The sequence below is a fragment of the Streptomyces yatensis genome, from assembly GCF_018069625.1.
GTDB lineage: Bacteria > Actinomycetota > Actinomycetes > Streptomycetales > Streptomycetaceae > Streptomyces > Streptomyces yatensis.
In genome coordinates this window covers 9736590-9964446 of the sequence record NZ_CP072941.1, presented here as the reverse complement: position 1 = coordinate 9964446, position 227857 = coordinate 9736590, and the positions used below count along the sequence as shown (strand labels likewise).

The 227857-nt window shown below is 71.8% G+C and carries 202 protein-coding genes and 3 pseudogenes (2 of these 205 only partly in view); 104 read left to right on the top strand and 101 right to left on the bottom strand.

The window, feature by feature from the left end:
* Both J8403_RS41510 and J8403_RS41505 read right to left on the bottom strand, forming a co-directional pair.
* On the bottom strand, nucleotides 1-351 hold the beginning of the coding sequence (locus tag J8403_RS41510; protein ID WP_211127709.1) for an acyltransferase domain-containing protein. 1194 nt of this gene lie to the left of the window's left edge; 351 of the gene's 1545 nt are visible here — the first part of the coding sequence; the start codon lies at nucleotides 349-351; the stop codon falls past the left edge of the window.
* Between the two features lie 1096 nt (nucleotides 352-1447).
* On the bottom strand, nucleotides 1448-2872 hold the full coding sequence (locus J8403_RS41505) for an MFS transporter (protein ID WP_211127708.1): 1425 nt from the start codon (nucleotides 2870-2872) through the stop codon (nucleotides 1448-1450).
* A 112-nt stretch (nucleotides 2873-2984) separates the two neighbouring features.
* Between J8403_RS41505 and J8403_RS41500 the strand changes: the two genes are divergently transcribed.
* A complete protein-coding gene (locus J8403_RS41500; RefSeq protein ID WP_246586245.1) occupies nucleotides 2985-3785 on the top strand; it encodes an aminoglycoside adenylyltransferase domain-containing protein in 801 nt (266 codons plus the stop codon).
* Between the two features lie 48 nt (nucleotides 3786-3833).
* Here J8403_RS41500 and J8403_RS41495 read toward each other — a convergent pair whose 3' ends face one another.
* The 4 genes from J8403_RS41495 to J8403_RS41480 form a co-directional block, all read right to left on the bottom strand.
* Nucleotides 3834-4517, bottom strand: coding sequence for an alpha/beta fold hydrolase (locus J8403_RS41495; protein WP_211127706.1), 684 nt, complete (start codon nucleotides 4515-4517; stop codon nucleotides 3834-3836).
* A gap of 62 nt (nucleotides 4518-4579) precedes the next feature.
* Nucleotides 4580-5689, bottom strand: a complete 1110-nt coding sequence (locus J8403_RS41490; RefSeq protein ID WP_211127705.1) for a zinc-binding dehydrogenase — start codon at nucleotides 5687-5689, stop codon at nucleotides 4580-4582.
* Between the two features lie 130 nt (nucleotides 5690-5819).
* Nucleotides 5820-6467, bottom strand: a complete 648-nt coding sequence (locus J8403_RS41485; RefSeq protein WP_246586244.1) for a TetR/AcrR family transcriptional regulator — start codon at nucleotides 6465-6467, stop codon at nucleotides 5820-5822.
* Nucleotides 6468-6526: 59 nt separating this feature from the next.
* Entirely contained in the window at nucleotides 6527-7762 is a 1236-nt protein-coding gene (locus J8403_RS41480; RefSeq protein WP_211127703.1) for a cytochrome P450, read from the bottom strand.
* Nucleotides 7763-7995: 233 nt separating this feature from the next.
* On the opposite strand from J8403_RS41480, the gene J8403_RS41475 reads away from it, so the two are divergent.
* Nucleotides 7996-8625, top strand: coding sequence for a hypothetical protein (locus J8403_RS41475; protein ID WP_246586243.1), 630 nt, complete (start codon nucleotides 7996-7998; stop codon nucleotides 8623-8625).
* Nucleotides 8626-8643: 18 nt separating this feature from the next.
* On the opposite strand, the gene J8403_RS41470 is transcribed toward J8403_RS41475, so the two are convergent.
* Nucleotides 8644-9576: a phytoene/squalene synthase family protein gene (locus tag J8403_RS41470; protein WP_343245350.1), complete on the bottom strand. Its 933-nt coding sequence runs from the start codon at nucleotides 9574-9576 to the stop codon at nucleotides 8644-8646.
* A 296-nt stretch (nucleotides 9577-9872) separates the two neighbouring features.
* Complete coding sequence (locus tag J8403_RS41465; RefSeq protein WP_211127702.1) at nucleotides 9873-10508, bottom strand: TetR/AcrR family transcriptional regulator; 636 nt, start codon at nucleotides 10506-10508, stop codon at nucleotides 9873-9875.
* 194 nt (nucleotides 10509-10702) lie between these two features.
* Between J8403_RS41465 and J8403_RS41460 the strand changes: the two genes are divergently transcribed.
* Together J8403_RS41460 and J8403_RS41455 are read left to right on the top strand one after the other, a co-directional pair.
* A complete protein-coding gene (locus J8403_RS41460) occupies nucleotides 10703-11665 on the top strand; it encodes a zinc-dependent alcohol dehydrogenase family protein (protein WP_211127701.1) in 963 nt (320 codons plus the stop codon).
* A gap of 72 nt (nucleotides 11666-11737) precedes the next feature.
* Complete coding sequence (locus J8403_RS41455) at nucleotides 11738-12580, top strand: maleylpyruvate isomerase family mycothiol-dependent enzyme (RefSeq protein WP_211127700.1); 843 nt, start codon at nucleotides 11738-11740, stop codon at nucleotides 12578-12580.
* 74 nt (nucleotides 12581-12654) lie between these two features.
* Here J8403_RS41455 and J8403_RS41450 read toward each other — a convergent pair whose 3' ends face one another.
* Nucleotides 12655-13347 (bottom strand): ribonuclease H family protein, encoded by a 693-nt coding sequence (locus J8403_RS41450; protein ID WP_211127699.1) that lies wholly within the window; start codon nucleotides 13345-13347, stop codon nucleotides 12655-12657.
* Nucleotides 13348-13662: 315 nt separating this feature from the next.
* Here J8403_RS41450 and J8403_RS41445 point away from each other — a divergent pair, with 315 nt between their 5' ends.
* A complete protein-coding gene (locus J8403_RS41445; RefSeq protein ID WP_211127698.1) occupies nucleotides 13663-14493 on the top strand; it encodes an endonuclease I family protein in 831 nt (276 codons plus the stop codon).
* Nucleotides 14494-14609: 116 nt separating this feature from the next.
* Complete coding sequence (locus J8403_RS41440; RefSeq protein ID WP_211127697.1) at nucleotides 14610-15350, top strand: type 1 glutamine amidotransferase domain-containing protein; 741 nt, start codon at nucleotides 14610-14612, stop codon at nucleotides 15348-15350.
* A 537-nt stretch (nucleotides 15351-15887) separates the two neighbouring features.
* Here J8403_RS41440 and J8403_RS41430 read toward each other — a convergent pair.
* Nucleotides 15888-18752: an NACHT domain-containing protein gene (locus tag J8403_RS41430; protein ID WP_211127695.1), complete on the bottom strand. Its 2865-nt coding sequence runs from the start codon at nucleotides 18750-18752 to the stop codon at nucleotides 15888-15890.
* A gap of 113 nt (nucleotides 18753-18865) precedes the next feature.
* Nucleotides 18866-19294 carry a VOC family protein gene (locus J8403_RS41425; RefSeq protein WP_211127694.1) on the bottom strand — a complete coding sequence of 143 codons (429 nt, stop codon included), beginning with the start codon at nucleotides 19292-19294 and terminating at the stop codon, nucleotides 18866-18868.
* Between the two features lie 251 nt (nucleotides 19295-19545).
* On the opposite strand from J8403_RS41425, the gene J8403_RS44500 reads away from it, so the two are divergent.
* Both J8403_RS44500 and J8403_RS41415 read left to right on the top strand, forming a co-directional pair.
* Complete coding sequence (locus J8403_RS44500) at nucleotides 19546-19680, top strand: NUDIX hydrolase (protein ID WP_281427978.1); 135 nt, start codon at nucleotides 19546-19548, stop codon at nucleotides 19678-19680.
* A 168-nt stretch (nucleotides 19681-19848) separates the two neighbouring features.
* Nucleotides 19849-21342 (top strand): AlkA N-terminal domain-containing protein, encoded by a 1494-nt coding sequence (locus J8403_RS41415; protein WP_211127693.1) that lies wholly within the window; start codon nucleotides 19849-19851, stop codon nucleotides 21340-21342.
* Nucleotides 21343-21498: 156 nt separating this feature from the next.
* Here the strand turns inward: J8403_RS41415 and J8403_RS41410 are convergent, their stop codons facing one another.
* On the bottom strand, nucleotides 21499-23445 hold the full coding sequence (locus J8403_RS41410; protein WP_211127692.1) for an FUSC family protein: 1947 nt from the start codon (nucleotides 23443-23445) through the stop codon (nucleotides 21499-21501).
* 350 nt (nucleotides 23446-23795) lie between these two features.
* Between J8403_RS41410 and J8403_RS41405 the strand changes: the two genes are divergently transcribed.
* From J8403_RS41405 to J8403_RS41385, 5 genes are read left to right on the top strand one after another with little or no spacing between them, the layout of a single operon-like run.
* A complete protein-coding gene (locus J8403_RS41405) occupies nucleotides 23796-23993 on the top strand; it encodes a ferredoxin (protein ID WP_211127691.1) in 198 nt (65 codons plus the stop codon).
* Nucleotides 23990-25231: an NAD(P)/FAD-dependent oxidoreductase gene (locus J8403_RS41400; protein ID WP_211127690.1), complete on the top strand. Its 1242-nt coding sequence runs from the start codon at nucleotides 23990-23992 to the stop codon at nucleotides 25229-25231. The genes J8403_RS41405 and J8403_RS41400 overlap by 4 nt, the downstream gene beginning before the upstream one ends.
* A gap of 21 nt (nucleotides 25232-25252) precedes the next feature.
* Entirely contained in the window at nucleotides 25253-26740 is a 1488-nt protein-coding gene (gene mptB, locus J8403_RS41395; protein ID WP_425519872.1) for a polyprenol phosphomannose-dependent alpha 1,6 mannosyltransferase MptB, read from the top strand.
* Nucleotides 26737-27954 carry a glycosyltransferase 87 family protein gene (locus J8403_RS41390; RefSeq protein ID WP_211127689.1) on the top strand — a complete coding sequence of 406 codons (1218 nt, stop codon included), beginning with the start codon at nucleotides 26737-26739 and terminating at the stop codon, nucleotides 27952-27954. The genes mptB and J8403_RS41390 overlap by 4 nt, the downstream gene beginning before the upstream one ends.
* Before the next feature lie 20 nt (nucleotides 27955-27974).
* Complete coding sequence (locus J8403_RS41385) at nucleotides 27975-28994, top strand: lysylphosphatidylglycerol synthase transmembrane domain-containing protein (RefSeq protein WP_246586241.1); 1020 nt, start codon at nucleotides 27975-27977, stop codon at nucleotides 28992-28994.
* Between the two features lie 10 nt (nucleotides 28995-29004).
* On the opposite strand, the gene J8403_RS41380 is transcribed toward J8403_RS41385, so the two are convergent.
* Complete coding sequence (locus J8403_RS41380) at nucleotides 29005-30117, bottom strand: CapA family protein (RefSeq protein WP_211127688.1); 1113 nt, start codon at nucleotides 30115-30117, stop codon at nucleotides 29005-29007.
* A gap of 23 nt (nucleotides 30118-30140) precedes the next feature.
* Here J8403_RS41380 and J8403_RS41375 point away from each other — a divergent pair, with 23 nt between their 5' ends.
* Nucleotides 30141-30587, top strand: coding sequence for a TraR/DksA family transcriptional regulator (locus J8403_RS41375; protein ID WP_246586240.1), 447 nt, complete (start codon nucleotides 30141-30143; stop codon nucleotides 30585-30587).
* Between the two features lie 129 nt (nucleotides 30588-30716).
* Here J8403_RS41375 and J8403_RS41370 read toward each other — a convergent pair whose 3' ends face one another.
* Nucleotides 30717-31523, bottom strand: a complete 807-nt coding sequence (locus J8403_RS41370) for a SigB/SigF/SigG family RNA polymerase sigma factor (RefSeq protein WP_211127687.1) — start codon at nucleotides 31521-31523, stop codon at nucleotides 30717-30719.
* Nucleotides 31524-31932: 409 nt separating this feature from the next.
* Here J8403_RS41370 and J8403_RS41365 point away from each other — a divergent pair, with 409 nt between their 5' ends.
* Nucleotides 31933-33993 carry a phosphocholine-specific phospholipase C gene (locus J8403_RS41365; protein ID WP_211127686.1) on the top strand — a complete coding sequence of 687 codons (2061 nt, stop codon included), beginning with the start codon at nucleotides 31933-31935 and terminating at the stop codon, nucleotides 33991-33993.
* A gap of 132 nt (nucleotides 33994-34125) precedes the next feature.
* Here the strand turns inward: J8403_RS41365 and J8403_RS41360 are convergent, their stop codons facing one another.
* Nucleotides 34126-35016, bottom strand: a complete 891-nt coding sequence (locus J8403_RS41360) for a helix-turn-helix transcriptional regulator (protein ID WP_211127685.1) — start codon at nucleotides 35014-35016, stop codon at nucleotides 34126-34128.
* Between the two features lie 136 nt (nucleotides 35017-35152).
* Between J8403_RS41360 and J8403_RS41355 the strand changes: the two genes are divergently transcribed.
* From J8403_RS41355 to J8403_RS41345, 3 genes are all read left to right on the top strand, one after another.
* A complete protein-coding gene (locus J8403_RS41355; RefSeq protein ID WP_211127684.1) occupies nucleotides 35153-35746 on the top strand; it encodes a non-oxidative hydroxyarylic acid decarboxylases subunit B in 594 nt (197 codons plus the stop codon).
* A 62-nt stretch (nucleotides 35747-35808) separates the two neighbouring features.
* Entirely contained in the window at nucleotides 35809-37233 is a 1425-nt protein-coding gene (locus J8403_RS41350; protein ID WP_211127683.1) for a non-oxidative hydroxyarylic acid decarboxylases subunit C, read from the top strand.
* A gap of 32 nt (nucleotides 37234-37265) precedes the next feature.
* Nucleotides 37266-37529, top strand: a complete 264-nt coding sequence (locus J8403_RS41345; protein ID WP_211127682.1) for a non-oxidative hydroxyarylic acid decarboxylases subunit D — start codon at nucleotides 37266-37268, stop codon at nucleotides 37527-37529.
* Here J8403_RS41345 and J8403_RS41340 read toward each other — a convergent pair.
* The gene (locus tag J8403_RS41340) at nucleotides 37519-38754 is read right to left on the bottom strand and encodes a cytochrome P450 (RefSeq protein ID WP_211127681.1); all 1236 of its coding nucleotides are present in this window, start codon (nucleotides 38752-38754) and stop codon (nucleotides 37519-37521) included. The two genes, J8403_RS41345 and J8403_RS41340, sit on opposite strands and share 11 nt — an antisense overlap.
* Nucleotides 38751-39374, bottom strand: a complete 624-nt coding sequence (locus tag J8403_RS41335) for a TetR/AcrR family transcriptional regulator (protein WP_246586446.1) — start codon at nucleotides 39372-39374, stop codon at nucleotides 38751-38753. The genes J8403_RS41340 and J8403_RS41335 overlap by 4 nt, the downstream gene beginning before the upstream one ends.
* Before the next feature lie 292 nt (nucleotides 39375-39666).
* Here J8403_RS41335 and J8403_RS41330 point away from each other — a divergent pair, with 292 nt between their 5' ends.
* Complete coding sequence (locus tag J8403_RS41330; protein ID WP_211127679.1) at nucleotides 39667-42354, top strand: carbohydrate-binding protein; 2688 nt, start codon at nucleotides 39667-39669, stop codon at nucleotides 42352-42354.
* Between the two features lie 14 nt (nucleotides 42355-42368).
* On the opposite strand, the gene J8403_RS41325 is transcribed toward J8403_RS41330, so the two are convergent.
* The 6 genes from J8403_RS41325 to J8403_RS41300 are packed head-to-tail and all read right to left on the bottom strand — an operon-like array spanning nucleotide 42369 to nucleotide 48198.
* Nucleotides 42369-43145 carry an ABC transporter ATP-binding protein gene (locus tag J8403_RS41325; protein ID WP_211127678.1) on the bottom strand — a complete coding sequence of 259 codons (777 nt, stop codon included), beginning with the start codon at nucleotides 43143-43145 and terminating at the stop codon, nucleotides 42369-42371.
* Between the two features lie 7 nt (nucleotides 43146-43152).
* Complete coding sequence (gene mdlC / locus J8403_RS41320; protein ID WP_211127677.1) at nucleotides 43153-44784, bottom strand: benzoylformate decarboxylase; 1632 nt, start codon at nucleotides 44782-44784, stop codon at nucleotides 43153-43155.
* Between the two features lie 45 nt (nucleotides 44785-44829).
* Entirely contained in the window at nucleotides 44830-45651 is an 822-nt protein-coding gene (locus tag J8403_RS41315; RefSeq protein WP_211127676.1) for an ABC transporter permease, read from the bottom strand.
* A complete protein-coding gene (locus J8403_RS41310; RefSeq protein WP_211127675.1) occupies nucleotides 45648-46457 on the bottom strand; it encodes an ABC transporter permease in 810 nt (269 codons plus the stop codon). The genes J8403_RS41315 and J8403_RS41310 overlap by 4 nt, the downstream gene beginning before the upstream one ends.
* Nucleotides 46454-47437 carry an ABC transporter substrate-binding protein gene (locus J8403_RS41305; RefSeq protein ID WP_211127674.1) on the bottom strand — a complete coding sequence of 328 codons (984 nt, stop codon included), beginning with the start codon at nucleotides 47435-47437 and terminating at the stop codon, nucleotides 46454-46456. Before J8403_RS41305 ends, J8403_RS41310 begins: the two co-directional genes overlap by 4 nt.
* Nucleotides 47438-47466: 29 nt before the next feature.
* Nucleotides 47467-48198 carry a dienelactone hydrolase family protein gene (locus J8403_RS41300; protein ID WP_211127673.1) on the bottom strand — a complete coding sequence of 244 codons (732 nt, stop codon included), beginning with the start codon at nucleotides 48196-48198 and terminating at the stop codon, nucleotides 47467-47469.
* A gap of 345 nt (nucleotides 48199-48543) precedes the next feature.
* On the opposite strand from J8403_RS41300, the gene J8403_RS41295 reads away from it, so the two are divergent.
* Nucleotides 48544-49050, top strand: a complete 507-nt coding sequence (locus J8403_RS41295; RefSeq protein WP_211127672.1) for a mycothiol transferase — start codon at nucleotides 48544-48546, stop codon at nucleotides 49048-49050.
* A gap of 86 nt (nucleotides 49051-49136) precedes the next feature.
* Nucleotides 49137-49907 carry an ArsR/SmtB family transcription factor gene (locus J8403_RS41290; protein ID WP_211128684.1) on the top strand — a complete coding sequence of 257 codons (771 nt, stop codon included), beginning with the start codon at nucleotides 49137-49139 and terminating at the stop codon, nucleotides 49905-49907.
* A gap of 28 nt (nucleotides 49908-49935) precedes the next feature.
* On the opposite strand, the gene J8403_RS41285 is transcribed toward J8403_RS41290, so the two are convergent.
* Entirely contained in the window at nucleotides 49936-50604 is a 669-nt protein-coding gene (locus J8403_RS41285; protein WP_211127671.1) for a pentapeptide repeat-containing protein, read from the bottom strand.
* 209 nt (nucleotides 50605-50813) lie between these two features.
* On the opposite strand from J8403_RS41285, the gene J8403_RS41280 reads away from it, so the two are divergent.
* Complete coding sequence (locus J8403_RS41280; RefSeq protein ID WP_211127670.1) at nucleotides 50814-51074, top strand: hypothetical protein; 261 nt, start codon at nucleotides 50814-50816, stop codon at nucleotides 51072-51074.
* Between the two features lie 207 nt (nucleotides 51075-51281).
* Nucleotides 51282-51548 (top strand): hypothetical protein, encoded by a 267-nt coding sequence (locus J8403_RS41275; protein WP_211127669.1) that lies wholly within the window; start codon nucleotides 51282-51284, stop codon nucleotides 51546-51548.
* 78 nt (nucleotides 51549-51626) lie between these two features.
* Here J8403_RS41275 and J8403_RS41270 read toward each other — a convergent pair whose 3' ends face one another.
* The 6 genes from J8403_RS41270 to J8403_RS41245 all read right to left on the bottom strand — a co-directional run bounded on the left by J8403_RS41270 (nucleotide 51627) and on the right by J8403_RS41245 (nucleotide 56992).
* Nucleotides 51627-52802: a damage-control phosphatase ARMT1 family protein gene (locus J8403_RS41270; RefSeq protein ID WP_211127668.1), complete on the bottom strand. Its 1176-nt coding sequence runs from the start codon at nucleotides 52800-52802 to the stop codon at nucleotides 51627-51629.
* A gap of 40 nt (nucleotides 52803-52842) precedes the next feature.
* Complete coding sequence (locus J8403_RS41265; protein ID WP_211127667.1) at nucleotides 52843-53685, bottom strand: pentapeptide repeat-containing protein; 843 nt, start codon at nucleotides 53683-53685, stop codon at nucleotides 52843-52845.
* Nucleotides 53686-53762: 77 nt separating this feature from the next.
* Nucleotides 53763-54002 carry a hypothetical protein gene (locus J8403_RS41260; RefSeq protein ID WP_211127666.1) on the bottom strand — a complete coding sequence of 80 codons (240 nt, stop codon included), beginning with the start codon at nucleotides 54000-54002 and terminating at the stop codon, nucleotides 53763-53765.
* Between the two features lie 33 nt (nucleotides 54003-54035).
* Nucleotides 54036-55178 carry an inorganic phosphate transporter gene (locus tag J8403_RS41255; protein ID WP_211127665.1) on the bottom strand — a complete coding sequence of 381 codons (1143 nt, stop codon included), beginning with the start codon at nucleotides 55176-55178 and terminating at the stop codon, nucleotides 54036-54038.
* Between the two features lie 234 nt (nucleotides 55179-55412).
* Nucleotides 55413-56615 carry an FAD-dependent monooxygenase gene (locus tag J8403_RS41250; RefSeq protein ID WP_211127664.1) on the bottom strand — a complete coding sequence of 401 codons (1203 nt, stop codon included), beginning with the start codon at nucleotides 56613-56615 and terminating at the stop codon, nucleotides 55413-55415.
* Nucleotides 56615-56992, bottom strand: a complete 378-nt coding sequence (locus J8403_RS41245) for a YybH family protein (protein WP_211127663.1) — start codon at nucleotides 56990-56992, stop codon at nucleotides 56615-56617. Before J8403_RS41245 ends, J8403_RS41250 begins: the two co-directional genes overlap by 1 nt.
* 132 nt (nucleotides 56993-57124) lie before the next feature.
* Here J8403_RS41245 and J8403_RS41240 point away from each other — a divergent pair, with 132 nt between their 5' ends.
* The 3 genes from J8403_RS41240 to J8403_RS41230 all read left to right on the top strand — a co-directional run bounded on the left by J8403_RS41240 (nucleotide 57125) and on the right by J8403_RS41230 (nucleotide 62347).
* Nucleotides 57125-58006 (top strand): LysR family transcriptional regulator, encoded by an 882-nt coding sequence (locus tag J8403_RS41240; RefSeq protein ID WP_014058080.1) that lies wholly within the window; start codon nucleotides 57125-57127, stop codon nucleotides 58004-58006.
* A 435-nt stretch (nucleotides 58007-58441) separates the two neighbouring features.
* Nucleotides 58442-59377 carry a TauD/TfdA dioxygenase family protein gene (locus tag J8403_RS41235; RefSeq protein WP_211127662.1) on the top strand — a complete coding sequence of 312 codons (936 nt, stop codon included), beginning with the start codon at nucleotides 58442-58444 and terminating at the stop codon, nucleotides 59375-59377.
* Nucleotides 59378-59572: 195 nt separating this feature from the next.
* Nucleotides 59573-62347: an AfsR/SARP family transcriptional regulator gene (locus tag J8403_RS41230; protein ID WP_211127661.1), complete on the top strand. Its 2775-nt coding sequence runs from the start codon at nucleotides 59573-59575 to the stop codon at nucleotides 62345-62347.
* Between the two features lie 90 nt (nucleotides 62348-62437).
* Here the strand turns inward: J8403_RS41230 and J8403_RS41225 are convergent, their stop codons facing one another.
* The 3 genes from J8403_RS41225 to J8403_RS41215 all read right to left on the bottom strand — a co-directional run bounded on the left by J8403_RS41225 (nucleotide 62438) and on the right by J8403_RS41215 (nucleotide 64753).
* Entirely contained in the window at nucleotides 62438-63274 is an 837-nt protein-coding gene (locus J8403_RS41225; protein WP_211127660.1) for an SAM-dependent methyltransferase, read from the bottom strand.
* 51 nt (nucleotides 63275-63325) lie between these two features.
* A complete protein-coding gene (locus J8403_RS41220; RefSeq protein ID WP_078638415.1) occupies nucleotides 63326-63649 on the bottom strand; it encodes a hypothetical protein in 324 nt (107 codons plus the stop codon).
* A gap of 222 nt (nucleotides 63650-63871) precedes the next feature.
* Nucleotides 63872-64753, bottom strand: coding sequence for an alpha/beta fold hydrolase (locus J8403_RS41215; RefSeq protein WP_211127659.1), 882 nt, complete (start codon nucleotides 64751-64753; stop codon nucleotides 63872-63874).
* 154 nt (nucleotides 64754-64907) lie between these two features.
* Here J8403_RS41215 and J8403_RS41210 point away from each other — a divergent pair, with 154 nt between their 5' ends.
* A complete protein-coding gene (locus J8403_RS41210) occupies nucleotides 64908-65858 on the top strand; it encodes a sensor histidine kinase (RefSeq protein WP_211127658.1) in 951 nt (316 codons plus the stop codon).
* A gap of 235 nt (nucleotides 65859-66093) precedes the next feature.
* The gene (locus tag J8403_RS41205; RefSeq protein WP_211127657.1) at nucleotides 66094-67563 is read left to right on the top strand and encodes a class II fumarate hydratase; all 1470 of its coding nucleotides are present in this window, start codon (nucleotides 66094-66096) and stop codon (nucleotides 67561-67563) included.
* 46 nt (nucleotides 67564-67609) lie between these two features.
* Here the strand turns inward: J8403_RS41205 and J8403_RS41200 are convergent, their stop codons facing one another.
* The 3 genes from J8403_RS41200 to J8403_RS41190 are packed head-to-tail and all read right to left on the bottom strand — an operon-like array spanning nucleotide 67610 to nucleotide 70119.
* Nucleotides 67610-68341 carry a polysaccharide deacetylase family protein gene (locus J8403_RS41200; protein ID WP_211127656.1) on the bottom strand — a complete coding sequence of 244 codons (732 nt, stop codon included), beginning with the start codon at nucleotides 68339-68341 and terminating at the stop codon, nucleotides 67610-67612.
* Entirely contained in the window at nucleotides 68338-69294 is a 957-nt protein-coding gene (locus J8403_RS41195; protein ID WP_211127655.1) for a DMT family transporter, read from the bottom strand. Before J8403_RS41195 ends, J8403_RS41200 begins: the two co-directional genes overlap by 4 nt.
* 6 nt (nucleotides 69295-69300) lie before the next feature.
* Nucleotides 69301-70119, bottom strand: coding sequence for an SDR family NAD(P)-dependent oxidoreductase (locus J8403_RS41190; RefSeq protein WP_211127654.1), 819 nt, complete (start codon nucleotides 70117-70119; stop codon nucleotides 69301-69303).
* Between the two features lie 135 nt (nucleotides 70120-70254).
* Between J8403_RS41190 and J8403_RS41185 the strand changes: the two genes are divergently transcribed.
* Nucleotides 70255-71367: an MGDG synthase family glycosyltransferase gene (locus tag J8403_RS41185; protein ID WP_211127653.1), complete on the top strand. Its 1113-nt coding sequence runs from the start codon at nucleotides 70255-70257 to the stop codon at nucleotides 71365-71367.
* Nucleotides 71368-71436: 69 nt separating this feature from the next.
* On the opposite strand, the gene J8403_RS41180 is transcribed toward J8403_RS41185, so the two are convergent.
* From J8403_RS41180 to J8403_RS41170, 3 genes are all read right to left on the bottom strand, one after another.
* The gene (locus J8403_RS41180) at nucleotides 71437-72468 is read right to left on the bottom strand and encodes an ABC transporter substrate-binding protein (RefSeq protein ID WP_211127652.1); all 1032 of its coding nucleotides are present in this window, start codon (nucleotides 72466-72468) and stop codon (nucleotides 71437-71439) included.
* Nucleotides 72469-72529: 61 nt separating this feature from the next.
* Nucleotides 72530-73405, bottom strand: coding sequence for an ABC transporter permease (locus tag J8403_RS41175; RefSeq protein WP_211127651.1), 876 nt, complete (start codon nucleotides 73403-73405; stop codon nucleotides 72530-72532).
* A complete protein-coding gene (locus tag J8403_RS41170; protein WP_211127650.1) occupies nucleotides 73395-74210 on the bottom strand; it encodes an ABC transporter ATP-binding protein in 816 nt (271 codons plus the stop codon). The genes J8403_RS41175 and J8403_RS41170 overlap by 11 nt, the downstream gene beginning before the upstream one ends.
* A gap of 241 nt (nucleotides 74211-74451) precedes the next feature.
* Between J8403_RS41170 and J8403_RS41165 the strand changes: the two genes are divergently transcribed.
* Complete coding sequence (locus J8403_RS41165; protein ID WP_211127649.1) at nucleotides 74452-76140, top strand: ATP-binding protein; 1689 nt, start codon at nucleotides 74452-74454, stop codon at nucleotides 76138-76140.
* Entirely contained in the window at nucleotides 76137-76829 is a 693-nt protein-coding gene (locus J8403_RS41160; protein ID WP_014058093.1) for a response regulator, read from the top strand. Before J8403_RS41165 ends, J8403_RS41160 begins: the two co-directional genes overlap by 4 nt.
* Before the next feature lie 8 nt (nucleotides 76830-76837).
* Here J8403_RS41160 and J8403_RS41155 read toward each other — a convergent pair whose 3' ends face one another.
* The gene (locus J8403_RS41155) at nucleotides 76838-77659 is read right to left on the bottom strand and encodes a prephenate dehydrogenase (protein ID WP_211127648.1); all 822 of its coding nucleotides are present in this window, start codon (nucleotides 77657-77659) and stop codon (nucleotides 76838-76840) included.
* A gap of 297 nt (nucleotides 77660-77956) precedes the next feature.
* Between J8403_RS41155 and J8403_RS41150 the strand changes: the two genes are divergently transcribed.
* Nucleotides 77957-78925: a D-2-hydroxyacid dehydrogenase family protein gene (locus J8403_RS41150; protein WP_211127647.1), complete on the top strand. Its 969-nt coding sequence runs from the start codon at nucleotides 77957-77959 to the stop codon at nucleotides 78923-78925.
* Between the two features lie 278 nt (nucleotides 78926-79203).
* Nucleotides 79204-80256 (top strand): hypothetical protein, encoded by a 1053-nt coding sequence (locus J8403_RS41145; protein ID WP_246586238.1) that lies wholly within the window; start codon nucleotides 79204-79206, stop codon nucleotides 80254-80256.
* A gap of 73 nt (nucleotides 80257-80329) precedes the next feature.
* On the opposite strand, the gene J8403_RS41140 is transcribed toward J8403_RS41145, so the two are convergent.
* From J8403_RS41140 to J8403_RS41125, 4 genes and pseudogenes are all read right to left on the bottom strand, one after another.
* Complete coding sequence (locus J8403_RS41140; RefSeq protein ID WP_211127645.1) at nucleotides 80330-82375, bottom strand: spermine/spermidine synthase domain-containing protein; 2046 nt, start codon at nucleotides 82373-82375, stop codon at nucleotides 80330-80332.
* Between the two features lie 533 nt (nucleotides 82376-82908).
* Nucleotides 82909-84081: a sialidase family protein gene (locus tag J8403_RS41135; RefSeq protein WP_211127644.1), complete on the bottom strand. Its 1173-nt coding sequence runs from the start codon at nucleotides 84079-84081 to the stop codon at nucleotides 82909-82911.
* Nucleotides 84082-84302: 221 nt separating this feature from the next.
* Nucleotides 84303-85100: an SDR family oxidoreductase gene (locus J8403_RS41130; protein WP_211128683.1), complete on the bottom strand. Its 798-nt coding sequence runs from the start codon at nucleotides 85098-85100 to the stop codon at nucleotides 84303-84305.
* Between the two features lie 149 nt (nucleotides 85101-85249).
* Nucleotides 85250-85896 (bottom strand): annotated as a pseudogene (locus tag J8403_RS41125) (pyridoxal-phosphate dependent enzyme).
* Nucleotides 85897-86221: 325 nt separating this feature from the next.
* Here J8403_RS41125 and J8403_RS41120 point away from each other — a divergent pair.
* The 3 genes from J8403_RS41120 to J8403_RS41110 all read left to right on the top strand — a co-directional run bounded on the left by J8403_RS41120 (nucleotide 86222) and on the right by J8403_RS41110 (nucleotide 89278).
* Nucleotides 86222-87220 (top strand): dihydroxyacetone kinase subunit DhaK, encoded by a 999-nt coding sequence (locus J8403_RS41120; RefSeq protein ID WP_211127643.1) that lies wholly within the window; start codon nucleotides 86222-86224, stop codon nucleotides 87218-87220.
* Nucleotides 87221-87323: 103 nt separating this feature from the next.
* Nucleotides 87324-88025, top strand: coding sequence for a DAK2 domain-containing protein (locus J8403_RS41115; protein WP_211127642.1), 702 nt, complete (start codon nucleotides 87324-87326; stop codon nucleotides 88023-88025).
* Between the two features lie 194 nt (nucleotides 88026-88219).
* Complete coding sequence (locus J8403_RS41110; protein ID WP_246586237.1) at nucleotides 88220-89278, top strand: acyltransferase family protein; 1059 nt, start codon at nucleotides 88220-88222, stop codon at nucleotides 89276-89278.
* Between the two features lie 72 nt (nucleotides 89279-89350).
* On the opposite strand, the gene J8403_RS41105 is transcribed toward J8403_RS41110, so the two are convergent.
* Nucleotides 89351-89998 (bottom strand): class I SAM-dependent methyltransferase, encoded by a 648-nt coding sequence (locus tag J8403_RS41105; RefSeq protein WP_211127640.1) that lies wholly within the window; start codon nucleotides 89996-89998, stop codon nucleotides 89351-89353.
* A gap of 90 nt (nucleotides 89999-90088) precedes the next feature.
* On the opposite strand from J8403_RS41105, the gene J8403_RS41100 reads away from it, so the two are divergent.
* Complete coding sequence (locus J8403_RS41100; RefSeq protein ID WP_211127639.1) at nucleotides 90089-90685, top strand: helix-turn-helix domain-containing protein; 597 nt, start codon at nucleotides 90089-90091, stop codon at nucleotides 90683-90685.
* Nucleotides 90686-90711: 26 nt separating this feature from the next.
* On the opposite strand, the gene J8403_RS41095 is transcribed toward J8403_RS41100, so the two are convergent.
* Together J8403_RS41095 and J8403_RS41090 are read right to left on the bottom strand one after the other, a co-directional pair.
* On the bottom strand, nucleotides 90712-90966 hold the full coding sequence (locus J8403_RS41095; RefSeq protein ID WP_246586236.1) for a hypothetical protein: 255 nt from the start codon (nucleotides 90964-90966) through the stop codon (nucleotides 90712-90714).
* Between the two features lie 131 nt (nucleotides 90967-91097).
* A complete protein-coding gene (locus J8403_RS41090; RefSeq protein ID WP_211127638.1) occupies nucleotides 91098-91613 on the bottom strand; it encodes a cupin domain-containing protein in 516 nt (171 codons plus the stop codon).
* Between the two features lie 96 nt (nucleotides 91614-91709).
* On the opposite strand from J8403_RS41090, the gene J8403_RS41085 reads away from it, so the two are divergent.
* The 9 genes from J8403_RS41085 (at nucleotide 91710) to J8403_RS41045 (ending at nucleotide 101563) form a co-directional block, all read left to right on the top strand.
* Entirely contained in the window at nucleotides 91710-92120 is a 411-nt protein-coding gene (locus J8403_RS41085) for an RrF2 family transcriptional regulator (RefSeq protein ID WP_211127637.1), read from the top strand.
* Nucleotides 92117-93052, top strand: coding sequence for a DsbA family oxidoreductase (locus tag J8403_RS41080; protein ID WP_211127636.1), 936 nt, complete (start codon nucleotides 92117-92119; stop codon nucleotides 93050-93052). Before J8403_RS41085 ends, J8403_RS41080 begins: the two co-directional genes overlap by 4 nt.
* Nucleotides 93053-93444: 392 nt before the next feature.
* A complete protein-coding gene (locus J8403_RS41075) occupies nucleotides 93445-95022 on the top strand; it encodes an ABC transporter substrate-binding protein (protein WP_211127635.1) in 1578 nt (525 codons plus the stop codon).
* Nucleotides 95019-96038 (top strand): ABC transporter permease, encoded by a 1020-nt coding sequence (locus tag J8403_RS41070; protein ID WP_211127634.1) that lies wholly within the window; start codon nucleotides 95019-95021, stop codon nucleotides 96036-96038. Before J8403_RS41075 ends, J8403_RS41070 begins: the two co-directional genes overlap by 4 nt.
* Entirely contained in the window at nucleotides 96035-96958 is a 924-nt protein-coding gene (locus tag J8403_RS41065) for an ABC transporter permease (RefSeq protein ID WP_211127633.1), read from the top strand. The genes J8403_RS41070 and J8403_RS41065 overlap by 4 nt, the downstream gene beginning before the upstream one ends.
* Nucleotides 96936-98012 (top strand): ABC transporter ATP-binding protein, encoded by a 1077-nt coding sequence (locus J8403_RS41060; RefSeq protein WP_211127632.1) that lies wholly within the window; start codon nucleotides 96936-96938, stop codon nucleotides 98010-98012. Before J8403_RS41065 ends, J8403_RS41060 begins: the two co-directional genes overlap by 23 nt.
* Nucleotides 98009-99061 carry an ABC transporter ATP-binding protein gene (locus J8403_RS41055; RefSeq protein WP_211127631.1) on the top strand — a complete coding sequence of 351 codons (1053 nt, stop codon included), beginning with the start codon at nucleotides 98009-98011 and terminating at the stop codon, nucleotides 99059-99061. Before J8403_RS41060 ends, J8403_RS41055 begins: the two co-directional genes overlap by 4 nt.
* Nucleotides 99062-99104: 43 nt before the next feature.
* Nucleotides 99105-100235: an LLM class flavin-dependent oxidoreductase gene (locus tag J8403_RS41050; protein WP_211127630.1), complete on the top strand. Its 1131-nt coding sequence runs from the start codon at nucleotides 99105-99107 to the stop codon at nucleotides 100233-100235.
* Nucleotides 100236-100345: 110 nt separating this feature from the next.
* Nucleotides 100346-101563 carry a S1 family peptidase gene (locus J8403_RS41045; protein WP_211127629.1) on the top strand — a complete coding sequence of 406 codons (1218 nt, stop codon included), beginning with the start codon at nucleotides 100346-100348 and terminating at the stop codon, nucleotides 101561-101563.
* Between the two features lie 228 nt (nucleotides 101564-101791).
* Here the strand turns inward: J8403_RS41045 and J8403_RS41040 are convergent, their stop codons facing one another.
* Genes J8403_RS41040 through J8403_RS41025 form a run of 4 tightly spaced genes read right to left on the bottom strand, consistent with a single transcriptional unit; the run spans nucleotide 101792 to nucleotide 106612 of the window.
* Nucleotides 101792-103894, bottom strand: a complete 2103-nt coding sequence (locus J8403_RS41040) for a xanthine dehydrogenase family protein molybdopterin-binding subunit (protein ID WP_211127628.1) — start codon at nucleotides 103892-103894, stop codon at nucleotides 101792-101794.
* The gene (locus tag J8403_RS41035; RefSeq protein ID WP_211127627.1) at nucleotides 103891-104889 is read right to left on the bottom strand and encodes an FAD binding domain-containing protein; all 999 of its coding nucleotides are present in this window, start codon (nucleotides 104887-104889) and stop codon (nucleotides 103891-103893) included. Before J8403_RS41035 ends, J8403_RS41040 begins: the two co-directional genes overlap by 4 nt.
* Nucleotides 104886-105512, bottom strand: coding sequence for a 2Fe-2S iron-sulfur cluster-binding protein (locus tag J8403_RS41030; RefSeq protein WP_246586445.1), 627 nt, complete (start codon nucleotides 105510-105512; stop codon nucleotides 104886-104888). The genes J8403_RS41035 and J8403_RS41030 overlap by 4 nt, the downstream gene beginning before the upstream one ends.
* A gap of 8 nt (nucleotides 105513-105520) precedes the next feature.
* On the bottom strand, nucleotides 105521-106612 hold the full coding sequence (locus J8403_RS41025; RefSeq protein WP_211127626.1) for an NAD(+)/NADH kinase: 1092 nt from the start codon (nucleotides 106610-106612) through the stop codon (nucleotides 105521-105523).
* 190 nt (nucleotides 106613-106802) lie between these two features.
* Between J8403_RS41025 and J8403_RS41020 the strand changes: the two genes are divergently transcribed.
* Complete coding sequence (locus J8403_RS41020) at nucleotides 106803-108140, top strand: radical SAM protein (RefSeq protein WP_211127625.1); 1338 nt, start codon at nucleotides 106803-106805, stop codon at nucleotides 108138-108140.
* Nucleotides 108141-108172: 32 nt separating this feature from the next.
* Here J8403_RS41020 and J8403_RS41015 read toward each other — a convergent pair whose 3' ends face one another.
* On the bottom strand, nucleotides 108173-110182 hold the full coding sequence (locus J8403_RS41015) for an APC family permease (RefSeq protein ID WP_246586235.1): 2010 nt from the start codon (nucleotides 110180-110182) through the stop codon (nucleotides 108173-108175).
* A 120-nt stretch (nucleotides 110183-110302) separates the two neighbouring features.
* Here J8403_RS41015 and J8403_RS41010 point away from each other — a divergent pair, with 120 nt between their 5' ends.
* The 7 genes from J8403_RS41010 (at nucleotide 110303) to J8403_RS40980 (ending at nucleotide 118420) form a co-directional block, all read left to right on the top strand.
* Nucleotides 110303-110875 carry a hypothetical protein gene (locus J8403_RS41010; protein ID WP_211127623.1) on the top strand — a complete coding sequence of 191 codons (573 nt, stop codon included), beginning with the start codon at nucleotides 110303-110305 and terminating at the stop codon, nucleotides 110873-110875.
* A gap of 207 nt (nucleotides 110876-111082) precedes the next feature.
* A complete protein-coding gene (locus tag J8403_RS41005) occupies nucleotides 111083-112288 on the top strand; it encodes a cation diffusion facilitator family transporter (protein ID WP_211127622.1) in 1206 nt (401 codons plus the stop codon).
* 75 nt (nucleotides 112289-112363) lie between these two features.
* The gene (locus J8403_RS41000) at nucleotides 112364-112609 is read left to right on the top strand and encodes a hypothetical protein (RefSeq protein WP_211127621.1); all 246 of its coding nucleotides are present in this window, start codon (nucleotides 112364-112366) and stop codon (nucleotides 112607-112609) included.
* Between the two features lie 86 nt (nucleotides 112610-112695).
* Nucleotides 112696-113391 carry an HAD family hydrolase gene (locus J8403_RS40995; protein ID WP_211127620.1) on the top strand — a complete coding sequence of 232 codons (696 nt, stop codon included), beginning with the start codon at nucleotides 112696-112698 and terminating at the stop codon, nucleotides 113389-113391.
* A gap of 119 nt (nucleotides 113392-113510) precedes the next feature.
* Nucleotides 113511-116621, top strand: coding sequence for a glycoside hydrolase family 2 TIM barrel-domain containing protein (locus J8403_RS40990; protein ID WP_211127619.1), 3111 nt, complete (start codon nucleotides 113511-113513; stop codon nucleotides 116619-116621).
* Nucleotides 116622-116752: 131 nt separating this feature from the next.
* Nucleotides 116753-117397 carry a diguanylate cyclase gene (locus J8403_RS40985; RefSeq protein WP_211127618.1) on the top strand — a complete coding sequence of 215 codons (645 nt, stop codon included), beginning with the start codon at nucleotides 116753-116755 and terminating at the stop codon, nucleotides 117395-117397.
* Between the two features lie 3 nt (nucleotides 117398-117400).
* On the top strand, nucleotides 117401-118420 hold the full coding sequence (locus J8403_RS40980) for an SMP-30/gluconolactonase/LRE family protein (protein ID WP_211127617.1): 1020 nt from the start codon (nucleotides 117401-117403) through the stop codon (nucleotides 118418-118420).
* Here the strand turns inward: J8403_RS40980 and J8403_RS40975 are convergent.
* The 5 genes from J8403_RS40975 to J8403_RS40955 all read right to left on the bottom strand — a co-directional run bounded on the left by J8403_RS40975 (nucleotide 118399) and on the right by J8403_RS40955 (nucleotide 123981).
* A complete protein-coding gene (locus J8403_RS40975) occupies nucleotides 118399-119730 on the bottom strand; it encodes a S1 family peptidase (RefSeq protein ID WP_425519921.1) in 1332 nt (443 codons plus the stop codon). The two genes, J8403_RS40980 and J8403_RS40975, sit on opposite strands and share 22 nt — an antisense overlap.
* A gap of 138 nt (nucleotides 119731-119868) precedes the next feature.
* Nucleotides 119869-120231 carry a hypothetical protein gene (locus J8403_RS40970; RefSeq protein ID WP_014058130.1) on the bottom strand — a complete coding sequence of 121 codons (363 nt, stop codon included), beginning with the start codon at nucleotides 120229-120231 and terminating at the stop codon, nucleotides 119869-119871.
* Nucleotides 120228-121646 carry a serine/threonine-protein kinase gene (locus tag J8403_RS40965; RefSeq protein WP_211127615.1) on the bottom strand — a complete coding sequence of 473 codons (1419 nt, stop codon included), beginning with the start codon at nucleotides 121644-121646 and terminating at the stop codon, nucleotides 120228-120230. The genes J8403_RS40970 and J8403_RS40965 overlap by 4 nt, the downstream gene beginning before the upstream one ends.
* A gap of 105 nt (nucleotides 121647-121751) precedes the next feature.
* On the bottom strand, nucleotides 121752-123239 hold the full coding sequence (locus tag J8403_RS40960; protein WP_246586234.1) for an FG-GAP repeat domain-containing protein: 1488 nt from the start codon (nucleotides 123237-123239) through the stop codon (nucleotides 121752-121754).
* A gap of 151 nt (nucleotides 123240-123390) precedes the next feature.
* The gene (locus J8403_RS40955) at nucleotides 123391-123981 is read right to left on the bottom strand and encodes a histidine phosphatase family protein (protein ID WP_246586233.1); all 591 of its coding nucleotides are present in this window, start codon (nucleotides 123979-123981) and stop codon (nucleotides 123391-123393) included.
* A gap of 274 nt (nucleotides 123982-124255) precedes the next feature.
* On the opposite strand from J8403_RS40955, the gene J8403_RS40950 reads away from it, so the two are divergent.
* From J8403_RS40950 to htpG, 10 genes are all read left to right on the top strand, one after another.
* Nucleotides 124256-124480 (top strand): CbtB domain-containing protein, encoded by a 225-nt coding sequence (locus tag J8403_RS40950; protein ID WP_059148283.1) that lies wholly within the window; start codon nucleotides 124256-124258, stop codon nucleotides 124478-124480.
* A 54-nt stretch (nucleotides 124481-124534) separates the two neighbouring features.
* Entirely contained in the window at nucleotides 124535-125311 is a 777-nt protein-coding gene (locus tag J8403_RS40945; protein ID WP_211127612.1) for a CbtA family protein, read from the top strand.
* Nucleotides 125312-125436: 125 nt separating this feature from the next.
* Nucleotides 125437-126993: a Rieske 2Fe-2S domain-containing protein gene (locus tag J8403_RS40940; RefSeq protein ID WP_211127611.1), complete on the top strand. Its 1557-nt coding sequence runs from the start codon at nucleotides 125437-125439 to the stop codon at nucleotides 126991-126993.
* Nucleotides 126994-127162: 169 nt separating this feature from the next.
* Nucleotides 127163-127522 (top strand): hypothetical protein, encoded by a 360-nt coding sequence (locus J8403_RS40935; RefSeq protein WP_211127610.1) that lies wholly within the window; start codon nucleotides 127163-127165, stop codon nucleotides 127520-127522.
* A gap of 177 nt (nucleotides 127523-127699) precedes the next feature.
* Nucleotides 127700-128407 (top strand): dienelactone hydrolase family protein, encoded by a 708-nt coding sequence (locus tag J8403_RS40930; protein ID WP_211127609.1) that lies wholly within the window; start codon nucleotides 127700-127702, stop codon nucleotides 128405-128407.
* 188 nt (nucleotides 128408-128595) lie between these two features.
* Nucleotides 128596-129252, top strand: a complete 657-nt coding sequence (locus J8403_RS40925; protein WP_211127608.1) for an RlpA-like double-psi beta-barrel domain-containing protein — start codon at nucleotides 128596-128598, stop codon at nucleotides 129250-129252.
* Between the two features lie 194 nt (nucleotides 129253-129446).
* Nucleotides 129447-129620, top strand: coding sequence for a hypothetical protein (locus J8403_RS40920; RefSeq protein ID WP_211127607.1), 174 nt, complete (start codon nucleotides 129447-129449; stop codon nucleotides 129618-129620).
* Nucleotides 129621-129788: 168 nt separating this feature from the next.
* Nucleotides 129789-130235, top strand: a complete 447-nt coding sequence (locus J8403_RS40915; protein ID WP_211127606.1) for a nitroreductase family deazaflavin-dependent oxidoreductase — start codon at nucleotides 129789-129791, stop codon at nucleotides 130233-130235.
* 145 nt (nucleotides 130236-130380) lie between these two features.
* On the top strand, nucleotides 130381-130536 hold the full coding sequence (locus J8403_RS40910) for a hypothetical protein (RefSeq protein ID WP_167746535.1): 156 nt from the start codon (nucleotides 130381-130383) through the stop codon (nucleotides 130534-130536).
* 158 nt (nucleotides 130537-130694) lie between these two features.
* Nucleotides 130695-132641 carry a molecular chaperone HtpG gene (gene htpG, locus J8403_RS40905; RefSeq protein WP_211127605.1) on the top strand — a complete coding sequence of 649 codons (1947 nt, stop codon included), beginning with the start codon at nucleotides 130695-130697 and terminating at the stop codon, nucleotides 132639-132641.
* Between the two features lie 57 nt (nucleotides 132642-132698).
* On the opposite strand, the gene J8403_RS40900 is transcribed toward htpG, so the two are convergent.
* Nucleotides 132699-133349 carry a TetR/AcrR family transcriptional regulator gene (locus J8403_RS40900; RefSeq protein ID WP_211127604.1) on the bottom strand — a complete coding sequence of 217 codons (651 nt, stop codon included), beginning with the start codon at nucleotides 133347-133349 and terminating at the stop codon, nucleotides 132699-132701.
* A 35-nt stretch (nucleotides 133350-133384) separates the two neighbouring features.
* Between J8403_RS40900 and J8403_RS40895 the strand changes: the two genes are divergently transcribed.
* Nucleotides 133385-134335 (top strand): threonine/serine dehydratase, encoded by a 951-nt coding sequence (locus tag J8403_RS40895; RefSeq protein ID WP_211127603.1) that lies wholly within the window; start codon nucleotides 133385-133387, stop codon nucleotides 134333-134335.
* A gap of 236 nt (nucleotides 134336-134571) precedes the next feature.
* On the opposite strand, the gene J8403_RS40890 is transcribed toward J8403_RS40895, so the two are convergent.
* Together J8403_RS40890 and J8403_RS40885 are read right to left on the bottom strand one after the other, a co-directional pair.
* Nucleotides 134572-135054: a VOC family protein gene (locus tag J8403_RS40890; RefSeq protein ID WP_211127602.1), complete on the bottom strand. Its 483-nt coding sequence runs from the start codon at nucleotides 135052-135054 to the stop codon at nucleotides 134572-134574.
* A gap of 58 nt (nucleotides 135055-135112) precedes the next feature.
* Nucleotides 135113-135847, bottom strand: coding sequence for a MerR family transcriptional regulator (locus tag J8403_RS40885; protein ID WP_211127601.1), 735 nt, complete (start codon nucleotides 135845-135847; stop codon nucleotides 135113-135115).
* A gap of 133 nt (nucleotides 135848-135980) precedes the next feature.
* Between J8403_RS40885 and J8403_RS40880 the strand changes: the two genes are divergently transcribed.
* Nucleotides 135981-138230, top strand: a complete 2250-nt coding sequence (locus J8403_RS40880) for an ATP-binding cassette domain-containing protein (protein ID WP_211127600.1) — start codon at nucleotides 135981-135983, stop codon at nucleotides 138228-138230.
* An 81-nt stretch (nucleotides 138231-138311) separates the two neighbouring features.
* Here the strand turns inward: J8403_RS40880 and ulaA are convergent, their stop codons facing one another.
* Genes ulaA through J8403_RS40865 form a run of 3 tightly spaced genes read right to left on the bottom strand, consistent with a single transcriptional unit; the run spans nucleotide 138312 to nucleotide 141971 of the window.
* Nucleotides 138312-139865 carry a PTS ascorbate transporter subunit IIC gene (gene ulaA, locus J8403_RS40875; protein ID WP_211127599.1) on the bottom strand — a complete coding sequence of 518 codons (1554 nt, stop codon included), beginning with the start codon at nucleotides 139863-139865 and terminating at the stop codon, nucleotides 138312-138314.
* A 23-nt stretch (nucleotides 139866-139888) separates the two neighbouring features.
* Complete coding sequence (locus tag J8403_RS40870; protein WP_211127598.1) at nucleotides 139889-140734, bottom strand: PTS sugar transporter subunit IIAB; 846 nt, start codon at nucleotides 140732-140734, stop codon at nucleotides 139889-139891.
* A gap of 28 nt (nucleotides 140735-140762) precedes the next feature.
* Entirely contained in the window at nucleotides 140763-141971 is a 1209-nt protein-coding gene (locus J8403_RS40865; protein WP_246586232.1) for an MFS transporter, read from the bottom strand.
* Between the two features lie 56 nt (nucleotides 141972-142027).
* Here J8403_RS40865 and J8403_RS40860 point away from each other — a divergent pair, with 56 nt between their 5' ends.
* Nucleotides 142028-142603, top strand: coding sequence for a CGNR zinc finger domain-containing protein (locus tag J8403_RS40860; protein ID WP_246586231.1), 576 nt, complete (start codon nucleotides 142028-142030; stop codon nucleotides 142601-142603).
* A 26-nt stretch (nucleotides 142604-142629) separates the two neighbouring features.
* Here J8403_RS40860 and J8403_RS40855 read toward each other — a convergent pair whose 3' ends face one another.
* The 5 genes from J8403_RS40855 to J8403_RS40835 form a co-directional block, all read right to left on the bottom strand.
* Nucleotides 142630-144219: a sodium/solute symporter gene (locus J8403_RS40855; protein WP_211127597.1), complete on the bottom strand. Its 1590-nt coding sequence runs from the start codon at nucleotides 144217-144219 to the stop codon at nucleotides 142630-142632.
* The gene (locus tag J8403_RS40850) at nucleotides 144216-144566 is read right to left on the bottom strand and encodes a hypothetical protein (RefSeq protein WP_211127596.1); all 351 of its coding nucleotides are present in this window, start codon (nucleotides 144564-144566) and stop codon (nucleotides 144216-144218) included. The genes J8403_RS40855 and J8403_RS40850 overlap by 4 nt, the downstream gene beginning before the upstream one ends.
* 168 nt (nucleotides 144567-144734) lie before the next feature.
* A complete protein-coding gene (locus J8403_RS40845; RefSeq protein ID WP_211127595.1) occupies nucleotides 144735-146036 on the bottom strand; it encodes a PucR family transcriptional regulator in 1302 nt (433 codons plus the stop codon).
* A gap of 87 nt (nucleotides 146037-146123) precedes the next feature.
* A complete protein-coding gene (locus J8403_RS40840) occupies nucleotides 146124-146894 on the bottom strand; it encodes an oxygenase MpaB family protein (RefSeq protein WP_211127594.1) in 771 nt (256 codons plus the stop codon).
* A gap of 166 nt (nucleotides 146895-147060) precedes the next feature.
* Entirely contained in the window at nucleotides 147061-147489 is a 429-nt protein-coding gene (locus tag J8403_RS40835; protein WP_079059821.1) for a spore-associated protein A, read from the bottom strand.
* Between the two features lie 214 nt (nucleotides 147490-147703).
* Between J8403_RS40835 and J8403_RS40830 the strand changes: the two genes are divergently transcribed.
* The gene (locus J8403_RS40830) at nucleotides 147704-148603 is read left to right on the top strand and encodes a lytic polysaccharide monooxygenase (RefSeq protein ID WP_211127593.1); all 900 of its coding nucleotides are present in this window, start codon (nucleotides 147704-147706) and stop codon (nucleotides 148601-148603) included.
* A 10-nt stretch (nucleotides 148604-148613) separates the two neighbouring features.
* Here J8403_RS40830 and J8403_RS40825 read toward each other — a convergent pair whose 3' ends face one another.
* From J8403_RS40825 to J8403_RS40800, 6 genes are read right to left on the bottom strand one after another with little or no spacing between them, the layout of a single operon-like run.
* Complete coding sequence (locus J8403_RS40825; RefSeq protein WP_211127592.1) at nucleotides 148614-149477, bottom strand: TauD/TfdA dioxygenase family protein; 864 nt, start codon at nucleotides 149475-149477, stop codon at nucleotides 148614-148616.
* A 14-nt stretch (nucleotides 149478-149491) separates the two neighbouring features.
* Nucleotides 149492-150796 carry an FAD-dependent oxidoreductase gene (locus J8403_RS40820; RefSeq protein WP_211127591.1) on the bottom strand — a complete coding sequence of 435 codons (1305 nt, stop codon included), beginning with the start codon at nucleotides 150794-150796 and terminating at the stop codon, nucleotides 149492-149494.
* On the bottom strand, nucleotides 150793-152499 hold the full coding sequence (locus J8403_RS40815) for a prenyltransferase/squalene oxidase repeat-containing protein (protein ID WP_211127590.1): 1707 nt from the start codon (nucleotides 152497-152499) through the stop codon (nucleotides 150793-150795). The genes J8403_RS40820 and J8403_RS40815 overlap by 4 nt, the downstream gene beginning before the upstream one ends.
* A 35-nt stretch (nucleotides 152500-152534) precedes the next feature.
* On the bottom strand, nucleotides 152535-153533 hold the full coding sequence (locus J8403_RS40810; RefSeq protein WP_211127589.1) for a UbiA family prenyltransferase: 999 nt from the start codon (nucleotides 153531-153533) through the stop codon (nucleotides 152535-152537).
* 4 nt (nucleotides 153534-153537) lie between these two features.
* Nucleotides 153538-154566 (bottom strand): polyprenyl synthetase family protein, encoded by a 1029-nt coding sequence (locus tag J8403_RS40805; protein WP_211127588.1) that lies wholly within the window; start codon nucleotides 154564-154566, stop codon nucleotides 153538-153540.
* On the bottom strand, nucleotides 154563-155582 hold the full coding sequence (locus J8403_RS40800) for an aminotransferase class I/II-fold pyridoxal phosphate-dependent enzyme (protein WP_246586230.1): 1020 nt from the start codon (nucleotides 155580-155582) through the stop codon (nucleotides 154563-154565). The genes J8403_RS40805 and J8403_RS40800 overlap by 4 nt, the downstream gene beginning before the upstream one ends.
* 297 nt (nucleotides 155583-155879) lie before the next feature.
* On the opposite strand from J8403_RS40800, the gene J8403_RS40795 reads away from it, so the two are divergent.
* A complete protein-coding gene (locus J8403_RS40795) occupies nucleotides 155880-156806 on the top strand; it encodes a LysR family transcriptional regulator (RefSeq protein ID WP_211127586.1) in 927 nt (308 codons plus the stop codon).
* A 212-nt stretch (nucleotides 156807-157018) separates the two neighbouring features.
* Here J8403_RS40795 and J8403_RS40790 read toward each other — a convergent pair whose 3' ends face one another.
* Nucleotides 157019-158026, bottom strand: coding sequence for a sulfotransferase family protein (locus J8403_RS40790; protein ID WP_211127585.1), 1008 nt, complete (start codon nucleotides 158024-158026; stop codon nucleotides 157019-157021).
* 240 nt (nucleotides 158027-158266) lie between these two features.
* Between J8403_RS40790 and J8403_RS40785 the strand changes: the two genes are divergently transcribed.
* The 4 genes from J8403_RS40785 (at nucleotide 158267) to J8403_RS40770 (ending at nucleotide 162704) form a co-directional block, all read left to right on the top strand.
* Nucleotides 158267-159178 carry an endonuclease/exonuclease/phosphatase family protein gene (locus J8403_RS40785; RefSeq protein ID WP_211127584.1) on the top strand — a complete coding sequence of 304 codons (912 nt, stop codon included), beginning with the start codon at nucleotides 158267-158269 and terminating at the stop codon, nucleotides 159176-159178.
* Nucleotides 159179-159341: 163 nt separating this feature from the next.
* A complete protein-coding gene (locus tag J8403_RS40780; protein ID WP_246586229.1) occupies nucleotides 159342-160484 on the top strand; it encodes a hypothetical protein in 1143 nt (380 codons plus the stop codon).
* Nucleotides 160485-160564: 80 nt separating this feature from the next.
* Complete coding sequence (locus J8403_RS40775) at nucleotides 160565-161755, top strand: NAD(P)/FAD-dependent oxidoreductase (RefSeq protein ID WP_211127583.1); 1191 nt, start codon at nucleotides 160565-160567, stop codon at nucleotides 161753-161755.
* Between the two features lie 10 nt (nucleotides 161756-161765).
* Complete coding sequence (locus tag J8403_RS40770; RefSeq protein ID WP_211127582.1) at nucleotides 161766-162704, top strand: sigma-70 family RNA polymerase sigma factor; 939 nt, start codon at nucleotides 161766-161768, stop codon at nucleotides 162702-162704.
* 74 nt (nucleotides 162705-162778) lie between these two features.
* On the opposite strand, the pseudogene J8403_RS44895 reads toward J8403_RS40770, so the two are convergent.
* Nucleotides 162779-162975 (bottom strand): annotated as a pseudogene (locus J8403_RS44895) (hypothetical protein); the annotation flags it as partial.
* A 14-nt stretch (nucleotides 162976-162989) separates the two neighbouring features.
* Nucleotides 162990-164186 carry an MFS transporter gene (locus tag J8403_RS40765; RefSeq protein ID WP_211127581.1) on the bottom strand — a complete coding sequence of 399 codons (1197 nt, stop codon included), beginning with the start codon at nucleotides 164184-164186 and terminating at the stop codon, nucleotides 162990-162992.
* 292 nt (nucleotides 164187-164478) lie between these two features.
* On the opposite strand from J8403_RS40765, the gene J8403_RS40760 reads away from it, so the two are divergent.
* Entirely contained in the window at nucleotides 164479-165540 is a 1062-nt protein-coding gene (locus J8403_RS40760; RefSeq protein ID WP_161562756.1) for a mechanosensitive ion channel family protein, read from the top strand.
* Between the two features lie 11 nt (nucleotides 165541-165551).
* Here the strand turns inward: J8403_RS40760 and J8403_RS40755 are convergent, their stop codons facing one another.
* Nucleotides 165552-166253, bottom strand: a complete 702-nt coding sequence (locus J8403_RS40755) for a response regulator (RefSeq protein ID WP_246586228.1) — start codon at nucleotides 166251-166253, stop codon at nucleotides 165552-165554.
* Complete coding sequence (locus J8403_RS40750) at nucleotides 166250-167476, bottom strand: sensor histidine kinase (RefSeq protein ID WP_211127580.1); 1227 nt, start codon at nucleotides 167474-167476, stop codon at nucleotides 166250-166252. The genes J8403_RS40755 and J8403_RS40750 overlap by 4 nt, the downstream gene beginning before the upstream one ends.
* A gap of 389 nt (nucleotides 167477-167865) precedes the next feature.
* Between J8403_RS40750 and J8403_RS40745 the strand changes: the two genes are divergently transcribed.
* The 4 genes from J8403_RS40745 to J8403_RS40730 all read left to right on the top strand — a co-directional run bounded on the left by J8403_RS40745 (nucleotide 167866) and on the right by J8403_RS40730 (nucleotide 172108).
* A complete protein-coding gene (locus J8403_RS40745; RefSeq protein WP_211127579.1) occupies nucleotides 167866-168657 on the top strand; it encodes a class I SAM-dependent methyltransferase in 792 nt (263 codons plus the stop codon).
* Between the two features lie 229 nt (nucleotides 168658-168886).
* On the top strand, nucleotides 168887-169078 hold the full coding sequence (tgmA, locus tag J8403_RS40740; protein ID WP_211127578.1) for a putative ATP-grasp-modified RiPP: 192 nt from the start codon (nucleotides 168887-168889) through the stop codon (nucleotides 169076-169078).
* A 15-nt stretch (nucleotides 169079-169093) separates the two neighbouring features.
* A complete protein-coding gene (gene tgmB, locus J8403_RS40735; protein ID WP_211127577.1) occupies nucleotides 169094-170032 on the top strand; it encodes an ATP-grasp ribosomal peptide maturase in 939 nt (312 codons plus the stop codon).
* Between the two features lie 243 nt (nucleotides 170033-170275).
* Nucleotides 170276-172108: a glycoside hydrolase family 15 protein gene (locus J8403_RS40730; protein WP_211127576.1), complete on the top strand. Its 1833-nt coding sequence runs from the start codon at nucleotides 170276-170278 to the stop codon at nucleotides 172106-172108.
* A 62-nt stretch (nucleotides 172109-172170) separates the two neighbouring features.
* Here J8403_RS40730 and J8403_RS40725 read toward each other — a convergent pair whose 3' ends face one another.
* Nucleotides 172171-173790, bottom strand: a complete 1620-nt coding sequence (locus J8403_RS40725; protein ID WP_211127575.1) for a GMC oxidoreductase — start codon at nucleotides 173788-173790, stop codon at nucleotides 172171-172173.
* A 361-nt stretch (nucleotides 173791-174151) separates the two neighbouring features.
* On the opposite strand from J8403_RS40725, the gene J8403_RS40720 reads away from it, so the two are divergent.
* A complete protein-coding gene (locus J8403_RS40720; protein WP_211127574.1) occupies nucleotides 174152-177529 on the top strand; it encodes a pyruvate carboxylase in 3378 nt (1125 codons plus the stop codon).
* Nucleotides 177530-177720: 191 nt separating this feature from the next.
* Here the strand turns inward: J8403_RS40720 and J8403_RS40715 are convergent, their stop codons facing one another.
* Nucleotides 177721-179199, bottom strand: coding sequence for an MFS transporter (locus J8403_RS40715; protein ID WP_211127573.1), 1479 nt, complete (start codon nucleotides 179197-179199; stop codon nucleotides 177721-177723).
* Complete coding sequence (locus J8403_RS40710) at nucleotides 179196-179786, bottom strand: TetR/AcrR family transcriptional regulator (RefSeq protein WP_211127572.1); 591 nt, start codon at nucleotides 179784-179786, stop codon at nucleotides 179196-179198. The genes J8403_RS40715 and J8403_RS40710 overlap by 4 nt, the downstream gene beginning before the upstream one ends.
* Nucleotides 179787-180033: 247 nt before the next feature.
* Here J8403_RS40710 and J8403_RS40705 point away from each other — a divergent pair, with 247 nt between their 5' ends.
* Nucleotides 180034-180882, top strand: a complete 849-nt coding sequence (locus J8403_RS40705) for a hypothetical protein (RefSeq protein ID WP_211127571.1) — start codon at nucleotides 180034-180036, stop codon at nucleotides 180880-180882.
* A gap of 54 nt (nucleotides 180883-180936) precedes the next feature.
* On the opposite strand, the gene J8403_RS40700 is transcribed toward J8403_RS40705, so the two are convergent.
* Nucleotides 180937-181467, bottom strand: coding sequence for a MarR family winged helix-turn-helix transcriptional regulator (locus tag J8403_RS40700; protein WP_211127570.1), 531 nt, complete (start codon nucleotides 181465-181467; stop codon nucleotides 180937-180939).
* A gap of 169 nt (nucleotides 181468-181636) precedes the next feature.
* Between J8403_RS40700 and J8403_RS40695 the strand changes: the two genes are divergently transcribed.
* The gene (locus tag J8403_RS40695; protein WP_211127569.1) at nucleotides 181637-183259 is read left to right on the top strand and encodes a purple acid phosphatase family protein; all 1623 of its coding nucleotides are present in this window, start codon (nucleotides 181637-181639) and stop codon (nucleotides 183257-183259) included.
* Between the two features lie 37 nt (nucleotides 183260-183296).
* Nucleotides 183297-183698: a DUF3662 domain-containing protein gene (locus J8403_RS40690; RefSeq protein WP_211127568.1), complete on the top strand. Its 402-nt coding sequence runs from the start codon at nucleotides 183297-183299 to the stop codon at nucleotides 183696-183698.
* A 48-nt stretch (nucleotides 183699-183746) separates the two neighbouring features.
* Here J8403_RS40690 and J8403_RS40685 read toward each other — a convergent pair whose 3' ends face one another.
* Nucleotides 183747-186203, bottom strand: coding sequence for a GH92 family glycosyl hydrolase (locus tag J8403_RS40685; protein WP_211127567.1), 2457 nt, complete (start codon nucleotides 186201-186203; stop codon nucleotides 183747-183749).
* A gap of 129 nt (nucleotides 186204-186332) precedes the next feature.
* Between J8403_RS40685 and J8403_RS40680 the strand changes: the two genes are divergently transcribed.
* On the top strand, nucleotides 186333-187280 hold the full coding sequence (locus J8403_RS40680; protein WP_211127566.1) for a right-handed parallel beta-helix repeat-containing protein: 948 nt from the start codon (nucleotides 186333-186335) through the stop codon (nucleotides 187278-187280).
* Nucleotides 187281-187355: 75 nt separating this feature from the next.
* Here J8403_RS40680 and J8403_RS40675 read toward each other — a convergent pair whose 3' ends face one another.
* The 6 genes from J8403_RS40675 to J8403_RS40650 all read right to left on the bottom strand — a co-directional run bounded on the left by J8403_RS40675 (nucleotide 187356) and on the right by J8403_RS40650 (nucleotide 193510).
* A complete protein-coding gene (locus tag J8403_RS40675; RefSeq protein ID WP_211127565.1) occupies nucleotides 187356-188156 on the bottom strand; it encodes a sugar phosphate isomerase/epimerase family protein in 801 nt (266 codons plus the stop codon).
* A 4-nt stretch (nucleotides 188157-188160) separates the two neighbouring features.
* On the bottom strand, nucleotides 188161-189021 hold the full coding sequence (locus tag J8403_RS40670) for a carbohydrate ABC transporter permease (protein ID WP_211127564.1): 861 nt from the start codon (nucleotides 189019-189021) through the stop codon (nucleotides 188161-188163).
* Nucleotides 189011-189964: a carbohydrate ABC transporter permease gene (locus J8403_RS40665; RefSeq protein ID WP_211127563.1), complete on the bottom strand. Its 954-nt coding sequence runs from the start codon at nucleotides 189962-189964 to the stop codon at nucleotides 189011-189013. The genes J8403_RS40670 and J8403_RS40665 overlap by 11 nt, the downstream gene beginning before the upstream one ends.
* Nucleotides 189965-189976: 12 nt before the next feature.
* A complete protein-coding gene (locus J8403_RS40660) occupies nucleotides 189977-191290 on the bottom strand; it encodes an ABC transporter substrate-binding protein (protein WP_211127562.1) in 1314 nt (437 codons plus the stop codon).
* Nucleotides 191291-191328: 38 nt separating this feature from the next.
* A complete protein-coding gene (locus J8403_RS40655; protein WP_211127561.1) occupies nucleotides 191329-192459 on the bottom strand; it encodes a mandelate racemase/muconate lactonizing enzyme family protein in 1131 nt (376 codons plus the stop codon).
* Between the two features lie 64 nt (nucleotides 192460-192523).
* Entirely contained in the window at nucleotides 192524-193510 is a 987-nt protein-coding gene (locus tag J8403_RS40650; RefSeq protein WP_211127560.1) for a hydroxyacid dehydrogenase, read from the bottom strand.
* Between the two features lie 114 nt (nucleotides 193511-193624).
* Here J8403_RS40650 and J8403_RS40645 point away from each other — a divergent pair, with 114 nt between their 5' ends.
* The 6 genes from J8403_RS40645 (at nucleotide 193625) to J8403_RS40620 (ending at nucleotide 198244) form a co-directional block, all read left to right on the top strand.
* Nucleotides 193625-194575 carry a LysR substrate-binding domain-containing protein gene (locus J8403_RS40645; protein ID WP_246586227.1) on the top strand — a complete coding sequence of 317 codons (951 nt, stop codon included), beginning with the start codon at nucleotides 193625-193627 and terminating at the stop codon, nucleotides 194573-194575.
* Between the two features lie 126 nt (nucleotides 194576-194701).
* A complete protein-coding gene (locus J8403_RS40640) occupies nucleotides 194702-195520 on the top strand; it encodes a DUF4142 domain-containing protein (protein ID WP_211127558.1) in 819 nt (272 codons plus the stop codon).
* Nucleotides 195521-196022: 502 nt separating this feature from the next.
* On the top strand, nucleotides 196023-196439 hold the full coding sequence (locus J8403_RS40635) for a hypothetical protein (RefSeq protein WP_211127557.1): 417 nt from the start codon (nucleotides 196023-196025) through the stop codon (nucleotides 196437-196439).
* The gene (locus tag J8403_RS40630; protein WP_211127556.1) at nucleotides 196436-197308 is read left to right on the top strand and encodes a transcriptional regulator; all 873 of its coding nucleotides are present in this window, start codon (nucleotides 196436-196438) and stop codon (nucleotides 197306-197308) included. Before J8403_RS40635 ends, J8403_RS40630 begins: the two co-directional genes overlap by 4 nt.
* Before the next feature lie 37 nt (nucleotides 197309-197345).
* Nucleotides 197346-197783, top strand: coding sequence for a roadblock/LC7 domain-containing protein (locus J8403_RS40625; RefSeq protein WP_211127555.1), 438 nt, complete (start codon nucleotides 197346-197348; stop codon nucleotides 197781-197783).
* An 86-nt stretch (nucleotides 197784-197869) separates the two neighbouring features.
* Nucleotides 197870-198244, top strand: coding sequence for a hypothetical protein (locus J8403_RS40620; RefSeq protein ID WP_211127554.1), 375 nt, complete (start codon nucleotides 197870-197872; stop codon nucleotides 198242-198244).
* 75 nt (nucleotides 198245-198319) lie between these two features.
* On the opposite strand, the gene J8403_RS40615 is transcribed toward J8403_RS40620, so the two are convergent.
* From J8403_RS40615 to J8403_RS40605, 3 genes are all read right to left on the bottom strand, one after another.
* Nucleotides 198320-199648 carry an enolase C-terminal domain-like protein gene (locus tag J8403_RS40615; protein ID WP_211127553.1) on the bottom strand — a complete coding sequence of 443 codons (1329 nt, stop codon included), beginning with the start codon at nucleotides 199646-199648 and terminating at the stop codon, nucleotides 198320-198322.
* Nucleotides 199649-199738: 90 nt separating this feature from the next.
* Nucleotides 199739-201061 (bottom strand): gluconate:H+ symporter, encoded by a 1323-nt coding sequence (locus J8403_RS40610; RefSeq protein WP_211127552.1) that lies wholly within the window; start codon nucleotides 201059-201061, stop codon nucleotides 199739-199741.
* Nucleotides 201062-201242: 181 nt separating this feature from the next.
* Nucleotides 201243-202421 carry an L-talarate/galactarate dehydratase gene (locus J8403_RS40605; RefSeq protein WP_211127551.1) on the bottom strand — a complete coding sequence of 393 codons (1179 nt, stop codon included), beginning with the start codon at nucleotides 202419-202421 and terminating at the stop codon, nucleotides 201243-201245.
* A gap of 149 nt (nucleotides 202422-202570) precedes the next feature.
* On the opposite strand from J8403_RS40605, the gene J8403_RS40600 reads away from it, so the two are divergent.
* The 4 genes from J8403_RS40600 to J8403_RS40585 all read left to right on the top strand — a co-directional run bounded on the left by J8403_RS40600 (nucleotide 202571) and on the right by J8403_RS40585 (nucleotide 206645).
* On the top strand, nucleotides 202571-203473 hold the full coding sequence (locus J8403_RS40600) for a LysR substrate-binding domain-containing protein (protein ID WP_211127550.1): 903 nt from the start codon (nucleotides 202571-202573) through the stop codon (nucleotides 203471-203473).
* Nucleotides 203474-203478: 5 nt separating this feature from the next.
* On the top strand, nucleotides 203479-204765 hold the full coding sequence (locus J8403_RS40595; protein ID WP_211127549.1) for an MFS transporter: 1287 nt from the start codon (nucleotides 203479-203481) through the stop codon (nucleotides 204763-204765).
* A gap of 15 nt (nucleotides 204766-204780) precedes the next feature.
* Nucleotides 204781-205305 carry a DUF2867 domain-containing protein gene (locus J8403_RS40590; RefSeq protein WP_211127548.1) on the top strand — a complete coding sequence of 175 codons (525 nt, stop codon included), beginning with the start codon at nucleotides 204781-204783 and terminating at the stop codon, nucleotides 205303-205305.
* A gap of 83 nt (nucleotides 205306-205388) precedes the next feature.
* The gene (locus J8403_RS40585; RefSeq protein WP_211127547.1) at nucleotides 205389-206645 is read left to right on the top strand and encodes a cytochrome P450; all 1257 of its coding nucleotides are present in this window, start codon (nucleotides 205389-205391) and stop codon (nucleotides 206643-206645) included.
* Here J8403_RS40585 and J8403_RS40580 read toward each other — a convergent pair.
* The gene (locus tag J8403_RS40580; RefSeq protein ID WP_246586226.1) at nucleotides 206642-207202 is read right to left on the bottom strand and encodes an ATP-binding protein; all 561 of its coding nucleotides are present in this window, start codon (nucleotides 207200-207202) and stop codon (nucleotides 206642-206644) included. The two genes, J8403_RS40585 and J8403_RS40580, sit on opposite strands and share 4 nt — an antisense overlap.
* A 198-nt stretch (nucleotides 207203-207400) precedes the next feature.
* Here J8403_RS40580 and J8403_RS40575 point away from each other — a divergent pair, with 198 nt between their 5' ends.
* The 4 genes from J8403_RS40575 (at nucleotide 207401) to J8403_RS40560 (ending at nucleotide 211337) form a co-directional block, all read left to right on the top strand.
* Nucleotides 207401-208168, top strand: a complete 768-nt coding sequence (locus J8403_RS40575; RefSeq protein ID WP_211127546.1) for an IclR family transcriptional regulator — start codon at nucleotides 207401-207403, stop codon at nucleotides 208166-208168.
* A 43-nt stretch (nucleotides 208169-208211) separates the two neighbouring features.
* Nucleotides 208212-209717 carry a glycerol kinase GlpK gene (gene glpK, locus J8403_RS40570; protein ID WP_211127545.1) on the top strand — a complete coding sequence of 502 codons (1506 nt, stop codon included), beginning with the start codon at nucleotides 208212-208214 and terminating at the stop codon, nucleotides 209715-209717.
* A 183-nt stretch (nucleotides 209718-209900) separates the two neighbouring features.
* On the top strand, nucleotides 209901-210302 hold the full coding sequence (locus J8403_RS40565) for an SseB family protein (RefSeq protein ID WP_014058204.1): 402 nt from the start codon (nucleotides 209901-209903) through the stop codon (nucleotides 210300-210302).
* 198 nt (nucleotides 210303-210500) lie between these two features.
* Nucleotides 210501-211337, top strand: a complete 837-nt coding sequence (locus J8403_RS40560) for an undecaprenyl-diphosphate phosphatase (RefSeq protein WP_211127544.1) — start codon at nucleotides 210501-210503, stop codon at nucleotides 211335-211337.
* Between the two features lie 355 nt (nucleotides 211338-211692).
* On the opposite strand, the gene J8403_RS40555 is transcribed toward J8403_RS40560, so the two are convergent.
* Nucleotides 211693-212550 carry an oxidoreductase gene (locus J8403_RS40555; protein ID WP_211127543.1) on the bottom strand — a complete coding sequence of 286 codons (858 nt, stop codon included), beginning with the start codon at nucleotides 212548-212550 and terminating at the stop codon, nucleotides 211693-211695.
* Nucleotides 212547-213422: a helix-turn-helix transcriptional regulator gene (locus J8403_RS40550; RefSeq protein ID WP_211127542.1), complete on the bottom strand. Its 876-nt coding sequence runs from the start codon at nucleotides 213420-213422 to the stop codon at nucleotides 212547-212549. The genes J8403_RS40555 and J8403_RS40550 overlap by 4 nt, the downstream gene beginning before the upstream one ends.
* Nucleotides 213423-213683: 261 nt before the next feature.
* Here J8403_RS40550 and J8403_RS40545 point away from each other — a divergent pair, with 261 nt between their 5' ends.
* Together J8403_RS40545 and J8403_RS40540 are read left to right on the top strand one after the other, a co-directional pair.
* Entirely contained in the window at nucleotides 213684-214829 is a 1146-nt protein-coding gene (locus J8403_RS40545) for a cytochrome P450 (protein ID WP_211127541.1), read from the top strand.
* A gap of 69 nt (nucleotides 214830-214898) precedes the next feature.
* The gene (locus J8403_RS40540; RefSeq protein ID WP_211127540.1) at nucleotides 214899-216068 is read left to right on the top strand and encodes a serine hydrolase domain-containing protein; all 1170 of its coding nucleotides are present in this window, start codon (nucleotides 214899-214901) and stop codon (nucleotides 216066-216068) included.
* Between the two features lie 135 nt (nucleotides 216069-216203).
* On the opposite strand, the gene J8403_RS40535 is transcribed toward J8403_RS40540, so the two are convergent.
* The 3 genes and pseudogenes from J8403_RS40535 to J8403_RS40525 form a co-directional block, all read right to left on the bottom strand.
* Nucleotides 216204-216602, bottom strand: a complete 399-nt coding sequence (locus J8403_RS40535; protein WP_211127539.1) for an MFS transporter — start codon at nucleotides 216600-216602, stop codon at nucleotides 216204-216206.
* A 57-nt stretch (nucleotides 216603-216659) separates the two neighbouring features.
* Nucleotides 216660-217436, bottom strand: a pseudogene (locus tag J8403_RS40530) (RNA-guided endonuclease InsQ/TnpB family protein); the annotation flags it as partial.
* Nucleotides 217437-217469: 33 nt separating this feature from the next.
* Nucleotides 217470-218048 (bottom strand): TetR/AcrR family transcriptional regulator, encoded by a 579-nt coding sequence (locus J8403_RS40525; RefSeq protein WP_211127538.1) that lies wholly within the window; start codon nucleotides 218046-218048, stop codon nucleotides 217470-217472.
* A 148-nt stretch (nucleotides 218049-218196) separates the two neighbouring features.
* On the opposite strand from J8403_RS40525, the gene J8403_RS40520 reads away from it, so the two are divergent.
* Nucleotides 218197-218934 carry an SDR family oxidoreductase gene (locus J8403_RS40520; RefSeq protein WP_211127537.1) on the top strand — a complete coding sequence of 246 codons (738 nt, stop codon included), beginning with the start codon at nucleotides 218197-218199 and terminating at the stop codon, nucleotides 218932-218934.
* 16 nt (nucleotides 218935-218950) lie between these two features.
* On the opposite strand, the gene J8403_RS40515 is transcribed toward J8403_RS40520, so the two are convergent.
* Together J8403_RS40515 and J8403_RS40510 are read right to left on the bottom strand one after the other, a co-directional pair.
* Complete coding sequence (locus tag J8403_RS40515; RefSeq protein ID WP_211127536.1) at nucleotides 218951-219265, bottom strand: hypothetical protein; 315 nt, start codon at nucleotides 219263-219265, stop codon at nucleotides 218951-218953.
* The gene (locus J8403_RS40510) at nucleotides 219262-219675 is read right to left on the bottom strand and encodes a helix-hairpin-helix domain-containing protein (protein WP_211127535.1); all 414 of its coding nucleotides are present in this window, start codon (nucleotides 219673-219675) and stop codon (nucleotides 219262-219264) included. Before J8403_RS40510 ends, J8403_RS40515 begins: the two co-directional genes overlap by 4 nt.
* A 379-nt stretch (nucleotides 219676-220054) precedes the next feature.
* On the opposite strand from J8403_RS40510, the gene J8403_RS40505 reads away from it, so the two are divergent.
* The 4 genes from J8403_RS40505 to J8403_RS40490 form a co-directional block, all read left to right on the top strand.
* Nucleotides 220055-220807, top strand: a complete 753-nt coding sequence (locus J8403_RS40505) for a hypothetical protein (RefSeq protein ID WP_211127534.1) — start codon at nucleotides 220055-220057, stop codon at nucleotides 220805-220807.
* 14 nt (nucleotides 220808-220821) lie between these two features.
* A complete protein-coding gene (locus tag J8403_RS40500; RefSeq protein WP_211127533.1) occupies nucleotides 220822-222021 on the top strand; it encodes a copper amine oxidase in 1200 nt (399 codons plus the stop codon).
* Nucleotides 222022-222070: 49 nt separating this feature from the next.
* A complete protein-coding gene (locus tag J8403_RS40495; RefSeq protein WP_211127532.1) occupies nucleotides 222071-223429 on the top strand; it encodes a serine hydrolase domain-containing protein in 1359 nt (452 codons plus the stop codon).
* A gap of 134 nt (nucleotides 223430-223563) precedes the next feature.
* Nucleotides 223564-227857, top strand: the start of a protein-coding gene (locus J8403_RS40490; protein ID WP_211127531.1) for a non-ribosomal peptide synthetase. 14345 nt of this gene lie beyond the right edge of the window; the window shows 4294 of its 18639 coding nt (coding positions 1-4294); the start codon lies at nucleotides 223564-223566; the stop codon falls past the right edge of the window.

The following is a 227857-nucleotide window of genomic DNA, read 5'->3' as shown; positions in this document are numbered from 1 at the left end:
CTGGGACCGGGCGACGGCCAGGCGCGCGGCGTCCTCCACCGGCAGGTGGCCCGCGGCGGCGAGGGCCCACAGCTCCCCGATGCTCTGTCCGACGATCGCGATGGGCTCCACGCCTTCGGCCACCAGCATGTGGTGCGTCGCGAGGCTGACGGCGAAGATCTCCAGATACTGGACCTCGGGGCCGCGCCGGTCGCTCGTGCCGTTGTCCTCGATCAGCCTGGCGCTGATGTCGGGCAGTCCCAGGCCCGCGGCTGCCTTGTCGATGCGGGACAGCGCGTCACGGACGGTCTCGTAACGGTCGTGGAGATCGCGAAGGACGCCCCCGCGCGGAGCGGCCACAGTTCCGGGCATGACGAAGACAGCATCCACCTGTGCATCACCCTCATTTCGGTCCCGGCCTCCGGCGAGGCCTCATCCGCCGACCGGGCTCCGAAACGCCATGACGGCGCGACAAAGCCCTCGGCAATACGTTCAGTTACTGCGCTATACCGGAGTGGTGGGTCCAGCGAAATGGACCCCGGGCAGAAATTGGTTTCCCTGCGCATTTCGCGTCGTTCGGGGCCCGCATTTACGGTATCCGGGCCTCTTCCGGAGCGGCAATGATGTTCAGGCAGCTAGTTTCAGCCTAAATCGATCATGCATTTCAATTTAGCCAATCGCCCAGCGGCGCCCTTGCCGCCGCGCGAGGACGCATGCTAATCCCGGCCGCCCCGCCGCAAGTACTGTCGGCTTATGGCCGTTTGATCCCAATTTACTTTCGGACATTAGTGCATGATTCAACCGTGCAGTCGGCATGCCGTGACAATCCGACGTGACCGGGGCCGGTCGCACGGTCGGCGTCGGTCGCGCACCGCGGCCCGCCCGGTCCGGCCCGTCCGACACATCCACCATTTCGACATTCGGCCAATCAGCCGACCCATGAGGCGAGATCATGTTTACCGGCGACACCGCCGAACGACCACCTGAACGGCGGCTTTTCGGCGGCCGCCCACGGCCCATGACCGTGCCGCCGCGATGACCTGATTCCGGTGGCAGAGACAAGCCGATGCCCGGCAGGCCGGGGGAGCCGTCATCGAGGCCGGCGATCCGCCATGGCGTTCCCGCAGGTGAGCACGCCGATCACGGAACGGAGCGACCACACCCGCCTCGGTCACCGCACCCCTCGGCAGCGGACGGGTGCCCGGGGCGGCGGCCGGCCATCGACGCGTACGCGGACGCGCGCATCCTGTCTACGACAGAGACAGAAGCCGCCGAGGCAGCGAAACAACGGTTTCGCTCGGCTGAATGCCAGGTCGAGATAATGGGCCCCGAGACGGTCCGAAACGGCGACCACGAATGGTCACTCACCTTTATCAGAGTGCAACGGATCCGCGACGACGGGCAGCCATACGCGCGACGTTCCGTAATAGGGTCGGCCACCGCTCAGCGGGAGGTGCGAGCCTCCGTATCAGCCGTTTCGCCCTCGGGTTTTGGGCGGTACGCAGAACCATGCGAGACCCGCGGCGGCCAGGTAGGCGAGCGCACCGATGGCCATGCTGGTGCGCAGCCCCTCGCCGTAGTCGGCAGCGGTGGCCAGCAGGGTGCCACCGAGCGCCACGCCGATGGCGCTTCCGAGTTGGCGGGTGGTGTTGAACAGCGCGGAGGCGGTCCCTGAGTACGCCGCGGGGGCGGCGCCCATGACGGTGGAGGCGGAGCCGGTGAGCGCGAAGGAGGTGCCGAACCCCGCCGCCATCATCGGGGCCACCAGCAGCGGGTAAGGAGGATCGACTCCCGCCGCGACCCAGCCCACCAGCCCAAGGCCCGCCAGCAGCATGCCGCTGAACACCAGCGGACGGTCGCCGGTCGTGCGGGCCAGCCGCCCGGACAGCACGGAGGCGAACATGGTCATCGCCACCGCGGGGAACAGCGCCAGGCCGGTGACGAGGGCGCTGTAGCCGCGCTGGTGCTGGAAGTCCAGGCTGGCGGTGAACACCATGCCGTAGAAGCCGAAATTGAACAGCAGGCCGATGACGGCTCCGCCACCCAGCGCACGCGAGCGCAGCAGGCTCGGCGGCACGGCGGGCGAGCGGGCCAGCCGCTCGCGCACCAGGAACGCCATCGTGGCCAGTACGGACAGGCCCATCCCGGCGAGGACGGCCGGATCGGTCCACCCACGCCGGCCGGCCTCGTTGAGCGCTGCGGTCAGCGAGGCCACTGCCGCCACCACCGCGCACTGCGCCGGCCAGTCCAGGGCCCGGCCGGTGAGCCGGTCGGAGGGTGCCACCTGGCGCAGCGTCAGCACCAGGCAGGCGACGCCGACGGGCAGGTTGATGAGGAACACCCACCGCCAGCCCACGGTGGACACCAGCAGCCCGCCCAGCAGCGGCCCCGCCGAGGCCGCGATGCCCGCGGTGGATCCCCAGACCCCGAAGGCCCGCGAGCGGGCGGCCGGAGCCGGATACGCCTGCTGGAGAAGGGCCAGCGAGCCGGGCACGATCAGCGCCGCGCCGAGGCCCTCCACCACCCGGGCGGCGATCAGGACGGGGGTGCTCGGCGCGAAGGCGCACGCGGCCGAGGACACGGTGAACACCGCCACGCCGGTGCAGAAGATCCGGCGGTTTCCCAGCCTGTCCCCCAGCGCACCGCCGCTCAACAGGAACCCGGCGAAGACCAGGGTGTACCCGTCGGTGATCCACTGGATGCCGGTGAGCGAAGCCGACAGCTCACGGCCGATCACCGGCACGGCCACATTGATGACCGTCACGTCCAGGATCACCATGAAGTACCCGGCGCACACGGCCAGCAGCGGAACCCAGTACCGCACGCCGGACACGGGGCCGGGTTCAGGAGAGGACGCGGGCTCGCCACCACTCGCCGACTCCGCGAACGCCACGTCCCCGACTCCGTCCCGCCCACGAAGGCTCTACGACAAAAGGCACAATAAGGGACGGATGAGGTGCACAGGGGGGACCGGCGGCCCGGATCACGCTGTGGATACTGGACATGTGGCCCACCCTCGCGAAGATCCGCCGTCCCTCCCCACCGAACTGCGGCCCTACCTGGTGGAACTCGTCCGGCGCATCCGCACGGTGTGCGGGCCTCATCTGGTGAGTGTCTTCGCGGTCGGTTCCCTGGCACTGCGGGACTATCGGCACGGGCGCAGCGACGTCGATGTGACGGTCGCCGTGGAGCCGTCGCTGCCCGGACCGGCCCTGCACGACCTGGCCGGCGCCCTCGCCCACCCCCATCTCCCCTGCCCGGCGGCGGGCCTGGAACTGGTGGTCTACGGAACGGATTTCCTCAGCCGCCCCTCCGCCGCGGCCGGGTACCTGCTGGACCTCAACACCGGCCCGCTGCTGCCGAACCGCGCCGACTTCGACGCGGCGCGGTCCCCGGCGTTCTGGTACGTCATCGACCGCTCCGTCGCCCATCGGACCGGGCTCTCGCTGTTCGGCCGCCCCGCCCGGGAGGTGATCGCCGCGCCGGAGCGCCCGGACGTGCTGGCCGCGATCCGCGCCTCCGTCCGTGAGCACGGCGATGGCGAAGGTCACCTCGCGGACAACCGTGTGCTCAACGGCTGCCGCGCGGTGGTGTTCTGCCGTACGGGGCGCTGGATGGCCAAGCGCGGGGCGGCGCGGGAAGTCGCCCTGGCCGAGGAGGACTTCCGGCCGCTCGTCGAGGCCGCGGTGCGCAGCTTCGAGCGACCCCGCTCATCCGCGGTCCCCCTGCCCGCCGCCGAGGTGCGAACGTTCCTGACCTGGGTACGCGAACGGGTCGATCGGACCGCCGGGGAGAGCGGGGCCTGAGCGGGACCTGAGCGGGACCTCCAGCGTTGGGGCAGGGCGGATACCCCTCTACAGCTCCAGAAACCTCGAAACCGCCTCCGTGAACGCCTGTGGGTCCGCGCTGTGGATCAGGTGCCCGACCGGGATGGTGACCATGCGTCCGCCGGGGATGCGGTGGGCCAGCTCGGCGACGCCGTCCTGAGGCACATGGCTACCGGGGCCGCCGCCCACCACCAGAGTATCGGCGGTGATCCCGGCAAGCCGCTCCCACCACACCGGGTCCGGCGTGTCGATCTGCTTCCTGATGGCGAGCACCATCTCCCAGTCGAAGGTGAGCTCGCCCTCCGGCTTGGCCGGAGTGGTCGGCCGCCGGGGACGCGGAGCCCCGACATCCTCCAGGACGAGCCGGGCCACCCGCCGCGGCTGGTCCGACGCGATCAGGTAGGCCACGATCCCACCCATCGAGTGGCCGACCAGCTCCACTTGGCCGAGTGCCAGCTCGTCCAGCACGGCGAGCACATCGGCCCGCATGAGTTCGAGGGAGTAGTCCCCCGGCCAGTCACTTCGGCCGTGGCCACGAAGGTCGAGGGCGTAGACCCGCCGGCTCCGGGCGAGGACGGACGCCACCACGTCCCAGTCGGTGGCGTCCTCCCCCAGGGCGTGCAACAGCACCAGCGGCGGAGCGTCCGGCGGGCCCGACACCTGATAGGCCAGCCGGATCCCTGCCGGCTCCACCGAACAATGATCAGCCATACCCGGAGGCTAGGCGACAGGCCGCCACCGGCAGGGCGGCCTTCGCCGACAGCAGACCCGCCTCAGGGCCGCAGCAGGATGCGGATCGGGTTGCCCTCCCGGTCGCGCAGCCGGCGGATGGCCTCGTTCACGTCCTCCAGTGGCAGCACCGCGCTGACCGACCCGGAGATGTCCAGACGGCCCCGGGCGGTCAGCTCGACCAGGTCCTCCAGATGCTCCATGCGATACCCGGTGTGCCCGATCACGGTGTGGCGGTTGCGCACGAAGTGGAGTTCGGGGCCCACGGACAGCGGGTCGGGAGAGATGCCGACGAGCACCAGGCGGCCCCGATGGCCGAGGGCACGCTCTGCCTGGGTGAAGGAGGGCGTGCGCCCGACGCAGTCGAAGGCGACGTCCAGGCCCTTGCCCGCCGTGATCTCCTTCAGCCTGGCCCGGGTGCCATCGTCCGTCGGGTCGAGCGCGAAGTCGGCGCCCAGGGCGAGGGCGCGCTCGCGTGCGGCGGGCAGGGGATCGAGGGCGACGATCGGGGAGGCGCCGCAGATGCGGGTCAGCTGCACAAGGTGGGTGCCCAGGCCTCCCAGCCCCCAGATGCCCACGGATTCGGCGGACCGCAGCTGGGCGGTGTCGATGGCGCCGTACGGGGTGGACACGGCGTCGGCGAGCACGGCGGCGTGTTCCAGCGGTACGGAGTCGGGCACGGCGATGAGCGTGGTGGCGTCGGTCAGTACGTACTCGGCCCAGGCCCCGTCGTAGTGGAAGGCCATGACCTGGAGGTCCTCACAGGTGTTCGTACCACCGCCGAACCGGCAGGCGGGACACGTGCCGCACGCCTTTCCCGCGCCCAGGACCACCCGGTCGCCCGCGCTCCAGTGCCCGGCGCCATCGCCGACCGCCGCCACCACGCCCGACGCCTCATGCCCCGGGGTGACCACCGGCAGCCGGGGCGCGATATGGCCGTCGAGCTGGCTCAGGTCCGACTGGCAGATGCCGCACGCGGCCACCTTGACCACGACCTCGCCCGCTCCCGGCCGGGGCACGGGCACATCCTCGACCGTGAGCGTGCCCGCCGCCGCGTCGAACCGCGCCGCGCGCATCGTGGCCGGGAGGCCGTCCGCCACCGCGTCTGCCGTCGCGTGCGCGCCGGAGCGTATCGGTCCTGCGTCCAAGGTCATCGGTGGTCCTTTCAGATGCTTCGCCGGGTGGAGCGGCCGGTCACCGCGCCGGTACGGGGCGGCGAGTGATCATGATGCCGCACGCAGTCTGCCGCATGCGGCGCATCCGACGGCAGGCCCTGAGACGCCGTCACCGATGTGCGTCGCGCAGCAGAGTGTCGACGGTGCGGTCGACGAAGGTGGTGAGTTCCTGTGCGTCGTGGCGCCCGAACGTGGAGGTCCACAGGGCGAAGCGGCCGAAGAGGGCGGACCACAGGAGGATCGCGGTCTGCTCGGCGCCGTCGGGCCAGCGCAGCCCTTCCTCCTCACAGGCGTGGATGGCGTCCAGCCACTGCCGCCACAGCAGGCGGGCCGGGTGGGTCCGGCCGGGCTCGCCGAAGCTGGACGAGTTATGACCGAACATCAGGCGGATGACACCGCGCTCGGCGCGGGCGAAGGCGCAGAAGGCGTTCGCCTGGGCGCGGAGGCGTTCGCCTGCGTCGGCACCGTGGGCGGCCGCCTGGCCATCGGCGTCGCGCATGGCCGCGACGACACGTTGGTAGCCGTCCTCGGCGACGGCGCGGGCGAGCTGGTCCTTGTCGGCGAAGTGCAGATACATGCTCTGGGCGGCGATGCCGACTTCGCGTGCGACCTCCCGGAGGGACACCGGCAGTGGGTTCTGCGTGAGCTTCTCGTCAAGGAGCCGTGCCACGGCGGCCAGAATCTCCGCGCGGAGCCGGTCCCCCTGGCCGCGGGGATTGCGCCGGCGTGTGGTGTCGGTGGCGGTGTCCTCGTTCATGCACCTCATTCTGCGACACCTCGAGGGGCAGTCCTTCTGTCGTCAGGGTTCCGCCCGGCTCACCAGGTGACCGGAAGGGAGTTGAGGCCGTAGACGATGGAGTTCTTCTTGAACGGCAGCTCGTCCTGGGCGATGGCGAGCCGCAGCCCGGGGATGCGTTCGAAGAGCCGCGGCCAGGCCACTTGCATCTCCACCCGGGCCAGGTTCTGGCCCAGGCACTGGTGGGAGCCGAACCCGAACGCCACGTGGCGACGGGCGTTGCGCGCGATGTCGAGCGTGTCCGCGGGACACTCGCCCTCGTCGGCGCCGAAGGCGCGGGGGTCCCGGTTTCCCGCGATCAGCGAGACGATGACTCCCTCGCCCCTGCGGACAAGCTGCCCGCCCACCTCGACGTCTTCGAGGGCCACCCGCCGCGGATCGGTGGAGACGATGCTCCAGTAGCGCAGCATCTCCTCCGCGGCGCTCGGGGCCAACTCGGGGTGGGCCCGCAGCCGGTCGCGCTGATCCGGGTTGACCAGGAGCGCCACCGTGCCCAGGCTCAGCATATTGGCGGTGGTCTCGTGTCCGGCGCCGACCAGGATTCCGACCAGGACGGGCATCATCTCGGGCGCGAACCCGTCCGGGCCGGTGTGGTGGGCCAGCAGCCGGCTGATCATGTCGTCGGAGGGCTCTCGGCGTTTGCGCTCGACGAGGGCCTCGTAGTATGCGAACGCCTCCCGCTGTGCACGGGCCCGCTCCTCGTGGCTGACGTCCAGGTCCGTCCCGGCGTTGGCGTGCCACTCGAAGAGGTCGTGGTCCTCGTAGGGGACGCCGAGGATGAGGCAGATGGCCCGGGAGGGCAGGGGCAGTGCGAAGTCCCGGATGAAGTCGGCCGGGCCGCCCTTGGCGAGCATCGCGTCGATCAACTCGTCCGTGATCCGCAGCAGGTTCTCGCGCATCGCCTGCGTGCGCCTGACGCTGAACTCCTTGGTGAGCATCTGCCGGAGCCTGGCGTGCTCGGGGTCGTCCAGCCGCAGGAACAGACCGCCCTCGTGTTCGGGCTGGTTGGAGTGGACCAGCGGGAAGTCGGGGTTGCGCACATCGGCGCTGAAGGACGGGCTGGAGAGGACGGCACGGATGTCCGCGTGCCGGGTGGCCAGCCAATGCGTGGAGCCGTCCCAGATGGTGACCTTGTGCAGACCGCCGGCTTCCCGGAACGCGGTGTGCTGCGGAGGTGCGCTGAACGGGCAGGTGCGCGGGGCGGGGAAGAACGGCGCTTCGCCGGTGAACGCGGCCTCGGATGCGGTGGTCGTCATCTCGCCTTCCTTGCTGCGGAGTTGATGGCAACCTGACACACGTCACCTTACGAGTGTCCGGCTAAGCGGGGCAAGGACTGTCCGGCCGTCGGAACGTGGCCACCGAGCTGCCGACCGTGTGTGCACCCCCTGGTGCGGTGGCCGCGGCCACCGCACCAGCTCAACGGCGGGATCGGCCTCCACGTGGCAATCACACGGATGTACCATCCAGCACCAACGTGGTGTGCGCCCAGATGAGGGAGCTTGTAGTGGACACTCCTGCCGATAACACCAGCCTGAAATCCCAGTACGCGGCCCAGGTCGCCGCCGATCTGGAACGCAACTCCGCCGAGCACGAGCGCCTCAGCTCCGAAATCGCCTCACTGCAGGAGCAGTTGGCGGTGCTGGAAGACAACCGGGCGCTCCTGCTCAGCATGCGAGAGACCCTTGGTGACGACGCCGTCGGTGGCACACCGCAGAACGGTGGCGTCAGCGTCTCCGGGAATGGTCCCTCCGCCACGCGGGAGTCCGCGGCGCCGCCTGCCACCCGCAAGCCCCGGAAGAAGGCCGGCGCGACCAGCGGACATCGGAAGAGCACGGAGTCAGCCGGCAGCCGCCCGAGCCGCAAGCCAGGGCGCGAAGCGGGCGCGCCCACGCTCCGGGAGCTCGTGCGCGGTGACCTCACCCAGCATGGCGAGCCCCGCTCCGCGGCCGAGATCACCGCCACTCTCACCCAGGCTCTTCCGGGACGCGACATCAAGCCCACGGTGGTGCGCAGCACCCTCGAATCACTCGTCGCCAAGGGCCAAGCACACCGCACCAAGCAGCAGAAGTCCGTCTTCTATTCGACGGCCACCCCGGACGCGGACACCGTTCCGCGCTGACGCGCGGATGTGCCACGTTCAGCGCGGCCGACGGGCGTGGCGGCGCTCCCGGAGCAGCACCCGGGCGGTGGCCGGCAGCGGAGGCCGGGCGGGGGCGCGGAGGACGCCGGGACCCTTGGCGGCGGCCGCCGTGGCCGTGAGCTGCTCGATCTCGATCATGGCGCGGAACAGCGGGCGGCCCTCGGGTGGCGCGAGGCCGACCAGGCTCCGGCTGCCGGACAGGGACTGGTGGGCCTGGCCGAGCACGTGCGCCACCAGGCTCCGGGTCCCGGAGGTGTCCCTGGCCTTCTCCAGGTCGACGCGGCTGACACCGTGTGCGTCGAGAGTCTCCCGCACCAGGTTCAGCCGCCCGTCGGCGAGGTCTTCGGACAGGTCGTTGACGAAGTCCAGGCGCTGACTGCCGTCGATGTACACGCGGCATGCCTCGCGGTAGCCCACCGGGGTGTCCTCCCCTGCGAAGAGGCCCGCGATCAGCATGAACGCCGGTAGCGCATACGTGTCGACGTAACGCTGGTAGTCCGCTTCGGCGGCGAACCCGGTGAACTCCAGCTCCAGTGGGGCCGCGTCGAGGAAGTCCTCGACCCGCTCGCGCAGCCCTGGATGCGCGGAGACGGTGTGCAGCAGCGGCCGTACGGCAGCATGCTCGCTTCCGCCACCGGCCAGGCCGTCACGCACCTGTTTCGCCCACTCCGCGAAGGCCCCGGCGCGCTCCTCGGCGGGGCCGCTGTCGAGGAGGGTGTCGGTGCGGTGCATGAAGGCGGTCGCCGCGATCAGATGCGGCAGCAACGGCGGAGGCAGCAGCAGGCGCGCGGCGAGGTAGGAGCTGCGCCGGTAGCCCGCCACCAGTTTCCGCTGGTGCGTGTAGTCCTCCCGCAGCCGGGGATCGCTGATCCCCGCGGCATCCAGCGCCGTGCCCCACCGGCTCATGCCCGACCCTCCCGATGTCTTCATCTCTCCTGGCGGCCGTGCGCGGACTCCGGCCGGCCCCGGTCACCAGAACACTTCCCCCCGTACGACCACGTACGACCGACCGGTGGCACTCCGCACCGGCGTGTGAAAACGCCGTACCCGCGTGCCGCCGTCCGCGGTAGAGGCTACCGTCGCCACCCCGCACAGCCGGGCAGACACGGGACACGCCTCGGCCTCCCCTGCCACGCCATCGCCATGTACGCCCTAGCGGCGGCTGCGTACGAGCAGTTGGAGGAAGTCACGACGGGCGTCGCCCGGACAGGCCCTCGGCGATGTCTTCACATGATCTTGCCTGATGCCGCGGTTGCCAGTCGTGCCACCGGCGGGAGCGGTGAGTGCTGCGGGGAGGCGCGGAACGCCTGGATGACGAGCGCGGCGAAGCGCCGGGAGGCCGCGACCCGGGTGGCCTGCGATGCGGTGTGGATACCCCTGTTGGCCATGAGCATGAGGATCAGGTCGTCCAGGACGAAGTCCGGACGCAGATGGCCGGCGTCCTTGGCGCGGTGGGCCAGTTCGGCCATCGACTTCACTGCGTACGCACGCTCCGCGGCGAAGTCCATCGCACCGGGGAAGGTCGACATGAAGGCTTCGGTGAAGCCTCGGCTGCGTGCGTGCAGCTCACAGGTCTTCTCGATCACGAGGCAGAAGCCGCGCCACGGGTCCGGATCGGCGAGCCCCTCGTCGACGAGGACGTGGCAGGCGCGCATCTCGTCCGCGAAGGCTTCGGTGGCCAGCATCTGCTTGGTCGGGAAACGGCGGTACAAGGTGGCGGGGCCGACCCCGGCGTGCCGGGCGACCTCCCGCATCGGCACGTTCAGACCTTCGGTGGCGAACAGCGCGCGGGCCGCGTCGAGGATGCGTTCGCGGTTGTCCAGGGCGTCGGAGCGCAGGGGGTGAGGCAAACGGTCGGTCACCTCTCTCACTTTAGCCAAGTGGACGGGGGCGTCCGTTAGCGTCCGACGGCATGGGAGCCCGGCACTTCTCCGGGTGCGGCCCGTCGGCGCCCGGGGCCGGGTCGGGCGGCCCCGGCCGACCCATCGATCCCGGCCGACCCGTCAATCCCGGCCGACCCGTCAATCCCGGCCGACCCCAGAACAAGGAGACGACATTGAAGGCAGTCGCGATCCAGGCGTTCGGACGCCCCGAAGGTCTGGCGGTCATCGACCTTCCCACCCCCACTCCCGCCGAGGGACAGGTACTCATCGCCAATGAGGCGATCGGTGTCGGCGGCGCCGACGTCCTGATCCGAAGCGGTGTCCTCGCCTCCTACGGCTTCAAGGAAGGCCATATCCCCGGCAGCGAGGTGGCGGGCATCGTGACCGCGGTCGGCGAGGGCGTCGACACGTCATGGGTCGGTCGGCGCGTATGGGCGTTCACCGGCGTGAGTGGCGGCTACGTCGAGCAGACCATCGCCTCGGTCGAGGAGACCCTGCCACTCCCCGAGGACCTGTCGCCGGTCGACGCGGTGACGGTCGGGAGCTCCGGAGTGGTGGCCCACTTCGGCCTTGCCCATGCCCACTTCGCGACCGGCGAGTCCGTGCTGGTGCGCGGCGCGGCCGGCAGCATCGGGATCATGGCGGTCCAGCTCGCGGCTCATGGCGGTGCCGGCGCGGTGGCGGTCACGACGTCGTCGGCCGAGCGCGGTGATCGCCTGCGCAAGCTCGGCGCGACCCATGTGCTGGACCGCTCCGGCGAGGGTGGCGAGGACGCTCCCACGGGCTACGACGTCATCATTGACATCATCGGCGGTGCGGACATGCCCTCCTTCTTCGCCAAGCTCAACCCGAACGGCCGCATGGTGGCCGTCGGCATGGTCGGGGGCCTGCCACCGGCGGACTTCGGCATGACGATGATGGCGGCGTTCCGGAAGTCGATGTCCTTCGCCACCTTCAGCTCCGACACCGTGGCCGAAGCCGATCGACGTGCGGTGCGGACCGAGCAGTTCGCGGCCGCAGGCCGTGGCGAGCTGCGGACGGTGGTGCATGAGGTGCTGCCGTTGGAGGACGCCGTGCCGGCACACCGGAAGATGGACGCCGGTGAGGTGTTCGGCAGGATCGTGCTGACACCGTGATCGTGGCGGCCGGGGGGCCGTGACAGGGTACGTACCCCGGGGAAGTTCCCCGGCTCGGTGCGGGGAGGGCACGTGGAATCCGTGAGCGGGCAGGGCGACGGCGGCAGCACGTGGCCCTCGGGGCTGAATGAGGCGATCCGCGCCACCGCGGCCGACATCGCCACAACGCTGCGCGGCGCACCCGACACCGGGGCTCGGGTGCCCGGGTCGCAGTGGACGGTCGGGGAGGCGGCGGCGCATCTGGCGCAGGCCAACGAGCTGATGGCGCACCTCGCGGACGGCAAGACCCGCGGTTACGGGGACGGGACGCCGCACGGGCTGGCCGAGGCCAACCAGCTCGCGCTCGCCGCGTTCGCCGAGCGTCGGGCCGAGCCGCTGGCCGCCATGATCGTGGAGCAGGCCGATGCCTTCCTCCGGTCGGCGGCCCGGCCCGCGTCATCCGGCCGGCCCGCGTCATCCGGAGAGCTGGTCACACCGATGGGCCCGATGAGCCTGGACGTATTGGGGTCGTATCTGCTGACCCATATGCTCGGCCACGGCTATGACCTCGCCCGTGCGCTGGGCCGCCCGCATATGATCAACCGGGCGCGGGTCGAACTGACCCTGCCCTTCCTGATCACGGCCATGCCACGGGTGGTCGACACCACGGCCACCGCCGGGCTCACCGCCCGCTTCACCGTCCGCCTCAGGGGTGGCGCCCGCTTCGGCACCACCTTCTCCGACGGGGCGGTGACGGTCACCCCCCATCCGCCGAGCCGCCCGGACTGCACCATCCTCACCGAGCCCGTCGCCTTCCTTCTGATGGCACTGGGCCGCCGCGGCCCGTGGGGCGCCGCCGCCAGGGGCCACGTTCTCGCCTGGGGCCGGAAGCCCTGGCTCGCCCCACGGTTCCCCACGCTCTTCACCGCGCCCTGATCCGGCCTGGGGCCGGACCGGCCCGGTCCGGCCCCAGGCCAGGCCCGGATGGCGCGCCACGGACGCCCCGCGGCTCAGGCGGCGCAGGCCGGATGGCCCCAACCGTCGGAGTTCTTGCTGATGGTCTCGCCCTTGGCGTAGGGCGTGCCGCAGCGGCACCGGCCGGGGAACTTCGCCTTGATGGAGGCCTTGGAGCGGGGGCCCGTCCCCCGCTGTGCGGCCGTGGTGCGCGGGCGCGCCGTGCCACCGCGGCCCGCTGAGCGTGTCGTCGTCTGGGTCTCGGGCGGGGGCAGGGCGGAGCCGAGCGAGGTGCCCGCGGGCTGCTGGGTGCGGGCGGTGTGGCTGGCCGCCCCGTCGGCGGCCGCGTTGAACGGATCGCCGTCGACCTGGTGCGCCGGAACGTAGACGAATTCCACCTTGCGGCCGTCCAGGAGCTCGTCGATACGCATCACGAGCTCGCGGTTGGCCACCGGGGATCCCGAGGCGGTCTTCCACCCCTTCTTCCGCCACCCGGGCAGCCATGTGGTGACCGCCTTCATCGCGTACTGCGAGTCCATGCGCACCTGCAGCGGCACGGTCGCGTCGGTGGACTCCAGCAGCCTTTGCAATGCGGTGAGCTCGGCCACGTTGTTGGTCGCGGTGCCAAGCGGCCCGGCCTCCCAGCGCTCCACCGCACCGTCGGTGCCCCCGATGACCCATGCCCAGGCCGCGGGCCCGGGGTTTCCCTTCGATGCCCCGTCACACGCGGCGATGATCTGTTCAGCCATACGTCGATACTGCCAGCACTCCTCATCCGACACGGCGGAGACCTGGTCATCGGCGGTCCGGGGGTTGCGCCGACGGTGGGCCGAGCCGCCCACTCCCGCTCCTCACGCGAGCCCTCACCCGAGCCGCGGTGGAGGCCGAACGGCCCTTCCCTTCACCACTGGGCGTTCATCGGATCCGCGCCGAACGGGCACACCATGTACACGCGTTCGGGCTTCGCGCATGGGAATCTCCCAGAGCTTGTGCCTTGAACATCCGTACTCGCGGCGCCGGTTGGCGGTCCGGGTACTCATCTAGGAGAGGACACCCCCCACATCATGTCCACTCATCGCCCGAGCCGATCACGGCGCCTTCCGCTGCTGGCCGTCGTGGCCGTGGCCGGTATCGCCGCTCCTTCGGTCGCCGCCGCCAACACACCGGCCCCGGCCGACACCAACCGGCCCACGGCCGTGCAGGCGCTGGACGACACCTACTACCAGGACGCGATGGGCAAGAGCGGCCCGGAGCTGAAGGCCGCGCTGCACACGATCATCAGCGACCAGACCAAGGTGTCCTACGACGAGGTATGGGACGCGCTGAAGTCCACGGACGAGGACCCGGACAACTCGTCGAACGTCATCCTCCTCTACTCCGGCCGCTCCCAGTCCAAGGACGCGAGCGGCGGCAACCCGGACGACTGGAACCGCGAGCACGTCTGGGCGAAGTCGCACGGTGACTTCGGCACGGCCACCGGGCCCGGCACCGACCTGCACCACCTGCGCCCCACCAACGTCACGGTGAACAGCATCCGCGGCAACAAGGACTTCGACAACGGCGGCCAGGACGTGCCCGACGCCCCCGGCAACCGCAGTGACGACGACTCCTTCGAACCCCGTGACCAGGTCAAGGGCGATGTCGCCCGGATGATCCTCTACATGGCCGTCCGCTACGACGGGGACGACGGCTTCGCCGACCTCGAGCCCAACGACAACGTCGACAACGGCTCCGCGCCGAATATCGGCCGCCTGTCGGTGCTGAAGGCGTGGAGCGCCGAGGACCCGCCCGACGCCTTCGAGAAGAACCGCAACCAGGTCATCTACGACAGCTTCCAGCACAACCGGAACCCGTTCATCGACCACCCCGAATGGGTCGACTCCATCTGGAAGTAACCCGCGGCTCCGCCGAGCCCCGGCCCCTACGCATGCGTACGGGCCGGGGCTCGGCTGCGGTGGCCGACGTGCCACCTGGCTCCGGACGCCCGTAACCCCTGTGGTAGGCAGTCCCCGTGCGTATTCTCATGCCGCTGCCCGACCGGGACTTCGACGTCACCGAGGTGGCCGTGCCCTGGAAGCTCCTGACCGACCTCGGCCATGAGGTGGTGATCGCCACCGAACACGGCGACGGCCCGCCGGCCGCCGATCCGCTGCTGATCACCGGAGTGCTCTTCGGGCAACTCGGCGCGGAGCCCGAGCCCAAGGAGTTCTACCGGCAGCTCACCGACGCGACCGCCTTCCGCCGCCCCCTGGCATGGGCGGACCTCGAGCCCGAGGCGTACGACGGGCTGATCCTGCCCGGCGGCCACGCCCCGGGGATGCGCCAGTACCTCGGCTCCGACGTCCTGCGCGAGAAGATCGCGGAGCTCTGGGGGCTGGACCGCCCGGTCGGCGCCATATGCCACGGCGTCCTCACCCTGGCCCGCACCAACGACCCGGCCACCGGCCGCAGCCTCCTCGCCGACCGGCGCACCACCTGCCTGCCCGCGTACATGGAGCGGACCGCCTACTACCTCACGGCCTGGCGCCGCGGCCGCTACTACCGCACCTATCCGGCCTACGTCCAGGACGAGGTCGTCGCCGCCCTGAACGACCCCGCCCAGTTCGAACGCGGACCCATCGAGCTACGGCGCCGCGGCACGGCCACCGACGACACCCCCGCCTTCGTCGTGCAGGACGGCCGATACCTGTCCGCCCGCTGGCCCGGCGACGCCTACCTCTTCGCCCGGCGCTTCGCCGAGATGCTCACCTGAACGACCACCCCGCCCCTCCCGGGCAGGGCAGGACAACGCCGACCATGGCAGTCGGCCCCGACACATGGGCGGAGTGTCAGGGCCGACGGTGAATACGCTGAGGCTCAACAGCCCTTAGTCGTCAACGCACTTGGGGTACTTCGAGCCCCGGTTGCAGTCGTGGTAGTCGTACTTGCTGACCCGGAACTTCTTCTCGTCGCCACCCTTGGCCGGATCCACGACCAAGTAGAACTTCTTCCCGTCCTTGACCTTGTCGCTGACTGTCCCATCAGGGCCCCGGTCAAAGTCCTGCGCGCACCCGGCGAGTGCGAGGGCTGAACATGCCAGGAGGGCAAGGGTAAGGCGACGCATGTCGTGCTCCGATCAACGTGAGAATTGCGAGACAGTCTAGGGGCCTCCGGAACATGCGCAGGCCAGGGGTGGCGTTCACCCGCACTCATGAAAACGCCAGGTGTGCCGCGGCGGGGGAACGGAAGAAAAACACCCACCAAAGGTCGTCCGGGACGCGAACCCGGCCGACGCGCGCTCCTGAAGGGCTCAACTGCTGCGCCGGGCTTTCGTCAGGGCCCGGTGCAGCACCTCCTCGGCGAAGGCGGGCAGCCGTGTGTCAGCGGCGGGTCCGTGCATGTCCATGTTGAGGACGATGTTGTCCTGGCGCACGAGCACCTGGCCGCCGCCGTCCCACCGCCACCAGACCGCCTCCTGCCCGAGGCTCAGCATCGACCTGCGACCCCGAGCGTGTTCTCGGCTGATGGTGTCCACGCTGCGGAAGACCATCACGGCTTCCTGGACGGCGCTCTGACCCGCCTCCGCCCGCCCGATCGTGACCACCAGGTCGACCCTGGGCGTCATCTCGCCGTCGGTGGACCAGTAGCAGCGAGACTCCCCGTTGCTGAAGGGTTCTCGGGTCGTCGCTTCCGGTCGGGGTATGGCCCGGGCGGCCAGGTGCTGGTCCAGCAGCACACAGGCTTCGGGTACGGATCGGTAGCGTTCGTCGTCCGGGGTGTTGAGGGTGATGACCAGCCCCGGCAGCATCAGGCAGAGCACGAACGGGGACAGTGCCGGGGCGAGCACCTGCCATGGCGAGGGTGCATCGGGTGTCGGGGCGGGGGTCGGCGGGCTCGGCCGGGGTGGCGCCAGCCGGTCCTGGAGAGTGCGGTGCCGGAAGGACAGAACACCGCCGGACTGGCGGAGAGCGCCACGTTCGCAGGCGTCCTCCAGGAATTCCATCAGGTGCCAGGGGAGACGGCCGGTCGCGGCCAGCCAGAGTCTGGCGACGGCGAACTTCCCCCATGCCGAGAAGGCGAATCCGTACAGGAGCAGTGCCGCCACGCTGCTCAGGGACACCAGCAGCCAGTCCCCGCCGGTGACCAGTTCCTCGCTGTGCGCGGGAGGCGTCACGCCCGGAGGGTAGTTCGTCGTGATCTGTTGGCTCAGGAACAGCGCCAGCGGCGGCAGGAGAGACAGCGCCGCGGCGCAGGCACGGCGGGAATCCGCGAAGGCGCGTGTGCCGGGCAGTGCCAGTACGGTCCGGCGGTCCGAGCGCAGCAGCGCTCTCGGACTGCGGGCCAGGGCGTGGTCGGCGGTGTCCTGCCAGACCCCGCCACCCACGAGCAGCACCAGCGGGACCACCGGGTACAGCGACGACCGCAGGTCCCCCATCGTGGCGACCATGACCACGAAGACCGCGATCGGAACGACGGCTGCCGTCCTCCGCAGAAGGAGGGGTATCCGGCCACGGGTGGTGAGTGCGCGGGGCTGCGGGATGTCCATCGCGTCGTCGATGACGGCGGTCACACCGAAGAGGACCGCTACGGCGAGCAGGGGCGGCGAACCGATGCCGAGCGGCCCCTCCACGGGCCGGCTGTAGCCGATGGGTGCCAGTGCCACGAGTCCCAGCACCATGGCCGCGATCACCGCCGCGTGACGTACCGGCCACGGCAGCGCGCGTGGCAGGCTCCACCAGGTCACCTCCGGGGTGCCCAGGGTCCGGGCGTGGCGGGCGAGGAAGGTGAGCCAGCGGTGTGCGTCTTCGGCGTCCCAGTGGCGTCCCGGGACCGCGGCGGCGAGGGAGGCGTCGTAGGTGGCGGGCACGAACTGGTCGAGGAGATGTGCCTCGATGGCCGCGCTGTCGGGAAAGCGGCCGGGGTCCAGCAGTTCGGCCGGGTCCCGGCCGGTGTCGCTGTACGCCTTGCGGGCCAGCGACGCCATCAGCGGGGTGGCCAGCGCCTCGCCCAGGACCCGCGCCCGCGCCGCGCGCGCCGGGTCGGACGTGCGGGGATCGAGCACCTGCCGCCAGGAGCTGCCGGCTCTGGGGGACGGGGTGGCGGTGCGGGAAAGATAGGCCGTGAGGTCGGCGAGGGTGAGTGGCCGCACGCTGACGGCGGCGGCGCCGGTGAGCACGCGCGCCTCCCCCGCCGCGTCGCGGTATTCGCCCTCGCGGCTGGTGAGGACGATCTGTGCGGCCCGGTCGAGAGTTCCGTTCAGGGTGCGCAGGGCCTGTGGCCGCACCGCCGCGGGCAGTTCGTCGAATCCGTCGAGGATGGGCAACAGGCGGCCGGTGCGCAGCAGTTCGCGTGCGAGGTCGCGGGCGGAGGCGGTGCCGGTGGCCACCGAGGCGTAACGGGTGCCGAGCAGTTCGGCCGCCCACTCCCATAAGTCGGGCTGGGCCTGGGGCCGCCAGGTGGCGAGGGGCAGGATCACCGGGATCCTCTCGCCGGGGGCGCGGCGGTCGAGGCGGTCGAGGCGGTCGAGGCGGTCGAGGCGGTCGAGTGCGAGACGGACCATGAGCACGGACTTCCCGGTACCGGCCGGCCCGAGTACGACGAGCCGGCCCGACGGCACCCGGTCGAGCACATCGGTGATCTCCTCGAACCGCCCGCCGAGATCGACCGGGCCACCGCCGGTGACGTTCTCCCAGTGGTCGATCAGGTCCTGGGCGGCGGTGTCCCACCGGACCGGGATCGGCGCCGGATCCTGCAGGCGGCGCAGCCGCTCCTCACGGCCCAACTGCTCCCGTACGGCGCTGGCGAGCCGGTCGGCCGCCGCGTTCAGCTCCGGACCGGAGAGGTCGCCCCACAGGACCCTGGAGCGGCGGTGGCGCAGGATGGCGCGGACTGCCAGCCACAGGCCCACCGTGGCCAGCGCCACCGCCACCGCCACCGGCCCGAGCATCGAACCGGGCAGCGCGGAACCGTCTCCGTCGTCCCGTGCCCTGAGGGCGAACAGACTCCCGCCCACCGCCACCGAGCAGCCCGCGAGCAGCAGTTGACCTGCGAGCCAACGGCCGGTGACCGGGCGGCGGCCGTCGTTGAAGTGGATACCGCCGTAGATGGTGTGCGCCTGGATCACCGTGTGCGCGGTACCGGAGAACTCGTTGCGCGCCACCGGCTCGCCCTGCATGCGCTCCCCCTTACGCATCCCCTCGCACATGGTGACGCAGGCGCCGCGCGGGTGTACACCCCGGCGGGGGGCGCCCTTCCGGGCGCGCCACCGGTGGCCGACTCCCCCTGCGGCTAGGGACGGATATAGGGCCGGGTGATGATCTCCATGTTGTGACCGCCGGGATCGTCGAAGTACGCGCCACGGCCACCGAAGAGACGGTTGATCCGTCCGGGGTCGGTGTGGCCGGGGTCGGCGTAGTAGGTGACACCGATCGCCTCCAGGCGGGCGATCATGGCGTCGAACTGCTCATCGGGCACGAGGAACGCGTAGTGCTGCGGCTGTATCGGCTCGTCGCGCTTCTCGTAGTAGTCGAGCGTCACGCCGTTGCCGAGATCGATGGGCAGAAACGGGCCGAACGGGGCGCCGACCTCCACCCCCAGAATCGCGGCGATGAATTCGGCGGACAGCTGCCGGTCGTGGGCATAGACGGCGGTGTGATTCAGCTGGACGACGGTGGCCTGGGGCTCGGAGTCGTGTCGGGGCTGCGTTGGGTGGGGCATCTGTGGTGTGTCTCCGCATCGTGGAATCCGCTGGAACCGGCGCCACGTAAGGGCGCCAGAAGGAATGACACGGAGGAATGGGCGGGCCTCTGGCCCGCCTCGGACTCACGCCGAGGCCGGGCGCCTCACTCGTGCGTGGCCCATGGCCGACCCGGCAGTCACGCTGCCGACTCTAGCAGCGCCCGCCCATCCGGCCCCAGGGGCAGTTGGGAAATGGCGGTGGCGCAGGGCCGTGGGGCGAGCCGGAGCTTTTGGAGCCGGACAAGTGCGTCGGCTGGGGCTGGTGGCCGCTGGACGGCCTGCCGGAGCCGACCGTCGACTACACCCGGGCCGCGATCGACGGGATCAGGGCGGGACGCCTCTACACCGAGATGGGTTGGAGCTGACCCCGGCCGAAGCGCTGGCGCCGGGCCGTGATCTGCACTGGCCCCGGCCGGTGATCCGGGCAGGGAGGCACTGGCGCATGGGTTCTCCCCCACGCCCACGGGGCCGGGAGCGTCATGTCCGATTTCCGCCAGCACGCTTCCCCCGCCAGGGCGCACAGTGGAGGTGTGATGAGTGACGACAGCAGGTACGAGGCGGTGTGCAGCCGCGACGCGCGGTTCGACGGCGAGTTCTTCTTCGGTGTCGCCACGACCGGGATCTACTGCCGGCCGAGCTGCCCGGCGACCACGCCCCGGCGCAAGAACGTCCGGTTCTTTCCGACCTCGGCCGCCGCGCAGGGCGCGGGGTTCCGGGCCTGCCGCCGCTGCCGGCCGGACGCCGTGCCCGGCTCCGCCGACTGGAACGCGCGGGCGGACGCCGTCGGCCGCGCCATGCGGATGATCGGGGACGGGGTGGTGGACCGGGAGGGAGTGGCCGGACTCGCGGCGCGGCTCGGTTACAGCGCCCGGCAGGTGCAGCGGCAGCTGACCGCCGAGCTCGGCGCCGGGCCGGTCGCGCTCGCCCGCGCGCAGCGCGCCCACACCGCGCGGATCCTGCTGCAGACCACCCCCCTGCGAGCCTCGGAGATCGCCTTCGCGGCCGGGTTCTCCAGCGTCCGGCAGTTCAACGACACGCTGCGCGAGATCTACGCCGCCACCCCCACCGAACTGCGTGCCGCCAGGCCCGCGAAGTCCTCCCTGTCCGGGCCCGCGGTGGCCACCGGCGGGGTGCTGGGGACGAACGGCGGGACGGCCGGGGTGCCGCTGCGGCTCGCCTACCGCGGTTCGTACGACACCACGCAGGTCTTCGACTATCTCGCCCGGCGTGCCCTCACCGGCCTGGAGGAGATGGTGGGCGCCCCGGGCGCCCGGACCTACCGCCGCACCCTGCGGCTGCCGCACGCCTGCGCCATCGTCGAGATCGACGAACGGCCCGGTGACGGCTGGCTGGAGTGCCGGCTGCGTCTGACCGAGCTGCGCGATCTGACCACCGCCATCCAGCGGATTCGGCGCCTGTTCGACCTGGACGCCGATCCGTACGCGGTCGCCGAGCGCCTCGCCGCCAACGCCGCGCTCGCGCCCCTGGTGGGCGCGCGGCCGGGGCTGCGTTCCCCGGGCACCGCCGACCCCCATGAGCTGGCCGTGCGCGCCGTGCTCGGCCAGCAGGTCTCGGTGGCGGCCGGGCGGGTGCTGGGCGATGCGCTGGTCGCCGCGTACGGGAAGCCCCTGGCGCGGCCCGACGGCGGGCTCACGCATCTCTTCCCGCGCGCGGAGGACCTGGCCGAGGCGCCGCTCACCGAGCTCGGCATGCCGGAGAGCCGGCGCGCCACGCTGCGCACGCTCGCCACCGCGCTCGCGGACGGCACGGTGCGGCTGGACGCCGGGGCCGACCGCGACCGGGCCGAGAAGGAACTCCTGGGGCTGCGTGGCATCGGCCCCTGGACGGCCGGTTACGTCCGGATGCGGGCGCTGAGCGACCCCGATGTGCTGCTGGAGTCGGATGTCGCCGTACTGGCCGGGGCCCGCGCCGCCGGGGCGCATCTGGAGGACTCCGAGGGCTGGCGCCCCTGGCGCTCGTACGCCATGCACCACCTCTGGAACGTCCCGCGGGCCCGGCCCGAGTGAGCGCGCCCCGAGCGGAACCGCGCCCAGGAAGTGGTCGGTGCGTCGGTGTGGGTGTGGGTGATGGTGGCGGCGGTGACGTGTGTTCTCGAGGTGCGCGGGGCAGGACGGCGTACCGCATGCACGCCGCGCCATCCGCCGCTGCCCCCGTGAGCGGCCTCAGCCCGCCGCCAGGTCGCGGGCCCTGCGCAGCCCGGCGGTGACATCGGCGAGGGTGGCGCAGTCTCCCACCGCAACCCCCGCGGGCAGGACGAGGTCCGTCGGGGGGCGGCGGGCGGCGACGGCGTCGGCCAGGTCGGACAGCGCGGCCCGCAGCCGGGCCGCGAGGGCGGGCTCGGGCTGCGGGGCGCCCTGATCGAGCCGTACGCCGCAGGCTGTGGCCGCGTCCACGATCTCCTCCAGGGCGAAGACCACCGGCGCCCAGGCCGCCAGGTCCCGGCCGAAGGGCGGGTGTTCGGCGCCGGCCACCTCCACCGCTCTGCGCGCGTCGGCGAGGGCGCGGTATGCCTCGCGGCGCAGCCGCAGCCGGGTGGCATACGGCGCTTCGGCGGTCAGCACCCGGTCCAGGTGGTCGCGGGTGGCGCGGACGGCGAGCGACAGCCGCACGGACACCTGGGCGCGGGGGCCGCCGAGCCCGGGCAGCGCTCCGGCGGCCAGCACCACACCGCAGGCCAGCAGCGTGTCGGTGAGCCGGGTGAACCCGGGGTCGGTGTCGCCGCCGAGGTAGACGAGGGAGAGCAGCAGCGGGGTGAGCACGGCGGTCTGCAGGGCGAAGTGGCGTACGGAGACGGGGATCAGCGCGGAGCAGACCGCCGCGACGACGACCGGCCAGATGGCGGGGGCGCCCGCATCGGGGGTGACGCCCGCGCCGGGACCGAACACCGTGGCGAGCCCGCCGAAGACGGCCACGCCCACGGCGGTGCCGAGCGCGCGGGAGACGGCCCGGGAGACCAGCGGGCCCATGTCGGGCTTGACCAGGAAGGCGGCGGTGGCGGGGAGCCAGTACCAGTGCTCGCCCGGCAGTTGCTGGGCGAGCACGGTGCTGACGCCCACGCACAGGGCCACCCGGGCGGCGTACTCCCGGCCCGCCGGGCCGAGCGCGCGGCGCAGCCGCTGCCGGTGGCCGGGGACGACCGCGCCGACGGGGGGCGCCGGTTCGCCGTCGAAGACCCGGGCGGCGAGCAGCACGGCCCGGTGCATGGCCACGTTGCCCGCGGTGTCGGGTACGGGGGCGGGCAGCCGGCCCGGTGGCAGTCCGGTCCGTACCGAGCGGGCCAGCTGGGCGGGGGTGCGCGCGACGCGGTCGGGCACCGGCTCGTTCTCCCACAGGAGGGTCAGGACGCCCTCGCTGAGTGCTCCGGCCACCGCCAGCCGGTCGCGCAGCCGCCGCTCCTCCTCGTCGAGGTGATGGAGGGGGAGCCGGTGGGCGTAGAGGGCCTCGTACGCGGCGTCGTAGGCGGCGGTCAGCCGGCGCCGGGCGGCCTGTCCGCCGTCGGTGCCGACCGCCGTCATCAGGTCGGCGAAGGCGTCATATACGGCGGCCACCGTCTCCCGTTGATCGGAGGGTGCGGTCTGGCGTGAGGGGATGACACGTGGCAGCAGCGTGGCCATCGCGATCACCCACGCGGCGCCGATGAGCAGCAGGCCCGCCTTGACCGGAGGGGACACCGGGACGGGCATGCCCGCGCCGACCACGGCGAGCACCATCAACTGCACCCCGGCGGCGGAGCTGACCGGCCCGATGGCGCTGATCGCACCGGAGACCAGCCCGACGGCGGCGAGGGCGAGCGCGATCCACATCCCGAGGCCCAGCGTGCCCAGCCAGGCCCCGGTCAGCAGGCCGACGGCCCCGGCGAGGGCGGGCAGGCCGATGCGCACGATCCGGGTGGTGCGGGTGGCGGGGCGGTCGTTGACATGGGCGAACATGGCCCCCAGCCCGGCGAGCATCCCGAAGGGCAGATGTCCCGACCCCACGCCGACGGCCACCACCGGTCCCACGCCGAGAGCTCCGCGGGCCACCGCCGCCCAGGGGATGGGGTCCCGCAGCGCCCGCTTCCCGCGCAGGGGGTGCGTCAGCCAGTCGGGCGGTGTGGGCAGCGTGCGCAAGGATCCTCCGTGAGGTGGAAATCGTGGGCCTCTTCGAACCGTACGTGAGCTATGCGGAACTTTCGTAACCTGCGTATTTCCGCCATGTGAGGCGCTGATGCCCCACCTCGCGCAAGGGCCGTCCGTGACCCGGATACCCGGGTGTGACCTGGTGGTTTGGACAGCCTCCGAGGGTCGGCCGGACGGCCTGCCCGGGGTGCACATGCCAGGCTCATATGTCTCGCTGCGTGGCCAGCTTCTTGCGGAGCGTGTTGTGCTGGGTACGCGGGAGAACTAGCCTCCCTTCCGCCCGTTACCGAACATTCGTCTGGTAACCGCCTTCCGTTGATCCCCCAGTGCCGGAGAACGCCATGCAGGTGACCTTGCATCAGGACAAATGCGTCGCCTCGGGGCAGTGCGTGCTCGCCGCCCAGGACGTGTTCGACCAGCGGGACCTGGACGGTGTCGCCGTCCTCCTCGACGAGCGCCCGCCGGCGGAACTGCACGACGACGTGCGTCAAGCGGCCGCCGTCTGCCCCGCCCTGGCCATCGCCCTGGCCGACGCGTGAACACACCGGGGAACGTCGTGGTCGTGGGCGCCTCGGTCGCGGGGCTCACCGCGGCCGTCACGCTGCGCACCCTGGGATACGACGGACGGCTCACCCTCATCGGCGACGAGCCCCACACCCCCTACAACCGGCCACCGTTGTCCAAGCAGATCCTGGCGGGCACCTGGGAGCCGGACCGGATCAAGCTGCGCACCGACGAGGAGCTGTCCGACCTCGACGCACGGCTGCTGTTCGGCAGGTCCGCCATCGGCCTGGACACCGCCGCCCGCCGGGTGGTGCTGGAGGGCGGCGACAGCGTCTCCTACGACGCCCTGGTCATCGCCACCGGCGTCACCCCCAACAGCCTGCCCGGCGCCCACCATCTGGCCGGGGTGCATCTGCTGCGCACCCTCGACGACGCCCTCGCGCTGCGCGCCGATCTGCGCCACAAGCCCGATGTGAAGGTGGCGGTGGTCGGCGCGGGTTTCCTCGGCTCGGAGGCCGCGGTGGCGGCCCGCAGGATGGGGCTGGACGTCACCATGATCGACCCGCGGCCGGTGCCGATGCGGCGGCAGTTCGGCGACCGGATCGCCGGGCTCGTCGGGCGGCTGCACACGAAGAACGGCGTGTCCATGCGCTGTGGCACCGGGGTGCGGCGGTTCTTCGAGTCCGGCGGCCGGGTGACCGGCCTGGAGCTGACCGACGGCACGCTGCTCGACGCCGATGTCGTGGTGGTCGCCATCGGCGCCGCCCCGGCGATCGGCTGGCTGGCCGGATCCGGACTGGAGCTGGGCAACGGTGTCGAATGCGATCCCACCTGCCGTGCCGCGCCCGGCGTCTACGCGGCAGGTGATGTCGCCTCGTGGCACAACGACCACTTCGGCTGCCGGATGCGGCTGGAACACCGGCTGAACGCGACGGAACAGGCCCAGGCCGTGGCCCGCAATGTGCTCGGCGAGGGCCAACCGTTCGCCCCCGTGCCGTACTTCTGGACCGACCAGTACGACGCCCATATCCAGGCGTACGGCATATTCCCCAGCGATGCCGAACTCGCCGTGCTCCACGGCGAGCTCGAAGGCGGCCACTTCGTCGTGGCCTACGGACACCGGGGCGTCGTGGTCGGGGTGCTCGGCTGGAACAGCCCGTGCGAGCTGCGCAAACTGCGTCAACTCGTGGTCGACCGGGCACCATGGACATCGATCCTGCCCACCCCGCGGGCGGTGTGGCCCGGCCGACACCTCTCGGCCAGTCTCCGGTGACCGCGACGTCAATTTCCGGCCATGCGCTCTCGCGACCCTGGCGGGGTGCTGCGTCGTGTACTCGTCCAAGGTGTCGCCGTCGCTCCGGGTCACTGCCGGCTTCTCGGCCTCGCTGGGTCAGTGGCCCTGGCGGCGGGCGGGGCGGCGGCCGGAGCGCTGCCGGTGGGGGACGCCCTCACCCCTGACTCCCTGAGAGAGGCGATCGGGCTGATCAGCACCTATTTCGGTCTGGTGCTGTTGATCGCGGCGTGGTGGCTGCTGGGGCGCGAGGTGCGCGGACCCCGGCCGCCCGGGCCCCGCTCCCTGCTGCTCACACTCGCCGTCTGGGCGGCTCCCCTGCTGCCCGGGCCGCCGCTGTTCAGCCGGGATGTGTACAGCTATCTCGCCCAGGGCGCCATGGTGCACGCCCGGATCGATGTCTACACCCACGGCCCCATACGCCTCGGCGGACCGCTGGCGGAACAGGTGGCGCCGGTGTGGCAGCACACCCCGACGCCGTACGGCCCGGTCTCGCTGGCCTTCGAATCCGCCGTCGCCCACGCCTCGCGCGCCGAGCCGTCCCTCGGAGTGATCGGGCTGCGGCTGATCGCGCTGCTCGGGGTGGTGGTGATGGTGCTGGCGCTGCCCGTTCTGGCCCGCCGCTGCGGCACCGACCCGAGCGCCGCCCTGTGGCTGGGGGCGCTCAACCCTCTCCTGCTGCTGCATCTGGTGGGCGGGGCGCACAATGATGCCGTGATGCTCGGGCTGCTCGGGGCCGGGCTGGTGGCCGCGACGGGTCGATGGCCGGCCTGTGGCGCGGTGCTGGTCACGCTCGCCGCCCTGGTCAAGGCTCCGGCCGCGCTGGGGCTGCTGGCGGTGGCCACGCTGTGGGCACGCCGGGTGGAGGGTCGCAGGCGCCGCGTCGGCGCCGTGGCGGCCACCGGGGCGCTGGCCCTGGCCACCACCGGAGTGGCGACGGCCGTCACCGGCACCGGCTACGGCTGGATCTCCGCGCTCACCACCCCGGCCTCACCGGACAACTGGGCGCTCACCAGCACCCTGGGCCGCGCCACCGGCGCCCTGCTGGAGGCCGTCGGCAGCGGTCTGGCTCCGCTGGCCGCGCCCGCGTGGCACGGTCTGGGGCTGCTGGCCACCGCCGTGGCCATAGGGATCGCCTGGCTGCGTCCGCCCCGCCCCCGGCCCGTGTACGCGCTGGGGCTGAGCCTGATAGCGGTGGCCGTGCTGGGCCCGGCGGTCCGGCCCTGGTACGTGCTGTGGGGGCTGTTCGTGATCGCGGCGGCCGGGCCGGGCGGAACGGTGCGCAAGGCGGTGGTGGCCGGGAGCGGGGTGCTCACACTGGCCGTGCTGCCCAACGGGTTCGCCCCGGATTCGCGGCAGCTGACGTTCGCCGTGTGCGGGGGTGTGCTGGCGGTGTGCGCGCTGTGGTGCGTACGGCACGCACCGGGGTTCGCCGCCGGCACCCCGCTCTCCGCCGTCCACGGCGGCCACCGATCGGAGCGTTCGGCATGACGGGGCCCACCACATCTCGCGGACGGCTGGTCCTGGCCCTCGCCCTCACCGTGGCGGTGGGGCTCTTCCTGGCCTTCGTCCCGCTGCACCGGGACTGGTTCGACCTGAACGTCTACTACGGCGCCGTGGGCCACTGGCTGCGGGACGGCCGGATCTACGACTTCACCATCCCCGGCGCGGACGGGGCGGACTACGGCTTCACCTATCCGCCCTTCGCCGCGCTGTGCATGCTGCCGATGGCCCTGTTCGACTGGCCGGCCGCGATCACCCTGAGCATGGTGCTCAACGTGGCGGCCTCGGCCACCCTGCTGACCTGGCTGATCGGGCCGATCGTCCGCCGGCACGGCTGGAACAAGTGGTTCGCCTTCGTGGTGGCGGCCTGTCTGTTCGCCCTGCTGGAGCCGGTGCGGGACACCTTCAGTTTCGGGCAGGTCAATCTGCTGCTGCTGGTGCTGGTGTTCTTCGACGCCTGGCTGCTGTCCACGGGGCGTGGCCGGTTCGCCGGCTGCGGTATCGGGCTGGCAGCCGCGATCAAGCTCACCCCGGCGATCTTCATCGGCTATCTGCTGATCACCCGGCGGTGGCGCGCCGCCGCCACGGCCACGGCCACCGCCGCGGCCGCCACCCTGCTCGCCCTGGCGGTGGCGCCGGGGGCCTCACGGGTCTACTGGACCGAGGCGCTGTGGGACACCGACCGGATCGGTGTGCTCAGTTACGTCTCCAACCAGTCATGGGAAGGGGTGCTGGCCCGGCTGGTCGACCCGGTTCCGCCGAGCGGCGTGGTGTGGGGGCTCGGGGTGCTCGCCGTGCTGGCCGTATGGGCGCGCCGGGTGCGCTGGGCGGCGGCCGTCGGGGACGAGCGGGCCGGATTCGCGCTGACCGGGGTCACCGCCTGTCTGATCAGCCCGATCACCTGGGTGCACCATCTGGTGTGGCTGATTCCGGCCCTGGCGGTGCTCGTCGACAGCGGGCTGCGGCCGGACGCGCCACCGGCCCGGCGCAGGCTGCTGCTCCGGGTCTGTGCGGTGGTGTACGTGCTCCTGTGCAGCAGCGTGGTGTGGCTGTGGCGGTTCGACTCCACCGGGGTGGACGGCTTCCTCGGCAGCAACGCCTACGTGTGGATCTGCCTCGGCCTGCTGATCGCGCTCCCGCTGCGCGGCGCGCGTTCCGCGAACATGCTGAACCAAGAGCCGTATCCGGCACGTATCCCATGACCAGAGGAGTGTCCGGACCGATGCCCGACGTGATGCCGTGCCCCGCGGGGCAGCCGCTGGACCAGCCCGTTGAGCAGCCCAAGGAGCGGGCGGGGCGCTGGGCCCTGCTCCGGCGGCTTCCGCTGCGCCAGATCCTGTGTCTGCTGCCGCTGCTCGTCGTCGGCTACTGGGTGGTCCAGCACCGGTCGCTGATCGGCTCCGGCGCCCGTCAGATGTTCACCGCCAATCCGTACTGGCTGCTGACGGCGGTGGCGACGACCGGGCTCGGCTGGGTGGCGGTGTCGTTCGCCCGGCAGGGCACGGTGCTGGAGCGGCTGCCGGCCAGACGGCTGTTCGCCACCCAGTTCGCCGCGGGGGCGGCCAATCATCTGCTGCCGTCGGGGATCGGCGCGAGCGCGGTGAACATCCGGTTCATGACCGGCTGCGGGCTGCCGCCCGCCCGTTCCTCGGCGGCGCTCGCCCTGTACTTCCTGGCGGAGGCCACGACCCGGGTGGGGCTGCTGGTGGTGCTGCTGCTGGTGTTTCCCCAGGCGCTGCGGCTGGGCCCGCTGCTCCCGGAGTCGGTGAGCGGGATGGTGGTGGCCGGCGCGGTGGTGGCGGCCGTGGTCCTGGTGGCCGGGGTGACGCTGATCCGTCCGGTGCGCCGGATCGTGGTGAAGTTTCTCCGCACCGCGATGGCCGACGCCCGGTCGCTGCACATGCGGCCGTCCAGGGCGCTGGCGCTGTGGGGCGGTTCGCTGGCGTTTCCCCTGCTGCAGGCGGCGGGGCTGGTGGCGGTCGCCCTGGCCCTGGAGCTGGAGGTACGGCCGGCGCATGTGATGCTCGCGTATCTGGCCGCCACGGCGGTGGCCGCGGTCGTCCCCTCCCCCGGTGGTATCGGCTCGGTCGACGCGGCGCTGGTCATCGCGCTGGTCGCGGCGGGGGCGCCGGTCGAGGCGGCCACGTCCACGGTGCTGGCGTACCGCTTCATCACGGTGTGGCTGCCGCTGATCCCCGGGGCGCTGGTGCTGGGCGGGCTGGTGCGCTCGAAGATCGTCTGACCCGGCGGGGTCAGGGCCGGCGCAGGGTGAGGACGTCGTCGGGCCGGACGTCGATATGCGAGCCGAGCCCCGACCCGGCCCGGTCGAGGGCCGCGCCCAGCCATGCGGCGTCCTCGTGGCCGGTGTGCTCCAGCCGCATCCGCCGTGACCGCAGGGGCACCATCCGCAGGTGCATCAGGCGGCCGGTGTCCGGGTCCACCTCGGGGAAGTAGAGCAGCCGCAGATCGTCGCGGTACCGCTCGTAGCCGCCGATGCCCTCGTAGTCGTCGACCACGTCGCCGCAGCCGTAGAGGATCAGCTTGCCGCGGTACACCTCGAGCGGGCGGGGGTGGTGGGAGGAGTGGCCGTGGACGAGGTCCACACCGCCGTCGATCAGGGCGTGGGCGAAGTGGATCTGGTCCGGTGAGACGCCGTATCCCCAGTTGCCGCCCCAGTGGACCGAGGCCACGGTGATGTCGCCGGGGTGGCTGAGCTGCCGTACGCGATCGGTGATCGCGGCCGCGCGGGCGTCGGACAGATCGGGCAGGAAGTCGACCCCGGGCCGGTCCTCGGCCGCGGCCCACCCGTCCGGAATGCCACTGGAGGCCGCGCCGAACGAGAACACCAGCACCCGGCGGTGGTCACCGGCCGGGACGACGGCGGGGCGCCGCGCGGCGGCCGCGTCACGGCCCGCTCCGGCCACCCGGAGTCCGGCGGCGGCCAGGGTGTCGAGCGTCTCCTGCAGCCCGCGCCGGCCGCCGTCGAGCACATGGTTGTTGGCCAGGACGCAGACGTCGGGCCGGACCGCGGTCAGGCAGGGGAGGTTGTCCGGGCTCATCCGGTAGTGGACGTCCTTCCCCGGGGCGAACTCATCGCTGCGGGTGACGCTCGTCTCCAGGTTGAGCACCCGCACATCGGGCGCCTCCTCGTCCAGTACGGCCAGGGCGTCGCCCCAGGGCCAGGAGAAGTCGACCGGACGCGGGATCGGGCCGTTCGCCTCCTCGGCCAGCTCGACATAGGCCCGGGAGTCGCGGATGAAGGGCTCGTGGAGCTCCGGGTCGCCGGGGTGCGGCAGGATCTGGTCGACACCGCGGGCGAGCATCACATCGCCGCAGAGGAACAGCGTCACCGCCGTGCCGTGCATATCTCAACGATCGCATAGCCGCCATGAGTGACCGTGGCCGCGGCGGGGACCCGGAGGTGTGGACGCGCTGGGAGGTGCGGCGGATGAACCGAGCGGAGACGGGTGAGAGCCCGCTGCGGCCCCGGGATCTGGAGGAGGCCGCGGCCCGGCTGTCGGAGCAGGCGGACCGGCTGCGGTCGCAGCTCGCCCGGACGGAGGAGACGGCGTCCGCGTTGCGCGCGGACTGCGATCTCGACGCGGGCGACTCGGGTGCGAAGGCCATGACGCTCCGGGAGCTGCGCACGCGCGCGGAGGCGGACGAGGCCCTGCTGGAGCGGACCGTCGCGGCGCTCGACCGGCTGCGCGCCGGATCCTTCGGGATCTGCACGCGGTGCGGCCGGCCTCAGGGCCGGGAGCGGTCGCTGGCCCTGCCCCACACGGAGCTGTGTGTCGTATGCGCCGAGGAGCGGGAGGCGGGACCGGGCGGATGAGGCGCGCCCCGGTCACGGCGTCCTCGCTCACCGCGTTCCCGCGGGCGTTCCCGCTTACCGCGTCCCCACTCGCCGGGTCCGGACTCGGGGCGGTGGCCACCAGCGGCGCGGTCGCCGGGGGCGGGGGCGCTACGCGGCACGCGCGCCGACCTCTTCGCCCAGGCGGGCGCAGGTGCGGCTGATGAGCCGGGAGACATGCATCTGGGAGATACCGAGCCGGTCGGCGATCCGGCTCTGGGTCTCGTCGCAGAAGAACCGCAGATAGAGGATCTCCCGCTCGCGCTCGGGGAGCCTGCGCAGACAGGGCTTGAGGGATTCGCGCTGGACGACCCGCTCGTAGGAGGACTCGGTGGAGCCGAGGGTGTCCATCAGCGCATAGCCGTCGTCCGCGCCGCGCAGTGCGGCGTCCAGCGACAGCGTACGGAAGCTCTCGAGCGCCTCCATGCCGACGAGGACGTCCTCCTCGGCCATGCCGGTGTGCCGTGCGATGTCCTTGACGCTGGGCGAACGGTCGTCCGGTGAGCGGGTCAGGTCCTGGACGGCGGTGCGGACCCGGTTGCGCAGCTCCTGGACCCGGCGCGGCACGTGCAGGCTCCACATATGGTCGCGGAAGTGCCGCTTGACCTCCCCGACGACGGTCGGGACGGCGTAGCTCTCGAAGGCCGAACCCCGGTCCGGCTCATAGCGCTTGACCGCCTTGACCAGACCGACCATGGCCACCTGCCGCAGATCCTCCGGCGTTTCACCGCGGTTGCGGTACTGCGAGGCGATCCGCTCGGCCATCGGCATCCAGGCCCGGACGACTTCCTCCCGGAGGGCCTCCTTCTGCGAGCCGTCCGGCAGTTCGGCGATCCGGCGGAACGCGCCGGAGGTGTCGGGGGCGTCGTCGTGTGCGTGCTTGGGGTGTGCTCGGGGATGTGCTGTTACGGCCGTCATGAGCCGGTGCCTCCTTGGCTGTTGTCGCCATCACCACAGGAGGACATTCCAGACAACTCGGGCGACCTTGGACACGCCTTGCACAGCCGGGCTGCTCCCGTGGCGTGCCTCCGGTCCGAAGCACACTGATCGCGTGCCCGTCCTCGGCCCCGCGAAACGGAGTTCACCCCGGCGGATACCGGCTCAGCCGATGCGTCATGCGTCACAACGCCCCGGGAAGGGCCGGTAGGGGCCGGTGGGAGGCGGAGGACCCAGGCGCGGGGGGCGCGGCAAGGTTTCGGCCCGCGATCAAGATTTACGGAGGCTTTCCCGCCGTTTCGCCCATTTGCCGTTGTCCGTACCGTCCCGGCGGAACAGACTGCACCGATTCCGCTACTTCCCCTCGATCGCCATAGAAAACCGGAGCGCCATGACCTCCTTCGATCGTCGACGATTCATGCAACTGGCCGGGGCCGGTGCGGCCACCTCCCTGCTGTCCGCCAGCATCGCGCGCGCCGCGGAGATACCCGCCAACCGCCGGACCGGAAGCCTGCGGGACATCGAGCACATCGTGGTGCTGATGCAGGAAAACCGTTCCTTCGACCACTACTTCGGCACCCTGCGCGGAGTGCGGGGATTCGGCGATCCGCGGCCGGTGCGGCTGCCCAACGGCAAGCCGGTATGGCACCAGTCGGACGGTTCCAAGGAGGTCCTGCCGTTCCGGCCCGAGGTGAGCGACCTCGGCCTGCAGTTCCTGCAGGACCTGCCGCACGGCTGGGGCGACGGCCATGTCGCGTTCAACGACGGCGGGTACGACAAGTGGATCCCCTCGAAGTCGGCCACCACCATGGCGTATCTGACGCGTGAGGACATCCCCTTCCACTACGCGCTGGCCGACGCCTTCACCATCTGCGACGCCTACCACTGCTCGTTCATCGGCTCCACGGACCCCAACCGCTACTACCTGTGGTCCGGTTACACGGGCAACGACGGCAAGGGCGGCGGCCCGGTGCTGGACAACGCGGAGGCCGGCTACAGCTGGACCACCTACCCCGAGCGCCTGGAGAAGGCCGGGATCTCCTGGAAGATCTACCAGGACATCGGCGACGGGCTGGACGCGGACGGCGGCTGGGGCTGGATCGACGACGCCTACCGCGGCAACTACGGCGACAACTCCCTGCTCTTCTTCAACCAGTACCGCAACGCCAAGCCCGGCGACCCGCTGTACGACAAGGCCCGCACCGGCACCAACGCCAAGAACGGCGACGGTTTCTTCGACATCCTGCGGGCCGATGTGAAGGCCGGGAAGCTGCCCCAGGTCTCCTGGATCGCGGCGCCCGAAGCCTTCACCGAGCACCCCAACTGGCCCGCCAACTACGGCGCCTGGTACATCGCGCAGGTCCTGGACGCGCTCACCTCCAACCCCGAGGTGTGGAGCAAGACCGCGCTGCTCATCACCTACGACGAGAACGACGGCTTCTTCGACCACGTGCTGCCGCCGTACGCGCCCGGCGACAAGCGGGGCGGTTCGACCGTGGACACCACCGGGGAGCTCTTCCCCGGCTCCTCCTCGCAGCCCGCGGGCCCGTACGGGCTGGGGCAGCGGGTGCCGATGCTCGTGGTGTCGCCGTGGAGCAAGGGCGGCTGGGTGTGCTCGCAGACGCTGGACCACACCTCGGTCATCCGGCTCATGGAGCGGCGCTTCGGCGTCGAGGAGCCCAACATCTCGGCGTGGCGGCGGGCGGTGTCCGGCGACCTGACCGCGGCCTTCGACTTCTCGCGGACCGATGTGAAGGTCCCGGCCATGCCGGACACCAGCGGCTACCGGCCCAAGGACAACGAGCGGCACCCCGACTACGTACCGGCGCCGCCGGAGCACCCCTCGCTGCCCCGGCAGGAGCCCGGGCTGCGCCCTGCCAGGCCGCTGCCGTACGAGCTGTCGGCCGATGCCACGACCGCCGCCGACGGCGGCCTGCGGGTCGACTTCGTCAACCACGGCCGGGGCACCGGGGCGCACTTCCACGTGACCTCCGCGAGCCATGCGGGCGGGCCGTGGGGCTACACGGTCGAGGCGGGCAAGCGGCTGTCCGGCAGCTGGCAGCGCTCCTCGGCGGACCAGGGCGCCTATGACTTCCAGGTGCACGGTCCGGCCGGTTTCCTGCGCCACCTCACCGGCCACGCCACCGGCACCGGCCCCGAGGTGACCGCCCGCCACGACCGGGCGACCGGGGAGGTCAGGCTGACCCTCGTCAACCAGGGCGACGCGACGGTGCGGCTCACCGTCACGGACGGCTACGAGAAGGAGAAGGCGGCGCACTACCGGCTCCGGCCGGGGGCGCGGGTGGTGCACACCGTGCGCACCGATCGCAGCCACCAGTGGTACGACCTGTCGGTGGTCTCCGACCACGACAGCGGCTATCTGCGCCGGCTGGCCGGGCATGTGGAGACCGGCCGTGCGGGGATGAGCGACCCCGCGCTCTCGGCGGGCTGAACCACCGCCACCGGCCCCTCGTCGCGCGCCCGTCCGGCGGCTCCCCGCCGGGCGGGCGCGCGGTGCGTCTTCCGGCCACGTACGGCCCTCATCCTCGTACGGACGTCATGCGCCGCGTACGGCCCCGGGCCGTCAGTGCCGGGTGCCCGAGGCGCGGATGCGGAAGCCGGCCGGGGTCTCGCCCGCCCGGCGGCGGAAGAACTTGGTGAAGACGGTGGCGTCCGGGAAGCCGAGCCGCTCGCCGATGGCCGTGGCGGACAGATCGGTGTGCACCAGCAGCCGCTTGGCCTCCAGCAGCACCCGGTCGTCGATGAACCGCTTGGCGCCGCAGCCGGCGGTGGCGCGGGTGGCCCGGGTCAGGGTGCGGACGCTGTAGCCCAGCCGGGCCGCGTAGTCCTCGACCCGGTGGCTGCGGGTGTAGTCGCGCTCCACGGCCTGCTGGAAGCGCCGGAACGCCTCACTGGCCGCCGTGTCCCCGCTCTGGGCGCCGGGCAGATGGGCCAGCCGCAGCACGAGGACGGCCACGAGGTGGCGTACCACCTCGACATGCGCCTCCAGCGGCCCGGACACCGTCCGGTACTCGCTCTCCAGGAGGTCCAGGACGCCTCGGACGGCCTCGGCGTCGGCGCCTTCGGGGACCACCAGCGGGGACCGCGACGCGGACCGGTCCAGCCGGGCGACCGTGGCGGTGGCGGTGCCGAGATAGCCGGGCGGGAAGAGCACGGCGGCGCCCTCCGCGGCGCCGAGCGGGGAGCGGAACTGGTGGATCTGCCCGGGGCGCACCCACATCCAGCCGCCCTCGGTCAGCTCGTGCTCGGTGAAGTCCACCGAGCAGCGCAGCACCCCGGAGCGCACGCTGATCAGCTGGTGGAAGGCGAGCCGCATCGGGGCATGGACATCGAGGCCATGGCTCCGGGCGCGGGCGGCGAGCCCGGGGAAATCCAGGACGGCCGCTCCCGGCGGGGCTCCCACGGAGGGCCGGAACGGAACCTCGGTGACATCACGGTGTCCGTTTCTGTCCATAGCGCGTCCTCAGTGTACGGCTGGTGTGCCCTGGTCCGCATCTAGCGTGGAGTGCGTTGCGATGAACGGGTGACCGAAAGAGTCCCCGGATCACCGCTTTCCCTTCCACCGACCGAAGCCGAGGGAGCACGCCACCGTGCGATTGATCGTGGGCATGACAGGAGCAACGGGTGCCGTGTTCGGCGTCCGCCTGCTGGAGACGCTGGCCGAGCTGCCCGGGGTGGAGACCCATCTGGTGCTCAGCCGCTGGGCGCGCACCACGATCGAGCTGGAGACCGGCCGGTCCGCCCGCGAGGTGGCCGAGCTCGCCGAGGTGACGCACTCCCCCGAGGACCAGGGCGCCACCATCTCCTCCGGTTCCTTCCGCACCGACGGCATGATCATCGCGCCGTGTTCGATGAAGACCCTCGCCGGAATCCGCGCCGGATACGCCGACGGCCTGGTGGGCCGCGCCGCCGATGTGGTCCTCAAGGAGCGGCGCAGGCTCGTGCTCGTCCCCAGGGAGACCCCGCTCAGCGAGATCCACCTCGAGAACATGCTGGCGCTCTCCCGGATGGGTGTGCGGATGGTCCCGCCCATGCCCGCCTTCTACAACCACCCCCGGTCGGTGGACGACATCGTCGACCACCTCACGGCCCGCCTGCTCGACCAGTTCGACCTGCCCGCGCCCGCCGCCAAGCGGTGGGAGGGCATGCGCGCCGCCCGCGGCCCGAAGCCCACCGCCGCCTGATCCCCCCGCCGCCTGATCCCCGCCACCTGATTTCCCCCGCCCCGCCCCCACTTGGAGTTCCCATGGCCTACGACGACTTCCGCGGCTTTCTCGACACCCTCCGGAAGGAGGGTCAGCTGCTGCACATCGCCGACGAGGTGATGCCGGAGCCGGACATCGCCGCCGCGGCGAACGCCGCCCCACGCCTGGGCGGCCACGCCCCCGCCCTGTACTTCGACCACGTCAAGGGCTTCACCGACGCGCGGATCGCGCTCAATGTGCACGGCTCCTGGGCCAATCACGCGCTCGCGCTCGGCCTGCCCAAGGAGACCGGCACCAAGGAGCAGGTCGAGGAGTTCATCCGTCGCTGGGACACCTTCCCGGTCGCCCCCGAGTGGCGCGGGAACCCGCTGTGGGCCGAGAACACCCTGGAGGGCGAGGACGCCGACATCTTCCGGGTGCTTCCGCTGATCCGGCTCAACGACGGCGACGGCGGCTTCTACATCGACAAGGCGGCCGTGGTCTCCAAGGACCCCGCCGACCCCGAGCACAGCGGCAAGCAGAACGTCGGCATCTACCGCATCGAGGTCAAGGGCAGGCGCACGCTCGCCATCCAGCCGGTGCCGATGCATGACATCGCCCAGCATCTGCACACCGCCGAGGAGCGCGGCGAGGACCTGCCCGTGGCCATCACGCTCGGCAACGAGCCGGTGATCTCCATCGTGGCGTCCACCCCGATGGAGTACGACCAGAACGAGTACGAGCTGGCCGGCGCCCTGCGCGGCGCCCCCGCCCCGCTCTCCCGGGCCCCGCTCACCGGGCTGCCGGTGCCGTGGGGCAGCGAGGTGGTCATCGAGGGCGTCATCGAGGGCCGCAAGCGGGAGATCGAGGGGCCGTTCGGCGAGTTCACCGGCCACTACTCCGGCGGCCGGAACATGCCCGTCATCCGCATCGACCGGATCTCGTACCGCACCGACCCGATCTTCGAACACCTCTACCTCGGCATGCCGTGGACCGAGGTGGACTATCTGATCGCCGCCAACACCTGTGTGCCGCTGTACAAGCAGCTGCGCCGCGACTTCCCCGAGGTCCAGGCGGTCAACGCGATGTACACCCACGGGCTGGTGGTCATCGTGTCCACCAAGAAGCGCTACGGCGGGTTCGCCAAGGCCGTCGGCATGCGGGTGCTGACCACTCCGCACGGCCTCGGCTACGCGGCCACCGTGATCGTGGTGGACGAGGACGTCGACCCGTTCGACCTCCCCCAGGTGATGTGGGCGCTGTCCACGAAGATGAACCCGGCCGGCGATCTGGTCCAGATCCCCAATCTGTCGGTGCTGGAGCTGGCCCCGCAGGCCATCACACCCGGTATCACCGACAAGCTCATCATCGACGCCACCACCCCCGTCGCCCCCGACCGCCGCGGCACCTACGGCACCCAGGTGCGCGACCTGCCCGAGACGGCCGAGTGGCTGGCCCGGCTGCGGAAGCTCACCGCCGCCCGCTGACCACACCACCCCACACCACGGAAGGACTTCGGATGTCCGACACCACGCCCCTGTGCCCGCGCTGTGCCCACGAGACGATCGAGCACATCACCGGCTCCCCCGTCCCCGGCGTCTGGGAGGTGCTCCAGTGCGTGCGGTGCCTGTACATGTGGCGCACCACCGAGCCCGCGCGGCGCACCCGGCGCGACGCCTACCCCGAGGAGTTCATGCTGACGCCCGAGGACATCGGCACCGCGCCGGAGGTCCCGGCCGTTCCGCCGCTGCGTCTGCCCGGCGCCGGGGCGGCTACCAGGTGACGGGGAGTTCGTACACCCCGTAGATCACCGCGTCGTACTTGAAGGGGATGTCCGCCAGGTCCGTCGCCATCCGCAGAGTGGGGACGCGGCGCAGCAGGGTGGGGTAGACCACCTGGAGTTCCATCCGGGCCAGCGGCTGGCCGAGGCAGTGATGGGTGCCCACGCCGAACGCCTGGTGGTGGCGGGCGTCCCGGCCGATGTCCAGCCGGTCCGGCTCGGGGAAGACGGCCGGGTCCCGGTTGGCCAGTTCGCCCAGGAGGATCACCCCGTCACCGGCCCGGATGGTCCGGTCGGCGATCTCGATGTCCTCCAGCGCCGTCCGGCGGCGTCCGAGGTGGACGACGCTGAGGTAGCGCAGGAGTTCCTCCACCGCGGAGGCGATCACCTTGGGGTCGTCGGCCTCGCGGACGCGGGTGAGCTGTTCGGGGTGCTGGAGCAGCAGCAGCGTCCCCATGGTGATCATGTTGGCGGTGGTCTCGTGTCCGCCGAGGAGCAGCAGCACGCCCATAGCGGCGGCCTCACGGCGGGTCAGCTCGCCCGCCGCGATCCGCCGGCCGAGGCCGGAGAGCAGATCGTCACCCGGCTCGGCGAGCCTCTCCCCCACCAACTGGTCCAGGTATGCAGAGAGGTTGGTGTGCGCGGCGCTCCGCTCCTCGGGTGTGGCCACGGCGGAGACGAGGACCTTGCTGTTGGTCTGGAAGAACGCGTGGTCCTCGTACGGGACGCCCAGCAGCTCGGAGATCACCAGCGAGGGAAGCGGCAGTGCGAGCGCCTGGACCAGATCGGCCGGTTTCGGCCCGGCCAGCATGCGGGTGATGAAGTCGTCCACCAGCTCCTGGACGACGGGGCGCATCGCCTCGACCCGCTTGATGGTGAAGGCGCCGCTGACCATGCGGCGCAGCCGGGCGTGTTCCGGATCGTCCATGCCGACGAAGCTCAGGTCGGTGGCCTCCCGCTTGCCGCCCGTGTGCGGGACGGGGCTCGGAAAGCCGGGGTGGGAGAAGTCGGCGCTGAGCCGGGGGTCGGAGAGCAGGGTCTTCTGCTCGGCGTGGCCGGTCACCACCCACGGGGTGCTGTCGTTCCAGGACCGGACCCGGGTCAGCGGGCCCCACCGCGCAAGGCCGCGCAGCTCCGGGGACGGGTCGAAGGGGCAGGCCGCGGCGCGCGGCTGGGGGAAGGCGGGGATCTCGGCCGGCGCGTCGCCGGCCACGGGCGAGGTGGTCATGGGTTGGTCCGGGCCTCCTTGGCTGGGGATCGGGGGGTGACGGGGGCGAGGAGCAGACCGGTGATGGCGTCGGTCAGCGCACCCGCCGTGTCGTCCCAGGACGGCTGGCGCGTACTGGTCCCCTCGGCGAGGGCGCGCTCCCGTTCGGCACAGGTGTGCGTGATCAACTGGCGGGCCATGTCGCCGCGTTCGGCCCGCACCTCGGCGGGCAGTGCGTCCAGGCAGCGGCCCAGGCCGTAGAGGGTCTCCCGCAGCGGCTCCCGGGTGAGGGCCTCGTCGGTGACGATCGCCCGCAGCAGGGGGTCGGTCATCACCTGGACGGCGAACCGGGCGTACCAGGAGGGGAGGCCGAGGGTGGCCAGGTGCTCGGGGGCGGGGCGCACCAGGCAGGCGACCCAGTCCCGGACCTCCCGGCTGCCGCGGGTCTCCTCCAGCATCCGCCGCCGGATCCGCTCGATCGCCTCGGAGTGCTTGCCCATGATGGCGCGCACCAGATCCGCCCGGGTGCCGAAGTGGTAGCCGACCGCGGCGACATTGCCCTGGCCGGCCGCCTCGCTGATCTGACGGTTCGACACCGCGACCAGGCCGTGCTCGGCGTAGAGCCGTTCCGCGGCGGCCATGATGGCTTCGCGGGTCCCGGTGGAGCGGACGGTGCGTGTTTCGGCCACCGCGACTTCCCGTCTCGAATCGTTCCGGCGCACTGTCACGGTCACTTTAAAACACATGAATTAAACAAAGCAACCTGCAGAGACATCGGATCTGTATCCGACTCCCTTTGGCGTGATAGAGGCAATTAAGCGCGAAATCTCCCCTAGTCTCTCGGCCACACCTCCAGCCATTCCCTCCTCAACCGTTGACCCCATCCGATGTTTCTCCTACGTTGCGGTCGAATCCCAACCGGGGAGGCTGTAGATGAGATCCGCGCTCAGGCGCATATCCGTGGTCGCCGCCGTGGCGGCGGTCCTGACCGCGCTGCCGGGCGCCGCATCGGCCGAAGGACGGCACCAGGGGCGCACGTATCACGTCGCCACCTGGGGCGCCGACCGCGACAGCGGCAGCTCGCTCCATCCGTTCCGCACCATCGGCCGCTGCACCGAACAGGTCCGGCCCGGGGACACCTGTCTGATCCACCGCGGCCGCTACCAGGAGCGCGTCGCCCCGCCCTCGGGCACCAAGGACGCTCCGATCACCCTCGCCGCGTACGGCGACGGCGCGGTCACGGTGGACGGGACGAGGACCGTCACCGGCTGGCGGGACGCGGGCGGCGGTCTGGTGGCCGCCGATGTGGACCTCCCGCTCGACAGCAGCGAGAACGCGCTGTTCCTGGACGGCGAGCGCGCCATGGAGGGCCGCTGGCCCAACTCCGGCTCCGATCCGCTCAATCCGTCCTGGGCGGTGGCCGAGCGCTCCTCCACCGATCAGCACATCGACGACCCGGAGCTGCCGGACGGCGACTTCACCGGCGCCACCGTCCATCTGTGGGCCGGATCCAACCCATGGAGCCAGCAGACCGGCACGGTGACCGCCACCAAGGCCGGGGCGCTGGACTTCACCGGTGGCAACTACCGTTGCACCCCGCTGTGCATGGGCGACCAGACCTACCGCAACTACTACCTGGTGGGCGCCAAGGCCACGCTCGACCAGCCCGGTGAGTGGTACTACGACAAGGACGCGGGCCGCCTCTATCTGGTCCCGCCCAAGGGCGGTGTCACGGGCCACACCGTGACCGCGAAGCACGAGAGCTGGGGCGTGGACCTCTCGCACAGCTCGCATGTCACCGTGCGCGGCCTGGACCTGTGGGGCACCTCGCTGCGCACCGGCGCGGACAGCACCGGTGTGCTGGTCGAGGGGGTGCGGGCGCGCTACATCTCGGAGTTCTCCACGCTTCCCATGCCGCGCGACGACGAGTTGGCCATCCCGCCCGGCGAAGGACACATCGTCGCCTCGCGGGTGCTGAACTCCGGTGTCCAGATCCTCGGCAGCGGCAACACCCTGCGCGACAGCGACATCGGCTACTCCGCCGGCACGGGGGTGCTGCTGCGCGGCAGCGGCAACACCGTCACCGGCAACTACATCCACGACGTGGGCTGGATGGGCAGCTACACCCCCGGTATCGAGATCAACGGGAGCGGCCAGACCGTCACCCACAACACCATCCGCCGCACCGGCCGCGCGAGCATCGACACCGCCTGGCAGCTGAACGGGGTGCCCTTCCACGACAACCGGATCGCCTACAACGACCTCTCCGAGGCGATGCGCACCTCACGTGACGGCAGCCCGTTCTATGTGTGCTGCAACCTGGACGCCAAGGGCACCAGCGTCGACCACAACACCGTCCATGACGCGGACGGCCAGGTCGGCTACTACATCGACAACTCCTCCAGCCAGTTCCTGCTGCACCACAACGTGGCGTACAACACCGGCTCCCGTGGCACCTTCTACAACGGCCACAGCGGGGTCAGCCTCGGCAACCGCGACCACCACTCCTCCTACGGGCTCGGGGTGACCACCGCCGTCCGGCTGAGCGGGGCGACCGACGCCACGGGGACGTATGTGAGCAATGACGTGGCGCTCGGGCCGATGGAGATCTCCGGCCCCGGCGATCCGGCCCCGGTCGTACGGAACAACCTGCTGCCGCCCACGGATCCGCGCTACACCGACGCGCGCAACGGCGAGCTGTGGCCCCGCGCGGACTCCCCCGCCATCGACACGGGTGAGACCGTGGACGGGGTGACCGGCGAGGTCCGGGGCGACGGGCCGGATCAGGGCGCGTACGAATACGGGGCGCCCGTCTGGTCGTCCGGCTGCCGGCTGGCGGGCTGCGAGACCCGGGTCCGGGGCGACGGCTGGAAGGCGACCGCCTCGGGGGGCGCCGATGCCTCGGCCGCCGTCGACGGGGTCCAGACCACCCAGTGGAAGGGAAGCGCTCCCCAGTCCCCCGGTCAGTCGCTCACCGTCGATCTGGGCACCGCGAAGACCTTCGGCCGGATGGCGATCGACGCGGGGATGGACGCCACCGGGCACCCGTATGGCTTCACCGTCTCGGTCAGCCGCGACGGTGATCACTGGGGCACGCCGGTGGCCCGGGTCAGTGGCCGATCCTTCACCCAGGACGCGGTCTTCCCGCAGCACACCGCCCGCTATCTGCGGATCGAGCTGACGGCGCCGGGTGAGAACCCGTGGGCGGTGAACGAGATCCGGCTCTACGCCGACGGCCCCGACGCGGCCGCCACCTTGCAGGCGGAGCGTGCCGAGGTGGTCCGGGGCGCCGAGCGCGGCGAGGCGGCCACCTCAATCCTCGGGCAGGGGGACGCGATCGGCTTCCGGGGGGTGCGGTTCGGTGCGGGCGCGGACACGCTGACGGTGCGGCTGGCGTCCGGCGGCTGCGGGGACTGCGCCCTGCGGCTGCGCCTGGACTCCCCGGACGGGCCGGTGGCGGCCACGCTTCCGGTGCGCGGGACCGGCGGCACGGACAGCTGGCGGGAGCTTTCGGTACGTCTCCCCCGCACGGTGACCGGCTCCCATGATGTCCATCTCGTCGCCACGGGCGGCCACCGGGTGGCCGCCGTCGACTGGCTGACGCTGCGTCGGACGAGCTAGCCGCGCCAGATGTACTAGAGGGGACGAGGTGGGGGCGCGGCCGCTTCCTGGCGCACCGCGCGCCCCACCTCCGTCCGCAGTGCGATGAACTCCGGCAGCCCCCGGGTGGCGATCTGGTCGCGGTCGGCGGGCAGCGCCACCGGCAGATCCGCCCGCACCCGGCCCGGGCCCGAAGCCAGCACCACCACCCGGTCCGCCACATAGACACTTTCGTCGATGTCATGGGTGACCAGCACAGTCGTCATCCCCTGGGCCCGGTGCAGCCGCAGCAGCAGATCCTCCAGATCCTCTCGCGTCTGGGCGTCCAGCGCACCGAACGGCTCGTCCATCAGCAGCAGCGCGGGCCGGGCGGCCAGGGCGCGGGCGAGGGCGACGCGCTGCTGCATTCCGCCCGACAGCTGCCAGGGGTGGCGGCGGGCGGCGTCGGCCAGGCCCACCTGCTCCAGCATGGCCACCGCCGCCGCATGGCGCTGCGCGCGGGACAGGCCGCGCCGCCGCAGCGGAAGGGCCACGTTCTCCCGTACCGAGAGCCAGGGGAAGAGGGAGCGGCTGTAGTCCTGGAAGACGACACCGAGCCGGTCCGGGACGCCGTCCACCACCTCCCCGTCCAGGGTGATCCGCCCGGCGGAGGGGCGGACGAGGCCGGCGACGCAGCGCAGCAGGGTGGACTTGCCGCAGCCGGAGGGGCCGACGAGGGTGAGCAACTGGCCGTCGGGGACGGTGAGTTCGATGTCCTGGAGCACATCGGGGCCGTCGCCGTAGCGGTGGCCGAGGTGGTCGATCCGCAGCATGTCCGCCTCACCGGGCCCAGGGCTCGTACGCCGGGGAGTCGTCGGCGGGGACCCAGATCCGGAGCAGCACCGGGCCGTCGTCACGGCCGAGGGCCAGGGCCCGGTCGAGGGCCTTGGGAAGGTCGTCGGGCCGCTCCACCCGGTCGGCCGGGCAGCCGAAGGACCCGGCGAGCGCGGCGAAGTCGATGCCGCCGATCTCGGTGCCCGGCACGGGTGTGATGCCGATGCGGCGGCCCAGTGCCTTGACCGCGCCGTAGCCGCCGTTGTCGAGCAGGAGGTAGGTCACCGGGGCGCGGTGCCGGGCCGCGGTCCACAGGGCCTGCACCGAGTAGAGCGCCGAGCCGTCGCCGACCACGCACACCACCCGTTCGCCGTCCGCGAGGGCGCGTCCGACCGCGAGCGGCAGCCCCCAGCCGAGCGCGCCGCTGCCGGTGGTGAGGAAGCGGCCCGCGCCGCTGATGGGGAGGCGGGCGTGGAGGGCGTCGCGGTGGCTGGGGGTCTCCTCCACCAGCACGGTGTCCCGGGGCAGCCGCTCCCGGAGCAGGTCCATCACCAGTTCGGGGGAGATCTCCTCGGCCGGGGCGGGCAGCGGCTCGGGGGCGGGCCGCGGCTCCGGGGCGGGCCGATCGGAGGGCTGGACGAGATCGGTGAGGGTGCGCAGGGCGGGGCGGAGGGTGGTGACGATGCTGGTGCCCACGGGGAGCCACGCGGCCTGCGCGGGGTCGCAGTCGAGGTGGTAGAGCTCGGTGCCGTCGGCGAGCGGCGGGCTCTCGGTGTGCACGTGGTAGGTGAACAGCGGGGCGCCGAGCGCGACCACCACATCGTAGGTGGCCAGCCGCTGTGCCAGCTGGTCGGCGACGGGTGGCAGAAAGCCCTGGAAGAGCGGGTGGCGTTCGTCGAAACCGGAGCGTCCGGAGAGCGGGCTGATCCATACGGCGGCCCGCAGCCGTTCGGCCAGTTCGGCCACTTCGCCTACGGCGTGCTCGTCGTCCACGCCGGGCCCGGCTACCAGTGCGGGGCGGGCCGCCGAGTCGAGCGCGCGGGCGAGACCGGCCAGCGCGCCGGGGTCGGCGGTGTAGCCGCCGTGGACGGTGCGCGGGGCGACCGGCTCGGCGGGGCGGTCCCAGTCGTCCTCCGGTACGGAGAGGAAGACCGGGCCCCGGGGGTGGCTCATGGCGATCCGGTGTGCCTCGGCGAGCGCGGCGGGCACATCGGCGGCGCGCTCCGGCTGCCTGCTGAACTTCACGTACGGGCGCGGGAACCGGGCCGGTTCGTCGGCGCCGAGGAAGGGCCGCAGCGGGAGCAGCGCACGGGACTGCTGGCCCGCGATGATCACCACCGGCACCCGGTCCCGGTAGGCGTTGAACACCGCGCCCAGGGAGTGGCCGACGCCCCCGGCGGAGTGCAGGCTGACCAGCGCCGCCCGCCCGGTGCCCAGGGCGTGGCCCGCGGCCATGGCGACGGCGGTCGACTCCTGCAGTCCGAGCACATAGCGGAAGTCCTCGGGCCAGTCGCGGAACATCCGCAGTTCGGTGGAGCCGGGGTTGCCGAAGACGGTCGTCATGCCGGTGGCGCGGCACAGTGCCAGCACCGCGTCGCGGACCGTGGTGGTCGGTGGGTGAGCGGGGGGCGCGGCCATGGGGCCACCTCCTCGGCTGGGTGCGGGGATCCGCGATACGGGTCGTCAGCGGTGCGCGGCACGGTGTCTGCCGAGAGCGATGCGTTCGACGGTGAGCAGCACGCTGTTGAGCAGATGGCCGAGCGCGCCGAGCAGCACCATCACCGCCCACACCGTGAGCAGATCGGAGCGGGTCTGGGCGTCCGTGAGCTGGAAACCTATGCCGTCGGCGGTGCCGGGCAGCAGCTCCGAGAACACCATCAGGATCAGCGAGAGCGACAGGCTCAGCCGCAGCCCGGCGAAGATGCGCGGTAGCGCGGCGGGCAGATACAGCAGCACGATCCGCTCGGCGGGCCGCATCCGTACGGTGGCGGCGACGTCCAGCCGCAGCGGGTCGATGCCGCGGACGCCCTCTGCCGTGTTGATCAGTACGGGCCAGATGGCGCCGAAGACGATCGAGGCGAGCTGCATCGGCGTGCCGAGGTCGAAGACGACGACGAAGACGGGCACCAGCGCGGGCGGGGGCACGGCGCGGGCGAACTGCAGCACCGGGTCGCACAGCGCGTACACGGTGCGCGAGCGGCCCAGGGCGAGCCCCAGCACGATGCCACCGGCCGCGGCGAGGGCGAATCCGGCGAGCACCCGGCCGAGGCTGGGCAGCAGATCGCGGACCGCCGCGTCGGTGAGGAACGCCCGTCCTGCGGGGCCGGAGAACCACAGGTGATAGCCGTGCTCGACGATCCGGGCGGGGGTCGGGAAGAACACACTGCCGTGGGCCCGCGCGGCGAGCTGCCACAGCACCACCGCCACCACCGGCACGCCGAGGCGCAGCGCGAGCGTCCGGGGCAGCCGCCGGACGGTGCGGAGCGAGGTGGCCTGCGCGGTCATACGCGGCTCCCGCGGTGCTCGGGCGCCCAGGGGAACAACCGCCGTTCGACCGCGGTGAGCGCCAGATTGACGACGAGGCCGAGCGCTCCCGCCCACACCACACCGGCCAGCACATCGCGGGTGCCGTCGGTGGCCATGCCCGCCTGGGCGATGAAGGTGCCCAGCCCCTCGCCGAATCCGGCGAGGATCTCGCCGGCCACGGCGAGGATCAGGGCGGTGGCCGCCGCGATGCGCACCCCGGCGGCGATGAAGGGGGCGGCCGAGGGCAGACCGGCCCGCAGCAGGACGGCGAGCCGCCCGAAGCCGAAGGCGCGCAGCGTCTCCTCGGCCAGCGGATCGGTCTCGCCGAGCCCGTAGACGGTGTTGAACAGCACGGGCCAGACACAGGCGTAGGTGACCAGGGCGACCGTCGTCTCGCTGCCGGCGCCGAGCAGCAGTGACACCAGCGGGATCAGGGCCACCGACGGCACCGGGCGCAGGAACTCGATCAGCACCCGCGCGGCCTGCCCGGCCGCCGGCACACTGCCCAGCAGCAGCCCGAGGGGGATCGCCAGGGCGCAGGCCAGGGCGAGCCCGGTGGCCCATGCCTCGAGGGTGGCCCCGACGCCGTTCAGGAAGGCGGTGTCGCCGCCGAGTTCGACGGCCCGTACCAGCACCTCGGAGGCGGGCGGCAGGAACGCGCGCCGCACCATCCCGGAACGGCTGAGGACCTCGCAGGCGGCGAAGGCCACGAGCACGCCGACGGCGCCGAGCAGCGCGTCCCTGGTCCGCCCGGTGCGCTTCCGCCCGGCCGTCGCGGGGCTCACCTGGCGGGCTGGTAGAGGACGGCGGCGGGGTCCAGGTCCTTGGTGAGCAGCTTCTGTGCCCGCATCAGCGAGATGAGCCGCTTGAGCTGGGCGGCGCTGGAGGTGGCCGGGTAGGCGGGCAGGCCGATGGCGGCGGCCTCCGACGGCTTGATCTTCGTATAGCCGGGCAGCGCCTTCTCCACGGCGCCACGGTCCTTGGCGGCGACGGCCTGGGCGGCGGTGATGGCGCGCTGGAACGCGGCGGCGGACTTCGGGTACTTGTCGATGAACGTGTCGGTGGTGACATAGCCGCTGAGCGGCAGTCCGGCGGTGGGTGCCGCGTTGCCGTCGATCACGGTACGGGCCTTCAGCTCGCGTTTGAGCGCGGTGAGGAACGGCTCGGCGGCGTGCACCGCGTCCACCTGGCCCCGCTCCAGCACCGAGCCCATCTGCGGGAACGGGACCTGCCGGTACTCGGGCAGCCCGGCCCCGGCCTTGTCGAGGACGGCGTTGAGGGTGAGCGACTGGATGTTGTTGAGGATGTTGACCGCGATCTTCTTGCCCTTGAGGTCCCGTGGCCCCTTGATCTTGGAGTCGGCGGGCACCAGGACATCCATCATGTGCGGGGCGTTGCGCGCGCCCTCGGCCAGCACCCGGGTGGCCAGGGTGCCCTTCTCACGGGCCTGGAGGAACGTCACGAAGTTGGCGCCGCCGATGACGTCCACCTGGCCGTGGGCGAGCGCGGGCAGTGCCTGGACGCTCTGCTGGACCGGCTGGACGCGGACGTTCAGCCCCTCCTTCTCGAAGAGCCCCCGATCGATGGCGATGTGCAGCGCGGCCACATCGGCGAGCGGCAGGCCGGCGACCGTGATCGTCTTCTTCTCCGGCCCGCCCCGGGCCCCGGACTCCTCATCGGAGCCGCCGCATCCGGCGAGAAGCACGGCGGTGACCGTGGCGGTCGCGGCCAACTTTGCCGAGCGGAAGCGCAGTTGGACTCTCATGGCATTTCACGATAGGGGTCGTCAGCTGTTCACACCATGGTCGGGAACACCTCGTCGAACAGGTCGAGCATGGCCCGCCAGGCCCGTTCGGCGGAGGCCCGGTGGTAGCCGATGCCCGGGCGGGTCGTGGGATCGGGGTCGAGGTCGGGGTGGGTGAAGCTGTGCAGGGCGCCGCCGTGGATGGTCATGCGCCAGTCCACTCCGGCGGCCCGCATCTCCTCCTCGAAGGCCAGCCGCTGCTCGACCGGGATGATCGGATCCTCCGACCCCACGCAGACCAGGACCTTGCCGGTGATGTTGGCGGCGTCCTCGGGGCGAGTGGTCGTCAGACTGGGGTGGAAGCCGACCACGGCCTTGAGGTCCGCGCCGCCGCGGGCGAGTTCGAGGGCCATGGTGCCGCCCAGGCAGTAGCCGATGGCGGCGAGCCGCGAGGTGTCGGCCCTGGGTTCGGCGGTCAGCACGGCGAGCCCGGCTCCGCCGAGGGCGCGCATGCGATCGGGGTCCGCCAGCAGCTCGTCGACCCGCGCGAACATCTCCTCGCGGTCCTCGATGAACCGTCCGCCGCCGTGGTAGTCGAGGGCGAAGGCGACATAGCCGAGTTCGGCGAGCCGGTCGGCGCGCTCGCGCTGATGATCGGTGAGGCCGGGGCCCTCGTGGGCGATCAGCACGGCGGGGCGCCGGTCCGTTCCCCCGGGCAGCGCCAGATGGCCCACCATGGTCGTGCCGTCCACGGGGTATTCGATTCGCCTGGTCGTCACCATCGTCGCGCTCCCTTGTCCTCGACCGTGTTCTTGGGGGTTCCCGGGCTCTTGGGGCCCCGGGCGCTCGGGGGCACCCGGGCCTTCTTGGGCCTTCTTGGGCCTTCTTGGGCGCCGAGCCGGATGGGGGAAAGCTAACAGCGGCGGCGCGACGGGCCCGTGCTGCTTCGCCCGTGGCCGATTCGGTCTGCCGACGGCGAAGGCGAACGCGGCGACCAGGTGGTGCTCGACCGCTGCTTCCCCCTCGTCCCGGCCGTGTGCGTCGCGTCCCGGCGAGTCGGCGCCCCTCGGCCCGCGCCGCGGGGTGAAACCATGGCCGGAAGGTCACCACGAGCGAGGGAGCCGTGAATGAACAGCGCCGATCTGCTGGCCGACGCCTTTGAGCGGGTGCGCGAGGAGGTGCAGGCGGCCGTGGACGGACTTTCCGAGGACGAGCTGGCCGTACGGCTCGACAGCGGGGCCAATTCGATCGCCTGGCTGGTGTGGCATCTGACCCGGGTCCAGGACGACCACATCGCCGATGCGGCGGGCACCGAGCAGCTGTGGACGTCCGAGGGCTGGGCCGAGCGGTTCGATCTGCCGTTCCCGCCGGACGCCACCGGCTACGGCCACCGGAGCAAGGACGTGGCGGCGGTACGGGCGGACGCCGAGCTGCTCGCCGGGTACTACGACGCCGTCCACGAGAACACGCTGGCCTTCGTGCGCGGCCTCCGCGACTCCGATCTCGACCGGATCGTGGACGAGCGGTGGACCCCGGCGGTGACCCTCGGCGTCCGGCTGGTCAGCGTGATCGCGGACGATCTGGAGCACGCCGGGCAGGCGGCGTTCATCCGCGGCGCGATCCGCAGGCGATAGCGCGCGATCACGCGAACGGGGGCCGTCACACCGTCCGGATTGACATGCAGGCAATCGCCTGCATAACGTGCGGTGTGAGCTCAGAGATGGACAAGGTCTTCAAGGCGCTGGCCGACCAGACCCGGCGGTATCTGCTGGACATGCTGCATGAGCACAACGGCCAGACGCTGGGCGAGCTGTGCCGGCGGCTGGAGATGACCCGTCAGTCCGCGACCCAGCATCTGGCGGTCCTGGAGGCCGCGAATCTGGTCAGCACGGTGCGGCGGGGCCGCGAAAAACTCCATTACCTCAACCCCGTCCCCCTCCATGAGATCCAGGAGCGCTGGATCGACAAGTTCGAGCGCCCGCGACTGCGCGCGCTGAGCCGGGTGAAACAACTAGCCGAGAAAGCCGAGGAAGCGATGGCCGACAAGCCGGCGTTCGTGTACGTCATCTATATCGAGAGCACACCGGAGAAGGTCTGGCACGCGCTGACCGACGCCGACCTCACGGCCGAGTACTGGGGCCACAGCAATGTGTCGGACTGGCAGGTCGGCTCCCCGTGGGAGCATCAGCGGACGGACGGCTCCGGCACCGCCGATGTCGTCGGCACGGTCGTGGAGAGCTCACCGCCCACCCGGCTGGTGACCACCTGGGCCGCGCCCGACGCGGATGCCGCCGCCGAGCCCTCCCGGGTCACCTTCGACATCCAGCCGCACGGCGACATCGTCCGGCTCACCGTGACCCATGAGAACCTGGCCGACGAGGCCGAGCGGACCGCGGCGGCCGGTGGCTGGGCCGCGGTGCTCTCCAACCTGAAGTCGCTGATCGAGACGGGGAGTCCGCTGCCGCAGCAGCCCTGGCTGATCCCTCAGTGAACTCCCGGCCGCCCTGGGACGTGGGGGGTCACCGTGCGGCCCCACGGTCCCGGACCGCGATCCCCAGGGCGTCGGCGAGCATCGGCGCCAGCTCCATCAGCTGCCCGCTGCCGATGGTGGCGCCGCCCAGCGCGTCATAGCCATCGGCGATCTCCAGCCGGGTGGCCCCCCGCAGATCGACCTTCGCCATCCGTGCCTTGCCGAACCGCACACCCTCCAGCGCCGACCCCGGAAACGCCACCTCGGTCAGCTCCGCACCGCCGAGGTCGACATCGCGCAGCAGACAGTCCACGAAGGTGACGTTCCGCAGCGTGGCGGTGCGCAGATTCACCGATTCGAGCTTGCACCGGTGGAAGACCACCCGGTGCAGCCGCGCGGAGAACATCTCCAGGCCGACCAGCACACAGCCGCCCAGCTCGCCGTCCAGCCAGTCGGTGTCCGCCAGATCGGTGCCGACCCATCGCACCCCGTCCAGCCACACCTCGTTGAACCGGGCCCCGCGACCACGGCCCCCGGTGAAGGTCACCGAGGAGAACGCGGATTCCAGGAACCGGGCGTTGTCGCAGGTGGCCCCGTCGAACGCGTCGCCGTCCAGATGAACGGTGTCGTAGTCGCCCCCTTCCGCCAAGGCTCCGTCGAACGGCCGCAGATGGTCGGCGAAGGGCAGATCGGCGAGTTCACGGGGGGACGGCGCCATGCGGGGCTCACTTTCCTGGAGGGCGGACGGCGTGCGGGGGCGATACTGCCATCCGGGTCGGACACCCCCGCGGGGACCGACTGACACCGGAGGGGATGACGTACGCCGTCCGGGGCACTCCACGGTGCGCTTACCCGACTTTCGCCCTCTTTTCTCCGTTAAATCTGATCGTCAGATATATCGCTCTGCGACCCAACACGGAGGAATCCATGCAGATCGCGAAGAAGGCCGCCCTGCTCGCCGCGACCGCCGGCACCCTGGCGCTCCTCGGCACCGGCACCGCGGCCGCCTACGGCAACGGCGGCAGCTACGACAGGGGCGTCGACACCCCCACCAGCTTCGACATCTCCAGCTTCATCTTCCAGAGCAACGACTGCGACACCTCCACCGGCACCACCGCCTCCACCGCCGCCGCTGCTCCGAGCGGTGAGATGAAGATCGGTAGCACCTGCATCAACTCCATTGGCTGACCTCCGGCGAGACCTCGGCGGCCACGGTCGCTGAACCAGGGCGCTCCCCTCACCGCTCCGGCGGCGAGGGGAGCGTTTCCCATTCGGCCGGATAGTCGGTGGGCCAGTCGGGCCACTCTCCGGTGCGCTTACCCGACTTTCTCCCGCTTTTCTCCGTTAAATCTGATCGTCAGATATATCGCTCTGCGACCCAACACGGAGGAATCCATGCAGATCGCGAAGAAGGCCGCCCTGCTCGCCGCGACCGCCGGCACCCTGGCGCTCCTCGGCACCGGCACCGCGGCCGCCTACGGCAACGGCGGCAGCTACGACAGGGGCGTCGACACCCCCACCAGCGTCAACCTCTCCAGCTTCATCTTCCAGACCAACGAGTGCGACACCTCCACCGGCGCCACGAGCTCCCTCGGCGGCGTCGGCGGCGCCAGCGGTGACATGGAGATCGGCAGCACCTGCGCCAACCTGATCCGCGGGTAACGCCGGGAAATGGTACGGCGGCCACGGTCGCCGGCCCCTTGCGCTCCCCTCAGCCCTCCGGGGCGAGGGGAGCGCGCGTTACCGCCGTACCTGGATCAGCGCGTGGGCGCCGCTGGTGCGCCAGTGATCCTCATGCGCGTCCAGCGCGGCCACGGTCCGCTCGTCGAGGCCGACGATGACATCCGACTTCAGGGTGCGCAGCGCGGCCACCGGGCCGGGGAAGTACGCGGTGCGGTCGGCGAAGGAGGTGGTCGGGGGCCACAGCCGGTCGCCGACGAGGCGTCGGTAGTTCAGATCGCCCTTGAAGACGGTGAGCGTGGCCTCGGCGAACTCACTCCGCAGATCGCCGGGCATCTCCTCGTACGGCAGCGGGGCGCGGAAGAAGTCATGCGCCCGCACCGTGAGGCGCCCGTCGCCCATGGCGGCCCAGAGCCGTCTGCCGGTTCCGGCCGCGGCGCCCTCCGCCCGCACAAGCCGGCGCAGGCAGTCGACGACATCCTCGGTGGTGGCGTCGGAGACGTAGTACGGATACGGCTTCACCTGCAGCACCACCCGCTCGGCGCGCCCGTGGTGGAGCACATGGTCGATGAGGACGAGGTCGGGGAGCAGTTCCCGCCCGGCGTTGTCCGCCACCACGCACAGCGTGGCCGGGGAGCCGACGGGCAGCAGGGACCACAGCGCCTCGGAGTCGTCCGCGACCAGCGGCGGGGTGTCGGGGCCGCTCGCGGCCGCGGCCGTTGAGGAGATGCGGAAGCCCAGGTCCGCGCGGTTGCCCCACAGCGAGCCGTGCACCAGCGCGTCGGCCTGTTCCCCGGCGGGCTTGCGCAGGATGTCGTCGAGGGTGGCCAGTTCGGCCTCGGCCTCAGGGGTGTGCAGCTCGGCCTGTTTGAAGGGGCGGAACGGGTCGACGCCCCGCCAGGGGCCGTCGGCGAAGTAGCCCACGGCCTCCAGGAGCCTGCGGTAGAAGTAGCTCTCCGCCCACAGGAACGGCACGTCGAACCAGGACCGGCCGAAGTGCTCCCGGCCCCATTCCGCCCACCGGTCGTGGTCGTACGCGGTGGGCGGGAGCGGGGTGATGGTGCCCTCGGCGGCGTTGTCGCGCAGCGCGTCGAGGGCGCGGTGCTGCTTCGGACCGTAGGGGAAGGCGTCGCGCACCTTCTCGATCAGTGCGGGATGGCGCTCGGCCAGCACACTCCGGGCGAACGATCCGGGTTCATCGCTGCGGATCACGGGCGCGTCGACGGTGTCGGACATGGCAGTCAGGGTCGCACACCGCGCGGTGGCGAGGAGGGGATCACCAGTGCGCGGGGCGGGTGAGGGACGGCGGCAGCCGGGTGGCGGCGTCGCCCTTGGCCGCGGCCAACTGGGCCTGGGTGAGGAAGATGGCTTCCCGGAGGTCGGCCGCGCTCAGGTCGGCGTCGCGGAAGTCGGCCCCGATCAGATCGGCCGCCGTCAGATCGGCGCGGGTGAGGTCCGCCGCGATGAGGCAGGCCCCGCGGAGGTTGGCGCCCCGCAGATCGGCTCCCCTCAGGTCGGCGCCGATGAGATCGGCTCCCCTGCGGTTCTTCTTCTTGCCCGGGATCCGGGCCCGTATCAGCTCGCTCGTCCGCAGCAGCAGCTGATTGACGCTGTCGCGGTGGGCCGCCACATCGAGTTCCATCAGCTCGGAGGCGCTCTGGTGGGTGAGGCGCTCCGTCTCCCGCAGCGCCCGGCGCAGCGCGCCGTGGACGGGCCGGGCGGCCGGCAGCGTCAGGCCCTCGGTGAGGTACCAGAGCAGCTCATGGAGGTGGCGCATGGTGGGGAGGACGGCGAACATCTCGGAGGCCGTCCCGGGGTGCCGCCGCCAGTCGCGGCCCTCGAAGGTGAGCTGGGAGACCTTCTGCCCGGCGCCGAAGCAGTCGTAGACCGTGCAGCCCTTGAAGCCCTCTTCCCGCAGCCGGGTGTGGATACCGCAGCGGAAGTCGGACCGGAGGTTACGGCAGGGTTCCCCCGCGCCCTTGCCGATCGCGAAGTCCGCGGAGGCGGCGAAGGGCAGGGCGACACAGCACAGCCCGAAGCAGCTGCCGCAGTCGGCCCGCAGGGCGGTGCGGTCCGCGGCGGTCTGGCCGGAGGAGGGGGTTTCGGTCGGATATGACACCGTGCGTGGTCTCCCGCGTGGACAAGAGCACCGCGATGCGGGCGGTGCTCGGTTGCGTTCCATTGTCGCAAGCGGGCTCAGCCGGGAATGATCAGGTCGATTCCGTAGGCGGCGATCGCCAGGCAGGCGGCGAAACACACCACCGCAGCGGCCGCCGCCACCGTGTCCGAACGGCCGCGGCGCGCCCCGTGGCACGGTACGCCGCCACCGGCGCGGGCCCAGGCGGCGACGCCGAGGGAGAACATCACGACCACCAGGACGGTGACCCCGAGGCTGACCCCGAAGACCCCGCCGATCGTGCCCCAGGTGGTGCCCATACGGATCAGCTCCTCGTGGCGGTCGTACCCGGGTCAGACGGTGCTGTCCAGGGTGGGCTCGGCGGGCTCGGGGACGCCCGGCTCGTTCACGTTGTCCGGGTTCACCGGGCGACGGCGCGAGAGGGCGTAGAAGCCCACCGCCGCGGCCACGGCGACGCCCGCCACCAGGGCCACCCCCGCGTTGCCCCGGCCCGCCACCCAGGCCGCGACACCTCCCACGGCCGCCGCCGCGGGCAGGGTCAGCAGCCAGGACACGGCGATCCGCCCGGCGATCCCCCAGCGCACATGGGCCAGTCTGCGGCCGAGCCCGGCCCCCAGGATGCTGCCCGTGCACACCTGGGTGGTGGACAGCGGGAAGCCCAGATGTGACGAGGCCAGGATCACCGCGGTGGCGCTGGTCTCGGCGGCGAAGCCCTGGGGTGGCTGGATGTCGGTCAGCCCCTTCCCCATGGTCCGGATGATCCGCCATCCGCCGACATAGGTGCCGAGCGAGATCGCCAGGCCCGCGGCGAGCACCACCCACCACGGGGGCCCGGAGCCGTGGCCGAGCACACCGCCGGCGATGAGGGTCAGCGTGATGACCCCCATCGTCTTCTGCGCGTCATTGGTGCCGTGGGCGAGGGCCACCAGGGAGGCGGATCCCACCTGGCCCGCGCGGAACCCCTTGCGTGCCGCGGGGGCGGCCGCCCGTTGGGTGATCACATAGGCGAGATAGGTCGCCAGCATGGCCACCGCACAGGCCACGATCGGTGAGGCGACCGCCGGAATCAGGATCTTCTCCACGATCGCGGTGAAGCGCACCGCGGATTCCCCGGCGCCCACCCACACCGCGCCGATCAGCCCGCCGAACAGGGCGTGCGAGGAACTCGACGGCAGCCCGGCGAGCCAGGTGATCAGATTCCACAGGATCGCCCCGATCAGCCCCGCGAAAATCATGACCGGGGAGACCTTGGCGTCGTCGACGATGCCATTGGAGATCGTCTTGGCCACTTCCGTGGAGAGAAACGCCCCGGCCAGATTGAGCACCGCGGCGACGCAGACGGCGATCCGGGGCGACAGCGCCCCCGTGGCGATGGACGTGGCCATCGAATTGGCGGTGTCGTGGAAGCCGTTGGTGAAGTCGAAGGCCAGTGCCGTGAGGATGACGGCCACCAGAAGGAAGGAGACGGAGTCCATTCCCGACCTCCCGCACCAGGAGTGGTCCGGCACGTCGCCACGTCGGACCGCCTCGTGAAGACCGCTGTCTGATGTCCACGCTAAGCGCGGCATCAGGAGGGCGCCAACGCTGGCGTCCGGCCCAACGACCGGGCCGGGTCGGCGCCGTGGAGACGGCATCACCCCGGCCGCGGTGCGGCGGCGGCCGGCGCGGTGCGCTCCGTCCGCCGCCTCCGTCCCGGTCGGCCGGACGGCTCACGGGCAGCTCAGGGAGGCGCGGGCGTTGAGTGTGCGGACATCGCCTCCGGTGGTGTCGCGGTAGGTGTCGGTGACGCGGGCGAGCTCCTCGGGGGTCCGCGCACCGGCCCGGTTCATGGCCCGGTTCGCCCGGACGACGGCCGCCGTCGCCTCGCGGCGCTCGGTCTCGTAGCGGGCCAGCGCGGTCGGCACAGCGTCCGTTCGCGCGAGTTCGCGGGCGAGGACGCGGGCGTCCACGACGGCCTGGGACGCGCCGTTGGCCCCCACCGGATACATCGGATGTGCGGCGTCGCCGAGCAGGGTCACCCGGCCGCTCCCCCACCACGGCAGTGGCTCGCGGTCGACCATCGGGTACTCGAGGATCTCGCCGCTGTTCACCAGCAGACCGGACACATCCAGCCAACCGAGCCGCCAGTGGTCGAAGTACGGCAGCACATCGGCGAGCCGGCCCGCCCGGTTCCAGGCAGCGTCCCCGGTGAGCGGCCCGGGCTCGGACACCCGCACCTGGCAGACCCAGTTCACCCGGCCGCCGCCGATCGGATACGCGACCAATTCGGCGTCCCCGTCGCGCACGATCACCATCGAGCGCCCGGTGAGAAACGGCTCGGCTCGCGTCGTGCCCCGCCACATCCGGATGCCCGACCACAGCAGCGGACCGTCCTGCGGGTGGAGCGCGGCGCGGACCGCCGAGTGCAGCCCGTCGGCGCCGATCAGCGCCCGCGCGGCGCTCTCCTCGACCGTCCCCGTCGCCCGGTCGAGGATGCGTACGCGCACGCCGCCCCGCTCCCCCGCCCCCTCCGCGGAGCCGTCGCATCCCACGACCCGCGCCCCGGTGCGGACCGCGTCCGCGCCCAGGCGCTCGCGGACCGCCGCGAGGAGCAGCCGCTGCAGCTCCCCGCGGTGGACCGAGTACTGCGGCCAGCGGTAGCCCTGGGCCATGCCCCGCGGTTCGGTGAAGACCCGGCGGCCGAACCGGTCGGCGTACACGTTCTCGGCGGTGGCCACGCCGATGGCGGCGAGCTCGTCGCCCAGGCCGAGTTCGATGAGCTCGCGCACGGCGTGCGGCAGCAGATTGATCCCGACGCCGAGTGGCCGGATCTCCCGGGCGCTCTCGACGACCGCCGTCCCGACACCGGCCGCGTGGAGGCTCAGGGCGGCGGCCAGCCCGCCGATCCCGGCCCCGGCGATGAGCACAGTCATCACTCGGCTCCGGCCCCGGGGCGGATCTCGGGGCGGTCCATGATGCGCAGCCAGGTGCCGTCCGGCTGGCGGCGGGCCACCTGCACCCGGCCGCCGGTGTGGTCGGCGGGCCGGGTCGAGGTGAGGGCCAGATCGCCGTAGCGGACGGTCGGCAGCGCCTCCTCCTCCTGGAAGGGGCGCGGGGCGTGCGCCAGCATCCGCTCGCACACGGCGCGGATCGCCTCCCGGCCGACGGTCGTGGCACCCGGCGGGTAGGCGAGCACCGCGTCGGGCTCGTACAGCTCGGCCAGCCCCTCGGCGTCACCGGCGTTGGCGCGCTCCACGAACAGCCGGGCCAGATCCTCGGGGGTGGTGGCGCGGGCACGGGTCTCGGTCATGGTCGACTCCCTTCGACTGCCTTTCGACCGCCTTGTGGCTGTCTTCCGGCTGCCTTTCGGCTGTCTCCACCCTCCGGCGGGCGCGATCAGAAGTCCAAGAGATGGTAAGTCTGGTTGCTAGAATCGTTGGTTATGGAGCTGCGGCAGCTTGAATACTTCGTGGCGGTGGCCGAGGAGCGGAACTTCACCCGGGCCGCGGAGAAGGTGCATGTGGCCCAGCCCGGGGTCAGCGCACAGATCCGCCGGCTGGAGCGCGAGCTGGGCGAGCAGCTGCTGGACCGCTCGGGCCGCTCGGTGCGGCTGACCGAGGCGGGCGCGGCGGTGCTCCCCTACGCACGGGCCGCGCTCGCGGCGGTGGAGGGCGCCCGGCTCGCGGTCGACGAGCTGACCGGGCTGCTGCGCGGCCATGTCGCGGTCGGGACGGTCACCTCGCACAGCGTGGATCTGCCGGGGCTGCTGGCGGAGTTCCACGACGCCCACCCGGCGGTGGAGATCACCCTCACCGAGGCCACCTCGGACGAGCTGCTGGAGGGCCTGCGCACGGGACGGCTCGACGCGGCGATCGTCAGCGTGGGCGCCACGACCCCGGCCGGTGTCGAGCTGGAGGTGATCACGGACCAGCCGATCGTGGCCGCGGTCAGCCCGGGCCATGAGCTCGCCGTGCACTCGGCCATCTCGCTGGACACCCTGCGGGGCCGTGCGCTGATCAGCCTGCCGCGCGGCACCGGGCTGCGCACCCGGATCGACGAGGCGTGCGCGGCCGCCGGTTTCACTCCGCATATCGCCTTCGAGGCCAGCGATCCGGAGGTGCTGGCACAGCTCGCCGAGCGGGGGCTGGGCGCGGCGATCCTGCCCGGTGCGTTCGCCGAGGCGCGGTCGGACCGGCTGCGGTCGGTCCGCATCGACCGGCCGGCCCTGCGCGGGCGGCTGGCCTTCGCCTGGCGGGCGGACGGCCCGAGCGGCCCGGCCGGCCGGGCCCTGGTCGAGCGCGCCCGCACCGCCCTGGCGGGCTGAGCGTCTGCCACGTCGGCCACCTCGGCCCCGTCCGCCACCCCGGCCCCTGACCGCGCGACCGGGTAAGGAGCCATCTCCCCGCACACGCATGGCAGGCCCCATTGACAGTCCACCAGGGCAGATTCCAGAATTGCCGCATGATCAGGCACCGGTTCGACTCGACGGGACACCTTCGCGCCCCGGACCGGACCGGGTGTGAGCGCTCGGGCCTCTAATCGGGACTCTCCGCATCCCGCGGCCAACGCCCCCGCGCCCCCGAGGCCACGCCGGTCATTCCTCTGACGATCGCCGGTCATTCCCCTGTCGATCCGGACATCGTGACGACTGACGATCCGGACATCGCGACGATCCGGACGACGTTCCCGTGGTCCCCCTCGGCACGAGGGCATCTCCCCCCACCTGCCCACTGACCGTTGTCACGCATGAGGAGACGCCATGACCGTCGTCGACACCACACCAGCGACCCTGCGCGAGGCCCCCGTCCCGCCGGACGGGATGTACGAGGGCCGGCGCATCCTGCGGCGCGTGCCCGAGGAGTGGGAGGAGCGTCCGTACGAGCGGTTCGAGGTCGCGCCCCTCGGACGCGTCATCGGGGCCGAGATCCGCGGGCTTGACCTGTCCCGGCCGCTGGAGCCCGCGCTGCGCGAGGACCTGAACCGGGCCCTGCTGGAGTGGAAGGTGCTCTTCTTCCGCGGCCAGCACCTCACCCCGGAGCGGCAGCGCGGATTCGCCCGCCACTGGGGCGAGTTGGAGACCAATCCGCTGCTGGCCGCCGGTACCAGCGAGGATGTCGTCCGCTTCGACAAGGGTTCCGGCGCCACGCCGACCTTCGAGAACATCTGGCACACCGACGTCACCTTCCGCACCCGGCCCGCGCTCGGCGCCGTGCTGCAGTTGCGCGAGGTGCCGCCGGTGGGCGGGGACACCCTGTGGGCGGACATGGCGGCGGCGTACGACAACCTCCCGGCCGAGGTGAAGGACCGCATCGACGGCGCCACCGCCGTCCACGACTTCATCCCCGGCTTCTCCCGCTTCTACGGGCCCGAACGGCTGGCACCGTTCCAGGAGATGTTCCCGCCGGTGGAGCACCCGGTCGTGCGCACCCATCCCGAGACCGGCCGGCGGATGCTCTTCGTCAACACCTCCTTCACCACCCGGATCACCGGGATGGAGCGGGAGGAGAGCGACCGGCTGCTGAGCTTCCTGTGCCGGCAGGCGCATGTCCCGGAGTACCAGGTGCGTTTCCACTGGCAGCCGGGCGACATCGCGTTCTGGGACAACCGCGCCACGCAGCACTACGCGGTCAACGACTACGCCCCGCACCGCAGGGTCGCCGAACGCGTCGCCATCGAGGGCGACCGGCCGTTCTGACCCTGGCCGACGCGACCGGCCGTGCTGACCGCGGCCGACCCACGGTGGCCCCTTGTGCGACGATTTTCGGTCATCCGCGCGGCCCGCACCCGGCGCGGACTCGCTCCGGGCGGATGAAACGATGCACGGCGGCGGCCACATCGGAGGTATAACCGTTGCCAAGTGGTCAGTTGGCGAGCCGAGGGAAGGTGACGGGTGCGATACCGGGTCCTGGGGGCGCTTGAGCTGCGCGACGGCGACGGGTGGACTTCCCTGGGGCCGGCCAAGTGGCGGACGCTGCTCGCGGTGCTGCTGTGCCACGCCAACCAGACCGTCTCCACCGAGCGCCTCCTGGACGAGCTCTGGGGCGAGGACCGGGCGCCCCAGAGCGCCACCAAGCTGCTGCAGACCTATGTCTCCCGGCTCCGCCAGACGCTGGGCGACGAGGCCGGGCGGACCCTGGTCACCGAGAAGCAGGGGTACAAGGCGCAGGGCTACCGACTGACGGTGGAAGCCGCCGAGTTCGACGCCCACCGTTTCGAGCAGCTGGTCGAGGAGGGGCGGCGGAGCCTGGACCGGGAGGCGCCCGAGACCGCGGCGGAGCGGCTGCGCGAGGCGCTGGCGATGTGGCGCGGCGCCCCCTTCGCCGATGTGCCCCCGACCCCCGCGGTGGCGGCGGAGGCCACCCGGCTCGAGGAGTGCCGGCTGCAGGCCGTGGACGCCCGGATCGACGCCGACCTGCGGTGCGGGCGGCATACGGCCGTCCTGGGCGAGCTGGAGGCGCTGACCGCCGAGCATCCGTTCCGTGAGGAGCTGCGCGGCCGGCTGATGCTGGCCCTGTACCGGTCCGGCCGGCAGGCCGACGCCCTGGCCGCCTACCGCGATCTGCACCGGCTGCTGAGTGAGGAGCTCGGGGTCGAGCCGACCCCGCCGCTGCGCGGTCTCCACGAGCGGATCCTCAACGCCGACGCCTCCCTGATGGCGCCGATCGCCCCGGAGGCGGACCGCCCCGCGCCCGCCGCTCCCCGCCAGGCCCCCCGGGGGCCTCGCCAACTGCCGCCCGCCAGCCCCACGTTCACCGGCCGCCATGGCGAGGTCGCGGTGATCCAGGCGCTGATGGACGCGGCCGGGGGCCCGGAGGCGGGAGAGGGCGGGCGGTCCGTGGTGCTCGCGGCCATCGACGGCACCGGCGGGGTCGGCAAGTCGACCCTGGCCATTCACGCCGCGCACCAGCTCGCCGACCGCTTCCCCGACGGCCAGCTCTATGTGGATCTGTACGGGGCGACCGCCGGGCAGTCGGCCCTGGACCCCGGCGAGGTGCTCGGCCGGTTCCTGCGCGCCCTCGGCGTGGACGGCTCGAGCGTGCCGGGCGACACCGACGAGGCGTCCGCGCAGTTCCGTTCGCTGGCGGCGGGCCGGCGGCTGCTGGTGATCCTCGACAACGCCGCGAGTGTGGACCAGGTGCGGCCGCTGATCCCCGCCGGGCCGGGCTGCGCCGCGCTGGTCACCAGCCGGGAGATGCTGACCACTCTTGAGGGCGCCACCCATCTGCATCTGGATGTGCTCCCCCAGGACCAGGCGGTGGCGCTGCTGGAGCGGGTCGTCGGCGCGGAGCGGGTGCGGGCCGAGCCCGCGGAGGCGGCGGAGATCACCCGGCTGTGCGGCGGGCTGCCGCTGGCGCTGCGGATCGCCGGCGCCCGGCTGGCCGCCCGCCCCGCGTGGCCGCTGCGCACCCTCGTGGCCAAGCTGACCGACGCCCGCGGCCGGCTGGACGAGCTGCGCTTCGGCGATCTGGCCGTCCGCATCAGCTTCCAGGTGAGCTACGAGGCGTTCCGGCTCGGCCGGCGCTCCGACGACCTGGACGCGGTCCGCGCCTTCCGGCTGCTCAGCGTGGTGCACGGGCACGACGTGAGCCTGCCGGTGGCCGCCGCGCTGCTGGACCTGCCCGCCGACCGCACCGAGAACGCGCTGGAGCGGCTGGTCGACGCCCAGCTCCTGGAGAGCCGGGACTCCGTCCGCTATCACATGCACGATCTGCTGCGGCTGTTCGCGTCGGAGCAGGCGGAGCAGGAGGAGCCCGAGGCGGAGCGCTCGGCGGCGCTGCAGCGGGCGTTGTCCTGCTACGCGGCCACCGCCCAGCAGGCGGTCACCCTGCTCGACCCGCTCCGCCCCTGGCCCCGGCAGCCCGGCGAGGGTCCGGTGATCCCGCTGACCGGCCAGGACGAGGCCGAGAGCTGGCTGAAGACCGAACTCCCCAATCTGCTGGCCGCCGTCGCCCACGCGGCCGAGCCCGCCCAGCCCGAGCCGATCGCCCGCCTCGGGCTGCGGCTGGCGCGGGCGCTCCAGTGGTTCCTCTTCCCCCGGGCCCACGCCCAGGATCTGCAGACGGTCAACGAGCTGGCCATCGGGACCGCCCGCCGCCTGGGCGACCCGGAGAGCGAGGCATGGGCGCTGGACGGCCTCTCCGCCGCGTACTGGCTGCAGCACAGCTATGACGAGGTGCGGGTCGCGCTGGAGTCGGCGCTGGAGATCTGGCGCGCACTGGGCCACCGGGAGGGCGAGTCGCGCTCCGCCTGTAATCTCGCGGACGCGCTGTGCGAACTGGGCCTGTTCGAGGAGGCCATCACGGTGCAGGAGCGGCAGCTGGCCCTCGCCCGGGAGGCCGGGGATCTGCCGGCCGAGGTGATCGGGCTGGGCAATCTCGGCCGCGCCCACCGGGGCATGGGCCGTCCCGAGGACGCCCTGACCTGTTTCAAGGAGAGCCTGGAGTACGCCCGCCGCACGGGCAACATCCACCATGAGGGCTTCGCCCTCTACGAGATCGGGATCACCTATATGGAACAGGGCAGGTTCGTCGAGGGCCGGGCCCATATGGACCAGGCCCTGCCCGTGTGGCAGCGGCCCGGTACCTACGAGAGCTGGCGCGGGCACACCTGGAGCGGGCTCTTCCCCGCCTGTATGACCCTGCAGATCGGCCCCGGCCCGCGCTGAACCCGGACCGCGCCGAAAGATCGGCCCCGGCCCGCGCTGAGGCGGGATCCGGGGCGAGCGCAGGCACTGGGGGGGGCCGCGGGGGCGAGGTTAGGGCTTGCGGGCCACCCCGCCGTAGGCCCATACCCGGCTCGGGTCGGACTCGGCGCCGATGCCCGGGCGCCAGGAGGGCAGTTGCACCAGGCCGGGGGCGAGCAGGTCGAGGCCGGTGAAGAATTCCATGATCCCGGCATGGTCGCGGGCGACCAGGCTGACGGGGTCCCCGAAGCTGATGATCTCCCATTCCCGGTCGGTGTCGAGGGTGAAGTCACCGGTGGCGTGGGAGAGGACCAGACAACTGCCCGGCGCGGCCCAGTCCATGAGCCGGCGGACGATGCCGACGGGATTCGCCATGTCCTCGATGTAGTCGAGAACGAGCGTCAGCAGGATGGCGACCGGCTGTGCGGGGTCGAGCAGCCGGCGCAGCTCCTCATGGGCCAGGAGGTCGTCGGGCGAGCGGACATCGGCCCTGACCATGGTGGTGCCGGAGACGGAGAGGCGGGCCTGACCGTGGCTGGCCACGATGGGGTCGTTGTCGGCGTAGACCACACGGGCCCGGGGATTCACGCCCTGGGCGATCTCGTGCACATTCGGATTCGCCGGCAATCCCGCGCCGATATCCAGGAATTGGCTGATTCCACTGGCGGCGAGATGACGGACGGCGCGGTGCAGGAATCTCCGATTGGAGAGCGCGGTATCGCGGACTTCCGGTGCGACTCCGAGAAATCGCTGGGCCTGCTCGTAATCGGCGAGGTAATTGTCCTTACCGCCGACCAGATAGTTGTAGACCCTGGCCGGATTCGCCTCGCTGACCGCGAGACGGCCATGGTCGGCGGGCCGCCACGCCCTTGCCCTGAGGAGCCCTATCCCGGGTCCGCTGCTCTTCATCGTGATTCCTTACCCATAGCACTGCCTCGCCTCACCGCGGACGGTCCCGGATCACTGCGGATGCGGAGCCGCGCCCGGACGCCAGGTGACCGTCTTGCTGGGCCCCGGTTCGGCCCAGGCGACCGGATCCCGCGCCCATAGGTGGAAGGGCAGCCCGACATCGGCGGACACCCGGCTGAGCTGCCCCCAGGAGTACGCCCCGGAATGGGTCGCGGTGGCCTGGAGTGCCGCTTCCAGACAGGTGCGAGCGGTGTGTTCGGCCCGGCAGGTGCCGCTCGGGCCGGACCCCTCCACCCCGCCGCAGAGCTGGAAGGTGCTCCAGGCGTAGAGGGGTTCGTCCTCGGTGCGAGGCTGATGCTGCTGGTCGACGTTCACAGGCCCTCTCCAGACGCGTCCCTACCGGGCGGCTGTAGCGATGCGCCCAGCATGGAAGAGGGCGGACCAGCGGCGGTATACCGGCGGTAAAGCGACGGCCGCGGCGGCTCGACCGGGTCCGCCCCGACCGAGATCCCCGCCGCGGCCGTACCGCGTTCCGAGATGGGAAAGACCCTGGTCACACGCCATGTGGCAGCAAGGCGCGCGCCGAGGGCCGCCCGGTCACCCGGCGAGCCAGGCCAGGACCTCCCGATTGATCCGCTCGGGCGCCTCCAGGTGGAGGAAGTGCCCGGTGCCCTCGACCAGTTCCCTGCGCGAGCCCGCCGGGAGGTGGTCCTCGGCCCCCTTGACGACATCGGCGCCGATGCAGCCGTCGTCGGTGCCGTGCAGATAGAGGATGGGGGTCTCCCCGGTGGCCGTGACGGCCTCCTGCTCGGCCGCGTACGCCGCCACATGGCGCGTCGGGTCGAACAGGGCCCGGTAGTAGCCGATCGCGGCGGCGAGATGGGCCGGGTCCCGCAGGCTCTCCTTGACGTGCGCGATGTCCTCGGCGGCGTCCTCGTAGCCGGGCGACCAGTCGCGCCACAGGCCGTCGATCAGGGCCATGTCGTGCGCCGCCGCACCGGCCTCGGCCAGCGGCGTCTGGAACAGGAAGATGTAGAAGGAGCGCTTGAACTGGCCGTAGTCATAGTTGAAGAAGTCGGCCAGCACCCCGCCCAGCGGGGGCACCGACATCGTGACCGCGCGCCGCCAGCGCTCGGGGGCGCTGCCGGTGGCGCCGTACGTGGCGATGGCGCCCCAGTCGTGGCCGATGAGCACGGCGTCACCGTCGCCGCCGAATGCCTCGTGGAGCGCGTTGGCGTCGGCGGCGATCGCACCCGCCTGGTAGGCGCCGTCGGCCGGTATGCCGGAGGGGGCGTAGCCCCTCAGAAAGGGCGCGACGGCGTGGTAGCCCGCGCCCGCGAGCGCGGGAAGCAGATGACGCCAGGAGTGCGCGGTGTCCGGGAAGCCGTGCAAGCAGAGCGCCAATGGGGCGTCGGCCGGGCCCGCTTCGAAATACCCGAAATCAAGTCCATTTGCGTTGATGTTCTTCAGCTCTGTCACGCCCGAGGATGCTAATGCACCGTCAGGATGCCGTCCACGTATGGCCGGAACGGGCTGCGCACCGGGCCGGAGAAGTGGCAGACTGCGCTATACCGTCCGGAAATTCGATGACGCACCTGAAGTGTTTTCGCCGGCCGAGCCCCAGGGAGGCCCGATGACCAGCCCGAGCAGTCCTGTCGCGGACCACCGCGATGCGATGATGCATCGCGGATTCCTCTATCGCGACGAGGACGAAGTCGTCGACGTCTGCGTCCCCTTCCTCCGCGAGGGCCTGGAGGCGGACGACGCCGTGGCCGTCGTCGCCGCCTCCTCCAACATCGACGCGCTGCGGGACGCGCTCGGGCAGGACGCCAAGGCGGTGCAGTTCGAGGAGGCGCTCAGCTGGTACCGGCACCCGGTCAAGACCATCGCCGCCTATGACTCCTTCGTGAAGGCCGAGAAGCCGCGCCGGGTCCGGGTGATCGCCGAACCGGTGTGGCAGGGCCGCACCCCGCTCGAGGTGGTGGAGTGGGCGCGCTACGAGTCGATCGTCAACGCGGCCTTCGCCCACTCCGGCGCCCGCGCGATCTGCTGTTACGACCGGCGGCTGCTGCACCCCGAGATCCTCGCGTACGCGCGCCAGACCCACCCCGAGATCATCGACGGCCATGGGCCGGAGCGCAGCGACGCCTACACCGACCCCGGCCCGTTCAGCGCCACCTGCGACCGGCGTCCCCTGCCGCCCGCCCCGCGCATAGCCGAGTCGATGTCGATCGTCTCGACCGATCTGGACGCCGTGCGCACCTTCGTCGCCGAGCGGGCGAGCCGGCACGGCATGGGCCATGACGCGCTGCGCAACATGGTCGGGGCCGTGAGCGAGGTGTCCACCACCGCGATCCGGCACGGCGAGGCCCCGGCACGGCTGAGCACCTGGATTCATGACGGCGATCTGGTCTGCGAGATCTCCGGGCCCGGCCACTGGTACCCGGACGCGCTGTGGGGCTTCACCCCGCCGGCCGACGCCGAGCCCGGATTCGGGCTGTGGGGCGTGCGCATGCTGTGCGACGTCGTACAGATGCAGGCCGACGCGGACGGCACCCTCATCCGGCTGCGCACCCGTATCTGACGTCGCGTCGCCCGCGGACTTCCGCGGCCGGGCCGCGTAAGGGATGGGAAGCTCGCCCTCCCGGCTTCCCACCGGCTACTGCCTCCCGCCACGGCGCCTGACCTGGCGGGCGCCCGCGGCCACTCCGGTGCCGGATGCGGCCGGGGCGGTGCGGAGCGACACTGGCGGGGAGTGCAACAGCGGTGATGCGGAGTGTGCGTATGGATGGGCTGCCATCCGTCTGGGAGAGCACGCGATGAACACGCCCCACAGGCGCCGGGGCGCCCGAGGCACCCCCAGGGTGCGGGACCTCCCCACCCGCATCGACGCCACCGGCACCCGGCGTGAGACGGACGCGCTGGGGACCGTCGAGGTCCCCGCCGACCGCTACTGGGGCGCCCGGACCCAGCGCGCCCTGGTCCACTTCGCGATCGGTGACGACCGTATGCCCAAGGCGGTCTACCACGCCTACGGCTATGTCAAGAAGGCCGCCGCGCTGGTCAACGGCCGGGAGGGGCGGCTGGCGGGGTGGCAGGCCGATCTGATCGCGCATGTGGCCGACGAAGTGATCTCGGGTGCGCTGGACGACCACTTCCCGCTGTATGTATGGCAGGCCGGGTCCGGCACCCAGACCAATACGAACGTCAACGAGGTCATCAGCAATCGCGCGATCCAGCTGGTCGGCGGCGTCCTCGGCAGCAAGGATCCGGTGCATCCCGACGACCACGTCAATCTGGGCCAGTCCGCCAACGACACCTTTCCCACGGCCATGCACATCGCCGCCGTGCGCATCCTGCACGACCCGCTGCTGCCGCAGGTCAGCCTGCTGCAGGAGGCCATCGCCGCCAAGTCCCGCGCCTGGTACGACGTCGTCAAGACCGGCCGCACCCACCTTCAGGACGCGGTCCCCCTCTCGGTGGGACAGGAGTGGTCCGGCTACGCCGCCCAGCTCTCCGACGCGCTGGAGCGGCTGCGCGCCACCCTGCCGGATCTGTACCAGGTCGCCATCGGCGGCACCGCGGTCGGCACCGGGCTGGGCGCCCCCGAGGGGTTCGGACCGGCGGTGGCCCGGGAGATCGCCGGGGCCACCGGGCATCCGTTCAAGGTGGCGTCCAACTCCTTCGCGGCCCAGAGCGGTGTGGACACCATGGTGGCCGCCTCCGCCGGGCTGCGGGGCCTCGCCGTCCCGCTGATGAAGATCGCCGACGATCTCCGCTGGCTCGCCTCCGGCCCTCGCGGCGGGATCGGGGAGCTCACCCTGCCCGCCAACGAGCCCGGCAGTTCCCTCATGCCCGGCAAGGTCGACCCGACCCAGTGCGAGGTCATGATGATGGTGTGCACCCAGGTGCTCTCCGACGACAGCGCCGTCGCACACGCGGGCACCCGGGGCAACTTCCAGCTCAACGCGGCGCGGCCGCTGGTCATCAGCGATTTCCTGCACTCCGCCCGCATCCTCGCCGACGCCTGCGAGAAGCTGCGGGTGTACTGCGTCGAGGGCATCGAGCTGAACCGCGAGCGGATCGACGAGCATCTCGCCCGCTCGCTGATGCTGGTCACGGCGCTGTCCCCGGAGATCGGCCACGACAAGGCCGGCGAGATCGCCCACAAGGCCGCGGCCGAGGGGACGACCCTGCGCGAGGCGGCCATCGCCAGCGGCCATATCAGCGCCGAGGACTTCGACCGCATCGTGGACCCCCGGAAGATGGCCCGCCTGCGCGACGGCTGACCTCATCGGCGTAACCGTGCTCGGCCGGCGGCCCCACCGGCTGATCTCATCGCCGTATCCCGTGCTCGGCCAGCGGCCCCACCTCCAGACCCGCGGCCCGGCACTCCGCCACCACCCCGGGCAGCGCGGCCAGCGTGGCGCGCCAGCAGCCCGTGGCCGCGGCGCGGTCGGTGTCGTGCAGCAGCACGGTGGCACCGCCGCACAGATCACGCCGTACGGCGGCGAACACCGACCGCGCGGTGGCGTCCGCGGACCAGTCGCGCCCCCAGGCCGACCAGAGGACGGGGGTGAGCCCGGCCCGTGCCGCCGCCAGCCAGCGGCCGCCGGTGAGGATGCCGTACGGCGGCCGGTACCACAGCGGTTCCTCGCCGGTGGCCAGCCGTATCGCGCGGGCGGCACGGGCGACCTCCGTGACGTCCCGGGACACCGTGGGCAGCCAGGGGCGGCTGTGGGTCCAGCCGTGGACGGCCAGCTCATGGCCCCGGCGCACGATCTCCAGCGTGGTGTGCGGGAAGCGCGTCACCCCGTCCCCCAGGACGAAGAAGGTGGCGCGGGCGCCCAGCTCGTCCAGCACCCGGAGGAAGCGCGGGGTGGTGCGCGGATCGGGTCCGTCGTCGAAGGTGAGCGCCACATGGTCGGACCGTCCGCGGCCCGCCAGGGCGGGGAACAGGGCGCGCCGGGGCCCGGGCAGCCAGGTGCCGGCCGGGGCGATATGCGCGGCCGCCGCCAGCAGCGCCGCGTTGCGCACCAGGACACCGGAGCGGTGGCGCGCGCTCATGGTGTGCTCTCACCGCCGTCCGGGTTCCTCGGCCGTCCGGGGTGCGGTGTCCCGGACTGCCGTGACGGCTCGGGGACGGCCTGGTCCCAGCCGCCGCACATGGCGGGCGAGCGGGTCAGCCCCACGATGCCGGCCGCCATCAGCAGGATGCCGGCCACCTCGGGCACGATGCGCAGCCCCAGCTCGACGCGCTCGCCGAACAGCACCCAGCCCAGCGCGATGCTGACCAGGGCGTCGCCGAGGGTGAGCGCGGGCTGCGAGGCGGCCAGGGTGCCCGCGCGCAGGGTGCTCTGCAGCAGCAGGAAACTCAGCAGCCCTACGACGCACACCGCGTACAGCGGCCAGTCGGTGAACACCGCCACCACCCCGCCGGAGAACCGCCCGGTCAACTCCTTGATCAGCGCCGCCGTGCAGGCGAAACAGGCGGCGGTGGCGCTTCCGAGGGCGACGGCGCGCGGGGGCCCGCGCAGCGCATGGGCCCCCGCGATCAGGGCGCCCACGGCGATGGCCACCACCACGCCCACGGGCAGCCACTCGCCGTTCTGCGCCGTGGTCTGACCATGAGAGGGATCGGCCGCCACCAGGAAGAGCGCGAGCCCGGCGGCCAGCATCACGAACGACAGCCAGGTCCGGCCGTCCGGGCGGTGGCGGAAGACCAGACTGCCGACCACCAGGGTGAACAGCAGCTCGCTGACCAGCAGCGGCTGGACCACCGAGAGCCGGCCGACCGCCAGCGCGCCCACCTGCGCCGCCGCCGACACCATCATCGCGGCCAGCCCGGCCAGCCAGTACCGGCGGCGCAGCAGACGCGCCAGCCGCAGCAGGTTCCGCTTCGGCCCCGGGGCGCCCCGCTCCTCCCGGACCTGGTCCATCGCGGCCCGCCGCTGCAGTACCGAGGCCATGCCGTTGCCCAGGGCGGACAGCAGGGCCAGCAACACCGCCAGGACGCTCACCGGGGGTCACCCGAAGCGTGCGGCCAACCGGTGATACAGGCCGGGGGCCACGGCGCGGGCCACCGCGGGCAGCCGCATCCAGGCCGGTACGTACACCTCGTCACGCCCGCGCTCGACGGCGTCCCAGACCGCGTCGGCGACCCGCTCGGGCGGCAGCGGACGGGGCAGCCGGCGGGCGTAGGGGGCGCCGCGCCGGGCGAAGAACGGGGTGTCCACCACCCCGGGGACCACATGGGTGACACGTACCCCGGCCCGCCTCAGCTCGTAGCGCAGTGCGTCGGCGAAGACGCCGAGCGCCGCCTTGGCCGCGGAGTACACCGCCTCGCCGCGCACCCCGACGGTCCCGGCCACCGAGCCGATCAGCACGATGTGTCCCCGTCGCTCGGCCTCCATCCGGGGGACGACCATGCGCACCAGGCGCATCGCGGCGAGCAGATCGACGCGGACCACCTGGTCGATGGTGGCGGGCGGCATGGTGGCGAACGGACCGGCCCAGCCCACGCCCGCCCCCGCCACCAGCAGATCCACCCGTCCGGCGGCACGCAGGGCATCCTGGACGAGCGCCTCCGGGCCCTCCGGCGCGGCCAGGTCGACGGGGAAGGCGAGGGCCGATGTCCTGGCGGCCACGCGGTCGAGCCGTTCCCGGTGGCGGCCGCTGACCAGCAGCCGCCAGCCGCCCTCGGTCGCGATCCGGTCGGCGATGGCGGCACCGATGCCCGAGGAGGCACCGGTCACCAGCGCGACCCTGGTCCCGGTGGGGTCGGCGCATCCGGTGTCCCGCACGTGGCCGCGATCGAGGGGTGCGTCCGGGAGGGGGCGGATCATGACATCTCCCTGTCTCGCCGCCGACCGGCCGCTGGCCCTGGGTCACCGGCCGTCGAGCGCGCGGTTTGACGGCGTGCGGAGCGGATACCTCCAGTGAGCCATGAGGAGCCGCGCCTCGCACCATCGGAGGTGGTCATGCACCAGCCGTCGGCACGTTTTCTCGTTGTGAGCGCCGGGATGGGGGCCGGACACGACGCGGTCGCCGCCGAGCTGGTACGCAGGCTGGAGGAGCTGGGCCAGGGGGCCGGCCGGGCGGATGTGCTGGAGTTGCTGCCGCATGGGATCGGGGCCGGGCTGCGTTCGTTCTATCGGACGACCATCCGCCGTGCCCCGGTGGTGTACGAGGGCATCTACCGAGCGTTCTTCCGCCCCGGCAGGGGCCCCCGGCCGGGCAGTGCCCCGCTGGCGGCACTGGCCGAGGACCGGCTGCTGGACCTGGTGGAGCGGGAGCGGCCGGACGTGGTCGTCCCGGTGTTCCATCTGGCCGCGCAGCTGACCGGCAGGCTCCGGGTGCGCGGGGCCCTGAACATGCCCAGCGCGGTCGTGGTGACCGATTTCGCGGTGCACCGCCAGTGGCTGCACCCGGGCAACGATCTGCATCTGTGTGTCACCCCGGAGGCCGCGGACACGGTGCGCCGGGCGCTGGGCCGTCCGTCGGTGGCCACCGGACCGGTGGTGGCATCGCGCTTCTTCGCCCCGGCGCCGGGCGCGTCCCGGTGGCGGCGGCATTTGAGTGCGCTCGCGCCCGGGAGGCCGCCGGTGCTGGTGTCCGTGGGGGCGTGGGGCGCCGGGACACGGGTGGTGGACACGGCGCGGCTGGTGTCCGGGGCGGGGTATCTGCCGGTGGTGCTGTGCGGCCGGGACGAACGGCTGCGCGCCGAGCTGTCGCGCCGGCCGGAGGTGGCGGCCTTCGGCTGGGAGCGGGACATGCCCGGTCTGCTGGCCGCCGTACGGGCCGTGGTGGACAACGCGGCCGGTCAGACCGCGCTGGAGGCGCTGGCCACCGGGGTGCCCGTGATCGGCTACCGCCCCATCCCGGGCCATGGCCGCGAGGGCGTCCGGCGGATGGCGGTGCTGGGGCTCTCGGACCATGCGCGGGACTCGTGGGAGCTGGTGCGGCTGCTCGACGCGCTCACCGAGCCCTCCGTACGGCGGGAGCGCCGTATCGCCGCGGGCCGCCGGCTGTTCGCCGACGACGCCGCCGTCCGGCTGACCGGGGCGGTCGCGCGGACGGCGGCGTCGGGCTGAGCCCGTCGAGGGCTGGGCCACTCGAAGGACCCCACCGGGTTTCGGCCCTCGGCTTCGGCCCTCGGGGCGCTAGCCCGCCTTCTTGACGAACTCGGTGGTGTAGGTCTTCTTCAGGTCCACCGTGGCGTTCTTCAGGTTGGGGTTGAACGCCTTGAGGACGCGCTCGACCGTCGCCGGGCCGTCCGCCGGCATGACCCCGTCCTTGGTGAACATCGGCAGGGTGCTCTTGATGGCCTCCGCGTAGAGCTTCGCGCCGCCCTGCGCGTAGTCGCTCGGCATCTTGGTGGCGATGTCCTCGGCCGAGTGGGTGGACATCCACTTCAGGGTTTTCACGAAGGCGTTGGCCAGCTTCTGCACCGTGTCCTTGTGGCCGTTCACCCAGTCGGTGTTCATGTAGAGCGAGGAGGAGGGGTACAGGCCGCCGAGTGCCTGCTTGGATCCCTCGGGTGTGCGCATGTCGATCAGGACCTTGCCGATCTTCTGGTCCACGATCTGGGCGACCGTGGGATCGGTCGTCATACCGCCCTGGATGGAGCCCTGCTTGAGGGCCGAGATGAAGGTCTGGCCCGCGCCGACCGCCACCGGGGTGAACTCGCTGGTCTTCACGCCGCTGTCGACCGCGAGGTACTTGGTCAGGAAGTCCGTGGAGGAGCCCAGCCCGGTGACACCGAGCTTCTTGCCCTTGAAGTCCTTGGGGGATGCCATCTCCCCCGCCGCCTTGTTGGACACCACCTCGACCTCACCGGGGGCCTGGGCGAGCTGGACGACGGACTCCACCTGCTTGCCCTTGACCTGCAGATCGAGGGTGTGGTCGTAGAAGCCGACGACACCCTGGACATCGCCCGCGACCAGCGAGGTGGTGGCCTGCACCCCGGCCGGCTCGGTGAGCAGCTGGACCTTGAGGCCCTCCGCCTTGAAGTAGCCGAGCCGCTGGGTGAGCATCGCGGGCATGTAGATGACCTTGTCCAGGCCACCCACCATGATCTTGACGTTGCCGTTCTCGCCGCCGGAGGCGCTGGAGTCACCGCCGCAGGCGGTGAGGGTGGTCAGAGCGAGCGCCGCGGCGACCGCGGCCGCGGAGAACTTGGCACAGCTGCGCATGGGGTCACGTCCTTGTGAACGGTGATGAGCGGGGATGAGCGGGGAGGAAGAAGGCGGGGGCTCAGCGGTCTTCGCCGGGCTGGGCGGGCTTCCAGCGGAAGAGCCGCTTCTCCAGGAAGGTCAGCAGCCCCTCGGCGAGCAGGGCCACCACGGCGAGGATCACCATGGCGGCGTACACACCGGCGGCGTTGAAGGTGCCCTGCGAGGAGGACACCAGCAGGCCGAGCCCCTTGGTGGCGCCGATGTACTCGCCGACGATGGCGCCGATGAGGGCGAAGCCGAAGCTGACGTGGAGGCTGGTGAAGATCCACGAGGTGGCGGAGGGAATCACCACCTGGAGGGTGACCTGGCGGTTGCTCGCGCCGAGGATCCGCGAGTTGGCCACCAGGTTGCGGTCGACCTCCCGGGCGCCCTGGAAGGCGTTGAAGAAGACGGGGAAGAAGACCAGGACGACGGCCGAGGCGACCTTCGAGGCCGGGCCGAGCCCGAACCAGATCAGGAAGATGGGTGCGAGGACGATCCGCGGCAGCGCGTTGAGCACCTTGATGTACGGGCCGAGCACATCGGCGAGGAAGGCGACCCGGCCGAACGCGATCCCCAGGACCACACCGGCCACCACGCCGATGCCCCAGCCGAGGAGCGCCTCGTAGAGCGTGTACCAGATCTGTTCCCACAGCGAGCCCTGCGCGGTGCCGTGCAGCGCCCACTGCTGGAGCTGGTCCCAGATCTTGGAGGGCATCGAGAAGTTGAAGGGGTCGATGACGGCGGCGCGGGCCAGCCATTCCCACAGCCCGATGACGCCGAGGAGCACCAGGGCGCGGCTGGTCTGGACGAGGATCGCGCGGTTGCGGGCGGCGCGTGCCCGGGCCTTGGTGCGCGTGCCGGGTGTCTTGTCGAGGGCGGGGGCGGCCGTGGCGGAGATGGTCTCAGGCATCATCGACGGCACCCCTCTCACGGGTGATGCGGACCTCTTCGCCGAGCGAGGACCAGATCTCCCGGTAGATCTCCACGAACCGCGGCTCCAGCCGCACCGACTCGACCTTGCGGGGCCGGGGCAGATCGATCTCGAAGACCTCCTTGACGGTGGCCGGTCCGGCCGTCATCACGACGACCTTGTCGGCCAGGGCGATGGACTCCTCCAGGTCGTGGGTGACGAAGACGACGCAGGCGCCGGTCCCCGCCCACAGCTCCAGCAGTTCGTCCGACATCAGCGCGCGGGTCTGCACATCGAGCGCCGAGAACGGCTCGTCCATGAGCAGGATCTCGGGGTCGTTGACGAAGGTCGACGCGAGCGCCACGCGCTTGCGCTGACCGCCCGACAGTTGATGCGGATAGCGGTCCTCGAAGGAGGAGAGGCCGACCCGGGCCAGCCACTCACGGGCCCGCTCCTTCGCCTCCGGCTTGGGCACACCGCGAAACCGCGGGCCGGCCATCACATTCGACAGCACGCTGCGCCAGGGGAACACCGCGTCCTGCTGGAAGACGAAGCCGACGTTGGAGGCGATGCCGCGGACCGGCTCACCGGCCACCAGCACCTCGCCCTCGGTGGGCTCCTCCAACCCGCTGACCAGCGTCAGTGTCGTGGACTTTCCGCAACCGGTGGGCCCGACGACGGCGACGAACTCACCGTGCCCAACCGTCAGGTCGAGATCCCTGACCGCGGTGTGGAGGGCCCCGGACGGTGTCCGGAACGCCTTGCTCGTTCCCCGCAGCTCGATGGCGGGGCTGGTGTGGCTGCTCATGGCCGGGAGGCTAGAAGTGACCCGGGCCACAGCGGCAGTCTTCTGGGCACAACCCGCCGTTGCGCCCACAAACCGCGTTCTGCTCGTTTTGCTCGCGCCCCGGCAACGAAAACGCCACGGAGACTGGGCATACGCCCCGGGCGCCCTTACGGTGCGTTCACAGCACCACAAACGGACGAAGTACTACCGCTCGCACATGGGACCACACGGGATGGGCGAGACGGGAGACAGGGGGCCCATCATGCGCATCCGATGGCCCCGGCGTGTCTCCGGCCAGGTTCTCGCCGCGCAGCTGTCCATCACCGCCGGGGTGATGGTGCTGGCGACCGCGCTGTTCCTGGCCCCGCTCAGCTCCGAGATCGACAACCAGGCGATGCACCAGGCGCTCGCCATCGCCCAGACCACCGCGGCCGATCCGGACATCGCGCGGGACCTCACCGCCACCGAGCCCACCCCCTCGGGTCCGGTGCAGCGGGCGGCCGAACGGATCCGCCGGGCCACCGGGGCGCTGTACATCGTGGTGATGGACCCCCGGGGGGTGCGCTGGTCGCACACCACCACCGCCCGGATCGGCGAACACGTCTCCACCGATCCGGGCGAGGCGCTCTCGGGCCGGGAGGTGCTGCAGATCGACGTGGGCACGCTCGGCCGCTCGGCCCGCGCCAAGGTGCCGCTGCGCTCCCGGGACGGACGGATCGTCGGGGCGGTGTCGGTGGGCATCGGCTACGGCAGTGTGCGCGACCAACTGCTGGCGGCGGTGCCCCGGCTGCTGCTGTACGCGGGGGCGGCGCTCGGGGTGGGTGTCCTGGCGGCGATCGCGGTCTCGCGCCAACTGCGCCGCCGTACCCACGGTGTCGCGTTCGCCGACATCTCGGCGCTGCTGGACGAGCGGGAGGCGATGCTGCACGGCATCCGCGAAGGGGTCGTGGCCTTCGACCGGCAGGGCCGGATCCGCCTGATCAACGACGAGGCCGGGCGGCTGCTCGGGATCCGCCCGGACGCCACCGGCCGCACCCTGGAGGAGTCACTGCCACCGGGCCGTACCACCGATGTGCTGGCGGGGCGGGTGGACGGGGCGGATCTGCTGACGGTCAGCGGCGCCCGGGTGCTGGTGGCCAACCGCATGCCGACCGAGGACGGCGGGGCGGTGGCGACCCTGCGCGACCGCACCGAGCTGGAGTTGCTGGGCCGTGAGCTGGACAGCACCCGCGGGCTGCTGGACGCGCTGCGCGCTCAGGACCACGAACACGCCAACCGGCTGCACACCCTGCTGGGGCTGCTGGAGCTGGGACTGCACGAACGCGCGGCACAGTTCGTGGCCGAGCTCACCAACGCCCGGCGTGCCTCGGCCGAGCAGATCTCCGAACGGGTGCACGATCCGCTGCTGTCGGCGCTGCTGGTCGGCAAGTCGGCCATCGTGGCCGAGCGCGGAGTGGCCCTGCGCATCTCGCCCGCGACGCTGCTGCCCGGGCGGGTGGTCGATCCGCGCGACCTGGTGACCGTGCTCGGCAACCTCATCGACAACGCGCTGGACGCGGTGGCCTCACGCCCCTCCCCCGCCCCGTTCATCGAGGTCGAGTTGAGGGCCGAGGGCACCACCGCCGTACTGCGGGTGAGCGACACCGGTCCGGGGGTGCCACCGGGGATGCGCGAACACATCTTCACCGAGGGCTGGTCCACCAAACGGCCCGCCCGCACCGGCTCCCCGGACGCCGGGCCCGACGCCCACGAGGGGCCCGCCACGGTATCGCCGCGCGGCCGTGGCATCGGACTCGCGCTGGTACGGCGGCTGGCCGAGCGGTACGGAGGCATGGCCCGGGTCACCGCCCGGGCGGGTGGCGGGGCGGTGTTCACCGTCGTCCTGCCCGAGGCCCTCACCGGGGACGACACACCCACTCATGAGTTCACCGCAGCAGGAGAGTCACGATGATCGACGTTCTTGTCGTGGACGACGACTTCCACGTCGCCGAGATCAACGCCGCGTATGTGGCCCAGGTGCCCGGCTACCGGGTCACCGCCCGCGCCCACACCGCCGCCCAGGCCCTCGCGACCCTCGAACGCACCCCGGTCGACCTCGTCCTGCTCGACCACTATCTGCCGGACGAGACCGGGCTGACCCTGGTGCGGCGGATGCGCCAGCTCGGCCACCACGCCGACGTCATCATGGTGACGGCCGCCTGCGATGTGGCCACCGTCCAGGCCGCCATGCGCCATGGCGCACTGCAGTACCTGGTCAAGCCGTTCAGCTTCGCCGGGCTACGGGCCAAGCTGGACGGCTACGCGGGGCTGCGCCGCACCCTCGAGGGCGTCGGCGGGCGCGGCGAGACCGGCCAGGAGAGGGTGGACCGGATCTTCGGCGCCTTCGCAGCCGCCGACACTTCCGGCCCCGCCCTCCCCAAAGGCCACTCCGCACCCACCGTCGACCTCATACGGCGGGTCCTGGACCAGGCCGACCAGCCGCTCTCCGCCCACGAAGTGGCGGAGCGCACCGGCATCAGCCGCTCCACGGCCCAGCGCTATCTGAAGTACCTCGAACATGCGGGCCGCATCAGCCTCACCCTCAAGTACGGGGACACCGGCCGTCCCGAACACCGCTACACATGGGTGGCGGTGAACTGACGGCACCCTCAGCTGGTGGCCGAGGCCTCGTACAGGCCACGGCCGGAACGCTGGGCCCGGTCCGAGGAGCGCAGCCGCTCGAGGGTGTTGCGCACCGAGTTCACATTGGTGCGGGTCTCCTCGCGGCCCAGGGCGTCGTTGACCTCGGAGGCCCGCATGGGACGGCCGGCCTTGCGCAGCGCGGCCAGCACGCTGTCGGCGAGCCCCGTGGAGCGCTCGGAGGTGGTGGCCGTCTCCTTGGTGGCCTTCTCCGCGGGCTTCTCGGCGGCGGCCTTGGTGGCCTTGGCGGGCTTCGCGGTGGCCTTCGCGGTGGCCTTGGTGGTGGCCTTCACCGTGGCCTTGGTGGCCTTGGGAGCCTTCGTCGCGGCCTTCGCGGCGGTCTTCTTGGCGGCGGCGGTCTTCTTGCCCGCCGTCTTGGTGGCCCGCCCGGTGGCCGGCGCCTTGGCCGCCTTGCCCCTGCTGCGCTGACGGCCGATGGCCGCCTTGCGCGTGGCGGCGGAGGTACGGCCGGTGGAGGCCGTGTCCTCGGCGGTCTCCGGCTCGGTCTCGGCGGTGGCCTCGGTGGCCGGCTCCGCGGCCGGCTCGGCCGGGGTGGCCTCGGCCACGGGCTTCGCCACCGCCACCGGGGCGCCGTCCACGACCTGCTCGGAGGCCGTGGCGATGGAGAGCGTCTGCAGGCTGCTCAGGGCAGTGCTGACCGCCTCCAGCCGCTTGGTGACGGCCTCCAAATCACCCTTGAGTGCCTCCTGTTGCTTCTGCAGTTGGGGGAGCTCGGCCTCCAGTACCTCAATGGTCGAACCCACACTGCTGTCCGCGCTCAACGCGTTCACTTCACTTCGTCCCCTTTCTGGGCGTCTGCGCCCATCGCAGCTGTGATTATGCCTGCTGTTCAGACGGTGCGGTGCCCTGTGTGCCACTACGCAAAACAACCACACGTGTCTCAGCACCCCTTGAGAAGCCAACTTTCGGTGAAAACACACGCCAGTCACACCGCGATCCCACGACCGATGTCATCCGGAAGGGTGGCGCCGCAAACGCGGTGACGACGTGTCAGGCCCCGGTTTTCGGGGTGGCTTCACACGGGTGGTAGAAACACCGTACCCGTCCGAGGAAACAGAGGTAGTCCCATGAAGCTGCGCTGCGCCGTGCTCGACGACTATCAGGACGTGGCGCTGTCGGCGGCCGATTGGTCCGGTGTGCTCGACGCGGTGGACGTGGTGCCGGTCCATGAGCACCTCGCCGGTGAGGACGCGGTGGCCGAGGCGATCTGGGACTGCGAGATCGTGGTCATCATGCGGGAGCGCACGCCCTTTCCCGCATCGCTGTTCGCCCGGCTGCCCCGGCTGAAGCTGCTGGTGACCACGGGGATGCGCAACGCGTCGGTCGACCTGGAGGCCGCCGCCAGCCACGGCGTCACCGTATGCGGCACCGGCGGCGGCTCGGAACCGACCACCGAGCTCACCTGGGCGCTGATCCTGGGACTCGCCCGCCATGTGGTGCCGGAGAACACGGCGCTGCGGGACGGCGGGCCGTGGCAGAGCACCGTCGGCACCGATCTGCACGGCCGCCGCCTGGGGTTGCTGGGTCTGGGGCGGATCGGCACCCAGGTGGCGCGGGTCGGCCGGGCCTTCGGCATGGAGGTGGCCGCCTGGAGCGAGAATCTCACGGCCGAGCGCGCGGAGGCGGAGGGGGTGCGGCCGGCCGGCTCCAAGGAGGAGTTGCTGGAGACCAGCGACATCGTCTCGGTGCATCTGGTGCTCAGCGACCGCACCCGGGGGCTGCTGGGCGCGGCGGAGCTGAGGCGGATGCGCCCCACGGCGCTTCTGGTGAACACCTCCCGCGCGGCGATCGTGGACCAGGCGGCACTCGCGGAGGCGCTGCGGGACGGCTGGATCGCGGGCGCGGGGGTCGATGTGTTCGAACGGGAGCCACTGCCGCCGGGCGACCCGTTCCGTACCCTGCCGAATCTGCTGGCCACCCCGCACCTCGGTTATGTCACCCGGGGCAACTACGAGCGGTTCTACGGCGATGTGGTGGAGGACATCCGCGCCTACCTGGACGGGGCGCCGATCCGCCGACTGAACCCGCCCGCCTGACCGGCCAGGGGTCTCAAGAGGTTCCATTTCAGGGCGCGTTGAGCCCATCGGGGGCCCGGCCGCCCTCGTTCGCACCTTCTCGCACCCAGCCACCGATCGTCTTCCCGGACTGAAAGCGACGCATGCCCTCCGCCCGGTGGACACTATTCCGTTTCGCCTTCGTCATACCGGACAGGCTGCCTGGCACGGACAACCCATCGGCCCGCACAACAGACCGGTGCCCGGTCCACCGACCCGGCACCGCGGACGGAGGGAACGTGGCTCACAGCACACCCGGAATGCCGGCAACCGACAGGGCATCGGCCGGGCAGGACGCCCTGCGGCACGGCGACGGCGGCGGAGGATCGGGGACACCGCCACCGACCCGGCGCGGCATGCTCTCGGTGGCCGCGGCGGCCGGGATCGGCCTGCTCGCCGGCTGCGGCGAGGAGTCGGCCGGTTCGTCCTCCGGAGCGGGCCCGCAGGGCTCCGGCAAGACGAAGCACTCCCCGTCCGCCACTCCATCGAAGAGTTCCCCCTCCCCCACCCCGAAACCGCGGCCCGAGCTGCCCCGGGGCGGCCGGGAGCTGTCCCGCTACCGCCTGGTGGGCTACTGCGGACTGCCCGGGGCGGCCGCGCTCGGCCGGCTCGGCATGGGGGACCTCGACGACCAGGTGCGCCAGATCGAGAAGACCGCCCGCGCCTACGCCGCGGACCGCGAACCGCAGCCGGTGCTCGAACTCCTCGCGACCGTCGCCAACAGCAGCGCGGGCCCCGACGGCACCTACCGCTCACGCACCTCCCCCGACACGATCCGCCGCTTCCACGACGCGGCCAAGCGCCACCGCGCCCTGCTGCTGCTGAACATCCAGCCGGGCCGGGCGTCGGTCCTCGGCGAGGTCAAGGCGTTGCGCGAATGGCTGGTCCATCCCGATGTCGGCATAGCCCTGGACCCGGAGTGGGAGATGGGCCCGGGCGAGGTGCCGGGGAACACCTACGGCCACACCAGCGGCAAGGAGCTCACCGATGTGGCCCGCTATCTCTCCGGGATCATCGACGAACACGATCTGCCGCAGAAGCCGCTCGTCTTCCACCAGGTGGCCGTGTCCGTCGTCAGCGACCAGTCCGCGCTGCGCCCGCAGCCCGGTGTGGTGGTCATCAAGAGCGCGGACGGCATCGGATCGCCGGGCATGAAGCGGGACACCTGGCGGCAGTTGGTCAGGAACCAGCCCGAGGGCGTGCGCACCGGCTTCAAGCTCTTCTACGAGGAGGACACCGAGGGGAGCCGGCTGATGACCCCGGAAGAGGTGCTGGCCCTGCGGCCACGCCCGGATTACGTCATGTTCGAGTGAGAGCGGCGGCGCGCGCCACCAACGCGGCCGCCCCCGGCCGGAAGGCGGCCGGGGGCGGCGGGGGGAGGGGCGCTCAGGGGCGTGGCGCCGTTTGCACCGTGAGTGGTTCATGGCTGGTGACATCGCCGGAGCCGCGGCGGGTGAAGCGCATGGCGACACAGGCACCCGCGTACAGCACCGCCACGACCAGCAGCAGCGCCTGATAGCCCGTGAGCAGGGCCAGATACTCCAGGGTGCCGCCGAACAGGGAGCCCAGCAGATTGGCGCCGAAGGCCGCCGTGGGGTCGGAGGCCGCCGCCAGCCGGTCGGAGAAGATGAGGTTGGCACAGAAGATGGGGGCGAAGGCCAGCGCGATCGCGGCGGCCAGCCGGGGGGCGAAGGGCAGTCCCAGCACCAGATGGGACGGGATCAGCCAGGCGATCGCGAGACTGGCGAAGAGCATCAGCTGCAGCACGAGCTGATTGACCCGGCGCAGCCTGCGCCGCACCTCCACCGCGCACAGCACGGCGACCAGCACCCCCGCGAAGACCATGGCGTTGACCAGCCAGGTGGTGCCGAAGTAGAGGGCGAAGCCGATCACGTTCTTGGTCTCCAGCAGCATGAACGCCGCACCGAGCAGGAACATGTCCACGTAACGGGCGGTGCGCCGCAGCCGGACCCCGGTCAGCCGTACCGACACCAGGGTCACCAGCAGGATCGCCCCCAGGACCCCGATGTAGAGGGTGGGGATGGTGCGGTGCAGCAGATACGGGAACGGATGGTCGTCGCTGGCGGCCGAGGGCACCGGGCCCGAGGGGCGCCAGGCGGAGGCGGTGCAGGACTGGTCGCTGGAGGTGACACCGGCCACCAGGATGGCCGCCTTCTTGCCTCCGTAGTGGGTGATGCAGGGGGCGTGTCCGAAGACGGAGGTGAGTGTGGAGCCGAACCGGTCGATGAGCCAGTTCTGCCGGTAGTAGTTGTACATGGCGAACGCGCCGCCGGGGGCGAGGTGGCGGTGTGCCGCCTCGAATGCCTGCCGGGTGAACAGATAGCTCTCCAGGCGCAGGTTGCTGGCGCCCGACACCAGGGTCAGGGAGTCCGGCAGGGCGAGGACGACCAGGTCGTAGCGGGTCTTGGTGCGTTCGAGGAAGGCCCGGCCGTCGTTGATGTGCACGTGCACCCGGGGGTTGGCGTAGGGCCGGGCCGGATGCAGTGACGCACCGATCTCCTGCAGCCGGGGGTCGATCTCCACGGCGTCCACCCGCTGGGCACCGTGGGCGAGCGCCATCGCCACGTCGTTGCCGTTGCCGGCGCCGATGACCAGCACCCGGCGGTGGGAGTTCCGCGGGGTCTCGCGGTAGGGCTGCTCGTACGGGGAGCCGGGTCGTCCGAGCACCTTCAGCGGGGCGATGGACTGGTGCGGTACGCCATTGGCGGAGATCTTGTAGTCCCGGCTGCCGGTGGTCGGCCTGGTCACCTCGATCTTGTAGTACGGGGACCAGGAGATGCCGCTGGCCGCCGTCTCCAGCGCCAGGACGGCCACCATCAAGGCGAGCGGGACCGCGTACCGGATGCTGTTGCGGAAGCCGCCCAGGGTCAGCAGGGCCACCGCGGCGAGCACGCCCCACACCACCGACGGTGCGCGCAGCCAGGAGAGCAGCGCGAAAGACACCGAGCCGGTGAGCGAGCCCAGCAGGTCGTAGCGGTAGGCCTCCAGCGAGGGCAGCTGACGGAACTGATCGGCCGTCATCTTCCCGATCGCCATCATGATCAGCGCGGTCAGTCCGAAGAGCACCGGCAGGGTCACCCACTGGGGCAGACCGGTGGTCTTCACGGCGGTGAAGTAGATGACCTCGCCGCTGGTCTGCCGCACCTGCACGGGGAACTCGCGTACCAGGACGACGAGAACGGCGAGCGGGATGGGCGCCCAGCGGGTGAGCCACTGCCCACGCCCGGCGGGCATGAGGAATCCCAGGCCGATCCCGAGGAACGAGCCCAAGAGGATGAAGTTCGAGAAATAGCTCAGATGGACGATATTGGCGCCGGTCCACCGGATCAGCGCGAGCTCGACGAAGAGCATGGTGGCGCTGGCCAGCAGCAGCCTCGCGCGCACGTTTTGCGGTCCTGGGCTGTGCTCCATGTCGGCCACGCTGTCATCCGGAACGGGGCAGGTCGAGCACCCACACGGCCCGTGCCGTCGGCTGGATGGCGGGCGTCCGGAGCGCCGGGAAGCGGCCCCGGCCACGTGTCTTCCGTCCGCGCGAGGCCTCGCCACCTCGCCACCGCCCAGCCCGTTCGCGCAGGTCAGCCGCGTGGCTTGGGGTGCGGTGCACCGGCCGCGCGACGTGTGGTGGCCACGCCGCGGCGCGCGGCACGGGCCCGCTGCCCGGGTCACCGCCGTACGGCGTTCGGGTCATGGCCCGGCCGGTGTCCGTCACCTGGCCGGGCCAACGCCGGACGCCCACGCGGAGGAGGCGGGAGCCCGAGTGGGTGGTCATGCCGTTCGCGGACCGAGCACGCCGCCGCCCGGCGAACGGCTCGGCACGCGGACTCGCGCCGAGGCCGGTGCCCTGGTGGAGACGGTCGTCCGCACCACGCCGGCACCGGCCCCGAACGGCCGGACGGGATCCCGGGCAGGGAAAACACCGCTTCGGTCAGCGGGCGTTCACCCGGTCAGCTCCCCCCGGTGGCGAAGTAGGGCTTGCACACGGTGCCCACGTAGTCCGTGGCGATCTCCAACACCCGGCTGCCGTCCGCCGAGGGCAGCAGCGCCGAGCTGTAGTTGGGACACCAGTCGACCACCTTGGAGTCCACCCGCACCGGTGCGGGGATCGAACGCCACGCCCCGGTGCCACCGTTGCTGTTGGTCCACACGGTGGCCCCGCTGCCGGCGGCGGTGCTGCCGTCGGCGTTGTTCAGCACCTGGCCGATGAGGAACAGCTTGCCCCGGGGATTGCCGGCCTCGGGGGCCCAGGCGAGGTTCGGTGTGTGGGTGAAGTACTTGCCGTCGGCGGTTTCCGGACGGTAGCCCAGGTGCGCGGGGTCGCCCCAGTTCCAGCCGTCCCGCGAGGTCCGGTAGTGGACCACACATGAGTACTGCCCCTGGGCGGCGCAGATCTCGTACGCCATGAAGTACTGCCCGTCGGGCAGCTTGCGCACGATGGGCATACCGGGCCGGTCGGAGGCGAGGTTGCTGGCGACGGTGGCGTGGTGGCCCTGCCAGGTGATCCCGTCCGCGCTGCGGGCGGCGATCAGCTTCTGGCTGTGGGCGGGGTCGGTCTCGTCCGAGTAGTGGGCCACCAGGCGCCCGCTGGAATCGATGGAGAACTCCGGCTCCCACAGGCCCTTGGTGTTGGGGGCGGTGGCCACGGTGGACAGATAGGACCAGGTGCGGCCCCGGTCGTTGCTGCGGAAGACCCGGATGGCCATCCGGCGGTCCGGCTCGTCCTGGCCGATGGAGGCGGACCACAGCAGGGTCCCGGCGGGCATGCCGCCGACGGCCCGAGGCAGTTCGTACAGGGTGGCGCAGCATTCGCCCTGTCCGCCCGACGCCTCGGGGTCGGCCACCTCGCCCACCTGGCGGAAGGTGGCGCCGTCGTCGGTGCTCTCGTAGATGGCGCCGATCCCGTCCGAGCCGCGGAAGGTGACGACCGAAGCGAGGACGCGGCCGTTGGCGGCGCCGTTGTGCGCGAGCCGCACGGCGCGGGGGTAGAGGCCGGTGCCGTCGCGCAGCAGGGTGCCGGAGGCGGCCGCGGCCGGGGGCGCCTGGACGGCCAGGAGCGAGCCCAGGACGGTCAGGAGGGTCAGCAGAGCGGGCAGGAGGTGTCTTCGGTACGGCGTGGTCATGCACGCTCCCTCGGGAGGAGTGGTGAAGGGGGGAAGAGCGGCCCGGGCCGTGCGTGGCGCAACGTTAAAGAGAATTTCCAACGTTGTAAATCCCTCGCGCACGCTTCCGCGGGAGCCGTGCGGGGCCGGACGGGAGCCAAGCCGGGCCGAGATCGGCACGCCCCGCCCGCCCCCTCAGGCCGTGGCGCAACGGGGCGGGCGGGGCGGCGGGGGCAGGCGGGTCAGTGCTCCTGGGCGGTGGGGCGCACCATGATTTCGTTGACGGCGGCATGCGCGGGCTGGACGACCATGAAGGTGATCGCCCGGGCGATGTCCTCGGGATGCAGCCAGGACACGCGCGCCATGCCGCGTGCGACGGTGGCCGTCCTGTTGCCGGCCGTCATCTCGGTGGCGGTCATGCCCGGTTCGACCAGCCCCACCCGGACACCGCGGGCGGTCACCTCCTGGCGCATGGCCTCGCTGAAGGCGCCCACCGCGTGTTTGGTGGCCGAGTAGACGCTGTTGCCGGGCCGCGCCACCCGGCCGCCCACCGAGCTGACGTTCACCAGGTCCGCCACCCCGCGCGGGCCCTCGGACGCCGTTCGCAGCAGATGCGGCAGCGCCTGCCGGGAGGTGTGCAGGACGGCCTCGATGTTGAGGGCGATCATCCGCTCCCAGGCCTCGGGGTCACTCTCCTCGACCGTGCCGGTGGCCACATAGCCGGCGTTGTTCACCAGCACATCGAGCCGTCCGCACTGCTCCGCCGCGTCCTCGACGCACTGACGGGCCTGCTCCGCGCTCTGCAGGTCTGCCGTGAGGACGGCGCACGAGCGGCCCTCCTTCCGGAGGGTGGCGGCCAGGTCCTCCAGCCGTTCGGTGCGGCGGGCCACCAGTGCGAGATCGGCTCCCTCCCGGGCCAGCGCCAGGGCGGTGGCCGCTCCGATGCCGCTGGACGCGCCGGTCACCAGCGCCGCGCAGCCCGACAGCGGGCCGTCGGGGGGCGCGGCGCTCCCGGCCTGCCGGTCGTTCCCGGTGTTCATGTCCGTCACCCTGGCTCCCTGGTCTCGCGGGGGTGGGGAGGCCACGGGGCCGCGTGGCCCGGGCCGCGCTTCGGGTACCCCGGTGGTGGCCCGCGCATCACCTCGCGCTCCTCCTTTCCCGCCTCCTTTTCCGCCTGCTTTCGGACCGGTCAGCGAAAGGCGCCGCTGTAGGCGTTGAGCGCGGGCTGGCCGCCGAGGTGGGCGTAGAGCACATGGGAGTCCTTGGGTATCTCGCCGTCGCGGACCAGGTCGATGAGCCCGGCCATCGACTTGCCCTCGTAGACCGGGTCGAGGATCACCCCTTCGAGGCTTCCGGTGAGCCGGATCGCGTCGAGGGTGGAGTCGACCGGGACACCGTAGAGGTCCCCGGCCCAGCCCTCCAGCACGGTGATCTCCGCATCGCGCAGCTCCCGGCCGAGGCCGATCAGAGCGGCGGTCTCACGTGCGGTCTTCGCCACCCGGGCATGGGTCTCGGCCACCTTGGCGGAGGCGTCGATGCCCAGGACCCGGCGGGGGCGGTCCTGGCCCGCGAAGCCCGCGATCATGCCCGCCTGGGTGGAGCCGGTGACGCTGCGGCGACCTGGCGGGTGTGGTTGGACTGCACACCGCCGATGCTCACCAGGGTGTCCGCGCCCTTCCGGAGCGCGTCGGGGACGAGGTACTCCAGCTTGCGGGTCGTGTTGCCGCCGTAGGCCAGCCCGCTGTTGCAGTCCTCGCGCTTGGCCCAGATCCGCGCCCCGTCGAGACGTTCGCTCAGCCGGTCCAGGGGGTGGATGGGGCTGGGACCGAACAGCAGGGGGTGACGTTCGAAGTCATCGAGGGACGTGGGTGACTCCTCAGGGGTGGTGCCGGATGCCCGCGGGGGTGTGCCGGATGTCCGTCGATCCCTGCCCCGCCGCTCCCCGCCGGCACACGAGCCGGAACCTCCCCAATGCCTCCCCCACGGCACACGACCGGCGTATGCCTGTAGGCCGTTGGGGTCCCGCTGCTGTCCAGCCTGAGCACCCTGCCGCCGGGTCGCGGAGACGATCTGTTCCTGAGCCCTCATTCCGCTGGCGCCGAGACGGCGCTCGACCGCCGAGTCCACCCCGTCCGCCCCACTCGCCCAGGGAGCCGAGTTCATGCCCCAGTACTTCCGCGACTCGCCCGAGTCTCTCGTTCCCGACGCGCTCGCGGGCTTCGCCGCCGCCCATGCCGATCTCGTCGCCTACCACCCCGACCACGGATACTTCCGCACCCGCCACTGCGCACCCACCCGCCGCGTCGGGCTGGTCTCGGGAGGCGGTTCCGGCCATGAGCCCCTGCACTCCGGCTTCCTCGGGACCGGGATGCTGGACGCCTCCTGCCCCGGGCGGATCTTCGCCTCGCCCCACAACCGGCAGATCTTCGAGGCCAGCCGGGCCGTCGCCCGGCCCGACGGTGTGCTGCACATCGTGAAGAACTACACCGGTGACCGCATCAACTTCAGCATCGCCGCCGAGCGCCTCGCCCATGAGGGCATCCGCTGCGCACGTGTTCTCATCGACGACGACATCGCCAGCGACTCCGATGACATCGCGGTCGGCCGGCGCGGCACCGGCGCCACCCTGATCATCGAGAAGATCCTCGGCGCCGCCGCCGACGAGGGGCGCGGCCTGGAGGACCTGGTCGCCCTCGGCACCGATGTGACCCGGCGGGCCCGCAGCCTCGCCGTCGCCTCGGCCGCCCACAACACACCCGCCTCCGGGGCACCGGCCTTCGCCCTTCCCGACAACATCCTGGAGTTCGGGGTCGGCATCCACGGCGAGCGGGCCGAGGGGACCACCCCGCACGCACCGCTCGGCAAGCTGGTCGAGACCATGACGGACCAGTTGCTGGCCGCGCTGCCCGACACCGCGGGGACACGGGTGCTCGCCCTGGTCAACGGGCTGGGGTCGATCACCTCGCTGGAGCTGTACGGCATCCGCCACGCCGTCGCCAAGGCCCTCGACGACCGCGGCGTGGGCCTGGACCGGTCCCTGACCGGCACCTTCGTGAGCGCCCTGGACATGCGGGGCTTCTCGCTGACCCTGTTCGCCACCGACGCGGAGGCGCTGCGGCTGTGGGACGCCCCCGCCCGCACCCCCGCCTGGCCCCTGTGACCCCGCCTCATTGACCCCGTCCGGCCCCGTTGACCCCGTTCCGCCCCGTTGACCCCGTCCGGCCCCGTTGACCCCGCCACCGCCCCGAGGAGTTGCCCCGCTCATGTCCGATCAGCCCGGCCCGAAGGGCCTTACGCACGCCACCGTCATGGACTGGCTGACGCGCTTCGCCGCCACCGTACGCTCCGTGGAACCCGAGCTCACCGCGCTCGACCAGAAGGCGGGCGACGGGGACTTCGGCGGCAACCTGGTCACCGGGATGGACGGTGTCCGCCGCGCGCTGGACGCCCTGGCGGCGGGCGCGGGGAACGGTGAGCGAAACCAAAGGGGCCCGGACGCGCCGCTCGACGCTGCCGCACGGGTCTTCCTCGACGATGTCGGCGGCACCAGCGGTCCCCTGTTCGGGCTGCTCTTCCAGGAGCTCGCCGACGCGCTGGGGATGGCCGCCGACCCGCCCGGGACCGCCGCGCTGGCCCTGGGCACCGCCGCGGGGGCGGCCGCCATCCAGCGGGTGGGCGAGGCCGAGGTGGGCGACAAGACGATGGTGGACGCCCTCGTGCCCGCGGCGCGGGCGCTCGCCTCCTGTGAACCCACCGCCGATCCCGCGTACGCGCTCCATGTGGCCGCGGTGGCGGCCCATCGGGGCGCCCGCTCCACGACGGATCTGCGCGCCCGGCGCGGGCGGGCCAGCTATACCGGCGACCACGCCCGCGGCGTCCCGGATCCGGGCGCTCTGGCCGTCGCCCTGCTGTTCGCGTCCGCACACACCGAGCTGACCTCGCTGGACCGGCTCCCCGTGTCCTGAAGTGGCGGCCGAGTTCATGAGCGGACCCCCGGACGTGCCGCCCGCCGGTGAACGCCGCGGCCGGGCCGCACGTACTGGGATCCGGGTCCTGGCCCCGCATGGGACGGGCAGAGCGGGGCAGGCGACCAGGATTCGACTGTCGGCTCGATCGAAGGGATCCGGGAGAAGCTGTGCAGCAGGAGACCTCCACCCGTGTGACCACACCCCCGGCCGTCCCACGACCCCGCGAGGGCGGCGCGTCGGGCGGCCGGACGCGCGACCCGTACTTCGACAATGCGAAGTACCTCACCATCGTGCTGGTGGCGTGCGGCCACGCCTGGGAGCCGCTCACCTACGGCAGCCGGGCGGCCACCGCGATCTACCTGCTGGTCTACGCGTTCCACATGCCCGCGTTCGCCCTCATATCGGGATACTTCTCGCGGAGTTTCGACATGGCGCCGGGCCGGGTGAAACGGCTGCTCACGGGTGTCGTCGTGCCGTATGTGGTCTTCGAGGTCGCGTACACGCTCTTCTACCGCTGGGCACAGGACGATCCGGGCTATCCGATCAGCCTGCTCGACCCCTGGTACGTGATGTGGTTCCTGGCCGCGCTGTTCATCTGGCGGATCACCACCCCGCTGTGGCTCGCGCTGCGCCATCCGGTGCCGGTCGCGCTGGCGGTGGCCGCGCTGGCCTCGATTTCGCCCGAGGCCGGTGGGGATCTCGGCCTGCAGCGGGTGCTGGCGTTCCTCCCGTTCTTCGTGGTCGGACTCACCCTGCGACCGGACCACTTCTCCCGGCTGCGGACCCGGCGGGCCCGGCTGATCGCCCTTCCGGTGGCGGCCTTCGCGCTGTGCACGGCGTACGCGGTGGCGCCCTGGATGGACGCGGAGTGGTTCTACCACCGCAAGAGCGTGGCGGCGCTGGATGGCGTACCGTCCTGGGCCGGATTGCTCACCACACCCGCCCTCTTCGGTCTGGCGCTGGTGCTGACGGCCTGTTTCCTGGCTTGGGTGCCGGGGCGCCGGACCTGGTTCACCGCACTCGGTTCGGGCACGCTGTACGGCTATCTGCTGCACGGCTTCATCATCAAGTCATCCCGTTTCTGGGACTGGTACGACCATCCCTGGCTGCACACCCCGCTCGGGGAGCTCGCCGTCACCGCGGCCGCGGTGCTCATGATCACTGTGCTGTGCACGGGACCGGTGCGACGGGTCCTGCGCTCGCTGCTGGAGCCACGCATGGACTGGGCGTTCCGGCGCACCGGTTCCTGAGTGCGGGCCGGTTCCTGAGTGCGGGCCGGTCCGGAGGGCGGACCGGTTCCCGGGTGGACCGCGGGGCCGCCGTCAGCGGCGGCGGACCTTGAGGGTGTTGTCGGTGCGGGTGGCCGGCTGCCCGTCGGGAGCGGTCATGTTCTCCACATGGACCTCGCTGACGAGGACGTCCCACTCCCCGTCCGCGAGGTCGAGCCCGGCGAGCACCTCCTCGGGCGTGGGGAAGTGGAACTCCGGACCGGGGTCCGGCGCCCAGGACGGGAATGCGGCGTGTCCGGTGATCAGCAGCACTCCGCCCGGTGCGACGGCCCCCGCCGCGGTGCGCAGGATCTGGTCCCGGGGCAGTTCCAGCCGGGAGTGGAAGAAGTAGGCGGAGACGAGGTCGAACGTGCCCTCCGGGAAGGACTCGGACAGGTCGTGCCGCTGCCATTCGATGTGGTCGCCGACACCTTCCGACGCCGCGTGTCCGGCGGCGCGGTCCAACGCCACCTGTGAGACGTCGACGGCGGTGACCCGCCAGCCCTGCCGGGCGAGCCAGATCGCGTCGCCGCCCTCACCGCAGCCGAGATCCAGCGCGCGGCCAGGGGGCAGCCCGGTGGTCTCGCGCACCAGAGCGGCATTGGGTTTGCCGCTCCAGACGCGGTCCTCGGCGCTGTAGAAGGTGTCCCAGAACTCCTCGGGCGAGGTGTCCGGCGAGATGGTGTGCGGATCGGTGGTCATGTCGGATGCGCTCCCTTCGTTCCTGGCAGGAGAGTGCACACGGCCGCGACCACTTGACAAACTTCTTTGCCGGGGTAGCAAATAAACGGTATGGCCGACGAAGACCTCACCGAGGTACTGACCGCCGTAGGACCCCGGCTGCGGGCGTTGCGGCGCACCCGTGGCACCACACTGGCCCAGCTCAGCGAGACGACCGGGATCTCGCTGAGCACCCTGTCGCGACTGGAGGCGGGACAGCGCAAGCCGACCCTGGAGCTGCTGCTGCCGCTGGCCAAGGCGTACGGAGTGCAGCTGGACGAGCTGGTGGGGGCGCCGGCCACCGGGGATCCCCGGGTCCATCCGCGGCCGTTCACCCGGCAGGGCCAGACGTTCGTTCCGCTGACCCGCTATCTGGGCGGGCTGCACGCCTACAAGCAGATCATGCCGCCCCGGCCGCCGGGCGGGCGCGACGAACCGCTGGAGCAGCGGGTGCACGAGGGCTATGAGTGGCTCTATGTGCTCTCGGGGCGGCTACGGCTGGCGCTGGGCGAGCACGACCTGGTGCTCACATCCGGTGAGGCCGCCGAATTCGACACCCGCACGCCCCATGGCTTCGCCAACGCCGGGGACCAGCCGGTGGAGTTCCTGTCCCTGTTCGGGGCGCAGGGCGAGCGCATCCATGTCCGCGCCCGCCCCGCCGGTACCTGACCCGCCCCGTCTCACACCGGGGGCGCTCACCCCGAGGGCTCGTCCGGGACGGGCCGCTCGGGGTGCACGCTTCCGGTCTGCGGCTTCCCCTGCCGTCCCGTGCCGGACTCATCCGTCTCGGGGACGTCGTCCCCCAGATCCGGCTCCTGGCCGGCGCCCGCCACGTCCAGGTGGTCGGGGCCGTCCTGCGCCTGCTGGTCGGGGAGGTCCCTGGGGATCGCGCCCCGGTCCTCGCGCTCCTCGCGCTCTTCGCGGTCCTCCGGTCGCCGGTCGTCGCTCACGATGCCGCTCCTTTCGTCGATTCGTCGATGGAGGGGGCACAGCAGGGGCGATTACCCACGAGCGTCGGCGAAATGCACGGCCATCGCCGATTGGACGCGGCCACCCGCACGCCACGTGTCCACGCGGACGGCTACTCCCCCGGCTCCAGCACATACAGCTCCGGCAGGTTGACCACGATGGCCTCCTGAGTGCTGCGGGCGATGACCACCACCGCCTCGTCGTCGGGGTCCGGGTTCTCCTCCCGGTGCGGCACAAACGGCGGGACGAAGATGTAGTCACCCGGGCGGGTGCGCAGCCGGACCTCCTCGACACGTCCGTCCCGCTCCTCCGCGAAGACGAACTCGGGGTGGCCCCGCACCACGAAGATGGCCGTCTCGGACTCGCCGTGGTGGTGATTGGCGGAGGCGGTGTCCGGCGCCACATGCGTCTGGCCCATCCAGAGCCGCTCGGACCCCACCGACTGACCGCTGATCGCGGCGAACCGCCGCATGCCCTCGGTCTGGGCGGTGCCGGGGTCGACGTCCTCGGTGCGGATGTGGTGCAGCCGCATCCGCAGCGGACTGTCGGGGGCGGTGGCCTTCAGATCCCTCAGATGCGGATGGAACGCGTCGTGCTGCTGCGCGGGGTCGCCGCCGGGCGTCGTCATGACACCGACCGTAGAAAGCCCCGGCAATGGATGTCAACAGGTGTCCTTTCTCCCACCAGGCACAACACCATGGAATCCACGCTGCATAATGGCCGTATGCAGATCTCGGCGAAGGCGGACTACGCGGTCCGGGCGCTGGCGGAGCTGGCCGCGGACGCGGGCAGGCCACTCACCTGTGAGGCGATAGCCACCTCCCAGGACATCCCCTTCCGGTTCCTCAAGGGGGTCTTCCGGGATCTGCGCCAGGCCGGCCTGGTGCGCAGTCAGCGTGGCTGCGAGGGTGGCTACTGGCTGGCCCGCGACCCCGCCGAGATGACCCTCGCGGACATCGTGCTCGCCGTGGACGGGGCGTTTCTGACGCTGCGCGGCGAGCGGCTGGACGACCTCGGCTACCCCGGCCCGGCGGCCGGACTGCCCGGGGTGTGGCGTGGGCTGGAGGACCATGTGCGCCAGGTGCTGACCTCCACCGCCCTGAGCGATCTGGTCCGCGAGCGGCTGGCGGCATGACGCCCGCGAGCCCGGACCGGCCCGGGAGCACCGGGGCGGACGGCGGCGGGGACGTCGAGATCGTGGAGTACACCGATCCGGCCTGCCCGTGGGCGTGGGGCTCCGAGCCCGCGTTCCGCCACCTGCGGGCGCTGACCGCGGGGCGGGCCCGCTGGCGCCGGGTGTTCGGCATCCTCTTCGACGACGGCGACGATCCGGCACCGGATCCCGCGGCCGAGACCGCCTGGTACAGCCGCTATATCGCCGATATCGCCCGCCATACGCGGGCGCCCTACGCTCATCGGCTGCGCTGGGTGGCGGCCACCAGCCGGCCGGCCTCGCTCGCCGCGAAGGCGGCCGAGCGGCAGGGCGCGATCGCCGCGGAGCGGGTGCTGCGGCGGCTGCGCGAGACCACGTTCGTACTGGGTACTCCGGCCGATACGGCGGAGCGGGTGCTCGACGCCCTGGCGGGGCTCGACGGTGTCGATGTGGGGCGGCTGGGCGCGCAGATGGGCGAGCCGTCGGTGGTGGCGGCCGTCCGGCAGGACCACGCCGAGGCCCGCGACCCGATCCCGGAGGCGTATGCCTTCCGCGCCCCGGGGCCGCATGGCACGGGCGTCAAGGAAACCGACGACGGGGTGCGCTACGCGCTGCCCACACTGGTGTTCTCCGGCCCCGGCGGGCGCGTGGCCGCCCCGGGGTGGCGGAGCGTGGCCGAGTACACGGCGGCGCTGCGCACGGTGGCCCCCGGTCATCTCTGGCAGGCGGCCCTCATCGGTCCCGAGGAGGCCCTGGCGGAGCACCGCAGCCTGACCGGGCCCGACCTGTCGCTGCTGACGGGCCGGACCACTCCGCCACCCGCGGCCGTACGGGTGGAGACGGCGGGCGGGCCGCTGTGGCTGCATCCGGACGAGGCCGCCGCCCATCCGGTGCTCACCGCCCGTCAGGGCTGAAAAGTCCCAGGTGGTAGCCGTCTTACCCGATGAGACACCTAAAGGTGTCCATTGACTTCGCCGGTCCTCGCCCCGCACCATGGGCACATGCTGACGACGCACCCCGGTGTGGTGTGCCGATACGTGGACTTCCGGCGCACCGCCAGCGCCATCTGTCGCTGATCGCCCTCCTTCGCTGACGGAATCCGCCGACGCGGTCCGCCGCCGCGATCTGCCACGTCCCGAGCGCCTCGTGCCGCTCGTTCCCCTCGCTTTCCTCCCCGGGCCCCACCGCCTCCGGCCTTCATGACCGCTGCCCGTCCGCGTGTCCTCGCTGTCGTGCGCGGACGTGTGCGGCCGTGTGCTCATGGCCGTCCGGGGGCAGTTGACACCACGAAAGGCGACGTCCCGTCATGACCTCCGCCGCCCCGCCGCGTCCCGTCCGCCGTTCGCCCGATCCGCCACCGCGCCCCGCCCCTGACCGGCGCTCCGTGCTCGGGCTCGCGCTGGGGGCGGGCGGCTCCCTGCTGCTGTCCGCCTGTGGCGGGGTGGCGACGACCGGGGCGGGTGGCGGGGGCGAGACCCTGCGCTGGGGCTGGGACCTGCCCTCCACCTGGGACCCGGTGTTCTCCTCCAAGGGCTGGGATGTCCATCTGCTGTCGCTCGTCTACTCCGGGCTGACCCAACTCGACGCCAAGGGCGGCGCCCGGCCCGCGCTCGCCTCCTCCTGGCGCTACTCCCACGACGGGCGCCGCCTCACCTTCGCCCTCCGCCGTGGCCTGGGGTTCGCCGACGGCACCCCGGTGAACGCCGAGGCCGTCAAGAAGAGTCTCGAGCGCGGCAAGAACCACCCCAAGTCCCTGATCGCCTCCCAGCTGACCAGCATCGACACGGTACGGGCCCCCGACCCGCACACCGTGGTCCTCGAACTCACCGAGGCCGACTACCAGTTGCCCGCACTGCTGGCCGGGAAGACCGGCATGGTGGTCAGCCCCACCGCGTTCGGGAAGGACGAGGCGCGGCTGGCCACCAGGCCGGTCGGCCACGGCCCGTTCCGGCTGGTGTCCTACACCCAGAACTCGATGGCGAGCCTGCGCCGCGACCCCGGCTACTGGAACGCCGAACACATCGCGGTCGAGCGCTTCGAGGCGTATCCGAAGCCCGATGAGACCACGGCGCTCGCCGCGCTCCAGTCGGGGCGGCTCAATGTGGCCCAGATCCCGTTCAGCCAGGTCGAGGCGGCACGCGAGGCCGGTTTCACGGTGCAGCTCATCCCCTCGATGGTGGTGCGCGTCCTGGATGTGAACACCGCCATGAAGCCCTTCGACGACCCCGCCGTCCTCGAGGCCCTGAAGTACGCCGTGGACCGCCAGGCCCTGCTGGACAGCGAACAGTTCGGCCATGGCGAGGTGGACCACCAGCCCTTCCCGCCCGGCTATACGGGCTTCGACCCGGCGCTCGGCGCGGTGTACCGGCATGACCCGGAGCGGGCGCGCGCACTGCTGCGGGAGGCCGGATACCACGACGGCGTCGAGGTGACCATCACCACCGCCCAGCCGCAGGGCGCGCCCGAGCAGTTGCAGGCGCAGCTGAACCGGGCCGGGTTCCGGGCCCGGATCGAGGTCATCCCGGAGGCGCGGGCGTCCCAGGTGGTGTACGTCCAGCACTCCCGTGCGCTGTACCTCGACCAGTTCGCCGGGCGGGAGTCGCCGGTGCAGGCGATGCAGGTGCTCTTCGGCGCGGAGGGGCTGATGAACCCCTCCCGCCGTACGACGCCCGAACTGGACGCGGCCGTGGCCGCGGTGCGCCGCACCCCGCTGGAGTCGCCGCGCTATCCGCAGGTGCTGCGGGCGGCCACCGCGGTGGCGGTGCGCACGATGCCGAATGTGTTCCTCTACACGGTGCCGCGCGCGCTGGCCCGTACGTCCTCCGTCTCCGCCATCCCCTCGCTCCCGGTGGTGCAGCGGTTCGAGGGGGTGGCGGCCGGATGACCGCGCTCGCTCCGCACCTCGCGCGCACACGGCGCAAGCCCGTACGGGCCGCCCGTCTCCCGCGCTCGCTCGGCCGCCTCCTCGCCACGGCGGGCACGGTGTTCCTGCTGTCCTCCGTGCTCACCTTCGGTCTCGGCGCGCTCTCCGGGGCCAATCCGGCGGCGGCGGTGCTCGGCGAGACGGCGACGCCCGCCGACATCGCCCGGATGAACCAGCGGTTCGGCCTCGACCGGCCGCTGTGGGAGCAGTACGTGTCGTGGCTGGGGCACGCCTTCACCGGGGACCTGGGGCGCTCGTGGTTCACCACGGTCCCGGTGGCCGACAGCATCCGGCAGGCGATGCCGGTGGATCTGTCCATCGCCGGGCTCGCGCTGCTGATGGCCGTGGTGCTGGGCGGGGCCGCCGGTGTCGCCGCCGCGCTCCGGGCCGGCGGACGGCTGGACCGCACCGTCACCGCGCTGTGCGCGCTGCTCGGCACCCTGCCCGGTTTCGTCGTGGCCATCGCGCTGGTCACGGTGTTCTCGCTGAAGCTGGGGTGGCTGCCGTCCGGTGGCTATGTGCCGCTGGACATGGACCCCGCGCAGTGGCTGCGGTACACCGTGATGCCCGCGCTGGCGCTGAGCCTGGAGGCCGCTGCCGCCATCGCCCGTCAGCTGCGCACCTCGCTGGTGGGGACGTTGCGGGAGAACTACGTGACGGGCGCGGTGATGCGCGGGCTGCCCGCCCGGCGGGTGGTGTTCGGCCATGCCCTGCGCAACGCCGCCGGACCGGCGCTCACCGCGCTCGGGATGAGCGTGCCGATGCTGCTCGGCGGTGCGGTGGTCACCCAGCAGATCTTCGCGCTGCCCGGTCTCGCCCAGCTCACCCTGCAGTCGGCGGAGCAGCACGACATCCCGGTGATCCAGGGGACGCTGCTGGTGACCATCGCGGTGGTCCTGGTCGTCAACGTGGCCGTCAACGCGGCGCTGCTCGCGCTGAATCCGGCCGCCCGGCGCCGGGAGGTGACGCGCCGATGAGGACGTTGCGACGCGCCTGGGGACATCCGTCCGCCAAGGTGGCGCTGCTGGTGCTGCTGGCCATCGCGCTGCTGGCGGCGTTCGGCGGCCGGCTCGCCCCGCACGACCCGCTGGCCCAGCACCCCCGGAACATGCTGCGCGGCCCCGGCCCCGGCCATCTTCTGGGCACCGACTATCTGGGCCGCGATGTGCTCAGCCGGCTGCTGGAGGGCAGTGGCCGCTCGGTGGCGGGCGCCGTGGAGGCGGTGGCCGCCGCGATGGCGGTGGGGGTGCCGACCGGACTGGCCTCGCTGTGGATGGGGCGGGTGGGCGAGTGGATCGCCCAGCGTGCGGTCGACGCGCTGATGACACTGCCGTTCACCGTGTTCGCCATCGCGGTGGTGGGCGCGCTGGGCAACGGGATGCACCAGGCCATGCTGGCGCTCGGGGTGCTCTACGCCCCGCTGTTCTTCCGGATGACCCGCGCCGCCGCGCTGAGCCTGCGGCACGCCCAGTACGTGGAGTCGGCCGAGCTGTTCGGCGCCTCGGTCGGGCGGGTGCTGCGCACCCACATCTGGAGCAAGGTCCTGCCGACGGTCATCGTCACCGCCGCCCACGCGCTGGCCACCTGTCTGCTGGTGGTCTCCTCGCTGACCTTCCTCGGGGTCGGTGTGCAGCCTCCCGCCGCCACCTGGGGCGGCATGCTCGCCACCGATCTGGGCTTCCTCACCCAGCAGATCTGGGCACCGGTGTTCCCGGCCGCGCTGATCGTCATCACCGCCGGTGCGCTCAACCTGCTGGCCGATGCCGTACGGGACGCCGGGGCGGACGAGTTGCTGCCCGGCGGCGCACCGGATCCGGCCACCGGCTCCCCGGGCGCCACTCCCGACACCCCCGACACCACCAAGGAGCAGGCCGATGCCGCACTCCCCGTCGCCTGACCCCGCCACGCCCGGCGGCCCCGACGGCTCCGGCGCCCTGGGCCGACGGCCCGCCGCGCTGGCGGTCGAGGGACTCGGCGTCACCGTCGCGTCCGGACGGCTGACGGCCGTACGCGATGTGTCGTTCACCGTGGGCCGCGGTGAGGCCGTCGGCCTGGTCGGCGAGTCCGGCAGCGGCAAGACCCTCATCTGCCGGTCGGTGCTCGGACTGCTGCCGCCCGGCTGCGCGGTGTCCGAGGGCGAGATCGCCCTGTCCGGTGAGGCGCTGACCGGGCTGTCGCGCCGGGAGTGGGACCGCGTACGGGGCACCCGGGTGGGCGCCGTCTTCCAGGACCCCGCCTCGTATCTCAACCCCGCGCTGACCGTGGGGCGTCAGCTGACCGAGGTGCTGCGGGTGAAGCTGGGGCTGGACCGCGCGCGGGCCGCTGAGCGGGCCGTCGAGCTGTTCGCCGCCGTCGGGTTGCACGACCCCGCCGAGGTCGCCCGGCGCCATCCGCACGAGCTGTCCGGCGGGATGCTGCAGCGTGTGCTGATCGCCGTCGCGGTGGCCTGCGCCCCGGATCTGCTGGTGGCCGACGAGGCGACCACCGCGCTGGATGTGGTGGTCCAGGCCGAGGTCCTGGAGTTGCTGGCCCGGATGCGCGCCGAGCGGGATCTGGCGCTGCTGCTGGTCAGCCACGATCTGTCGGTGATCGCCGAGGTGTGCGACCGGATCCTGGTGGCGTATGCCGGGGAGCTGGTCGAGGACGGCCCGGCCGAGCGGGTGCTGAACGACCCCCTGCATCCGTACACCGAGGCGCTGTTGCGCGTGGCCACGGTCGGCGACTTTGAGCGGCGCGAGCTTGAGGTGATCCCCGGCGCACCGCCCGAGGTGGGTGCGCGGCTGCCGGGCTGCCGGTTCGCCGACCGCTGCGCGTTCGCCGCGCCCGAATGCCGCCGCGGTCCGGTGCCGCTGCGCGAGACCACCGACGGGCGGCGGGTGCGGTGTGTGCGCGGCGAGGAGATCGAGCGGTCGCGGGCCGGTGCGCACGGCACCCGGGAGGTGGCGGTATGAGCGGGCTGCTGGAGATCTCCGGACTGACCGTGGCCTTCGGCCGGCGGGACGCGCGGCCGGTGCTGGACGGTGTGGAGCTGTCCGTGGCCGAGGGCGAGATCGTCGGGGTCATCGGGGAGACCGGCTCCGGCAAGACCACGCTGGCCCGTACGGCCGTGGGCCTGGTCCCGCCGCGCTCGGGCCGGGTGGTCTTCGACGGGCGCGAGATCTCCGGGCTGCGGGGGCGCGCGCTGCGGGCGTTCCGCCGTTCGGGGCGGCTGAGTTACGCGTTCCAGGATCCGCTGCGGGCCCTGGACCCGGAGCTGACGGTCCGCCGGGCGGTGGCCGAACCGCTCGCCGTCGCGGGGGATCTCGGCGACACGGAGATCGCCGCACAGGTGGACGGGGCGCTGGAGACGGTGGGCCTGGACGCGGCACGCCTCGGCGATCGGCTGCCCGGCGCGATCTCCGGCGGTCAGCGCCAGCGGGTGCTGCTCGCGCGGGCGATCGTCATCCGGCCCCGGCTGCTGATCGCCGATGAGCCGGTGAGCGCCCTGGACGCCTCCAACCGCAACCGGGTGCTGCGGCTGCTGGACCGGCTGCGCACCGAGCGCGGGATGGCCGTCGTCGTCATCTCGCACGACCTCAGCTCGCTGGCGGGCATCGCCGACCGGGTGGCGGTGCTCTACCGCGGCCGGGTGGTGGAGCAGGGGCCCGTACGGGAGGTGTTCGGCCGGCCGCTGCATCCGTACACCGCGCTGCTCATCGCCTCCGCGCCGAGCGTACGGGGCGGGGGCGGGCCGGGCGCGACGGCGCTGCGCCCGTCGGCCGAACCGCCCTCCTGGACGGCGCGGGAGGGCTGTGTCTTCGGCCACCGCTGCCCGTTCGTCACCGGCTCCTGCCGCACCGCGCCCGCGCCGGCCCCGGTGGGCCCGGGGCGCACCGCCGCCTGCCACCGGGTGCCCCAGTGGCGTGAGCTGGTGGCCGGGGCGACTCCCCCGGCCACCGCGCCAGGGCCGCCGGAGCTGGTGGCGGCCGCCGGAGAAACAGACAAGGAAGCCGGGCGGTGACCATTCCCCCGGCCACTTCCCGCCCCTCGGAGAAAGGCTGACGATGTCCGTCGAGTTCATCGGAATGATCGGCACCCATGAGGTGTCCGAGATCCACCCGGCCCGCGGCCCCGTCGTGGACGCCGAGTACACCCTGCGGTTCGCCCGCGCCCATGAGGACGCGGGCTTCGACCGGGTGCTGATCGGCTACGGCTCCGCCACCCCCGACGGCGCCCAGGTGGCCGCGTATGTCGCCGCGCGCACCGAACGGCTCGGGCTGCTGGTGGCCCATCGGCCCGGCTTCGTGGCCCCCACCCTGGCCGCCCGTACGTTCGCCACCCTCGACCAGTTCTCCGGCGGGCGGGTCGCCGTGCACATCATCAGCGGCGGGCGGGACGCCGAGCAGCGGCGGGACGGCGACTTTCTGGGCAAGGACGACCGTTACGCCCGCACGGATGAGTATCTGGAGATCCTGAAGCGGGCGTGGACGGATGAGGAGCCGTTCGGACACGACGGCCGCTTCTACCGCTTCGAGGACTTCCACGCCGAGGTCCGCCCCCATCAGCGGCCACGCATCCCGCTGTACTTCGGTGGTTCCTCCGAGGCGGCGTACGCCGTGGGCGGCCGGCACGCGGACACCTTCGCGCTGTGGGGCGAACCGCTGGCCGAGACGGCGGAGCAGATCGCCTCCGTGCACCGGGCCGCCAAGGCCGCGGGCCGGACCGAGCCACCCGGTATCAGCGTGTCCTTCCGGCCCATCCTCGGCGCGACCGAGGAGCAGGCGTGGGAGCGGGCGCACCGGATCCTCGACACCATCAGGGCCCATGGCCCGGCGGGCTCCTTCACCTCCTCCCGGTGGGGCCGTGAGGCGCTCGGCTCACCCACGACCGGGGGCACGGACCCGCAGAACGTCGGCTCCCAGCGGCTGCTGGCCGCCGCCGCCCGGGGTGAACTCCACGACCGGGCGCTGTGGACGGCGACCGCGGCCGCCACCGGGGCCGCGGGGAACTCCACGGCGCTGGTCGGCACCCCGGAGACGGTCGCGAAGGCGCTGCTGGACTATGTGGACATCGGCGTCACGACCCTGCTGATCCGTGGTTACGACCCGCTGGACGACGCCGTCGGCTACGGCCGCGAGCTGCTGCCGCTGGTCCGCCAGGAGCTGGCCCACCGGACCGGTGGGGGCGCCGCGTAAAGATCTCCTCAATCTCTCTGAACGCAACTCGTGCGCCGCCCGTATCCACTGCCGGGTCGTGCTCGTCGCGGATGAGCGGATCCCGTAACCCCCCAACAGGAGGTCATGAGTTGAGCCATAAACGCGTACCCAAGCGAAAGATCGTGTTCGCGGGGGCCGGGGCCGCCGCCGTCGCGGCTGCCGCGATACTGCTGCCCAACGCCAACGCCTCACAGGACGACAAGACCGAGGCCGCCCAGCCGAAGAAGGTGGACGCCGCCTCGGCCGCGGACATCGCGGCGCAGCTGGCGTCACAGCTGGGCGAGGCGTTCGGCGGGGCCTATTACGACAAGGACAAGCAGCAGGTCATCGTCAATGTCGTCGGCGACAACAACAATGTGAACGTCGAGGTCAAGAGCGCCGGCGCGGTGGCCAGAAGCGTTGACAACAGCACCAAGGCGCTGCGGACCGCCGCGAAGACGCTCAAGACCAAGGCCACCATCCCGGGCACCGCCTGGTCGGTGGACCCCAAGACCAATGAGCTGCGGGTCACGGCCGACTCCACCGTCACCGGGGCGAAGTGGGACACCCTCGAGTCCACCGTGAAGTCGCTGGGCGACGGCATGGCCACCCTCAAGAAGTCCACGGGCGAGTTCAAGCCCTTCGTCGCGGGCGGCGACGCCATCTTCGGCGGTGGCGCGCGCTGCTCGCTCGGCTTCAACGTCACCACGGACAGCGGCGCCCCGGCGTTCCTCACCGCCGGCCACTGCGGCGTCGCCGCCGAGCAGTGGTCGGACTCCCAGAACGGCGCGCCGATCGGCACCGTGCAGGACGCCACCTTCCCCGGTGACGGCGACTTCGCGCTGGTCACCTACGACGACGCCAACACCGAGGCCCCGTCCACGGTGAACACCGGCGGCCAGAACGTGGACATCGTCGGGGCCGCCGAGGCCACGGTGGGCCAGCAGGTGCAGCGCATGGGCAGCACCACCGGGCTCAACGACGGCTCGGTCACCGGTCTGGACGCGACGGTCAACTACCCCGAGGGCACGGTCAGCGGGCTCATCCAGACCGATGTCTGCGCGGAGCCCGGCGACAGCGGCGGCCCGCTGTTCAGCGCGGACGGCAACGCCATCGGTCTGACCTCCGGCGGCAGCGGCGACTGCACCTCCGGCGGTGAGACCTTCTTCCAGCCGGTGACGACCGCGCTGGAGGCGGTCGGTGCGCAGATCGGGGACGGCGGCGCGGCCGGAGGCGGCGGCGCGGCGGACGGCGGCGCCGATGACGGCGGGGCGGCCGATGACGGCGCGGGCGCGGACGGCGCCGGTGGGGCTGCCGAGAACGGCTGACCCCACGCGACCCGGGTGTCCCGCGCCGTCACCGCGGGACACCCCGGGGGCCGCGGGCCTGTCGGCCCCGGGAAGCCACGACAGGACCGGGCATCGCCGGGATCGGCGGCAGGCCGGGCAGCCCGGAGCCACTACGGCCGGGCGACCCCGCGAGCCCCGACCGCCCGGACAGCCCCAGGAGCGGCGACGGGCGGGCGTCCCCGGGAGCCACGACGGCCGGGCGGCCGCTCAGTGGGCGGACAGCCCCGCGCGCACCCGCTCCAGCGTGATCGGCAGATCGCGGACCCGCACCCCCGTGGCGTGGTAGACCGCGTTGGCGACAGCCGCCGCCGTGCCGACGATGCCCAGCTCCCCGACGCCCTTGCTGCCCATCGGGTTGAGCTCGTCATCGTGTTCATCGATCCAGTGCGCCTGGATGTCCCGCACATCGGCGTGGGCGGCGATGTGGTAGGTGGCGAGGTCGTGGTTGGCGAAGTCACCGAACCGCGGGTCCGTCTCCAGGTTTTCGTACAGCGCCATCGACAGTCCCATGCACATGGCGCCGCGCAGCTGCGAGCCCGCCGTCCGGGGGTTGATGATGCGCCCGGCGGCGAACATCCCCAGCAGCCGGTCGACCCGCACCTGGCCGGTGACGGCGTCCACCCGCACCTCAGCGAACTGGGCGCCGTAGGCGTGGCGGGAGAACTCCCGGCGCGCCTCGACGTCCTCGGCGGTGTCCACCCGCTCCTCCAGCCCGCCGGGCGGGATCGCGCCGGAGACCTCGTCGAGCCGCTTGGCCAGCGCCCGGCACGCCTTGGACACCGCCCATCCCCAGGAGCTCAGGCCCATCGAGCCGCCCGCCCACGGTGCCTGGCCGTAGGCGCTGCGGCCGATGTCGAGGGCGACCCGGTCGATCTCCACACCGAGTTCGTCCGCCGCCACCTGGGTCAGCGCGGTGCGGGCCCCGGTGCCGATGTCGGCCGCGGCGATCCGTACGGTGAAACCTCCGCCGGGCTCGGCTCGGGCCGTCGCGGTGGAGGGCCAGGTGAGGGCGGGGTAGTTGCCCGCCGCGACTCCGGTGCCGACCAGCCAGCGCCCCTCCCGGCGGCGCCCCGGCGCGGGGTCGCGACCCGCCCAGCCGAAGCGCGCCGCGCCCTCCCGCAGACACGCCACCAGATTGCGGCTGCTGAAGGGGCGACCGCTCTCCGGCTCCACGGACGGCTCGTTGGCCACCCGCAGGTCGATGGGGTCCATGCCCAGTTCCACGGCCAGTTCGTCCATCGCGCTCTCCAGCGCGAACATCCCGGGCGCCTCGCCGGGGGCCCGCATCCACGAGGGTGTCGGCACATCCAGCTGCGCCAGGCGATGGGTGGTCCGGCGGTGGCGCGCGGCGTACATGACGCGGGTGGGGGTGACGGTCTGCTCGCAGTACGGGCTGAGTGTGGAGCTCTGCTGCAGCGCGTCGTGCCAGATGGCGGTGAGCCGGCCGTCCCGTTCGGCGCCGAGCCGGATGCGCTGCAGGGTGGGCGTCCGGTACGAGACCATGGTGAACATCTGCTGCCGGGTGGCCGCCACCTTGACCGGGCGGCCCACCGCGCGGGCGGCCAGCGCGGCGAGCACCGTGGGCGGGCGGGGAATCGCCTTGGAGCCGAAGCCGCCGCCGGTGTGGTCGGCGACGATCCGGACGGCGCCCTCGGGCAGGCCGAACAGCTCGGCCACCCTGCCGGCCGTCATCCAGGGGCCCTGGTCGCCGTTGTAGAGGGTGAGCGAGTCCCCGTCCCAGACCGCGATGGTGGCGTGCGGTTCCATCGCGCTGGTGTGCTCCGCAGGCGTGGTGTACGTGGCGTCGAGGACGACCGGCGCCGCGGCGAGGGCGGCCGCCACGTCGCCGGTCTCCGTCTGGCCCGGGTAGCCGCCGTTGACCGTGTCGGGGACGAAGATGCGTGGATCGCCGTCCATCAGCTCGGCGTCGTGGTCGTCCACGTCGTACTCGATCCGCAGGGCCGCCGCGGCCTGACGGGCCGTCTCGAAGGTGTCCGCCACCACGGCCGCCACGATCTGCCCCCGGTAGGCGACGTCGGCGGACTGCAGCACGGCGAGTTCGGGGGCGTCGGTAGGGCGCAGCCGGAAGACATTGTGGCTGTCGAGCACGGCGACCACGCCGGGCAGGGCCAGCGCCGCGCCGGTGTCGACGGCGCGCACCCTGCCGCGCGGGATGGTGGACTGCACCGCCCACGCGTACAGGGCGTCCGGCACCGGGTACTCATAGGCGTAGAGCGCGGTACCGGTGACCTTCTCGCGTCCTTCGACACGGGTCACCTCCGCGCCCACGGTCCGCTGGAGCGTGGTCATCGACGCTGCCCTCCCACGAGGTCGCGCACGGCCGAGGTGATGACATCCACGGCGAGGTCGATCTTGAATGCGTTCTGCGGCAGCGGGCGCGCCGCGGCGAACTCGGCCCGTGCCGCCTCCCGCAGGGTCTCCTCGGTCGGCTGCCGGCCCAGGAGCAGCCGCTCGGCCTCGCGGGCCCGCCAGGGGCGGGTGCCCACGCCGCCGAGCCCCAGCCGGATCTCGCGCAGTGTGCCGTCGGGGTCCGTGGCGGCCACGGCGGCCACCGACACCACCGCGAACGCGTAGGACCAGCGGTCGCGGACCTTGCGGTAGGACATGGCGGCGCCCTCGGGGGGCGGTGGCAGCTCGACACCGGTGATCAGATCACCCGGTTGCAGCACCGTCTCGCGGTCCGGTGTGTCACCGGGCAGCAGATAGAACTCGTTCAGCGGCACCGCGCGGGGGCTGCCGTTCACCCGCCGCAGATGGACGACCGCGTCGAGCGCGGCCATCGCCACCGCCATGTCCGAGGGGTGGCTCGCCACGCAGAAGTCGGAGGTGCCGAGCACGGCCAGGTCGCGGTGGAGGCCCTGGATGGCCGAACAGCCGGTTTCCGGCTGCCGCTTGTTGCAGGGTTTGGTGACGTCCTGGAAGTACACACAGCGGGTGCGCTGCAGCAGATTGCCGCCGGTGGTGGCCACCGTCCGCAGCTGCCCGGAGGCCCCGGACAGCAGCGCTTCGGCCAGGGCGGGGAAGCGCTCGCGCACGCCCGGGTCTCCGGCGAGCCGGCTGCCCCCGACCAGCGCCCCGATGAGCACACCGCCGTCGGGGCGGTGCTCGATGGTGTCGTACGGGAGCTGGGTGATGTCGACGAGCATGGCGGGCTCGGTCACCCCGAGCTTCATCAGGTCCACCAGGTTGGTGCCACCGGCCAGATACACCGTCTCGGTGGAGTCGGCCACGAGCGTGGCGGCGGCCTGGGGGTCGGTGGCGCGCTCGTAGGCGAACGGCTTCATCGCGCCCCTCCCGCCGCACCGGCGCGGGCCGGGGCCCCGCCGCCGTCGGCCCCGGCGACCTCGCGGATGGCGGCCACGATGCCGGGGTAGGCCCCGCAGCGGCACAGGTTGCCGCTCATCCGCTCCCGGATCTCGTCGGCGTCCAGGTCGCCCGGCGCGCCGACCCCGGCCGCCATGTCCTCGGTGACATGGCTGGGCCAGCCGCGCCCGGCCTCGGTGAGCGCGCCGATCGCGGAACAGATCTGGCCCGGGGTGCAATAGCCGCACTGGAAGCCGTCGTGTTCCAGGAACGCCCGCTGCAGCGGATGGAGTTCTTCCGTGGCGGCGAGCCCGGCCACCCCCTCGATGGTGGTGATGTCGCGGCCCTGGGCGGCCACGGCGAACACCAGGCAGCTGTTGACCCGCTCCCCGTCGATCAGGACGGTGCAGGCCCCGCACTGCCCGTGGTCGCACCCCTTCTTGGCCCCGGTCAGCGCCAGGTGTTCGCGCAGGGCGTCCAGCAGGGTCACCCGGTGGTCGAGGGTGAGGGGGCGGTCAGCCCCGTTGACACGCAGCGTGAGATCGCTGTGAAAAGCGTGAGCTGTCACATCACTCAGCCTGGCATCGGGGTGGGCGCCCCGCATCTTCGGCGTCACTCCCCGTGTTCCGCCTCCGGGGGCAGGGGCTCCGTGGGCAGGGGATCGAAGGCCAGCCGCAGATGCGCCAGGTCCGGGGGGACCGGGGTGCGGGGGTGGTAGAACGGCGGGGCCGCGTCGGTGGCGGGCGAGTCGGCCAGCCGGAAGCGGTCCCGCAGCCGGTGGTAGAACCGCGTCGGCGCGAGCCGCACCAGCCGCAGCCGGTTCGGTGCCCGGTAGGCGGCCACCCAGTCGCCCGGATCCAGCACGCCGCGCAACTGCCCGTCGAGGCTGACCGCCACCCGCCCCGAGGTCGGCAGGACCCGCACGGCGACGGCCTCGTCCACCGCGGCCACCACGGTGCGGTCGAAGGCGATGTGCGGGGCGACCGGGGTGAAGACCACCGCGTCCATATGCGGGGAGACCACCGGCCCGCCGGCGGCGAAGCTGTACGCGGTGGAGCCGGTCGGGGTGGCCACGATGATCGCGTCGGCCGAGTACGAGGCGAGCAACTGCCCGGACACATACACGCCGAGCCCCGCCTGCCGGTCGCGGGCGAGTTTTTCGAAGACCACGTCGTTGACGGCGATGACATCCAGCGGAATGCCCCAGCCGACCTCCTCGGGTCCCTGGCCGGGGCGGACCTTGGGCGGGGGCGGCAAGGGGCCCCGCCCGTACCGCAGCAGCGCCTCCATGCCCTCGGGCATCTCCAGCGGCCGGGACGCCCGCAGGGTGAGCAGCATCCGCTCCTCGATCGTGGCACGGCCGTCGTGGACGGCGTCCAGCGCGTCCGCCACCTGATCGACCGTGATCTCGGTGAGGAAGCCGACCCGCCCCACGTTCACCCCCAGCGCGGCGGCCCCGTTCACGGCCGCGAGCCGGGCGCCGCGCAGAAAGGTGCCGTCGCCGCCGAAGGTGACGATCAGGTCGGGGTGGCCCGCGGCCGCGGCCTCCTCCTTGGCGCTGCGCCGGGGCCGGCCGCCGCGCCAGACGTCCAGTTCGTAGCAGGAGATGTCATGGGCAGCGGCCCATGCGCGGGCGGTGTGCGCCGCCGCGACGGCGGTGGGGCGGGCCTGGTGGACGACCATGCCGAGCCGGTTGACAGCCATGGCCCTTCCACCGTAGATCGGCCGGCCCCGAGGCGCCCGCCAGGCCGGCACACGGTCATGGCGACCGGCCGGGTGTGGCGAGGGCGGGCGCTCTGGAGCCGAACGTCCACGCTGATCTATGGTGTTGAACGCAGATGGCCTGCGGGGGGAACCACACGGCGTCCATACGGAGCCAGGGATGGGGCGGCAGATGGCGAGCCAGAGACGAACCGAGCTGGTCGAGGGCCTGATGGCGAGCTTCCCCCAGGTGCCCCGGGAAGCCGTGATCAAGGAGGACCTGCTGCGCGGCGGCATGGCCTTCGACGAGTCCGCGCTCAGCGGCAACGAGGACGGCGACGTCAAGCCGAAGTCGTATTTCATCTTCTCGTTCGACCACCGCACCCTGCCCGAGCTGGGCGCCGCGGCCCTCAACCGGCCGCCCGAGGAGGTCGTGCTCACCGGCGGGCCGTACGAGCTGCGCCGCACCGTGGTGTCCGTCCGCGTCAACCCCGCGTCGCCGTATGTGGTCCGGGCCGGGGAGGACGGTGCGCTGGGCCTGTATCTGGACGGTGCGCGCATCGCCGATGTGGGGCTGCCCCCGATGCCGGACTACTACCGCCACACCCTGTCGAACGGCAAGTCGGTGATGGAGGTCGCGCCCACCATCCAGTGGGGCTATCTGGTCTATCTGACGGTCTTCCGGGTGTGCCAGTACTTCGGCGCCAAGGAGGAGTGCCAGTACTGCGACATCAACCACAACTGGCGTCAGCACAAGGCGGCGGGCCGCCCGTACACCGGGGTGAAGCCGGTCGAGGAGGTGCTGGAGGCGCTGGAGATCATCGACCGCCATGACACCGCCCGCACCTCCCAGGCGTACACGCTCACCGGCGGCGCGATCACCTCGCATATCGGCGGCCGGGACGAGGCCGACTTCTACGGCCAGTACGCGAAGGCCATCGAGGAGCGCTTCCCGGGCCGGTGGATCGGCAAGGTGGTGGCGCAGGCGCTGCCCAAGGACGACGTCCGGCGGTTCCACGACTACGGGGTGCGGATCTACCACCCCAACTTCGAGGTGTGGGACCGGCGGCTGTTCGAGCTGTACTGCCCGGGCAAGGAGCGCTACATCGGGCGTGACGAGTGGCACCGCCGGATCCTGGACTCGACCGAGGTGTTCGGCGCCCGGAATGTGATTCCCAACTTCGTCGCGGGTGTGGAGATGGCCGAGCCGTTCGGCTTCTCCTCCGTGGGCGAGGCGATCGACTCCACCGCCGAGGGGCTGCGGTTCTTCATGTCGCACGGTGTCGTGCCCCGGTTCACCACATGGTGTCCCGAGCCGACGACACCGCTGGGCAAGGCCAATCCGCAGGGCGCCCCGCTGGAGTACCACATCCGGCTGCTGGAGACCTACCGCGCGACGCTCGAGGACTTCGGGCTGGCCTCGCCGCCCGGATACGGCCCGCCGGGGCCGGGGCGGGCGGTGTTCTCGGTGAGCTCGTTCATGGACAGCCTGCCCGCCGCGGAGCCGGAGCAGGAGCCGGTAGCGCCCTGACGCCGACGGCCGCCCCGACTCGGGGGACCTCGTCAGCCGACGTGGACGTGGGGGCGGCGGCCGCGGTCGGGTTCGGCTTCGCGGAGGACCTCACGGGTGACGGGGGCGACCTCTCCCTGGCCGAAGAGGAAGAAGCGCAGGAAGTGGGCCAGCGGATGGCCCTCCGTCCACTCGAAGTAGATGTGCGGGCGCTGCCCGGTGGCGTCCCGCACCCACAGCAGCATTGCGGCCAGCGCGTTGGGGATGGTGGCGCTCTGCATGGTCATCACGCGGTAGCGGCCGTGCACCACCTCTCCGCACACCTGCAGCTCGCTTTCGAACTCGGACGGGTCGGCGACGGTGACCTCGACGAAGATGATGTCGTCCTCGGGCGGGATGTCGTTGTCCTCCCGGATCTGGTGCTGCTTCTCCCGGTATTCGGCCAGGTCGCGGCGTTCCGGCTTATTGGCGATGAAGCGGATCCTGCGGTGGGCGGTGTCGCGCATGAACCGCTCGGCCAGGGGGTCGAACGTCACGCTGGTGACCCGTAGCTCGAACGCCCTGGCGACCCGGGACAGCAGCGATACGGCCAGGATGCCCGCGATGAAGCAGGCGCCGATCTTGACGCCGTCGGGCCGTTCGACGACGTTGACCCCGGTGGTGTACAGGAAGATCACCGCGATGACGCCGAAGCCGAGGGTCCAGCCGCGCTGCCGGGCGCGCCGGGCGGCGATGGTGACGGCGATGGCGGCGGAGGTGATGAGCACGAGCACACCGGTGGCGTAGGCCCCGCCCTGGGCGTCCACATCCGCCCTGAAGATCCAGGTCACCAGGAACGCGACGGCGATGAACACCAGCACCATCGGGCGCACCGCGCGCGCCCAGTGGGGCGCCATGCCGTAGCGCGGCAGATAGCGGGGCATCAGGTTGAGCAGTCCGGCCATGGCCGAGGCGCCGGCGAACCAGAGGATGGCGATGGTGGAGGCGTCATAGACGCTGCCGAAGGCCGAGCCCAGGTACTCATGGGCGAGATAGGCCAGGGCGCGCCCGTTGGCCCCGCCGCCGGGTTCGAACTCCCGCTGCGGGATCAGCAGGGTCGTGATGAAGCTGGACGTGATGAGGAAGATGCTCATGATCACCGCGGCCGTGGTCAGCAGCTTCCTGGCGCCCTGGATACGTCCGGCGGGGCGCTCCGGGGTGTCGCCCGGCTTGCCCTCGATATGCGGCATGACGGCCACGCCCGTCTCGAACCCGGACAGGCCCAGGGCCAGCTTCGGGAAGATCACCAGCGCCACACCGATCATCACGAGCGGACTGCCGCGCTCGGCGACCAGCGCCCGGGACCAGTCGGGGATCACATGCGGCGCGGTGCCGACATGCCACAGCCCGACCGCCACCACGACGGCGTTGAGCAGCAGATAGGCCGCGACCAGCACCACCGCGATCCCGATGGCCTCGGTGAACCCCTTGAGGAACACCGCGCCGAGCAGTCCCACCAGGATCAGGGTGATGGCCACCTCATGACCGTGCAGGGTCGAGGTGAGATGCGGATTCTCCACCAGGTGGGCGGTGGCGTCGGCGGCGGAAAGGGTGATGGTGATGAGGAAGTCGGTGGCCGCGAAGCCCAGCAGGGTGAGGACGAACAGCTTGCCCTTCCAGAAGGTCAGCAGCCGCTCCAGCATCGCGATCGAGCCCTGGCCGTGCGGGCTCTCCTCGGCCACTCTGCGGTACACCGGCAGCGCGCCCACCAGGGTCACCACCACCAGCACCACGGTGGCCAGCGGGGAGAGCAGCCCGGCCGCCAGGGCGGCGATACCGGGCTGGTAACCGAGGGTGGAGAAGTAGTCCAGACCGGTCAGGCACATGACCCGCCACCACGGCCGGCCGTGGTGTGCGCTTTCCGGCTCGGCATGCGGGCCGGGCTGGCGCTTGGCGATGTCGGTCAGGCCCTCCAGCAGCCATGCGCGCAGCCGGTGCCGTGCCCCGCCGTTGGAGGCGCCGTCGCCAGAGGTGGAGGAGACCACGGGGTACTCCCGTCGTACAGCGAAAGGGCCCCCGGCCATCGGATGAGACCCTTCGGTCAGCGTATGCGGGCCGGCCGGCCACCACCCGGCCGGTGCCGCCGGCCGAAGGACATCGCTTTCTCAGTGGGTTTTCATCTTCGGTCCGTACGGTTGCGGCACATGGACACCACCAAGACCGATCAACCGACCGACACCGCAGCACAGCCCGCGGAGGGCGAGGAGACCACGGCCGAGGGCGCCCCGAACGCTGTTGCGGACCCGCAGGAAGCACCGGACTTCGAGGAAACGTCCGACGACCTGGGAACCCCTCCCCCGGCCGGCACGCCGAGCGTCGTCCCCGGCGCCGCCGCGGTCGTCGGCGCCGGCCTCGGGCTCGCCTCGCTCTCCGGCACCTGGCTCGGCACCATGCTGCAGGAGCGCAAGCAGCTGACCGGCCAGATCAAGGCCCAGTCCGGGGCGGCCGCCGATCAGATCGCCACGGTGTACGGCACTCCGTGGCACACCACGGCTCTCGTCAACGGGCTCTTCGCGCTGGCCGCCGTGGTGATCGCCGGTGTGGTGCTGCTGCGGCAGCGGCGGCCCGTGACGACCGGGGCACCCTGGGTGACCGCGGTGGCCTGGGGAGCGGTGGCGCTCGGCGTGATCGGTCTGCTGATCGCGGCTGTCATGGGGCTCGACATCTTCAGCGAGCTGCCGAAGGTGCCCGCCTCCCCGAACGCTCCGGCCGGCTGACCCGACCGACTGACCCGATCCGAGCGCGCCCCGTGGTCCGAATGGCTCCCGCGGGGCGCGCTCCGTCGTCGGGGCGTGTCACGATGTGCATGTCACGATTGAGGTCCCGGCATCGGGACACCCGCAAGGGGGACAGGCCGTCCGGCCGCCCCCGGCGGAGAGCGCCACCAGGACGGCACGGACTTCCGCCTACGGAGTTTCCCGCCGATGAGCCGTTCCTCGACACCTCCCTCCGACCAGCACGGGACACCGCGCCCGCCGCATACACCGGACCCACCGGAGCCTTCACGCGCACCGGAGCCCTCGCGTGCACCGGAGCCCTCGCGCGCACCGGAGACGCCGGACGTACCGGAGACGTTGGACACACTGGACAGCCGGCCTGAGCCGGACGGGCCCGAGACCCAGGGGGGCAAGGACGCCCGGACCGCCGTCACCGTCTTCGTCGCGCTCGGCGCCAATCTGGTCATCGCGCTGGCCAAGGCCATCGGCGGCGTCTTCGCCGGTTCCCCCGCGCTGCTGTCCGAGGCGGCCCACTCGGTCGCGGACAGCCTCAACGAGGTGTTTCTGCTCGCCTCCCTCAAGCGCAGCAAGCGGGCGCCCGACGAGCAGCACCCCTTCGGCTACGGCAAGGAGCGCTACTTCTGGGCGCTGCTCGCCGCCGTCGGGATCTTCGTCATGGGCGGCTGCTTCTCCTTCTTCCAGGGCGCCGAGGCGCTGAGCGCGGGCAGTTCCGAGGACCACAGCGGCTATCTGGTCGGCCTCGGGGTGCTGGGCCTGGCGCTCATCGCCGAGGGCTCCTCGCTGGTCCGGGCGCTGTTCCAGGTCCGCGGGCACGCCCGGGAGGCGGGCCGTGGCATGGCGGCCGAACTGCGCAGGGGTGATGACCCCACGCTGCGCACCGTTCTCGCCGAGGACTCCACGGCCTGTCTCGGTGTGGTGTTCGCCCTGCTCGGCATGTGGCTGCACATGGTCACCGGCGAGGTGGTCTACGAGGCCACGGCCTCCTTCCTGATCGGGGCGCTGCTGGTCTATGTGGCCTACCGGCTGGCCAGGGAGTCGCGCGGGCAGCTCATCGGCGAGGCGATCGATCCGGTCCAGCGCCGGGAGCTCCGCCGGTTCCTCGAGGGGCAGCCGGAGATCGACACCGTGACCAGTCTGCTGACGATGCGTCTGGGCAACGATTCCACGCTGGTGGCGGCCCGGGTCGATCTCTTCCCCGGTCTCGACAGCGAGGAGGTCGAGGAGGTCCTGGTCCGCGTCAAGACGGCGATGGCGGAGATCTGGCCGCACGCCGACCAGATCTTTCTCGATGTCACCGACGCCTCGGCCAGGGACCGGGCGAAGGCGCGCGAGGACCGCCAGGCGCTCGACGAGACGGTGGCGGCCGTGGAACGGGAGGACCGCGGGGCGTGAGATTGGCACCGGCGGGCCTGGGTACTCGGTGAAGACCAGCCCACAACAGCGAACTCATGTACGGAGGCAGAACTGATGGGCCTCGGCGGTTGCATATTGATGATCGCGGTGGGAGGGATTCTCACCTTCGCCACCGACTGGAACGCCAGCGGCTTCAACGTCCAATTGGTCGGTCTGATCCTGATGGCCGTCGGCATCATCGGCACATCGGCGTATGTGAGTGTGTACAAGCGCCGGCGTGTCGTCGAGCCGACCGCAGTGGCGCCCCCCGTGGTCGAAGAGTCCGAGCATCACCGGCATCACCACCACTACGACTACTGAGGGCCGGACAGCCCCTTTCCGAGGAGGTGGCCCCCGCCGCGGGTGGGGGCCACCTCGTCGTCGTACGACTCGACCGGGAGGACACGATGAGCAGCGAACGCACCCCGGACCAGGACGCCCGTGGCCGCCGGGCCGCACTGTTCGACGTGGACGGCACACTCGTGGACACCAACTACCTGCACACCGTCACCTGGTGGGAGGCGATGCGGCAGGCGGGGCACACGGTGGGGATGCGGGAGATCCACCACACCATCGGCATGAGCTCCGACAAGCTCATGGACCGTCTGCTGCCCGAGGACCGGGACCGGTCGCAGGACGAACGGATCAGCACCGCCCACAAGACCCTGTACGCGGAGTACTTCCCCCGGCTGCCCGCTCTCGACGGCGCCGCGGATCTGCTGCGCACCCTGGCGGAGCGCGGCTGGTACCTGGTGCTGGCCAGTTCCGCCTCTCAGGACGAACTGGCCTCGATGCGCGCCGCGATCGGCGCCGACGAGGCCATCGGCACCGCGCTCAGCTCGGACGACGTCGAGGAGGGCAAGCCCGCGCCGGATCCGGTCGAGCAGGCTCTGGAGCGCGCCGGGGTGCCGGCCCGGGACGCCGTCTTCGTCGGTGACACCGTGTGGGACGTCGTGGCGTGCGTGAAGGCCGGGGTGCGGTGTATCGCGCTGCAGTCCGGTGGCATCCCCCCGGAGTTGCTGAGGGACGCCGGTGCGGACGAGATCTACCGAAATCCCGCGGACCTGCTCCACCACCTCGACAGCAGCGCGCTGGGACGCTGAGACCCCGCGGGACCCTTGACAGTTCCCTGTTTAAAACTGTCAGAATCTGTTGCGCGAAGGGCTGTTGTGGTCGGTCAAGCGCCCTTCTCCACAAGATAATCGAAGAGAAGGGGATCGCGATGGCGGTCACGCGCAGATCGATTTTGATCGCAGGCACCGCCGCCCCGATGGCCGGGACACTTGTCACGGCCATTCCCGCTCAGGGCGCCACCGCGTCCCGCGCCCTGGGGGGACGGACGATCCCGCTCACGGACGGCTGGCGCTTCGCCCTCGTCAACCCCGGTGGGATCACCGACCCGACCGGCGCGTACGAGACCGCCCATGACCCGGCGTACGACGACTCGGCCTGGCGCGAGGTCGCCGTCCCGCACGACTGGAGCATCGAGCTCTCCCCCACCACCGACCACGGCACCAGCGGCGGCACCGGATTCCTGCCCGGCGGGCTCGGCTGGTACCGCACCGCCTTCACCCTGCCGCGCACCCTCGCGGGCAAGCGGATCTCCGTCGAATTCGACGGCGTCTACATGGACTCGTCCGTCTACTGCAACGGACGGCTCCTCGGTGAACACCCCTACGGATACACCGGCTTCGCCCTCGATCTCACCGAGGTGGCCCACACCGACGGCACCACCCCCAACGTTCTCGCCGTCACGGTGCGCAACCGGCTCCCCAGCAGCCGCTGGTACTCGGGCAGCGGTATCTACCGCCACGCCCGGCTCGTCGTCACCGATCCGGTCCATGTGGCCCGGTGGGGCACGCAGATCACCACCCCCGGCCTGGCCACCGCCCTGCGCTCCGGACATGCCACGGTGCGGGCGCGGACCCTCGTCGTCAACGCGTCGGACGGCCGGAAGCCGGTGACCGTGGTCTCCACCGTCAAGGACCCCGACGGGCGCACGGTGGCCCAGGCGCGTTCCACCGTCACCGTCGGGGCTGGTGACACCGGCACCGCCACCCAGGAGCTCGGGATCGACCGGCCGCGGCTGTGGTCGTTCGACACTCCGGAGCGCTATGTCCTGGAGACCGAACTGCGGGTCGGCCAGGACACCACCGACCGGTACCGCACCCCCTTCGGGCTCCGCCATGTCACCCTCGACCCCGACCGCGGATTCTCGCTGAACGGCGAGTACGCCAAGCTCCGGGGCGTCGATCTCCACCACGACCTGGGCGCGCTCGGCGCCGCCGTCAGCACCGACGCCGTGCTGCGCCAGCTGACCATCATGAAGAGCATGGGCGTCAACGCCCTGCGCACCTCGCACAATCCGCCCTCACCGGAGCTGATCGAGGTCTGCGAGCGGCTCGGCATCGTGATGCTGGTGGAGGCGTTCGACTGCTGGCGCACCGGCAAGAACACCTACGACTACGGGCGCTTCTTCGACGAGCACTGCGACGCGGACATCACCGAGATGGTGCGCGCCGCCCGCAACTCCCCCGCCGTCGTCATGTGGTCCATCGGCAACGAGATCCCCGACTCCACCAGCGCCGCGGGGCTGGGCATGGCCCAGCGGCTCATCGACGCCGTCCGCGCCGCCGATGACACCAGACCCGTCGTCATCGGCTCGGACAAGTACCGCGGTCTGCCCGCCGAGGGCTCCCCCGCCGATCTGATGCTCGCCAAGCTGGACGGGCTCGGCCTCAACTACAACACCGCCGCCTCGGTGGACGCCCTGCACGCCCGCTATCCGCGGCTGTTCCTCTTCGAGTCCGAGTCCTCCTCGGAGACCTCCACCCGCGGGGCCTATCAGGAGCCCGAGCACCTCAACACGGGCGAGAACCACACCCCCGGCAGGCGCGAGACCTCCAGTTACGACAACAACCTCGCCTCCTGGACGATGAGCGGCGAATACGGGCTGAAGAAGGACCGGGACCGGAGGTTCTTCGCCGGGCAGTTCCTGTGGTCGGGCATCGACTACATCGGCGAGCCCACGCCGTACGACGTCTTCCCGGTGAAGGCGTCGTTCTTCGGCGCGGTGGACACCGCGGGCTTCCCCAAGGACATGTACTACCTCTTCAAGAGCCAGTGGACCGACGAACCGATGGTCCATCTGGTCCCCATGGACTGGACCGGCCACCAGCCGGGCGAGACCGTGGAGGTGTGGGCCTACTCCAACGTCGCCGCCGTGGAGCTGTTCCTCGGCGGCCGGTCGCTGGGGGTCCGCGAGTTCGACGCCAAGAAGACCACCGACGGCCGCGCCTACCTGGAGACCACCGAGCCCACCGGCGACGACAAGACCGTCACCTCCGGCCCCTACCCCGGCAGCTACACCAGTCCGGGCGGCAGCGCCGGAAAGCTCCACCTCACCTGGCAGGTGCCGTTCGCACCGGGTGAGCTGAAGGCCGTGGCCCGGCGCGGCGGCCGGATCGTGGCCACCGATGTGCTGCGCACGGCGGGACGCCCGCACACCGTGCGGCTCACCCCCGACCGCGAGAGCGTCGACGCCGACGGCCGCTCACTGTGCTTCGTGACCGCCGAAGTCGTGGACGCCCACGGTGTGGTGGTGCCCGACGCGGACCATCTGATCGCCTTCAAGGTCACCGGGGGCTCCCTGGCCGGGGTCGACAACGGCCGCCAGGAAAGCGCCGAGCGCTACCAGGCGAGCAGCCGCACCGCCTTCCACGGCAAGGCCCTGGCCATCGTCCGCTCCGGCACCAAGGCCGGGCCGCTGACCATCACGGCCCGCGCGGCGGGACTGCGCACCGCGACCGCCACCGTCCGCGCCACCGGCGGGACATCGCGGCCGGTCACCCGCCCGGCCCCCTTCGCACCCGACCCCGGCCCCGGCGCCCCGGACGGTCCACACGCCGACGCGAGCTATTCGGGCGCGCCGACGACCCTGCCCGCGGCCATGCTGGACGGCGATCCGGCCACCGGCTGGTCCAACGCCTTCCACAAGCCCGCCACCGCGCTGCTGCCCGCCTTCGACGGCGCCCGGAAGGCCGACTGGGTCTCGGTGACCTGGAGCGGGAGACGGCGGCTGCGCCGCGTCGAGGTGTCCTTCACCGTCGACGCCACGCACACCCTGCCCGCCTCGATCGAGGTCTCCGCGTGGAACGGCCACGCCTACGTACCGGTGCGCGGCGCGTCCGTCGACTGGGCCACCGCCTCCGGCACTCCGACCGTCATCACCTTCGACCCGGTCCGCACCTCCCGGCTCCGGCTGGACCTCACCAGCCGTCATCCGGGCGCGGCCGACGGCGCCCAGCGCATCGTCGCCTTCGAGGCACGGTGACGGCCGGGTGAGCGGCTGAGTGAGTGACGGAGTCCAACGGCGCCACGCCGGACGGGTGGAAGCCTCGCGCGGCCGTTTGTCCGCGATACGAAGAGGGCACCCGACCTCTCCGACGTCGTGCTGGAGGCGAGATGACTCTTTCCCGTATGCCGGTGGCCCGTGCGTGGCGGCGGTGGCGGCGGCCACGCGATCTGGAGGTGCCGCACCACGCCGTGGACGTCGAGGACGCCAATCGGCGGTTCCTGATGTACGGGGTGATGCCGCTGTGGTTCGTCCCGGCGGTGGCGGACTGGATCATGCACCGGCGGACCAGGATCGAGGAGACCTCGGGCACCAAGGAGTCGGCGATCCACGCCCTGATGATGACGGAGGCGGGCATCCCCGTCGCGATGGGGCTGCTGGCCCGGGTCAATCCGCTGGTGCTGTCGGTGATGGGAGGAGCGGCCGTCGCCCACGGCGCCACCGCGCTGTGGGATGTCAGCCTGGCCACCGGGGAGCGCGAGGTGCGCCCGGTGGAACAGCACATCCACAGCTTCCTGGAAGTCCTGCCGCTGTCGGCGATGGCGTTCACCTCCTGTCTGCACTGGGACCAGGTCCGTGCCGCGCTGCGCGGCGGGGACCGGCCCGAGGACTGGAAGCTGCTGCCCAAGGACAACCCGCTGCCCGCCCGCTATCTGGCGGCCATCGGCCTCGGCATCGGCGCCTTCGTGGCGCTGCCCTACGCCGAGGAGATGACGCGGTGCCTCAGGGCCGCCCGGGCCCGTAAGGCGGTGTGAGCCATGCCGCGCATACGCCCCCGTACCCGCACGGACGTGGCGGCCGAACCGCTGCCGTATCCGCGGGTGCTGGCGCCGGAGGCGCACGGGCCCGAACATGTCGCCGTCGACACGGACGGCCGGATCCTGACCGGGACCGCGGACGGGGCCATCCGGCGGCTGACGCTGGCCCCGGACCATGAACTCATCCGCTCCGAGGTGCTCGCGCACACCGGCGGCCGGCCACTGGGCCTTGTCCCCTGCCCCGACGGCGACCTGCTGGTGTGCGACGCGCGGCGCGGACTGCTGCGGGTCGGGCCGGACGACGGATCCGTACGGGTGGTCGCCGACACGGTGGCCGGGAAGCCGCTGCGGTTCTGCAGCAATGTCGCCACCGCGGCGGACGGCACGGTCTACTTCACCGTGTCCAGCCGCCGCCACGGCCTGGAGGACTGGCTCGGCGACATCGTCGAGAACACCGCCACCGGGCAGCTGCTCCGGCTGCGGCCGGGCGGCCGGCCTGAGGTGGTGCTGGACGGGCTGCGGTTCGCCAACGGGGTCGCGCTCGCCGCCGACGAGTCATATGTCGCCGTGGCCGAGAGCGGCGCCTACCGGATCAGCCGGCTGTGGCTGACCGGCCGCCGGGCGGGGACACGGGACCTTCTCATCCGCGATCTGCCGGGCTTCCCGGACAATCTCACGCGTGGCCCCGACGGCGTCCTCTGGGTGGCCCTCGCCGCGCCGCGGCAGCCCGCCGTGGAACTGCTGCACCGCGCTCCCGCCCCGCTCAGGAGGGCGGCGGTGCCCGTCGTCAGCAGGCTCCGGCCCAGCCCGCGGCCCACGGTGCGGGCCCTGGCGATCGGGCCCGACGGCCGGGTCGTCCGCCATCTGGTGCGGCGCCGGGCCCCGTACCGGATGGCCACGAGCGCGTGTGTGCTCGGTGGCCTCCTCATCCTGGGCAGCCTTCTCGAACGGGGCATCGCGGTGTGCGCGCTGCCGCCCCGGGACGCCACCGCACCGGCTCATCCCCAGCCGGCGGGATAGCGGCGGTAGCGGCGGCTCCTGGGCCGGATGGCCAGCGTGGACAGCAGACCGGCGAACCCCACCACGATGACCACCAGGCCGGGGCCGAGGCTCTGGGCGTAGGCCACGACGTCGTCGAGCGTCGAGACGCCGTCGTCGATCCCCGAGGTGCCGGGCCCGGCGCCCGTCTGGCCGCCGGAGGCGATGGACGGGTTGGCGCTCTGGGCCTTGGCGCCCGGGATGCTCACCCCGAGCGCGCTCAGCGCCTTGGTCACGGGCTGGAAGAAGGTCACCCCGCCCTTGGTGCAGTCGCCACTGCCGCCGGAGGTCACGCCGAGCGCCACGCCCTGGGCGAAGAGCGGCCCGCCGCTGTCGCCGGGCTCGGCGCACACGGTGGCCTGGACCAGCCCGGTGACCGTGCCCTCGGGGTAGTTGACCGTCGCGTTGAGCCCGGTCACCTTGCCCGAGCGCAGCCCGGTGGTGCTGCCGCTGCGGAACACCTCCTGGCCCACGACGGGGTCGGCCACGCCGGTGACCCGCACCTCCTGGCCGCCACCGACACTCAGCACACTGCGCTGGTCCAGCGAGGTGTTGTCGTACCGCACCAGCGAGAAGTCGTTGCCGGGGAAGCTGGTCTGGACCGTAGTACCGATTTTGGTGCGGCCGGTGCCGTCGGTGAACCAGGGGGTGCCGGGGGGACCGCAGTGCCCCGCCGTCAGGATGAAACCGGTCTGGCCGTTGGTGACGTTGAAACCGGCCGAGCAGCGGCTGCCGTTGGTGAACATCGGGGAGGCGCCGGCGGTTCTGGTGGTGAAGGAGTCCGTCGTCCGCTGGGTGCGCACCGCGTCCCCCACCTCCGCCGCGAGGTCCTTCATCCTCGACCAGCGGGCGGTGGAGACGGTGCTGTCGCCGACCAGTACGACCTGGTTGGACTTGGGGTCCACCAGCCACGCGGTGCCCGCCACCCGGGGCGCCGAGCGCAGTTTCTCGGTCGCGGAGTCCAGCTGCTTCATGCTGTACCGCACCCGTTTGGCGGTGGCCCCGGCCCGGCTGACCTCGCCCGCCGCCGTGTCGTCCGTCACCGCGACCACCGGACGGCCGTCGGCGCCGATCCAGTTGCCCGCCGTACGGGAGGTGCCGAGCGCGGACACCAGCCGGCCGCCCACATCGTCGGTCTGGCGCGCGGTCAGGGCTCTCGAACCGTCACTTCCGGTCGTCCCGTGGGCCGATCCGCCCGGCACGGCCTGCGAGACCATCACCCCGCCACAGACCAGTGCCCCGACAGCCGCGAACCGCACGACCCGGCGCACTCCTCGCCGCATGTGCTTCACCACCCTGTCTCCTTACGTCGATCCAGCCGGGGCCCCGGACGGCGAAGGCCCTGCCCCTCATACGTAAGGAAGCGGCGTCCTGCTCACTCCCCGGACGGAGCGGCGGCCACGGCCTGCCGCGGCCGGCGGGAGACGGGATCAGCGCCGGTCGCCGTAGCGCTTTCCGAGGAATCCCCCGACCAGGGCGGCCGTGCCGCCGCCGAGGATGGCCGCGCCCTGGGTGGCGGCGTCATGGGCGAGGAAGTACGTGGCCACCCAGATGTACGCCACGACCGTGCCCGCGCCGAGCAGTGAGCCGAATGCCTGCAGTCCCGTGTGGACCCAGTCCATGCGGCGGCGGTGTTCGCGTTCCCGCTGAAGCTCGGTGAGCATCCACTCCACCGTGCCGGGCCTGACCGCCTCCCACTCCTTGGCCTGTTCCACCGGCAGCCGGTCGCCCCAGGGCACCGCCGTCTCCGGGGGACTGCCCGGGGCGGGGTTCTCACTCGCGTTCTCGGTCACGGCGCCTCCCCCGGACGGTCCGGACGGGATGGGGGATCGGCGGCCGCGGACCGTGGCGGAGGCGGACCGAGGGCGGTGAGGAAGTCGGCCATGTCCCGCTCCATCTCTCGCTCCACCGGACGTCGCGCCCGCCGCACCGGGGGCTGAGGGATCGCCAGGGACGCCAGATATCCCTCGCGCAGCGCCTGCCAGGGCCCGGCGGGCCGGTGGGCGGCCGCCTCCGCGGCATCCGGGCGCAGGGCGTCGAGCCACCGGGCCCGGCGGTCCCGCTGTCTGGCCGACGCGAAGCCGCGCGCCGCGAGCGCCAGCCACAGCAGGCCGAGGCAGCCGAGCCCCACCCATCCGGGAACGTCGTCCAGGGAGCCGGGGCGCAGTGAGGGCAGGGCCACCGCCCCCGACAGGGCGAGGAGGATCCCCAGCACGACGACGACCGAGACGAGGGCTCCGCCGCTCAGCGCACTCGCCCGGGCGGCCGGTGGCGCGGCCCCCGCGGAGGCCGGGGCGGCCCTTGCCTGGGCGGGCGGGGCGGGCCTGGGTTCATCCCAGGCCAGGGAGCGCAGCAGCGCCTCGGCCTGTTCGGCCGTCAGCCGCCGTTCCGGGTCCTTGACCAGCAGACCCTCGATCAACGGCCGCAGCGGCCCCGCGTATCTCATGGGCCGCGGCGGGTCGTTGAGCACCGCGCTCATCAGCTCGCCCACGCTCTCCCCCTGGAACGGCACGACGCCCTCGACGGCCTCGTACAGGGTCACGCCCAGTGACCACAGATCCGCCTTGAGCATCGCTTCCGCGGCCGCCGGATGGGGCGAGGGCGTGAAGCGCTCGGGCGCCATGTAGGCGGGCGTTCCGACCACCGTGTCCTCGTCCACGAAGGTGAGGCCGAGATGGTCCACCAGCACCGCGGGGCCGTCCGGGCGGAAGAGGATATTGCGCGGTTTGACGTCCCGATGGGCGACCCCCGCCGCGTACAGCGCCCGTAACCCGCGCAGCACCTCCAGGCCGATCCGGGCGACCTCGGGCACGTACGGCCGTCCGTCCCACTCGCGTATCCGGTCCGCCAGCGAGCGCGGGTCGAGGCGCTCCATGACGATCCAGACCCGGCCGTCCCGCTCGCCCAGGTCATAGATGGTGGCCAGATGCTGATTCACCGTCGCGGCGAGGACGCGGATCTCACGGCGCAGCCGTTCGCGCCACCGCCGGTACGCCTCCGGGTCCGGATCGCCGCCCGGGCGCAGCTCCTTGACGACGACGGGGCGGCCGCGCGCCACGTCGTAGGCGTCCCAGACCAGGCTCATCCCGCCCGCGCCCAGGCGCCCGCGCAGCTCGTACCGGCCGCCGAGCACGCTCCCGTGCGGCGATCCCCGCTCGGAGCCGTGCTCGTGCCGATCGTCTCCGGATGTTCCCCCGGTCGTCCCCATCCGCCACCCCCTCACCAGCCGACTGACGCCCACAGTAAGGCGTCGGCCGGGCCCGGCGAAGAGGGTCGCGCGCACCCGGACACGAGCGCGGTGGCGCACCGCGGCTCAGGAGGCGCCCTTCTCGTACGGGGCGCTCGTGAACACCACCTTGTCACGGGCGCCGTCGGTCATCCAGAACCGTTGCGGCTTCTCCCCGTAGAGCGCGAAGAGCGGGTCCGGCCCCCAGGCCAGCACGACCTCGTCCTTGCCGTCGTGGTCGAAGTCCCCGGCGCCGAAGAGCCTGACGGCGCGCTGCTTCTTCGGCACCTTGCGGCCGTCCACGCGGGCCGGGACGGTGCGGTCGAGGGTGCGGCGGTGGGCGATCTCGCCGGGGGCGCCCGGGCGGATCGTCAGCAGTTCGGTGCCGCCGGTGCGCAGCGAGACGGCCAGTTCATCGGTGCCGTCTGCGTCGGTGTCGGCCGCGGCGAGGACATCGCCGCCCAGGGCGGGGATTTTGATCGGCGAAGGGGTCGATCCGGCCGCGCGCTTGGTGTACACGCTCACCGACTGGCTGACGTCCGCCGGTTCGGTCTCATAGCCCGGTTCGTCGTTGCGGCTGCCGGTGTCGGCGACCGCGACATCCCGCTTCCCGTCGCCGTCGAAGTCGCCGAAGGCGATGGCGTTGCCCTTGCGGAGGGTGCGGCCGGTGCTGGCGAGGCCGTCCGGGCCCGCCGTGAGGAGCGCGGACTCCATCTGGTCGTCGTCGCCCTGGGCGTGCACCACCAGGTCGGTGGGCCGGTCACCGTCGATGGCGTCGGCGTACAGCTCCGCGATCTGGCCACCGGACCCGAGCGGATTGGCGTACGTCTCGGTGCGGGCGGCCCTGCCGTCGCGGCCGAACGGGCCGTACATCACGTGGAAGTCCTTGCCGCTCTGGCGCACGGCGGCCAGATCGTGGTGTCCGTCCCCGTTGAAGTCACCCACCGTCAGGGGCCGTGGGATCTCCAGGCCGTCGTCGACGTCGGCCAGCCGCACCGGAGTGGCGGGGGCTCCCCGGCGCGGCCCCTCGGGGCCGCCCCAGGTGATGAAGGGGAGCGTCTGGCTGGTGATGTGAACGCGCTCGGTGCCGGCCGGATCGCGCTCCTTGGTGGCGGTGGCGATCACATCGGCGAAGCCGTCGCCGTCGAGGTCCGCGGTGGTCGCGGAGTGCATCTCGCCCGCGTCGCGCTCCTGCCATCCGGCGCCGGTGGGCAGGCCGAGGTCCGCGCGGCCGAGCACGGTGCGGACGGCGGGGTCGACGCCCTTCGCCGCGCCGTACACGTACGCGACATGGCGCAGGCTGCCGAGTTCCTGGCCGGAGGCGAGCGGGATTCTGAGCTCGGGGCGGCCGTCGCCGTTGAGGTCGTCCGGCAGCGCGCTGCCCTTGCCCCGGGGGACGGGGGCGGTCGCGGTGGGCGTGACGACGGGTGCGGCCGTGCTCTTCCCGGCCCCGTCGCCGCCCTTCTTCGCATCGTCTCCACCGCCACCGCCACCGCCGCACGCGGTGAGCAGCGCCAGCGCGGCGGCGCAGAGGGTGGCGGTGACGGGGCGGAGCCTGGTGGTGGGGGATGCCATCAGGCCACGACAGCGCATCGGATGGAGCAGCGCCATCGGAGAGATCGTTTCGTTACGGCACAGCCCCATTACGGCACAGCCCTGTGACGGCACAGCCCTGTGACGGCGCGGGTTCCGCTACGGCGCGGTCCCCCGTCAGGGCGCGCCCCCGCTACGGCGCGCTCCCCGCCAGCGGGTGTCCGCAGCGCAGATTCCACCGGCCCGCACGGCCGCTGAGCTCCGTCGCCGTCAGCGGGGCGACGTCCAGCCGCCAGAACGCGGGCGCGGGAAGGCCGAGGGCGTGCACGAGCGCGGCCCGGACCACGGCCGGTTCCACGACGGCGAGCAGTCGCCTCTCGCGGGCGGGGGCGGGCGCTTCGGCCGGTGCCGCGCTCTCCCGGTGCGTCTCCAGCCAGGCCCCGATCCGCTCCACCAGCTCCAGCAGCGACTCGCCGCCGTGCGGCGCGGCGGCCGGATCGGACAGCCATGCGGCGACCTCCTCCGGCGCCTCCTGCCCCACCTCGTCCAGTGAACGGCCCCGCCAGCGGCCCACGTCGAGATCGCCCAGCTCAGGCGTCACGGCGGCGTCGAGCCCCAGGGCCCGGGCGGTACCGCGGCAGCGCGCGGAGGGCGCGGTGAACGCCGTGTCATGGTGGGGCAGCGCCGCGGCCGCCGCCTCGGCCCGGCGCACCCCGGCCGGGTCGGGCGGGGCGTCGTCGAACCGCACCTGCCGCAGCGCCGCGTTGACAGCGGGCGCGACCAACGTGATCCGTACCACCCAACCCCCTCTTCCGCACCATTCGCCCACGTAGAAGGGCACATTCCGGCATCCGCGCCGTAGCGGCGGACGGCCGTCGCGCGCTACGGTCTCATGACAAGACGACGGCGCGACGGAAGCCCGGTGAGATTCCGGCACGGTCGCGCCACTGTGTGTCCGGCGGAGCACCCGTACGCGGGCCGCCCGCCGGGCGAGTCAGACCCAGCGCCGTCGCATGAGTACCAACGACCGGGACGCGTGTTCCCCTGGAGGTTCCGCCATGGCACAGTCCGCCATTCCCGCACCCAGCGCTCAGCCGGTGCCGGAGATCACCCCCATCTCGCTGAAGGCCATCGCCCCGTGGGCGCTCTTCTTCGGCCTCCTCATGCTGATCCTCCTGTATTTCATCGGCGCCGAGCAGGGCGCCACCGCCGTCGTCTCCGGCGAGGGCGTGCACGAATGGGTCCACGACGGACGCCATTTGCTCGGCTTCCCCTGCCACTGACCTTCGACCTCCGCTTTCCGCCGCAGGTCCCGTCCCAGGGGAATCGAAACGTTCATGAACTCCATATCCGTCCGGGCGTTGCTCGTCCGGGGCATGCTCGCGGGTCTCGCCGCCGCGCTGCCGGCGCTTGCCGTGGCCTATCTGCTCGGTGAGCCGCGCGTGGACTCGGCCATCGCGTTCGAGGAAGCGCACAGCCATGAGCACGGCGGCGCCGAGCTCGTCAGCCGCACCATGCAGTCCACCGCGGGGCTGAGCACCGGCGTGCTGGTCTACGGTGTCGCCTTCGGCGGCATCGCGGCCCTCGCGGTGTGCGTGGCCCTCGGCCGCATCGGCCGGTTCGGGCCGCGCGCCACCGCCGCGCTGGTGTCGCTCGGCGCGCTGGTGGCCGGCTATCTGGTGCCGTTCTTCAAATACCCCGCCAATCCGCCGGCGGTCGGCGATCCGAGCACCCTCGACCAGCGCACCACGCTGTACTTCCTGATGGTGGTGCTCAGTGTGCTGCTGTCCGTGGGCGCGGTCATCCTCGGCAAGCGGCTCGCGCCGAGGCTGGGCAACTGGAACGCCACGGTGGCCGCTTCGGTCGCCTTCATCGTGGCGGTGGGCCTGGCGTACGCCTTCCTGCCGTCGTTCAACGAGGTGCCCGAAGGGTTCCCGGCGACGGTGCTGTGGCAGTTCCGGCTGGCCGCCCTGACCGTCCAGTGCACTCTGTGGGCGTCGTTCGGCCTGGTCTTCGGGCACCTGGCCGAGCGGCTGCTCGCGCCGCGCCCCACGGCGGAGGACCAGGTGGCGGCCACGGGCGCCACCGGTCTGGCCACGGCGGAACGACCCTGAGCACACCGGCGTGACCCGGGTGGCGGATCCCGCCACCCGGCAAGCGCAGCCGCGGATGCGCATCACCACGAACCCCCACACGGTGGAGATATCGGACATCACCGACCGGGTTGGGGTGCTGTGGTATGCGCGTGACCGGACTTGGGCATGCTGGACTGTTCATCGAAACCGCGGCGGGGTCGGTGCTCTGCGATCCATGGGTGAATCCCGCCTTCTTCGGCTCGTGGTTCCCGTTCCCGGACAACACCGATCTGGACTGGGCGCACTATGGGCGCGCTGCGGACTATCTGTACGTCTCCCATCTGCACCGCGACCACTTCGACGCGGAGAATCTGCGCCGGACCGTGCGCAAGAACGTCACCGTGCTGCTTCCGGCCTTCGCCACCGATGAGCTGGAACGCGAGCTGAGAGCGCTCGGCTTCACGAACTTCCTCCACACCCGCACGGGCACACCGGTCGAGCGCGACGGCCTGCGCATCATGATCACCGCGCTGACCGGCCCCGGGGACGGCCCCATCGGCGACTCGGCACTTTCGCTGGACGACGGCGATACGGTGCTGCTCAACCAGAACGACGCCCATCCGCTGGACATCGCGGCGATCCGGGAGTTCGGCGAGGTGGACGCCTACTTCGTCCAGTTCTCCGGGGCGATCTGGTATCCGATGGTGTACCAACTGCCGGACTCCGCCAAGAAGGAGTTCGCCGCGCGCAAGCGGCAGGGGCAGTTCGACCGGGCGCTGCGCTATATCGACGCGGTGGAGGCCAAGCATGTGTTCCCCAACGCGGGCCCGCCGTGCTTCCTCGACGACGAGCTCTTCGAGCACAACGGCACCGGCCGGGACGGGACAAGCATCTTCGTGGACCAGCTGGAGTTCCTGCGCCAGCTGGGCCGGGCGCGCCCGGAGGTGAGGGCACGGCTGCTGCTGCCGGGGACGGTGGCGGAGCCGGAGGACACCGCGTGCAAGCTCACCCACCGCTACACCGAGTCGGAGATCGAGCACATCTTCGGCGAGAAGCGCGCGTATCTGCGGGACTTCGCCCGGCGGCAGCAGCCCGTGCTCGCCGCCGAGCGCGCCTCGCGGTCTCCGGCACTGCCGCGCGAGCGGCTGCTGGCCGAGCTGAAGCAGTGGTGGGAACCGCTGTTGACCCGGGCCGACCGGATCTGCGCGGGCGTCGGCGGCCCGGCGCGCCTGGACGTGGGCGAGGTGCCGATCGTGATCGACTTCCCGGCGCGGGAGGTCCGTCTCTGGGACGGTGAGCGCTGCCGCTACACGCTGTCCACCTCGGCCGATCTGGTGGCCACCAACATCGAGCGGCGCGAGGTGGACTGGTCCAACAGCCTGCTGCTGTCGATGCGGTTCACCGCCAGCCGGATCGGGCCGTACAACGAGTTCCTGTACGTGTTCTTCAAGTGCCTGTCCATGGAGCGCATCGAGTACGTGGAGAACTACTACGACTCATGCCAGGACGACGGCCAGGACATCGAACTGGACGGCTGGCGGGTGCAGCGGCGCTGCCCCCATCTGCGCGCCGACCTCAGCCGGTTCGGGCAGATCGAGGGCGAGGTGCTCACCTGCACCCTGCACGGCTGGCGCTACGACCTGTCCACGGGCCGCTGTCTGACCTCGGACGGACACGACATCCGCGCGTCGCCCACGTCCTCCCCCGCCGCCGGGTCCTGACCCACGGCCGGACCGACCGGCCGCGCACCCGCGCTGTCCCGGACAGGACACGGACGCCCAGGCCACGGCCCTGAGGCTGTCCGGGACAGCGCCCAGCACCACCATCCGCCCCCGGGCGCTGGCACATTCGTCTCCGTCGACCTCGCTCACTCGTAACGGAGGCAATGTGATGACAGGCAAACTGCGCCGGCTCTCCCTCGCCGCGGCCGGGGGCATGCTCTCCCTGGGGGCGGTGCTCACCACCGCGGGCCACGCGAACGCCGCGCCCACCGCGACGTACTACGGCACGTACGAGCATCGCGACGGCTGTGTGTATCTGGTGACCTCGAGCGGCACCCCGTACTACCTCCCCGGCTACACCATGGGCGGCAACGGCGGCCTGTACAAGCAGGGTGGCGGCTTCATCGCCTACCCCGGCTGGAACATCAAGGCCACCGGAACCGCCTCCACCGGCTCCGGTGGGACCACCCTCTGCACGACATGGGGCACCGACCGCCGGATCAAGGCGACGTCGATCTACTCCTACTGAGACCGACCGCCTACTGAGACCGACCGCCCGAGGGGGGCCGGCCGTGGCGGCCATCGCCGCCACGGCCGGACGTATCGCCTCGGAGTGTGCTCGGCACCGGCGCGGGCCCGGTCGCCCGGGGCCGTCCCTACGATGGGTGGGGCCAGCGACGATCGGTACGACAGGAGCGATGCCCCCATGCCCGACGCCCCGAAACCGACCGGCTCCTCCGCCCGTCAAAACGTCACCTTCCCCAGCGCGGGCACCACCGCCCACGGCTATCTGGCGCTGCCGCCCTCCGGGCAGGGGCCCGGAGTGATCGTCATTCAGGAGTGGTGGGGCCTGGACCACCACATCGCCGATGTCACCGACCGGCTGGCCCGCGAGGGCTTCGTCGCGCTGGCGCCCGATCTGTACGGGGGCAGCGTCGCCCATGACGCCGAAGAGGCCCACCGGATGATGGCGGAGCTGCCGGTGGAGCGCGGCGTCGAACTGCTCTCCGGGGCGGTCGGCCATCTCCTCGCCCGGCCCGAGGTCACCTCCGCCACCGTGGGGGCGGTCGGGTTCTGCATGGGCGGTGGCTTCGTGCTGTATCTGGCCGCCACCGATGCCCGGGTCGGCGCGGCGGTGCCCTTCTACGGTGTCATTCAGGGCGACCTGCCGGACTTCTCGGGGCTGCGGGCCGACATCCTGGGCCATTTCGGGGAGAACGACAATGCTGTACCGCTGGACGGTCTGGAGCGGCTGCGCCTGGCCATCCAGGAGCAGTCCGGCGTGGAGCCGGATTTCCGGGTCCATCCCGCCGGTCACGCCTTCTTCAATGACGAGCGGCCGTCCTATCACGCGGAATCCGCCGCGTCGGCGTGGCGGAGCACGGTGGACTTCCTGCACCAGCGGCTGGGCTGAGGAAATCGGCTCACGCCCGAAAGGGCCTTAAGGCTTCATGAAGCCTTAAGGCCCTTTTAAGGTGAGGCCCGGAAGATCCCAGCACCGTTTAATCCTCAATCACATTCGTCAAAAAAAATTCCGCCGGTCATGAGACGACTCCGGCATGCGCCCGTATGGGATGACGGGCAGCTCGAAAAGGAGTCGAAATGACACGCAGAAGGACACTCAGCGGCAAGAAGAAGCTCGGCCTGATGGTCGGCGCGCTGGCGCTGGCGGGAACCGGCGCCGGGGTCCTGGCGGCCACCAGCAACGCCAGCACCGACAACGCGGCGCAGTCCTCCACGGCCTGCACCGGGCTGGAGCAGGCGCTGGCCAACAACCAGAAGTTCATCGCGGACCAGCAGGCCAACCCGGACGCACAGTCGGAGGCGCGGATAGCCAATCGCCAGGCCGTCATCGAGGAGATCAAGCGAAAGCAGCAGGCGTCGGGGTGCAGCGTCGACGAGGCGGCCGGGCAGGGAGAGGCGGCGGCCCCGTCCGACGGCGGCGCCTCGGCCTCGGCTCCCGCCTCGGCCGCCCCCTCGGACTCCGGTGCCGGTGATTCCGGCGCCTCCGGCGAGGTCGTCTGCGCGGGGTCGACCGTCACCCTGTCCGGTGAGGGCGGGGCCCCGGCCGCCTCCAGCAACCAATTCCCGGTCGGCACCAAACTCAAGGTGACCAATCTGGACAACGACAAGTCGACCACGGTCTCCGTCGCCTCGACCTCGGGCAGCTGCGCCCTGCTCAACAACGCCGCCTTCGAACAGGTTCGCGAACCGGGCAAATTCCTGATCCGCAACGCGCGCATCGAACGCGTGGGCTGAACCGCCGGCACCGAGGACAGGCCGTGGACGCGTCGCAGACCGCCGACGCCTCCACGGCCCGCCCTCGCCCGGGGCCTGAACCGCGCCCGGACGTGAACCGGCGATCTGACCGCCATGTCCGACTGTGACCGGTATCGCAGGGTGAGCGCGACGCGCCTGGGTACCCGCTGCCCATGAACAGAAATGAGCAGCCAATGCTCACTCCCGATCTGCCGCCGGTCGTCGACGTACCGGACCTGACCTTCCCTGCTCGTGGACGTCAGTCCGATGAGTCGAAGCGCGCGGCGGAGCGGAACGGTGACAAGGAAACCCCCAGCTCTGCCTCCACCCCCACTTCCTCCCCCGACCAGCGCCGCATGGCGGCGTAACGGACGTCTTCCCCGTCGCCGCCCGACGGCCCGAGCCCGTCGGGATGATCTCGTGTACTTCCCCGTGTTGTCGGGATGATCTCGCACACTCCCCGTGTTGAGGATGAGCACGGGGAGACGTCAGGCGAGTCTTCGCATCAGGGACAACGCAGCAAGGGGACGGACATCATGCCGTTGCAGGGTGAGTACGAGCCGAGCCCGGAGAAGTTCGTACGGGATCAGGTCGAGCTCTTCGAGAGCTCCGGTGGCACCGAGGGAACGACCATGCGGGGCATGCCCGTGGTCGTCCTGACCACGCGGGGCGCGAAGAGCGGAAAGATCCGCAAGACCCCGCTGATGCGGGTGGAGCACAACGGCACCTACGCCGTCGTCGCCTCGCTGGGCGGCTCCCCCAAACATCCGGTCTGGTACTTCAACGTCCTGGGTGACCCCCGGGTCGAGCTGCAGGACGGCCCGGTGCGGCAGGACATGACCGCGCGCGAGGTCACGGGCGAGGAGAAGGCCCTGTGGTGGGAGCGCGCGGTCGAGGCGTACCCGGACTACGCGGATTACCAGACGAAGACCGACCGCCAGATCCCGGTCTTCGTCCTGGAGCCGACGCCCGCCGGGCACTGACCTGCGACGGGCCCGGCGCCTCGCACCGCGCCGGGCCCCGGTGGATCACCGGGAACCCCCGTGTGATCTACGCCAAAGCATGACCGCTCGACAGATCGGGTAGCCGGGGCCTGACCCGGAATCCGTAGCCAAGGAAGTGCGCCAGATGACCGCGACCGACAAGCCCGACTTCGTGCCGATCTACGACAGCCTCGTGGCGGAGCACGGCGACGTCCCCGCCGAGGCCCGGGAGGCGGCCGAGGTCATCCAGCGGGAGGCCGCCGAGGCCCTGGACTGGAGCAGGGTGCACGGCGGCGGCTGACGCACTCCGGCCCCGCGCCCGGGCCACCGTATCCGTGTCCGGTGAGCGGCCGTCCGTCATCCACCCGGAAGGCCGCTCGGCACCCCCTCACCTTCGATAAGCTGCCGATGACGCACGGTGCTTGATGGCGTCGACACTTATCTCATGAGGGGAAACAGTTGACTACAGGGGTCGAGACTTTCGAGTTTCAGGTCGAGGCGCGGCAGCTTCTGCAGTTGATGATCCATTCGATCTACTCGAACAAGGACGTCTTCCTGCGCGAGCTCATCTCCAACGCCTCCGACGCGCTGGACAGACTGCGGCTCGAATCGCTCCGCGACGGAAACCTTCAGGCGGACACCTCTGATCTCCATATCGCCATTGAGGTCGACAAGGAGTCCCGCACGCTGACCGTTCGCGACAACGGCATCGGCATGTCGCATGACGGAGTCGTGGAGCTCATCGGCACGATCGCGAACTCCGGCACCGCCACATTCCTCAAGGAGCTGCGGGAGTCGAAGGACGCGGCCGCTTCCGCGGACCTGATCGGGCAGTTCGGAGTGGGTTTCTACTCCAGCTTCATGGTGGCAGACGAGGTGACCCTGCTGACCCGTCACGCCGGGGAGAGCCAGGGCACCCGCTGGGTCTCCAGCGGTGAGGGCACCTACACCCTCGAACCGGCCGACGACGCGCCCCAGGGCACCTCCGTCACGCTGAAGCTCAAGCCGGAGGACACCGAGGACCATCTCTACGACTACGCCTCGCCCTGGAAGATCCGGGAAATCATCAAGCAGCACTCGGACTTCATCACCTGGCCCATCCGGATGGCCCCCGCCCAGGCCCCGGTCACGACGGACGGGACGGACGAGGCCGAGCAGGGCGAGGAGAAGGTGCCCGAGCTCGAGACCGTCAACTCGATGAAGGCGCTGTGGGCCCGTCCCAAGGACGAGGTCACCGACGAGGAATACCACGAGTTCTACAAGCACATCAGCCACGACTGGGTCGATCCGCTCGAGACCATCCGCATGCAGGCGGAGGGCACCTTCGAATACCAGTCGCTGCTCTTCATTCCGGCCCGCGCGCCGCAGGACCTGTATATGCAGGACCGCAAGCGGGGTGTGCAGCTCTATGTCAAGCGCGTCTTCATCATGGACGACTGCGAAGCGCTGATGCCGGAATATCTCCGCTTCGTCAAGGGCGTGGTGGACGCCGCGGACCTCTCGCTGAACGTCTCGCGGGAAACCCTTCAGCAGGACCGCCAGATTCAGCTGATGCGGCGTCGCCTGGTGAAGAAGGTGCTCTCGACGGTGAAGGACTTCATGTCCTCCGACGCGGAGCGCTACGCGACCTTCTGGACGGAATTCGGCCGCGTTCTCAAGGAAGGTCTCCTCAGCGACCTGGAGAACCGCGAGGCGATCCTCGAGGTGTGTTCGTTCGCCACGACGCATGACGCCGAGCAGCCGACCACGCTGCGCGGCTACACCGAGCGCATGAAGGACGGGCAGGAGCACATCTACTACATGACGGGCGAGTCCCGCTCGATCGTGGAGAGCTCGCCCCATATGGAGGCGTTCCGGGACAAGGGCTTCGAGGTGCTCCTCCTCACCGACCCCATCGACGAGCTGTGGGTCGACGCCGTACCGGAGTTCGAGGGCAAGCAGCTGCGTTCCATCGCCAAGGGGCAGGTCGACCTCGACTCCCAGGACGAGAAGGACGAGGAGGCGGAGGCCGAGCGGGAGCAGCGGCAGAAGGACTTCGCCGAGCTGCTCTCCTGGATGACGACGGCGCTGAGCGAGCAGGTCAAGGAGGTGCGGCTGTCCACGCGGCTGACCACCTCCCCGGCCTGCATCGTGGGTGACACCTTCGATGTCACCCCGGCCCTGGAGAACATCTATCGCTCCATGGGCCAGAACCTGCCCCAGATCAAGCGCATTCTGGAGCTGAACCCCACCCATCCGCTGGTCAGCGGGTTGCGCAAGGCCCATGGTGAGCGCAAGGACGACAGCGGTCTCGCGGAGACGGCCGAGCTGCTCTACAGCATGGCGCTGCTCGCCGAGGGCGGTGAGCTGAGCGATCCGTCGCGCTTCATCAAGCTGGTGGCGGAGCGGGTGCAGCAGACGCTGTAACCACACCGCGGCGCGAAGCGGGGCGGGCCCTGTCGGGGCCCGCCCCGCGGGCGCTGGTCACCGTCCGGGACAGGCCGCCGCGGAGGCGTCGATCAGCTGCCGCAGCGCGCCGCGATAGACCTCGTGGTCGGTCAGCGCCGGCACGACGACGCCGAGGTTCCCGGTGAGAGCCGGGAATTCCTCGGGGTCCAGGGCGGCGAGCGCCGTGCGCGCGGCGGTGCGCACCTTCTTCACGTCGCGATGGTCGACGAAGGCGACGGCGCCGAGGGTGAGCAGATACAGCCGCCGGTAGACCCGGATCGCCGCCTCGGGCGCCATTCCCGCGGCGATGCTGTGCGCCAGCTGCGGCTCCACGAGACGGCTCAGCAGATGCGGGCCCCACCAGGCGCGGCCCGATCGCAGCGCCACCAGCCCGGGATGCTCGATCAGCACCTCGTAGAACGCGGAGAAGCGGGCCTCGGTGGCGGTGGCCCAGTCGAGGTCCTGCCCCACCAGCGGCATCCGCGCGGCCAGCCGGTCCGCGCACGCGTTCACCAGGCCGTCGAAGTCGCCGCAGCGGCGGAAGACCGTGGCATGGGAGACGCCCAGCAGCTGCGCCACCCGGCGGAAGCTCAGCGCCTCGGGCCCCTCGTCGTCGACGACGGACAGGGCGGCCTCGGCGATGGCCTCCAGGGTGGGCTGATCGGCTCGGTCCCGGCTGCTTCGCATGGCTTGAGCGTACCAGTGGTTGTTACAGTGTTTCAGTGACTCTTTCCATCGAGGACGTACGAGCCGCGGCCCAGCGGGTCGCGGGACATATCCGGCCGGTGGCGCTCGCTCCGGTGGAGCAGGGGGCGTGGGGTGCGGCCGAGGGTTGGCTGGCCCTGGAGTTCCTTCAGTACACGGGCACCTTCAAGGCGCGCGGCGCGTTCAACTTCGTCAGGGCCCACCAGGAGGCGGGCACCCTGCCGGACACGGGTGTCACCATCGCCTCCGGCGGAAACGCCGGGCTCGCGTGTGCGTGGGCGGCGGCGCGGCACTCCGTGCCCGCCACGGTGTTCGTGCCCGAGACCGCGCCCGCGGTGAAGGTGGACCGGCTGCGCCGGCTCGGCGCCGAGGTCCATCAGATCGGCACCGAGTACGACGAGGCGCGTGAGGCCGCGCAGAAGCATGCCGCCGAGACCGGTGCGCTGCTCTCGCACGCGTACGACCACCCGCTCATCGCCGCCGGGGCGGGCACCGTCATGGAGGAGATCCTCCGGGCCCGGCCCGACCTGGACACCGTGGTGGTGGCGGTCGGGGGCGCCGGGCTGTTCACCGGTGTCGCGGTGTCCGCCCTGGAGCACGGGGTGGGGGTCGTCGCCGTGGAGCCGTACGGGTGCCGGGCCCTGAACGCCGCACTGGAGGCCGGTGCGGTGGTCGACGTCCCGGTGGACTCGGTCGCGGCGGACTCGCTGGGGGCGCGCCATGTGTCCTCGGACGCGCTGGAGTGGGCCCGCAAGGACGGGGTGCGGTCCGTCCTGGTGTCCGACGAGGCGATCGTCGCCGCACGCCAGGCCCTGTGGGACGACCGCAGGATCGCGGTCGAGCACGCGGCGGCCACGGCGCTTTCGGCCCTCACCTCCGGCGGGTACCGGCCGCGGCCCGGGGAGAAGGTCGCCGTGCTCCTCTGCGGCGCCAACACCGACCCGGCGGACCTCACCCACGGCCACTGAGCGCTCCACGGGAAGTGCCGCCAGGTGCGGTCGTTCACCCGCGGCCGTGTCGTGGCTGGTCGTGCCCACGCGGCGGAGCCGCACATCGACACAGCCCCGCGCCCCTTCGGGGCGCACCCGAACCGCACCGGACCTCAGCCGCTCAGCGGCGCGCTCGCGGGCCGGGCCCGTACGCCGCGCGCCGGGCCCGTACGGCAGCCTGGCCGCATGCCGTACGGGCCCGTCCCCAGGGCCGGCTACGCGCCGTCGTACGCCGCCTGCAGCGCGGCGATGTCGAGCTTGCCCATCTTCATCATCGCGTCGGTGGCCCGCTTGGCCTTCCGCGGGTCCGAGCCCGTCACCATGTCGAGGAACGCGGTGGGGACGACCTGCCAGGACACCCCGAACTTGTCCTTCACCCAGCCGCAGGGGCCCTCCTCGCCGCCCTCGGAGAGCCTGCTCCAGTAGTAGTCCACCTCGTCCTGGTCCGCGCAGTGCACCTGGAAGGAGATGGCCTCACTGAAGGTGAACTGCGGCCCGCCGTTGAGCCCCACGAACTTCTGTCCGTTGGCCTCGAACTCGACGGTCATCACGGATCCCTCCGCGCCGCCGGGCTCGACCCCGGTGTAGTGCGCGATCCGTCCGAGCCTGGAGTTCTTGAAGATCGAGATGTAGTGCTGCGCCGCCTCTTCGGCGTTGCCGTCGAACCACAGGCATGTGGTGAATCCGTCGGTGGCCATCGGTTCCTCCTGCGCTCGGGAGCGTTTACCCCCTATCGACCGCTCCCGCGCCGGGAACTCATCGCTCCTCGGCCGACGGATTTTCCGTGAGGTAGTGGTGCAGCCGGCAGGAGCCCTCGAGCATGGCGGCGGCGCGCCGGGCGAGCCCCTCCTGACGGCGGGCGATGACGGTGCGCAGAGCCTCGCTGCCGCCGGTGCGGCGCAGGCCCTCGAGGACGGGCCGGATCTGCGGCAGCGGATAGCGGACCTGGCGCAGCAGGTCGATCATCCGGGCGTCCCGGACGTCGGACGGGCCGTAGACGCGGTAGCCGGTGCCCCGGTCGCGGCGCGGGCGCAGCAGACCGGCGGACTCCCAGACCCGGAGGGCGGAGGTGCGCACTCCGATGCGGGCGGCCACCTCGCCGATGCGCAGTGGCCCGGGGCGTGCGGGCGCCGAGGTGTCCGGGGTCTGCCCGGCGACCGTCTCCAGTGCCTCCCCGGTCGCCTTGAGGGAGAGCCGCTGGTCGTGGAGCGCGGCATGGCCTGCGTTGACGAGGGTGAGCGCCAGGGCGACGTCCTCGGCGTGGACGGCCCGCATGACCGCGCGGGCGGTCTCCGTGCCGTATCCCGGTATCAGGGCCCGGTAGGTCACCAGGGCTCTGCGGTGCCGGTCCTCGAACCTGCGGTAGCCGGCGGGGGTGCGGGCGGCCGGGGGCAGGACGCCCGCGTCGAGGTAGTTGCGGATCTGCTGGGTGGAGACGCCCGCCATCCGGGCCAGATCGACGGGGCGCAGCGCGGCGTCCGTAGGGCTCACGGTTCGTCACCTTCCCGGCAGGGGTTCACGGGCGAGTTGAAGGTTAGCGCGGCTCTGTCGCACCGCATCCAGCAGTGCTGGGAGGAAAGCCGCGAAAAGTCTCAACCGCTACTTCAATGAAACACTTGAAGGTATGGATGTCAGCGAAATCAAGGTCCGTGGCGCCAGGGAGAACAATCTCCAGGGCGTGAGTGTGGACATTCCCAAGCGAAGCCTTACGGTCTTCACCGGCGTCTCCGGCTCCGGTAAGTCCTCGCTCGTCTTCGACACCATCGCCGCGGAGTCGAGGCGGCTGATCAATGAGACCTATACGGCGTTCGTCCAGAACTTCATGCCGACGCTGGGCCGTCCGGATGTCGACTCGCTGCGGAATCTGAGCGCGGCGATCATCGTGGACCAGGAGCCGATGGGTGCCAACTCCCGTTCCACGGTGGGCACCGCCACCGACGCCCACACGCTGCTGCGGATCCTGTTCAGCCGGATCGGCAGCCCTTATGTCGGCCCGCCCCTCGCCTTCAGCTTCAACACGGCCGAGGGCATGTGTCCGCGGTGCGAGGGGCTCGGCAGGGTCACCGACATCGACATCGCCCAACTCATCGACAGGGAGAAGTCGTTGAAGGAGGGGGCGATCACCGTCCCCGGATTCGAGGTGGACAGCTGGCACTGGCAGGTTATGGCGGCCTCCGGCCTTTTCGACCCCGATATCAGGCTCCGGGACTACTCCCCCACCGAGTGGGAGGACTTCCTCCACAAACCGGCCACCAAGATCAAGGTGGGGAAGAACAACCTCACCTACGAGGGGCTGGTGACCAAGGTCCGCCGGCTGTACCTCGCGAAGGACCGGGAGACGATGCAGCCGCGGCTGCGCGCGTTCGCCGACCGGGCCATGGCACTGACCGAATGCGCCGAGTGTGAGGGCGCCCGGCTGTGCGAGGCCGTCCGGTCCTGCCGGATCGACGGCCGCTCCATCACGGAGTGCTCGGCCCTGCAGATCAGCGATCTGGCGGAGTTCGTGCGCGGGATCCGGCACGATTCCGTCGGACCGGTGCTGGAGAGCCTGCGGGCGCTGCTCGACTCACTGGTCGAGATCGGCCTGGGCTATCTGAGCCTGGACCGGGAGTCCGCCACCCTCTCGGGCGGCGAGGCCCAGCGGGTGCGGATGGTCCGGCATCTGGGCTCCAGTCTGACCGATGTCACCTATGTCTTCGACGAGCCCACGGTGGGTCTGCATCCGCATGACATCGAGCGCATGAACCAACTGCTGCTCCAGCTGCGGGACAAGGGCAACACGGTGCTGGTCGTGGAGCACAAACCGGAGACCATCCGGATCGCGGACCATGTGGTGGACCTGGGGCCCGGCGCGGGGGTGGCGGGCGGGCGGATCTGCTACCAGGGCGACCTGGCCGGGCTGCGCGCCTCGGACACCCTGACCGGGCGCCATCTGGACCACCGGGTGCGGCTGCGGGAGACGGTGCGGCAGCCCAGTGGGCACCTGCCGGTCAGGGGCGCGCGGCTGCACAATCTGCGGGATGTGAGCGTCGACATCCCCCTCGGTGTGCTCACCGTCGTCACCGGTGTCGCCGGATCGGGCAAGAGCTCCCTGATCCATGGGTCGCTGTCCGGGCGGGAGGAGGTGATCGTCGCCGACCAGTCGGCGATCCGTGGCTCCCGCCGCAGCAACCCCGCCACGTACACGGGGCTCCTCGATCCGATCCGGGCGGCGTTCGCCAAGGCCAACCACGTCAAACCGGGTCTGTTCAGCGCCAATTCGGAGGGTGCCTGCCCCCGCTGCAAGGGCATCGGGCTGATCTACACCGATCTCGCGATGATGGCCGAGGTGGCCTCGGTGTGCGAGGACTGCGAGGGGAAGCGGTTCCGGCCCGAGGTGCTCACGTACACGCTGCGCGGGCGGAACATCAGCGATGTCCTGGGCATGTCGGTGGCCGAGGCACGGGAGTTCTTCGCAGGCGGTCAGGCCCGGCTGATCCTGGACCGGCTGGCCGCGGTGGGGCTGGGCTATCTGGGCCTCGGCCAGCCGCTCACCACGCTCTCCGGGGGTGAGCGCCAGCGGCTGAAGCTGGCCATCCATATGGCGCGGAGCGGCACGACGTACGTTCTGGACGAGCCGACCACCGGACTGCATCTCGCCGATGTGGACCAGCTGCTCGCGCTGCTCGACCGCCTTGTCGACGCGGGCAACACGGTCGTCGTCATCGAGCACCACCAGGCCGTGATGGCCCATGCGGACTGGATCATCGACATGGGCCCGGGGGCGGGCCATGACGGCGGTCGGGTGGTGTTCACCGGCACCCCCGCGAACCTCGTGGACTCCGGAGGCTCCCTCACCGCCGTCCATCTGCGCGACTACGTCAAGCGGGCGTGAGCCTCCTCGCCCCGGTGGTCCTGGTCCGTCCCGTCCCGGGCCGGGGGCTCGGGACGGGACCACCGGGGCGCCCTCACTGACCTAGGCGGCGGGCGGGGGTGCGGGAGCGCCCGCGGGCGGCGGGATCTTGGCGTACGCGGCCGTGGTGGTACCCGCCTCGGCGGGCGCCGCCACGCTCTCGCGCGGCATCAGGGCATCGCGCGCCGCGCCCGGGTCCCAGCCGGTGTCGACCACCCGCTTCTGCACCAGGATCGCGCCACCGAGGACGGCGAGGCCGAGCAGCACGATGATGACGAGTCCGGCGGCGCCACCGGCCTTGCCCGCGTTGCCGATCAGCGCGCCGAACCAGCCGAAGTCGGCGTCGCCGAAGGTGGTGTTCTGGTCGCCGAACGCGCCGAGCACCTTGAGCAGCAGGGCGGGGAGGAAGGTGATGAGCAGCCCGTTGAGGAACGCCCCCACGACCGCGCCGCGCCGGCCGCCGGTGGCGTTGCCGTAGACCCCGGCCGCGCCGCCGGTGAAGAAGTGCGGCACCAGACCGGGCAGCACCAGGGCGAGGCCGAAGGCCGGACTGAAGATCCAGGTGAGCAGGGCCAGGCCGATCAGGCCGCCGGTGAAGCTGGAGATGAAGCCGATCAGCACCGCGTTCTGCGCGTACGGGAAGACGATCGGGGCGTCCAGCGCGGGCAGGGCGCCGGGGACGACCTTCTGCGCGATCCCCTGGAAGGCGGGGACGAGCTCACCGAGGATCGTACGGACACCGAAGAGGATCACCGCGACCGCGATGCCGAACTGCAGCCCCTGCATCACGGACTGCATCAGGTAGTTACCGGTGCCGGTGGCCACCGTGCCGGTGCCCGTGGCGAACGCCTTGAAGGCGGTCTTCTGCCCCTCCTTGGCGAGCAGGAGGACGGCCATGACCAGGTAGATCAGCAGCATCGACAGGGCGGTGGCCACCATCGAGTCGCGCAGGAACCGCAGCCCCTCGGGGAGCTTCATCTCCTCGGTGGAGCGGCTGCGCTTGCCGACGACCCGTCCGGTCGCGCCCGCCACGATGTATCCGGCCGTGCCGAAGTGGCCGATGGCGACGGTGTCGCTGCCGGTGACGCGCTTGGTCCAGGGGTGGGCGAAGGCGGGCATCGCGACCAGCATGATGCCCAGCAGCACACCGCCGACGGCCACCACGGCGACGGTCGAGCGGCCGCCGCCTGCCAGGACCACGGTCAGCAGCGTGGCCATGAAGAGCATGTGGTGCCCGGTCAGGAAGACATAGCGGAGCGGGGTGAACCGGGCCAGCAGCAGGCTGACCACGAAGCCCAGGATCATCAGCCAGGCGACCCGTGAGCCGAACTGGTCCTGGGCGATGCCGACGATGGCCTCGTTGGTGGGGATGACGCCGTGGGCGCCGGTGACGCCCTGGATCATGGTGCCCAGCGGGTCGAGGGAGGCGGTGACCAGTCCCGCTCCCGCGCCGATCAGCAGAAAGCCGAGGGTCGCCTTGATGGCGCCGCCGATGATCTGCCCGGTGCTCTTCTTCATCGCGATGAGTCCGACGGCGGTGATGATGCCGATCAGATACGCGGGCTCGCTCAGAATCTCATTGACGAGAAACGTGGCAAGGGTGACAAACCAGCCCATGGTGCTTCCTTAGTCCCCGTCGTTCAGACGTCGTACGTGTCCCGGAGCACCGCGTCCACCTCGGCGGTGCTGGTGAAGTCCTGGACGACCTTCACGGGCCGTCCCACATCCCCGAGGGTCCTGGCGATCTCACGGGAGGTGAGCAGGGCCACGGCCTCGGACGCCTTGCCCTTCGCGGAGATGGTGTCCGTGGCCTCCACGGTGACGAACCTCGACCACCCCCAGCGGTCCAGCACCTGCTCCAGGGTGTTCTTGAGGAACAGGCTGGTGCCCACGCCGTTGCCGCAGACCGTGAGGATCTTGTGCAGCGAGACCGCACGGGGCGCGGAGGCGGTGGGTGGCTCGGGGGTGGCGGACACTTCGGGACCGGACGGCTCGGCGGCGGCGGCCGGCCCGGTCGTCTCGGAGCCGTTCTCCGCCCGCTCCCCCGCCAGCACGGCGTGCAGCGCCTCCGGGGTGGGCGCCTCCGCCAGGGCGGCCGCGGTGACGGGGTCTCCCAGGAGCCGCGCCAGGCTCCCCATCGCCGAGGTGTGCGCGGCGGAGTCCTGGGCGGCCAGGGCGACGACGAGGGTGACGGGGTCGTTGGACTCGTGCCCGAATTCCACGGGCCCGGCGAGCCGGACCCAGGACATCCCGGTCCTGAGCACCGCCGGGGACGGCCGGGAGTGGGCGAACGCCACCCCCGGGGCGATGACGATGTACGGCCCGTTCTCCTCGACGTTGGCGACCATCTCGCCGGTGTACTCGTCGGTGGTGGCGCCGGTTTCCACCATGAGCCGGCCGGCCGCGCCTATCGCCTCACGCCAGTCGGCCACCCGGACGTCGAGCCGGACGGCTTCGACGGGCAGCAGGTCTTTCAGGTCTTCCATGCAGGTCATCATGCCTGACATGCCTCTGTCACACAGCCCCCGGAGGCACATCCGGAACGATATCCTCCGTATCGTCCGGCAAGCATACGAACACCACAGCCGCGAGTGCCTCGCACCCCCCTGCGGCCACCAGGGCGCCCGGCAGCGACCAGGTGGCGAGCGGACCGGCGAAGCCCGCGCCCACCGCGAAGCCGGTGATCTTCAGGCTGGCGCCGGTGGTGAAGACCTGGCCGCGCAGCCGCTCGGGCGCCTCCCGGTGACGCACCGCGAACAGGGCCGTGAGCTGGGGGCCCTCGGCGGCCCCGGCGAGCAGCACGGCGGCGATCAGCGCGACCGGGTGACCGGTGGCCGCGAGCAGGGGCGCGAGGACGAGCAGCAGGACTGCGCCGAGGAGCACGGTGTCCGGACGTGGCGGGCGGGGGCGGCGGGCGAGGACCGCGTTGGCCACGAGCGCGGACGCGGCGGTGGCGGACAGCAGCAGGGCGCCGCGGTCGGCGCCGCCGAGCACGGCCGCGCCGAGGAGCGGACAGCAGGTGAGCAGCGCGCCCTGGCCTACGCAGGAGACGACGGAGGTGGCGGTGGCACGGGCCAGGGGCCGGTTGCGGGCGATGGCGCGCAGCCCGGCGGTGAGATCGGCGACGACCGAGGTGGCCGGTGGCGGGACCGGGGCGGGCCGCGGCGGCGCGGGGAGCGCCCAGGCGGCGGGCAGCGCGAGGCCGATCAGGGCGATGGACACCGCCACGGCGGCCGGAGCCCCGGCCGCCCCCGCGACGGTCCCGGCGAGTGCGGGCCCCACCAGCGCGGCGAGGCTGAAGGTCATCGCGTCGAGCGCGTTGGCCCGGGGCAGGGCCAACGGCGGTGCCACCCGCGGCAGCTGGGAGGTCCATCCCCCGGACAGGGCCGGTCCCAGCAGCCCGGCGCCCACCGCGAAAAGAACGGTGAGGGCGAACGGCAGCCGCCCCAGGCCCAGGAGGATCGCGGTCAGCGCCACCGCGTAGAGGGCGAGTGCCGCGGCCAGCAGCCGGCCCGGCCGGACGGAGCGGTCGAGCAGCACCCCGAAGAGCGGTCCGCCGACCGCCGCCGCGATCATGATGCCCGCCAGCAGTGACGAGCCCGAGGAGGCCGAACCGGTGAGCGCCGGTCCGGCCAGCAGCAGCGCGGGCCCGGACATCTCGTCCCCCGCGCGGGCGGCGGCCGCCCCGCCCAGATAGCACTCCATCGCGTAACGCCCTGGCATGCGGATCACGTTACGGAGGTAACGTAAATGTTCGCCAGGTGCGTTACATTGGCGTCGTGTCGCCCCCCTCGAACGACGACCGGTCCACCCGGCTCTCGGTGCGGGACACCGCCCGGCGCACCGCCGCCCTCGTCAACGCCCTGACGGCGGAGCCGAGCCCGGATCCCCGCGCGATCGCCGGGATCCTGCTCGACCACGGTGAGCCCGGCCCGGTCAAGCTCACCGCAGGTGATGTCGCGGGCATGCGCAGCGCCGCGCTGCGGCTGCGCGAGGTGTTCGCCGCCACGCATGTCGACGAGGCCGCCGGAGTGCTCAACGGGCTGCTGCGGGAGGGCACGGGTCCGCTCCGGCTCAGCTCGCACGACGGCCGTTCGCCCTGGCATCCGCACCTGGACAGCGATGACGAGGCGCCCTGGGGCGAGTGGTTCCTGGCCTCCTCGTGCATGGCGCTGACCGTGCTGATCTGGGACGGTCAGCGCCCGCCCGGCGGCCTGTGCTCCTCCCCCAGCTGCGGCGATGTCTTCCTCACCGTGGGCAGCGGCCCGGAGCGCCGCTACTGCTCACGCCGGTGCGCGACCCGTGAGCGGGTGGCCGCCCACCGGCGCGCCAAGGCCGGGCGCCGATCCCCGTAGGAGACCCGGGGCGGCACCCGGGCGGGTCAGCCGGTGGGCATCGCGTACGGCAGGTCCCCGCGCGTGGGGTCCTGGGCATGCCGGGCCCGCCCTCCGGTGCGGGAGCCGAGCCAGCCGAGCAGAAAACCGGCGGGAATGGTGATCAGGCCCGGGTTGCGGAGCGGGAACCAGTGGAAGTCGCGCTCGGGGAAGACCGCGAGCGGGTTGCCGGAGATCGCCGGGGAGAAGGCCATGGTCACGGCGGTGAGGAGAAGTCCGCCGTACAGCGCCCAGCGCAGTCCGTTCACCGTGAAGCCGCGCCACAGGGTGCCGTAGAGCACGATCGGCAACAGGGCCGAGGCGGCGGCCGCGAAGGTGAAGGAGATCAGGACCTGCCGGTTCCAGTGCTGGGTCACGATGGCCAGGACGACGGCCACGACACCGACGACCACGATGGCCGTACGGGCGGCGGCCAGCTCCCGGTTGGCCGAGAGCCCGCCCTTGAAGACGACCTTGGCCAGGACGTCATGGGCGAGGGAGGCCGCGGCGGCCAGGGTGAGTCCGGCGACCGCCGCGAGGGTGGTGGCGACGACCGCGCAGGCCACGACGGAGAAGAGCAGGCTGCGGTGGGCCTCCTGCGCCGCCGGGTCCAGGGCGAGGGTCAGCAGCAGCAGCGAGTCGCTGCCGGTGGGGTCGGAGGCGCGCAGGGCACGGGCGCCGACGACGGCGGTGGCTCCGGCGCCCACGATCACGATCAGCCCGAGGATGGTGGTGACCGCGCCCACCGCCCAGGTGGTGGCGGCGCGGGCGGCCCGCATCCCGCGGATCGGGTGGAGCCGCATGGTGAGATGCGGCATGCAGGCCGCGCCGACGGCGAGGGTGAGCTGGACGCTGATGACGTCCAGGCGGCCGCTGAGGGAGTCGCCGTACTGGCGGCCGGACTGCCAGAAGCCGTCGCCGTAGCCACTGGCGTCGGCCGCGGCGTCGAAGAGGGTGAACGGATTCCAGGAGAAGCGCTTCAGCACCAGAGCGGCGAGCAGGACGAACGCGGCGAGCAGCAGCACCGTCTTGAGGATCTGGATGAATCCGGTGCCCTTCATCCCGCCGAGGGCGGCGTAACAGACCATGAGCGAGCCGATGAAGACGGTGCAGCCGGTGACCGCGCCGCTGCCCGGGATGCCGAGCAGCACCGCCAGCATGGCACCGGCGCCGTTGAGCTGCACCAGCAGCAGCGGCAGGACGACCACCAGCACCACGACGGCGGTGCCGATGCGGGCGGGGCGTTCGCTCAGCCGCTCGGAGAGGACGTCGCCGAGGGTGAACCGCCCCCGTCCGCACAGCGGTCCGGCCAGGACCAGCATGAACAGCAGGATGGAGAGCACGGTGGACGAGGCGATGAGCACCCCGTCGAATCCGGCCAGGGCGATGGTGCCGGTAGTGCTGAGCACGGTGGCGGCGGAGATGTAATCACCCGCGATGGCCAGGCCGTTCTGCATCGGGCTGAGCGAGCCGGTGCCGAGGTAGAACTCGGTGGGGTCGTCATTGCCGGTGGCCGCGAGGATGCACAGCAGGAACGAGACGGCCATGAAGCCAGCGAAGAGCACGAACGCGAGCGTTCTGGGATCGAGGAAGCTCACCCCTGCCCCTCCCCCGTCGTATCGGTGGACCGGCGGTGGGCCCGGGCCAGGACGGTGAGCAGCACCGCCACGTCCAGCCCGATCAGCATGGCGCCCACGGTGAACCCGCCGCCCGCGCCGAGGTTGACGACGCCTTCGGCGGCACAGTTCACCACCACGGCGGCCACATGACAGGCGAGCGCGGTGCAGGCCGCCCGCGCCGGCCAGGGCCACGGCCGCTGCCACGGTGTGCGCCGCGCCGGCGGAGGCGGTGCCGCGGGGCGGGACGGCATGGTGGCGGTGCGGCGCGTGGTGCGGGGCTCGACGGGCGAAACGGACGCGCGCCAGGGCTGGTCGTAGTCGGGCATGTCGCGGCTCCTTGTGCGGGTTCCGCCCCATGTCACAGGGGCGGAATCGCCACGACAGCAGGTCAGCGCGGTCGCGTACAGCCCAACCGGCGGACCGTGTGACGGGTGCACATGATCGGCCGAGGGCCGTTGTGCACGCCCACATCGCCTCAGGCCGAGGGGTGCTTCTCAGGGCGTCAGCAGCCGGTGCGCGGACAGCGCGAGCGACAACTCCATGACCTCTCGGGGGTGGTCCAGCGAACGCCCGGTCAACTGCTCGTAGCGGCGTATCCGGTTGAGCACCGTGTTGCGGTGGCAGAACAGCAGCTCGCCCGCGCGGCGCGCCGATCCCCCGCCCTCCAGCCAGGCGGCCAGCGTCGTCAGCAGCATCTCCCGGTCGGCGGACTCCAGCGCCAGGACCGGTCCGAGCATCCGGTCGGCGAGCGCGGCGCCGAGGTCCGGGCAGGACACCACCAGCGCCTCCGGATAGCGCTCGTCCAGCAGCGCCGCCTCACCGGCGGCCGGGCGGGTGCGCAGCGCCGTATCGGCGAGCCGCCGGGCCGTGTTCACCGCGGCGAGACCGGAGACGGCGGGGCTGACCCCGGCCCGTGCGCCGGGCGGCACCTCCAGCCCGCGCACCAGCCCCTCCGCGCCGGCGTCGCCGAGCAGCACGATGGCGTGGGCGGTGCCCTCCGCCGCATGCCAGACCGTACGGAGTCCCGCGCACACCGCGGCGGAATGCGGCGCCCGGGACGAGGCGTCGGCGTCCTCCAGCGCCACGACCGCGTAACGCCCCCGCTCGGGCAGGCCGAGGACCTCCTCCGCCTCGGGGAAGTCGCTCACCCGGGCGGTGCCGTCGAGCAGGGCCGCGACGATGATCCGGTAGCGGTTCTCCCGGTGCCAGGAGAGCTGGCGCTCCACCTCCTGATACGCCGTGGCGACGAGGGTGCAGTGCTCGTCGACGAAGTTCCAGACATCGGCGGCGACATGGACCAGCGACTGCGCGCCGAGCGGATCCTCCTTCGAGGCGGTCTCCAGGAGCTGCTCCCATACGACGGTGCAGCCGATGCGGTACGCGTGCAGCAGCGCGTCCAGTGGAAAGCCCTGCGCGGCGCGGTCGGTGCCGATCCGCCACGCACACGACCTGGCCGATTCGCGCGTCTCCTTGGGGTGCACCAGCGAGCGCACATTGTTGCTGAGCGAGTCATGGACCTCCCGCCACACCTCGTGCGGGTCGAGGGAGGGCGAGCGGTAGGCGGGCTCCCGCTCCTTCATCAGCGCGACGATACGGTCCGCCAGCCGGGGCACCTCCTCCATGAGCACCCGGGCGGCCCGGTGCAGCAGCGCCACGGTCTCGGCATCCGCCCGTGATCGGATCGGCGGACGGGCGGCGGGCATCCGGGGCGGCGTCCGCACTCGGTCGGCGGACAGGCGGGGGGCGGGGCGACCCTTGGCGGGGACGGAAGCGCGGGAGCCGGTGACTGGGTGCATGAACGTTCCTCCACCTGTGACGGGCAATGCGCAGCTCGACGCGGCAGCGTGAGGCCACGGCCAGGTTAGATACCAGACCCTGCCCCGCTATTGCACCATCGACATACCGGCGGGTCGGTGGCTTCCGCGAATTCTCCTGCGCACGCGCCCGGTGGCGGCGCGCAGCCGCAGCGCGGTGTGGGTCGCGGTGCGGACCGGCGGCGCGGGCCGCCCAACGCCGAGCGCCCGGCGCAGTCCCTCGTCCAAGAGGCTGTCCGCGGCGCTGCCCGCGAGCGGGCCGAGAACCCCGGGGACACGTCCGGCGAGCAGATCCCTGGTGGCCGCCCACAGGGCGTCGGCCTCGGGGGTGAAGGTGAAGTGGGCCCGCTCGAAGTCCACCGTCCACGCCTCGAACTCCCGCCGGTCCGGCAGGACGTCCGGAACGCCCATCCGCTCGGCGAGGGCGAGATAGAAGGCGTGGGACGCGTCCCGTTCGGTGTCGGTGGGAGCCCGCCAGGCATAGGCGGCGCACCAGCGCATTGGCGCGAGGTCGAAGCAGGCCAGCACATAGCGGTAGGCGTCGTGGCTGATGGCCCACGGGGCGTGCAGACACTTCAGCGCGGTGACGGCGCGCTCACCCTCCTCGCCGTCCAGACCATGGCGGAACATCCGATACATCAACTCGCCGGTCGCCTTGGCGCGAGCCCGGGTGTGCCGGGTCATCCGGCCGGTGGCGGTGAGCACCCGGGCGATCTCCGGTACCGCGAAGGTACGGCAGAACCCCAGGTTGAGGCCCATCTTCAGATCCTGGGCGAAGGTATCGAACGCCACCCGACGGTAGATCTCCTCGGCCTGCCGCAACGAGGTGGGCGGCGTCATCGTCGGTCTGCCTCGAGGACACGCATGGGCCCACCGTACTGGCGCTCGAGGGATTTGCTGTCGATCACTTGAAATCTACGGGATGGCGGCGGCCACCCTCCCAGAAGGTGGCCGCCGCTCCCCCGTGTGTTCCCCCGTCGGTGTGCCGACGCGTGGCTTTCGGGCTTTACCAGCCCTTGGTCACGCGGTAGGCCTTCAGGGATCCGCAGTTCGATCCGTACGTCCAGGTGGACTGGTTCTCGATGCCCCCGGCCCAGTCCACGCACTTACCGCGCCCGTCGCCGTACACCGGGCCCGCGTACGAGGTGTACGCGCCGCCGTCCTCGGCCGACTCGTCGGCGCCCTGAACGTACAGGTAGGCGAACATCGGAACCGCCTTGCCCGTGGTGTTCCGGACGGTGACCACGCAGTTCTTGCCCTTGGCGGAGTTGTAGGTGAGGAAGACGGTGCCCTTGGAGCCGATGGGCGCCGAGTTCACCACCTTGTACCCGCTGCCGCACACCCCGTTGTACGCGGCCGTGGCGGCGGCCGATGCCTGCGGCGTCAGGGCCACGGTACCCGCGATGGCGGTGGCGAGCACCGCAGTGGCGGCCATACGGCGAGAAAGATTCATTTGTCCCCCTTAATGATTCTTCATGGGCGTAGGCGCTGTTTGCGTCTGCCTAGGGAGACATGCTGGGGTCGCGGATGGTTGTACGGCATTGCACGACTGCTTCCGGCGGCCTTTGAACGCCCGGTCCCGGCTTCCCGTATTCGACGGGACGGGTGTTGGGCCCGTCCCGTCGCACCGAGTCGGAGGGCCGCACCGGATGACCTCGTATCGCACCGCCGCCGTGGGCGCTCTTCTCGGGGCCCTCCCCTGGCTGTTCACCGCGCTGGCCGCACAGCCCGCCCTGGCGCACGGGGCGCCGACGGACCCGGTGAGCCGGACGTTCGCCTGCTCCCCCGAGGGCGGGGGCGCGGCGCGGTCGGCGGCGTGCCGGGCGGCTCAGGCCGCCAATGGTCCGGCGGCGGCGGACTGGGACAACCTGCGGATCGCGGGGGTGGCGGGCGAGGACCGGGAGCGGGTCCCGGACGGGAAGCTGTGCAGCGGAGGCCTGGAGGCGTACCGGGGGCTGGATCTGGCGCGCGCCGACTGGCCGTCGACGCGGCTGTCGGCCGGGGCCGACCTCACCCTCACCTACCGGTCGACGATCCCGCACACGGGGACCTTCGAGCTCTATCTCACCAAGGAGGGCTACGATCCCGCGCGGCCGCTGAAGTGGTCGGACCTGGAGGCGAAGCCGTTCGCCACGGCCGAGGACCCCGCGCTGGTCGACGACGCGTACCGCATCAAGGCCACGCTGCCCGCCGGCCGGACCGGCCGTCAGCTGCTCTATACGATCTGGCGGAACACCAGCACCCCGGACACCTACTACTCCTGTTCCGATGTGGTGCTGAGCGCTGCGGCCCCCTCGTCGAAGGCTCCCTCGTCGGATGCCCCCTCGTCGGACGCTCCCTCGTCGGAGGCCGCCACCCCGCCGTCCCGCGCCGCCACTCCGCCGTCCCGGGACACCGCGGCGGCCTCCCGCGCCACCTCCGCCACCTCCGCCACTTCAGAAGAGGACGGCGGCGACAGCACTCCGGTGCTGCTCGCCGGTGGGGCGTCCGTGCTGGTGCTCGGCGCGGGTGTCGCCGCCACCGTACGGCGGCGACACCCGCGCCGCTGACGGATCGCCGTCACCGGTAGCCGTGGCGGGCCGTGACGTGGCGCGGGTAGTAGCGCTCGTCGGGCGCGGGCCGGTACTCCTTCCAGCGCGGGGTGTCGCCGGTGGGATGGTCGCCGAGGACGGTCACCCGCTGGCCCCTGCGGGGTTCGGTGTAGTCGTTGACGGCCAGGTGCTGGGTGGCGCGGTTGTCCCACATCGCGACGGCGCCGGGCTGCCAGCGGTAGCGGCAGTTGAACCGGGGCGACTCGGAGTGCTCGAAGAGGTACTGCAGCAGGGCGTCGCTCTCCGGGCGGCTGAGCTGCGGGATGTGCGAGGTCCACATGCGGGTGACGTACAGGGAGCGCCTGCCGGTCTCGGGGTGGATCCGCACCACCGGGTGTTCTGCGGAGTGCTCGCCGGTCTGCGGGGTGTTGAGGACATGGACGGCGGTGAGGCCGTCGAGGAGTTCGCGCATCGGCTCGGAGAGCGTCTCGTAGACCAGGTACTGGTTGCTCCACATGGTGTCGCCTCCGGAGGCGGGACACACCTGCAGATGGAGGATGGAGGCGACCGGCGGATTGGGCTGGAAGGTCACGTCGATATGCCACTCGTCGGCCTTGGCTCCCTGGTCCGCGTCCAGGACCACGATCTCGGGATGGCCCTCGACCTTCGGCAGGAACGGATGGACCTCCAGCTCCCCCAGCCGCCGTCCCAGGGCGATATGCGCCTCGGGGGTGAGGTGCTCCTGGTCCGGGAAGAAGACCACGAGGTGTTTGAGCAGCAACTCGTGGATCCGGTCGAAGAGTTCATCGGTGAGCTCGGTCAGATCGACACCGCGGATCTCCGCGCCGAGTGCTCCGGAGACGGGGGTCACCATCAATGCGGAAGTGGACATGCGGTAAACCGTCCTCACATGGGTTGCGGTCGGCCGGCCGGGGCGGTCGGCACTCGGTGGGCGCGCGGATCGGGGAGGAGACCGAGCTGCTGCAGCCGGTCCAGCGGGGTCAGCGGGCGCGGGCCGAGGCCCGACATGTTGTGGGTGACGGTGAGCAGCAGCCGGGGGTTGGCGCCGGTGTGTCGGACGGCCCGGCGCCCGAGCACCCGGCCGCGCCACGACAGATCGGTGACCATCCGCGCCGCGTTGCCGCTGGTCCTGGCCGCCTGGGTGAGCAGGGGCAGCTGCCGCTCGTGGTAGTCGCGCAGCGCGGCGTCCACCGCCGCGGCCGACATCCCGCCCGTACGCTCCAGATGGCCCGACAGCCGCTCGGCGAGGGCACCGGCGCTGGTGATGGCGGTGTTCATGCCCTGCGCCGCCATCGGATGGACGGCGTACGCGGCCTCGCCGACCAGCGCCAGTCCGCGGCCGGACAGCCGGGGCGACAGCAGCCGTCCGACGGGCAGCGTCTGGCGGCTGCCCAGATGGGCGAGCAGGGAGGCGGTCAGCGGCTCCAGGGCGGGCACCTGGGACAGCGCCCGGGCGGCCCAGTCGGCCAGTCCCCCGCGCGCCGTGACACCGCGCAGCTCATCGGGCCCGGCCTGGAGGTAGAGCCGCAACCGGCCGCCCGGCAGCGGATAGAGCAGCCGTAGCCCCCGGTCGGTGACATACGCGGAGAAGTCGTCGGCCCGCGCGGCCGCGTCGGCGTCGCCGATGTCGAAGGAGACCAGCCGGTGCGGATAGTCGGCCCGTTTCGCCTCGATGCCCGCCCAGGACCGCAGCCGTGAGGAGATGCCGTCGGCGGCGACCACGAGTGGCGCCCGCTGCTCGTAGACCCTGCCGCCTTCGGCCAGCCGCAGTCCGGTGATCCGGCCGGAGCCGTCGCGCAGCGGCGCCTCCGCGCGGACACCGCGGCGCAGTTCGACACCCGGCCCGAGGCTCTCGGCCAGGGCGGCGAGGATGGCGGTGTGGTCATGGGCCAGCAACCATTGGTCGGGGGCGGGCAGTTGGCCGTAGTCGAGGGACATCAGCGCGGTGCCACGGGGATCGCGGACGACCAGCCGTCCGAGCCGGACCGCGCCCTGGGCGTCGAGCCGCTTCTCCACGCCCCAGGAGCGCAGCAGGCGCAGCGCGCCCGGCTGGAGCACCTCTCCCTTGGCGATCGGGCGGACCTTCGGCTGCTTGTCGACCACCAGGACGTCCAGTCCGAGGCCGCCGAGCGCGCGGGCCGCGGCGAGACCGCCGACGCCCGCCCCGCACACGAGCACATCGGGGCTCATCCTCGGCCTCCTTCTCCGGTTTCTGCTGCGCGAGCGGCCCCCGCGGAGCGATAGTGGGCGAGGGCCCGCAGCGCCAGGCCCGCCGCGATGCCGTCGTCGGCGTAGCGGGCACAGCCGCGGACGTACTCGTTGACCGGGCCCGGGGTCCAGCCGCCGTCCGCCCGCTGGGCGTCCACGAGCCACCGGGCCGCCGCCGCGGGGGCCGGGTCGGCGGGGCTCAGCCCGGCGGCGAGCAGCCCGCGCAGCGCCCAGGCGGTCTCCTCGACGGTGCCCGGCCGGGTGCCCTCGCCCGTGCTCCACGAGCCGTCGGGGTGCCGGGTGCGCAGCAGCCAGTCCCTGGCCCGGGCCGCCGCGCGGTGGTGTTCCCCGGTGCGGCCCGCCCGGCTGAGCGCCTCCAGCGCCGCGGCGGTGCCGGGGCTGCCGCCGCGGTACCACATGGCCTCGAACGATCCGTCGGGGCGCTGCCGGCCGAGCAGCCAGCGCACCGCCTTGGCCACGCGCGGGTCGTCGGCCCCGGCTCCGGAGTCGAGCAGGGCGCCCACGACCTTGGCCGTCATCTGGGGGCAGGGCCCGAAGCCGCCCGGTTTGCTGTTCCGTACGGCCAGGCTCCAGGATCCGGCGGCGTCCTGGGTGGCGGTCAGCCACGCCAGTCCGGCCCGGACGTGGCGGTCGTCCGCGCCGCCGGGCAGCTTCAGCAGGATGGCGCTGGACTCGGCCGTCTCCAGGGCCATCGGCCAGCTGCGGGGGCTGGAGAAGCCCCAGTAGCCGGCCGGGCAGCCGAGGGCGTCGAACGGTTCGGGCTGCTGGTGGCGGTGGAGCATCTCGCGGGTGCCGATCAGCTGCGGGTCCTCGGCGTGACCGGCCTCGATCAGCGCGGCGGTGGCGAAGTTCGTCCAGGTCACATCGAGCGGCATCAGATCCCAGGAGCCGTCCGGGTTCGCCGCCGAGCGGAGCCAGCGGGCGGCGGCGCGGACCAGGTCGGGCGCCCGGCCGGAGCGGGCGAGGCCCAGGCAGATGAGTCCGGTGAGCCAGGGGTCGGTGCTGAAGCCGCCGGTGGCGCCCTCGCGTTCGTACGCGTCACGGACGATCGCCAGGGCCCTCGGCCGGGCCAGCCGGTCCAGGGCGCGGCCGGCCGGGCCGCGGCGGCGGTGGGCGGACTGGGCGAGCGCCTGGCTCGCGTAGATGGGCAGCCGCAGGCTCAGCAGCCGCCGGCTGAGGCCGGGGAAGAGCAGCAGTTCCAGGGGGAGCCGCCGCTGGGCTCCCTCGTGGGGCAGTCCGGCGAAGGTGTGGAACTGGCGGATGAGGGCGGTCATCGCGGGTTCCGGAACGGCCCCGGAGCCGCCGAGCTCGTCGAACCGGGCCCGTGCGGCGTGGACGGCCGACGCCGCCCGGCGGGGGGCGAGCAGGTGGAGTGCCGCGGCGGCGAGCGCGGTGGTGAGGGGTTCGGTGGGCACTCCGCGCATGGCCCAGCCGCCGTCGTCCCGCTGGGTCTCGCACAGCCAGGTGACACCGCGCTCGATGGTCCCGGCCGAGCCCTCCGGATCGGCGAAGTGGAGTGCGGTGAGGGCTCCGGCGGTGTTCAGCGGGGAGGCGTGGTGCGCGCCGAAGACGAAGGCGCCGTCGTCGCGCCGGTGGGCGAGGAGCGCCTCGGTACCGGCGGTGACGGCCGTGCCGACGCTCTCGGTCAAGGCGGAAGCGGGCATGGGAGCGGACCCTTCTGCTGGTGACGCGCGGTGTTTCAGGGGCGTGGATCGGGGAGGGTGGGACCGCCGTCGGCCAGGGGGGCGGGGAATTCGTGCCGGGACCGCATCCGGCTCTGGGTGATGACGCTGACCGTGAGGAGCGGTGTCAGCAGCGCCAGGGCGGGCGCCGCACCGGCGCCCGCGGCCACCACCGCCGCGGCCAGCACCAGGCGTTCGGCGACGAGGACGGCGTGGGCGCGCAGCGCCAGCGCGGGGGCGAGGTGCCCCGGTGACCGCAGCAGCAGCCCGAAGGCGCCCGCGCCGCACAGCGCCGCCGCGGACAGCAGCACGAGATAGCCGGCCGTGTCCTTGGGCACCAGCCCGGTGGCGGCGCAGGCCACCGCCACGGCGGCCAGATACAGCGCGGCCGCGGTGTGGGTGGCGCGCCGGACACCCTGGCGCACCGGCACGGTGGCGTAGCCGCCCTCGCGATCGCCGTCGACGTCGCGGAGGGTGCCGACGAGGTTGGACGCGGTGTCATGGGCCAGGAAGACCAGGGCGAAGGGCAGCGCCCGCCACGGTGGCCACGGCTGGACGGCCATCGCGCCGAAGAGCACGGTGAGCGCGGTCAGCACGCCCCGGATGAGATTGCCCGACAGGCCACGTCCCTTGAGCACCCGGCTGTAGGCCACGATGCCCGCCATGGCGGCGGCGGCCACGGCCACGGCGCGCCAGTTGGCCCACAGGGCCAGCGCGGCCACGGCGATGGCGCAGCCGGTGCCCGTGGCCACGGCGGCTCGTGGGCTCAACCGGCCCGAAGGAATGGGACGTTGGGGCTTGCTGAGCGCGTCGAGGTCACGGTCGTAGTAGTCGCCGAGATAGTGGCCGGCGAGCCAGCCGAGGGTCGGCGCGGCCCAGGCCACCAGCAACTGCCCGGTGGTGGGGTGCGCTTCGGCGAGGGTGGCTCCGGCGAGTCCGACCAGCCCGGGATACCACAGGGTGTACGGGCGCCAGGTCTGCAGATGGGCCAGGAGTGCGGTGCGCGGGGCCGCCACGGCGTCACCGGTCCCGGCTGACCGACAGATCGGCCACCGCCGCGAGCACGGCGGTGGCCCGGGAGCGGGGCAGCTCCGCCAGACAGGACGTGGCCCGGTCCGCCTGGGCGGTGGCCTGGTCCCGCGCGGCGTCGAGCGCACCGGTCGTCTCCAGCAGTTCGCGCACCGTCCGCAGCGCGTCGGCGGCGGGCAGGGCGCCGCCGAGCGCCGCCTCCAGCCGGGCGCGGCCGGTGGCGCCGGCCATGGCGTGGCAGAGCAGGACGGGGAAGGTGGGCCGGGCGGCCGCGATGTCGCTGAGGGCGGACTTGCCGGTGGTGCGGGGGTCGCTGGTGTACGGCAGCAGGTCGTCGTGCATCTGGAAGGCCAGCCCCAGATGTTCGGCGTAGGCGGTGAGCGCGTGCTGCTGGGCCGGGGTTCCGCCGGCCAGGATCGCCCCGCCCCGGCAGGCGGCCCGGAACAGCGCCCCGGTCTTCAGGGAACTCATGGTGAGATACCGGTCGAGTCCGCAGCCGAGGTCGCCGCGGAGTTCGCCTTCCATCGCCTGGCCGCGGCACAGGTCGACGCCCGCCCGGGCAAAGACCCGCACGGCGCCCAGGACCCGGCCCGGCGGCAGTCCGCCGGTCTCTTCGGCGCCGTCGGTGAGCACCCCGAACATGCCCAGCATCAGGGCGTCCCCGGTGACGATGGCATCGGCGGTGCCGTAGCGCGCCACGACGGACGGACGGCCGCGCCGCATCGCGTCGCCGTCGATGACGTCGTCGTGGACGAGGGAGCCCACATGGAGGTACTCCACGCTGAGCGCGGCCGGGACGACGCCGGGTCCGCCGCCGCCCACCGCCTCGGCCGACTCCATGAGCAGCAGCGGGCGCAGCAGCTTCCCGGCCGGGAGCAGCGCGTACCGCGAGATCTGATGGAGGCGTTCGGCCTCGGTCGGCCAGCGCCGGTCGAGCTCGCGCAGCAGGAGCTCCATGGTCGGCGCGGCCTCCGCCAGCGGGTCGGCCACCTCGGTGACCGCGACATCGGGAGGTGTCATACGGCCGCCTCCCGGTACTTCCCGGCGAGTTCCGCGAATGCCTGGTTGGCGACGGGCTCGGCGACGGTCACCCGCACCCCTTCGCCCGGTTTTCCGCAGACCACCACACCGTGGTCCGCGCAGAACTGGGTGAAGCGCTCCACTCCGGAGGTCATGGGCAGCCACAGGAAGTTGCCCTGGCTCGCGGGCGCCTCCCAGCCCTGGTCGAGCAGGGTCCGGTGGAGCCGGTCGCGCTCCCCGGCGGTCTCGGCGCACTGCCGGAGCACCTGTTCCTGGGCGCCGAGCGCGGCGATGGCGGCCTCCTGCGCCACGGCGCTCACCCGGTAGAAGGGCAGCACCGAGCGGAGCGGGGCGAGCACGGGCTCATGCGCCACGAGATAGCCGACCCGCAGGCTGAGCAGCCCGTACGACTTGGAGAACGTCCGCACCACACAGACCCGTTCATCGGCGCGGTGCAGGGCGATGCCGTCGGCGACGGCGCCGGGGTCGGCGAAGTCCCGGTAGGCCTCGTCGATGACGACGGTGACGTGCGCGGGGAGCCGGTCGAGGAAGCGCAGGATGCGCTCCTGGTCCAGCGCGGTGCCGGTGGGGTTGTTGGGGGTGCACAGCAGGACCATGCGGGTGCGGTCGGTGACGGCGTCGGCCATCGCCTTCAGATCGTGGTCGTATCCGGTGAGCGGCACCCGGACGGTGGTGGATCCGGCGTTGGCCGCCATCATGGGGTACGCCTCCCACGAGGGCCAGGCGTGCACCGTGTCCGTATCCGGTCCGGTGAGGGTGGAGAACAGCTGCTGGAGCAGCGCGCCGGAACCCGGTCCGGCCAGCACATGTTCCGGGCGCACTCCCAGATGTGCGGCGAGGGCCTGACAGAGCCCGGCGCCGAGGGCATCCAGGGTACGGTGGGCGGTCCGCGCGGTGCGCAGGACGGCGTCCACCACTTCGGGAAGCGGGGGGTGAACGGTTTCGTTGAGCGACATCTGGTGGAAGGGATTGTTCTCCGCGACCACCGGAGTCATGCGATTCCAGCCATCATGCATCGGGCACCATCCATCCATTCCAGCGGGGGATTCGGGCGGAGGGAGGAAAGTCACCGCGCCCGGATCCCCTTGCCGGTCCGGCCGGATCGGTGGGGAGGAAACCGTCGTGGGCGGGCTGTGACCGTACGGTCAGCCAGTGCGGGTGGGGCCGTGTCCGATCGGTCAGTTCAATGAGCGGGTGCGGGCGAAATCCGTCACCATGATTTTGACGGCCTCTCGATCACGCGTCCAATTAGAGTCTTACGGGAATTGATAAACGATTTTTATCGTCCTGTAGTGATCGATCTTCGCCAGCTCACCGTACTCGCAGAGGTCTGTCGCGCCGGCTCGTACAGCGCCGCGGCGGACCGCCTCGGTTACACCCAACCGGCCATCAGCTATCACATGCGCGCGCTGGAACGTGCCGTGGGCGTGCCGCTCACGGTCAAGGCGGGGCGGGGGGTACGGCTCACGCCGGCGGGCCACAGACTCGCCGAGCGCGCCCAGGATGTGCTGGCCGGGCTGCGGGATGTGGAGAACGAGTTCGAGGCGCTCGCCGCGCGCACCCGTGGCCGGGTGCGGATGTCCTCGGTGCAGAGCGTCTGTGTCGCCGTGCTGCCCGCGGCGCTGGCGAGACTGGGCGCCTCGCGCATCGAGGTGGAGGTGGAGCTGGGCCAGACCGACTCCCATGACGCGTACCGGCTGCTGGACGCGGGCGAGACCGATCTGGCGATCGTCGCCGACGATGAGACGGGCGACGCCTCGGGGACCGCGAACACCCCGCTGCGCCGGGTCCCGCTGCTGGTCGACCGCCGCCATGTGCTGCTGCCTCGGGGCCATGAGCTCGCGGGGCGGCGCAGCGTCGGACTCGCCGATCTGGCGCGGGAGCGGTGGATCCTGGAGCGGGACCGCGGGCGGCTGCTGCGGCGCTGCGCTGACGCGGGGTTCGAGCCCCGGGTGGTGACCACGACCGATGACCAGGCGACGACCCTGGGCCTGGTGGGCGACGGGGTGGGCATCGCGCTGATGGACGGCCTCGGTCTGCTCCCCCGGCCCGATCCGCGGGTCGAGCCGCGCCCGCTGGACGACTGGCCCCGGCGCCATGTCTGCGCGCTGCTGCGGCCGGAGGCGGCGCGGGTGCCCGCGGTGGCCGCCCTGCTGGAGGCGTTGCGGGCGGTGGCCGTCGAGCAGTCGGGGGAGGTCACCGAAGCGGCGACGGCCTGACGCCGGAGCTCAGCGCTCCGCTGGAAGTGTCGCGACGCCTCGTCGTCGGCCGACTGCGGCGCCGTCGTGGCTGGTCGCGCAGTTCCCCGCGCCCCTTCGGGGCGCTGCCCGAACCGTAGCGGACTTCCTCTGACCTGCTCAGCCCCTGCGCACGCCGGAGCTAGCCCATGCGCGCACCTGAGCTAGCTCATCCGCACACCGGAGCAGCTGTCTCATCCGGCACCGGCCAGGCTCAGGGCCCGGGCGCCGGGGGAGCAGCTCTCGCGGAGGGCGGCCAGTTCGGCGGGTGGCAGGGTCGCGGCGGCCGTGCCCCGGCGGTCGCCGTCGAGCAGGGCGCTTCCGGCCGCCAGCCACTCCGGGAGGGGGTCCACACCGAGATGGCGGGCCAGCCGGGTGAGCTCGCGCTCGGGCGCGTCGAGCAGGCTCTCGTACGACAGGGACATCCGGATCGCGGCGGGCAGCCGGGACAGATGCGCCAGCCCCTCCACGATCGTGTGCGACCACAGCCGGCCGAACTCGGCGATGGCTACGGACCGTTCGTACAGCGGACGCAGATCGGCGTCATCGTCGCTGAGCAGCGCCGCGAGACCGGCCGGAAGGTCCTCGGTGGTCTCGGCGCGCTCCGCCATCAGCTGGATCAGCCGGAATCCGGGGTGGCGGCTCATGGAGAGCGCGCAGTCGGCGCCGTCCCGGTGCAGGTGGACGAACCGGGCCTCGGGAAAGGCCTCCCGCAGCCGGGGCACCGACCGCAGCGAGTAGCCGGAGCGCTCCACCACGGCCCGCCCGCCGAACCGCTCCCCCAGCAGGCCGAACAGCGCCCGGTAGTGATCGGCCACCGGCGCGGCGGGCCGCCGGGACAGCTCCGGCTCCAGCGCGTCGAACAGCGCGTCGGGGTCGTCGGTGAGATGAGGCAGCGTCATCATGCACAGGGCCGGAATGCCACCGCCGGCCACCGAGAACCGCCCCTTGACATGCGGATACCGGTACTCCGGCAGCGGGATGCCATCGCGGATGACGCGGTTGGCGAACGACCGCGGGGTGGCGAGGATCCGCCAGAACTCCGCCCCGGTCAGCGGTGCCTCGGGAAGCGCGTCCGGCTCCAGTGCGGCGATCAGCTCGCTCACGCTGAGCAGATCCGGGTGCAGCCGCAGAACACGCGACAGAGCAGTGGAACCGCAGCGTCCGGTCCCCACGACGAAGGTCAGCGGCTGTAACCTCACCCCAGGTGCCCCTTCCGTCTCGACAACTACCGCCGTTGTCTACCCATCGCCGCCCTCGCGCATCCCCGGCCACTTCCGTCACGGATGGGGTCCGCCGCCACGGGTGGAGTCCGCCCGCGTTCTTGAGGTCGGCTCCGCGTGACCGTACGTTCCACCGGACGGCCACCGCAGGACACACCCCCCACACCGCGGGGTCCGACACTGGGTCCGTCACCGCACCTTCAAGACCTTGGAGGAGCCATGCCCGCACCTGTGTTCAGCCGCCGTCACGGTATGCGTGTCGCGGCCGCGGCGGCCGCCGCGCTTCCGCTCGCCTCCCAGCCGCAGTACGTGGCCACGGCGGTCACCGCCGCCCCGGTCGCCCCCGCCGACGGGCCTCGGCTGGCCGCCATGACCTTCAATCTGCGCTACGCCGGGGACAGCGAGCCCAACTCCTGGGGCCGGCGCCGCCCGGTCATGCGGGAGCTGCTGCGCCGGGCCCGGCCCCATCTGCTGGGCACGCAGGAGGGGCTGTACGGCCAGCTGCGCGACATCGCCCACGACCTCGGACAGCGCTACGCGTGGATCGGCACCGGGCGGATGGGGGGCAGCCGCGACGAGTTCATGGCCGTCTTCTACGACACCGGGCGGCTCGAGCCCGTGGAGTACGACCACTTCTGGCTGTCCGACACCCCGAACGTGATCGGCTCCAACACGTGGGGTGGGGCCGTGGTCCGGATGGTGACCTGGGTGCGCTTCCACGACCTGCGGACCGGCAAGGAGTTCTACGCCCTCAACACCCATCTGGACCACCGCAGCCAGAACGCCCGTGAGCGCGCCGCCGCCCTGATCACCGAGCGGCTCGGCGCTCTGGACTCCGCGCTCCCCCGCATCGTCACCGGCGACTTCAATGTGGCGGCCCATGGCAACCCGGTCTACGAGGCCATGCTGAACGGCGGCACGCTGGTGGACTCGTGGGACACCGCCGAGCGGCGCGGCCCGCTGTACGGGACGTTCCACGGCTTCGGTCCGCTGGTCCCGGACGGCGACCGGATCGACTGGATCCTGACCTCACCCGGTGTGCGCACCCTCCAGGCCGTCATCGACACCTACTCCGGGGACGGCCAGTACCCCAGCGACCATCTGCCGGTGCGGACCGTCCTGGAGCTGTGACGCGGGGCGGCCGCGCCGGATGCCGCCGATCCGCTCCCCCTGGGGCGGATCGAATGGTGCGCCGAACCGTGGGAGAAGCGCCGTGTCGCCGCGCCACCGCGGGGACGTCCCGTTACCGTGAGGCGGCGCGGGCCGGGCCATGACATCGCGGAAGGCGGGACGGGTGAGCCAGCCAACTCACGACGCCGGGGATAAGCCGCCACCGCAGGTGACGGTGGGCCTCGTCGCCGATCCGGACGCCCCCGCGGAGCTGGCGGAGGATCTGGCCGAGGACCTGCCCGGACTGCTCTCCGAGCAGATCGACCCGAACGTCATGTGGTCCGTGCAGGTCGTCCGCGATCCCACGCCCGCCGCCCTGCTCGACAGCGCGAGCATCCTCGATGTGACGCGGGAGCGGAAGATCCGCGATTCCTGGGACATCGCCATCTGCCTCACCGACCTCCCCCTGTACGGCGACGGCAGGCCACTGGCGGTCGATGCGGACACAGCGGACCGGGTGGCCCTGGTGTCCATGCCCGCGCTCGGCGGGATCTTCCTGCGACGGCGGCTGCGCCGCTCGATCGTCCGGCTGGTGAGGGATCTGATGTGGGCGGATACGGGCCCCGTGGTCCCGCAGCGGACCGCCCCGCTGAAGCGCGCGGCGGCGGACGAGGACCTCATCGATCTACGGATCGTGGGATCCGCCGCGCGGGGGCGGCTGCGCCTGCTGCTGGGCATCGTGCGGGCCAACACCCCCTGGCGGCTGATCCCCGCTCTGGCGAAGGCCCTCGCCGCCGCCCTGGCCACCAGCGCCGTCGTCCTCGTCAACGCAACCCTGTGGAACGTGTCCACCGCGATCGCGGCCGAGCGGCTCGCGGTGGTGTCGGTCTTCTCCACGGCGACCATGGTGGCCTGGCTCATCGTCCACCGGCATCTGTGGGAACGCCCCGACTCCCCATCCCCCCCAGGACCGGGAGAAGGCCGCGCTGTACAACGCCTCCACGGTGGTGACCCTGTCCCTGGGCGTCCTGGGCGGCCTCCTCGGGCTCTTCGTCGTGGACTTCGCGGTGGCATCGTTCCTCATCGAGAGCGGAGTACTGGCCAATCAGCTGAAGCGCCCGGTGGGAACCGGCGACTACGCGCGCCTGGCCTGGCTGGCGAGCTCGGCGGCCATCGTCGGCGGAGCGCTCGGCTCGGAGTTCGAAAGCGACGAAGCGGTCCGCCGCGCCGCCTACGGCAAACGGGAGAGGCTGCGCCGCGAGCAGGCGGAACGCAGACGGAAAGAGGCCGAGTCCGGCACCGCACCCCCCTCTTAGTGATTAAGTGACCCACGTCACACCCGGCTTCTGTCAGCAATCGGGTCGCCGTCTCGTTCAAGGGGCACGCGAACGAGACAGGAGCAACGCCATGAAGCACCGCATCGTCGTCCTCGGCGCCGGATACGCCGGGGCCTTCGCCGCCGGAAATCTGGCCCGCCGGCTCTCCCCAGCCGACACCGAGATCACCGTGGTCAACGCCGCGCCCGACTTCGTTGAGCGGATGCGGCTCCACCAGCTCGCGACCGGCCAAGACATCCCGTTCCGGGGGCTCTCCGACGTATTCGCGGGCACCGGCGTGCGGTTGCGCCTGGCGCGCGTCACCGGCGTGGACCCCGAGCGCAGGACCGTCGCCGTGACCGGCGAGGACGGCGACGGCGAGCTCGCGTACGACACGCTTCTCTACACGCTCGGCAGCTCCGTAGCCCACCATGGCGTCCCCGGCGCGGCCGAGTACTCCTTCGATGTGACCGGCCGGACCTCGGCGCTGCGTCTGCGCGAGCGCCTGGCCGGCCTGGGCGAAGGCGGCACCGTGCTGGTCGTCGGTGAGGGGCTGACGGGTATCGAGACCGCCACCGAGTTGGCCGAGTCCCGGCCCGACCTCTCGGTCGCGCTCGCCGCCCGCGGCGAGCTGGGCGCCTGGCTCTCCCCGAAGGCCCGCCGTCACCTGCGCCAAGCCTTCGAACGGCTCGGCATCACCGTCCACGAGCACAGCGGCGTCGAAGCTGTCGAGCCGACACGGGCGATCGCCGCCGACGGTACGTCCATCCCGGCCGACGTGACGGTGTGGTCGGCCGGGTTCGCCGTGCACCCCATCGCGGCCGCCGGCGGCCTGGAGGTCGCCGCGACCGGCCAGATCGTCGTCGACCGCACCATGCGCTCGGTCTCGCACCCGGACGTCTACGCCGCCGGTGACAGCGCCTACGCGATCGGCGAGAACGGCCGGCCGCTACCGATGTCCTGCGCCTCGGCCGGCTACACCAACATGCAGGCGACCGCCGCGATCATCGCGCGTCTGACGGGCGGCGAGATCCCGGCCACCGGGCTGAAGTACCACGGCAACCACATCAGCCTCGGGCGGCGGGACGCGATCTTCCAGATGGTGGACGGGGACGTCCGACCGAGGTCCTGGTACCTGGGCGGCCGGACCGCCGCGCGGCTCAAGTCGGGCGTGCTCAAGGGAGCCGGGTGGGGCATCGCCCACCCGACCTTCGGCATGCCGAAGCGCAAGCGCCGCCTGGCCACCGCGCCTGACCAGGTCGGTGTGAGGGCCACCGCATAGGCTGCTGCGCATGGACAGCGCAGCCATCGATCGGTTCGAGGCCGGCCGGGGCCGGCTGGCCTCACTGGCGTACCGCCTGCTCGGCTCGGCGGCCGACGCCGAGGACGCCGTGCAGGAGGCGTTCCTGCGCTGGCAGGCCGCGGACCGGGAACGGGTGGAGGTGCCGGAGGCGTGGCTGACCAAGGTCGTCACCAATCTCTGCCTCGACCGGCTCCGCTCGGCGCAGTCGCGCCATGAGCGCGCTGTCGGAGACTGGCTGCCCGAACCACTCCTCGAGGGCGACCCGATGCTCGGCCCTGCCGATACTTTCGAGCAGCGCGAATCGGTGTCCTTGGCCGTACTGACCCTCATGGAGCGCCTCTCGCCGGTCGAGCGGGCCGTGTACGTCCTTCGCGAGGCCTTCTCGTACAGCCACGCCGAGATCGCCGGAATCCTCGACATCACCGAGTCCGCGAGCCAGCAGCATGTCCACCGGGCCCGACGCCGGGTCGCCGCCGAGCGCCGCGGCGGCGGCGAGGTGGACCCCGCGTCCGCGCGCCGGGTCGTCGAGGAGTTCCTCGCCGCCGCCACGTCGGGGCGCATCGAACGGCTGGTGGCGCTGCTCACCGACGATGTGATGGCGGTCTCGGACGGCGCCGGACTGGCCAGGCGGCTGCTGCGGTACACGACGCGCGAGCGCGTCGCCTCCTACGTGCGGGCCGGTTTCAAGCCCACGCCGGCGAAGCGGCGGCTGGCCGGCGGCTCCCCCGCGTTCCACATCGCGCTGGTCAACGGTTCCCCGGCCGTCATCGCCGTGGTCGAGGACCGGGTCGTGGGTGCCGTGGCGTTCGAAGTCAGCGACGGCAAGGTCGCGTCCCTGCGTGGCATCGCCGCCGCGGATCGGCTCGCGCGCCTCAATGAGGGCTGGCGGCAGCACGGACCCGACGCGCCGGTCATCGGCGCATGGTGAACAGAGCCACCGGAATCCGGTGACCTGAGTCGGAGCGAGGACGGCAGCCTTCGGCCCCGCGCCGGCCTCGGCGTCCAGCGAGCGTAGCGCAGCAGGCGCTGCATCGGCCCGGGCCGCGCCAGGCCAGCCCGTTCGGCCGGCCGCCGGCAGTCTTCCGCCCGACACTCGACAGCGGTCCGAGCAGAATGGCGCGGGCGGTCGCCCTCGGTTCCACCCGAGCGAACCGGCCCCCCCGATCCGGGCCATGGCTTGGTCGAACATCGCCCGCCACCGGGCAGCCAGACCCTAGCGGTCGGATGCCTTCGCGGAGATCCCCCGCAGCCGCAGCAGCGCGGCCGCGGCCAGCAGGGCCACACAGCCCGTGAAGATGAGCCCGGCGGAGCGCAGTCCGACCGCGAGCGACAGCGCCCCCACGCCGATCACCGGAATCGAGATCGCCAGATACATCAGCACGAACAGGGCGGAGGTGACCTCGGCGCGCCGGTCGGCCGGGCTGCGCTCCGTCACCACCCGTACGGCGGCCAGGAACGACAGCCCCTGGCCCGTCCCCGCGATCACGGCGCCCAATACCAGCAGCGCCAGCGACGCGATCGCCAGCGAGACCGCGATGACCGCCATACCGGCCACCAGCATCGCGCACCCGCCGGGCAGCGACCGCCCGGGGCCCAGCCGCCGCCCCAGCGCCTGCCCCGCGACGGAGGCGGCGAACACGGAGAACACCACGGCACCGGCCACCGCGAGATTGCTCTCCCCCTCCACCTCGCTCAGGAACGTGGGCGACACCGAGGTGAACAGGCCCAGCGTGGCGAAGCCCGCGAAGCCGGCCATGGCCGCGGCGGCGAATGTCGCGCGCATCTCCTTGGGCACCCGCAGCCGCTGCGGCCTCAGCGGCGGGCGGCCCCGGGTCCGTACGGTCTCCGGGAGGGCGAGCACCACGGCGGCGGCCACCGCCACCAGCACCAGGTCCACCACGAACACCAGCTTCAGCGGCGCCGGGGCGTATTGCGCCAGCACACCCGCCAGCAACGGGCCGACCCCGAGACCGCCCAGATTGGCCCCGGTCGCGAGCAGGGTGGCGGCGCGGCGCCGGCGCTCGGGGGCCAGCTCGATCACCATCACGGTGGCGGTGCCGGTGGCCAGACCGGCGGACAGCCCCGACAGGGTGCGGCCGGTGAACAGCTCCGGCAGTCCGCCGGCGAGGAGGAAACACACCGCGCTCAGGGCCGACAGCGCCAGCGCTGCCAGCAGGACGGGCCGTCGCCCGATGAAGTCGGACATGCGCCCGAGCAGCAGCAGCGCGACGATGACCCCCGCCGCGTACACCGCGAAGATCACCGTGACCATGAACGAGGAGAAGCCGAACTCCCGCTGGTAGAGCGAGTAGAGCGGGGTGGGCAGCGTCGTACCGCACATCGTGACCACGAAGGCGTAGGCGGCCGCGAGGAACGGCCATCCCCTGTCCACGTCCTTGCGGCTGTCCATACGACCCGATTCCACCACACATCACCTGTCCGTCAAACGCGGTGGCGCGCCGTCGCCTTCCTGGCGGGTTACGTGCGGTAGCGGGGCATCCCGTCATCCGGCCCTGATCGCATGCGGCAGGATGGCACCTCACGCCGGAGCCGTACACCTGTACGCCCGGCGCAGCCCGTACAACCCAGGCACGAGCAGGTGACAACGTGATCCCACAGAACTCCAGACCGGGGGCCGCACCGACGACCGGTGGCCGCACGGCCGGTTCTGACGCGCTTTCCGGCATAGCGGGAGGTGGCCGATGAACCGGGGCCTGACGTTGCACGATGTCATCATCGTCGGGGCGGCGCTGGTCTGCGGCGCGGCCGGTGGTGTGCTGTTGCGCGTGGCGCTGCGCTGGCTGGGCGAGCGGGCCCGTTCCACCCGGTGGAGCGGCGACGACATCATCGTCGACACCCTGCGCACACTGGCGCCGTGGGCGTCGATGGCCGCCGGTGTCGCCGCCGCGGCCGCCGCGCTGCCGCTGACCCCCACGGTCGGCCATGACGTCAATCAGACGCTGAAGGCCGTGCTGATCCTGGTGAGCACGGTCACCGCGGCGCGGGTGGTGGCCGGTATGGTGCGCTCGCTCGCGCTGTCCCGCTCCGGGGTGGCGGGCACGGCCACCATCTTCGTGAACATCACGCGGATCGCGGTGCTGGCGATGGGCGTGCTGATCCTGCTGGAGACGCTGGGCGTCTCGATCGCACCACTGCTCACCGCCCTGGGCGTGGGCGGTCTGGCGGTCGCCCTGGCGCTGCAGGACACCCTGGCCAATCTCTTCGCGGGGGTGCACATCCTGGCCTCCAAGACGGTGCAGCCCGGCCACTACATCCGGCTCAGCAGCGGGGAGGAGGGCTATGTGGTCGACATCAACTGGCGCAACACGGCGGTGCGGCAACTGTCGGACAACCTCGTCATCATCCCGAACGCCAAGCTGGGCAACACCATCATGACCAACTTTCACCAGCCCGAGCAGCAGATGTCGGTCATGGTCCAGGCGAGGGTCGGCTACGGAAGCGATCTGGACCACGTCGAGCGGGTGACGATCGAGGTCGCCGGGAAGGTCATGTCCGGCGTCGAGGGCGGGGTCGTCGACCACGAGACGAGCGTGCGCTTCCACACCTTCGGAGAGTCCGGCATCGACTTCTCGGTGTTTCTGCGGGCCCTGGAGTTCAGCGACCAGTACCTCATCAAGCATGAGTTCATGAAGGAGCTGCACCGCCGGTTCCGCGCCGAGGGCATCGAGATCCCGCTGCCCACGCGGACGCTCGTCCTGCCCGACCAGGACCGGCTGACGCTGCCGGACCGTTCGGCGGTCTGACGCCGACGCCGTCAGGGCAGCAACCGCCGCTCGGTGGCCACCGCCACCGCCCCGGCCCGCGTCTCGACCCCCAATTTCCCGTAGATCCGGCCCAGATGGGTCTTGACGGTGGCCTCGCTGATGAAAAGGGCCCGGGCGATCTCCCGGTTGCCCAGGCCGCGGGCCAGTTGCCGGAGGATGTCGCGCTCCCGCTCGGACAGCCCGGGGCGCGGGCTGCGCATCCGGGCCAGCACCCGGTCGGCGACCGGGGCGGACAGCGCGGTACGGCCGGAGGCGGCGTTCCGGATCGCCGCGAACAGCTCCTCCGGCCGCTCGGCCTTGAGCAGATAGCCGGTGGCCCCGGCCTCGATGGCACGGGTGATGTCGGCGTCGGTGTCGAACATGGTGAGCACCAGGACGCGGGGCGCGGGCGGGTCGCCGGAGACCAGCCGCCGGGTGGCGGTCACCCCGTCCATGCCCTCCCCGAGCTGCAGATCCATCAGCACCACATCGGGCCGGAGCCGGGCGGCCATGGCGAGGGCCTCCTCGCCGCCGCCCGCCTCGCCGACCACCTCGATGCCGTCGGTGCTGGCCAGCAGCGCCCGCAGCCCGGCCCGCACCACGGCGTGGTCGTCGCAGAGCAGCAGCCGGATGGCGGGGGCGGGCGGGATCGGTCCCGCGGCCGCATCCGCGCTCGGGGCAGGGCCTGACGACGGGGACGGGGTCGAGCTCATGCCGTGGCCTCCACGGGACGGTCGGGGACGGGGGCGGTAAGGGGCTCGACGGGGATCGCGGCCGAGACGACCGTCCCCTCGCCCGGTGCGGACTCGACGGTGAGCGTGCCGCCCAGCTGCCGTACGCGGACCCGCATCGCCGGCAGCCCGTGTCCGCGCGACCGGTCGGCACCGGGAGCGGGGACGGTGTCGGTGCCGAAGCCGCGGCCGTCATCGGCGATGTCCAGACAGATCTGGTCGCCCATGCAGGTCAGGGTGAGCGCGGCCCGGCTCGCCCCGGCGTGCTCCCGCACATTGGCCAGCGCGCCCTGGGCGATGCGCAGCAGCGCCGCCTCCACTCGCTCGGGCAGCGGCCCGAGGGGTCCGTCGAGGTGGAAGTCCACCGTCTGCCCCGCGCCGCTCTCCCGCTCGGCGAGCGCGCCGAGCGCCTGGGCCAGGGAGCGCTCGGCGAGGTCGGCCGGGGCCAGGTCCTGGACGAACCGGCGGGCCTCGGCAAGGCTGTGGGAGACGATCTCCGCCGCGTCGCGCATATGGCCCCGGGCCGCCTCCGGGTCCGTCTCCCAGGTGCGGTCGGCGGCCTGCAGCAGCATCCGCTGGCTGGACAGGCCCTGGGCGAGGGTGTCGTGGATCTCCGAGGACAGCCGCTGGCGCTCGGCCAGGATCCCCGCCCGCCGCTCGGTCGCGGCCAGATCGCGGCGGGTGCGGACCAGATCGTCGATCAGCACCCGCTGCCGCGCCGACTGGCGCCGCAGATGGATGAGGACGGCGGCGGCCACGGCGGCGATGGCGGGCGGCGCGATCAGCGCGTTGGGGTCGAAGCCGTCGTGCATGAACCGCAGTTTCGAGGCGACGACGAGTGCGGTGAGCACGGCGGCCAAGGGCACCGCGAACCGGGTGGGCAGCGTGTGCAGACCGGTGAAGAACAGCGGCATGGCGCACCATGCGGCGCTCGGCGCGAGGACCAGCAGCGCGACCCAGGCAGCCAGCACCGCCGTCAGCCAGACCAGATAGCGGCCGGAGGGCCGGCCGCCGGGGCTCGGCGCGGGCGCCGGCCACCGGCCGGGCAGATAGAGCGCGCCGAAGGCCACGAAGAGGGCGACGACCCAGCCGTTGGGCGGGGTGCCGGTGTCCCGGATCAGATAGCGGACCAGCGAGGCGCCCAGCAGCAGGAAGAACGCGATGTGCAGGACCGCCGTCAGCCACCGCTCGTCCGGATCGTCCACCCCGTCGGTCCCGGACCGCCCGGACCATGCCGACCACACGGCCGACCACGGCGCCCACCCTGACCGCCCCGACCGCCCGACCGCCCTGACCGCCCTGACCGCCGACCGCACCCCGGCCCCTCCCCGCTCTCCCGGTTCCACTCCGGACCTCTTCCGTTCGCTCCGGACGTCTCCGGCTCTTCTGGGTTCACTCCCTCAGCCAGTCCTAACCCGCCGCACCGGACGCCGCATCATCCGATCGGTTGACACGGCGATCACCCGGACCGCCTTGGGACCGGGACCGCTCCGCCGATCCCCGCCGTCGCCACGGCGCCGAGGCTGGTACCGACAACAGCGACGCGGGAACGCATGGTCCGCCGCGTCCGTACGACGATCACGAGAGAGTCCACATGCCCGCCAAGAAGCTCACCGTCAACCGCTCCGCCCTCGGTCACCGGGTGTCCTACGCGCTGCGCCACCCGCAGCGGGTGCCGCGCCATCTGGTCCGCGCCACCCGGGACGCCTGGCTGCGCTACCGCTACCCGGACCACGTCGCGTACTACCGCGCGGTGATGCGGTCCGACACCCGCACCAGCCCGGAAGCGGCGGTCGGCAGCCGCAGCCATGAGCGGTGGCTGGCGCTGGGCGCGATGCAGTTCGACTATCTGCTCGACCACGGTCTGCGGCCGGAACACCGGATGCTGGAGATCGGCTGCGGCAATCTGCGGGCGGGCTGGCGGTTCATCAGCCATCTGGAGCCGGGCCACTACTACGGGGTCGACATCTCGCCCGAGATCCTCGCGGCCGCGCAGGACACGCTGGTGCGCGAGGGGCTGCAGGGCCGCCGTCCCACCCTCACCCCGGTCCGCGATCTGACGCTGCGTTTCCTGCCCGACGCCCACTTCGACGTGGTGCACGCGCACAGTGTCTTCTCGCACTCCCCACTGCCCGTCATCGAGGAGTGCCTGGCCCATGTCGGCCGCGTCATGGCACCCGGCGGCTGGTTCGACTTCACCTTCGACCGCACCGAGGGTGTCGAACACCAGGTGCTGCGGGAGGACTTCTACTACCGCACCGAGACGCTCATCGCGCTGGCGGAGAAACACGGTCTGGCGGCCCGGTTCATGGCGGACTGGGAGGAGCTGCCGCACGGCCAGTCGAAGATCCGCGTGACCCATCGCGAGGACGCGCGGACGCCCTGACCCGCCGTTCCTCAGCTGGTGCTCCCGTCGCGGTGGCCGACTATTCGGTGACGCAATACCTGAGGCATATGTTGACGTTCAATCGGGCCTTGAGGTTCCGCTGGGATCCTGTGACACACTTCATATCGCGACGCAGAGGACAAAATCGTTGCCAGGGAGTGCCGTAGACTTTTAGTACGTACTGTTGCGTGGTGGATAGACGAATACATGGAGCACCAAGAGGTCACTCATGCAGCCCTTCGTACTGAAGCACGCAATCCCTGCCGAGCGGTCGTCGGGCACTGTTCCCTACGCCTATAACGCCGCCCTGCAGTTGAATGTCCTCTCCGACGGCCGTCCGGCCATCGCCGACCGGGCGGTGCTGCTGGCCACCGGCACAACCACGTCCACAGCTGGTTCGAAGACGCACTTCGACGACTGACCTGCGCATACGTCGATGACGGTACTCATCCTGACCTGTCGCCAGGATGTCACGGCCGACTTGGTGGTGGCAGAGCTGCGCGAACAAGGCGTCCCTCTGGTGCGTTTCGATCCGGCGGACCTTCCGGATCAGGCCGGGCTGTCGGTCGAATTCGATCGCGGCGACTTCACGGGATATCTGTCGACCGAGGGACGCCTCGTCAGCATCCACGGTGTGCGGTCCATCTGGGTGCGCAGGCCGGGGCGGCCCGCGGCCCACGCGGCGAATCCATCGGAGTGGCTGACGGCCGAGTGCGGACAGGCGCTCTACGGGATGCTCTACGCGACAACGGCCCGCTGGATGAACCATCCGGCGGCCGCCGAACCGGCCCGGCACAAACCGTTCCAGTTGCGGGTCGCCCAGCACAGCGGTTTCGCCGTGCCCTCGACTCTGGTCACCACCTATCCACGCGCGGCGCGCGATTTCGCGGTCCAGTGCACGGACATCGTGGTGAAATCCGCGTCCGGTCCACCGACCGCCGATCCGCCGGTCGCACTGCCTACTACCCGTATCGGACCGGACACGGATTTCTCCGATGTCGCGGCCGGGGCGACCCTTCTTCAGCGGTACATTCCCAAAGCGGCCGACATCCGGCTGTTCTGCGTCGGCAGCGAGTTATTCGCCGCGCGCAAGACCGCCGCCTCGGGGCAGGTGGACGGGCGCTATGGATGTCATGGACACACCTGGGAAGCCGTGGATGTGCCCGCCAGAATCGCGCGCGCCGTTCATGAGTACATGACGCTCACCGGTCTCGCCTACGGGGCCTTCGACTTCGCCGAGGACGCCGATGGTCTTTGGTGGTTCCTGGAGTGCAACCAGGGTGGCCAATTCGGCTTTGTCGAGCTGGAGACCGGTCAGCCCATCGCGGCGGCGGTCGCGTCCTGGCTGGCGGCACCCGGCGCCGCCCACCGGTGACGACCGGGCCCGCAGCACCGTGCCTCCGGAGGCGGCGCGAGTGATCACCGGGCCGGTGCGGGAGGGCGGTTCCGTCCCCGTACGCGCCGGCCCGGGGCGCCCACGAGCGCCCCCGCGCACAGACCGTGACGGCCGGCTACGCAATGATCCGGCACCGGGCCGGGCCGGCCCGCCGGTCGTATGCTGAAGCGAGAGTCCGCGTTACCCAGGGTTTCCGCCCCTCCCTCAGTGCGGGAGGTTCCGATGACCGTCGCCGACAGCGTCCGCCACCCCACGGACGCGTCCCGCTATGTGCCGATCGCCGAACACGGTCTGATCGGCGATCTGCGCACCGCCGCGCTCGTCGATACCAGCGGCACCATCGACTGGTACTGCCCGGTCCGGTTCGACGCGCCCAGTGTGTTCGCGTCGATCCTGGACGCCGACCGCGGTGGTTCGTTCCGGCTCACGCCGGAGGTGCCCGCCCGGACGAAGCAGTTCTACTTCCCCGACACCAACATCCTCATCACCCGCTTCTTCGCGGACGACGGGGTCGCCGAGGTCCAGGACTTCATGCCGATCGTGGACGACTCACGCGAGGCGGACCGGCACCGGCTGATCCGCCGGGTGCTGTGCGTGCGCGGATCGCTGCCCTTCACCGCACGGGTGGCGCCCCGGTTCGACTACGCCCGGCAGTCGCATACGGTGCGCGCCGAGGAGGGGCTCACGATCTTCGAGTCCCCGGAGCTGTCGCTGGCGCTGACGTCCAGCGTCACCGTGGAGACCGACGGGGCCGATGCGGTCTCCACGTTCAAGCTGGTCGAGGGCGAGGCCGCGGTCTTCGCGCTCGACCGGATCGGCGGCACGGTGCAGCCGCGGCACTGCCCGCAGGGGGAGGCGGAGGAGTTGTTCGACGCCACCGTGCGCTACTGGCGCCGCTGGCTCTCGCAGTCCCGCTACCGCGGGCGGTGGCGGGAGATGGTGCACCGCTCGGCGCTCACCCTCAAGCTGCTCACCTACGCGCCGACCGGCGCCATCGTGGCGGCCCCGACGACCAGCCTGCCCGAGCAGATCGGCGGCGAGCGCAACTGGGACTACCGCTATGTGTGGGTCCGCGACGCCGCGTTCTGCATCTACGCGCTGCTGAGGCTGGGCTTCACCCAAGAGGCAGAGGCGTTCGTGCGGTTCCTGTCCGAGGACATCACCTTCGACAGCGGCCCCGGCGGCCCGATGCAGATCATGTACGGCATCGACGGCCGCAGCGAGATCCCCGAGCAGATCCTCCCCCATCTGGAGGGCCATCAGGGCTCCGCCCCGGTCCGGGTCGGCAACGCCGCGGTCCACCAGCTCCAGCTGGACATCTACGGAGCGCTGGTGGACTCCCTCTATCTCTATGACAAGTGGGGGCAGCCGCTGGCCAGCGACCACTGGGACACCGTCAGCGACGCGGTCGGCTGGGTCTGTGACAACTGGGACCAGCCCGATATGAGCGTCTGGGAGACCCGCTCCGGACCGCAGTACTTCCTGTACTCGCAGCTGATGTGCTGGGTCGCGATCGAGCGGGGGATGCGCATCGCCCGCCACCGCGGCCTGCCCGCGGACATGGCCCGCTGGTCGAAGGCGCGCGATGACATCTACCGCCGGATCATGCGCACCGGCTGGTCGCCGCGACGGCAGGCCTTCGTCCAGCGCGAGGGCGAGGAGGTGCTCGACGCCTCGGTGCTGATGATGCCGCTGTCCAAGTTCATCTCCCCCACCGACCCCAAATGGCTGTCCACGCTGGACGCGCTGGGCGAGGAATTGGTGTCCGATTCGCTGGTCTACCGCTACGACCCCACGGTCAGCCCGGACGGGCTGCGCGGTGAGGAGGGCACCTTCTCGATCTGCTCGTTCTGGTACGTCGAGGCGCTGTCCCGGGCCGGACGCGTGGACGATGCGCGGCTGGCCTTCGAGAAGATGCTCACCTACGCCAACCACGTCGGGCTGTACGCGGAGGAGATCGGCCGCACCGGTGAGCAGATCGGCAACTTCCCGCAGGCGTTCACCCATCTCGCGCTCATCAGCGCCGCGTTCAACCTGGACCGGGCCCTGGGCTGACCCCGCGGGCGCGGTGGACCGCTGGACAGGCGGCCGGTGTGCGGCGGCTCATCGGCCGCGCGTCACCGGCCGCCGACGCGGTCCTCGGCCAGCACCCGGGCCATGGTGCGCTCGGCCAGGGCGGTGATGGTGACGAACGGGTTGACGCCGATGGAGCCGGGGATGAGGGATCCGTCGGTCACATAGAGGCCGTCGTAGCCGGTCACCCGGCCGTACGCGTCGGTGGCCCGGCCCAGGACACAGCCGCCCAGCGGGTGGTAGCAGAAGTCGTCGGCGAAGGCCCGGGTGTCGCCGAAGAGGTCATAGCGGTAGATGGTGGCGTTGGCGGAGTTGACGCGGTCGAAGAGCGCCTTGGCCGCGGCGACCGAGGGCGCGCTCTGGGCGCGGGTCCAGTTGAGCACGGTCGTGTCCTTCGCCGCGTCATAGGTGAAGGTGGCGCGCTCGGGGTTGCGGGTGATGGCGAGGTAGAGGCTGACCCAGGTCTCGAGGCCGGCGGGCAGCGGGGCGATCTCGGCGAAGACCGGGTTGGCGGTGTTGGACCAGTCGTCGATCGCCAGCACCGGGATGGTGGACTGACGGGCGCCGGTCGGGTGCCACACATGGTTGGCGCGGCCGAGCATGACATTGCCGTTGCCGCCCCAGCCCCGGCCGACCTCCGCGCTCAGCTCGGGCAGGGCGCCGGTATCGCGGGCGCGCAGCAGGAGTTCGGTGGTGCCGAGGCTGCCCGCGCCGAGGAACAGCGAACCGCAGGTGATCTCGTCGGTGGAGACGACGGTGCCGGTGGTGTCGATGCGCTCCACGGTGAGGGCATAGCTGCCGTCGGGCGCCCGTCGCAGGGCTCTGACGCGGCTGAGGGCGTGCAGGGTGACCTGGCCGGTGCCGAGCGCGGCCGCGAGATAGGTCTTGTCGAGGCTGCGCTTGCCGAAGTTGTTGCCGTAGATGACCTCCTGGGCGAGCGCGGACTTGGTCGCCGTTCCGTCGGCCTCGCGCCGCATGTAGTCGAAGTCGTAGACGTTGGGCATCAGGACGGTCTTCAGGCCCGCCCTGGCGGCCTGGTCGCGGGCGACGCGGGCGTAGGTGTACCACTCCGTGGCCTCGAACCACGCGGAGGGCACGGTGGTGGCGCCGAGCATGCGGTTGGCCAGCGGGAAGTAGGTGTCGTACATCGGGTCCGCGGCCACCTGCGGCAGCATCTGCTGGAAGTACGAGCGTGGCGGGGTGACCGCGATACCGCCGTTGACCAGCGAGCCGCCGCCGACCCCGCGGCCCACGTAGACGGACATGCCGGGGAAGCGGACGCGGTCCAGGACGCCGGGGTAGGGGGTGATGTCCTTGTTGATGACGTCCAGCCACAGGAAGGTGGACAGGGGCGCCTCGGTTCTGGTCTTGAACCACATGGAGCGCTGATCGGGGGCGGTCATCGAGCAGTGGACCCGGCCGTCGGGGCCAGGGGTGTCCCATAACCGCCCCATCTCCAGGATGAGGGTTCTGATGCCTGCCTCGCCGAGCCGGAGCGCGGCCACGGCCGCGCCGTAGCCCGAGCCGACGACGACGGCGGGGACGTGTTCGGCTCGCTCGGCGGCGGCCGCCGGGGCGAGGCCGATGCGGGTGAGTCCGAGGGCCGCCGCGCTCTGCAGGGCGGCCATACCGAGAATATGACGACGCGTCAGGTTTGCTGTCATGGCGGCATGATGAGCGGAATCACCAGATCTCGCCATGGCATGACACAAGGTCGTTTTCGGCGGTCATTTTCGGCATCGGAGGGCTTGTGCGTGTTCTCGTTATTTACCAATTACTGTCGCATCCGCGCTTCTCGATCCCGGTATTCGGAACGGCGTTCCGGGGCCGGATACAGCACCACCCGGCGCGGCCGCGGGACCACTCTCCGTGTTTACGGCGACCATGGGTGGCGAGGACCGGGTGCCATCCCGCACGCCATCCACGAGAACTCGATCACACCCCGGGCGTCCTGCGTGGTACGCGGCAGTAGTGTTCGCCGACAAGCGTGTGTTGTAGGTACCGGGCAGGTAGAAGGGATCGGGCATGTTCCGCAAGGTGCTGGTCGCCAATCGTGGAGAGATCGCCATTCGCGCCTTCCGCGCCGGCTATGAGCTGGGCGCGAGAACCGTAGCCGTGTTCCCGCATGAGGACCGCAACTCGCTGCATCGGCTCAAGGCCGATGAGGCGTATGAGATCGGTGAGCCGGGCCATCCGGTGCGGGCCTATCTCTCCGTCGAGGAGATCGTCCGCGCGGCGCGCAGTGCGGGCGCGGACGCCGTGTATCCCGGGTATGGCTTTCTGTCCGAGAACCCCGATCTCGCACGTGCGTGCGAGGAGGCGGGGATCACGTTCGTGGGGCCCAGCGCGCAGATCCTGGAGCTCACCGGGAACAAGGCGCGCGCGGTGGCCGCCGCCCGCGCGGCCGGGGTGCCGGTGCTCGGCTCCTCCGAGCCGTCGACCGATGTGGACGAGCTGGTCCGGGCCGCGGACGAGCTCGGCTTCCCGGTGTTCGTCAAGGCCGTCGCCGGTGGTGGCGGGCGCGGGATGCGCAGGGTCGAGAGCCGGGAGACGCTGCGTGAGTCCATCGAGGCGGCGGCGCGGGAGGCCGAGTCCGCCTTCGGCGATGCCACGGTCTTCCTGGAGAAGGCGGTGGTGGAGCCCCGCCATATCGAGGTGCAGATCCTCGCCGACGGGCAGGGCGACGTCATCCATCTGTTCGAGCGCGACTGCTCGGTGCAGCGGCGCCACCAGAAGGTGATCGAACTGGCGCCGGCGCCCAACCTCGATCCGGAGCTGCGGGCGCGGATCTGCGAGGACGCGGTGAAGTTCGCCCGGCAGATCGGCTATCGCAACGCCGGCACGGTGGAGTTCCTGCTCGACCGCGACGGCCGCCATGTGTTCATCGAGATGAATCCGCGGATCCAGGTCGAGCACACGGTGACCGAGGAGATCACCGATGTCGATCTGGTCCAGTCGCAGCTGCGGATCGCCGCCGGCCAGACGCTGGCCGACCTCGGCCTCGCCCAGGACACCGTGTATGTGCGGGGTGCGGCGCTGCAGTGCCGGATCACCACCGAGGACCCGGCCAACGGCTTCCGCCCGGACACCGGCATGATCAGCGCGTACCGCTCACCGGGCGGCTCGGGCATCCGGCTGGACGGTGGCACCACCCACTCCGGTGCGGAGATCAGCGCCCACTTCGACTCGATGCTGGTCAAGCTGACCTGCCGGGGACGGGACTTCGCGACCGCGATCGGCCGCGCGCGGCGTGCGGTGGCCGAGTTCCGCATCCGCGGCGTGTCCACGAACATCCCCTTCCTCCAGGCGGTGCTGGACGATCCGGACTTCCGGGCCGGGCAGGTCACCACGTCGTTCATCGAGCAGCGGCCGCATCTGCTGACCGCGCGTCACTCCGCCGACCGCGGTACCAAGCTGCTCACCTATCTCGCCGATGTCACGGTGAACAAGCCGCACGGCGAGCGGCCCCATCTGATCAACGCGACCACCAAGCTGCCCCCCATGCCGGACACCGAGCCGCCCGCCGGCTCCAAGCAGCGGCTCACCGAGCTGGGCCCGGAGGGTTTCGCACGGTGGCTGCGCGAGTCGCCCACCATCGGGGTCACCGACACCACCTTCCGGGACGCCCACCAGTCACTGCTGGCCACCCGGGTCCGCACCAGGGACCTGCTGGCCGTGGCCCCGGTGGTGGCGCGGAGCGTGCCGCAGCTGCTGTCGCTGGAGTGCTGGGGCGGGGCCACCTACGACGTGGCGCTGCGCTTCCTCGCCGAGGACCCGTGGGAGCGGCTGGCCAAGCTGCGCGAGGCGGTGCCCAACATCTGTCTGCAGATGCTGCTGCGCGGCCGCAACACCGTGGGCTACACGCCGTATCCGACCGAGGTGACCACCGCCTTCGTACAGGAGGCCACGGCCACCGGGATCGACATCTTCCGCATCTTCGACGCGCTGAACGACATCGGGCAGATGCGGCCCGCGATCGACGCGGTACGGGAGACGGGCTCGGCCATCGCCGAGGTGGCGCTCTGCTACACCTCCGACCTGTCCGATCCCTCGGAGCGGCTCTACACCCTCGACTACTATCTGCGGCTCGCCGAGCAGATCGTGGACGCGGGCGCGCATGTGCTGGCCATCAAGGACATGGCGGGGCTGCTGCGCGCCCCGGCCGCGGCCACGCTGGTCTCCGCGCTGCGCAGGGAGTTCGACCTGCCGGTGCACATCCACACCCATGACACCGCCGGCGGTCAGCTCGCCACCTATCTCGCGGCGATCCAGGCCGGTGCGGACGCGGTGGACGGCGCGGTGGCCTCCATGGCGGGCACCACCTCCCAGCCGTCGCTGTCGGCCATCGTGGCCGCCACCGACCACTCCGACCGGCCGACCGGGCTCGACCTCGAGGCGATCGGCGGCCTGGAGCCGTACTGGGAGGCCGTGCGCAAGATCTACGCACCGTTCGAGGCGGGCCTCGCCTCGCCGACCGGGCGGGTGTACCACCATGAGATCCCCGGTGGTCAGCTGTCCAATCTGCGCACCCAGGCCATCGCGCTCGGCCTCGGCGACCGCTTCGAGGACATCGAGGCGATGTACACCGCCGCGGACCGGATGCTGGGCCACCTGGTGAAGGTGACCCCGTCGTCGAAGGTGGTCGGCGATCTCGCGCTGCACCTGGTGGGGGCGGGGGTGTCGCCGGAGGACTTCGAGGCGGATCCGGGCCGGTACGACATCCCGGACTCGGTCATCGGGTTCCTCCGCGGCGAGCTGGGCAATCCGCCGGGCGGCTGGCCCGAGCCGTTCCGCGGCAAGGCGCTGGAGGGCCGCGCCGCCGCCAAGCCGACGGCCGCGGAGCTGTCCACGGAGGACCGGGAGCAACTGGAGAAGGATCCGCGGGCGACGCTGAACCGGCTGCTGTTCCCCGGCCCGACCAAGGAGTTCGAGGCACATCGGCAGGCCCACGGCGACACCAGCGTGCTGGACAGCAAGGACTTCTTCTACGGGCTGCGCCCGCGGCATGAGTACACGGTGGACCTCGAGCCCGGGGTCCGGCTGCTGATCGAGCTGGAGGCCATCGGCGACGCCGACGAGCGCGGTATGCGCACGGTGATGGCCTCCCTGAACGGCCAGTTGCGCCCGGTCCAGGTGCGGGACAACTCGGCGGCCTCCGACGTACCGGCCACCGAGAAGGCCGACCGGAGCAACCCCGGCCATGTGGCGGCGCCCTTCGCGGGTGTGGTGACGCTGGCGGTGGCCGAGGGCGATCAGGTGGAGGCCGGTGCCACCCTGGCGACGATCGAGGCCATGAAGATGGAGGCCACCATCGCGGCCCCGAAGAGCGGGACCGTGTCGCGCATCGCCATCAGCGCGATCCAGCAGGTGGAAGGCGGCGATCTGCTGGTCGCCCTCAGCTGAGCCGGCAGCGCCGACGAGCCGCCGCCACCGGTCCCCGGCCCTCGGGTCAGGGGTACTCGGTGGCGGCGGCTTCGTATGCCCGCGGGAAGTGGCGGCTTCGTGCCCGCGGAAAGGTGTCCACCGCCGACCGGGCGACCATGCTTCTCGGCCCGTACACCGGGTACGTCCATACCGCCCGCGGAGGATCCCGATCAGATCGAGGAAGCGTTCTCCGGCCTCGGGGGCCCGTCCGTGAGTTCCTCCACCGGCTGACCCCCGGGTGGCCCCGCCGCGCGCCCCGGCAGCCTGGTGGCCGGCAGCGCACCGGCGGCGGCCACGGCCGCGAGGACCGTCAGCGCCGGCCCCATGGCCGAGAGGAAGGCGTCGGGCGCCCAGCCCGGCCCGTCGCCGGACGGCCGTCCGGTGGCGGCGCCCGGCCCGGCCACGCTCATCAGCGTGGTCGCGGCGGCGACCCCCAGCGCGGGGCCGATGTTCATGGCGGTCTGCTGGAGCCCGCCCGCCACCCCGGCGGTGTCCACGGACGCGTCGCGCACCACGACGGTGGTCGCGGTGACCATCACGGTGACGAAACCCGCGCCCAGCACGAGAAAGCATCCGCCGATCGCCTCGGCGCCCGAGTCCCGGCCGAGACGGGACATCAGCAGCACACCGGCCGCCACCAGAACCATCCCCGCCACCGTCGTCCGGCGGGGTCCTTGACGGCGCATCAGCAGGGCTGCCACCGGCGCGCCCAGCACCATCATCACCGCCAGCGGGAGCGCCCTCAGCCCGCTGGCGAGCGGATCCAGCGCGAGCACGTCCTGCAGATAGTAGGTGCCGAGGAAAAGCGTCCCGAACAGTGCGGCCGACGCGGACACCAGCACACCGAGCGCCGGGCCGGCGGTGGCCGACCGCAGCAGACCCGGCGGCACCAGCGGATGTTCCGTACGGCGCTCATGCCATACGAAGACACCTGCGGCCACCACGGCGGCCGTCGGCCCGAACGCGGTCGCCACCGTCCAGCCGGTTTCGCAGACGCCGACGAGCGTATGCACCAGCCCGGCCAGCGCCACCGCGAGCAGAGCGGCACCGGGCAGATCGAGCCGTGGCCGGGCGGCCTCACGGGGCGCCGTCGGGGCCCGGACGGCGAGTGCGGCCAGGCCCATGGCCAGGGCGGGTGCGACATTGAGGAAGAACACCGCCCGCCACCCCAGTTGGGTGGTCAGCGCCCCGCCGACCAGCGGACCTGCCGCGGCCGCCAGCCCGATGGCGGCGGTCCGCACCGCGAGGGGCCTGCCGAGCCGGTCGGGCGGATACGCGGCGCGCAGCATCCCGAGGGTGGCGGGTTGCAGCAGCGCCCCGAAGACCCCCTGGGCGACCCGCAGCCCGATCACCCAGCCGATGCCGCCCGCGAGCCCGATACCGGCCGAGGCGGCGCCGAAACCCAGCATCCCGATGGCGAAGACACGCCGATGGCCGTAGCGGTCACCGAGGCGGCCCGCGAACACCAGCAGACTCGCCACGGCGATCAGATATCCGGTACTGGTCCACTGGACCTGGGCGAACGTGGCATGCAGATCCCGCCGCAGAAGGGGCTGGGCGACGGTCAGCACGGTGCCGTCGAGGGCGACGATCACGGCCCCGGTGACGCTGCCGGCGAGGGTGAGGCGCCGTGCGCGCGGGGCACTCATCGGGCCTCCGGGCCGAGGTGCGCGTCGAGCGCGGCACGCAGCAGCGGCTCGACGTCGTCCAATCCCGCCGCGAGCTGAAGACTGCCCCAGCCCCACAGCTGGGCGATGCCGTGCAGATTCGCCCACAGCGCGCCCGCGACGATCCGTGGCTCCGCACCGGATTCCGGCCGGACCCTGGCCACCAGGTCGACGAGGACGGCGAACAGCGGCAGGCTCGTCTCCCGCAGGCCGAGCTGGTTGCTCTCCAGAAGATCGTGGCGGAACATCAGCTCGAACATGCCGCGGTTGGTCAGCGCGAAGTCGAGACAGCTCCGCGCCAGAGCCGTCAACTGCCCGCGCGGATCGCCCTCATGAGCGGCGATGGCCGCACCGGCCTGGTCGGCCAGGCTCTCGAAGCCGCGTCGCGCGATGGCGGACAGCAGGGCCAGATGCGTCGGGAAGTAGCGCCGCGGCGCCCCGTGGGACACCCCGGCCCGACGGGCGATCTCCCGCAGCGAAAGGGCCTGCGCCCCCTCCGCCTCCACCAGCCCCACTCCGACGTCCACCAATCGGGACCGGAGACCCGAGTCCTGCTCACGCTCATGCATAGACACTGTCTACCAGAGCGGAGTAGACAGTGTCTACGCGTTCAGGATCGCGAATGAATAGCCATCACCAGAGACCAGAGAGCCTGCGAAGCAGCAAAAAAGGGGCATCGAGGTTCATCTATGTGAATTCCATTCTGAGGTAAAGAACGGCTCGTGAGCCTTGACGGTCCATTTGGTCCGGTCCAATGTGCGTGGTGCGCCATGAGCACGCCACTCCTTTACCGGATCAGGAAGGAAGTCAACGACCATGGCTGAACCCCTCGTTCCCCGCTCGTTAAGCCGCCGCCGGGTCCTCGGCTCGATGGCCGCGGCCGCCGTCGGAACACCGATCGCGCTCGGGCAACTGACCTCGGGGGCCACCCCGGCCTCCGCCGCCTCCCGGGCCGCGGCCGCGCAGTTGCTCTGGCATCCGAACCCGTCCAGCGCCGGGCTCAAGGCGTTCGAGGGCATCGAGGCCGACCGGGGCAACGCACACCCCGACCGGGACTATGTGGTCGTCGAGGGCGGTGACCACTACCGCTTCAACATCTGGAAGGACGATCGGGACACCACCGGTGGCGGCGACCGCCAGCGCACCGAGTCCAAGGGGATGGTGCAGGACGGCACCACCCTGAAGATGCGCGACGGTGAGACATGGACCATCAGCTATGAGATGTTCATGCCCACCTCGCTGCACGGCACCAGCAAGTTCACACACATCTTCCAGACCAAGACCCCGGCGGACAACGGCGGTCCGTACATCACCCTGGACCTTGGCCGCAGTGGCGGCACGGAAACGCTGCGGGCCCGTGCGTACGCCAACTCCGGCTCGCCGGACATCGCCTCGACCAATCTGTCGCCGCTGCGCAACAAGTGGATCACCATCGAGTGGACGCTCACCATCGGCTCGAAGGGCAAGGCGGCCTTCGTGGCACGCAACGGCACCGGGTCCGGCGCCCCGGTCGCGGTCCAGGGCAGCATGTCCAATGTGAAGATGCCCGACCAGGACGACTACCAGCGGCCCAAGTGGGGCATCTACCGCTCGGTCGAGAGCGCCTCGTCGGACATCCTCGACACCTATCTGCTGTTCCGGAACTTCCAGGCGTCCAAGGCCTAGCCGGCGGCCGCTCCCGCGGCGGTGACGTGGGGCCCGCGGCGCCCCGGCCCCGCGTCACCGACCGTCGGACACGTCGGACACGTCGGCTACCTCGGACGCGCCGGGCGCGCCCGACACCGGCAGATGGCGCGCCACCGACGCGTTGAGCCGCTCCAGGAACTCCGTCAGCCGGGCGAGGTCCTCGTCCGGCCAGTCCGCGACGGCCTCGCCCAGCAGCCGGGTCCGGCGGGCGGCCGCCAGCTCGATATGGCGGCGCCCGGCGTCGGTCAGCTCCACCCTCCGTACCCGCCGGTCCACGGTGTCCCGCACCCGGGTCACCAGCCCTGCCACCGTCAGCCGGTCGACGACGCGCACGGCGCGCGCCCGGTCGGACAGCAGCAGGGCGGCGATATCGGACACGGCGGGGCCCGGCGGGGAGCTCGCCTCGACGAAGCGCAGCACCCGGTAGCCGGTCGGGGTGACATCCGCGGGCAGTCCGCCCAGGAAGCGCTCCCGTACCAGCGGTCCGTACAGCCCGAACCGGGCGTGCCGCAGCTCCCGCAGCACCGCGTCCAGCCCGCGCAGCTCCTCGTCCCGATCGTTCACGGGGACCAGCGTGCTGCGCCGCCACCGCCTCTGGCAACGGACATCCGCCACCGGCCACCGAGATGGTTGTCCGGGTTCGCCGTCCGGTCGTCCGGCGGTAGCCCGCCGTGCCGTGGTGTTCACGGCGCCACGGTGTCAGGCGGTGGCGGGCGCATGGGAGCTTCGCCCCATGACGACGACACCGAAGACCACGGGCACCACATCGACGGAGTCCCGGGTGAGCCGCCGGGGGCTGCTGGGCGCGGCCGGCGCGGCGGCGGCCGGTGCGGGCACCTTGATCTCCCCACAGGAGGCGGTGGCGGCCTCGCCGGTGCTGTGGACCCGCCCGGAGGGGTCCGGGATGCCACCGGTGAGCGGGCTGCATCTGCAGTTCGGGGCCGACGCCGCCCGGGAGGTCGTGGTGTCCTGGCAGACGCCGGTCCCGGTGAGACGGCCACGTGTCATGTTCGGCACCCCGGCCCATGGCATGGGCACCGAGGTCACCGCGCGGACCACCTCCTACCGGGACGCCAAGTCCCAGCAGAGCATCTACGTCCATCACGCCCGGCTGAGCCGGCTGCGCCCCGGCACCGGCTATGTCTACGCCGCCGTCCACGACGGGGCGACACCGGAGGCGGGGTCGTTCCACACCGGGCCCGGTGGCCGGGCACCGTTCACCTTCACCAGCTTCGGCGACCAGGGCACACCCACGGTGGGCAAGCTGAACGGGCCCAAGCCGCCGAAGATCACCGAGAAGCTCACCTATCTCAACGACAACCTGGGCTCGCCGTACGCCAATGACGTGACCACCGCCGTCGAGCGGATCGCGCCGTTGTTCCATCTCATCAACGGCGATCTGTGCTACGCCAATCTCTCCGAGGACCGGCTGCGCACCTGGTCGGACTGGTTCGACATGACCAGCCGGTCCTCGCGGTTCAGGCCGTGGATGCCCGCGGCCGGCAACCACGAGAACGAGCTGGGCAACGGGCCCATCGGGTTCGCCGCCTACCAGGCGTACTTCTCGCTGCCCGGCAACGGCGGCGACCCCGAGACCCAGGGGCTGTGGTACGCCTTCACCGTCGGCTCGGTGCGGGTCGTGAGCCTGGCCAATGACGACGTGGCCTATCAGGACGCCGGTAACACCTATGTGCGCGGCTACTCCGGCGGGGCCCAGCGGCGCTGGCTGGAGGCCGAGCTCGCACGGGCCCGGGCCGACCGGGACATCGACTGGATCGTGGTCGTCATGCACCAGGTGGTCGTCTCCACGGCCGACCACCCGGGCAACGGCGCCGATCTCGGCATCCGGCAGGAGTGGCTGCCGCTCTTCGACACCTACGGCGTCGACCTGGTCGTCTGCGGCCATGAACACCACTACGAACGCTCCCACCCCGTCCGTGGCCGGGAGCCCAACGACACGATGACGCCGACCCCCGCCGCCACCCGCACCGATCTGGTGGACACCACCGAGGGCACCGTCCATATGGTCATCGGTGGCGGTGGCACCTCGGTCCCGTCGATGGACGTCCTGTTCGACACCCCGCGGTGCAATGTCATCACCGGTGTCGGAGCCACCGGTGCCAATGGCCACAAGACCCCGGTCTATGTGACGGAGGCGGCCCCGTGGTCGGCGGTGCGCGACCGGGTGAACCCCTACGGCTTCGCCGCGTTCTCCGTCGACCCCGGCACCGAACCGGGCGGCCCCACCACGATGTCGGTGACCTATTACGCGGTCACCGGGCTCTACGGCCGCGTGGAACCGGTGGACACCTTCACCCTCCGGCGGACCCGCGGTGACGGTGAGCCGCGCCGATGAGGGCATGAGGTGATCCGTATCGGGAACGCGGGAGGGCATGCAGACGCTGAACCGATGGGAACGGGCGATAGAGCGCTGGGAGAAATCGCTGCTGGCCAAGGTGGTCCGCAGCGAGCCCGTCGAACTCCTCGGCGCGCTCAAACGTGAATGCGACAGCCACGCCGTGGTGTGCGGACCGACCCGGGTGGTGGTGCCCAACGTCTATGACGTCGAGCTGGCCGACGCGGTCCATGAGGAGCTCACCCGGCGTGGCTGTCAGGTGGGACAGGAGCTGACGGACCACCTGGTGCGTCATGCGGAGGACAAGGGCTATGAGTGGGCCGGCCCGCTCACCGTGCATGTGTCCCGGTCCGGCCGGGTGCCCAACGGCAGGTATCGGGTGGCGGGCCGGCCCATGGCCCATATCCGCGCCGACACGTTCGCCGACGCGCCGGCCTAGGGTCTGTCGTTTGGATCCGGCCTGATCCGAACGACAGACCCCAGTGCGTCAGCGGGGCAGCCCGCCCGGGTCGGTGGCCCAGGTGGTGTCGGGCCGGTCGGCCAGGTCGAAGGCGAGCGAACCGCCCTGGCGCAGGAACGAGCCGTCGAGCCATGAGGTGGCGTGCGGCCTGCCGTTCACCCGGACCGCGTGCACATAGAGGTGGCTGTCGGACGCGTCCGGGGCGCCGATGGTCAGAGCGCGCCGCTGCCCCGCCGGGGCGATCACCGCACGGGGGAAGAGCGGTCCGGTGAGCAGGGCCTCGGCACGCCCCGGGGCCTGGGGATAGATGCCGAGCGCCGCGAACACGTACCACGCGGACATGGTGCCCAGGTCGTCGTTGCCGGGCAGCCCCTTCGGCCCGGTTCCGTACACGGTGGCGACGATCTGGCGCACCGTCTCCTGGGTCTTCCAGGGCTGCCCGAGCGCGTTGTAGAGCCAGGGCGCGTGGATGCCGGGTTCATTGGTGGGGTCGTAGCGGAGCGGATCGCCGCCGCGGACCGACCAGGAGCCGTCGGGCTTGTGGAAGAAGCCGTCCAGCCGGGCCGCCGCGCTCTCGCGTCCGCCCATGGCCTCGGCGAGGCCCTGGACGTCCTGCGGCACCATCCAGGTGTAGGTGGCCGCGCTGCCCTGGGCGAATCCCCGGTCGGACGCCGGGTCGAAGGGGGTCACCCAGGAGCCGTCCCGGTTTCTGGCCTGGGTGTAGCCAGCCGTGCCGGTGGCCTGGGGGTTGAACACGTTGCGCCAGTAGCCGCCGCGCGCGCCGAGCTCATCGGCCTCCTCGTTCCGGCCGAGCAGCCGGGCCCAGCGGGCGAGCGCGTCGTCGGCGACGGAGTCCTCCAGGGTCTCCGCGGCGCCGCCCCAGCAGTGGCAGGCGCCCTGCGCCGCGTACCCCGAGTCCAGGTACTGGGCGAGGTTCGGGCGCTGGCCCTCGCACTGTCCCGGGCAGCCCTTGTCGGAGAGCCCGTCGGGGTGCGGGACGGTGGCCTGGCGGTAGAGGGAATCGAAGGCGCCCTTGGCGTCGAAGTTCCGTACCCCCATGGCGTAGAAGGTGGCGAGCGTGGCGGCGGAGGGGTCGCCCGTCATCACATGGGTGGCGCCGCTGATGTGCACCCAGCGGTCCCACACCCCGCCGTTCTGCCGGGCGAAGTTGAACAGCGACTGGGCGAAGTCCCCGGCGACCTCGGGCTGGAGCAGGGCGAGCAGCTGTACCTGGGCGCGGTACTGGTCCCAGCCGGAGAAGTTGCTGTACTGCGCCGTCTGCCCGCGCTCGACGCGGTGCGGTGTGCCGTCCATGCCCGGGTAGCGGCCGTCGGTGTCGCTGATCAGGTTGGGCTGCTGCAGCGCGTGGTAGAGGGCGGTGTAGAACGCGGTGCGGCGCGGTTCGCTGCCGCCGCTGATCCGGATGGCTCGCAGCCGGCGGTCCCAGGCGGCCCGTCCGGCCGCCGCCACATCGGCGACGCTCGCCCGGGGCGCTATCTCGGCGCGGAGGTTGGCCTCGGCGCCCGCGAGGGAGACGTACGAGATGCCGAGCCGCATCCGGACATCGTTGTCCCGCGTGGTGTCGAAGCCGACGTATCCGCCGGAGCCGCGCCCTGCCCGGTCGGCGCCGGTGAGATAGCCCTCGCCACCGTCGGCGGTGGTGGCGCCGGGTGAGAGCCGGTCGTTCTCCCAGGTGCCCACGGTGGAGAAGGCGCGGTCGAACGAGGCGCTGAAGTGGAGGCGGTAGTAGGTGGTGCGGTTGTTCTCCCCACCGTTGGCGCGTCGCCCGCAGAACGCGCCGGTCAGCACCCAGCCGGTGACCTTGCGGCGCTGGGCGTCGATCTCGATATGCGCGTTCTCGCTGCCGTTGAGGGAGTTGGAGGTGCGGAACAACAGTCGGGCCGGGGCGTCCTGGGGGAAGGAGAAGTCGGCGACTCCGGCCCGCTCGCTCACCGCGAGATCGGCGGCCGCGCCCGAGTCGAGCCCCACCCGGTAGCGCCCGGGCTCGGCCTTCTCCTGGTCGTGCGAGAAACCGGCGGCGTACTTCTGGTCCTTGGTGTCGGCGGTGGGCGAGCTGTCGACCTCGCCCACGAACGGCATGATCGGCACATCGCCCGCGGCTCCGGGGTGGCAGCCCGCGCCGTTGACATGGGTGAGGCTGAAGCCCCGGACCCGGGTGGTGTCGTAGGAATAGCCGTTGGCCGCCGCGGTGTTGGTCTGGTCGCCCGCGGTGCTGGTCGGCGACCAGGCGATCATGCCGAACGGCAGATTGGCGCCGGGGTAGGTGTTGCCGCCGCCCGCCGAGCCGATCAGCGGGTCCACGTAGTCGACGGGGTGACGTACCTCGTCGGCCCGTGGCGCGGCGCTCGCCGCGGGGGCCTCGACCAGCGGGGCGAGCAGTGCGCCGATCGCCACCGCCACTCCCCCGCCGGCCAGCGCCGATCGGCGCCCGAGTCTCTTTCGCCGCGCTCTGTGCGTCTCCATCGGGATCACGCCCTTCCGTGTGTCGGTGTGAACTTAAGGGCGCACGGTGACGGTGGAGTGAACCGGAGGGCGGCGAGGGGCGGGTGGCATCGGGACCGGTCCCCGGGACCCGGGTCTACGGTTCCCGCCATGCGGATCACATGGAGAATCGTCCTCGGCTTCCTCGCCGTCTCGGTCCTCGCCCTCCTGGCCGCCCTGACGAGTCCGTCGTGGCCCCGGGATCGGGGCGCGGACGGCGGCGCGGGCACCGGCGCGCCGACGGGGGCGCCCGCCGCCGTGCGGGGGGCCGCGCCCTGCACCCTGCACGCCGCCACCCCGCGGGAGGCGGCGCGCCGGGCGAGGCCGGGGGACACCGTCTGCTTCGACGGCGATCTGTCCCGGCGGCGGCTGGTCATCACCAGGGGCGGAAGCCGGGAGCACCCGATCACCTACGCCGGGGGCGGTGACGCGGTGGACGGCGTCACCATCGAGGCCGACGATGTGATCGTCGAGGGGTTCCGGGCCGTCCGCCCGGAGGCGCCCGGGATCGAGCTGACCGGCCACCGCGTCACCGTGCGGAACAACACCGTGATCGGCCCGCGGGGCGGGGACGGTGACGGTATCCGGTTCTTCGGCGACGATCTGACCATCGCGCACAACACCGTCCGCGACACCGACAACAGCCACGGCCGGCACGCCGACTGCATGCAGACCTTCGCCAGCGACACCCCGCCCAGCCACCGGGTCCGCATCGAGAACAACCGCTGCGAGAAGGTGGACAACATGTGTCTGATGGCCGAGGGCCCGAACGACGGCGAGGGCGACGGCCGGGGCACCACCGCCGACTTCACCATCCGGGGCAACCACTGCGAGACGCTGCGCGCCTCCCAGGCCCTGATGTTCGAGGACGTGCAGAACGCCACCATCACCGGCAATGTGTTCGCCGCCCCCACCGATCACGCCATCGGCCTCGCCCACCACTCGACCGGCGCCCGGGTCGACGGCAACACCCTCCACTCCGGTATCCGCTACGAGGTGGGCATCGACGATTCGTCCAGGGCGGGCTACCGGGGCCCCGAGCCGGGTGGTCTGCCGTAGGAGCCTCTGGGAGGAGGGCCGGGGGGAGCGGGGGCGCGGGGTTCTCCCGCTCCCCCCGGTGAGCGGGGCGCCCGGTCAGACGGCCGCGGCGCCCGCCGCCTCGCGTGCCGCCGCCAGATCGGCCACCAGGCGTTCCTCGACCGGGACGCCGGAGTCGGAGTACTGCCCGGACAGGCACACCGGGCCCGTATAGCCGAGCTCCGCCAACTGGCCGAGCGCCGCCGACCAGTCGGCCAGCCCGTCGGGGCCCGGCACGAACCACGGTTTCCAGTGGCCGCCGACGGCTCCGGCGGCCGGTTCGGTGCGCACGTGGATGACGTTCTTGAGGTTGACGATGCCGAGCCGCTCGGCGACCAGGGGCAGGGTGACCCGTGGATCGTCGCCCGCCAGCGCGTCGTGGGCGGCGTCCCAGATCACCCGGAAGTGCTGAACCGGAAGGCCGTCGAGGAGGTCCATCACCCCCAGCGCGGAGGACACATAGCGGCCGTGGTGCGGCTGCACCCCGACCTGGACGCCGTACCGCTCCGCGAGGGGCACCGCGTCCTCCAGCCGCTTCCGTACGCGGCGGACCGAGGCGGCATAGCCGTCGGGGCCCAGCTCGGCCATGACCCGGATCATCGGCACACCGGCCTCCCGGCAGGCCGCGAAGACGGGCTCGCGGAGATCGCCGGCCACGCTGATCACCTCGACGCCCTCGGCCCGCAGCCGCGCGGTGAACTCCGGCAGCAGCCGTCCGGCTTCGGCCGGGGTGACATGGGCGGTGTCCCGGACCGGGATCTCGGCGCCGGCGAAACCGAGGCCGGAGATCAGCGGGCCCAGGGAGTCGGCCGGCAGTGCGGACCACGGTTTGGTGAAGACGGACCAGAGAAATGTCATGGTGTCAGCGGCCTCCGAGCCCGCTCATGGTGATGCCTTTGACGAACCAGCGCTGGGTGAGGAAGAAGAGCACGATGAGCGGCACGGTGGTGATGGCGGCCGCCATCAGCAGCAGATTCCACTGGGTGCCATTGGTGGACTGGAACACCTGGAGGCCGACCGCCGCGGTCCTGGTGGAGTCGCTGTTGGAGATCACCAGCGGCCAGAGCAGGTTGTTCCACTGGCTGATGAACTTGAACACCGCGAGGGTGGCGATGGCCGGGACGGCGAGCGGGATGATGATCCGGATGAAGGTCTGCCAGCGGTTCGCCCCGTCCAGGCGGGCCGCCTCCTCGTAGTCGCGGGGGACGCCCAGGAAGAACTGGCGGAGCAGGAACACCCCGAGCGCGGTGAAGGCGTGTGGAAGGATCATCCCGGGCCAGGTGTCCACCCCGTGCATCTTCGCCACCAGGATGAACTGCGGGATCAGCGTGACCTGCGAGGGGATCATCAAGGTGGTCAGGTATACGCCGAACAGCAGGCCGCGGCCGCGGAAGCGGAGCCGGGCGAAGGCGTACGCGGCCAGTGCCGCGGTGGCCGTCTCCAGGAGCGCCGTACCGCCGGCGAAGATGATGGTGTTCAGCAGATAGCGGCCCAGGGGGACGAGGTCGAAGGCGCGGCCGATGTTCTCCGGATGCCAGCTGCCGGGCCACAGCGACGGCCGCGCCGCCATCGACTCGGTGTCGGACTGGAAGGCCACCAGCACCATCATCACGATGGGGGTGAGGGTGACCGCGGTGACCAGGAAACAGGTGAACACCAGCAGCCGCCGGGCCGCCACGGGCGAGCGGCGCAGCGCCGCGAGCGCGGGAACGTCAGAGGTCATAGTGCACCAGCCTCCGCTGGAGCAGGAACTGCGCCGCGGTGATGACCACGATGAACGCGAACAGCACCATCGATTGCGCGGCCGCGTAGCCCTGCTCGTAGTTCTCGAATCCGGTCCGGTAGATGTACATCACGAGCGTGGTGGTGCTGGTTCCCGGCCCGCCGTCCGTCATCACCAGGGCCTGGTCGAAGACCTGGAAGGAGCCGATGATGGAGGTGACGACGGTGAAGAACACCGAGGGCGACAGCAGGGGCAGTGTCACCTCGCGGAAGGTCCGCCAGGGCGAGGCCCCGTCCACCTTGGCCGCCTCGTAGAGCTGTTGCGGAATGGCCTGCAGCCCGGCGAGGAAGATCACCATGCCGAAGCCGAAGCTCTTCCAGACACTCATCACGATCAGGGCGGGCATGGCCCAGTCGTCCGAGATCAGCCAGGCCGGCCCGTCGATGCCGAAGACGCCGAGCACCGCGTTGACCAGCCCGTCGTGCGGAATGTAGAGCCAGACCCAGACGAAGGCCACCGCCACGGTGATCGTCGCGTAGGGCAGCAGAAGCAGCGACCGGAACACCGCCATGCGCCGCAGCCCCTGGTTGAGCAGCAGCGCCAGTCCCAGGCTGACCAGCAGGGTCAGCGGCACACTGACGAAGGTGAAGTACGCGGTGTTGCCGAGCGCCGACCAGAAGGTGTCGTCCGGTCCGAGCCGGGCGAAGTTGTCCAGTCCGATGAAGCGGGGCGGGCTGAACAGATTCCAGTCCAGCAGTGAGATCACCCCGGCCGCGATGACCGGTCCGGCGGTGAAGACCAGGAATCCGGCCAGGCTGGGCAGGAGGAACAGCCAGGCGGCGAGCGTCTCCGAGCCGTGCCGCCGGGGCCGGGGGCCACGCAGCGGGCCATGCGGTGTTCGCCGTGGGGCGGCGGTCGCCGCGGTGTGGGTGGGGGCAGCCATGGTGATCCTCCCTCAGGTGGCCTGGCGGACGGCGTCCCGGTGCTGGCGCATCAGGGCGTTCAGCCGTGGCATGACACCGTCGATCGTGTCGCCGGCGCTCTTTTGGCCGAGGAAGGCCCGGGGCAGGTCCTGGGCCAGCAGCAGCCGGACGCGGTTCCAGTTGGTGGTGACGTCGAAGGGATGGCCACCGGCGACCTCGCCCTTGAGGATCCGCTGGACGATGCCGAGGTTTTCGGGCGGCGGTTCGAAGGCGCTCGCGGCCGAGAGCCGCGCCGGGTTGTTGCGCCCGGCCCGTGCGTAGATGTCCAGCGCCCCCGTGCTGGTGAGGGTCTTCAGCAGCCGCCACGCCAGGTCGAGATCGTCGCCTTTGACCCCGGAGGGGATGGCGAAGCTGGAGCCCGACACCCGCGGCTTGCTTCCCGCCGGGCCCGCGGGGAAGGGGACGATGTCCCATTCGAAGGACGCCTTGCGGACGTTGAGCACCTGCCAGGGGCCGTTCTGCATGAAGGCCACGTTGCCCTGGAGGAAGTTGGCCAGGGCGGCGCCGGAGGCGTTCTGGGTGACCAGGTTGTCGATCGGCGGGGTGGCCCGGTCCTTGGTGAACAGGTCGACGACGTAGTGGATGGCCTGCATGGCCTCGGGGGCGTCCAGGGGGCTGGTGTCACGGTCCCCGTCGACGACATTGCCACCGGCGCAGTAGATCCAGGACACCAGGTCGTCGATGGTCGGCGAGCAGGTGAAGCCGTACTGGCCCTTCCGCTTGCTCAGCTCGATGGCCAGCCGCCGGAAGGTGTCCCAGCTCATGGGCTCGGTCGGGGAGGGCGGATCGACGCCGTTCCGCTCCAGCAGCGTCTTGTTGTAGTAGAGCACGGTCGGCGCCACGTCGAAGCCGATGGCGTAGGTGTGGCCGGCGAACGAGGAGATGGACCGGATGGCGGGGTAGAAGTCGTCCGGGTCGAAGTCGGGGTCGGCGGCGATGAGGTCGTCGAGCGGCCGGTGTGCGCCGCGTGAGGCGTAGGTGGGGATCAGCCAGCCGTTCAGGGCGGTGACCATGCTTGCCGTTCCGCTGACGAGCTGCAGGTCGAGTTTGGTGGGGTAGCCGTCGGAGGGGGTGAGTGTCGAGGCCGATCTGATGTGCATCCGCCGCTCGACGTAATGCCCGAAGTCGGTCCAGACCCGCTGCTCCTCGGGGCTGCTGGACCACATGGACCAGGTGGCCGTGCCGGGCGGCGGGCCCGAGGAGCAGCCGCTGAGGGCTCCCGTGGTGGCGAGCCCGCCGAGGGCCGCCCCCTTGAGCAGGGCACGCCGGGAAAGGCTGGAAGACATCGTCGTCTCCTCGCTGCTGGTTCGGGGTGCGGCCGGGTTCAGAGAAGGGCCAGGTCCAGGGATTCGGCGCGGATGCGTTCCTCGTCGACCTCGACACCGAGGCCGGGGCCGGAGGGGACGGTGGCGGTGGCCGCGACGATGTCCAAGTTCGCCACATAGAGATCGGCCAGCAGCTCCGGTCCGTTCAGCTCGGCGGGCAGGGCCAGTTCCAGCTGACTGAAGAGGTGCAGGGCGGCGGCGAAGCCGATCCCGCAGTCGGTCAGCCCACTGGCCAGCACCTCCAGCCCGCCCGCCAGCGCCACCTGGGCGGTCTTCAGGGCGTTGCGCAGTCCGCCGGACTTGCAGATCTTGACGACCACCAGATCGGCGGCGTCCAGGCGCAGTGTGCGGGCCAGGTCCTGGGCGGTGAAGCTGCCCTCGTCGATGGCGACCGGCAGGCCGATCAGATCCCGCACCCGGCGCAGGGCGAGGGTGTCGGTGCCCGGCACCGGCTGTTCCACGCAGTGGAGGTGCGGCACCTCGCGTACCGCGTCCATCAGCCGGGTCAGGGCGGTCGGCCGGTAGGACTGATTGGCGTCCAGCCACAGGGGTTTGCCGGCGGAGACCTCCGCGACCGCGGTGATGGCCGCGGTGTCCGCCACGGGATCGCCGCCGATCTTCACCTTGTAGGCGGTGTAGTCCGAGGACTGGAGCGCGTGCTCGCGGACGGCGGAGGGTTCGCCCACGCCGATGGCCGAGCAGAGCGGAACCGTGTCCCGGAGCTTGCCGCCCAGCAGGGCGTGGACGGGCAGCCCGGCCAGTTTGCCGGCCGCGTCGTGCAGGGCGATGTCGACCGCGGCCCGGGCGAACGGAAAGCCGTTGGACACCGCCGGGCTCAGCCGACGGCTCGCCCGGGCGTGGAACAACTCCACGTCGAACGGGGTGAGTTCGAGCAGAATGGGGGCCAGATGGCGCTGGATGACCACGGCGATCGTCTCGGCGGTCTCGTAGCTCCAGCTGGGCAGGGCCCGCTGTTCGCCCCAGCCGACGACCCCGTCCTCGGTGGTCAGCTTGACGAAGACGACCGCTCCCGCCTGATCGGGGGCGCCGACGGCGCCGCTGCCCAGCACGAACCGCCGGGCGAACGGCACGGCCACGGGGAAGACCTCGACCGCCGTGATACGCGACATGGTGAGTGACTCCTGTCCAAAAGGTCGATGACGCGAACGGCCGGGTACGGAGCGCGGAGGTGGCTCAGGCGGCGATGGGCCAGGAGGCGGGGTCGACGAAACTGGCACCGCGGACGCCCTTGTCCAGCCAGTCGGCGACATCCGCCAGCACATGGCCGGCCAGCGCCAGATGCCCGTCCACGGTGTCCCCGGCGATATGCGGGGTGAGCAGCAGATTCGGGCAGCTCAGCACGGACTCGGCGAGCTGCGGCGGCTCGGGGTCGAAGACGTCCAGCGCGGCGAACAGCCGCCCCGCCAGCACCTGTTCGAGGAGCGCGCCCTGGTCGACGGCCGGTCCCCGCGCGGAGTTGACGACCACGGCGTGGTCCGGGATCCGCTCGATGAGCCGGGCGCTCACCAGGCCACGGGTCTCGGCGACATCGGGGACGTGGACGGAGACGAACGGGCAGCCGAGCGCCTCCTCGAGCGTGGCGGTCCGTACCCCCAGCGCGGTGGCCCGCTCCTCGTCCAGATACGGGTCGTAGACCAGCACCTCGCAGCCGAACGGCCGGAGCAGGGTGATCAGGGCGCGGGCCGTGGAGCTCGCGCCGAGGATGCCCACCCGGTGGCCGGTGAGTTCCCCGCCCCGGAAACCGCTCTGCTTCCAGCCGCCGGCCCGGATGGCGGTGTCGAACAGAGGCAGCCGCCGGGCCAGGGTGAGCATCGCCGCCAGGCAGTACTCCCCCACGGACCAGGCGATCCGCCCGGCGGCCGAGAAGACCGTGACGCCCTGGTCGAGCACCTCGCGATCGATGAGCTTCTTCACCGTCCCGGCGGCGTGCGCCACCACCCGGGGGCCACCGCCGCCGGACCAGATCGCCCGGTCCAGATGGGGCGTGCCCCAGCTGGTCAGCAGTACGTCACTGCCCGCGGCGAGCCGGGCCACCACCTCCTCGGTCAGCGGCTCATCGGCCCAGGTCACTTCGTAACGTTCCTCGATCAGCTGCCGGGCCTCGGCGCTGATCACATCGGCGGCACGCTGGGGGGTCATGGCGACGGCGAGTCTGGACAACCTGGCTCCTCGGACGGGATCGGCGCGGATCTGCCCTGGCGGTCGTCATGACCGTAGAGGCGGGCCGCCATGCCCGTCCAAGCCCACTTTCGCATCGCCCCATACTCTGAGGGTATGAACCTCTCCCTGCAGCAGCTCCGTGGCTTCGTGGCGGTGGCGGAGGAGCAGCACTTCGGCCGGGCCGCCGCGCGCCTGAACATGACCCAGCCGCCGCTGACCCGTCAGATCCAGGCCCTGGAACGCGCCCTGGACGTCGTCCTGTTCGAGCGCACCGGGAGGGGCGCCCGGATCACCGCCGCGGGCCAGGTCTTCCTCGACCACTGCCACCGGGTCCTGGCCCTGCTGGACGCCGCGCCGACCGCCACCCGTCGCGCCGCCGACGGCCGCACCGGCACCCTGCGGCTCGCCTTCACCGCGATCGGCGCGTACGCCGTCCTGGCCGATGCCCTGGACCTGGTGAACCGCCACCTCCCCGACGTCACCGTCGAACTGACCGAACTGGTCAGCCCCGACCAGTTCGCCGCCCTCTCGGAGCTGCGCATCGACCTGGGTCTGGTGCGGCCGCCCATCCCGGAGGGGTACGCGTCGCTGCTGGTCCATTCCGAGGACCTGGTCCTCGCGGTCCCCGCCGACCACCCGCTGGCACATGCCGGCGACGACACCCCCGTCGCCCTGACGGAGGTGGCCGATGACTACATCGGGTACAGCCCCGAGGGTTCCCGCTATCTGCACGACATCTGCGCCGCCATGATCGGCGTGGACCGCTATGCCGTCAGCCAGTTGACCTCCCAGGTCCCCACCATGCTCGCCCTGGTCCGCGCGGGCCTGGGCTGCGCACTGATACCCCGCTCGATCATGACCATGGGGGTCCACGGCGTCCGCTACCGCGAACTGGCGCCCGCCGACGCCCACTCCGTCACCCTCCACGCCTGCTGGAGCCCCGACAGCCCCAACCCGGCGCTCCAGCGGCTGGTGGACGTCCTCGCCCGGGAGCGCCTGGGGAGCGGCGCCGTGACGCATGAGTCCGGAGGTGGCTGTGAGATAGGCCATACGCGGCCGAAGTAACGGCTCAAAGACGTATAAACAACCGCTGCGCCATTGAGCACGAACCCTCCACGGTCCGTATTCGCCGGTGCAAGCACGGGCAGACACTGCTCTGCACAACGACCGGCGTCCCCGCCAGGAGGCTCTATGCGATCCCGGTACTTCGTGACAGGTACCTCCCTCCTCATAGGTTCCGTGGTGGTCACCCTCGGCGTGATCATGTCGCCCGCCCTGACGGGTGTGCAGCAGGAGAACCAGACCAACCTGGCGAAGACGAACTCGACGCAGTACGGACCGCTCACCGGGGCCGACAAGGAGTTCGTGGTCAAGGTCCGGCTCGCCGGACTGTGGGAGTACCCCGTCGGTGAGCTGGCCCTCAAGAAGGGCACCACGGCGGCGGTGAAGACAGCCGGTGAGCATCTGATCGTGGGGCATGCGCAACTGGACGACGCCTCACGGGACATCGCACCCAAACTCGGCATCACCCTGCCCAACAAGCCCACGCCGCAGCAGCAGGGCTTCCTGGACACCCTCACGGCCGCCACGGGCAAGGACTTCGACAGCCAGATGGCCCAGATCCTGCGCATCACCCACGGCCAGATCTTCAGCTCCATCGCCAAGATCCGGGCGACCAGCAAGAACACCCTGGTGCGTCAGCTCGCCACGCAGGCCAACAACACGGTGCTGGACCACATCACGCAGATGGAGAACACCGGGATGGTCGACTACGAGCGGCTTCCCGCGCAGATCACCCAGACTCCGACCCAGGGCCCGGACTTCACCAAGCCGGTGATGCCCAAGCCCGGGGAGCCGATGGTGGTCCTGAAGAAGCCGGCCTCGCTCGAGGGCAAGGGCGAACCGCCCACACCGTCCCCGCCCGCCCCGGTCGACGACGCGCCGGGCTCCTCGGCCTCCCCGGATACTCCGGGCGCGGCCTCTTCCCCCTCCGCGCCCGCCGTTCGGTAACACACCGTCAGGACAGCGCAGACAAGCCGGGTGAAACGCGGGCGGTTTCCGCCACATCGGTACCGTCAATTCTCGCCACTCTGTGCGGCACAGGGGGGCGAAACGGCCCTGGGAGCGCCTCGTGGGCCCCCCTGCCGGGCACCGCGCCGCGTTCCGGTTCCCTGCGTATGCGTACTCGACCATCGCACGACCGTCTACTGACCCATCCACCATGCCTGCAATGTGACGGTGGAATATGCGCCCGCCCGTCTGTGGCCCGGTGGGCCCCGAAGCCGCTATGAATCCGTTCAGAGGGCCGGTGACCGGGCCAGGCGTGGCACTGACAGGGCCTGCCGAGGCGTACGGGGCCCATGGGGCGGCGGACCCTACTACACGCCCTCCGCCATTTCCGAGCATTACCGGATTTAACCCCCAACTGCTGAACCCTGCGTAACCTCTCCGTCACTGGTGAAGCGCCCCCGGTGGGCGCCCGCCACGGGCGACGCAGGGAAGGGGAGGCCGCATGCCCGGAATCGACGAGTGCTTGCTGGAAGCGATGACCGTGAACGGCGCGCGCGGAGCCGCCGTGATCGAGTGGACCAGCGGACTCGCACTCGGCATGGTCGGCGAGGTCCGCGACGAGGACCCCGAGGCCACGGCGGCGGAGACGGCGGAGCTGGCCCGGATGGCCGCCGAGCAGCGGGCGTTCGCGGCGCTGGGCCCCGGCGGCGCGAAAAGCGGCGAGGACGACGCGGCCGGGGAGCCGGCCGTCGAGGACGTCATCGTCACCACCCGCACCTGCTACCACCTGCTGCGCTTCGTCGACACGGCCTTCGACAGCGGCGTCTTCTTCTATCTCTGGCTCGACCGCCGGGAGGGGAATCTGGCGCTCGCCCGGTTGCGGCTGCGCGAAATGTGCGGGCGTCTGGCGCTGATATGAGCATGCCTCGCAGGGCCGGTGGGCGAGCCGGCCACGCGCCCAGCCTCGCCGGGCTCGCCGCCGAGCGGGCCAGTGGCGCCCTGCTGTGCGACGCGGGCACCATCTATCTGAGGGACGGCCAGGTGGTGCACGCCGAAAGCCCCGTGGCCCCCGGGATCGAGGTGCTGCTCACCACCGGTGGGCGGCTGACCGCCGACAGCTGGCGGGAGGCGGTGGGCCGGACGGGCCCGGACGGCGGGGTCGGACGGTTCCTTGTCGACACCGGCCGGCTGTCGGGCGCGGAGCTGGAGATCTGCCATCTGGGCGCGCTGTTCGACGCCGCGTACTTCGCCCTCGGGCACGGCAGCGGCCCCCGCGGCTTCCAGCGGGGCGCGGCCCACTGGCTGGGACCGGTGCGCGCGGTGGGCGCGGTCGCCGTCGAGCGCGAGACCCGGCGCCGCGGCAGACTGCTGGACTCTCTGTGGCCGTATCCGCAGGTGGACACCGAGCCGGTGGTGCTCCGCCGCCCCGATGGCCGCGCCCCGGCCGTGACCTCCCGCCAGCGCGCGGTGCTGGCGCTCGCCGACGGAGTGCGCACCCCCGCCCGCATCGCGCGCGAGCTCGGCCGTCCCGCCTTCCACACGCTGATCGACATACGGCGGCTGGCGGCGGCGGGCCATGTCGCCACACCACGGCCCGCCCGTCCGGGAGCCCCGGACCGGCCCGATCCGCCCGCCCGTCCGGGAGCTCCGGACCGGCCCGATCCGCCCGCCCGGTCCGGCGCCTGCGCGCCGCCCGCCCCGGACCGCGGTCCCGCCGCGGCCGCCTTCACCGACCCCGATATCGACCTGCTGCGCCGGCTCCGCGACGCCTTGGAGGCAACGCTGTGATTCCCCCGACCGACCCGCCGGCCCCGTGCGCGGCGTCATGAGACGCGGCCTGCGGCAGCGCACGGAGCGGAAGTGGCTGCTGGCCGCCGAGCCCGACGTCCTGGAGGAGTTGCGCCGGCTGCGGGCCCGGGTGACCCATGTGACCGGCGCCCTCGCCGCCACCAGCGACGGCGTGGTGCTGGCGCATGACACGGCCGTCGAGGCCGAGGGGGTGGCGGCGCTGACCGCCGCGGCCCTCGGGGTGGCGCAGTCGCTGGCGGGCGCCACCGGGCGGGGCGCCTTCCGTGAGCTGCTGGTCCGCGGCGAGAACGGCTATGTGGCCACCTATGCCGCGGGTTCCACGGCCGTGCTGACCGTTCTGGCCGGTGACCGCACCAATGTCGGCCGCCTCCATATGGAGGCCCGCCGCTCGGGCGCCCGGCTCGCCGATCTGGTGGGCGTCGCCCTCAGCAGGGCCGAGCAGCCGCAGCCCTGACCACCACGACCTTTTCCCGCCCGGCGCGTACATCCGCGCCGGCACCCGACCGGACATCAATGACAGCGAAAGGAACAGCCACGATCATGGCGAACACCCAGACCGCGCTCAAAGAGGCGATGACGTCCATCGAGGGCGCCCTCGGCGCCGCGCTGGTCGACTACTCCAGCGGGATGGCCCTCGGCACTGTGGGCGGCGGAAAAGAACTCGACCTGACGGTGGCGGCCGCGGGCAACACCGATGTGGTGCGCGCCAAGGTGCGGACCATGGAGCAGCTCGGCCTGCAGGACTCCATCGAGGACATCCTCATCACCCTCGGCAGCCAGTACCACCTGATCCGGCTGCTGAAGGGCCGGGACAGCCAGGGGCTCTTCCTCTATCTGGCGCTGGACAAGAACCGGGCCAATCTGGCGATGGCCCGGCACCAGCTGCGCAGGATCGAGGCCGAGCTGGAGGTCTGAGGCAGGGCCGTACGGCCGCCGATACGGGTGCGGGCGGGGCCGCTCGACGAGCGGCCCCGCCGTCCGACACAGCACTCAACGCACCAGGCAGGGACGCTTGTTGTCGAAGGTCCAGCCCGGGATGAGATAGCGCATGCCGACCGCGTCGTCCCGCGCCCCCAGCGCCTTCTCCTGGTAGAGGGCGTGGGCGGCGAGGAGCCGGTCGCGGTCGAGCCGGATCCCGAGCCCGGGGGCGTCCGGGATGGCGATCTCACCGCCGGTGATCCGCGGCGGCTCGACGGTGAGCCGCTCCAGTCCCTCCTGCCAGATCCAGTGGGTGTCCAGGGCGTTGTACTCGCCCGGGGCGGCGGCTCCGCAGTGGGCCACCATCGCCAGGGAGATGTCGAAGTGGTTGTTGGAGTGGCATCCCCAGGTCAGCCCCATCTCATGGCAGAGCTGGGCCACCCGTACCGATCCCTGCATGGTCCAGAAGTGGGGGTCGGCCAGCGGGATGGAGACGGACTGCAGCGCCAGTGCGTGGGTCATCTGCCGCCAGTCCGTGGCGATCATGTTGGTGGCCGTGGGCAGTCCGGTGACGCGCCGGAACTCCGCCAGGATCTCCCGGCCCGAGTAGCCGTCCTCGGCCCCGCAGGGGTCCTCGGCGTAGGCGAGCGTGCCGAGCAGCGGGCGGCACAGCTCGATCGCCTCGCGCAGCGACCAGGCGCCGTTGGGGTCGAGGGTGATCCGGGCATCGGGGAACCGCTCCTTGAGCGCCCGTACGGCCTTGACCTCCTCGTTTCCCTCCAGGACGCCGCCCTTGAGCTTGAAGTCCTTGAAGCCGTAGAGGTCGTAGGTGGCCTCGGCCTGGCGGACGATCGCCTCGGGAGTCAGCGCCTCCTCGTGACGGATGCGGTACCACTCCGCCTCGGCGCCGGGTTCGCGGACGTACTCCAGGCCGGTCCGGTCGGGGTCGCCGACGTAGAACAGATAGCCCAGGACCCGTACCGCGTCCCGCTGCTGACCGTCGCCCAGGAGCGCCGCCACGGGCACCTCCAGATGCTGGCCCAGCAGGTCCAGCAGGGCCGACTCGACGGCGGTGACGGCGTGCACGGTGGTGCGCAGATCGAAGGTCTGGGTGCCCCGGCCGCCGGCGTCGCGGTCGCCGAACCGCCGCCCGATCTCGCCCAGCACCCGCTTGTAGTCGCCCACCCGCGCCCCGACGACGAGGGATTCGGCGTCGCGCAGCGTCTGGGTGATCTTCTCACCGCCGGGGACCTCCCCCAGTCCGGTGCGGCCCTCGGAGTCCTCGAGGACGACCACGTTACGGGTGAAGTAGGGGCCGTGGGCGCCGGAGAGGTTCAGCTCCATGCTGTCCCGGCCGGCGACCGGATAGACGGCGAACGAGGTGACGGTCGGCTGGCTCATCGTGGCGTCCTTGGGTCGGTGTCGGGGAGATCGGTACCGGAGGGGTCGGTGTCGGAGGGGTCGATGCCGGAGGGGTCGCGCAGGGAGGGTTCAGATAATGGCCTCGATGGCCAGTACGCCGCCGAGACCGAGGACCGCGAGCACCGTGGTGTAGGTGGTGCGCGCCTTGATGGCGTCGATGACGGAGAGGTTGAAGTACTCCTTGAACATCCAGAAGCCGGGGTCGTTCACATGGCTGAAGGCGATCGATCCGCAGGAGACGGCCAGGACCATCAGCTCGGGGTGGACTCCGCTGTTCTCCAGGAGCGGCTGCACCACACCGGCGGCGGTGACCACGGCGACCGTAGCCGATCCGAGTGCCACTCGCAGGACGACGGCGATGAGCCAGGCGAGGATGATCGGCGAGATGGACCAGTCGTCGGTGAGGTCCTTGATGTAGTCGGAGATCCCGCCCTCGACCAGGACCTCCTTGAAGGCGCCGCCGGCCCCGATGACCAGCAGGATCATCGCCATCGCCTGGGCCGCCGAGTTGCAGGAGGCGCTGACCTCGGCCAGGCTCCGGCCGATCCGGGGGCCGAACGCCCACACCGCCAGCAGCAGGGTCAGCAGCAGGGCGATCGGCGCGGAGCCGATGAAGGTGATGATGTGCAGGGCGGTGCTGTCGCCGGACACGGCCATGTCGGTCACCGCGGCGCCGGCGATCAGCACCACCGGGACCAGGGCCACCGACAGCGACCAGCCGAGGCCCGGCATCTCCTCCTCGGTGAAGGTGCGCTCGCTGACCAGCCCCTTGGGGATCTCGGGGTCCATCCGCCGGACGAACGGGAGCCGCGGCCACACCAGGGCGATCAGCGCACCGGCCGGAACGGCGATGAACAGCCCGTAGAACAGGGTCAGACCGACGGAGGCGTGGAAGGTCGAGGCCACCGCGGTGGGTCCGGGGTGCGGCGGCAGAAAGCTGTGCATGGTCGACAGGGCGATCGACATCGGAAGCCCGACCCACAGCAGGTTCTTGCGGGTGACCCGGACGATGGTGAACGCCACCGGCACGATGATGACGAAGGCGACCTCGTAGAACATGGTCACGCCGATGAGCATGGCGGTGACCACCATCGCCACCTGGACCCAGCGCAGTCCGAAGGTGTCGATGAGGGTGTTGGCTATGCGCTGGGCCGCGCCGCAGTCGCCCATGACCCGGCCGACCATGGCGCCGAGACCGACGACGAGCATGGTGTCGCCGATCTGACCCCCGACGCCCTCTCCGAGGACATCGGGGATCTTCTCCACCTCGACCCCCTGCACCAACGCGACGCCGACGGCCACGAGGAGCAGGGCGATGAAGCCGTTGAGCTTCAGCTTGGTCATGAGGAACAGCAGGATCACCACGCTGATTCCGACGACGACGAGAGGCATGTCTTCAGTTCCCCTTTGAACTGCGGCCGGTGAGCTGGAGGCTCGAGCGGATCGCCACACGGGCCAAGGAGTCCACGTACATGCACTCCGTCTATATATGAAGATGGAGGTTAGAGGGCTGAACACCGCCGGTCAATGGGTGTGCCCGTGGATTCGCGATCGGCGCCGGCGTGAACCGGACTTACCGGTCGCCGTATTCGGCCTTGGCACCCGTCCAGGCGCGGGCCTGCTCGCTGAGGGTGATACCGAGGCCGGGCCGTGCGGACACCCGCATCCGGCCGTCGCTGATCTGCAGCCGCTCGTTGAACAGCGGCTCCAGCCAGTCGAAATGCTCCACCCACGGCTCCTGCGGATAGGCGGCCGCGAGATGGAGGTGGATCTCCATCGCGAAGTGCGGGGCCAGTTGCAGATGGTGCTGGTCGGCGAGGGTGGCCAGCTTGAGGAACTGGGTGATGCCACCGATGCGCGGTGCGTCGGGCTGAATGATGTCCGCCGCGTTGTGGCGTATCAGCTCCCAGTGTTCGGCGACGCTGGCCAGCATCTCCCCGGTGGCCACGGGGGTGTCCAGCGAGGCGGCGAGGGCCGCGTGGCCCGGTGCGTCATAGGCGTCCAGCGGCTCCTCGATCCAGACCAGCCCGAACTCCTCGAAGGCGCGCCCCATGCGCTGTGCGGTGGGCCGGTCCCACTGCTGATTGGCGTCGACCATCAGCGGCACGTCGTCGCCCAGGTGCTCCCGTACGGCGGTCAGCCGGCGCAGGTCCTCCTTGCCGTCCGGCTGCCCCACCTTGATCTTGATGCCGCCGATTCCGCTGGCCAGGGAGGCCGTGGCGTTCTCCAGAACCTGCTCGGTCGGCGTGTGCAGAAAGCCGCCCGAGGTGTTGTAGCAGCGGACGGTGTCGCGGTGTGCGCCCAGCAGCTTGGCCAGCGGCAGCCCGGCCCGTTTGGCCTTGAGGTCCCACAGGGCGATGTCGACGGCCGCCACCGCCTGGGTGGACAGCCCGCTGCGGCCCACGGAGGCACCGGCCCACACCAGCTTGGTCCAGATCTTGCCGATGTCGCTGGGGTCCTCGCCGAGGAGGACGGGCGCGATCTCCTGGGCGTGGGCGAACTGGCCGGGCCCTCCCGCGCGCTTGGAGTAGCTGAAGCCGATGCCCTCGTGTCCCTCCTCGGTGGCGAGTTCGACGAAGAGGAAGGCCACCTCCGTCATCGGCTTCTGGCGCCCGGTGAGCACCTTGGCGTCGCTGATGGGCGTGGCCAGGGGAAGGACGACCGAGGACACCCGGATCCAGGAGACCCGGTCGAGGGTTGCCTCACCTGCCTGCTGCGCGGCGTGCGTTGCCGTATGCGATGTGGTCACCACGTGTTGTCCCTGTGTGTGGGCCCGTATGCGGGCGGTGGATATCGCCGGATCCGCCCCGGGGCGGCCGGTGAGCTCCTTTGCAAGCTAAGGTCGCCGGACGATCTACGTCTAACTTAAAATTGGCATGCGTTGATACCGGGAGAGCATCGTTGTTCACGCTCATGCAACTCATCAGCTTTGTGACGGTCGCGGAGGAGCTGCATTTCACCCGGGCCGCGGAGCGGCTGAAGATGACCCAGCCGCCGCTGAGCCGCCAGATCCAGCTGCTGGAGACCGAGTTGCGGGTCCAGCTGCTGGAGCGCACCAACCGCTCGGTGCGGCTCACCCCCGCGGGGCGCGCCTTCCTCACCGAGGCCCGCCGTATCCTGCGCCAGTCCGAGCACGCCGTCCTCGCCGCCCGGCAGGTGGCGACGGGCGAGGCGGGGTCCATCGCCATCGGCTTCACGGCGGCGAGCGCCCATTCCGTACTCGGCACCCTGCTGGAGATCGCCCGCGTGGCCATGCCGGGCGCGGAGATCACCCTGCGCGAGATGGTCACCCGGGACCAGCTGGAGGCCGTCACCGAGCAGAGCCTGGACCTGGGCCTGGTGCGGCCCTCGGTCACCGGACCGGATCTGCGGTCCCGGCCCGCGGCCCGGGAGCGGCTGCTCGCCGCCCTGCCGACGGGACATCCGCTGGCGGCGGGCGAAGGGCCGCTCCAGGTGGCCGACTTCGACGGGCAGGACCTGCTGATGTACTCGCCCATCGAGGCGCGCTACTTCAACGAGCTGCTCATCAGCATCTTCCGCGCCGCCCACGCCACCCCGGTCTTCTCCCAGTATCTGAGCCAGGTCCACACCATCCTGGCCCTGGTGAACGGCGGCTGGGGCGTGGCCCTGGTCCCGGAGACCGCCGCCCGGCCGCGCTACCCGAACATCGCCTTCAAATCGGTGGAGCTCACCACTCCGGAGCCGGTAGAACTCAACCTCGTGTGGCGTAAGAACAGCGACAACCCGGCCCTGCACGCGCTGCTCCGCCACGCGGCCGCCCTTCTCCCCGCCCAAGGAGCCTGACCGCCGTGACGCGCAGAACCTCCGGTGGCCTGCTGCGGCGCCACCGTGACTTCCGGCTGCTGTGGTGCGGTGAGACCGCCGGGAAGTACGGAGCGGCCGTCACCGGAGTGGCGATGCCGCTGATCGCGGTCACCACCTTGCACGCGGACACCTTCGAGGTCGGTCTGCTGACCGCCGCGAGCTGGGCCCCTTGGCTGGTCATCGGCCTTCCGGCGGGGGCCTGGGTGGACCGGTGGCGCCGGCGGCCGGTCATGCTGGCCGCCGCGGCGGTCTCGCTGGTGCTGTTCGGATGTGTCCCGGTGGCGGCCTGGTGCGGTCTGCTGAGCATCGGACTGCTGCTGACCGTCGCCCTGTTGACGGGTACGGCCGCGGTGTTCTTCCAGACCGCCTACAGCGCGTATCTCGCCGGCCTCCTGGACCCCGAGGACCAGCCCGAGGGCAACGCCAAACTGCACGGCAGCGCGTCCGCGGCGCAGATCGCCGGCCAGGGCACCGCCGGTCTGATCGCACAGCTGGCGGGTGCGGTGAACGGGATGTTCGTCAACGCGGCGACCTTTCTGGTCTCCCTCGGCTGCCTGACCGGCATCGGGTTCCGCGAACCGCGCGTCCCGGTGGCCGAGCGCCCGCCCCGGGCGCTGGCCCGCGAGGTGGCCGAGGGGCTGCGGCTGATCGCCCACGACCGGTGGCTGCGCACCCTGACGCTCTTCGCGGCCGCGTCCAACCTGGCGCTGATGGGCTACCAGTCGATCCGGGTGGTCTTCCTGGTCCGGACCGTCGGTCTGTCCCCCGGGCTGGTCGGTGGGCTCATCGCGGCCGTCAGCCTCGGCGGCGTCGCCGGGGCGTTCTGCGCACGCCGGGTGGCCGCCCGGGTCGGCGACGCGCGGGCGACGCTCCTGTTCGAGCTGGGGCTGGCCGTGGGCGCGCTGCTCATGCCGATGACCGCCGAGGGACCGTGGGTCGTGCTGTTCGTGGCGGGCGGTTTCTGCGTCACCGCCGGTGTGGTGGCCGGCAATGTGATCAAGGCGAGCTTCCAGCAGCGCTATTGCCCGCCGGAGCTGCTCGGCCGGCTCACCGCCTCATCGGCGTTCGTCAGCTATGGAACGCTGCCCCTCGGAGCCCTCCTCGGCGGTGCGCTCGGCACCGCGCTGGGCCTCCGGGCCGCCATGTGGATCACCACGGCGGGGATTCCGCTCGCCGGGCTGATCCTGCTCTTCTCCCCCATCCGGCGCTCCCGCGACCTTCCGGCGTCCGCACCGGCCCGGCCACGCCGGGAAGCACCGGCCACGTCATGAAACGGAGCTCTCCCCATGACCACTCCCCCGGCCACTCCTCGCGCACGACGCGTCACGGTGCCCGGGGCACCGGCGGCCCGTGACGACCTCGCGGGCGCCCACTACGCCTCGGCGTTCGCCCTACCGGTCCCACGGGCCGGGTCCCCGACCGCCGAGCAGTGGGCGCGGGCCGTCTTCGAGGGCGCTCCCGCTCCCCTTCGGCGGTTCCTGGTGCTGGGCTGGACGCTGGGGCTCGGCCTCCGGCTGGGCCCCAGGACGTCGCCGCGCCATGTCCTGGGGTGGGCCGTCTCGGACGCGGCGGACCACTCACTGACCCTCACCGCGCGCTCCCCGCTGGTGGCCGCGCACAACGTCGTGGCCGTCGAGGACACGAGGGTCCTGTGGGCGACCTTCGTACGGTTCGACCGGCCCGCCGGCCGTCCGCTGTGGGCCCTGGCCGCGCCGATCCACCACCGGACGGTTCCCCGGCTCCTCCGGCGCGCGGCACGCGATGCGGCATCGGCCGGGGAAACCACCCGTGGTGACGGCCGGTTGCCGTAGCTCCCGGTCGCGTCGCCCGGCCCGGCGGCCCGAGCTACGCTCAAAAGGGAGGGACTCGGTTCGCCTTCGAAGGGAGCGTTTCCGTGTCCGTCACATCACGCGCGTCGACTCCGGCGCCGCTGCCCAGACATCGCGACTGCCCCTTCGACCCGCCCGGTGCCTACGAGGCGCTGCGCGAGGAGGGCGGGGCCAGCCGGCTGGCCTTTCCGGACGGCAAAGTGGGCTGGCTGCTCACCCGGCACGAGGACGTGGCGCGGTTGCTCGCGGACGACCGGTTCAGCTCGGACCGCCGCCGGACCTCCTCGCCGGTGCACGCGTTCCCGGTCCGCCCGGACGATCGCCGGATGCTGGGCTCGTTCATCGGCATGGACCCACCCGAGCACACCCGCTACCGGCGGCTGCTGAGCAAGTGGTTCACCGCCCGGGGGATGCGGCGGCTGCAGCCGAGGATCGAGGAGATCGTCGACGGCCACCTGGCCGCCATGGAGCGCGCCGGTCCGCCGGCCGACCTGGTGACGTCCTTCGCCCAGCCGATCCCGTCGCTGGTGATCTGCGAGCTGCTGGGGGTGCCGTACGGGGACCGGGCCGACTTCCAGCGGTGGGCCACCGTGCTGCTCCGGATCGGCCAGAGCGAGGACGAGGTCTACGCGGCCCGGGACGCGCTGTGGGAGTACATGCGGGAGCTGATCGGCACCAAGCGGCACCGGCCGGACGAGGCGCTACTGTCCCGTCTGGTCAACGGCGAGCACGGCGCGCCCAGCGGCTCCGGCACCGCCGCGGCGGCCGGGCTGACCGACGAGGAGCTGACCGGTGTCGGGCTGCTCCTGCTCATCGCGGGCCATGAGACGACGGCGAACATGCTGGCCCTGGGCACCTACGCGCTGCTGCGCCACCCCGGGCAGTCGCGGCTGGTGCGGGAGCGGCCCGAGGTGATCGACCACGCGGTCGAGGAGCTGCTGCGGTATCTGACCATCGTCCAGTTCGGGACGGTACGGGTGGCCCGGGAGGATCTGGAGATCGCCGGGGCGCGGGTGCAGGCCGGGGAGACGGTCGTCGGGTCGCTCGCCTCGGCCAACCGGGACCCCGCGCGGTTCGCCGACCCCGACACTCTGGACGTCACCCGCGAGACGGCCGACCAGATCGCCTTCGGCCACGGCATTCACCAGTGCCTGGGCCAGCACCTGGCGCGGATGGAGATGCGGACCGGCTTTCCCGCCCTGCTGCGGCGCTTCCCCACGCTGCGCCTGGCGGTGCCGCCCGACGAGGTGCCGCTGCGCCACGACATGCTGATCTACGGCGTCCATCGGCTCCCGGTCACCTGGGACCGGGCCGCCGGTTAGGCGACCGGCAGGTCCGCCCACCAGGTGATGCCCTCATGGCAGGAGTGGCTGCCGTGGCGCGTGGACAGCGCGGTCACGATCCCGAGCCCGCGGCCGTGCTCATCGGGCTCGATGTCCTCGTCCGCCCGCTGGCCGGCGGGCACCGGGCCGCCGTCGGTGACCTCGACGCGCAGGCTCGCGGAGCCCTCGCACTCGGTCCAGCGCAGCCGCAGCACGGCCGGGGGCAGGGCGTGCAGGATGGCGTTGGTGACCAGTTCCGAGATCACCATGAGCGCCTCGTCGAGGCAGTCGGCCGACAGCTCCCATTCGGTCAGCAGCGCGTGCGCCCGCCGCCGCACGGTGGCGACGGCCTCGCAGATGTGCGGGACCGGGAGGACGTGGCCGTCTCCCTCGTCAGCCGGGGGCCGGTCCGGGACCTCGTCGCGTGCCACCACCGGCGCCAGCAGGGGGTCCGGATCCGGCGCCTGGGAGCCGATGAGACGGGCGCCGGTGAAATCGACGGTCTCCGCGGCCTGCCCAGCGACGCCGGGCTTCGGGTAGCTCAGTTGTTCCGCCACGTCTCCTCCTCTCCGAGCCGGGTGGGTTGTCTGTGCCGGGCACCCTTCGGGTCACCTTTTGGCATCCTGGTCTTCTTGTCCCGATACGGACGCTATGGCCCCTATCCACCGGGGTCAACGAATCCGAGTCGGCATTACCGAACGTTTGGCGTTTTCGCCGACAGGCTGTGCCACTGGCCGAAGAGCTACGATCGCGTCATGGCCGGCCCGGTGCAGTCCATCGAGCGGGCGGCGGCGATTCTGCGGCTGCTCGCCCAGGGCTCCGGTCGGCTCAGTCTGGGCGAGGTGGCCGCCTCGCTCGGCCTCGCCAAAGGCACCGCGCACGGCATTCTGCGCACGCTGCAGAGCGTCGACTTCGTCGAACAGGACAAGGCGACGGGGAAGTACCAGCTCGGCGCGGCGCTGTTGCACCTGGGGACCAGCTATCTCGACATCAACGAGCTGCGGTCCCGCTCCATCAACTGGACCGACGCCCTGGCCGCCCGCAGCGGTGAGGCGGTCCGTCTCGGAGTGCCCCTGGAGGGCAAGGTCCTCATCGTCCACCACGTCTTCCGGCCCGATGACACCTTCCAGACCCTGGACGTGGGCTCGCTGCTCCCCCTGCACGCCAGCGCGCTGGGCAAGATCCTGCTGGCGTACGGGGCGACCCCTCTGGAGCCGCTCATGGAAACCGAACCGGAGAACTACACCCGTCATACGCTCGTCTCTCCCCAGCAGCTCAGCCGGGCGATGGGCGAGATCCGCGAGAACGGGTGGGCGGCCGCGACCGAGGAGATGATGGTGGGCGAGGCCGATATCGCCGCGCCGATCCGCGGGCAGGGCGGCCTGGTGGTGGGCGCCGTCGGCATCTCGGGCGCCGTGGACCGCCTCTGCGACAGCAAGGGCCGCCCGCACCCCTCGCTCGTCGGGCTGACGCGCGACGCCGCCCGGGCGATCTCCCGCGATCTCGGCGCGGCCCGCTGGTGACGCCCCATGCCCTGCTCGAACCCGCCCGAAGGCAGGCCAGGCCATGGTTGAACGCTATGTGATGTCCATCGACCAGGGCACCATGTCCACCCGGTGCATCCTCTTCGACCACCAGGGACGGCTGGTCTCGGTCGGCCAGCGAGAACATGAGCAGTACTTCTCCAAACCGGGCTGGGCCGAGCACGACCCCGCCGAGATCTGGTCCCATCTGCGCCGTGTGGTCGTGCCCCGGGCGCTGGAGGGCGCGGGGATCCGGCCCGAGCAGATCGTGGCCATCGGCATCGCCAATCAGCGCGAGACCACGGTGGTCTGGGACCGGCGCACCGGCGCCCCCGTGTGCCACGCCATCACCTGGCAGGACACCCGTACCAGCGGCTATGTCGAGGAGCTGCGCCGGACCACCGGTGACGACTTCTTCCTGGAACGCTGCGGACTGTCGCCCACGACCTACTTCTCCGCGCCACGGCTGCGCTGGCTGTTCGACCATGTCGACGGCTTGCGCGAGCGCGCGGGGCGCGGGGACGTGCTGTTCGGCACGATGGAGAGCTGGCTGATCTGGAACCTCACCGGCGGGCCCGACGGCGGACTGCACCTCACCGACGCCACCAATGCCAGCCGCACCATGCTGATGAACATCCGCAGCCTGACCTGGGACGATGAGCTGCTGGCCTATTTCGATGTGCCCCGGGCGATGCTGCCGGAGATCCGCCCTTCCGCGGAGTGCTACGGCATGGCCCGCGCCCTGCTGCCGCAGGTCCCGATCTGCGCCGCGCTCGGCGATCAGCAGGCGGCGCTGTTCGGGCAGACGTGTTTCGCCAGCGGCGAGGCGAAGTGCACCTACGGCACCGGCAGCTTCCTCCTGCTCAACACCGGCACCGAGCTCGTACGGTCCCGGCACGGGCTGCTGACCACGGTGGGCTACAAGGTGGGCGACGAGCCGACGGTCTACGCGCTGGAGGGCCCGATCGCCGTCACCGGCTCGCTGGTGCAGTGGTTCCGCGACCGCCTGGGCATGATCCACAGCGCCCCCGAGATCGAGACCCTGGCCCGCGGCGTCGAGGACAACGGCGGCTGCTACATCGTCCCCGCCTTCTCCGGGCTCTTCGCCCCGCACTGGCGCAGCGACGCGCGCGGGGTGATCGTCGGGCTCACCTCGTACATCACCAAGGGACATCTGGCCCGGGCCGTGCTGGAGGCGACCGGGTGGCAGACCCGGGAGGTGGTCGACGCCATGAACGCCGACTCGCCCCAGCCGCTGCGGCAGCTGAAGGTGGACGGCGGGATGACGTCGAACAATCTGCTGATGCAGTTCCTGGCCGATGTCCTGGACCTGCCCGTGGTGCGCCCCATGGTCTCGGAGACCGTCTCCCTCGGGGCCGCCTACGCCGCCGGGCTCGCCTCCGGCTACTGGCCCGATCTGGAGGGGCTGCGCCGCAACTGGCACCGCGCGGCCCAATGGATGCCCACGATGGATCCCGCGCGGCGGGAGGCGGAGTACGAGAACTGGCAGCGGGCGGTCGAGAGGTCACTGGGCTGGGCCAGGTCGTAGCCCGGGGCACCTTTCCGGGCGGGCTATGCCGGGCCGGAAAGGTGCCCCGGGGAAGAATCGAGCGCGAGGGGGACGTGTGAGTTCCATGAGGCGGGGTATTCGAGCCAGCCGCGGCTGTTGAAACCAGTCGCTCTGGGACCCAGAAACCCATGAAGACCCAAAACCCGATCCATGGACGGAATCATGACCAGCCCTTCCGATGAAAACGTCTCCGCCACCCAGCAGGCCCTCGGCGAGCTGGCGGCCGACCGGGCGGACGAGTCGGCGCTGAACACCCTTGCCAACAGTGAGGTCCTCCTCCCCTCCGCCGAGAGCGGAGAGGAGACCGACCCCCAGGCCGTGACCCTGCCCGTGTTCCAGCAGGAGGACGGCGCTCAGCTGGTACCGGTCTTCACCACTCCGGCCCGGATGCACCAGGCCCTGCCCCAGATCGAGCGGTACCACCTGGTGCCGCTGGGCGCACTGGCCCAGGGATGGCCCTCCGAGGAGCTCTCCCTGACCATCGACGCGGGTGCCCCGGAGGCCGTCACCCTCTCGGCCACCGGCGTACGGAGCCTGCTCAGCGGCTCCGGTCCGGCCGCCTGACCTTTTCGGCCGCGGCGGCCCGTGCCCCTCTCTCCACGGGCACGGGCCGCGGCGATGCCCGGATACCGCGGCCGCCCCTCCCCCTCGATCGCGACGGATCGCCGTGGGCCGCCCGTCGATTGGTCACCTGCCCTATCCATCGTCTACCGTCCTGTAGACATTCACTGGTTATGGATAGATACCGGCGGGACGGATCACGTGAGCGCGATCAACATCGGACAGGCCGTGGTTCTCGGCGTCGTCGAGGGGGTCACGGAGTTCCTCCCGGTCTCCTCCACCGGTCACCTCAAGATCACTGAGGGGCTGATGGACATCCCGGTGGACGACAAGTCCGTCGTCGCCTTCACCGCGGTGATCCAGGTCGGTGCCATCGCCGCCGTCCTGCTGTACTTCTTCCGCGACATCCGGCGCTTCGCCACCGCATGGGGGCGCGGGCTGGTCAACCGCGAGGAGCGGTACCACCACGACTACAAGTTCGCCTGGTGGGTCATCTACGCCACCCTCCCCATCGTGGTCGTCGGCCTTGCGGCCAAACCGCTGATCGAAGGCCCGCTCGCCTCCCTGTGGGTGGTGGCCGCCTCACTCATCGTGGGCAGCGGGCTGATGTGGCTGGCCGACCGGATGGGCCGCCACAAGCGCGGGGAGGACGACACCAGCGTCAAGGACGCGATGCTGGTCGGCTCCTCGCAGATCCTCGCGCTGCTCTTCCCCGGCTTCTCACGCTCGGGCGCCACGATGGCCACCGGCCTCATGCTCGACCTGGACCGTCTGGCCGCCACCCGGCTCTCCTTCTTCCTGGGCATCCCGTCGCTGACCGGCGCCGGTCTCTACGAGCTCAAGGACGCGATGGGCGGTGGCGTGGACACGATGTCGCTCGTGGTGGGCACGGTGGTGTCCTTCGCCGTGGCCTACGCCTCGATCGCCTGGCTGCTGAAGTTCGTCGCCAAGCATTCGTTCAACGCCTTCGTGATCTACCGGATCGTCATCGGCCTGGTGCTGTTCGGACTGCTCGGCTCGGGCGCCCTCAACGCCTGACGCCGTCGCGGGCGCTCTCCCCCGCCCGACGCCGTCCCCCGGTCACTGGCCGGATAGCCACGCCCTGGCGGGCGCGGCGGGCCGTCGGCCCTCCGGGTCGGGAACGCCCCGGACCCGGCGGGGGCTGCTGCGCCGGTGGGGCCGCCGAGTGCGGGGGCACTGACGGCCCGGTGGTCCTACGGGGTGTCCGGCGGACCACGCGGCGGACCGCATATCGATCCACGCGACGGAGCCGCATACCGATACCGCGGGAAGGGGCAGCGCCCCGATCCGGGGTCTGGGGCAGAGCTCCGGTTGCGGGGAGGGGCGGGGAGGGGAGCGGCCCCCGCCGGCGTCACGATCCCCGGACGCCCTCCTACGAGGCCGCGGCCGCGGGGTAGTCGGCTCCGAGGGTGACATCGCGCCAGGCGTCGAAGCCGGTCCTGAGGGAGTCCAGCCTGGCCTGGGCGATGTCGTACGCGGCCTTGCCCAGCAGCAGCCGCAGCGGGGGCTCCGCCGCCCCCACCGCGCCGATGATGGCCTCGCTCGCCCGGGCCGGGTCCCCGGGCTGGTGGCCGTAGGTGGCGAGGGTGCTGGTGCGCCGTGCGCCCGCGCTCTCGGCGTAGTCCTCGATGGTGACAGCGGACTGCCGCATGGAGGGGCCGGACCAGTTGGTGCGGAAGGCGGCGGGTTCGACGATCGTCACCTTGATACCCAGCGGGGCTACCTCGGCGGCGAGCGATTCGGAGAGGCCCTCCACGGCGAACTTGGTGGCGTGGTAGTAGCCGGTGGCGCCGAAGGCGGCCAGGCCGCCGAGGGAGGAGATGTTCACGATGTGGCCGGCGCGGCGGGCGCGCATGCCCGGCAGCACCGCCCGGGTGACGTCCACCAGGCCGAAGACATTGGTGTCGAACAGGGCCCGGACCTCCTCGTCCTCGCCCTCTTCGAGAGCGGCGAGATAGCCGTAGCCCGCGTTGTTGACCAGGACATCGATGAGGCCGAAGGCGGATTCCGCCTCCTTGACGGCCTCCGCCACCTGCTCCTTGTCCGTGACGTCGAGGGCCAGGGCCAGCGCGCGGTCCCCGTGCCCGGCGACGATGTCGGACAGCTGCCCGGGGTCGCGGGCGGTGACCACAGCGCGGTGGCCGTGGTCGAGGACGGCGGTGGCGAGTGCCCGGCCCAGACCGGTGGAACAGCCGGTGATGAACCAGACGGGCGAGTCGATCACGGTCATGCGGAAGAGTCCTTCGTCGTGGTCTTCATGGTGTCGTGGGGCGTCTCCACCGCGTCGGCGGCGAGGCTGCCCAGCAGGGACAGCGCCTGCTCGGAGGGGCTGCCCGGTTCGGCCTGGTAGACGACGAGCTGCTGACCGGGGGCGCTGTTCACGGTCAGCGCCTCGTACTCCAGCGTCAGCTCCCCGACCAGCCGGTGCCGGAAGCGCTTGGTCTCATGGGTCTTCTGACGGATGTCATGGCGGGCCCACAGCCGCCGGAACGCCTCGCTCTTGAGCGACAACTCACCGACGACGGCGATCAGTTCGGGGTCCTCCTCGTCGATCCCGGCCGCCGCGCGGAGCCCGGCGACGGTGTTGGCCGCCACCCGCTCCCAGTCGGGGTAGAACTCCCGGGCGTCCGGGTCGAGGAAGACCAGCCGCATCAAGTCCCGGCTGTGGGTGTGTCCGTCGAACAGGGCCCTGCCGAGGGTGTTGTGGGCCAGCACGGTCAGACAGCGCCCCAGGACGACGGCCGGTGTCCGCGGCCAGCCCTCCATCATCCGCAGCAGGGTCGGGCTCACCCGCTCCCGCGGCGCGGCCGGGCGGCGCCGGCCGGGGGCCGGACGGGCCAGCCGGTGCAGATGGGCGACCGCGTCCTCCTCCAGCACCAGGGCCCGGGCCAGCGCCTCGACCACCTGGGCCGAGGGATGCCGCTCCCTGCCCTGCTCCAGCCGGATGTAGTAGTCGGTGCTGACCCCCGCCAGCAGGGCGACCTCCTCGCGGCGCAGACCCGCCACCCGGCGCCGGCCGCCGGGCAGGATGTCCACGTCCTCGGGCCGCACCAGTTCACGGCGGGCGCGCAGAAAGCGCCCCAGAGGGTTCTCGCTGTCCATGAAATCGAGCGTAGACCTGGGAAAGCGGCATCCGGAGCCCGTAAGGTGGCCGCGCTACTCCTAGTCTGGGCCGGGAGGTGCCCGCCCATGGGCGGCGGATCGCACGACGACGGATTACGAGACCACACAGCGCGGGACCACGGATCGCGGGGCCAGGGGCCGCCGGGCCGCGCAGCGCAGGACCACGGACCACCGGGCCGCGGAGCGCGGGAATTCGGGGAGCGCAGGGTCGACCGGGGGCCGTACGGAGGCGGCTGCCCGGTGCGCCGGGGGCCCGACGGGATCTGGCAGGTGTCCGGCTACGAGGAGGCCCGCGCCGTCCTGCGCAGCACCGCCACCGTGCAGGCCGGACTCGGCATCGAGACGGTGGAGAAGCTGCCGTCCCGGTTCCGGCGGCCGGTGCTCTACCGGGACGGTCCCGAACACCGTGAGGACCGGCGGCAGACCGCCCGGTTCTTCACCCCGCGCCGGGTCGACGAGCACTATCGCGAGGTCATGGTCCGGGTGGCGGAGGCACAGATCGACATCATCCGCGAGACCGGCCGGGGCCTGCTCGCCGATGCGGCCTTCCATCTGGCGATCGAGGTGGCCAGTGCCGTGATCGGCCTGACCGAGAGCCGGCCCGGGATCCGGCGGCGGCTGGAGCGCTTCTTCCCCGAGAAGTTCGGCACCCCGGGGCTGACCAGCCTGCACGGGATCCGCTGGCTGCTGCGGCAGAACGGGAACTGGCTGCGGATCTACTGGGGCGATGTCCGCCCGGCTGTACGCGCCCGGCGGCGACGGCGGCGCGACGATCTGATCTCCCATCTGCTGGACGAGGGGTGTTCGGCAGGCGAGATCCTGGGCGAGTGCATCACCTTCGCCGCCGCGGGCATGGTCACCACCCGGGAGTTCGTCAATGTGGCCGCGTGGCATCTGTTCGGCGACGCCGCCCTGCTGGCGCGGTACCGGGCCGCCGACGAGCCCGGCCGGATCGCGATCCTCCAGGAGATCCTCCGGCTCGAACCGGTCATCGGCCGGCTCCGCCGTCGTACCACCGCAGCGCTGCGGCTGCCCGGCGGCGGACAGGATGCTGGCGCGGAGGTGACGGTGCCGGCCGGGGAGCTGATCGATGTCCTGCTCCACCAGGCCAATCTCGACGGCCGTACGGTGGGCGAGCGACCGGAGCTGCTCCGTCCGGGCCGCCCGATGGCCGCGGGCGCCGGTGCGCCGGGGCTGTCCTTCGGGGACGGTGCGCACAAATGCCCCGGGGCCGCCATCGCGCTCCTGGAGACGGATGTCTTCCTCAGCCGGCTGTTCGCCCTGCCCGGCATCCGGATGGCGGCCCCGCCCAGGGTCGGCTTCAAGGACGAGATCGCGAGCTATGAGCTGCGCGGCTGCGAGGTCGTGCTCACGGGCCGGACCTAGGTCTGTCGTGTGCATCAGGCCCTAACCACCACCGGCCCCGCCGACCACCCGAGCGTCAGGAGGAACCATATGACCGAGTCCCCGGCCCCGATCCAGGGCCACTGCGACCCCCGGTTCGCCGGAGTGCGGGCCGCCTTCGAGGCGAACTTCCGCGAACGCGACGAGCTGGGCGCCGCGGTGGCCGTGCGGATCGGCCCGGAGACCGTGGTGGATCTGTGGGGCGGCTGGGCGGACGGCGGGCGCACCCGCCCCTGGGAGCGGGACACCCTGGTCAATGTGTGGTCGACCACCAAGGGGCCGGCGGCGCTGTGTGCCCATGTGCTGGCGGACCGCGGGCTGTTGGACCTGGACGCGCCCGTGGCCGCGTACTGGCCCGAGTTCGCCGCGGCCGGCAAGGGCTCGCTGCCGGTGCGGTGTCTCCTCTCGCACCGGGCGGGGCTGGCCGGGTTGCGGGAGCCGCACAGCGTGGCGGAGCTGTACGACTGGGAGCTGACCACCGCCCGGCTGGCCGCGACGGAGCCGTGGTGGGAGCCCGGCACCCGGAGCGGCTATCACGCGCTCACCTACGGCTTCCTGATCGGCGAGGTGGTCCGGCGGATCAGCGGGCTGCTGCCCGGCGAGTTCCTGCGGCAGGAGGTCACCGGGCCGCTGGGCATCGACTTCACCATCGGCCTTCCGGAGAAGGAGGCCGGCCGGGCCGCTGAGCTGATCGGTCCGCGGGCCGGGCGGCCGGGCGGTGAACAGGCCGCGGCGGGACCGCGGTTCACGCCCGTCGCCCTGGCGGCGCTGGGCAATCCGGTGGTCGGCGCGGCCGAGGCCAACAGCCGGGAGTGGCGCGAGGCCGAGCTGCCGGCCCTCAACGGCCATGGCACGGCCCGCGCCATCGCCGAGCTGTACGGCATCCTCGCCCGACGCGGTCTGGCCGACGACCGCCGGGTACTGTCCACGGAGACCGCCGAGCGCGCCCGCGAGGGCCAGGGTTCCTGCCGGGACCTGGTCCTGGGCGAGGCCCTCGGCCGGGACACGGAGGTGGCGCTCGGGGTGTGGCTGAGTGGTGCGCACGGCTCGTACGGCCCCAACCCGCGCGCCGTCGGCCATGACGGCTTCGGCGGCTCCTGCGGGCTCGCCGACCCGGAGGCGGAGCTATCCCTGGGTTATGTGATGAACCGTATGGGCCCGCGGATCGTCGACGACCCCCGGAAGATGGCCCTGGTGGAGGCGGTGTACGCGGCGCTGTGACCGGCGAGTGGCCCGGCCGCGGCTGAGTCGCCCCGCCGTGGCTGGGCCACCCCGCCACGACTGAGCCCCCCGCCGCGGCTGAGTCGCCCCGCCGTGGCCGGGCCACCCCGCCCCGGCCGGGCCACCCGGCCCTGGCTACGCCTCTCGTGAGCGTTTCAGGAGCGCCAGGGAGCAGATGAGGGACACCGCCACCAGCGCCATCTGGTAGATCACGACCGGCACGATCGAGCCGCCGGTCGAGCGCAGCAGCCACTCGCCGACCAGCGGTGCCGTACCGCCGATGAGCGCCGAACACAGCTGGTAGGAGAGGGAGATACCGGTGTAGCGCACGGAGATCGGGAAGGCGGCGGCGAGCAGTCCGGCCAGGATCGCGTAGTTCATCGCGCCGGTGATGCCCAGCAGACAGATGCCGAGCGCCACGACGACCGGCTGGGTCGTCGAGACACAGGCGTACATCACCGGCACCAGAGCGAAGTTGAGGCTCAGCAGGGCCGCCACGGTGCGGCGCGGGCCGAAGCGGTCGGCCAGCAGCACCCCGAAGGGCTGGGGGAAGAACTGGTTGTTTCTCCCTCTCCTGAAGGAGGGGGATTCCTACGGCTCGCGCCGTAGAGGTTCCTGCTTCGTCGCCGACTGCCCGCCCGGAGAACTCCGTTGAGGTCTTACACCGGCTCCACAGGCCGATACCGCCAGCCCGGCGGCCAAAATGTTCCGTGCCGCGTTCACGTCGCGGTCGTGGGTGACGCCACAACTGCCGCAGGTCCAGGTGCGGACGTTGAGCGGCATTGTGTTCTGCAGGGTTCCGCAGTGCGAGCACAGCTTGGAGGAGGGGAACCAGCGGTCGACCGCGATCACTTCGCGGCCGTACCACCGGGCCTTGTACTCCAGCATCGTGCGGAATTCCGACCAGGCCGCGTCCGAGATGGCGCGGGCCAACCTGCCATTCTTGAGCAGGTTCCGAACGGTGAGGTCCTCGATCACGATCGTTTGGTTGTCACGAACGAGCCGAGTAGTGATCTTGTGCAACGTATCGCGTCGCCGGTCAGTGATGCGGGCGTGAACTCGGGCGACCTTCCGGCGTGACTTGGCCCGGTTGGCTCCCTCCCCCTTGGCCTTACGGGCCAGTTCCCGCTGCGCCTTGGCCAGCCGCGCACGGTCGTGCCGCTCGTGGCGAGGGTTGGTGATCTTTTCCCCGGTCGACAGGGTCAGCAGGTGGTCCAGTCCGGCGTCCACGCCGACCGCCGCGTCCATGGTGGGGAGTGGCTGCACACCGGGGTCCTCGCACAGCAGGGATACGAACCAGCGTCCGGCCGCATCCTGGGAGACGGTCACCGTGGACGGTCCCGCCCCCTCTGGGAGGGGGCGGGACCAGGCCGATGGTCTGAACTGAAAAGTCAGAAATCTTTACTGGCGGGGTCCGGCGCTCAGTCCGTCCAGGGTGAGATCGAGGAGCCGGTCGGCCTGCTCGCGCTGTTCGGGCTTCCCGGAGGCGAGGGCGATGCCGGTGAGAGCGGCGAACATGTCGGTGGCGCTGATGTCGGACCGGATCACACCGGCCGCGACGGCGGCGTCCATCAGCCGCGAGAGGGCGTCCTGGATCAGCTCATGGCTCTGGGCGTACGGATTGACGCCCGACGCGACGACGCCCCGCAGCGCGTCCGCCATGCCCAGCTTGGCGTTGGCGTAGTCCATGAAGCGGCCCAGCCACGCGCGCATCGCCTCACGCGGGGGCAGGGTCGCCAGCAGCTCCGGGGCGGCGTCGCAGAGCCGGGCCAGCTCATTGCGGTAGGCGGCCTCGATCAGCAGCTCGCGGGTCGGGAAGTTCCGGTAGAGGGTACCGGTGCCGACGCCCGCCTCCTTGGCGATGCGCTCGAGGTGGGCGTCCAGCCCCTCCTCGGCGAACACCCGCACCGCGGCGGAGAGGATCTTCTCCCGGTTGCGCTGTGCGTCGGCCCGCAGCGGGCGCCCTGGATCCCTGGCCATCGGCGACTCTCCTCATTCCCCGGTTGCTAAGTGGAGGCGCATCCACTTAGTGTGTATCGAGTGAACTGGAGGCGGCTCCGCTTCCCACTGTAGGCCATCGCCGCCTCCCCCCTTTTTTCCTGCAATCCTCCTGGGAGGACTCCCCATGATGTCCGGTATCGAAGGCAAGGTCATCGCCATTACGGGCGCGAGCAGCGGCATCGGCGAGGCCACCGCCCTGCTGCTCGCCGAGCGCGGCGCCAAGGTCGTCCTCGCCGCACGGCGGTCGGACCGCATCGAGGCACTGGCGGCCCGGATCACCGAGGCGGGCGGCGAGGCCGTCCCCGTGGTCACCGATGTGAAGCGGCGCGCGGATCTGTCCCGGCTGGTCGCGACGGCGCGCGAGCGGTACGGAAAGCTCGATGTGCTGGTCAGCAACGCCGGTATCAGCCCGATCTCCGCCCTCGACGATCTGCGCGTCGAGGACTGGGAGGCGATGATCGACGTCAACATCAAGGGCGTGCTGTACGGCATCGCCGAGGCCCTGCCCGTCTTCCGTGAGCAGGGCTTCGGGCATTTCGTCCACACCCTCTCCACCGCCGGGCTGAAGATCGTGCCGCAGATGGCGGTCTACGCCGGGACCAAGAACGCCGTACGCGCCATCTCCGAGGGGCTGCGCCAGGAGGCGGGCGAGTCGCTGCGGGTGACCACCGTCTCGCCGGGGTTCACCGAGACCGAGCTCGCGCATTCCATCACCGACCCGGACGCGAGGAGCCAGATCCAGGACTCCATGGCCAAGATCGCGATGCCGCCGAACGCCATCGCCCGCGCCATCGCGTACGCCATCGAGCAGCCGTCCGGTGTCGACGTCGGCGAGATCGTGGTCCGCCCCACCGCACAGAGCTGAGCCCCGCGCCCGACGGTCAACCGCCGGGCGTACGGCCGGTGTCCAGCAGCGCGGCATGGACGGCCGCGGTGAGAACCACGGCCGCCAGTGTCCATGAGATCCAGTCGCCCGGGTCGGGCAGCCACTGGCGGCCGAGCGCGATCGGATAGATGGCCACCGCGTACCCGGCGGGTACCGTGCGCGGCACGATCCCCTTACGGGCGGCGCCGAGGAACAACAGCGGCGCCAGCAGCCCGGCGGAGAACACCACGGCCACCACCCACAGCACCCGGTGGCGCCGGCCGGTGTACAGCGTGGGCCGCGCGGATGTTCCGGTGGAATATTCGTTCACGATGGCCTTTCGCTCGGTGCGGCGTGCAGACGATTGAGTGCGTGGTGTGCGCTCACGGCGCCGATGCCTTCCAGATCGCGAAGCTGGCGCGCGGAGAGACTGGAGAGTAGTTCGAGATTATCGATACCTGCTCTGAGTAATGCATTGGCCAAACGATGTCCGATTCTGTCGTGTCCAAGGGCATCGAAAAGTTCGCCGCCCTCACAGGAACCACAGCGCCGTCCGGACTCGCTCGGCGCCTTTTCCCGAACGCCGCACCCACCGCACATATCGATCACCCGGTCATCCCAGCGCGCCCTGGACCAGCTCATTTTGACGATGGCCTCGCGAAGCGCACCGATGCTGTCGGCCGCGGAGGAGGAATGAGTGGCGCCACAGATGTCACATCGAATGGTGATCGAATGGCTCATGTGAGCATGATGGCAGAGCGGCTTCCAACGGGCCTTCCCCGTCATCGCTTTGCGGCCGTTCGGCCACCCATCGAGACATGCGTTTCTCACAGCCGCTTGATGACAAATGCGACTGTTACGCCGCCCGGAGTGGTGAAAGCGTGAGCCATCAGTGGACAGCGAAGTGTCCGGGGGGAGTCCGCGCGAGCCGTCGTCAGCGGCTTGAATCCCGTCGGTGCGGACGGGGAACGCACCAGCGACAATCCGGGATCCGGCCGAGTGCTGTCACCGCGAGCCCCACCGGGCTCTCCTGACCGACAACGGAAACGGCTGGGTGATGAGAGACAACGCCACTGACAGGGGCGACGATACGAGGGGGCGCCGTCTCCGGCGATGGCGCGTGTCCGCGGCGCTGGGTGTGACGGCGGTGCTGGCGGGCGGCGGAATCGCCGCGCTCCAGGCGGCCGGATCCCCCGCGTCCGATGCCCCGGAGCCCGCGGCCGTCGTCGCCGCGCACTCCGGCCGGCTGACGCCCGGGGAATCGCGCGAGGCGTCCCGCATCGCTGTCGGCGCCGCCACCCGGCCCGGGACCGCGCCCGCGCGGGGCGGCCAGGACGCGAAGCAGGACACCGCGGGCGGGGAGCGGAACGCCGCGGGCGGTTCCGGCGCCGAGCCGCTGGACACCCGCCGTCCGCCCCGGGCCAAGTCGGCCTCCTCCGCCGCGGACAGCCGGGCCGAGGTCCAGCTCTACGACTACGCCTCGGACACCCTCATCACCCGGCTGGTCGATCTGCGCACCGAGAAGGTCCTCGACACCGCACGTCAGCACGGCGTCCAGCCGCCTCCCACCCTGGCCGAGGCCCGTGAGGCGGTGAAGGTCGTCCTGGCCGACCGCCGGCTCGGCCCGGGTATGCGCGAGTCCTACACCTCGCAGACCGGGAAGCGGCTGACCTCGCCCTCCCAACTGCGCCTCCAGAGCATGTCGTTCCTCGGCTCCCGCGCCAAGGGGGTGGACGGCGCGCGGAAGGTGTCCCGGTGCGGTGAGCACCGGTGTGTGCAGCTCTTCGTGCGCCTTCCGGGTGGCAAGTGGATCGACACCAGCCGGATCGTCATCGATCTGTCGGCCAGGCGCGCCGCCGTCATCGGCCTGTGAGGGGAGCCTTTTCCGTGTCCAGTCTGTTTCGGCGTGCCCGTGTGCTGGCCGCCGTGGTGGGATTGCTGGCCCTGTGGGTGCCGGGCCCGGCGTCCGCCGCACCCGCGAGGGCCTCGGCGGCCCCGTCCTGCCCCGCCGCGGATCGTATCGACACCACCCTGAAGAACGGTGCCCGGTGGCAGATGTGCTGGGACATCGACCGCAACACCGGTGCGGTGCTCAGCGATGTGATCTACACCCCGAACCGCGGCACCCCCACCCGAGTGCTCAAGAGCGCCTCGCTCGCCGAGGTGCATGTGCCCTACGACAGCGGTCAGCCGCGCTTCTACGACGTCTCCGCGATCGGCTTCGGCGATCTGGAGCAGGGCACACTCACCCCGCTCAGCGCCAAGGACTGCCCCGACGGGCGGCTGCACGACTTCCGGGACACCCCCGTGCTGTGCGCCGAGGAGCAGCCCCGGCCGTTCGCCTACAAGAGCGCGGTGGAGAAGGGCGTGCTGCACGGCACCGACCTGGTCGTGTTCTCGGTCTCCGAGATCGGCTGGTACGACTACATCACCGAATGGCGCTTCTCGGACGACGGTGCCATCACGCCCCGCTCGGGCGCCACCGGAAGCCTCTCGCCGTTCCAGTTCTCCGACGCGAGCAGCGGCTGGCCGACCGGGGTGGGCTCCACCCGGTTCAGCGAGAACCACTCGCACAACATCTTCTGGCGGCTGGACTTCGACGTCGACGGACAGTCGGCGAACACCGTGGAGCAGTACGACTACCTGGGCAGCGGTACGGCCGAGCGCACCACCAAGCGCACCGTGCTCTCCCGTGAGACCGCGGCGGACCTCGCGCCCACCCGATTCTGGCGGGTGGTGAACCCGAGGGCCGAGAACTCCGACGGCCACGCCAAGTCCTGGGAGATCGACAACCACCACAGCGATCAGTACCGGGGTCCGCACGAGACCGAGGAATTCACCCACCACGACATGTACTTCACGCAGTACCGGGAGTGCGAGCGGCTGGCCTACGGCAACACCGCCCCGGACTGCGCCACCTCGGTCGACAAGTACACCGGCGGCGAGAAGCTCACCGACCCGGTCGCCTGGGTCAGCGTCGACTTCCACCATGTGCCCAGGGACGAGGACCAGGACCCGATGCCCACCCACTGGCAGGGCTTCACGATCGTGCCCCGGGACGTCACGGCCACCAGCCGGCTGCCATGACCCGGCCCCTGTCGCCCATCCCGTTCCGTCCCCCGGCAAGGAGTGCACCGTGTTACGTCCGACCCCGGCACCGTCCGTCGAGCGGTCGAAGATACGCCGCGTCCTCGAGGACCGCCTGACCGCCCTGGCCCGCGCCCATCAGGTGCCCGGCGCCCAACTCGCCGTCCACACGGGCGGGATGACGCTCGCCGTGGAGACCGGCGTCCTGGACGCGGGGACCGGCGAGCCGTTCACCGCCGAGGCGGCCGTGCCCATCGGCTCCGTCACCAAGGCGTACACCGCGACCGTGGTGGCGCTCCTGGTGGCGGACGGCGATGTGGAGCTGGACGATCCGCTCGGCGAGCATGTGCCGGAGCTGCGGCGGGCCGGTCCGCCGTGCACGGTGCGCCAGGTGCTCAGCCACACCGCGGGGCTGCCGTCCGGGCCCGACTCGGACCAGGTGGCTTCGGTGACCGCGGCACGCTATCTGCTGGACCACTGCACCGACCGCAGCCTGGTGATGCCCCCGGGCACGGACTTCTCTTATTCCAACGCGGGCTATGTCGCGGCGGGCCGGCTGATCGAGACGGTCACCGGGATGAGCTGGCAGGAGGCCATGCGGTCGGTGCTGCTCGATCCGCTGGGCACCGTGCCGTCCTTCATCGGCACCGCCGCCACCCCGCACCGGCCGACCGCGCGCGGCCACTCGGCCAACACGGCCACGGGCAGGACGAGACCGGTGCGGCAGAACCTCGCCCCCGCCGAGGCCGCGGCCGGTGCGCTGCGGGCCAGTGCCCTGGATCTGGTGGCGCTGGGCCGGGCCCATCTCGGTGACGGCCCGCCGGGGTTGCCGCCCCGTGAGCTCGCGGAGGAGATGCGCCGCCCCGTGCCCGGTGCCGACCCCGGTGTGCTGGCCGACGGCTGGGGCCTGGGATGGGCGCTCTTCCGGCACGGCGAGACGCTGTGGTTCGGGCACGACGGCAACGCCCAGGGCACCTCCTGCTCGCTGCGGGCCGATCCCGCCACGGGCGTGGTGATCGGCTTCACCGCCAACGCGGGCGGCGGCACCGAGCTGTGGAACGAGCTGACCGATGTCCTCGGCGAGGTCACCGGCGTCCGGGTGCCCGCCAGCCCCACCCCGCGCCATCCGGCCACCCCCATGGCCGTGACCTCGCAGTGCACCGGGATCTATCTCAACGGCGACATCGAGTACCAGGTGACCATCGGCGACTGCGGTGGCCTCGCCCTGTCCGTGGACGGCGACCTCCCCGCGCCGCTGGTCTGCCATGAGGACCTCACCTGCGATCTGGTGGACCCCTCCTCCGGACGCCGGATCCCCGGCGGGCGCTTCGTCCGCGATCCGCGGACCGGCGCCGTCGACCGGATCCAGCTCTCGGGCCGGATGGCCCGTAAGAGCGCCCTGGTCTGAGGCCCACCGCCCACCCGCACGGCCGTCTCCCCACATCTCCCCCGGCCAGGTGCGGGCGCCACGGCTCGGCGCCGCCATGGCCCGAACCGACACCCATCCGCCCGTTCAACCGCTCTGAAGGGCCACACCCCGCCATGACGGACCACTACGCGACCTCATCGGTGTCCGCACCCCAGGATGTCCCGGACCTGCCTCCGGCGGCGTGGAACGCCACGGACCGTGCCGTCTCCCGTGCGCCGCTCGGCGAGCTCTTCGCCGTCTGGGCCAGGCGCACCCCCGAGGCGCCGGCCCTGGTGGCGGACGACCGCGAGTGGTCCTTCGGCGAGGTCGAGAGCTGGGCGAACCGGCTGGCCCACCACCTCATCGGGCGGGGTGTGGGACCGGAGCGGGTGGTGGCCCTGGTCCTGCCCCGCTCGGCCGAACTGGTGGTGGCCGAGCTGGCGGTGGCGAAGGCCGGCGGCGCGTACCTCCCGATCGATCCGGCGCATCCCGAGGAGCGCCGGGCCATGATGCTGGCCGACGCCCGGCCGGTGGCCGTGCTCGACGACCCGGCGCGGATCCGGGAGTTGGCGGCCGGGCCGGGCCCCGATCACGCGCCCGGCCGGGCGGACCTGCTCGGCCCGCTGCTCCCCGAGCATCCCGCGTATGTCATCTACACCTCCGGCTCCACCGGTGTGCCCAAGGGCGTGCTGGTGCCGCACGCCGGTCTGGGGAACTTCTCGGCCGCGACGACGGCCCACTACCGGGTCCGGCCGGGCGACCGGGTGCTGCAGTTCTCCTCGCCGAGCTTCGACGCCTCCGTGCTGGAGCTGTGCTCCTCCCTGCTCGCCGGGGCGGCGCTGGTGGTGCCCCCGCAGGGGCCCCTGCTGGGCGCCGAGCTGGCCGCGGTGCTGCGGGAGAAGCGGGTGACCCACGCCCTGATCCCCCCGGCGGCGCTCGCCACCGTGCCCCCGGAGGAACTCCACGACGGGCTGCCCGACTTCCGCACCCTGATCGTGGGCGCGGAGGCCTGCCCCGCCGATCTGGTGGACGTGTGGGCGCCCGGGCGGCGGATGGTCAACTCCTATGGCCCGACGGAGGCCACGGTCGTGGCCACCTGGACGGACGCCCTGGCGGCGGGCTCCGGCGCCCCGCCGATCGGCCGTCCGCTGCCCAACACCCGGGTGTTCGTGCTGGACGAGGCGGCGCGGCAGGTGCCGGTCGGCGTCACGGGAGAGCTCTGCGTCAGCGGCGCGGGCCTGGCCCGCGGCTATCTCGACCGGCCGGGGCTGACCGCCGAGCGCTTCACCGCCTGCCCCTTCGGACCGCCCGGCTCCCGGATGTACCGCACCGGCGACCTGGTCCGCTGGAACGCCGACGGTGAACTGGAATTCCTCGGCCGGGCCGACCACCAGGTCAAGATACGCGGCTTCCGCATCGAACTGGGCGAGGTGGAGGCCGCGTTGGCCCGCCACCCCCGGGTGGGCACGGCCGTGGTCACCGTACGGGAGGACGAGCCCGGCCAGAAGCGGCTCGTCGCCTATCTGGTGCCGCCAGGCGGCGGGACCCCGCCGAAGGCCGCGGAGGTGCGCGCCGCGGCGGCCAGGGTGCTGCCGGCGCATATGGTGCCGTCCGCCTATGTGGTGCTGGACGCGTTTCCCCTCACCCCGCATCGCAAGATCGACCGGCAGGCGCTGCCCGCCCCGCGCTCCGCGCCGGACGGCCACTCCCGCCAGGTCGCCCCGCGCACCCCCGCCGAGGAGGCCCTGGCCCGCATCTGGTCCGAGGTGCTGCCGGTGGACACGGTGGGCGTGGAGGACGACTTCCTGGGCCTGGGCGGTGACTCCATCCTCGGGGTGCGGCTGCTGACCCGCGTCCGGGCCGAACTGGGCGTGGAGCTGTCGCTGCGCGACCTGCTCGACGCCAGGACGGTGGCACGGCTGGCCGGCCGGCTGCCCGCCGGGACCGCCGACGGGCCCGGCGCGCCCGAGGAGCCGATCCCGCACGCGCCGCGCGACCGTCCGCTGCCGCTGTCCTCCGCCCAGCGCCGGCTGTGGTTCCTGGACGATCTGACCTCCGGCGGCACCGAGTACAACACCGGTGCCGGGCTGCGGCTCGACGGCCCGCTGGAGGTGGCCGCGCTGCGCCGGGCGCTGGACCGGCTCGCCGGCCGCCATGACTCCCTGCGCACCACCTTCGCCACCGTGGACGGGCACGGGGTGCAGCAGGTGGCCGCGCACGGAACCGTTCCGCTGGACCGGGTCGACCTCGGCGGGCAGCCGGCACGGGAGCGGGCCGAGGCGCTGGAGCGCACCCTGACCGGCGAGCTGAACCGCCCCTACGACCTGCGGCAGGGGCCGCTGACCAGGGCGCTGCTGATCCGGCTCGCCGACGAGGAGCACATCCTGCTGCTGGCGCAGCATCACATCGTCACCGACGGCTGGTCGGTCGGGGTGCTGGTGCGCGAACTGGCCGCGCTCTACGCCGCCGAGGTCTCCGGAACCGCCGCCGAACTCCCCGAACCCGCCCTGCAGTACCCGGACTTCGCGCTCTGGGAGCGCGGCCGCCCCGCCTCCGCCCGGGAGGACGCCGATCTGGAGTACTGGCGGGCCCGGCTGGCCGGGATGCAGACGCTGGAGCTGCCCACCGACCGCCCGCGCCCACCGGTGCGCACCACGGCGGGCGAGGTGCACCGCCGTGAGCTGCCCGCCGAGCTGGTGGCGGGGCTGTCCCGGCTCGGCAGGGAGCGGGACACCACGCTCTTCACCCTGCTCGCGTCCGCCGTGGCGGTGCTGTTCTCCCGCTACTCGGGCCAGCGGGACATCGCCTTCGGCACCGTCACCGCCGGACGCCACCGCGAGGAGCTGGAGTCGGTCGCCGGATTCTTCGTCAACACCCTGGTGCTGCGCGCCGATGTCGACGGGGACAGCACGGTCGAGCGGTTCCTGGACGCGATGCGCGAGACGGTGCTGGACGCCTTCGGCCATGACCGGCTGCCGTTCGAGCGGGTCGTGGAGGAGCTGGCCCCGCGCCGCGACCCCAGCCGCAATCCGCTGGTGCAGGCGCTGGTGGTGCAGCAGAGCGCCATGGTGCCCGCCCAGGAGGCGGGGGGTCTGCGGATCAGCGAGCACTCCCTGCCGCGCCCGGCGGCGCGGTTCGATCTGGTGCTGGAGTTCCTGCCCCGCGACGACGGTTCGCTGGGGCTGACCGTCGAGTTCAACTCCGATCTGTTCGACACCGCCACCATCGAGCGGATGGCCGGGCATCTGCACCGGCTGCTGACCGCCATGGTGGCCGATCCGGGCGCCACCCTGGTCGAGCTGCGGATGCTCGCCGACGCCGAGTGGCATGCGATGCTCGACGCCTGGAACGGGCCGGAGCAGACCGCCATCGAGGCCACCCTGCCCGAGCTCTTCGCCGCCCAGGTGGCGCGGCGACCGGCCGCCACCGCCGTGACCTGCCGGGACACCAGCCTCTCCTACGACGAGGTGAACCGGCGCGCCAACCGGCTGGCGCGGCTGCTCATCGCCCGGGGCGCCGGTCCCGAGCGGCTGGTGGCCCTCGCCCTGCCGCGCTCGGCCGAGCTCGTCGTCGTCCTGCTGGCGGTGCTCAAGGCGGGCGCCGGCTATCTGCCGGTGGACCCCGGCTATCCGGCCGAGCGCATCGCGTTCATGCTGGCGGACGCCGCGCCCTCGACCATCCTCACCACCACCGGGACGGCCGGCTGTCTGCCCGCGGACGCCGCACCGCTGGTGCTGGACGACCCGGCGGTCCGCGCCGAGTGGGACGGGCTCGCCGACGGCGACATCACCGACCGGGAGCGGATCCGTCCGCTGGACCCGGCCCATCCCGCGTATGTCATCTACACCTCCGGATCCACCGGCCGGCCCAAGGGCGTGGTGGCCACCCACAGCGGCGTGGCGGGGCTCGCGGCCTGGGCCGAGGCGGAGCTGGGCCGCGAGCGGCTGACCGATGTGGTCGCCTCGACCTCGCTCAACTTCGATGTGTCGGTCTTCGAGATCCTCTGCCCGCTGCTGGCCGGCGGCAGCGTCGAGGTGGTGCGGGATCTGCTCGCGCTCACCGATCCGGGCGGGCGGCCACGTGCGCGGGGGCTGCTCAGCGGGGTGCCCTCGGTGTTCTCCCGGCTGCTGGGCGAGGATCCGCCGGCGGTCCGGGCCCGGACCGTCGTACTGGCGGGCGAGGCGCTGCCCGCCCAGACCGTACGGGACATCCGGGAGGCCATGCCGTCCTGCCGGATCGCCAATCTGTACGGGCCGACCGAGGCCACGGTGTACGCCACCGCCTGGTTCTGCGACGGCCGGGCGCCGTCGCAGGCCCCGCCGATCGGCCGCCCGGTCGCGGGCACCCGCGCCTATGTCCTGGACCCGACGCTCCGGCTGGTGCCGCCCGGGGTGACCGGTGAGCTGTATCTGGGCGGGCAGGGCCTGG

Bases quoted from the DNA above. Each gene is read 5' to 3' on its own strand.
- J8403_RS40565 (WP_014058204.1), top strand. From the start codon at position 209,901: ATGACCAGCCCTTCCGATGAAAACGTCTCCGCCACCCAGCAGGCCCTC.
- J8403_RS40930 (WP_211127609.1), top strand. From the start codon at position 127,700: ATGCCCGACGCCCCGAAACCGACCGGCTCCTCCGCCCGTCAAAACGTC.
- J8403_RS40765 (WP_211127581.1), bottom strand. From the start codon at position 164,186: ATGGACAGCCGCAAGGACGTGGACAGGGGATGGCCGTTCCTCGCGGCC.
- J8403_RS41180 (WP_211127652.1), bottom strand. From the start codon at position 72,468: ATGCGCAGCTGTGCCAAGTTCTCCGCGGCCGCGGTCGCCGCGGCGCTC.
- J8403_RS41425 (WP_211127694.1), bottom strand. From the start codon at position 19,294: ATGCCCCACCCAACGCAGCCCCGACACGACTCCGAGCCCCAGGCCACC.
- J8403_RS40785 (WP_211127584.1), top strand. From the start codon at position 158,267: ATGCCCGCACCTGTGTTCAGCCGCCGTCACGGTATGCGTGTCGCGGCC.
- J8403_RS40550 (WP_211127542.1), bottom strand. From the start codon at position 213,422: ATGGACAGCGAGAACCCTCTGGGGCGCTTTCTGCGCGCCCGCCGTGAA.
- J8403_RS41405 (WP_211127691.1), top strand. From the start codon at position 23,796: ATGCAGGTGACCTTGCATCAGGACAAATGCGTCGCCTCGGGGCAGTGC.
- J8403_RS41170 (WP_211127650.1), bottom strand. From the start codon at position 74,210: ATGAGCAGCCACACCAGCCCCGCCATCGAGCTGCGGGGAACGAGCAAG.
- J8403_RS40835 (WP_079059821.1), bottom strand. From the start codon at position 147,489: ATGGCCGCCACTGCGGTGCTCGCCACCGCCATCGCGGGTACCGTGGCC.
- J8403_RS40925 (WP_211127608.1), top strand. From the start codon at position 128,596: ATGACACGCAGAAGGACACTCAGCGGCAAGAAGAAGCTCGGCCTGATG.
- J8403_RS41260 (WP_211127666.1), bottom strand. From the start codon at position 54,002: ATGGGCACCACCTGGGGCACGATCGGCGGGGTCTTCGGGGTCAGCCTC.
- J8403_RS41040 (WP_211127628.1), bottom strand. From the start codon at position 103,894: ATGACCACGCTCCAGCGGACCGTGGGCGCGGAGGTGACCCGTGTCGAA.
- J8403_RS41075 (WP_211127635.1), top strand. From the start codon at position 93,445: ATGACCTCCGCCGCCCCGCCGCGTCCCGTCCGCCGTTCGCCCGATCCG.
- J8403_RS40845 (WP_211127595.1), bottom strand. From the start codon at position 146,036: ATGCACCCAGTCACCGGCTCCCGCGCTTCCGTCCCCGCCAAGGGTCGC.
- J8403_RS41285 (WP_211127671.1), bottom strand. From the start codon at position 50,604: ATGGCGCCGTCCCCCCGTGAACTCGCCGATCTGCCCTTCGCCGACCAT.
- J8403_RS40995 (WP_211127620.1), top strand. From the start codon at position 112,696: ATGAGCAGCGAACGCACCCCGGACCAGGACGCCCGTGGCCGCCGGGCC.
- J8403_RS40615 (WP_211127553.1), bottom strand. From the start codon at position 199,648: ATGAGCCAGCCGACCGTCACCTCGTTCGCCGTCTATCCGGTCGCCGGC.
- J8403_RS41255 (WP_211127665.1), bottom strand. From the start codon at position 55,178: ATGGACTCCGTCTCCTTCCTTCTGGTGGCCGTCATCCTCACGGCACTG.
- J8403_RS40710 (WP_211127572.1), bottom strand. From the start codon at position 179,786: ATGCATGAGCGTGAGCAGGACTCGGGTCTCCGGTCCCGATTGGTGGAC.
- J8403_RS40820 (WP_211127591.1), bottom strand. From the start codon at position 150,796: ATGAGCCCCGATGTGCTCGTGTGCGGGGCGGGCGTCGGCGGTCTCGCC.
- J8403_RS41005 (WP_211127622.1), top strand. From the start codon at position 111,083: ATGAGCCGTTCCTCGACACCTCCCTCCGACCAGCACGGGACACCGCGC.
- J8403_RS41115 (WP_211127642.1), top strand. From the start codon at position 87,324: ATGTCCGATCAGCCCGGCCCGAAGGGCCTTACGCACGCCACCGTCATG.
- J8403_RS41240 (WP_014058080.1), top strand. From the start codon at position 57,125: ATGGAGCTGCGGCAGCTTGAATACTTCGTGGCGGTGGCCGAGGAGCGG.
- J8403_RS41390 (WP_211127689.1), top strand. From the start codon at position 26,737: ATGACGGGGCCCACCACATCTCGCGGACGGCTGGTCCTGGCCCTCGCC.
- J8403_RS41030 (WP_246586445.1), bottom strand. From the start codon at position 105,512: ATGCGGGGCGCCCACCCCGATGCCAGGCTGAGTGATGTGACAGCTCAC.
- J8403_RS40815 (WP_211127590.1), bottom strand. From the start codon at position 152,499: ATGCCCGCTTCCGCCTTGACCGAGAGCGTCGGCACGGCCGTCACCGCC.
- J8403_RS41200 (WP_211127656.1), bottom strand. From the start codon at position 68,341: ATGAGCGCGCGCCACCGCTCCGGTGTCCTGGTGCGCAACGCGGCGCTG.
- J8403_RS41370 (WP_211127687.1), bottom strand. From the start codon at position 31,523: ATGACGGCCGTAACAGCACATCCCCGAGCACACCCCAAGCACGCACAC.
- J8403_RS40760 (WP_161562756.1), top strand. From the start codon at position 164,479: ATGAACCGGGGCCTGACGTTGCACGATGTCATCATCGTCGGGGCGGCG.
- J8403_RS41015 (WP_246586235.1), bottom strand. From the start codon at position 110,182: ATGGCCGGGGGCCCTTTCGCTGTACGACGGGAGTACCCCGTGGTCTCC.
- J8403_RS41415 (WP_211127693.1), top strand. From the start codon at position 19,849: ATGAGTGACGACAGCAGGTACGAGGCGGTGTGCAGCCGCGACGCGCGG.
- J8403_RS40730 (WP_211127576.1), top strand. From the start codon at position 170,276: ATGACCGTCGCCGACAGCGTCCGCCACCCCACGGACGCGTCCCGCTAT.
- J8403_RS40990 (WP_211127619.1), top strand. From the start codon at position 113,511: ATGGCGGTCACGCGCAGATCGATTTTGATCGCAGGCACCGCCGCCCCG.
- J8403_RS41450 (WP_211127699.1), bottom strand. From the start codon at position 13,347: ATGGCTGAACAGATCATCGCCGCGTGTGACGGGGCATCGAAGGGAAAC.
- J8403_RS41130 (WP_211128683.1), bottom strand. From the start codon at position 85,100: ATGAACACCGGGAACGACCGGCAGGCCGGGAGCGCCGCGCCCCCCGAC.
- J8403_RS41000 (WP_211127621.1), top strand. From the start codon at position 112,364: ATGGGCCTCGGCGGTTGCATATTGATGATCGCGGTGGGAGGGATTCTC.
- J8403_RS41020 (WP_211127625.1), top strand. From the start codon at position 106,803: ATGGCGAGCCAGAGACGAACCGAGCTGGTCGAGGGCCTGATGGCGAGC.
- J8403_RS41105 (WP_211127640.1), bottom strand. From the start codon at position 89,998: ATGACCACCGATCCGCACACCATCTCGCCGGACACCTCGCCCGAGGAG.
- J8403_RS41135 (WP_211127644.1), bottom strand. From the start codon at position 84,081: ATGACCACGCCGTACCGAAGACACCTCCTGCCCGCTCTGCTGACCCTC.
- J8403_RS40715 (WP_211127573.1), bottom strand. From the start codon at position 179,199: ATGAGTGCCCCGCGCGCACGGCGCCTCACCCTCGCCGGCAGCGTCACC.
- ulaA (WP_211127599.1), bottom strand. From the start codon at position 139,865: ATGGGCTGGTTTGTCACCCTTGCCACGTTTCTCGTCAATGAGATTCTG.
- J8403_RS40675 (WP_211127565.1), bottom strand. From the start codon at position 188,156: ATGACATTTCTCTGGTCCGTCTTCACCAAACCGTGGTCCGCACTGCCG.
- J8403_RS41210 (WP_211127658.1), top strand. From the start codon at position 64,908: ATGACCAGCCCGAGCAGTCCTGTCGCGGACCACCGCGATGCGATGATG.
- J8403_RS41345 (WP_211127682.1), top strand. From the start codon at position 37,266: ATGTCCGACACCACGCCCCTGTGCCCGCGCTGTGCCCACGAGACGATC.
- J8403_RS40720 (WP_211127574.1), top strand. From the start codon at position 174,152: ATGTTCCGCAAGGTGCTGGTCGCCAATCGTGGAGAGATCGCCATTCGC.
- J8403_RS40935 (WP_211127610.1), top strand. From the start codon at position 127,163: ATGACAGGCAAACTGCGCCGGCTCTCCCTCGCCGCGGCCGGGGGCATG.
- mdlC (WP_211127677.1), bottom strand. From the start codon at position 44,784: ATGGCCGCGCCCCCCGCTCACCCACCGACCACCACGGTCCGCGACGCG.
- J8403_RS40510 (WP_211127535.1), bottom strand. From the start codon at position 219,675: ATGAGCCATTCGATCACCATTCGATGTGACATCTGTGGCGCCACTCAT.
- J8403_RS40555 (WP_211127543.1), bottom strand. From the start codon at position 212,550: ATGACCGTGATCGACTCGCCCGTCTGGTTCATCACCGGCTGTTCCACC.
- J8403_RS40960 (WP_246586234.1), bottom strand. From the start codon at position 123,239: ATGGCATCCCCCACCACCAGGCTCCGCCCCGTCACCGCCACCCTCTGC.
- J8403_RS41445 (WP_211127698.1), top strand. From the start codon at position 13,663: ATGTCCACTCATCGCCCGAGCCGATCACGGCGCCTTCCGCTGCTGGCC.
- mptB (WP_425519872.1), top strand. From the start codon at position 25,253: ATGCGCTCTCGCGACCCTGGCGGGGTGCTGCGTCGTGTACTCGTCCAA.
- J8403_RS40880 (WP_211127600.1), top strand. From the start codon at position 135,981: ATGGATGTCAGCGAAATCAAGGTCCGTGGCGCCAGGGAGAACAATCTC.
- J8403_RS40640 (WP_211127558.1), top strand. From the start codon at position 194,702: ATGCGATCCCGGTACTTCGTGACAGGTACCTCCCTCCTCATAGGTTCC.
- J8403_RS40985 (WP_211127618.1), top strand. From the start codon at position 116,753: ATGACTCTTTCCCGTATGCCGGTGGCCCGTGCGTGGCGGCGGTGGCGG.
- J8403_RS41340 (WP_211127681.1), bottom strand. From the start codon at position 38,754: ATGACCACCTCGCCCGTGGCCGGCGACGCGCCGGCCGAGATCCCCGCC.
- J8403_RS40755 (WP_246586228.1), bottom strand. From the start codon at position 166,253: ATGAGCTCGACCCCGTCCCCGTCGTCAGGCCCTGCCCCGAGCGCGGAT.
- J8403_RS41065 (WP_211127633.1), top strand. From the start codon at position 96,035: ATGAGGACGTTGCGACGCGCCTGGGGACATCCGTCCGCCAAGGTGGCG.
- J8403_RS40840 (WP_211127594.1), bottom strand. From the start codon at position 146,894: ATGACGCCGCCCACCTCGTTGCGGCAGGCCGAGGAGATCTACCGTCGG.
- J8403_RS40610 (WP_211127552.1), bottom strand. From the start codon at position 201,061: ATGCCTCTCGTCGTCGTCGGAATCAGCGTGGTGATCCTGCTGTTCCTC.
- J8403_RS41145 (WP_246586238.1), top strand. From the start codon at position 79,204: ATGCCGGCAACCGACAGGGCATCGGCCGGGCAGGACGCCCTGCGGCAC.
- J8403_RS41325 (WP_211127678.1), bottom strand. From the start codon at position 43,145: ATGCTGCGGATCGACCACCTCGGCCACCGCTACGGCGACGGCCCCGAT.
- J8403_RS40805 (WP_211127588.1), bottom strand. From the start codon at position 154,566: ATGACACCTCCCGATGTCGCGGTCACCGAGGTGGCCGACCCGCTGGCG.
- J8403_RS40705 (WP_211127571.1), top strand. From the start codon at position 180,034: ATGGCTGAACCCCTCGTTCCCCGCTCGTTAAGCCGCCGCCGGGTCCTC.
- J8403_RS41315 (WP_211127676.1), bottom strand. From the start codon at position 45,651: ATGACCGCGCAGGCCACCTCGCTCCGCACCGTCCGGCGGCTGCCCCGG.
- J8403_RS41300 (WP_211127673.1), bottom strand. From the start codon at position 48,198: ATGGTGACGACCAGGCGAATCGAATACCCCGTGGACGGCACGACCATG.
- J8403_RS41330 (WP_211127679.1), top strand. From the start codon at position 39,667: ATGAGATCCGCGCTCAGGCGCATATCCGTGGTCGCCGCCGTGGCGGCG.
- J8403_RS41470 (WP_343245350.1), bottom strand. From the start codon at position 9,576: ATGAAGACATCGGGAGGGTCGGGCATGAGCCGGTGGGGCACGGCGCTG.
- J8403_RS41335 (WP_246586446.1), bottom strand. From the start codon at position 39,374: ATGGCCGCCGCGGAACGGCTCTACGCCGAGCACGGCCTGGTCGCGGTG.
- J8403_RS41245 (WP_211127663.1), bottom strand. From the start codon at position 56,992: ATGACCGAGACCCGTGCCCGCGCCACCACCCCCGAGGATCTGGCCCGG.
- J8403_RS40540 (WP_211127540.1), top strand. From the start codon at position 214,899: ATGACCGAGTCCCCGGCCCCGATCCAGGGCCACTGCGACCCCCGGTTC.
- J8403_RS41275 (WP_211127669.1), top strand. From the start codon at position 51,282: ATGCAGATCGCGAAGAAGGCCGCCCTGCTCGCCGCGACCGCCGGCACC.
- J8403_RS41160 (WP_014058093.1), top strand. From the start codon at position 76,137: ATGATCGACGTTCTTGTCGTGGACGACGACTTCCACGTCGCCGAGATC.
- J8403_RS41350 (WP_211127683.1), top strand. From the start codon at position 35,809: ATGGCCTACGACGACTTCCGCGGCTTTCTCGACACCCTCCGGAAGGAG.
- J8403_RS41035 (WP_211127627.1), bottom strand. From the start codon at position 104,889: ATGAAGCCGTTCGCCTACGAGCGCGCCACCGACCCCCAGGCCGCCGCC.
- J8403_RS41070 (WP_211127634.1), top strand. From the start codon at position 95,019: ATGACCGCGCTCGCTCCGCACCTCGCGCGCACACGGCGCAAGCCCGTA.
- J8403_RS41085 (WP_211127637.1), top strand. From the start codon at position 91,710: ATGCAGATCTCGGCGAAGGCGGACTACGCGGTCCGGGCGCTGGCGGAG.
- J8403_RS40940 (WP_211127611.1), top strand. From the start codon at position 125,437: ATGCGCGTGACCGGACTTGGGCATGCTGGACTGTTCATCGAAACCGCG.
- J8403_RS41190 (WP_211127654.1), bottom strand. From the start codon at position 70,119: ATGATCCGCCCCCTCCCGGACGCACCCCTCGATCGCGGCCACGTGCGG.
- J8403_RS41050 (WP_211127630.1), top strand. From the start codon at position 99,105: ATGTCCGTCGAGTTCATCGGAATGATCGGCACCCATGAGGTGTCCGAG.
- tgmB (WP_211127577.1), top strand. From the start codon at position 169,094: ATGACGGTACTCATCCTGACCTGTCGCCAGGATGTCACGGCCGACTTG.
- J8403_RS40915 (WP_211127606.1), top strand. From the start codon at position 129,789: ATGCCGTTGCAGGGTGAGTACGAGCCGAGCCCGGAGAAGTTCGTACGG.
- J8403_RS40900 (WP_211127604.1), bottom strand. From the start codon at position 133,349: ATGCGAAGCAGCCGGGACCGAGCCGATCAGCCCACCCTGGAGGCCATC.
- J8403_RS41025 (WP_211127626.1), bottom strand. From the start codon at position 106,612: ATGGCTGTCAACCGGCTCGGCATGGTCGTCCACCAGGCCCGCCCCACC.
- J8403_RS40590 (WP_211127548.1), top strand. From the start codon at position 204,781: ATGACCACTCCCCCGGCCACTCCTCGCGCACGACGCGTCACGGTGCCC.
- J8403_RS40635 (WP_211127557.1), top strand. From the start codon at position 196,023: ATGCCCGGAATCGACGAGTGCTTGCTGGAAGCGATGACCGTGAACGGC.
- J8403_RS40745 (WP_211127579.1), top strand. From the start codon at position 167,866: ATGCCCGCCAAGAAGCTCACCGTCAACCGCTCCGCCCTCGGTCACCGG.
- J8403_RS41480 (WP_211127703.1), bottom strand. From the start codon at position 7,762: ATGACGACCACCGCATCCGAGGCCGCGTTCACCGGCGAAGCGCCGTTC.
- J8403_RS41360 (WP_211127685.1), bottom strand. From the start codon at position 35,016: ATGGACAGAAACGGACACCGTGATGTCACCGAGGTTCCGTTCCGGCCC.
- J8403_RS40680 (WP_211127566.1), top strand. From the start codon at position 186,333: ATGCGGATCACATGGAGAATCGTCCTCGGCTTCCTCGCCGTCTCGGTC.
- J8403_RS40830 (WP_211127593.1), top strand. From the start codon at position 147,704: ATGACCTCGTATCGCACCGCCGCCGTGGGCGCTCTTCTCGGGGCCCTC.
- J8403_RS41385 (WP_246586241.1), top strand. From the start codon at position 27,975: ATGCCCGACGTGATGCCGTGCCCCGCGGGGCAGCCGCTGGACCAGCCC.
- J8403_RS41305 (WP_211127674.1), bottom strand. From the start codon at position 47,437: ATGAGAGTCCAACTGCGCTTCCGCTCGGCAAAGTTGGCCGCGACCGCC.
- J8403_RS40520 (WP_211127537.1), top strand. From the start codon at position 218,197: ATGTCCGGTATCGAAGGCAAGGTCATCGCCATTACGGGCGCGAGCAGC.
- J8403_RS40950 (WP_059148283.1), top strand. From the start codon at position 124,256: ATGGCACAGTCCGCCATTCCCGCACCCAGCGCTCAGCCGGTGCCGGAG.
- J8403_RS40630 (WP_211127556.1), top strand. From the start codon at position 196,436: ATGAGCATGCCTCGCAGGGCCGGTGGGCGAGCCGGCCACGCGCCCAGC.
- J8403_RS41100 (WP_211127639.1), top strand. From the start codon at position 90,089: ATGGCCGACGAAGACCTCACCGAGGTACTGACCGCCGTAGGACCCCGG.
- J8403_RS41490 (WP_211127705.1), bottom strand. From the start codon at position 5,689: ATGACCTTGGACGCAGGACCGATACGCTCCGGCGCGCACGCGACGGCA.
- J8403_RS40695 (WP_211127569.1), top strand. From the start codon at position 181,637: ATGACGACGACACCGAAGACCACGGGCACCACATCGACGGAGTCCCGG.
- J8403_RS40685 (WP_211127567.1), bottom strand. From the start codon at position 186,203: ATGGAGACGCACAGAGCGCGGCGAAAGAGACTCGGGCGCCGATCGGCG.
- J8403_RS40660 (WP_211127562.1), bottom strand. From the start codon at position 191,290: ATGTCTTCCAGCCTTTCCCGGCGTGCCCTGCTCAAGGGGGCGGCCCTC.
- J8403_RS40625 (WP_211127555.1), top strand. From the start codon at position 197,346: ATGAGACGCGGCCTGCGGCAGCGCACGGAGCGGAAGTGGCTGCTGGCC.
- J8403_RS41235 (WP_211127662.1), top strand. From the start codon at position 58,442: ATGACCGTCGTCGACACCACACCAGCGACCCTGCGCGAGGCCCCCGTC.
- J8403_RS41290 (WP_211128684.1), top strand. From the start codon at position 49,137: ATGGACAAGGTCTTCAAGGCGCTGGCCGACCAGACCCGGCGGTATCTG.
- J8403_RS40825 (WP_211127592.1), bottom strand. From the start codon at position 149,477: ATGTCCACTTCCGCATTGATGGTGACCCCCGTCTCCGGAGCACTCGGC.
- J8403_RS40665 (WP_211127563.1), bottom strand. From the start codon at position 189,964: ATGGCTGCCCCCACCCACACCGCGGCGACCGCCGCCCCACGGCGAACA.
- J8403_RS41365 (WP_211127686.1), top strand. From the start codon at position 31,933: ATGACCTCCTTCGATCGTCGACGATTCATGCAACTGGCCGGGGCCGGT.
- glpK (WP_211127545.1), top strand. From the start codon at position 208,212: ATGGTTGAACGCTATGTGATGTCCATCGACCAGGGCACCATGTCCACC.
- J8403_RS40965 (WP_211127615.1), bottom strand. From the start codon at position 121,646: ATGGGGACGACCGGGGGAACATCCGGAGACGATCGGCACGAGCACGGC.
- J8403_RS41150 (WP_211127647.1), top strand. From the start codon at position 77,957: ATGAAGCTGCGCTGCGCCGTGCTCGACGACTATCAGGACGTGGCGCTG.
- J8403_RS41225 (WP_211127660.1), bottom strand. From the start codon at position 63,274: ATGAAGAGCAGCGGACCCGGGATAGGGCTCCTCAGGGCAAGGGCGTGG.
- J8403_RS41140 (WP_211127645.1), bottom strand. From the start codon at position 82,375: ATGGAGCACAGCCCAGGACCGCAAAACGTGCGCGCGAGGCTGCTGCTG.
- J8403_RS40910 (WP_167746535.1), top strand. From the start codon at position 130,381: ATGACCGCGACCGACAAGCCCGACTTCGTGCCGATCTACGACAGCCTC.
- J8403_RS40670 (WP_211127564.1), bottom strand. From the start codon at position 189,021: ATGACCTCTGACGTTCCCGCGCTCGCGGCGCTGCGCCGCTCGCCCGTG.
- J8403_RS40645 (WP_246586227.1), top strand. From the start codon at position 193,625: ATGAACCTCTCCCTGCAGCAGCTCCGTGGCTTCGTGGCGGTGGCGGAG.
- J8403_RS41165 (WP_211127649.1), top strand. From the start codon at position 74,452: ATGCGCATCCGATGGCCCCGGCGTGTCTCCGGCCAGGTTCTCGCCGCG.
- J8403_RS40850 (WP_211127596.1), bottom strand. From the start codon at position 144,566: ATGCCCGACTACGACCAGCCCTGGCGCGCGTCCGTTTCGCCCGTCGAG.
- J8403_RS40620 (WP_211127554.1), top strand. From the start codon at position 197,870: ATGGCGAACACCCAGACCGCGCTCAAAGAGGCGATGACGTCCATCGAG.
- J8403_RS41120 (WP_211127643.1), top strand. From the start codon at position 86,222: ATGCCCCAGTACTTCCGCGACTCGCCCGAGTCTCTCGTTCCCGACGCG.
- J8403_RS40800 (WP_246586230.1), bottom strand. From the start codon at position 155,582: ATGACTCCGGTGGTCGCGGAGAACAATCCCTTCCACCAGATGTCGCTC.
- J8403_RS41430 (WP_211127695.1), bottom strand. From the start codon at position 18,752: ATGCAGGGCGAGCCGGTGGCGCGCAACGAGTTCTCCGGTACCGCGCAC.
- J8403_RS40980 (WP_211127617.1), top strand. From the start codon at position 117,401: ATGCCGCGCATACGCCCCCGTACCCGCACGGACGTGGCGGCCGAACCG.
- J8403_RS41175 (WP_211127651.1), bottom strand. From the start codon at position 73,405: ATGATGCCTGAGACCATCTCCGCCACGGCCGCCCCCGCCCTCGACAAG.
- J8403_RS41280 (WP_211127670.1), top strand. From the start codon at position 50,814: ATGCAGATCGCGAAGAAGGCCGCCCTGCTCGCCGCGACCGCCGGCACC.
- J8403_RS41250 (WP_211127664.1), bottom strand. From the start codon at position 56,615: ATGACTGTGCTCATCGCCGGGGCCGGGATCGGCGGGCTGGCCGCCGCC.
- J8403_RS41060 (WP_211127632.1), top strand. From the start codon at position 96,936: ATGCCGCACTCCCCGTCGCCTGACCCCGCCACGCCCGGCGGCCCCGAC.
- J8403_RS41495 (WP_211127706.1), bottom strand. From the start codon at position 4,517: ATGGCTGATCATTGTTCGGTGGAGCCGGCAGGGATCCGGCTGGCCTAT.
- J8403_RS41080 (WP_211127636.1), top strand. From the start codon at position 92,117: ATGACGCCCGCGAGCCCGGACCGGCCCGGGAGCACCGGGGCGGACGGC.
- J8403_RS40890 (WP_211127602.1), bottom strand. From the start codon at position 135,054: ATGGCCACCGACGGATTCACCACATGCCTGTGGTTCGACGGCAACGCC.
- J8403_RS41205 (WP_211127657.1), top strand. From the start codon at position 66,094: ATGAACACGCCCCACAGGCGCCGGGGCGCCCGAGGCACCCCCAGGGTG.
- J8403_RS41295 (WP_211127672.1), top strand. From the start codon at position 48,544: ATGAACAGCGCCGATCTGCTGGCCGACGCCTTTGAGCGGGTGCGCGAG.
- J8403_RS40575 (WP_211127546.1), top strand. From the start codon at position 207,401: ATGGCCGGCCCGGTGCAGTCCATCGAGCGGGCGGCGGCGATTCTGCGG.
- J8403_RS41090 (WP_211127638.1), bottom strand. From the start codon at position 91,613: ATGACGACGCCCGGCGGCGACCCCGCGCAGCAGCACGACGCGTTCCAT.
- J8403_RS40655 (WP_211127561.1), bottom strand. From the start codon at position 192,459: ATGTCGCGTATCACGGCGGTCGAGGTCTTCCCCGTGGCCGTGCCGTTC.
- J8403_RS41055 (WP_211127631.1), top strand. From the start codon at position 98,009: ATGAGCGGGCTGCTGGAGATCTCCGGACTGACCGTGGCCTTCGGCCGG.
- J8403_RS40870 (WP_211127598.1), bottom strand. From the start codon at position 140,734: ATGGAAGACCTGAAAGACCTGCTGCCCGTCGAAGCCGTCCGGCTCGAC.
- J8403_RS40945 (WP_211127612.1), top strand. From the start codon at position 124,535: ATGAACTCCATATCCGTCCGGGCGTTGCTCGTCCGGGGCATGCTCGCG.
- J8403_RS41185 (WP_211127653.1), top strand. From the start codon at position 70,255: ATGCACCAGCCGTCGGCACGTTTTCTCGTTGTGAGCGCCGGGATGGGG.
- J8403_RS41380 (WP_211127688.1), bottom strand. From the start codon at position 30,117: ATGCACGGCACGGCGGTGACGCTGTTCCTCTGCGGCGATGTGATGCTC.
- J8403_RS40865 (WP_246586232.1), bottom strand. From the start codon at position 141,971: ATGCCAGGGCGTTACGCGATGGAGTGCTATCTGGGCGGGGCGGCCGCC.
- J8403_RS40690 (WP_211127568.1), top strand. From the start codon at position 183,297: ATGCAGACGCTGAACCGATGGGAACGGGCGATAGAGCGCTGGGAGAAA.
- J8403_RS41375 (WP_246586240.1), top strand. From the start codon at position 30,141: ATGAGTGACCGTGGCCGCGGCGGGGACCCGGAGGTGTGGACGCGCTGG.
- J8403_RS41475 (WP_246586243.1), top strand. From the start codon at position 7,996: ATGAGGGAGCTTGTAGTGGACACTCCTGCCGATAACACCAGCCTGAAA.
- J8403_RS40775 (WP_211127583.1), top strand. From the start codon at position 160,565: ATGAAGCACCGCATCGTCGTCCTCGGCGCCGGATACGCCGGGGCCTTC.
- J8403_RS41270 (WP_211127668.1), bottom strand. From the start codon at position 52,802: ATGTCCGACACCGTCGACGCGCCCGTGATCCGCAGCGATGAACCCGGA.
- J8403_RS41010 (WP_211127623.1), top strand. From the start codon at position 110,303: ATGGACACCACCAAGACCGATCAACCGACCGACACCGCAGCACAGCCC.
- J8403_RS40920 (WP_211127607.1), top strand. From the start codon at position 129,447: ATGCTCACTCCCGATCTGCCGCCGGTCGTCGACGTACCGGACCTGACC.
- J8403_RS40725 (WP_211127575.1), bottom strand. From the start codon at position 173,790: ATGACAGCAAACCTGACGCGTCGTCATATTCTCGGTATGGCCGCCCTG.
- J8403_RS40525 (WP_211127538.1), bottom strand. From the start codon at position 218,048: ATGGCCAGGGATCCAGGGCGCCCGCTGCGGGCCGACGCACAGCGCAAC.
- tgmA (WP_211127578.1), top strand. From the start codon at position 168,887: ATGCAGCCCTTCGTACTGAAGCACGCAATCCCTGCCGAGCGGTCGTCG.
- J8403_RS41485 (WP_246586244.1), bottom strand. From the start codon at position 6,467: ATGAACGAGGACACCGCCACCGACACCACACGCCGGCGCAATCCCCGC.
- J8403_RS40770 (WP_211127582.1), top strand. From the start codon at position 161,766: ATGGACAGCGCAGCCATCGATCGGTTCGAGGCCGGCCGGGGCCGGCTG.